This is a genomic window from Aerococcus urinaeequi, from assembly GCF_001543205.1.
Taxonomy (GTDB): domain Bacteria; phylum Bacillota; class Bacilli; order Lactobacillales; family Aerococcaceae; genus Aerococcus; species Aerococcus urinaeequi.
Window position 1 is genome coordinate 922,741 of the sequence record NZ_CP014162.1, and the last position, 230,686, is coordinate 1,153,426.

Here is a 230,686-nt window from a genome sequence, read left to right on the forward strand (position 1 = left end):
GTTGACGTTGGTAATGAATTGGCTGGAGGTGTTTTACCAGCTATAGCGGTTAAATTCACAATAGCGCCTGAATTTTGTTCCTTAAAATATGGCAATACTTCACGTGTGAAATTCACAACACCAAAAATTTTAATATTCAAGTCTCGTTGCCATTCAGCATTATCAACTGCATCGAAACTTTGAGCAGATGAGCCACCCGCATTATTAATTAAAATATCAATATGACCAAATTGATCAATTGTCTCAGAAACTACCCTTTTGGCATCTTCCTCAACTGTTACATCCCCAACAACATAATGGACTTTGCGACCGGTAATTTCTTGAATAGCTGTTTGCGCATCAATCAGTCGGTCCTCGCGACGGGCAACAATTGTCACATCTGCCCCCTCACTTGCCAATGATTTAGCCGTTTCAAATCCAATTCCACGGCTAGCTCCTGTAATAATCGCTACTTTTCCTGCTAAACCTAGTTCCATCGAATATCCCCTTTCTAAAAATCTATTTCTATATATATTATAATGGAAAGATTTTTAAACCAAAATAAAAACCCTTTCAATAAAAAAAGACCCATGTCACCCTAGACACAGGTCTCTCTTCAGGATCAGTTGTTAGCCGATACCAAATTTAGCATTTTCTAAACGAGCAACATCCATTCTCTTCATTTTGAATAAAGCATCTAATACACGTTTCTTTTGTTCTTCAGTGGCTGTTTCCATGATTTGGAAGTAGGCTTGTGGTACTACTTGCCAAGAAATACCGTGACTATCTTTCAACCAACCCATAGACTCAGCTTCTTCGTCAGCTGATAATTTTTCCCAATAGTAATCTACTTCTGATTGCGCACCAGCAACGATTAGGAAGGAAATCGCTTCAGAAAATTCTTCATCACTACCAAATCCATGGTCCATAAACACTAATTGTTGGTCGCCAACATTTAACTCGGCATAATTCACCTTAGCACGGGCATCTTGAGCTTCACCTTCTTGGTAATAATTGATGTGGCCTGGCGCTGCATTTTGAAAAATAGTTGCATAATCATTTAAAGCTTGTTCAGATTGACCACAATATTGGCCGGCAAACAATAGTGATACGCGGATTTTATGATTTTTAGCTACATCCGGCGCCAACATAATTTGCCAAGACAAACCAAACCGGTCTTCTACCCAGGCATAGCGGTCGCTAAAGGGGTAAGTATCTAAAGGCATCAAGTCTTTCCCGCCTTTTGCTAATTTAGCATATAAAGCATCCACCTCTTCAGCAGTATCTAAAGATACCATCAAGGAGAATGAAGGGTTCATCTTAAAATCAGGTCCCCCATTAAAGGCTGCAAAGGCTTGGTTTTCAATTGTAAAATCGTAAGCAACAGATTCACCATTGGGCATAGGATAATGAACTTCACGTGTAATGTCACTTTGGTCAAAAATTTTAGTATAGTATTTAACCGCTTCTTCAGCTTGGTCGTTGAAACATAATTGGATCGCAATTTGTCGCATATTTATCGCTCCTTCAACATTGGATTCTTCCAATACTTATAAGTAAAGAATAAGCTAAAACCCATTGAATGTCGAATAAAAACGGCTATCCTTTTTACCAAGAAGCAACTACTGCACCTTTAAATGTTTCTTCGATAAAGGTCTTCACTTCGTCGGTCTTATAATATTCTTCTAGTTGCGTAATAACGGGATCTTCGGCATCTTCTGTACGGGATACAACCCAGTTTACCCATGTAGTATCTTCAGGATCTTCCATAGCGATAGCCAACTCTTCTGCACTCAATCCAGCATCTAAAATATAATTTGAGTTGATACCTGCTGCAGCCACATCCGGTAATTGGGCGATAAATTGGGCTGGATCCCCGGTAATAAAGTTTAAATTCAATGGATTTTCTTCAATATCGTCGACTGTAGCAGCAATACCTAAACCTTCAGGCAAAGTAATCACACCAGCCCGCTCCAATACTAGAAGTGCACGCCCTTCTTGAGAAGGGGTATTTGGTACAGCAATCGTATCGCCTTCTTGTAATTCATCTACTGTATCGTATTGTTCAGAGTATATCCCCATTGGAATGGTGATATTTTCAAAAGCCTTTGTAAACTCGTATCCTGTGTCCTCGATTACGGTTTCTAAATAAGGTCCAGTTTGAATAGAGTTAAGGTCTAATTCACCATCCGCTAAGGCAGTATTTGGTGCGATGTAATCATTGAATACCACTAATTCAATGTCCAAACCATCCGCTGCGGCCTTTTCTTTTACCAATTCAAAAATTTCTTCGTGGGGACCAGCTGTGACACCAATCGTTAGGACGCCATCTTCTAGCAAGCCTGATGTTGTTGCCTCGTCCTCACTAGTAGCTGTTGATTCACTTGCTTGATTCCCGCAAGCACCTAACGCAAGCGTCGCCGTCCCTAATACTGTTAATAACCCTTTAGTCCATTTCTTCATCTGTCTTTCTCCTCCATATAATGATTAGTTATTGAATTGCTTGTACACACGAGCAATCCTGCTAGCCGCTTCTTGTAAAATAGCTGTATCAGCGATTAAGCCAATTCGGATATACCCCTGACCTGCAGTACCAAAACCATTACCCGGTGCCACCGCTACGTGCGCTTCTTCAGCAAGCACATGCGCAAAAGTCTCCGCATCTAGACCACTTGGTGTCTGCATCCATTGGTAAATTGTTCCCTTAGATGGCTCTACTTCAATACCGGCTTGGTCAAATATGCAAATAACTGCGTCTCGTCTAGCTTGGTAAGTGTTTTTCATTTTGCCAATAAAGCTTTGATCTTCTTCTACCAATAAAGTGGCAACCGCTTCTTGAATAGCCCCGTACATGCCAACTGTTGTATGGTCTTGCAGGCTATTCAGGTAGCCAACAACCTGAGCATTTCCTACTGCAAAACCAATCCGCCATCCTGGAATATTGTAAAGTTTTGATAAGGAAAATAGTTCAAGGGCCACTTCCTTAGCTTCTGGCGTTTGCAAAAAGGATAGTGGCTTATCCTGGTCAAAAACATAGGGGGCGTAGGCAAAGTCATGGACTACAAAAATATCATTATTTTTGGCTACTGCCACTGCTTCTTCAAAAAATTTTGGCGTTGCTAAAGCACCTGTTGGGTTATTGGGATAATTTAGGTACATTAGCCGGGATCGGTCAAGGTCTACTTGGCTTAGCTGATTAAAGTCCACTAAATAGTTGTTCTCTTCTAATAGGTCCATAAAAATGGTCTCTGCCTGTGTTAAACCAACAGCAGATAAGTAGTCTGGATAGGTGGGGTTGGGCAATAAAATACCCTCTCCTTGGTTCACCAACACCTGACTCACCTTCATAATCGCTTCTTTAGACCCGTGGAATAAGGTCACTTCAGTTTGTGGATCCACTGTAACGCCAAACTGTGATTGATAAAAACGTGCCACCGCTTCCTTCAATAAGGGTTCACCTCGGTAAGGTCCGTATCGATCATATTGTGGTTTGTCGATAGCCGAACGCAAGGCCTCTTTCAAGGCTTTGGGTGCCGGTAAGTCAGGCGTACCCACTGCTAAATCGATCACATCATCATAGCGACTTTTGAGGTCAGCAATCGTCGCTGTCAAACTTGAAAAATATTGGTTTGGCAAGGATTGCACCGCTTTTGACGGTTGAAAATCACTCATATGTTACCATCCTTCCTGACAAAATCTTTCATCGATTTTATCTAACTAGTTATGGCAACTTTACCTTTTATTCCTTTTCATATCAACAAAGCGGAGATATCGATTTCCGTCATCTCTTGAACGAAAATCCCTATCACCAACTAGAGAAAAAGGAGACTGCAATTGGACATTGCAATCCCCTTTAATGATTGTACTTTTAACAATAGCTAAATGCGACTATTGAATCTTGCCTTTAATTTCATTAATTAAGTCGGCATCTTCAAGACCAGTGACGGTTTGGATGACTTGGTTAAGTGGTTGTTCTGCCAACATTTTTTGTAACTCTTGGCTTTGCTCGTCTTCTGCATCATTATATTCAAAGATGTAAGCTACAGTTGCTAGTAAGGCATCGTAAGATAAGCCACGTTCTTTTGCCTCTCGAATTGGACGGATAAAACGTTCATCATAGCCCAATTTACGAATTGGCGTACGCGCAACACGAGTGATGGCGTCAGAAATGTGGCTATTTTGGAAGCGTCCCACAATTTTATTGGCATAAGCTGCATGTGCTTCTTGGTCAAATCCCCATTTTTCAACTAATAAAGCTCCTGTTTCTGCTAAGACGGCCTTTAATTGTTGTAAAACTTTTTCATCTTCTAGTGCTTGATCAATTGTTTCATAGCCAAAGTGTTTACCAGTATAGGCTGTTGTGGCATGTCCAGTGTTCACTGAGAATAATTTACGTTCAATATAAGGAAGTAAATCTTCTACGTATAATACACCATCAAGTTTGATTTGAGTCCCTTTCACATTCGTTTGGTCAATTACCCATTCACTGAAAGGTTCAACTGATACAAATAAAGGATCTTCATGACTTTGCATAGGCACAATACGGTCAACCGCTGCATTGGGGAAACCAATATATTGGTCAACGTATACACGATCCGCCTCATCGAAGTAAGCAGATACTTTCTCATTTAAGAAGTCTGTCCCACCAATCATGTTCTCACAAGCAACGATATCCATTGGACGTGTATCGTCATTTTCCCGACGTAATTTAATCCCATTAGCAATTAATTCAGCAATGTAAGGCAGGATATTAGGCCCAATAGCAGTGGTCACAATATCTGCTTCAGCTACCGCTTGAGATACCGCTTCAGGATTTTTCCCGTTATTTATACCACTGAAACCAGAAACAGTTAAGCGTTGGTGGGCATCATCAGCGTATTCAATTTCGTAACTTTCACGGTCGTTTAAAGCATCGATTAATGTTTCATTAATATCCACAAAAGTAATGTCAAAGCCATTCTTATGTAGGATTTCACCTATAAATCCACGACCAATATTACCAGCACCAAAATGTACAGCTTTCATTTACGCTTCAACCTCCTTCAACATATCAATCACTTCTTCAGCCGTTTTTGCATCTCCTAGACGAACAACGTTAGCTACGTCAGAACAGAAGACGGCAATTTTAGATAATAAATCTAAGTGGTCATCACCCACACCAGCAATCCCAAAGACAGCCATAGCTAATTTTTCTTCCTTACCGTCATCAGAGAAATCAATTCCCTTTGGTACTTGCACGAAAGAAATTGCCGTATGGTTCACGTGGTTTTTACTATCATCTGTACCGTGTGGAATAGCTACAAAATTCCCCATATAGGTTGATACAATACCTTCACGTTCTATCATGCCCTCTACATAATCCGCATCAACCGCACCGTCTTGGACCAATAATTGGCCAGCAGCACGAATGGCTTCCTCTTTTGAAGTAAATGTATTATTCAACTGAATTAACTCTTTTTTCAATTCCATTCGATCACATCCTTTTATCATTTTGTTTGTACCTTTAGTTATACTCGCTTCACTTGGGTCTCACACCCTGTTTAGTCGGGCTCGTCCTTTATTCAAATGTGGTGGTTTCTTCTACAAATAGTGCACTCAATAATTGTAAAACAATGGCCTTTGTTCCACTCTTATAAATCTCCGTATTCAAATCGTTATCAATAATGGAAGAGGATATCTTACCTAACAACAATTCATTTTCCCGAGATAGGGGTTCGGGGGCCAATAGTAATAAAATTCTTTTTAATTCAATCGTCGTCCGGTCCATCCCCAAAATTTCAAAAGGTTGGTCTAATTCATAAATAGAGAAGAAAGCTTCCTTTACATGTGGATTTGTTGAGTGAAATAAGGCAATATTTGAATGCGGAATCCCAATGGGCGCTTCCAAATAGCGTTCTATCACTCGTTTCGTCACTTGATTTGGATCATCCACTATCTGTTTGGACAAGCCTTGGATGATTTGTAATAAGCTAGCTTCTATTGTTTCTCCAGACTGGACTTGGTGAATGTCAAATTTTTCTAGAATCTTATTGGCTGTATTTACCAATTGATAAAGTCGTTCAAACTGCATATCAGCTGACCCGTGTGTCTGTTGACTCACTTGGGTACGTTCTTTAGTTTGCGATAAGTGTTTAATTTCCTGTCGAATTGCCATAATTTCATCATCCAATAGTAAGGGAGAAATCACTTGATAAGGATAGTTGAATCCCGCTAAGAAGCTAGTTGATAAGATCAAATCATACTGATCATAATCCACCTTCGACATCTGCGAAACTTTTACAATATCTACCTGTTTCACTTCCGGAATCTTATTAGAAAAACGACTTTCTAAGATTTTGCTAGTCCCAAACCCGCCAGCACTCAAGATAACAATTTTTAAGTTACGTGATATCGGCTGACGTTCAATAGACGAAGCATAGTGAATAATGATATAAGCCATCTCTTCTTTTGTAAAAGTTACATCCGGGAAAACTTCTTTTAAAGACAAGTCTACCGCTTCATGCAAATTAGGATAACCCGCAATCATCTTATCTAAGATAATATCATCACTTGAAATCGCTTGGTCTAAACGCTTTAAAGCTGCATTCAAATGTGTCAATAAATCTTCAAACAACCGATTGTCCTGTCTAAAGTCATAACCTGTTTTATTAGAGATTTTTCTCGTTAGTTCCGCTACGCGGTAGGATAATTCCGTATCAAAGTTATTGGAGAAAATATTTTGCGGACGATTAAAATTCATCCCTTCCAATTGACGCGCAAACATATGACGCTCATTGAAATCAATCGCTAGTTTCATTTCCTTAGCAATAATTTCATACATCTGATGCGACAGCCGAATAAAATGACTGGACTGATCTTTCGCTAGAATTTCACTATGAATACTGTGCCCATTTTGAATACGGAAAATATTCACCACAAAACTGATGATAATTATCTTTAATTGGTTATCTGGTAAGTTAGACAACTTATGATGAATCGCATCTGACTTAAAGACCTTATGCGCCATTTCATATATCTCTCTTGGTATTAATTGAATGAAAAAAGCGTCCTCTGAATGAGGTAACTGATTTTCTTCAGACATTTGATTAAAATAAAGAAAGAAATCAATTTCTTTAATATTGTAATCCAAGAGATTCACCATTAATTGGCGAATAACTGTTTCCTCGCCTTGAACTGTTAAGTCAGCGTGACTAGACGTTTCAATTTGGATATCATACTCACTAAGACTTGATTTAACACTAGCCATATCAGTATTCAATGTCCGTGTACTCACAGAAAAATCATAGGCCATAGCTTCAACTGTACTTAAACCTTGACCCGATAAAACCATTAAGGCAATCGCATTTTGTCTTTGAGCCTTAGATAAATCACCATAAGGATGCGCATTGAGCTGGTCACTCAATGTGGCTTTATCCTCATCGCTACCAATTAAGTAATAACCTTCATTTCTCGGCTTATCTAACCGCAAGTTGAGTGGTCTAAGCGACTCTTCAATATGGCTAATTTCACGATACACTGTGCGTTTGCTTATATCGAGTTCCTCTTGAATATCTTGCTGAGTCACACCTTTTGGGTATGCCAATAATAAATTCAAAATACTCTTTTCTCGCTCTGTAAAATACACTTCAATCGCTCCTTAGTCAAAATCTACATGTTATTGATATGACTAATTTACCTTATCTAACAACTTGCTGTATTGGTTTTGCTCATAAAGTTTTGTAACTTCTTCAAATTGTGCTTTTGGTGCAACTTCTCTTGCTGGTTTAACAGTGTCCGCATCAACGATAATCAAAGTTTGCGGATTATTTTGTAATTGTGCAAATGGAACTGCTTCAGCTACAAGGTCAGATCCCGCTTTCTTCAATTCATTACGTAAGTTTGAAGCTGCCATAACTGAAGCTGATGGTTTATCTTCATGGAAAGGCACTTGAATTAAAGCCACATTTGCATGTACTTCTTCTTCAACACTAGACGCATCTGCTGTTTCAGCTACTGGGTTTGCTTCTTCTTGAGAGGCTGCTTGCATTTCACCTAAGATTTCATCATAACGGTCACCATCTAGGAAGTTTCCAACTGATACGTGAGACGCCAGAGGCGCTTGTCGTTTAGCACGGTCCGTTAATTCTTCTTGCGTGATAACTAAGACACCCGCTTGATTTTTCAATTTAGAAATGGCTGTGTTGGTAATCGACATGTCGTAACCTAATTTTTTCGCTTTCTTACGTAACAATGAGGCACCCATGGCACTAGATCCCATACCTGCGTCACATGCGAAAATAATGCTGTTAATATCTTCTGGTGCAGGAATTTCACCTTCAACTGACGCTGAGCCAGCATTTGTTTCCTCAGAAGATTGGCCTTTTGAATCTTCCTTAGCTGCTTTTGCTGCTGCTTGGCTTGCTTCAAAGTTATCTTCATCTTGTGCACGGTCCATTTTAATAATTGGCGCCGCTACTAAGAATGAAACGATTGTTGCTACTAATACACCACCGATAACACCGATGTATGCACCTGGTGCTGTCATACCAAGGATGGCAATGATTGACCCTGGTGATGCTGGACCAGTTAAGGCTGCGTTTAATAGTTGGAAAGTTAATGTACCTGATACCCCACCAGCAATAACAGCTAGGAATAATAAAGGTTTCATCATCACATATGGGAAGTAGATTTCATGAATACCACCTAGGAAGTGGATAATAATCGCACCCGGTGCTGATGATCTTGCTGACCCTTTTCCAAATACGGTAAAGGCTAATAGGATACCTAGACCAGGTCCTGGATTCGCTTCTAATAAATAAAGAATTGAACGACCAGTTTCAGCTACTTGTTGTGAACCTAGTGGTGTTAAAATACCATGGTTCAACGCATTGTTAAGGAACAAGATTTTCGCTGGCTCGATAAACACATTGGCTAATGGTAGTAATCGTCTTTGAATAATCCAGTCTACACCTGTTGCAAAGATTGTTGTCATTCCTGAAACGAATGGTCCCACTGCATAAAAACCAACTAACACTAACAAGAATCCAATAATCCCGATTGAAAAGTTATTGACCAACATCTCAAAACCTGATGGGATTTTATCTTGGAATTTTTCATCAAATTTCTTAATCAGCCAACCACCTAAAGGACCTAAAACCATAGCCCCAATAAACATTGGCACTGTTGCTTGACCTGTTACAACTTCTGATGCACCAACAACTGCACCCATTGTAGCGATAGCACCTGTTACTGCTCCGCGTTGACCATATACCATAGAACCACCGGTATAACCGATTAGAATAGGTAGTAAGTAATCACGCATTGGACCAACTAAGTTGGCCAATGCCTCATTTGGAATCCAACCATCTGGAATGAAGAGTGCTGTAATAATCCCCCACGCAATAAATGACCCAATATTGGGCATAACCATACTAGATAAATAAGAACCTAATTTTTGAACCGACGCCTTTAAACCTGAATCTTTGGTTTTCTCCGACATAAGAGTTCCCCTCCTTTGTTTAATACACCTATATCTTATCTCGAATCGGAACCGGTTACAATTCATTAGGCATGTAAGTTTGGCACATTTAATCATGACACTTTTTCCTTGTTCCTGTTTCGATTTTTCTATGATAGACTGACAGTAAAGATTAAATATTGATCAAAAAATCACATTTTAGGAGGATTATTTATGGATATTAAGATTTTTGATACCGCAAAAGAAGCATCTAAAGAGGTTTTCCACGAATTTGAGCAAGCATTAGCCAACGGTGCAACAACTTTTGGTTTAGCAACGGGTTCAACACCAGAGGACTTATATGAATATATTACGGCTTCTGACTTAGACTTCAGCAATGCGACTGCTTTAAACCTAGATGAGTATTTTGGTTTACCTGCTGATCATCCAGAAAGTTACGCGACTTTTATGGACAAGCACCTTTTCAGTAAAAAACCTTTCAAAGAAACCTTCATCCCTAACGGTATAGCAACAGATGTTGAGGCAGAAATTGCTCGCTACAATACACTATTAGATGAACATCCAATTGACTTACAAATTCTAGGTATTGGACAAAATGCGCATATCGGTTTCAACGAGCCAGGTTCTTCTCGCCATACGAAAACGCAATTAGTAGACTTAGCAGAAAGTACTATTCAAGCAAATGCTCGTTTCTTCGATTCTGTAGAAGATGTACCAACCAAAGCTTTCTCCATGGGCTTAGCGTCTATCATGAAATCAAAACACATCTTATTATTAGCCTTTGGAGAATCTAAAGCACAAGCGGTTAAGGATATGGTTGAAGGTCCTGTGACTGAAGAGGTACCTGCAAGTCTGTTACAAGAACATCCTAATGTGACTGTTTACCTAGATAGTGCTGCTGCAAGCCTCTTAAATAAATAGCCACCAAGTTACTTTTAAATAAACAAATAGCCTATGATAGCGACTCCAAGTCTGTCATAGGCTATTTGTTTATAAATACCTTATTACTCCAATTCTTCCTTTAGTTAGTGTATGCAACTTTCACTCATTTTGCCATTTAGTGGTTGATTGACTTAAAGATACTTATACGACACCCTGTGTTTCTTATTTATTATATCTTCCTTTTACAAAACTTTCGTATGCATATCGGAGTTTAATAGAGGGTATCGCACAACGCTTTATAAGATAATGGTAAATATTTGCACATCTAATAGAGCGTTGTTATAGTGAATAATATAACTAATATTGAATATATCAAATAGGAGGAATTTTATATGTCTAACTTAAAAAATCCAAAGGAACTATATCATAAAGACGGATTTCCCAAACAAGACCAAGAGGGCCCGGCTCTGCAAAATAAAATGAACCCTGTACCTGATTGTGGTGAAAATACTTATAAAGGTTCTGGAAAACTAACCGGTCGTAATGCGCTAATTACAGGTGGAGATTCAGGTATTGGTCGAGCGGTAGCTATCGCTTTCGCAAGGGAAGGTGCCAATGTGGCCATCCATTTCTTACCAGGCGAAGAATCGGACGCTGAGGAAGTAAAAGAGTTGATTGAAAAAGAAGGTCGTAAAGCACTCTTATTACCATATGATTTTAAGGAAGAGGGAAATGGCGCTAAAATTGTGTCAGAAACTGTTAAGGCCTTTGGTGCACTAGATATTTTGGTTTTAAATGCAGCGCAACAAATTGCTCATGAAAAGCTTGAAGATCTACCAATGCAGCAAGTGAGAGACACCTTCCAAGTAAATATTATCAGTATGTATGAATCAGTGAAAGAGGCTGAAAAATACTTAGCGCCTGGAAGTACAATTGTTACAACTTCTTCCGTGAATTCATTTAATCCTTCAGTTTCTTTCTTTGATTACGCCGTAACTAACGGGGCAATATCAACTTTCACCGCCCTATTATCTGGATACTTTGCACCAAAAGGCATTCGGGTCAATGGTGTAGCACCTGGTCCAGTATGGACACCATTACAATTAGATGGTGGACAACTAGATGGTGGACTAGAAAGTTTTGGGCAAGATACTCAACTAGAACGTTCTGGTCAGCCTGCTGAACTTGCACCGACTTATGTTTTACTTGCTTCAAATGATTCTTCTTATATCAGTGGTGAAATTATTAAAATCACAGGTGGTAGCACCATCTCTACTGAATAATCAACATGCATAATTAAATGATAATGATAAATAAAATCTGTAATAAGAGATCAAGTTTACCCGTAAGGATAAGCTTGAATCTCTTATTATTTATTTAGTCGACTAAATCACTGCTAGCCTTAATTAGGTTACTAAACTGAAAGTAACCCACAAATCACATGGTAAAATACTCAGCATTATAGTCATGCTTTCCTTAGTATTCAAATTTATAGTCTTTTATTACTCATAATTCACCATACTATGAACTAAATAGCAACGTACAATTCTTATACTCTAACAATTTCGTTGCCTTCTACCCTCAATCTATCACTACATATCCTTTCAACTACTGTGCCTTAATCTTCATTAACTCAGCATGTTGGTTGCTTTAATTTGTAAACACGAGTAGATGAGACATAGACACTGCATCACTTCTCCTAAAAGGCCCTTTGCTGAGGATTTTAAACAAACAAATAATTTTGATATTATATGACGACAATACTTTTAGATTGTATATACTTTTTAATAGAAAATAAAAAAATTGAAACGCATGCATCGCTTTATAATGATATTTAAGGAGGGTTTATATGCTACTTTCAATAAGCCTTAAACTCGTTTTTGGTTTAGTCAGCCTTATGCTAGTCACACGTGTATTAGGTAAAAAAGCTTTGGCGGACGTTACTCCTTTTGATCTTATTTATACTTTGATATTAGGTGGTATTTTAGAGGAATCTATATATGACGATAAATTAAATATAGGACATCTTGTACTCGCCCTATTTCTATGGGCAGCCCTTATTTACATCATAGAAAGAATAGTGCTGAAAAATACAAGGGTGAGCCGTTTATTAAAAGGTGAACCTTCTGTCATTATTAGAGATGGTGTAATAAACTTAAAAGCGCTCTCTAAAAATCATATTGAAATGGAACAATTAAGGACCATGTTAAGGCAACAACAATGTTTTTCCCTTGAAAATGCTAAGCACGTTATTCTAGAAAGCGCTGGTCAAGTCAGTGTATTGAAAAACTCTCAAGAAGATAGCTATATTTCCTTAATGCTTGTCGACCATGGCATTATTCAAGATAGGGTTTTGGAAACGCATGGCTTGACGAGAAAACGGTTACTGGATAATTTGAATAAAGAGGGTTATACCATATTGCATGAGATTATATATGTAGAATGGTCTGCGGAAAAGGCGTTTTATATTCTAACCAATCATGATGTAATGAATAAAGACTATTGTATAGATGGCTAATATTTAAGAATGTAATCAAAAACAGTCTCCATATCATAAATGAATGATAAAAAAGGCCAAGCAATGGCTAATTGCTTGGCCTTTTTCGCATAGGTGGTATTGGTTCAAAAACAATGCTTTCCCACCCTATTTCTCACATAATTAGACAATCAAACGAGTTAAGCTCGAAAATGTAATTCGTGATAAGGTTTATTATTCTACTGTTACTGACTTCGCTAGGTTACGTGGCTTATCTACATCTAAACCGCGGTCTAATGACGCATAGTATGCTAGTAACTGCGTTGGAATGACTGATACAAGTGCAGATAATAACGGTTCTACAGCAGGTATGACAATGTCATCACCTTCACGGTCTAAACCTTCCATAGCGATGATCAATGTATTCGCTCCGCGTGAACGCACTTCTTCAATATTACCACGTGAGTGTGCAGCGGTATTCTCTTGTGTGATTACACCGATTACTGGTGTACCATCTTCGATAAGTGAGATTGTACCATGTTTCAATTCACCTGAAGCAAAACCTTCAGCTTGAATATATGAAATCTCTTTAACTTTCAAGGCAGCTTCACGACTTACTTCGTAGTCGATACCACGGCCGATGTAGAAGGCTGATGCTTTGTCAGTGAATAATTCAGTTGCTAGCGCATGGATTTCATCTTTGTCATCGATCATTACTTGAATAGCATTAGCAATGATTGATAATTCATGTTCCATATCGAATTGCGCTTCAAATCCTAAGTCACGACGCAAAGCTTCAGCTAATACAGCCATTACTGCGATTTGACCAGTATATGCTTTAGTAGATGCTACAGCGATTTCTGGACCTGCGTGTAATAATAATGTGTAGTCAGCTTCACGTGATAAAGTAGAACCTTTCACGTTAGTGATTGTTAATGATTTGTAGCCTAATTTGTTGGTTTGAACCAATACTTGACGACTATCTGCAGTTTCACCAGATTGTGTTAAGTAGATGAAGAATGGTTTTTCACTCAATACCGGCATGTTGTAAGCAAATTCAGATGCTACATGAACTTCAACTGGAATGTTAACCATTTTTTCGATGATATTTTTACCAACTAAACCTGCATGCATTGAAGTACCCGCGCCGATGATGTAGATACGGTCGCTTCCTTTAATCGCATCGATGATTTCTTGGTCAACTGTTAATTCGTTGTTATCGTCAGAGTATTCTTGGATAATACGACGCATTACAGCTGGTTGCTCATCAATTTCTTTAATCATGTAGTAAGGGTATGTCCCTTTATCTAAATCATTGGCATCTAATTGCGCAGTATATGGTGCACGTTCGATAGTTTCGCCAGCTAAGTTTTTAATTGTAACGTCCTCTTCGGTTAAGATAACCATTTCACCATCATGAATTTCAACGTATTGGTCAGTTAAGTCAATTGATGCCATTGCATCAGAAACGATTGTATTGAAGTCAGTACCTTTACCGATTAATAAAGGTGATTTGTTTTTCGCTGCAAATACTACACCTGGTTGTTCTGAATCGATTAATGCAAATGCGTATGAACCTTCAATCACGTTTAAGGCTTTTAAGAATGCAGTTTCTGCATCTAAACCTTCTGTTAAAGCGAAGTGTTCGATTAAGTTAACAGCTACTTCTGTATCTGTATCTGAGTGGAAAGTCACGTCAGATAGGTAGCCTTCTTTCATTTCACGGTAGTTTTCGATAACACCGTTATGTACTAATGTGAAACGACTTGTTGATGATTGATGTGGATGGGCATTGCGAACGCTTGGTTCACCATGTGTTGCCCAACGTGTATGTCCAATACCTGTATGGGCATCTAATGACATGTCCACTTCACTTTGTAGTTTAGCGATACGTCCTTCTTCTCTAAATAAATGACCATTTTGACCATTTCCATCGACAACGTATACACCTGCTGAATCATAACCACGGTACTCTAAACGCTCTAAACCGTTTAATAATACCTCTTGAGCTGATCCATTTCCAATATAACCTACAATACCACACATGTTGCAGTTTCCTCCTAATTTGGCGACATAAAATTAGACCCTATCAATATAGGTGTCTTATCGCATTTTTTATTTGGCTACTACGTACGTGGAGGTAATTTGATAAGGCAAAATGATGGTCTAGATCATTGATTGCCTTACTTTTTTCCCACCTGTGGATTGTACAACCCCTGAATCATCCGCCGAATATTTCGATCAATTCAGTCCTCGTCACTTGCTAAGCAAGCCTGGCGCTATCCCAAAAATTACGTTTGAGATTTTATTAAAAGTAATAGCTCTTTACATTCTATAAATACAAAAAGATATTGTCAATCTTTTTAGATGTTAATGCCTATAATTTAACCTTCTCTTAAGAAGATATATAGGTTATCCGCTAATTAGATTGCAAGCATACAAAAAAGAGCCAGGAAAAACCTGACTCATTTGGTTGTATTTTAAATAAAATTTCTTATAGAAGAAACTTTATCTTAGTACCAACCGTTAGCATTCCAGAATGCTAAAGCAGCATCCCATGAACCGTAACGTTCAGCAACATATTTGTCAGCAGCAACTTCTTGCTCAGCTGGAGATGCACCGTATGCTACTAATGTAGGGTTTAATTGGTAACGACCATAGTATCCACCTGCAGCGTTGTAAGCTGTGTAAGATCCACCTGACTCACGTTGAGCGATGATTTCTTTAGCTGAGTTGCTTGAGTATGAAGTAGTTGAAGCAGTTGTTTCAGCTGCTGGTTCTTCGTATGCAGTTTCTTCTGCTACATAAGTTTCTTCAGCTGGTGCTTCATAAGTAGTTTCAGTTACCACTTCTTCAGCAACATCATAAGTAGTTGCTTCTTCAGTTGCAGAGTCTTCTACAGTTACTTCGTTTACTTCACCAGTTGTTTCATCTTTTGTAAATGAAAGTTTAGTTCCTGGGAAGATTACGTTAGCGTTTTGGATGTCGTTGATTGCAACTAATGCATCTACACTTACGTCAGACGCTTTAGCGATAGCTGCTAAAGTATCACCGTATTGAATAGTGTATGAAGTAGTTGTGTCATCTGTAGCTTCTAAATCAGCTGAAACTTCAGCAACTGTACGAGCAGACCAAGTAGCTGCTTCTACGTTGTTGTTGTTTGTAGCAGCGAATAAACCTGCTAATGCAAATGACGTACCTAAGATAATTTTGTTCAATTTCATGTGTAAATACTCTCCTTATAAGAATACTGCTTTTTTAATTTATTTTTAGTTATCTGCTGTCATCTTGTTGATGACACGCTATTTACCGCATCTCTATCGTGCGACTATATTCTAGATAAAGAACACCTGTCTCATCTACAAGCAATATCTTAGCACGGGCATTTTTTTAAGTCATGTAAATCAGGCATCTGTTAAAGCCTCTTAACCGCCTTGACATTAAATCCGGGGTTTTTGAAAACCTCGTGTAAATTTGTAATAATTCTGTAACACTATAAAGCTAGAGCTATATATATAAAGTGATAAAAGTAATTATTTTCACAAACTATGTCATATTATTTGAAAAATATGCGTTTTTATTATGAAGTAAATAAACAAAGTTATTAAAAAGATCTATATATCAATGTTTCTAATTTGTGTCAAATCGCAATGGTTCTGTAACATGACATATGATACTTGCGAAATATTCTTTTTAAATATCGAATAATACAAATAGTTAGATACGCTATCAGGTATTTACTTGTTTCAAAGCAATAAAAAAAGACCAAGCTCTCGCCTAGTCTTCTCGCTTTATATTACTGGGATAGCTGGATTCGAACCAACGCATGACAGAGTCAAAGTCTGTTGCCTTACCGCTTGGCTATATCCCAATGTAATGGAGGGAGAAGGATTTGAACCTTCGAACCCGAAGGAACGGATTTACAGTCCGCTGCGTTTGGCCACTTCGCTATCCCTCCATATATCAACGTATCCTTGAGAATTAACCTCTCAAAAATATCGTACTTAAGTAGTATATCATCAGATATTATAGATTTCAATAGTTTGGGCAAAAGTTTTTTGAAAAATTTTTTTGGCTTATTTTACCGCCCTTTTCCCTCAACTTTCTTTACGCCTATTATATAGAAGAAAGATACTTTTGAGTGACTGGATTTCCGCTTCATTTAGTTGGCGATAACCCCCTTCCGCTAGGCCGTCAATTCTTAAATCGCCAATTGCTTGTCGGTATAAGTCTGTGACTTTTACTCCGCAAGCAAGGAACATTTTCTTCACTTGGTGGCGCCGTCCCTCTGAAATAGTGACTAAACCAGTTGAGGATTGCGGGCTTGCCGAAATGATTTCAAGCCTTGCTGCTTTACAGATCGTGCCATCCTGAAAAATGACACCAGCTTGAAATTGTGCGACCATTTTGCCATCAATAAGGCCATTCACGTTGACGCGGTAAGTTTTTGGAATATCAAATTTGGGTTGTTGGAAGATGTAATGGAGCTGGCCATTGTTGGTGACGAAGACGAGTCCATGGGCATCACGGTCCAGACGGCCGGTAATTGCTAAATCGCCGGGATTATCTGCTGGTTGAATCAGGTCAATGACCGTTGGGTGGGTCTGGTCTTTATTGGCTGACAGGTAGCCTTTGGGTTTATGGACCAAGTAATAGGTATGGCCAAAATGGCGATCAATTACTACTTGGTCGACGGTAATCTCTTGCCAGCTGGGGTCCACAACGGTGGCGAATTCTGTGACAACTTGGCGGTCAACGGTGACATAGCCACCTTTCAATAGCCGTTTGCATTCTTTTCGAGTAACTTGCCCAGCATCCATAATCAATTGTCCAAGTAACATGCCATCCCTCCTTCACTCCAGTTTACTTGTTTCTACCATTATAAACATTTTTGGGAAATGTGTCTTAAGTTTCTATCGACAAAAGGCTGATATGGTATACTTTATAGTGAGAAAACTTAGAATGGAGGATAGACGCATGCAAATAGATTGGTCTGGTATTATTTCCTGGACGAATGTTTTCAATCTAATTGATATTTTGATTGTTTGGTTGTTTATCTACCAGCTCTTGAAGATCCTAAAGAATACGAAAGCCTTCAATATTTTGAACGGGGTTTTCATCTTCTTGCTGATTAAAATTATTTCCACCCTCTTCCAGTTGAAGACGGTAGATTGGATCATGAACAATATTATCCAATGGTCTGTCGTTGGTGCGATTGTCATATTCCAACCTGAAATCAGACGAGGATTAGATCATTTGGGACAACAATTCTTTGCTGGTAAACGTGAAGCTGGGGCCCGCAATCCAAACGAAAAAATGGTGCGCGATTTAGTTGAAGCTTGCGAGTACATGGGTAAACGACGGATTGGTGCTTTGATCTCCCTACAACGTTCGCAACCCTTAAATGAATACGCAGCTACTGGAATTCGATTAGATTCAGCCATCTCATCTCAATTATTGATTAACATTTTCATCCCAAATACGCCCCTACATGATGGTGCCGTGATTATTCAAGATTTAGAAATTGCTTCTGCCGCTTCTTACCTGCCGCTTTCAGAAAACTCGGAGATTCTTAAAGAATTAGGGACTAGACACCGGGCTGCTGTAGGCTTAAGTGAAGTAACAGATGCCATCACAATCGTCGTCTCAGAAGAAACAGGTGGTATTTCAATTACTGAACGTGGCGAGATTACCCGCGACCTTAGTCAAGATGAGTTGTATACCATTCTAGCGGACAATTTTATCAACATCTCTGATGAGGAAGCGAATGATAACTTCTTAACTAACTGGTTTAACCAATTAACAGGAGGTGGCAAGTCAGATGATCAATAAGTTTTATAACAATCGAATTGCCCTGTTAATTTTATCGCTCTTCTTATCTATCTTAATGTTTGTATACGTGAAGGCTGAGCAGTATTCGGAAAACCCAGTGAGTTTCTTCCAAAACGTCAGCGAAGCGACAACAGAAACGATTTATAACGTGCCTGTTTATATAGATGGAAACGTGGATGCGTATTATGTCACTGGTCTCCTAGATAGCGTTTCTGTCAGTTTATCTGGACCAAAAAACTTAATCGAACAAACACTTGAAGCCGATGACTTCCGCGTCATCACAGAAGACTTAACCGATTTAGGCGAAGGGTCTCATTACATCCAATTACAATTGGAAAATGTTTCAGAAGCTGTTTCTTATGAGATTTCACCTTCAAGCGTCAATATTTCAATCGATTCGCTACAAACAACTGAATATCCAGTCCAAGTGGAAATGTCTAATGAATCTGCAGTTGCGGATGGTTACGAAATTACAGATGTGTCTTTAAGCCAAGATTCTGTCACCTTAACTGGTTCGACATCTGACATTGAAAGCGTGAGCCAAGTTTATACAGTCGTAAATATTCCAGATAACTTATCTGAAGACTACACCACAACCGCCACTGTCATTACAGAAAATGCGGACGGTGATATCTTGAATATCAACACCGACCCAAGTGAGGTTGACGTGACCGTTCAAGTTTCGCCTGAAGGTGTGTCGGTCCCTATTGAAGCCAATATCACCAACGAACGCGAAGGCTACACCTATGAAGCAACGATTTTAGATAGCCAGCACGCGACTTTATCTGGTGACTACGATACCATCAATAACACTGAAAGCGTGTCTGCAACCGTTGATGTATCAAGGATTACAACAACGACTACTGTAGACGCGCCCATTGTCCTACCTGATGGTGTAACGAGTTCAGATCCTTCAAGCGTTCGGGTCCAAGTGGTGCCAACGGCTAACGAGTCTTCATCTTCGTCATCATCTAGCGCGTCATCTAGTGCCTCATCAGAAAGCGATGAGGATAGCGCCAGCTCAGACACCGCTTCAAGCGAGTCTAGCGAAGAAAGTGCTACGAGTAGCGAAAGCGGCACTAGCGGTAATGAATCCACTATTGAAGAAGATACGACAAGTGATAGCGACATCAGCGACAGCACCAGTTCAACCACGAGCGAAGTTGGCGTAACGACTGGCGTCAGTAACAACTTACAAAATGGCAACGGCAATGTCCAAGCCGATCAAATCAATTCAACAAGTTCAGAAAGCGTCTCTAGCTCTTCTAGCGCAAATGTCTTTAACGCAATACTTGCTTTTTTAGCTAGTTTTTCCTAGTATTAACCAGTGTAATCTAGACTGCCTTTTTCAAGGCAAGAAACATATCTATAATTTTTAATTATGAATCAGTAAATGTTATACTATAACGAAATCGACGAAAAATCGATATTCACTTTCGAAAACAAAGGAGTAAATTATGAGAAAATATTTTGGTACTGATGGGGTTCGCGGTTTAGCGAATGAAGAATTAACACCAGAATTAGCATTTAAATTGGGTCGTTTTGGTGGTCACGTGTTAATGCAACATGCACCAGAAGGAATGGAACATCCGCGTGTTCTAGTTGCCCGCGATACACGTATCTCAGGTCAATTATTAGAGCAAGCCTTAACTGCTGGTTTATTATCAGTAGGGATTGAAGTGCAACAATTAGGCGTTATTACAACTCCAGCTGTATCTTATTTAACTCGTACTACCGGTGCAACTGCTGGTGTCATGATTTCAGCAAGCCACAACCCTGCACCAGACAATGGGATTAAATTCTTTGGTTCTGACGGCTTCAAATTGTCTGACGCTCAAGAAGAAGAAATCGAAGCATTATTAGACCAAGAAGAAGATACTTTACCACGTCCATCAGCTGAAGGATTAGGAACAGTAATCGCTAACCCAGGTGCAGTTGGTAAATACTTAGAATTCCTAGCATCCACAATTTCTGGTGATTTATCAGGGATTAAAGTAGCTGTTGATGGCGCTAACGGTGCCACTTCACCATTAGTTAACCGTTTATTCGCTGACTTAGGTACTGACTTTACAACAATGGCGACTTCTCCAAATGGTATCAACATCAACGACGGTGTTGGTTCAACACATACAGAGAAATTACAAGCCCTTGTAAAAGAAACAGGTGCTGATGTCGGTGTGGCCTTCGATGGTGACGGCGACCGCTGTTTAGCAGTTGACGAAGAAGGTAACCTAGTAGACGGTGACCAAATGATGTTCATCTGTGGTAAATACTTAAACGAACGTGGTAAATTAAACGACAACACAATCGTGTCAACTGTAATGTCTAACTTAGGTTTCCACAAAGCAGTTGAAGAAGCAGGCATGAAAGCACCACAAACTAAAGTTGGTGACCGTTATGTGGTTGAAGAAATGCGTGAACACGGATATAACCTTGGTGGAGAACAATCAGGTCATATCATCTTCATGGACTACAACAACACAGGTGACGGCCTTTTATCAGCAGTACAATTACTACATGTATTAAAAACTTCAGGTAAAAAATTATCTGAATTAGCTGGTGAAATGAAAACTTACCCTCAAGAATTAATCAATGTGCGTGTAACACGTGAAGGTAAAACAGAAGCAATGAATTCTGCAACTGTACAACAAGTTATTGATGAAGTGAACACAGAAATGGACGGCAATGGCCGTATCTTAGTACGCCTTTCAGGAACAGAAAACCTATTACGTGTTATGGTAGAAGCCCAAACAGACGAAGAAGCATACAACTACGCAAAACGAATCGCAGATCAAGTAAGCAAAGAATTCGGCGTAGAATAAAAACAAGGTGTGAGTGAGACCGCTTAGCTCAATAATGCTGGAAGAATAATGCAGTAGCTGATGTAATCAGCTGCAAATTAGTCTGAAGCAGGCTTGAGCTGGTCGAGCGAACCCGATTATCAAGGTGTGACGCAAACCGGTAGAAATGAACCGTTGGAAGTTTAGTGCAGGAACTGACGCAGTCAGTTGCAAACTAAACTGAAACGCAGTCATTTCTGGTTTGCGGAACCCGATTATCAGGATGCGACGTCTTATATAGACTAAACAGCGTATGGCCTTGGCCATACGCTGTTTTTCTTGTGCTATTTTTGTTTCTGTTTACTTATAAATAAAGATCTAGCAATCAATGCGACTATCGTAACAATGATGCCAAGAATGAAGTTATCACTAAGCACAAGTCTAAATGGGGTCTTAACAAAGACGGTTAGCGTAAGTCCCGCCACTATATACAAGGCAATAATAAAACCATTGAGAATTCTACTTTGGCTATTATACTTCTTATACGCACTACTACCAAGAATCCAAAGAATACCTAACGCCCCAATTAATCCATAAATTCCTACTACGACAAATTGACCTAGATCGACCACATTGGATGAGCCAAAGGTCAAAATAAATAGAGTTACTATTATATATGCGCTAATACCATAAAAAGCTAGTTGAAGAAAACTTCTAGGATTAACAGGTACATTCGCCAATAAATCATCCGCAACTACTTTAGGATTTTGTCCAAAATAAGTCTCCGCACTTTGTCCAACACTTTGAGCATCTAAAATATCTTGCAATATTTCAAGTGCCTTCTCTTCAATGATTTGATTATCTTTGAAGACACTTTTTCCTCTTAGATATAGTAGTAAATCTCCGTAGTAACGTGCATTTTCGGCATTTAATTTCCGTTGCAATAACCGATTATGTTTAACCAATTCATTTGTTTCCATACTATCCATCCTTCCAAGTTCACTAATTCAACAATTTATCGATGTTTTTCTGTAATTGAAGCCATTCTAAAATAAATGAAGCTTTTTCTTCTTCGCCTTTTTCAGTTAATTGATAGTACTTTCTTTTTGGTCCATCTGGTGAAGGAACCTGGTGTCCTTCAATAAATCCTTTTTTCTCTAAGTTTAGTAATAAAGGATAAATGGTTCCTTTTGGAATTTCACTAAAACCTATTTCTTCAAGCTTCACACCCAACGTATAACCATATAACGTTTCCTTACTCAATAAAACTAAGATACATCCGGATAAAATCCCTTTGAGCATTTGGGATGATCGATTACTTGGTGCCATGAACTAGCCCCCTCTCTGATAGCTATATTGTTTTACATACTAGTGTAGAACAATCACAACTATATTGCAATACATAATAGCTATTTGAATGAATTCCCTTGCCACCCAATCGCAATATCCAAAAATAGCGCATGGCCATAGCCATACGCTGTTTTTAAATTTCTATCCTATTTCGCGAAGTGGTTGATAACATCTCGCAAGAATACTGCTGCTCCTGGTGCAACTGCATCATAGTGGGCTGTAAACCGTTCATCCGCTACATACATTTCACCTAAATTACGGTGCATTTCGAGTGAATAATTATTTTCTGGCACATAGAATTGTAACCATTCTTGATGTAATTCAAATACTTCCTTGGCTAGTGGCGATGTAGTATCCCCAATAGCTGTTGCCTCTGCTAAATGTTCATGTAAGGCTACCGTCAACATTTCAATTGATCCCCAGGTTTCATGGTCTATCCCCATTAACCGTTTGGTCGCCTCATCCATTTGATCATCACCGTATTTGGCCCGCACTTCCCCGCCAAATTTGGCTTCATTTTCATCGATCAATTGTTGTTTAAATGCTTCAAATTTTTCTTCGTCTACCATTTCAATTTCGCCCCTTTGCGCTTTGATCGTTGTCCGCACCGTCTCAATTAACCGGTCAATCCGACGGCGTTCCTGTGAAAGGTAAGCCAAGTGATCACTCAAGGACTCTGTCACCACGTAGGTTGGTGCCTGCACAATTTCTCGAATTTCAGCAAGTGGCAGGTCCATCTCCCGGAAAAAAAGAATTTGCTGCAATAAGTCGACTTCTCTTTCTCCGTACAATCGGTAACCCGCCTCAGATAAAGTTTGTGGTTCTAATAAACCTATCTTGTCATAGTGGCGTAAAGTTTTCCTTGTCACACCAGCCAAATCGGCCAATTCTCCTATTGTATACATCCTACTCACCTCTCAATAGATATCATAAAGCCTGCCCTTAGGTAAAGGTAAACCCCTTTTTTGAAAAAGGGCGAATCTTTTTAAGCGAAGTATCATTTCCCGCTACCTTCCTATTTTAATTTCAAAAAAAGACGTGGCAAAATATCTTTCGCCACGTCTTTTACTACTATTCTACTTCATGATGGTGGTCATGTTTCTCCATTTGTGCAATCAAATATGCCCGGTCTTCGTCAGACATTTCCTCACGGTTGCGACGTAAAGTGAAATGGTCTGGTACTGGATCTAGCCCCCCTGGCACCATTGGGTTACAACGGATAATCCGTGCCGTCCCCATAGCCGCACCCTTAAGTGTGCCATGTTTATTGACTGCTTGAATCATATAAGTTGAGCACGATGGATAGTAGCGGCAAGTTGGTGGAAACATTGGGGAAATATACTTTTGGTAACCCCGCACCATTTTTACCAGAGGCTTGTCAGCCATAATACGTTACCCCTTTTTCTCTTCAACTATTGGTAATAATAAACCATCAGCAATCTCTTGCGCTTTAGCATCGCCTTTTAGAATTCGAATAATGTCCAAGGCAAAATAAACTGCTGTGGCTGGTCCACGTGAGGTCAATACTTTATGGTTTTCATCGTAGTAGGTGATATCTTCGTGGAAGGTCTTGTAATGCACTTGGTCTTCAAAGCCTGGGTAGCATGTCCCTTCCAAGTCTTTTGTGATGCCTGCTGCTTCAAGAACGATTGGTGAAGCACAAATACTCGAAACGTATTTATCATTCGCTACTTGTTTAGCAATCAAGTCAGTTACTCTTTTATCCTTGGCCAATTTTTCTGCACCTGGGCGCCCACCTGGCGTAATGACCATGTCATAGCTGTCTGTATCCACATCATCTAACAGTTTATCTGCCATAATCTCAATACCATGGTCACCGATTGTCGATAGGGTTTCGTTGATAGATACGATATCTATTGGGATTTCTGCTCGACGTAGGTAATCAATAACTGTAATTGCTTCTACTTCTTCGTAACCTTCACCTAGTAAAATCATTGTTTTCATCTTAAACCCTCCAGTTTAAACTGTACGCTTTGTTGCCTCTATCTTACCTAAATTTTATGGATAAGAAAAGGATCGACACTTGGCCGACCCTCCTACACATGGTAATAGATACTAGGTATCCATGTATGTTAGTTATTATTGTACTCTTGAACCATCTGTAAATTCACCATTTTGGTGGGCACGACGGCGTTCTTCAGCGCGTTGACGTTCTTCTTCAGATTGTTGTTGTTGATAATCTGCACGTGTCATCACGTCGTTAACATTCATATTTACTTCAACAACTCTTAAACCAGTCATTTTTTCAACGTTTGCTTTCACTTTTTCGATTGTTTGGTTAAAGGCCGCAGGAATGTTTTTGCCGTATTCAGCAATTACTTCTAAGTCGATGGCTACTTCTTTACTACCAACTTCAGCATTAACACCTTTTGTTTTATCATCTTCAGAAGAGAAGAAGCTTTTCACGCCAGATGTGAAGTTACCTTTCAACTCTAAAATGCCGTCAACATCTTGAACTGAGTTATTCGCAATACGTTCTAACACGCGAGGTTCAAAAGCTAAATTATTTTCGTGTTTTACTTGTTCATTTGTTTCAGCCATAATTTAATTCCTCCTAATATTTATGTTGGTCATCTAGCCAACTTTAAATAACCTATAAGTTAATGATAACGTGAATATTTCTGATTATCAACCGATAACCCTTCGACTATTTCATAAAGAACCGTAACCAGGCACGTAAGTCGACCTCACCATCAAAGTAAGCACCGACGATAAAGCCGACTGCTGCGATGATAAATACCAGTAACGCTGTCCCGAAATTAAAGACTACCCACAATAGTGCAAAGATAAAGGCTGATAATAAGCCGATAATTCGCCCTTTGTATTGGCGCCAAATCGCACGTTCTTCTCGTTTATTCCGTTCTGACATATTATCCCTCCTCCTTATTGCACACGTGGTGCAGCTTTCTGTTTGGCTTGATTTTCAGCTACGACAACACTACGATCAATTTGGTTGACCTTCACATTAACATCCGCAACTGGAATCCCCAATGAAACGGCCACAGTATCACGTACACGTTCTTGTACCCGACTAGCCAAGTCAATCACATTGGCTGCGCCATCCACTTGGAAAACAACTCTTACTTTGGTATCTTCAGGACGTTTACCAAATCGCACTTTGGCTTCAGGGAATTTTACTCCTGACACACGTTGGCTAGCGCGGACTGCTGTATCTTCAACAGAATGCTTGGTAAAACTTAATACACCGGCATCCGTTTTGACTTCTAAGTGGTCACGTTTCGCTGGTGCCACAACCGCCTGCAGGAAAACAACTAACACAACTAAGGCTACAAAGGCTAAACCAGCTAACATGGCCCATTGACCATAGGTATTGCCTAAGACAGTCTCTTTAACGAAAGGTGTTAGGTATTGAATTGGGTAAAACAAGGCAATTGCAGCTAATAATGCAACCAAGCCCACTAGGGTTAATATAATTTGTAGAAATCTTCTAAAACCACCCATCGGATCCCCTCCTAATTTGTTTATACAATATAAATGATTATCTATAGGTTACAATAAAAGTTATGACAATTCAAACAATCCGCATGATAATTCGAAAACGAAACAAAAGATTTTCTAAGACTTGCCAAACATGTTACACTATATAAAAATAAGTAGATAAATATTTAAACAAAGGAGTCAATCTATAATGAAGACAGTCGTTATTAGCGGATCTAATGTCGGTACTAAATCACGTGTCGCCGCAGATGAATATATTAAACAAGCTCAAAACTACCGACCCGATGCGGATATTGAGCTTATCGACCTAGCTGAAAAGGATATGGTCTTTTCAGATGGGCGTAACTATTTTGAATATCCCGGTGATACTGGAGAAGTTCTTAAAACAATTATGGCAGCTGACGTCTTAGTCTTCACCCTACCAACTTTTCAAGCATCCTATCCTGCCACAGTAAAAAACTTATTCGACCTATTGCCTGTAAATGCCTTCCGTGACAAAGTAGTAGGCATCATCAATACCGCTGGTTCTCCGCGTCATTATTTAATGGTTGAAACCCAGTTAATGCCCATTTTAAATTATATGAAAGCAACAGTCGTAAACAAGTATGTATTCATTGAAGACCGCGATTTCAGTCGCAATGAAATCGTCAGCGATGACATTATTTTCCGAATCGAACGCCTAGTAGACGATGTCTTCACAATGGCAGATGTACAAGCTGAAATTCAAGCCAAAAAAGATGCTGCATATGGTTTTTAACAACTTTCATCATAGACAAAAAATAGCGTGCCTTTAGAAGCTTACTCAACTTCTCAAGACACGCTATTTTACGACACATATTTGTTATTTTTAATCATCATTTTTCAAACGACAATCACTTAATTTGATTGCATTAATTCGTCTACATAAGCCACAACATCTGGTTGGTTAGCTTCAATTTCTGCAATTTTATCAGCAAATTGTGGTAAGTGGGCTTTATGCGCATATAATAATTCGTCTAATACACGTTTTGCTGTTTGACCGGCTGGTACTAATGGGTTGATTGTAAAGGCATGTAAGGCAGCACCATAATCGCCATCGATTGCAGCACGGATAACCGTTTCTTCCATCCCTTTCATCAATTGCAACATACCACGTGCTGCAGGCATAAATTCGCCCCAGTTGAACGGTACCGCACCATGACTAGTGATTTGGGCAGATACCTCTACAATAGCGTCATATGGTAAGTCTTGGATCGTACCATTATTTTCTGTTGATACAACCATTACTGTCCGTTTATCGTTATAAATAGAAGCAATTACCTCACAAGCAGCATCAGAATAGTAAGTTCCCCCACGTTGTGTTAATTCTTCAGGTTTATAGTCTAAGTTTGGATCTTTATATAACTCAAACAATTGTTGCTCAGTCTTCTTCACGACTTGTGCACGCGTTTCACCTGCTTCAAACTCTTCAATTGAATGTTGTAACATCTCATCTTCAGAGTAATAGTAACGGTGGTAACCACAAGGTAACATGCCTAAATCTTGAATTTGTTCAATATGATAGTTGGCATCATGAATATTCTTCAAAGCTGATTCTGGGCCATCATCTGATTTTTTGTATAGTAAATCAATGACTTTAGCTGTTAATTCCTTGCCTTGACGGTCCCAAACTTTATGCCAGTGGAAGTGGTTAATACCAGCAAATTGGTAGAACAAGTCTTCCTGTTCAACATCCAACTGCCCGGCAATATCCATACAGTGGGTAATCGGCACATTACATAAACCAATTGTCCGCTTCCAACCGAATTGTTTAATCGCTGCTTCAGTGACCATCCCCGCTGGATTGGTAAAGTTAATCAACCAAGCATCCGGACATTGTACTTTCATATCTTCAATAATTTGACCGATAATCGGAATGGTTCTAAAGGCCTTCAACATCCCACCAGCACCATTAGTTTCTTGACCTAAAATCCCGTGAGATAAAGGAATACGTTCATCCTTCACCCGTGCATCCAGCAAGCCCACACGAAATTGCGTTGTGACGAAGTCCGCATCTTTCAAGGCATTGAACCGGTCTAAAGTTAAGGTAACCTTCCAGTCTAAACCAGCAGCCTTTACCATTCGCTTAGCCATTTCCCCAACAATATTTAATTTTTCCTGCCCTGCCTCAATATCCACTAAGACAATCTCATCAATTGGCATCTCATCTTTACGTTTAATGTAACCCTCAATTAACTCCGGTGTATACGAAGAACCGCCACCGATTGTGACAATTTTTAACCCTTTAGCCATCCTGTGTAACCTCCTATAATATGATTACCCTTATCATATTTGAAATTGTAACCCTTTACAACATGAACAAGTCAAATAGTAAGGCCAAACACAAAGTAAGCCCATCTAATTGAAATTCTTGTGTCACCCTTACACAAAATATGCTATTATTTGTAAAAAGGGGGCACCGCCATGTTGCTGATTGAACAAATGAAATCCACACATTTTTCCCACGCTGAACAATCCTTAGTGCAGTACATGATTGAACATCCTGAAAAACTTGACCAATTAACGACGACACATTTTGCAGAAATTACCCATACTAATCCAACTAGCCTCATCCGCGTTGCCAAGAAACTAGGTTTTAAAGGTTGGACCGATTTAAGATCGGCCTACCTTGACGAATGGGTATATTTAAATAGCCACTACAACGCCGTTGACGCCAATCGTCCTTTTAAAAAAAATGATTCCCTAGCAACCATTGCCAATAAAATGGCTAACTTAGAACAAAATACCATCCAAGACACTCTATCTTTATTGGATTACCAAGAGATTCAAAAGGCACAAGATATTCTATTGAAGGCTAAGAATATTAAAATATTTGGTAGTCACACAAATGCCATGATTTCTCAGGAATTTGTAACGAAGATGCGTCGGATTAACCGCGACGTGACTATCGCCTCTTCCTTTCATTATGTAGATTATGAAGCTTATCATTCAGACCAAGACTCCTGTGCTATTATCATTTCCTATTCAGGGGAAAATGCTAGTTTGATTAAAAATATGGAGATTCTTAAACATAAAAAGGTCCCTATCATCAGTCTGACTAGTATTGGTGACAACAAAATTTCCCAAATGAGCGATTGTCGCTTACACATTACTACACGGGAAAAACTCTATTCAAAAATTGGTAATTTTACCTCAAATACTTCTATTATTTATCTGCTTAATCTGCTTTATGCCATCGTCTTTGCGAACGACTACGATGAAAACCTAGACCATATTATTACAGTAGGTAAGCACTTTGACCAAAGAACCACAAGTGTTGATATTATGCGTGAAAATTAAGCGAAAGCTTAGAATAAAAATATTTAGATACACGATTTAATAGGATAAATTCTCAACAATATCATATTTCTCCAAACTAAAAGAGCCGCCCTTTTATGGACGACTCTTTTCTTATTAATTAACTTCAATTTGTGCTTCTGGGTTATTGAAAACTTCTTCGTTTAGAGTACCTAAACGTTTTGAGGTTACAACACCTGCTAGGATTGAATCGTTAACGTTTAAGGCTGTACGGCCCATGTCAACAATTGGTTCAATTGAAACCATTAAACCAATGATTTCTACTGGTAAGCCTAGGGTTCCGAATACGATTAGTGATGCGAAGGTTGCACCACCACCCACACCGGCCACACCGAATGATGAAATAACGATAGTTCCAATAATGGTTAACCAAACCATTGGGTCAGATAGGTCCATACCCACTGTTGGGGCTACGATGGCTACTAACATGGTTGGGTAGATACCAGCACAACCGTTTTGACCGATGGATAAACCAAAGGTACCGGCAAAGTTAGCTGTTGCATCTTCTACACCTAAAGCATCTGTTTGTGTCTGGATGTTCATTGGTAATGCCCCACCACTTGAACGTGATGTAAAGGCAAAGCCTAATACAGAAGATGCTTTCTTGAAGTAGTTGATTGGGTTGACTTTGAAACCAACTAAGATCAAGGCATGAATTGCGAACATAATAATAATGGCTACGTAAGCTGCGATAACGAATGTGGCCATATTCAATAGGGCTTGGAAGCTTGATGATGCCATGGCTTTAACCATTAAGGCAAAGATACCATAAGGCGCCATTCTCAAGACTAATGTCACGATACGTGAAACGATGGCGTCTAACATATCGATCATTTTCTTAAAGTATGAAGCTTCTTCTGGGTGTTTTCTTGCGACACCTAGATAAGCGACACCAACGAATGCTGAAAAGATCACTACTGCGATGTTACTTGATTGACGTAAGCCCGCTAAGTCTTCAAAGATATTTGTTGGGATAAATGACAGGATTTGTTGCGGTAGGGTTGTATCAGCGATTTCAGCTTGGCGCTCTTGGATATAAGCGATTCGTGCTGTTTCGGCTGCCCCTTGGGTAAATTCTGCACCGTCTAAGTTGAATAGTAAGGCAATGGATAAGCCAATAACGGATGCAACGGCTACTGTGATAATTAATACAGCTAGGACGTTGAAACCTATTTTGCCAAGGTTCTTCTCACCTTCTACTCGGGTAAAGGCGCGGACTAGTGAAACGAAGATTAATGGTACAACAAGCATTTGCAAGAAGGATACGTATCCGTTCCCGATGATGTTGACCCAATCTAAAATTGTTGTGGTTGTACTTGAGTCGGAACCAAATAGTAATTGAATAATAATACCAAAAACAATCCCAATACCTAATCCGATAAAGACACGGTTTGAATATTTCACGTGTTTCCCTGCTAAACGGTTTAGGAATAACAATACAAGTACAAAAATAGCTAATGTAATGATAACTGCCATCTTGTCTTCCTCCTGAATATTGATATAAATGTGGTGCTGATTAAGAATCAGCAGATCCAATTACATCATTCAACTGGTCGTTCAAAATGCCAATGAATCGTTCGGCTTCGCTAGATAGTTTACGGTATTTGTTTTGAATGTAAATAATATGGTTGTCTTCAACATCTGTAACAGGGACGGTGGTCATCATATCACGGAATGGTGAAGTCAATATACCTGTACCCACTAGGATAGCGTCGGTTTTCACTAAGACATTAATTGAAGTCGCCCGGTCGCTGACGTAAATGGTTGATTGTGTAGAGCCTTCTCCCAAGTCCAATGCTTCCTCAGTTAATTGAGCTGAGGAACCTTGTGTCTGTTCGAATGTAACAGATGGATAGGCCAGCAAATCTGCTTGGGTTAGGCTTTCTCTATCTGCTAAGGGATGTTGTTTACCGACGAAAACATGGGGTTGAAAGGCCCCGATTTCTGTATAGCTCAACTCGTTATGGTTTAGGTACTGCTTAATGACCTTTTGGTTGTAAGCATTCATGTATAAAATCCCGATTTCAGAATAGGCATTTTTGACATTTTCCATTACATCAGTTGTTGAGGTTTCTAATAAACGATAATGGTGGGCGCGATCTTCATCATTTGCAACCAATACCGCAAAAGCTTCTGACACAAAGTCATAATGCTGACTAGATACTGAAAACAATTTTTTTCGGTCGGCATCTAAGTAACGATTCTCCATAACGGATACCTGCGACAAGACGTCACGGGCGTACGATAAGAATTCGCTACCTTCTTCAGTAATGAAGATACCGCGTTTTGTGCGCTCGAAGATTTGTAAGTCATACATTTCTTCCAACTCACGAATGGCCGTTGATAAAGAAGATTGCGCCATGAACAGCCGTCTAGCTGCCTCACGGAATGATCCGCTATCAGCGACGACAACAGCATATTTTAGTTTTTGAAAGTTCATGGCTCTCTCCATCCTTCCCTTGTGAACTCTTACACTCACAATTTTCTATATTACACTAATCACATTCGTTTTTCACTATTACTGCTCACAGATGATCACTTTTTTAAACGTTAAAAGCTTGGTTGATATCTGCCACTAAATCATCACTATTTTCAATCCCTGTTGATATCCGTAAAACCTTGTCAGTTAGGCCGTATTGTGCCCGTAATTCAGTTGGGATATCCGCATGCGTTTGTGTTTCTGGGTAAGTAATTAAACTTTCTACCCCACCTAAACTCTCTGCAAAAGTAAAAATCTTCAAGCTGTTCAATGCATCGCGAATAATTCCAGCGTCTTTCACTGCGAATGATACCATACCCCCGCGTCCTGAGTAATACACTTTCTCAATTGCTGGGTGGTTTTCTAAAGCTTCTACTAAGGATTTGGCGTTCTTTTCATGTTGTTGCAAGCGAACTGCCAAGGTTTTTAGTCCACGCATGATCAACCAACAGGCAAAAGGATCTAAAGTTGCCCCTGTTGTATTCAATTGGAAGGCTAATTTTTCATTGATATCTTGATCCTTGCTGGCTACTAAACCACCTAAGACATCATTGTGACCACCAATATATTTCGTTGCTGAATGGATGACAACATCCGCCCCTTCTTCAAGTGGGCGTTGGATGAGTGGTGTGTAGAAAGTATTGTCTACAACAACTACAGCGCCAACTGCATGGGCACGTTTAGAAATTTCCGCAATATCAAATTCCACCATCATTGGATTAGTTGGTGTTTCGATGAAGACTAATTTCGGTCCTTTTTCAATTTCAGCGTACACTTCATCTTCTGTTAAACAGTAAGTGAAGTTGTAGAAGCCCTTTTCCTCCATGTGATGGAAGTAACGGTATGAGCCACCATATAAATCTTGTAGGGTAACGACTGTATCACCATGTGATAATAAGCCTTCAATAACTAATTGAATAGCTGCCATACCTGATGACGTAGCAAACCCTTGTTCACCATTCTCCAAAACTGCAATTGCTTCTTGCAAGACGTCACGAGTTGGGTTGGCCGTACGCGTATAGTCGTAACCAGTGGATTCACCTAGGCCTGGGTGTTTATAGGCTGTTGAGAAATATAGTGGCGTGTTAATCGCACCATAAGCCTTGTCACTACGGTTACCAATTTGTGCAAGCAAAGTTTCAATATGTCGTTCTGTCATCGTCATTACCGTCCTTCTATTAAAATTCAATTAAATTCCGTTATCGCTTTTACCAATCATAACATGGTTTAAATGATTAAAATTTATGGATATTAGAACGGTGTTGTTCGCTAAAAACGAACACAATCAAGTTGTTGATTGGGCGACATTTTCCCACAGCAAAAAGGACCACCACCCATTAAGCTGATAGCCCTTCCGCCAATAAGAATATTGGATTATTTAAAATCTACGTATACGATAACGCCATTCGCGTCTTTGGCTGTTACATGATTTGCTTCTTCAGCAACTACACGACCGTTAGCTTTTAATTTCGCTACGATATTATTGTATAATTCTTGGTTATGGTAAGTTAATGTGTACGCTGCTAAACCTGTTTGGTCTTCAGCGTATGGTACCATGGCTTCTGCACCCCAAGCGTTTACGGCGATGTGGTGGTGGTAGTCAGAGTATGAAGTGAAGTGGACATTATTCGTGAAGCCCATTTGCTCTTCTAAGACCATTTCATCTGTTAAGAAACCGAAGAAGTCTTCTACTTTAGCTGATGATAAGTGTAAGTGACCGATGATTGTCCCTTCAGCGAAGAATGCTTGTGGCTCGTCAGATGAACGGCTAGCTAATACGCCTTCAGCATCCATTGGTTCAGTTACACCAGTTACCCCACCGTTTGGATCATGTGTCCATTGGTCAGCAGTACGGTCAGCGTAAATTTCAATACCGTTGTCTTCTGGATCTTGTAAGTATAATGCTTCTGAGTAAGAGTGGTCTGAAGCACCTGATAATTGTGTTTGGTTTAATAACATACGGTATAAAACGTCACCTAAAGTGGCACGAGAAGGTAACAACCAAGCTGTGTGGAATAGACCGTTTTTCGGACCAGTGATTAATTTGTAGTCTGCTTTACCGTCTAAGATTAATTGCGGTGCATCTTGCCCTTTGAAACCTAATTCAACGATACCTTCAGTTTCTTCATCTTTTAAGATTTCTAAACCGATTACTTCGTTGTAGTAGCGTTTCATTTTATTTAAGTTTTTTACGCGGTAAGTAACTGTTGAGATTGTAACATCATTAAAAAATTGTTTTTCCATTTTATATTTCCACCTTTTATTTTGTTTATATATACGAGTTGAGTTTGCTTCAACTATCATCATTAAATTTTGATTTAACAACTTACTTTTTTTAAAAATCACTTATTAAAAGTAAGTTCATAAACAGTATACCTTATTTTTTCTCAGTGGTAAACACTCTTGCTTCTTTCTTCTCATATTTTTGGTATCCCGAATAAAAAAGCCTAAACTTTGCTAATTCCAATGAAATGCAATACCAAATGATTTATAATAAAAGTGGAATATTAGGAGAAATGGAGTGAATGTGAATGTTTGAATGGTTTGCAAATGCCAACCCGATTTTACAAGCTACGCTGGCCGGCGTCTTTACTTGGTTGATGACGACCTTAGGTTCAGCATTGGTATTTTTCTTTAATGAAATTAATCGTCGTGTATTGGATATTATGAATGGATTTGCTGCTGGGGTTATGATTGCCGCAAGTTTCTGGTCACTTCTTGCCCCATCAATTGAATATGCAGAGGCAGGTGGTTGGGGCCGGTTTGCCTTTGTACCAGCCTTAATTGGTTTTATAGTAGGGGGACTTTTCCTACGTTTGATCGATTACATCACCCCCCATTTACATATGGGACAAAATAAAATGGATGCTGAAGGACCTAAGACCAAGTTGCCAGCAACAACCTTGTTATTCTTAGCCGTAACCATCCACAACTTCCCCGAAGGTTTATCTGTTGGGGTAGCATACGGGGCCAACGAATTTAATGCTGCAAGTCTGGCTTCTGCCTTGGTATTAACCATGGGGATTGGGCTACAAAACTTCCCTGAAGGGGCAGCCTTATCTATGCCAATCCGCGCAGAAGGTGCCAGCAAATGGCGTGCCTTCCAGTTGGGTCAAGCATCAGCCCTAGTAGAAATCGTCGGTGCCGCTTTAGGCGCTTTACTGGTTTCTCAAGTGACTGTTATCTTACCTTACGCACTAGCCTTTGCAGCAGGTGCCATGATCTTCGTTTGTGTGGAACAACTGATTCCAGAATCACAATCGCATGGTAACTCAGATATCGCCACCGTCGCCCTACTTATTGGCTTTGGTGTCATGATGACCCTAGACGTTGCTTTAGGTTAAATCCCTTGCAAAACTCTTTGAAAAAAACTATTGCGATAAAACCCATCAACCAGACGCAAACAGCGTACGCCAGGTTGATGGGTTATTTTTTGTATATTTAAGACAGGTATTTTGAAAAATGACTGTCTGTTAGAATTTCACATCCGCGTCTTGCATGGCTTTTTGAATGTAAGCTGCCGACTCGTGCAATTTTGCCTCTTCCCAAGCATTCAAGCTAACGGGTAGTCGTTTTTCCACGCCATTAACGCCAATAATACAGGGCATTGATAGGGCAACGTTACCGTTATAGCCATATTCACCGCGTAAGGTGGTGCAGGCTGGGTAGACACTACGTTCATCAAGAACAACGGCCTTAGCCATCGTAACTGCTGCTTGAGCAACACCCGCATTGGTCCAACCCTTGCCATTAAAGACATCATAAGCTGCAGAAACCACATTCTTCTTGATATCTTCAGGACTTGATAGGTCAACTTGTGGGTCGCGGTCAAAGTATTGGTCTAGTTCTTCGTAAGCCACTCCTTGAATATTCAATTTACTCAAGACTGGGAAGGCTGTAGCCCCGTGTTCCCCCATCATATAGCCGACGACTGATTTAGGGTCAACATCGTAAGCGTTGGCGAAAACATTACGCAAGCGAGCTGAATCAAGCATAGTTCCTGTTCCAAAAATCTTCCCTTCAGGATAGTCAAACTCATTTTCTGCGATATATAAAATGGTGTCTAGCGGGTTGGTAATCACAATGATAATGGCCTCTTTGGTGTGCTCAACGATGTTCTCCATTACGTCACGAATGGTTTTTGAAGTGATTTTCGCTAGGGTTGCCCGGTCCGGTTCGGCAGTTGGGTTATTGGGATCAGGTTTCATAGAATTCCCGGCCGCAATTACGATAACATCCGCATCATCTGTTTGCTCGTAACCACCGTGGGTCACTTTAATATTGTTCATGTAAGTTAAAGCTCGGGCCTGCTCTTGATCGACCGCTTCACCGCGCGCGATATTTTCATCGATATCAATGACGCCAATTTCACCAAAAACGCCAGCCTTCATGGCATCCGCCAATACGTAAGAACCTACGTGACCAACACCCACAACTACTAATTTATTTGTTTTCATCCCATTGCCTCCGTCTCTCTAATTCTTTTTTAATTATTATAACGCAGTTGTCAGGAAAAATCATTAACCGGACTGAGGATAGGAAGCAGTCTATAACCTTGCCACCAAGACGCAAAAAAGAAGCCAGGAATTCGTATTCCCAGCCCCTCATGTTAGTTAGCTCGTTTTTCATCCTCAATCGCTCGAGCAAAGCTATTGAGTTCAAAACCATTATTTTATGACTAATACATGTGATTTGACGTTACGTACTACATATTCAGATACGGAACCCATCATGGCTCGTTCAATTGCCCCTTTACCAGTTGCACCTACAACCACAAGGTCCGCTTTGGCTGTATCTGCGAACTCTACAATACCGTATCTTGCGTCGCCTTTGATGATTTCAAGGGTTACATTTTCAAGGCCAGCTTCTTTGGCTTCTGCTTCATAAGATTCTAAGACGCTTAAGGCATCCGCCCGCAAGTCGTCATATAATCGCATAGAGGCTTCCGGATTACCGAAACGCACAAAGTCATCTAACACATTCAACACGATCAACTCAGAATCATTTTGCTTAGCGATAGATACTGCTTCTTTAAAAGCACGGTATGAAGCGTCTGATCCATCTACTGGAATTAAAATTTTTTTATATTCTGCTGCTGACATAATAATCCCTCCTCATGGGTGCTTGTGTTCATCCCCATCCTATTTCACAACTAGTACTGGGATTTTAGATAGTCGTACTGTGTACTCTGCCACAGACCCAACTAGGGTACGCGTTACAGCGCCTTTACCAGTTGCACCAATTACAACTAATTGGTAGTCACCTTCATTAGCAATTTTGGCTACTTCACGTCTTGGGTTTCCAAAAGAGGTGAAGGTACGTATGTCATTGAAATTACGGGCTTTACCATAATCTTCATATTTTTCAAGGGTTTCTAGGGTACGTTTTTTCATCTCGTTGATATCTGTTTCAGATACCCGCAAGTCACTAAACACATAGTCATCTGCAATTACTGATAGGACGTCTACGGTAGCATTTGATCGCATGGCAATCTCAACTGCATCTCGAAAGGCTGCTTTACTGTTGTCCGAGTCATCTACTGGCACCAATATACGTTGAATGTTATCAAGAATCATTTTGGTTACCCCCTTACTTTCTTTCTATATAAAGTATAACACAAAAATGGAATCGCTTACAAAAATAACCCCTTTATATTTCAAGAAAAACAATTAATCCCTTTTTTCTAGCGAATGCTTGAACCTTACGCCAGTATGTTATTCAAATCGAAGCCAAGCAAAAAGACCATGGCATTTTGCCACAGTCTTTTGGGTTTCTATGCTTATAAGTCCTGTAATGATGTGAAGGCTAAGTCCTCTGTTGTTAAGCCTTTTAAGAAGGCTACGGTGACGTCCACAGTGTCTTGGAAGTCTTGATAGGCAGATATTAGGTAATGAGTATGTGCATAACGAGTTGGCATACCTAGTGTAATCACTGATACCCCATTATTTGCAGTATGGATTGAGCCGGCGTTTGTACCACCACCATCACGGACGGCTTGTTGGATTGTGATGCCAGCCTCTTCACTAGCTTTCAAAAATAGACCGTTTAAGTGGTCAGAAGCGATATAAGTTGAATCGCGATACCGTAATTGAGGTCCTTGTTTCACGCGTCCTTGGCCAAGTGTAGCTGATTTTGCGTAATCATCTGAAGGTGTCCCCTCAAAAACAATAGCCACTTGTGGATCAATACGGTTTGTAGTGACTTTAGCCCCTCTTAAACCAACTTCTTCTTGTGTGGCAAAGGCGCCAACAAGATTGAATGGTAAGTTTTTCACGCCTTCAGGTCCTAATTCATTGAAGACAGCGATGGTTGCAGCTACACCAAGACGGTTGTCAAAGGCTTTACCAATCATCATGCCATTCTTTTCGTTGACCTGGAATTTGGTTGCTGGTACAACGGGTTGGCCAACTGTAATACCGAAATCGTTGATCACTTCTTCTCTTGAAGTGGCGCCCACATCTAATTTCAAGTCTGTTAAGGCTACTGGTTTAGCCTTTTCTTCCGCAGTCATGAAATGGATAGGTTTACTTGTGGCAACAGCTGGTACATAGCTTTCATTATCATTGGTCCTAACCATGAATAATTGCGACTGGGCAGAGGCTGCCGTCCAACCACCTAAAGCTTGCATCAACAATAAACCATTTTCGTCAATGGCTTGCACCATAAATCCGACTTCATCCATGTGGGAGTCTAACATGATCGTTGGTTTGTTGGGGTCGATGTCAGTAAAATTCATGTATAGGTTTTTCATTGCATCGGCTTGTAAGGTAAAATCGCCTTTGTTGGCTTTCACTACTTCGATCACTTGGTCTTCATATCCTGGCGCCCCGTAAGCATTCGACACGTTTTCTAACAATTTAATATATTTCATTTTGCACCTCTTTAGACTTTCTAATGTAACCATTTTACCGATATTTATTGGAAAATGAAAGCGAGTGCCCTTCAAAGGAAAAAGCCATCCCTATCCTTGCTAGCTAGCAAAGACATGGATGGCCCTTCTTCAATCTTTATTTGTCTGCATTAATGTGGTCGTATTTCGCTGGGTTTTCGTTGAATTTCTTCACGACATATGGGCATATGGCTTTAATTTTGCGGCCTTTTGCCTCTGAGTCGGCAACTAGCTGGTCGACAAGTTGTGCAGCGACACCTTGTCCGCGCAAACTTGGATCCGTCCATGTGTGTGTTGCGACGATGACATTGTCTGCCTTTGGTTGATACTCGATTTCAGCAATACGTTTGTCGCCTGCTTCGTTAAAAATGGCAAATCCATTGGTGACTTCTTTAATTTCGTATCCCATATATTCCCTCCTCAACTTGTGTGACGCTTTATTACCTTAATTATATCAAAATCTAGGGATAATAGCTCAAAATTAGCCTTGGTTGACCTTGTTTTCATTTACTCGGTATAATGAAGTGAACTTAAATGGTAGGCAACTGTTTTACAAAAAAGGAGTGGCAATATGGGCTTATTTTCAGGATTATTTGGTAATGCTTCAGAAGCGGATAAGGAGCGAGTTTCTGAGGCTTTGGAGAAGGTACTCATTCCCGGTGAATCAATTGAATTATCTTACAACATCTTGCAAGACTTAGTCGTATTCACATCATATCGATTAATTTTAATGGATAAACAAGGGATTACCGGTAAGAAACGAGACTTCATGAGTGTACCTTACAAGTCAATTTCACGCTTTTCAGTAGAAACTGTGGGGAATTTTGATGTGGATGCTGAAGTAGATATTTACTTATCTGGTAACGACCAACCAACAATCGCCCTACAATTTAGAGGTGGCGACGTGGTATATGATGTACAGCGCGCCCTAGCAGCAGCCGTATTACTGTAAGAATTTAGACGAATTTTATGAGAGGTGACCGTATAATGGTCAGCTCTTTTTTGTATTGTACTTGTAAAGCAGTTGATAACTGCCGGTTCAGCATCCGGTGACCATTTTGCCAAAAAAATAACCCTCTAAAGTTAGGTTTTTGGTCTACCTTTAGAGGGTCCCATTCAACAAACGATGCTGCCTAACTGTTGGCTTTTAGGCTTGTTGATGATTCGGTGTTTTGATTGATATATATTTTGATGTTTAGCTATTAACGGCTAGCACCGAGATACAAAGGATCACCTCCTTAAGGCGGGACAGCTTTTGAATGCATCATCCGGTTAACAAACGCAAGGTTAACACTGTGTTGTTTGATAGCGATCATACATCTTTTCATTTTATCTTTCCTCCTAAAGGTGTGAAAATCCATAAAAAAATAGCGTCAGACACTAAGGTCAAACGCTAGGATTTTTAATAGATATTTTCATTGTAGTCGGTGTAAGAACTGTAGCTTCAAGGGCACAAGGGCACGCAGAACCGTTAGCTGGTAAATGATTCAGTAGTGCATTCCAAGTGTTAAACAATAGATTCGTCATTTTATACCTCACAAAGTTGGCAAATGGATTGAATTCAATTGGCTGATTTTTTTTGCTACAATTTACACTTTCATCATAGCATGACCAATTTTTGCTTGTCCAATAATTATACTTTAAAAATAACGAGAAAAATGTTCGGCTTTTGCTCATAGTTGATTGGCAAAGGGATTTTGTTGATATATAATAAAGCAGTATGCCACAAAGGCGCAAGAGAATTTTGAAGGGACGATTATTTATGTCTAGAGCAGTAGGTACTGTTGTAAGAGGGTTACGTGCCCCAATTATTAAAGAGAACGATGACCTAGCTGGTATCGTTGTAGATACTGTCTTAAACGCGGCCAAAGAAGATGGTTATGAAGTTCGTGACCACGATATCGTAACAGTTACAGAGTCAATTTTAGCTCGTGCACAAGGAAACTTTGCTGAGTTAGAGGCTGTTGTAAAAGATATCCAACGTCAAACAAAGAGCGAAACGATTGGTATCATTAACCCAATCCTTAGCCGTAACCGTTTCTACGCCATCTTAAAAGGTATCGCTATGTCAGCGAAAAAAATCGTGATTCAATTAAGCTACCCTTCTGATGAAGTGGGTAACCGTTTAATTTCACGTGATGAATTAGAAGCATCTGGTTTAAACCCATACACTGACGTTTTAACAGAAGCTGAATTCCGTAGCCACTTCCCAAACTTGGCGCATGAGTTTACAGGTGAAGACTACGTTGCTTTATACAAAAAATGCGTGGAAGAAACTGGTGCAGAGTGTGAAATTATTTTCGCTAACCACCCACAAACCATTTTAGACTACGTAGATACAGTTGTAATCGCTGATATCCACGACCGTAAATACACACGCCGTACTTTAGAAAAACATGGCGCTAAAGAAATCATTGGTTTAGACCAAATCTTAAACCAATCAATCGACGGTTCTGGTTACAATGAAGACTTCGGTTTATTAGGCGCTAACCTTTCTGGTAACAATAGCTTGAAACTATTCCCTCGTGATGCACAAGCATTCGTTGAAGACGTTCAAAAACGTTTATTAGAAGCAACTGGTAAAGCTGTTGAAGTAATGGTTTACGGTGATGGCGCTTTCCAAGATCCAGTTGGCCATATCTGGGAATTAGCTGACCCTGTTGTATCACCTGGTTTCACTAAAGGCTTATCTGGCACACCAGACGAAATCAAAATCAAATACGTTGCGGACAACCAGTTCGGTGACTTATCTGGTGAAGAATTAACAGAAGCGATGCGTGCTTATATCAAGGACCATGACAAAATCGATGAAGCTGGACATAACACGTCATTAGGTACAACACCGCGTAACATCACTGACTTAGTTGGGTCATTATCTGACTTAACTTCAGGTTCAGGAGACAAAGGTACGCCGTTTATCTATATCCAAGGCTACTTTGACAAATATTCTGACTAATAATAAGATCTGAGTGAGACCATTCAGCTCAAAAACGATAACGTAAATAGGCAAAATGATAACACATCAAGAAGACTATTTGCGAAGCGGACTTAAGCTGGTCGCACGAACTCAACTTCAGAGTGTGAGTTTCGGCGTTCAGTCAGGTCCCCACTATTAATCAAATAATAATGTTAACTATTAGGGACACAACTTTGCTTGTGTCCCTTTTTTGCGTACGCAAAAAAATAACCAGCCGTTGGGAGGACCGCTGGTTAAAATTGTAATCTTTCATTTGGGAGGAGAAAGATTTATGAAGAAAAGTTTGGTTTGTTTATTGGGTATGCTTATATAATAGGCGATACTTTTGAAGATATGATGAAATTGTCAGCAAATTTTGTGATAAATATGTGATAAAAGTTTTAACAATTTCTAAAGACAAGATTTTACCGTAAAGAAGGGCCTATGACTTTCATATCTTAGACCTTCTTGAAAATAGTTACTATTTTGAGCAGTTACTCACACTTTGTAGTCGAGTGCGCTTCTTGCGCATAGGCATCCGTATGTCACTACGTTCCTACGAATGCTTTATTGACCAGCTCACGTCCACTTCGCGCCTTCAATTGGGCTTTCTTTGGCAGTCCGGCCTCCACTTCAGACTAGTTTGCATCACACTTTCTGTGATACAGCACTAGTCTTCCAGTGCTACCTACCTAAGCGCAAAGCTCGCACCTTTTTTTAATGTGTTTTGCCGCCAACAATTTTCATGTCTTCTTTGCCGTCAAAGTCCACAATGGCTGCGATGGCTGCTTCGATTCCGCGAACGATGTCTTCCAAGGCCATAGATGGCGTGTTTGGACGGTTTGTGACTTGTTCTGGTAGGAATGGAATGTGCATGAAACCAGCTTTGATGTTAGGATACTCTTTATTGGTTAAGTATAGCGAATGGTACATAATATGGTTGCAGACAAATGTTCCAGCAGTATTTGATACTTCTGCAGGTACATTAGCCTCTTTCATATAAGTAACCATTGCCTTAATTGGCAACTGGCTAAAGTAAGCTGGTTGCCCGTCTTCTTTGATTGGTTCATCAATTGGTTGTTTACCTTCATTATCTGGAATACGTGCGTCATCTTCATTGATAGCTACCCGTTCAGGTGTTAAGGCAAAACGTCCTCCCGCTTGACCAATATTCAAGATATAGTCAGGTTGGTGCTCTTCAATTGCTCTTTTTTCTACTTCTGCACTTTTATTAAAAACAGTTGGAATTTCTAATTTGATAATTTCCGCACCCTTGATTTCTTCCGGCAAACGTTTCACTGCCTCAATCGCTGGGTTAATCGTATCATCACCAAATGGATCGAATCCTGTTACTAAAATTTTCATCTTTATACCTCCTAGAATGCCCAGCTATACATTAATACAATATGAAAAAAAGCGGATAAGTACTGTTTATCCGCCAGTCTTCAATATCCTATGCGATTTTTGTCTTTCACATTATCTTTGTTTTATATTTGCTGATAATGCACAATCTGACTTACGACACTATCCTTCTTATGACTGGCAAACACAAAAAACATAGAAAAGTATGTGAATGTTCCCTGTTTATCCACGATTTTTCCATGCAGAGCTGCTTCCTTCCCGTGGGATAAAATTTGAAAGACTTCTATAGATGAAATATCCGTCACCCTAATTGCGCTAGATAATACTTGGTCTTTACCAGTTAATACTAAATCGTTATAAGGCGCCTTATATACCACCTCATCTACCATTAGTGACCCATCGTATACTAACCCCTTCGCATATAAATTCATCGCTAAATCGCGGGCAATTCGTCGCTTAGGTGCATTATCACATGCTAGGTCTCCTATCAAGAAAAAGGGCAAATCAGGTAAATCGGATGACACTAAACTGAAAGATAAACCTAACTCAAGCAAACTCTTTTCCAATATTTCAATTGCCTTAGGGCCCACACCATGCAGATGAGCCAGATTCGATTTTGTTACACTCGATAACTGTTCAATTTGATCAATCCCAACCGTCGCCAACGCATTAGTTGCTGGCTTACCAATTTTTGGTAAATCTGTCATTCAAATACCTCCTAAAGCAATCAGTTTAATATTCACATACAAAAATTCCTAGAATTGCTATTTTAGTATCATTAGAAGGTAACTTTTGTAATTGTATGATTTTTAACACTTATTTATTGAGCTCTTTACTCATAAAAACATCCATCAAAGGGTGATGGCTTTCCGCATCTAATTTTTCATATAGTTTAATGGCTTAATGGCCGCCTTCTCAATCGGCCGCCCTAATACCATAAATTTTATACTTCTCCCTACATTATTCTTTCTAAATATACAAAAAACCGTTAGCTTAAACAAGTGTCTAAGCTAACGGTTTTATTTTGCATGGCAACGTCCTAGTCTCACAGGGGGAAACCCCCAACTACATTCGGCGCTAAGAAGCTTAACTTCTGTGTTCGAGATGGGAACAGGTGTGTCCTTCTTGCCATCATTACCACACAATATTTATATGAGCATTTTGTTCGCTCAAAACTGAATCTGTAAGTCGTCTACCATTCCATCATACAATCTTATATCCATTGGATAAGTCCTCGACCGATTAGTACTAGTCCGCTCCATACATCGCTGCACTTCCACTTCTAGCCTATCTACCTGATCGTCTCTCAGGGGTCTTACTATCTTAAAGATATGGGAAATCTCATCTTGAGGAGGGCTTCACGCTTAGATGCTTTCAGCGTTTATCCCATCCACACATAGCTACCCAGCGATGCTCTTGGCAGAACAACTGGTACACCAGCGGTGTGTCCATCCCGGTCCTCTCGTACTAAGGACAGCTCCTCTCAAATTTCCAACGCCCGCGACGGATAGGGACCGAACTGTCTCACGACGTTCTGAACCCAGCTCGCGTACCGCTTTAATGGGCGAACAGCCCAACCCTTGGGACCGACTTCAGCCCCAGGATGCGATGAGCCGACATCGAGGTGCCAAACCTCCCCGTCGATGTGAACTCTTGGGGGAGATAAGCCTGTTATCCCCAGGGTAGCTTTTATCCGTTGAGCGATGGCCCTTCCATGCGGAACCACCGGATCACTAAGCCCGACTTTCGTCCCTGCTCGACTTGTAGGTCTCGCAGTCAAGCTCCCTTCTGCCTTTACACTCTACGAATGATTTCCAACCATTCTGAGGGAACCTTTGGGCGCCTCCGTTACATTTTAGGAGGCGACCGCCCCAGTCAAACTGCCCGACTGACACTGTCTCCCGACCGGATTACGGTCGCGGGTTAGAGTGGCCATGTCACAAGGGTAGTATCCCACCAGCGCCTCCACCGAAACTAGCGTTCCGGCTTCAATGGCTCCTACCTATCCTGTACATGTCACACAGACACTCAATATCAACCTGCAGTAAAGCTCCATGGGGTCTTTCCGTCCTGTCGCGGGTAACCAGCATCTTCACTGGTACTACAATTTCACCGAGTCTCTCGTTGAGACAGTGCCCAAATCGTTACGCCTTTCGTGCGGGTCAGAACTTACCTGACAAGGAATTTCGCTACCTTAGGACCGTTATAGTTACGGCCGCCGTTTACTGGGGCTTCAATTCGTACCTTCGCTAATGCTAAGCACTCCTCTTAACCTTCCAGCACCGGGCAGGCGTCAGCCCCTATACGTCATCTTTCGATTTAGCAGAGACCTGTGTTTTTGATAAACAGTCGCTTGGGCCTATTCACTGCGGCTGACCAAATGGTCAGCACCCCTTCTCCCGAAGTTACGGGGTTATTTTGCCGAGTTCCTTAACGAGAGTTCGCTCGCTCACCTTAGGATGCTCTCCTCGACTACCTGTGTCGGTTTGCGGTACGGGTTGTTTGTATCTAACTAGAAACTTTTCTTGGCAGTGTGACGTCAGCAGCTTCGGTACTATATTTCCCTCCTCATCACAGCTTGTCTTTAACACGAAGCATTTCACTCTGTGTCAGACTCACTGCTTGAACACGAATCCAATAACGTGCTCTGCTTAGCCTCCTGCGTCCTTCCTTTGGTCAAACAATACAAACAAGTACAGGAATCTCAACCTGTTGTCCATCGCCTACACCTTTCGGTCTCGGCTTAGGTCCCGACTAACCCTGGGAGGACGAGCCTTCCCCAGGAAACCTTAGTCATACGGTGGACGGGATTCTCACCCGTCTTTCGCTACTCATACCGGCATTCTCACTTCTAAGCGCTCCACAAGTCCTCTCGATCTTGCTTCTCTGCCCTTAGAACGCTCTCCTACCATATCCATGCGGATATCCACAGCTTCGGTGTTCAGTTTAGCCCCGGTACATTTTCGGCGCAGGGTCACTCGACTAGTGAGCTATTACGCACTCTTTAAATGATGGCTGCTTCTGAGCCAACATCCTAGTTGTCTAAGCAACCCCACATCCTTTTCCACTTAACTGAAACTTTGGGACCTTAGCTGGTGGTCTGGGCTGTTTCCCTTTCAACTACGGATCTTATCACTCGCAGTTTGACTCCCGGATTAAAATATTTGGCATTCGGAGTTTATCAGATTTCGGTAATCCTAGATGGACCCCTAGATCAAACAGTGCTCTACCTCCAATATTCATCATCCGAGGCTAGCCCTAAAGCTATTTCGGAGAGAACCAGCTATCTCCAAGTTCGATTGGAATTTCTCCGCTACCCACACGTCATCCCCGCCTTTTTCAACAGACGTGGGTTCGGGCCTCCAGTGCGTTTTACCGCACCTTCACCCTGCACATGGGTAGGTCACTTGGTTTCGGGTATACGACTACATACTCGACGCCCTATTCAGACTCGCTTTCGCTATGGCTCCGTTTCTTCAACTTAACCTTGCATGCAATCGTAACTCGCCGGTCCGTTCTACAAAAAGTACGCCATCACCCATTAACGGGCTCTGACTGCTTGTAAGCGCACGGTTTCAGGTACTATTTCACTCCCCTTCCGGGGTGCTTTTCACCTTTCCCTCACGGTACTGGTTCACTATCGGTCACTAGGGAGTATTTAGCCTTGGGAGATGGTCCTCCCGGATTCCGACGGAATTACACGTGTTCCGCCGTACTCAGGATACAGACTAGCGTTATTGATCTTTCGTCTACGGGATTGTCACCCTCTGTGATTGGCCTTCCCATGCCATTCGACTAAATCTTTAACTACATATCGTCTGTCCTACAACCCCAAAGAGCAAGCTCTTTGGTTTGGGCTCTTTCCGTTTCGCTCGCCGCTACTCAGGAAATCGAATTTTCTTTCTCTTCCTACAGGTAATGAGATGTTTCAGTTCCCTGCGTCTTCCTCTCAAACTACTATGTATTCGTAGTTGAGTAATTGCCTATCAAAGCAATTGGGTTTCCCCATTCGGAAATCTCCGGATCAAAGCTTACTTACAGCTCCCCGAAGCATATCGGTGTTAGTCCCGTCCTTCATCGGCTCCTAGTGCCAAGGCATCCACCGTGCGCCCTTATTCACTTAACCATTGGTTAAGTTGTATGATTCGCGAAAAGTAATTTGCTTACTTTTATTGGTTTTTTACTCTTGGTAAAATTGGAATTTCTTATATTAATTATCTCCTGGTAGAAAATAATTAAATAAGAGGTTTATTACTTACAGTATTCAGTTTTCAAAGAACAAAATATATACAAGAGAGATAAATCTCTCAAAACTAAACAAAGAAGAGTCAAACACATTGTGTATTCCGTTATATTCCTTAGAAAGGAGGTGATCCAGCCGCACCTTCCGATACGGCTACCTTGTTACGACTTCACCCCAATCATCTGTCCCACCTTCGGCGGCTGGCTCCATAAAGGTTACCTCACCGACTTCGGGTGTTACAAACTCTCGTGGTGTGACGGGCGGTGTGTACAAGACCCGGGAACGTATTCACCGTGGCGTGCTGATCCACGATTACTAGCGATTCCGGCTTCATGCAGGCGAGTTGCAGCCTGCAATCCGAACTGAGAATGGCTTTAAGAGATTTGCTTGCCCTCGCGGGTTTGCGACTCGTTGTACCATCCATTGTAGCACGTGTGTAGCCCAAGTCATAAGGGGCATGCTGATTTGACGTCATCCCCACCTTCCTCCGGTTTGTCACCGGCAGTCTCATTAGAGTGCCCAACTGAATGCTGGCAACTAATAATAGGGGTTGCGCTCGTTGCGGGACTTAACCCAACATCTCACGACACGAGCTGACGACAACCATGCACCACCTGTCACTTTGTCCCCGAAGGGAAAGCCCTATCTCTAGGGTGGTCAAAGGATGTCAAGACTTGGTAAGGTTCTTCGCGTTGCTTCGAATTAAACCACATGCTCCACCGCTTGTGCGGGTCCCCGTCAATTCCTTTGAGTTTCAACCTTGCGGTCGTACTCCCCAGGCGGAGTGCTTAATGCGTTAACTGCGGCACTGAAGGGCGGAAACCCTCCAACACCTAGCACTCATCGTTTACGGCGTGGACTACCAGGGTATCTAATCCTGTTTGCTCCCCACGCTTTCGAGCCTCAGTGTCAGTAACAGACCAGAATGTCGCCTTCGCCACTGGTGTTCTTCCATATATCTACGCATTCCACCGCTACACATGGAGTTCCACATTCCTCTTCTGTACTCAAGTTTCCCAGTTTCCAATGACCCTCCACGGTTAAGCCGTGGGCTTTCACATCAGACTTAAGAAACCACCTGCGCTCCCTTTACGCCCAATAAATCCGGACAACGCTTGCCACCTACGTATTACCGCGGCTGCTGGCACGTAGTTAGCCGTGGCTTTCTGATAAGATACCGTCAAGACTGTAGCAGTTACTCTACAATTTGTTCTTCTCTTATAACAGAGTTTTACGACCCGAAGGCCTTCTTCACTCACGCGGCATTGCTCCGTCAGGCTTTCGCCCATTGCGGAAGATTCCCTACTGCTGCCTCCCGTAGGAGTTTGGGCCGTGTCTCAGTCCCAATGTGGCCGATCACCCTCTCAGGTCGGCTATGCATCATCGTCTTGGTAGGCCGTTACCCCACCAACTAACTAATGCACCGCAAGGTCATCTATAAGTGACAGCAGAGCCGTCTTTCAATCTTCTTCCATGCGGAAGAAGATATTATGCGGTATTAGCACCCGTTTCCGAATGTTATCCCCCGCTTATAGGTAGATTCCTTACGTGTTACTCACCCGTTCGCCGCTAACGTCAGAAGTGCAAGCACTTCATCTGTTCGCTCGACTTGCATGTATTAGGCATGCCGCCAGCGTTCGTCCTGAGCCAGGATCAAACTCTCATGAAAGATTTTCATGAGCTTGATTGCTCATTAAAGTTTGCTGACTTATTTATAGTAGTTCTCACTACTTTTAATTGTTGGAATCAAATGATTCCATACACAATTTTTGGTTTGTCTTCTTTGTTCAGTTTTCAAAGGTCTATCTCGTTGCTTTATTAGCGACTCATATATCATATCATCTTCATACGACGTTTGTCAACAGAATGTTTTGAAAAAGTTTTTTGTTGTTTTATACAAACGATGTCGTGTTGACGACTTAAATATCATATCACTTGACTTGAGCTATTGTCAACAAGAATTTAAAATTTCTTTTTTATCTCATTGTCGCCCTCAACAAGCAACCTGTATATATTACCCCTTATAGGAAGCCTTGTCAACGATATTCCAATATATTTTTCAATCTTTTTGAAGATGTTTATTGAAAGGTTTATTTGACGGCATTTCTACGGGTGTGTATTTGATCGTCACCTTGCATTTTTAGTTATATTCCTAGCAACGCTTAAATACCATCTCATGTGGAATGATTATTATTTGTTGTAAATTTTTATATTATTTTCCGATTCAATCAACTATTTTTACAAAATTTCCGTCAAAAAATATTTTGTCATTCACAATTAGCTATGCATTTTGATCAATAAATTCGTTGATAGTTAAATTTTGTCATTAGTGAATGTCTATAAGTTTTTAGTTTTGATTTATTTCCAGAGAATTACTCCACCATTCTTCATTCGTCATCCGTCAAATTACTTACAAGTATTCGCCATTTTTTGAAAGAATCTTCTAGTAGCTAAATATCAATATAATTTTACCACTGCTATTGAACAATATTTATATCCTTCGGATTCCAACACTTGTAGATCACTCAAATTTTGAAAAATGACCACAAAAAAAACCAGCAGCCGAAGCTACTGGTTTTTTCATCTTGCATGGCGACGTCCTAGTCTCACAGGGGGAAACCCCCAACTACATTCGGCGCTAAGAAGCTTAACTTCTGTGTTCGAGATGGGAACAGGTGTGTCCTTCTTGCCATCATTACCACACAATATTTATATGAGCTTTTGTTCGCTCAAAACTGAATCTGTAAGTCGTCTACCATTCCATCATACAATCTTATATCCATTGGATAAGTCCTCGACCGATTAGTACTAGTCCGCTCCATACATCGCTGCACTTCCACTTCTAGCCTATCTACCTGATCGTCTCTCAGGGGTCTTACTATCTTAAAGATATGGGAAATCTCATCTTGAGGAGGGCTTCACGCTTAGATGCTTTCAGCGTTTATCCCATCCACACATAGCTACCCAGCGATGCTCTTGGCAGAACAACTGGTACACCAGCGGTGTGTCCATCCCGGTCCTCTCGTACTAAGGACAGCTCCTCTCAAATTTCCAACGCCCGCGACGGATAGGGACCGAACTGTCTCACGACGTTCTGAACCCAGCTCGCGTACCGCTTTAATGGGCGAACAGCCCAACCCTTGGGACCGACTTCAGCCCCAGGATGCGATGAGCCGACATCGAGGTGCCAAACCTCCCCGTCGATGTGAACTCTTGGGGGAGATAAGCCTGTTATCCCCAGGGTAGCTTTTATCCGTTGAGCGATGGCCCTTCCATGCGGAACCACCGGATCACTAAGCCCGACTTTCGTCCCTGCTCGACTTGTAGGTCTCGCAGTCAAGCTCCCTTCTGCCTTTACACTCTACGAATGATTTCCAACCATTCTGAGGGAACCTTTGGGCGCCTCCGTTACATTTTAGGAGGCGACCGCCCCAGTCAAACTGCCCGACTGACACTGTCTCCCGACCGGATTACGGTCGCGGGTTAGAGTGGCCATGTCACAAGGGTAGTATCCCACCAGCGCCTCCACCGAAACTAGCGTTCCGGCTTCAATGGCTCCTACCTATCCTGTACATGTCACACAGACACTCAATATCAACCTGCAGTAAAGCTCCATGGGGTCTTTCCGTCCTGTCGCGGGTAACCAGCATCTTCACTGGTACTACAATTTCACCGAGTCTCTCGTTGAGACAGTGCCCAAATCGTTACGCCTTTCGTGCGGGTCAGAACTTACCTGACAAGGAATTTCGCTACCTTAGGACCGTTATAGTTACGGCCGCCGTTTACTGGGGCTTCAATTCGTACCTTCGCTAATGCTAAGCACTCCTCTTAACCTTCCAGCACCGGGCAGGCGTCAGCCCCTATACGTCATCTTTCGATTTAGCAGAGACCTGTGTTTTTGATAAACAGTCGCTTGGGCCTATTCACTGCGGCTGACCAAATGGTCAGCACCCCTTCTCCCGAAGTTACGGGGTTATTTTGCCGAGTTCCTTAACGAGAGTTCGCTCGCTCACCTTAGGATGCTCTCCTCGACTACCTGTGTCGGTTTGCGGTACGGGTTGTTTGTATCTAACTAGAAACTTTTCTTGGCAGTGTGACGTCAGCAGCTTCGGTACTATATTTCCCTCCTCATCACAGCTTGTCTTTAACACGAAGCATTTCACTCTGTGTCAGACTCACTGCTTGAACACGAATCCAATAACGTGCTCTGCTTAGCCTCCTGCGTCCTTCCTTTGGTCAAACAATACAAACAAGTACAGGAATCTCAACCTGTTGTCCATCGCCTACACCTTTCGGTCTCGGCTTAGGTCCCGACTAACCCTGGGAGGACGAGCCTTCCCCAGGAAACCTTAGTCATACGGTGGACGGGATTCTCACCCGTCTTTCGCTACTCATACCGGCATTCTCACTTCTAAGCGCTCCACAAGTCCTCTCGATCTTGCTTCTCTGCCCTTAGAACGCTCTCCTACCATATCCATGCGGATATCCACAGCTTCGGTGTTCAGTTTAGCCCCGGTACATTTTCGGCGCAGGGTCACTCGACTAGTGAGCTATTACGCACTCTTTAAATGATGGCTGCTTCTGAGCCAACATCCTAGTTGTCTAAGCAACCCCACATCCTTTTCCACTTAACTGAAACTTTGGGACCTTAGCTGGTGGTCTGGGCTGTTTCCCTTTCAACTACGGATCTTATCACTCGCAGTTTGACTCCCGGATTAAAATATTTGGCATTCGGAGTTTATCAGATTTCGGTAATCCTAGATGGACCCCTAGATCAAACAGTGCTCTACCTCCAATATTCATCATCCGAGGCTAGCCCTAAAGCTATTTCGGAGAGAACCAGCTATCTCCAAGTTCGATTGGAATTTCTCCGCTACCCACACGTCATCCCCGCCTTTTTCAACAGACGTGGGTTCGGGCCTCCAGTGCGTTTTACCGCACCTTCACCCTGCACATGGGTAGGTCACTTGGTTTCGGGTATACGACTACATACTCGACGCCCTATTCAGACTCGCTTTCGCTATGGCTCCGTTTCTTCAACTTAACCTTGCATGCAATCGTAACTCGCCGGTCCGTTCTACAAAAAGTACGCCATCACCCATTAACGGGCTCTGACTGCTTGTAAGCGCACGGTTTCAGGTACTATTTCACTCCCCTTCCGGGGTGCTTTTCACCTTTCCCTCACGGTACTGGTTCACTATCGGTCACTAGGGAGTATTTAGCCTTGGGAGATGGTCCTCCCGGATTCCGACGGAATTACACGTGTTCCGCCGTACTCAGGATACAGACTAGCGTTATTGATCTTTCGTCTACGGGATTGTCACCCTCTGTGATTGGCCTTCCCATGCCATTCGACTAAATCTTTAACTACATATCGTCTGTCCTACAACCCCAAAGAGCAAGCTCTTTGGTTTGGGCTCTTTCCGTTTCGCTCGCTGCTACTCAGGAAATCGAATTTTCTTTCTCTTCCTACAGGTAATGAGATGTTTCAGTTCCCTGCGTCTTCCTCTCAAACTACTATGTATTCGTAGTTGAGTAATTGCCTATCAAAGCAATTGGGTTTCCCCATTCGGAAATCTCCGGATCAAAGCTTACTTACAGCTCCCCGAAGCATATCGGTGTTAGTCCCGTCCTTCATCGGCTCCTAGTGCCAAGGCATCCACCGTGCGCCCTTATTCACTTAACCATTGGTTAAGTTGTATGATTCGCGAAAAGTAATTTGCTTACTTTTATTGGTTTTTTACTCTTGGTAAAATTGGAATTTCTTATATTAATTATCTCCTGGTAGAAAATAATTAAATAAGAGGTTTATTACTTACAGTATTCAGTTTTCAAAGAACAAAATGGCAACCTAATTTTAATGGTTGCTATGGAGAATAGCGGGATCGAACCGCTGACCTCCTGCGTGCAAAGCAGGCGCTCTCCCAGCTGAGCTAATCCCCCATGGCTGGATATATTTATATATGTATTTCTTATTCCATTTCTGGAATGGGCCTGAATGGACTCGAACCATCGACCTCCCGCTTATCAGGCGGACGCTCTAACCAGCTGAGCTACAGGCCCGATTGGCTTCCATTACTATAAAAATATAGTATAGACCTCTCAAAACTAAACAAAGAAGAATTGAACCTATTGTGTATTCCGTTATATTCCTTAGAAAGGAGGTGATCCAGCCGCACCTTCCGATACGGCTACCTTGTTACGACTTCACCCCAATCATCTGTCCCACCTTCGGCGGCTGGCTCCATAAAGGTTACCTCACCGACTTCGGGTGTTACAAACTCTCGTGGTGTGACGGGCGGTGTGTACAAGACCCGGGAACGTATTCACCGTGGCGTGCTGATCCACGATTACTAGCGATTCCGGCTTCATGCAGGCGAGTTGCAGCCTGCAATCCGAACTGAGAATGGCTTTAAGAGATTTGCTTGCCCTCGCGGGTTTGCGACTCGTTGTACCATCCATTGTAGCACGTGTGTAGCCCAAGTCATAAGGGGCATGCTGATTTGACGTCATCCCCACCTTCCTCCGGTTTGTCACCGGCAGTCTCATTAGAGTGCCCAACTGAATGCTGGCAACTAATAATAGGGGTTGCGCTCGTTGCGGGACTTAACCCAACATCTCACGACACGAGCTGACGACAACCATGCACCACCTGTCACTTTGTCCCCGAAGGGAAAGCCCTATCTCTAGGGTGGTCAAAGGATGTCAAGACTTGGTAAGGTTCTTCGCGTTGCTTCGAATTAAACCACATGCTCCACCGCTTGTGCGGGTCCCCGTCAATTCCTTTGAGTTTCAACCTTGCGGTCGTACTCCCCAGGCGGAGTGCTTAATGCGTTAACTGCGGCACTGAAGGGCGGAAACCCTCCAACACCTAGCACTCATCGTTTACGGCGTGGACTACCAGGGTATCTAATCCTGTTTGCTCCCCACGCTTTCGAGCCTCAGTGTCAGTAACAGACCAGAATGTCGCCTTCGCCACTGGTGTTCTTCCATATATCTACGCATTCCACCGCTACACATGGAGTTCCACATTCCTCTTCTGTACTCAAGTTTCCCAGTTTCCAATGACCCTCCACGGTTAAGCCGTGGGCTTTCACATCAGACTTAAGAAACCACCTGCGCTCCCTTTACGCCCAATAAATCCGGACAACGCTTGCCACCTACGTATTACCGCGGCTGCTGGCACGTAGTTAGCCGTGGCTTTCTGATAAGATACCGTCAAGACTGTAGCAGTTACTCTACAATTTGTTCTTCTCTTATAACAGAGTTTTACGACCCGAAGGCCTTCTTCACTCACGCGGCATTGCTCCGTCAGGCTTTCGCCCATTGCGGAAGATTCCCTACTGCTGCCTCCCGTAGGAGTTTGGGCCGTGTCTCAGTCCCAATGTGGCCGATCACCCTCTCAGGTCGGCTATGCATCATCGTCTTGGTAGGCCGTTACCCCACCAACTAACTAATGCACCGCAAGGTCATCTATAAGTGACAGCAGAGCCGTCTTTCAATCTCCTTCCATGCGGAAGAAGATATTATGCGGTATTAGCACCCGTTTCCGAATGTTATCCCCCGCTTATAGGTAGATTCCTTACGTGTTACTCACCCGTTCGCCGCTAACGTCAGAAGTGCAAGCACTTCATCTGTTCGCTCGACTTGCATGTATTAGGCATGCCGCCAGCGTTCGTCCTGAGCCAGGATCAAACTCTCATGAAAGATTTTCATGAGCTTGATTGCTCATTAAAGTTTGCTGACTTATTTATAGTAGTTCTCACTACTTTTAATTGTTGGAATCAAATGATTCCATACACAATTTTTGGTTTGTCTTCTTTGTTCAGTTTTCAAAGGTCTATTTTGTCGCTCTTGTGACAACTATCTAATATTATCACGAGTTTAACTGGAAGTCAACAACGTTTTAAAAGTTGTTTAAAATGTTGTTTTCTCGGTTGTTGTTACGTTGTAACGCAACTATTAGATATTACCATGTTCAGCTATTTGAAGTCAACATTTTTTTCAAAATATTTTCTTCAATGTTTCAACAGAAACAATAATAACGTCTGAAAAATATAATATCATCTTTCACAATTCTTGTAAACCTATTTTTCGTATTTCTTCAAAAAATAAAAGACCCTAGATAATATACCCAGGATCTTCTTATTTCGATTAGTAGGAATCAGCGATTAAGCTTCTTCCCAACTATCTTTGATGAATGTTTTACGACCAGATAATTCACTATAACGTTTATAGTGGGCTGGATTCTTTTTGTAGAATTGTTGATGGTAATCTTCTGCTGGCCAGAAAGTCGATGCTTTCGTGATTTGTGTTAGAACTGGTTTGTTAAAACGACCACTCGCATCTAAAGCTGCTTTAGATGCCATTGCTGCTTTATCCTGTTCTTCGCTGTTCACAAAGATTTCAGGTCGATAAGAATCCCCACGATCAACAAATTGCCCCATTGCATCTGTTGGGTCTGTTTGTTGCCAATAAATATCTAGTAATTCTGAATAGCTTATTTTTTCATTATCAAATTCAATCTCAACTGCTTCTGTATGACCAGTTGTGCCCGAGCAAACTTCTTCATATGTAGGATTTTCTTTGTGGCCGCCAGTGTATCCTGATGTAACTTTTTCAATACCATCCATTTCTTCGAATGGTTGAACCATACACCAAAAACATCCGCCGGCAAATACTGCTGTTTCTTTAGACATCCTAATTGCCCCTTTCGTTAAATTTAAAAAATTAATCCACCTCTATTGTATTACATTATTTTAATTTTGAAACGCCAGAAGCATTTTCTTTTGTGATTTCTGTAATACCACCCATGTAAGGTACTAACGCTTCAGGGATTGTTACTGAACCATCTGCGTTTTGATAGTTTTCTAAAATAGCTGTTACTGTACGCCCAACAGCTAAACCAGAACCATTTAATGTATGCACATATTCCGGTTTACCGTTTGCGTTACGGAAACGGATTAAAGCACGACGCGCTTGGAAGGCTTCAGTGTTTGAGCATGAAGAAATTTCACGGTATGTTTCTTGCGCTGGTACCCATACTTCTAAGTCATAAGTTTTAGCAGCGGAGAACCCCATATCACCAGTAGATAATGTCATTACACGATATGGTAAGTTTAATTTTTGTAGGATATTTTCGGCATTATTCACCATTTTTTCTAATTCGTCATATGAATCTTCAGGTCGAGCAAACTTCACCATCTCTACTTTTTGGAATTGGTGTAGACGAATTAAACCACGTGTATCACGACCAGCAGATCCTGCTTCTGAACGGAAACTTGGTGACATGGCGGTGAAATAGATAGGTAAATCTTCTCCAGGAATAATTTCATTTGCAAAATAATTGGTTAATGGTACTTCTGCTGTTGGGATTAATGTTAGGTGGCGATCTTCATTCGTTGTAGAGAAAACATCTTCAGTAAATTTAGGGAATTGACCAGTACCGTACATAGCTTTGTCGTTCACTAAGTAAGGAGGAATGATTTCCTCGTAACCTTCTTCTTGGTGTTGGTCTAACATAAAGTTATAAACAGCACGCTCTAAACGGGCACCTAAACCACGATAGTATAAGAATCTCGCACCTGAAACTTTAGCTCCACGTTCAAAGTCTAAAATACCTAATTCTTCACCAATTTCGTAGTGTGCTTTTGGTTCAAAATCAAACTCAGGGGCTTGGCTCCATCGTCGCACTTCAACGTTGTCATCTTCATCGGCACCAACTGGTACTGAATCATGTGGTAAGTTTGGTAAACGATCCATAATGTAAGTCACTTGCTCATCCAATTTAGCAAGTTTTTTGTCTAAAACAAGGATTTCATCGCCTACTTCTTTCATGCGGGCAATTTTATCATCCGCATTTTCTTTGTTGCGGCGCAATAAGCCTATTTCATCAGAAACGGCATTACGTTCAGCTTTTAAAGTTTCTGTTTGAGAAATCACCTCACGGCGTTGGCCGTCTAAATCAATTAATTTCTCTAATTCATCTTTTGCAACCCCACGGCTAACGTATTTTTCCGCAGTCGCATCAAAGTTGTCTCTTAATAATTTAATATCAATCATTTCGTTTTCCTCCTATATATAAATAAGTAAATAAAAAAGCTATTCCGGTCTTCCAAAAAATTGGAAGGGACGAAATAGCTTGAAGCTCATATATTATTGCGCGGTGCCACCCTACTTTAAGACACAGAAATACCATGTCTTACGCTCATTAGATAACGGCTAACCCGGCTCTACTTAATTAGGATTAAATCCTCATATTCGTAGTCAGTGATTGTGTGGATTCATATCGCTTAATTACCTGCTTTCACCTACCGCAAGCTCTCTAGAAATCAGCCTATATTACTATTCACAATCGATACTTTCCTTATATTGCCTCCATTATATATTTAAGGAAAATAAAAGTCAATTGCGCCAAATTAGGTGCTCATAAATTCGTTTAGACTTGTGCAGAGCTAGAAAAAAAGCCATTTATAGATAGTTGGAATTTTCCCCTGCGCCTACCACTTCACCTATGCAAAATTAAGCAACATTCAAATCTACGTTGCTTAGTACAACGCACCCTTCCTTATAAAGTCACAAATACACTTCTCTAGACACGTATAAAAGCCATGACAAGACATCATGACTTTAGCGAAAAAATATTTATAAAACTTGAATTTATCTTAATCAACATATCAGAAGCATCATTATAGTTGCATTCCAACCCCTAACAGTCACACATTCAAAACATCATATTCATGAGATTTGTTTAGTTTTGTAATACCAGTACTTTTAGACTACAAATCAGATCGTTATCTTACCTAAATACAAACAATAGATTTGTTAATTACGGCACTCGCAAACGTGTATCTTATCTAGAGCTTTTACAAACAGTGTTGTTCAAGCCTGTAGAAAAAACGAAGTGTGTCCGTCTCTAGATAAATTTATAAATCATTTGAGCAATACGATGTATTTCATTTCTTGAAAATCTATACGGTTGTTAACTAAAAACGCCTTGGATATCTTCCATCCAGCCTTTAAACAGATCTTCCATGATGCGTGCCACTTGTACAACAATGCTGACCTTGTCGACATCTTCTGCTGGCACAATGGCATTTGACATATCCAGTCGGTTAAAGAGACTTTCATCAAAGTTCACCGTCGTATTGAAAGTATTAATTGATTGGTCCACTGACAATGGCGCTGTCAGCGCTAAGTTCCCTACAGCGTCATATTGGAAGGCTGCATCATAAGTTGTAGTCGAATTATTTTCTAAATCATAATTATAAGGTAAGAATAGGGCATTCGTTTTGGCATAGTTCAGATCTACGCCACTAACGACACCTTGGTAAATAGCTACGTTATCAGCAGGCAACCAAGGGGCACCTTCTTCATAAAGGGTAGTATAAGCAAGGTTTTCTTGTAGGGCAGTCAGTAATGTGCCTGTATTTACATACCGTTCATCTTCTGTTTCAGCACCTAAGGTCACAAGCATGATGTCGCGGCCATCGATTTGACTCATGATGATGATACAACGACCGGCAATAGATTCAGTTCCAGTTTTAAGACCAGACACGTCGTCACGTTCGTAGGCATTGCCTGGTAAAAACAGGTTGGTGCTCTCTAAAGTATAAGTCTCCGGATCCGATACTTGGAATTCTTTTGAAGTGACATTAGACCGTTCTAAAACATCCGGATATTCATTGACGATTTCACGGGCCACGAACAAGATATCTCGGGCCTGCATCATATTTTCTTGGTCAATTGAGTACGGTGATGCTGAACCATCAGTTGTAGTTAACCATGAACCGGCTAAACCTGAAGCGGTATATAATTCGAAGTCTTTGATGCCTAATTCGGTTAATTTGTCATCCATCATTTCCACAAAAGATTGCTCTGAGCCGGCAATATATTCAGCCAAGGCAACTACGGCTGCATTCCCTGACCCAATCACAGCAGCATCAATTAAAGCATCCACTGTATAATAATCAGTTGATTCTTCTAATGGCACATTAGATAAACCAGCCGCTACGGAAAGCGCTGAAACTGCCTCTGAGACAGGCACCTTAGTGTCAAAAGACAAATTTCCTGCTGCAATTTCATCATAGACAACAAACAAGGCAATTAACTTAGTCAATGAAGCAATCCCGTGTAAATCGGCCCCATTTTGGTCATATAGAATTTGGCCAGATTCACTATCAATGACCATCGCGGCATCGATATTCAACCCGTAATTTGTCGCAATTTCTTCTGAAAATTCTGCTACCGTACCACTTGTTGCCTCACTCGCTTGACTAGTGTCTACAGTCGTATTTTCAGTTGCTAACACAGCCATCGGCACTTGGGCCAAATTGAGGCCTAACAAGGCAACCAATGCTGTGGTCAAAACTTTTGTCAACTTATTCTTCACTTATATTCGCTCCATTTCTACATGATCCTCTAAATCTTCAAAGCGATTAGGAATAGTGAAAATGAACCGTGTCCCTCTATGGTCCGACTCCGCGTGAATTTCACCACGGTGCAGTTCAATAATCGATTGCGTAATCGCTAACCCCAAACCACTACCCGTCTGCGGCTCAGTTCGAGATTTATCCCCCCGGTAAAATCTCTGGAATAGGTCCTTCAGTTGCCCCTTAGGAATCTTAGCGCCGTCATTTTCAACGACAAACTTGGTCTTTTCTTTGTCTTGATAGATTGAAATCCTGATATACTTACCCTTTCCACCATATTTAAAGGCATTGGTAAATAAATTGGAAAAAATACGTACAAATTTTTCTGGGTCAATATCGACTAGGATATTGTCATCCGGTTCGGCCACAATTTGAAATTCACGGCCGACTTTATTGGCCTCTAATTCAAACTCTACCGTAATTTGTTCTACCATACGTACCACATTGATCCGGTTAATAGCCAACTTAGTATCCACTTGTTTGACCTTAGTATATTCAAACAAATCTTCAGTCATCCGTTGCATTTGAATGGCCTTATCGTAAGCAATATTGATATACTTCATAGCCTTTTCTGGGTCTTTCAACCCTTCCTGCTTCAATAAGGTCAAGTAACCAATCACGGAAGTAAGCGGCGTCCGAATGTCATGACTCATATTGGTTATCAAGTCATCCTTAGACTGTTCAATCCGCCGCTCTTCTTCCCGCGCTTTAACAGTGGAGTCGACCAAACGATTAATCGAATCTACAACAGGCTGCATCCCATTCAACTCGGAAGTAGAAATCTTATGATGGTAGTTTCCTTGCGAAATATAGTGCAGCTCTTCAAGCACATAGCCCAATTGAACCGCCCGTAGCCGCCGATAAATCCGCCAGCCAACAAAGGAAACACTCATCACCAAGTAAACCACGGTTAGAGACAGAAAGAAATTTTGTTGAAATTGTGGGTGGACAAAAAAAGAGCCAGGATATGTCCGTAACAAGACTGAATAATTGGTTTCATAGACCGTGATCAACACGAACATTAACCCAAAATACAGTATGACCAATATCGCTAGCCACACAATCGCTTCAAAAAAAAGCTCTGTATGCATTCTACTTTTCTTTTTTTGCAAGAGCGCACCTTCTAACTATTACTGTCATTGAACTATTAACTACCTAACCGACTAACTGGCTACTATAAAAATGTAAAAAAGACTAGGGGCGTTGATACCAATATCGCATTCCCCAGTCTTACTGAACATTCGCCGTGATACCAGACGTTTTCTATACTTAGCGCTTAGGCTGTAATTTTATAACCTACACCCCAAACAGTTGAGATTACCTTGTCTCCACCTGTAGCTTCACCGATCTTATCACGCAAATGGCTCACGTGGACCATAACAGTCTTCGCTGATACCACAGACTCTTGCTGCCATACACGTTCAAAAATCTCGTCAGCAGAGAATACGTTATTTGGATTACTAGCTAGTAAGTATAATATACCAAATTCTAGCGCAGTTAGTTGAATTTGTTGACCATCTGTTGTCGTTACCTCATGAGAATTTTTGTTAATTACAAGCGGGCCAACTTCAATCGTTGCTGAATCATCGCCAGCTGTAGAAGCACGACGCAGTAAAGACTTGATACGAGCCATCACTTCAAGCGGGTTAAAGGGTTTTGTCACATAATCATCCGCACCAGTCGTTAAACCAGAAATCTTGTCCATATCAGACGATTTAGCAGATAATAGTAAAATTGGCATATCCACATCACGTTTCCGTAACTCCTTAATCACCGTAATCCCATCCTTACCAGGCATCATAATATCCAACACCATCATCGCAATATCAGGATTCTCAGCAATTTTGTTCAAGGCCTCATCCCCATCAAAAGCCTGGATTACCTCGTAGTCTTCATTTGTAGCATATATAGTTAATAATTCAACGATTTCCTTATCGTCATCAGTAATTAAAATTTTCATTAGGTTATCCTCCGAACTCTATAATCTCTCCATCTTATTTTAACAAACCCCAACCACATAAGTCCTATATTTCTATTTAAAAGTAGTTAAGAATGCCTTAAGACTTGATATCACAAGCTTTTCCGACCTATATTAAAGATTTTTTCATTGAAAAAGGACAAGCGCAGTCATGCTGACCCACTTGCCCTCGGAATATTTTCGTCTTTAATCGATTAGCCTCTTGAATAGTTTGGCGATTCTTTAGTGATTTGTACATCATGCGGATGCGATTCAATTAAACCAGCACCTGTCATGCGAATAAATTGTGCATGTTGACGTAAGTCTTCAACTGTTGCAGCACCGCAATAGCCCATACCTGATTCAATACCACCAAGTAATTGGAAGATAATACCTGAAACAGAGCCCTTATAAGCAACGCGTCCTTCGATTCCTTCAGGCACTAATTTGTTGGCTTCGTTGACTTCACCTTGGAAGTAACGGTCCGCAGAACCTTTTTTCATAGCCCCTAAAGAACCCATTCCACGGTAAGTTTTAAATTGACGCCCTTGGAAGATTTCTAATTCCCCTGGTGCTTCGTCAGTACCCGCTAACATTGATCCTAACATGACTGCATGGCCACCAGCCGCTAAAGCTTTGACAATATCACCTGAGAATTTGATCCCACCATCCGCAATAATGGTCTTGCCGTATTCGTTGGCTACACTAGCTGCGTCATACACCGCTGTAATTTGTGGTACCCCAACACCAGCAACCACACGTGTTGTACAAATTGATCCAGGTCCAATCCCTACTTTAACCACGTCAACACCTGCTTCATATAAAGCACGCGTACCTTCAGCTGTCGCTACATTTCCAGCGATTAAAGTAGCTTCTGGGAACTCTTGGCGAATTTGTGCAATTTTACGTAAAACCCCTGCAGAGTGACCATGTGCAGTATCGATTACAATCGCATCTGCACCTGCTTCAAGTAAAGCAGCCACACGCTCAAATGTATCTGAAGTAACGCCAACTGCAGCACCCGCAATTAAACGACCTTTTGCGTCTTTAGCAGAATTTGGATAGTCTGTAACGCGTTCAATATCTTTAATAGTAACTAAACCTGTTAAACGACCTTCATCATCAACTAATAATAATTTTTCAATACGATTTTCATATAAAATGTGACTCGCTTCTTCTAAAGAAGTTCCTTGTGGTGCAACAACTAAGTTGTCTTTGGTCATCACATTTTCAATCGGTTGGTCATGGTCTTCTAAGAAACGGATATCACGGTTTGTTAGGATACCCACTAATTTATGGTCTGCTTCATTGTCGATGATCGGTACACCAGAAATACGGTAACGCTCCATCAATGATTCTGCTTCGTGAACTGGTGAGTCTGGGAATAGATAGAATGGGTCTGAAATGACACCTGACTCTGAACGTTTAACCTTACGGACTTCATCCGCTTGTTGGGCAATCGTCATATTTTTATGAATAATACCAAGTCCACCTTGGCGTGCCATAGCGATGGCCATGCTTGCATCCGTTACAGTATCCATTGAAGCTGAAAGGATTGGAATATTTAATTTCAAGTTGGGCGCCAACTCTACGCCTAAATCTACCTCATTTGGCAACACCTCTGAATGTGCTGGCAATAGTAAGACGTCATCGAATGTTAATCCCTCTTTAGCGAATTTGTTTTCCCATGCAGTAGTCATTTTTCATTCATTCCCCTTTTCTGTATAAAATTGATTTTTACTATCCTACCACCATACACCAACAAGGTCAACCTTATATTTCGTAAATAAATGGATTATTTTTATATATTAAAGATATTGTTCGTTTTTTATTTGTTTGAAAAAGATATATACGCTTTTGGAAACTTGGATCAAATGTTATAGTTCGGAAATTGGTTAAAGAAATCATCTCTTCTTTTACCTATATATATTTACCTTATGCCTATAGCAAAATCCAGTATTAACAAGACCCCCATAAACCTATGACTCACCGACATACTTTTCAAATTACAAATCCAAAATTTATACGACACAAAAAGCCGTGACATTAAGCCACGACCTGTGAGTGATTATTCGTATAAGTTTGCCGAGAAAAATCCAAATACTTAGATTCTTTCCATTATGGCTTGTTTGAAGGCTTCTGGGTCTACTGTTTCAACGAAGGCTTGGTCTTCGATGAAAACCGTTGGCACCGCGCCGACACCAACTGCTTGTGCTTCTTCAAATACGCGGGCTGCTAGTTCGCTATTGTCTTGTTGCACACGTCCTTGTTGGGCTAAATAGGCTTCAACTTTATCTAGGTCTAAACGCGCCCAGTCATTTTGCGACCGAAGGTATTGGTCTGCCATAGTATAGGCCGCTTCTTGGTTGTCGTAATCGATGTAATCATGGACAAGATTGCCTTTTTGTAGACGCGGACTGGTTTTATCATAGTGCTTCAAAATCCGTTGCACCTGCCCTGTTTGAATTAATGGATCTAGGAAGAAGGCGAATTGCTCCTGGTAATTTAAGGCATCCGGACAAGCAAGGTTGTAGTATTCAACGACTTTAACCTTGGCTGTATCTTTTCCAAGTTTAATCGCATCTTGATAGGTGATTTTATCTGTTTGAAAGGTCATTTAAATGCCTCCTTATTATATTTTCCTTACTGGGCAATTTGTTCGTCTAAGTAAGCAATTAATTCAGCTGCTGCATTTGGCCCCACAAAAGCTTTGTCATTATTTACGACGATTGTTGGGGTTGCTGTACCGCCAAGGGCTTCAAATTCAGCTTTAACGACATCGTTTTGCAGGCGGTTGCCTTGGTATTGGTAAGATAGCGTTTCAATAGCATAGTCTACGATGCCACCAAAGTCAGTCGTTTTCCATTCACCATGACGAGCGAAGATTTCTTTGAATTGTTTGTAGGCTTTTTCTTGGTCCTTGTAGTCTACAAAGCGGTTAATAACTTCCCCTTTAGCTAAGCCAGCCTTATCGATATCAACGTGTTTGATAATCCGTTGAATCTTCCCTTCATCCGCTAGGCCCTCTAATTTTTCAGACACGGCGTCTTCAAAGTTTTTAGACCCTTGGCAACGGAAGTTGATGTATTCTGTCACCTTAATCGGCGCATCATCTTGGCCGTATTTAATAGCTCGTTTATCCGTAACCTGGTCTAAATCTAATTTGTCGGCCCCGAAATCATATACTTCTGTTGCAGTAGCTGTTTGGTAAGCAGCGTTAAACCATTCGCGGATAGTCTCGTTGTCTTCGTGCTCGTCAAAGGCTTGGCCAAATACATAGGCAGTTGGCACTGTTTTAGCGCCTACTTCAACCGCTTCAGCTTTAATCGCTTCTTGGGTATCATCGTGGTCTTGTTTAGTATAACCTAATTGGTTTTCAGCATATGCTGCTACGCCCGCTTCATCTAATTCCGTCCATTCTTGACGAGTCGCAAACATCTCTGTTAGCTGCTTGAAGGCATTTTCCGGGTCATCGTAAGTCAGGTAACTATGCATCACATTCCCTTTACGCAAATGACCAGTTGGGCGGTTTATGGGCTTCACAATATATTGTACTTTGCCCGCTTCAACGAATTCTTGAATAATCGCCGTATTTTGTTGTTCGAATTTCCTTGAAAAAGGACATTCTACGTTTAAGTAGGCATATAGTTTTACCGGTGCGTCTGCTTTCCCGTAACGAAATCCTAGGTCATCTGAAACTGTTGAGAAATCAATATTTGTTGCATCCATTTTATTACACGTCCTTTGTTCTTTTAATACCCTTATCTTAACGAAGTTTCCTCGTCATGCCAAAAATATCAACTCGAAGCTATCAAAAAAGCCTGCCAGAATAACTGACAGACTCATGTTTTTAGAACAAGGTATTTTGTACTTTAAATTCGCGTTTAAACCACCATCTGGCAGCTAAACCTAGGACTGCTAGAGCTAGGTAAGCGAATAATGGTAATTCTGGGTTAATACCCGCTGGCAAGAATTCAGTTAGAGAAATGAGTAGGATCCAAGCTAATAAAACAGCTACTGAAATTAAGATATACCGCATAGTGCCACGTTCTTTCTTCGGTTTAGACATATCAGGTTGGTTAGTCGTCAACACAGCCATAGCTAATCCCCCAATAATAAAGTTCAAGATTAGCGTGAATAAACCAGCCGGGCCTGAGCTCGCATTTTCAGAACCAATTAATAAGGTCATTCCAGAAATACCCGCGAATACACCACCAATTAATAAGCCACCTTCAACCCAGTAATGCCAGAACGGGCTGTCGCCTGCTTGAACTGCCGCATTACCATCGTTAGGGTTTTGGTGTAGTTCTTGGGCGTAAGTTGTTGGTGTGCCGTATAATTGTTTGGCAGTAACCCCTTTGTCTTGCTCTTCAATAAGAGTATGCAACATTTGATTTTCTTTTAAGTCGATATCGCCATCGTAACCTAAAGCATTGATTTCATTCATAAATTTGATCATAAATTCTTGGTTACGTTTGGTTAAACCTGCGTATAGGCCTTCGCGTTCATCTTTGATGCGTTGGTGGGTTGCTTTTTCAGCCGCTTCACGTTCAGCTTGAATTTCAGCTCTCGATTTTTTCTCATTTCCTAATACCATTGTTGGTCAAATCTCCTTTTGCCTGAATGATCTTAAACGTTAAATCTAAATAGTAAGATATCGCCGTCTTTCACAACGTAGTCCTTACCTTCAGAACGGTAGCGGCCTGCTTCTTTGGCAGCTTTTTCACTACCATAAGTCAGTAAATCTTCATAAGATAAGGTTTCTGCACGGATAAAGCCTTTTTCAAAGTCTGAGTGAATTACACCCGCTGCTTGTGGGGCTTTCATGCCCTTCTTGAAGGTCCAAGCACGTACTTCTTGTTCACCAGCAGTAAAGTAAGTTTCAAGACCTAATAAAGTGTAAGCGCGTTGGATTAAACGATCTAATCCAGACACTTCCATCCCCAAGTCTTCCATGAACATTTCACGGTCTTCATCGTCCAATGATGCCAACTCTTCTTCGATTTGCGCTGAAACAATTACCACTTCAGCATCCTCTTCATTAGCAATACCGCGTACGATTTCAACATAGTCGTTACCAGTTGCTGCATCATCCTCGCTTACGTTCGCTACGTATAAGATTGGTTTTGTTGTCAAAAGGAACATGCGGTCAATAAATGGCTGTTCTTCTTCAGTAAAAGTCACTGTTCGAGCTGATTTACCAGCTTCAAGCACTTCTTTTACCTTAGCAAGAGCGTTGGCTTCAACGATTGCATCATGGTCTTTTGATTTAGCCATTTTAATTGCTTTTTCGTAACGTTTATTGACTGTTTCTAAGTCAGATAAGATTAACTCTAGGTTAATTGTTTCAATATCGTCAGCTGGATCTACTTTTCCAGAAACGTGGGTGATATTCCCATCTTCAAAGCAACGAACCACGTGGACAATCGCATCTACTTCACGAATGTTGGCTAAGAATTTGTTTCCTAAACCTTCACCCTTACTTGCCCCTTTAACAATTCCGGCAATATCCGTAAATTCAAAAGTTGTTGGGACAGTTTTCTTTGGTACGTAGAATTCAGTAAGTGTTTGTAGACGGCTATCTGGTACCTCTACAACTCCCACATTCGGGTCGATTGTTGCAAAGGGATAGTTTGCGGCTTCTACTTGAGATTTTGTGATTGCATTAAATAAGGTAGATTTTCCAACGTTTGGTAATCCTACGATTCCGGCAGTTAAGGCCATTTCTTCACACTACTTTCTTTATTAAGGGTATTTTTTCTTTATTTCTATCATTATAAGTCATTCTGATGATTGCAAAATCGAACACATTAGACCAATATAGGCAAAACGGGTACTAATCCCTAGTTATTGTCTGCTGGTTGAATGATTTTTTTCATTTTCTTTTCAAATTCACGTCGTGGCATCATGACAGATTGGCCACAACCTTGGCATTTAATGCGGATATCCGCACCTAAACGAATGATTTTCCAAGCATTTTCACCACAAGGGTGTTGTTTTTTCATTTGCACGATATCGTGCATGCCATATTCTTTGTCTCCCAAGACATACACCTCTAATCTTCAAATTTAATATTCAAAATATCTAGAATACGGGTTAAATCTTCTTCAGAAAGGTATTCGATTTCGATTTTACCGCGTTTTCCGCGACTATTGATTTGAACATTCGTCCCAAATTTATCCATTAACCGGTCTTCGCTTTCGCGGATATAAGGTGGCACGACTTCTTTCTTGCCGTCGTCTTTTTTAATATCCTTGTCCGCTGGCTCGTTTAAGGCTTGTACCATTTTCTCCAATTGGCGAACGGTAATGCCTTCTGCAACAACCTTCTTAGCTAGACTTGATTGGTCTTTTTTCGATTTTAAACCTAAAATAGTCCGGGCCTGACCTGCTGATAAAGCACCTGATTGCACTAAGGCTTTAATATCGTCACTCAAACCTAGTAAACGTAAATGGTTGGTGATATAAGTTCTGGATTTCCCCAGGCGTTTAGCCGCTTCATCTTGCGTAATTGCTAAAACATCAATCAATTGTTGATAAGCCATAGCTTCTTCTAGGGCTGTTAGGTCTTCACGTTGTAAGTTCTCGATGATAGATGCTTCGATCATCTGTTCATCAGAAAATTCACGTACAATGGCTGGAACAGTCGTTAAACCGGCGATTTTAGACGCACGAAAACGTCGTTCACCAGCAATAATTTCATACCCTTTCACCGCAGATTTACGTAGGGTGATCGGCTGAAAAATGCCTTGCTCTTGAATAGATTTGGCCAAGTCGTTCAAGGCATCTTCATCAAATTGGTGCCGGGGTTGGTAAGGGTTTGGACGAATATCTTCAACACTGATTTCCTGCACCATTTTGTCAGTCGCAGGGGCTTCAACAGTCGCTTCGTTTGCAGTTTGCTTACTTGTTTCAGCTGTAACTTTTACGTCAACTTGCTCTTGGTCTGTCTCATCCTGGGTAAAAAGTGCTTCGCCGCCAAAAAAGGCATCAATCCCGCGGCCAAGTCCCTTATTATGCTTATTTGTTTGTTTCGCCATTATTTTCTAGCACTTCCTTTGCCAATTCCAGATACACTTCAGCGCCACGAGAACGAATATCATAATCAATGATGGATTGTCCATATGATGGTGCTTCAGACAAGCGCACATTTCGCGGAATCAAGGTCGTATACACTGCTTGACCAAAGTACTTCCGGACTTCTTCTACAACTTCATTCGATAAGTTTGTTCTTGCATCATACATTGTCATTAAAACACCTTCAATTTTTAGCCCTGCATTGAAGTGTTTTTGAACTAATTGGATTGTGTTCAATAATTGACTTAATCCTTCTAGGGCATAGTATTCACTTTGTACTGGAATCAGTACGGAATCTGCACTAGTGAAGGCATTGATTGTCAAGTGACCTAGTGAAGGCGGACAGTCAATGAAGATATAGTCATAGTCATTTCTAATCGGTTGAATGGCTTCTTTCATCTTTTGTTCACGGTGGGCGATACTTGTAAGTTCAACCTCAGCCCCTGCCAATGAAATTGTTGCCGGTACAACAGAAAGGTTCTCGCGTGACGAAGATACTACCGCATCTTTTACGGCAACTTCGTTAATCAACACGTCATAGATGCTGTTTTCAACAGAACCTTTAGCAATCCCTAGACCACTCGTCGCATTCCCTTGCGCATCACTATCGATTAATAAAATTTTCTTTCCTTGATAGGCAAGTGCGGATGCTAAGTTGACAGTTGTTGTTGTCTTCCCGACACCACCTTTTTGATTGGCGACTGCGATTACTTTACCCATTTTCTAACCCCCTGCGTTGTATACATCATTTTCAATAAAAAAGGAACGGAATGCGTTTCCGTTCCTTTCGCATTCATTCAAAATAGTTTGGCCTATTTTTCGCAATATTATGCTTCTCATGTCATTTATTCTTTACCATTGTACCAAAAAAGCCTATATATTGTTTAAATAATTCTATTATCACATAAAATACTTTTAATCACTTTATTTATAGCGGACTTTTCGCTGGCTTTCCTGGTTTACGCGGATACTTATTTGGTGTTTCTTTTGGTTTTTCAATCCGTAAAATATGACGCTCCCCAGCTTCAGCTGGTAAGTCAAATTGAATGTCTTCGGCAAATTTACCACCTAAGACAGCAATAGCATGTTTTGCTTCCTCAATTTCATCATCAGATTGCTGTGCTTTCATCGCTAAGAATTGGCCATCCTTTTTCACTAGGGGTAAACAAAATTCTGCTAATAAGTTTAATCTAGCCACCGCTCTAGCAGTAGCAAAATCAAACTGACCACGGAATTGTGGGTTTTGACCAAAAGTTTCAGCGCGATCGTGGTAGGCATGCACTCCTTCTAAACCAAGTTCATTCACCACTTCATTGATAAAGTTGATACGTTTATTCAATGAGTCAACAATAGTGATGTCTAAGTTTGGAAAGGCAATTTTTAGTGGAATGCTGGGGAACCCAGCGCCTGAACCGACGTCTACTAAACGGTACGTTTGATCGGCCATTTCAACGTGCATAGCGACAGTCAGTGAATCATAGAAGTGTTTCAAATACACTTCTTCTAGTTCTGTAATGGCTGTTAAATTAATTTTTTCATTCCATTCAACCAATAATTCGAAATAACGGTTGAATTGTGTCATTTGTTGGTCATTTAAGTGGATTCCTGCATCCGCTAAGCTACTTTTAAATAATTCTGGGTTCATGATTGTCTACTTTCTATATTGAATTCTGGATGGACCGATAAAGTAAGGTTATTAATTAAGCGCGAATATAGGCATAGCCATCATGTTGACGGTTAATTAATTCGGCAATACCTGATGTAATCGGGGTAAATAAGCGATTATTCACCATTTCTGGATCAAACCCTTGAGCTTGTAGCGCATGTTGGCATAACTCAATCGTCACACCTTGTTTCACGAGTTTTTCTAAGCTTTGGTGAAATTCTTCACGCACAGCAACCCGGACAGCACGACCATTGGCTAGGACAATCACTTGTAAATCTTCCACATCATTTAGCGCATTTTGAATAGTTGGTAAGATGGTTTCCCAATCTTTCATCTCATGTACATGAAAAATAACACGTTTTAACATTAGATTACTCCTTTTTATTCATTTACCTTGGCATTTGTTTTCGTATAGCTTACAAATTTACTAGGACCATACAGCTATTATCTTGCTTTAAACGATCTTGTAATCAATCGTTTCATTCCCTTAAATTATAGCATATGCCCTAAGTCTATTATAGCCGTTTACGATTAGATTCATTATACGTTAAAAAGCTATCCCAGAATTGTAGGATAGCTTTTCATATCTTCTGACTTAAACACGTGCGACGTGACCACCTTGCAGGTAAACCATGATAATGGATACATCTGCAGGGTTTACACCTGATACACGACTAGCTTGTGCTAAGGTGCGTGGGCCGATTTCTTTCAAGCGCTGGCGCGCTTCAGTGGCTAAGCTGTCGATGGCATCCCAATCGATGTCAGCTGGAATCGCTTTTTGCTCTAAACGGTGTAATTTTTCTACTTTACGTTGTTCTTTAACAATATAACCAGCATATTTGATTTGGATTTCAACTTGTTCTGTTACTTGACGTGATAAATCCTTGTCGCTTGGGGCGAATTTAAGGATATCATCAATTTTAAGCTCTGGACGACGTAGTAAGTCGCTCGCCATAATCCCATCTTTTAAGGCTGCGGAATTTTTCTCTGCTAGGTAGTCTTGTAATTCTTGAGTTGGTTTCAAGCGAACATTGGCTAAACGGTCTAATTCTTCAGCAACCTCTGCTTGATTTGATTTGTATAAGCTGTATTGTTCTTCAGAGACTAAACCAAATTCATAACCTTTTTCAGTTAAACGAGTATCAGCGTTGTCATGACGTAATAATAAACGGTATTCAGCGCGTGATGTTAATAATCGATACGGTTCAGTTGTCCCTTTTGTGACTAAGTCATCGATCATTACCCCAATATAGCCTTGGTCACGGCCGATAACAAATGGCTCTTCGCCACGGATTTTAAGGACGGCGTTGATCCCTGCGTATAAACCTTGACCAGCAGCTTCTTCATAACCAGAAGTACCGTTTGTTTGACCGGCTGTAAATAAGTTGGCCACTTGTTTAGTTTCTAAGTTTACTTTCAATTGGTTTGGTTTCACCACATCGTACTCAATGGCGTATCCGTTACGCATGATACGTGCGTTTTCCAAGCCTTTAACTGAATGAATCATGTCATTTTGAACGTCTTCTGGTAGTGAAGTTGAAAGTCCTTGGACATAGATTTCTTCGTTATCTAACCCTTCAGGCTCAAGGAAGATTTGGTGTTTTGGTTTATCTGCAAAACGCACAATCTTATCTTCAATTGACGGACAGTAACGGGCACCTACACCCTCAACGATACCTGTAAACATTGGTGCACGATGTAAGTTTTCACGAATCGTTTCATGGGTTGCTTCATTGGTATAAGTCAAGAAACATGGGACTTGGTCTACTAATGGTAAGTAATCCGCGTCTTTAGACATGAATGAAAAATGATTTGGTGCATCATCACCCGGTTGGATTTCCGTTGCATCATAGTTGATCGTACGTTTGTCCACGCGTGGCGGTGTACCAGTTTTAAAGCGGGCAATATCAAAGCCGTATTTTTCCGCCATATTCCCAGTCAATTTCTCAGCTGGTTGCGAGTTGTTTGGACCTGAAGAATATTTTAATTCCCCAATAATAATTTCACCACGGGCTGCCGTACCAGTTGTCAAAATAACAGCATCTGCACGGTAAATAGCACCTGTGTTAGTGATAATCCCTTTAACCGTATCATCTTCAATAATCAAGTCGTCTACTAACCCTTGACGTAGGGTTAAGTGGTCTTGGTTTTCGATAGTTCTACGCATTTCTTTGGCGTATTCATCTTTATCTGCTTGCGCACGTAAGGCACGGACAGCTGGTCCCTTACCTGTATTCAGCATACGCATTTGGATATATGTTTTATCAATATTGCGGCCCATTTCACCACCAAGGGCATCGATCTCTCTTACAACTACCCCTTTAGCTGGTCCCCCAATTGACGGGTTACATGGCATAAAGGCAACCATATCAATATTAATCGTGATCAACATGGTTTCAGCGCCCATACGCGCTGCGGCTAAAGCTGCTTCACTACCTGCATGCCCAGCACCAACTACAATGACATCATATTTGCCTGCTTCATAAGTTTGCATCATCTCATCCTTTCTACGCTTCTTTTATTTACCTAAACAGAATTGACTGAATAGTTGTGTTAATAGTTCATCCGGCGCATTTTCACCAATAATTTCACCTAAAATTTCCCAAGCACGGGTAAAGTCGATTTGAATCAAGTCAACTGGCATGCCCATATCAATCCCGTTTTTCACTTCGTCTAATGATTGACTCGCTTTTTGTAAAAGGTCTATATGACGGGCGTTAGAAACATAAGTCGCGTCTTTTTCCCCTGATTGACCAGAGAAGAAGTAGTCTGCAATTTTCTCCTCTAAAGCGTCAATACCTTCTTGAGTCATCATAGACGTAGCAATGATTTCGTCCTCTTCAACCCACTCTAATAGGGATTCTTTTAAAAGTTGGTTTGGTAAATCAATTTTATTCATGATAATAATTCGTTTATGGTCTTGGGTTAAGGCTAAAAGCTCACGGTCACCAGCTGTTAAGGCTTCAGATTGGTTGAGTAATAATAACACCAATTCTGCTTCCATTAAGGCTTTCTTCGACCGTTCCACACCGATACGTTCCACCACATCTTCTGTGTCACGAATACCCGCTGTATCCACTAATTTCAAGGGTACCCCGCGGATATTGATATATTCTTCAACCGTGTCACGCGTTGTGCCTTCAATATCCGTTACAATGGCCTTTTCTTCTCTTAATAAGGCATTCAGTAAGGAAGATTTCCCTACATTTGGACGACCCACAATGGCAGTTGAAATCCCGTCACGCAAGATTTTCCCTTGTTTAGCGGTCGATAATAAGCCATCGATTCGGTTCTTGATAATAGTTGTTTTCTCGCCCAATAATTTAAGGGTCATTTCTTCCACATCATCGTATTCCGGGTAGTCAATGTTTACTTCAACTTGCGCCAAGGTATTTAAAATGTCTTGACGTAAATTTTCGATTAAATTGGATAATTTTCCGTCCAACTGCTTCACAGCTAAATCCATTGACCGGTCCGTCTTAGCACGGATTAAATCCATCACAGCTTCTGCTTGGGTTAAGTCAATTCGCCCGTTGATAAAGGCACGTTTGGTGAATTCACCTGGTTCTGCTAGGGTAGCCCCTTCACGCAAAACGAGTTCCAGCACGCGATTTGTCGCCACAATCCCACCATGGGTATTAATCTCAACAATATCTTCACGCGTAAATGTTTTTGGCTCACGCATAACAGACACCATCACTTCGTCAATCTCTTGACCATCTTTTGGATCTACAATATGTCCATAATGAATAGTATGACTATCTTGCGTACTCAATTTTTTCTGACCTAATTTGTAAACCTTATCTGCAATCGCTAGTGCGTCATCACCTGAAAGACGGACAATCCCAATCGCACCCTCGCCCGGTGCCGATGAAATAGCTGCAATTGTATCAAAACCACGAGTAATCATGAATATGTTCCTTTCTATCTAAATTTATCTACTATTGTTTATATTTGTGCAAATAAAAAAGCGCCCAATCTACCCCTCCCATGGCCTGGTCGGACTAGAAAGACACTTTGACTGTCAAACTACTTTTTTATACATTCGGTATTATACGCAATCTCAATTTAAAAGTAAACAATTTCAATTCAGAAATTGCGACTTTTTTATCCTAGTTTACTACTATTTAAAAAAAGGCAAACAGTTTTTGCTGGGCACCCATTATTAAACGCCCAGCTAGATTCAGGCTGAGCGTTCATTTTGTCATCTTTATCTGTCGATTTACCTGTCATTTAAGGCTGAATATTTTTAGGGACTTCGTATAATGGATAAGCTGGGGTTAATTCAACAACCCCCTCAATGACCATATAGTCGCCTTCAATAGTAGGTTGAATGTAGTCAGCATTATAATACTGGACCACCGTTGCCATCATGGCATCCAACTTAGCCTTCCCTTGTGGATCATCCGCCAATTCACTGATATTTTCGCTAAAGTCAACATAGACATTCTTGCCCGCTCTTGGGTCCTGACCGTCAACACTGATGCTATTGATATCAACACTGTTAGCCATCATTTGTTGGTCCGCGCTGTTGCCACCCTGGAAAATCTGCGTGAATTTCAGCGCCATATCATTATTGGTCGTCATAGCCACCGTTTCATTTGCTTGTTCAAATTCACCTTCGCCATTTGGATAGTAGAAAGTAACTTCCTCACCCCAACCTTCAAAAGATAACTGACTCAAAATTTGAGTGACGAAATAGTACGCTTCAGGGTCAGTACTTTCATCTTCTGCGTAAACCAGTCCCACACCTGGGGCATAATACTCTCTTCGAATACTATTTTCACTGTATTCACTGACCTCTAAAGTCTCGTAAGTGCCAGTCTTCGTTTCAACAGGCACATCGATACCAGTAATTTCACGTTGCCGTCCGTCACTATCCCAAGTATGGCCCACTTCAATCGGCCCCTCAATCAAGACTCTCGTTGGCTCATCTATTTGGGTAATCATATCGCGGGTCAATTCTTCATGGCTATAAGTTTCTGGCTTGGTCACGATTACTTCAGCCTTATCTGCTGTAATCGCCATTAACTCTAGTGTTGTTGTTCCTGTAGTTGCCGTCCGCATAGTTAAAAACTCATCATTAATAAAATCATAGGTCCGGGTAAAGCCCGCAAACTCATTCCCATCACCCTCAAAAACTGCCTGATACCCTTCAATCATTGGAAAATAGTTAGCCACTGTTAAAGCTGGCGCCACTTCTGAGGAAGAACTTTCACTTGCTTCATCATCTGTGAAACTTTCTGCAGTTGAACTCGACTGACTGGATTGCGGATCTTCTGATGTTTCATCACTCGCACTATCACTAGTACTTGAGGACACTTGTTCAGACGAGGATGCCTCACTTTCATCATAAATATCTTCTGCATTATTAAACCAAGAACATGAACCTAACAGTAATGACGTACTCAATAGTAAAAACCAAGTTGCTTTTTGTTTCATTTTTGACACCTCCCAGAATCAACCATGAATACTTTTATCACTTTTATTGTATCTGTTTTCATAATATAGTTAAAGCGTTACGGTAAAACTTAAGTCAGTCTTAAAGACTTCATGCAGTTGAATAGCACAAAGAAAAACCCCCGGCACATAGCCAGGGGTAAGATCTTAACTTTCATTAATGATTAGAATTGGTTGTTATTGTTGTTTTGACCAGATTCTTCTTCAATTTTTTTGTCTAGTTTTTCTAGTTGTTTTTTCGCAAAGTCGCGTCCACCTAAACCAAATGATAAGGCAAAGGCAACTGATAAACCACCAATGATGAATAGGAAGGCCATGTTCACAATATTGTTAGCAAAGTTCAATTGATCTAATGCCATAAATACTGAGAAGACTACGAATACGCCTTTAATGATTGCACCAACCCATTTGCTTTGAGTTGCTTTATTCACTAAGTCGCCAACGAAACGGCCACCAAAGATACCAAGCCCTAAGATAATTAAGGCAATTAATACGTTCGGTAGGTAAGCAATGATTGCTGCACCAACAGTGTTTAAGATCGCTAAGTTTAATACATTTAAGGCTTCAACGGTAAAGAATAAACCAATGACTACAGCAACTACTTGACCAATGATTTCTGAAACATTGATGTTTTTAGTTGTTGCACCAGTTTCACGGTTGAATAAGTTGTTTAAACCAGTGCCCGCAAGTAAGTTTTGTACTAACTCACCAATGACTTTAGCAATCGCAAATCCAATACCTAATAAGATTACTGCTACTAAGATATTTGGAATTGCAGCAGCTACACTATTTAATACACCGATGATTGGTGTTGCAATTGAAGAAATCCCCAATGTCTCAAGGGCTACAACTGCAATTGGAATGAAAACAACAATGTAAGCTACATAAGAAAGTACGTTAGCAATTGTATCTGCTGTTTGTCCGTCTGCTGTTTTGTTACCAGTAAATTTAGCCACATACTTGTCGATGTTAACTGTTTTAACTAGTGAGTAAACTAATTGTTTCACTAAACGCGCTACCACTACCGCCACAATCATAATGATGATTGCACCAACGATTGATGGTAAGAACCCTAAAGCATTTGCTGTCATATCACGAATTGGTGTCGCAATAGAAGCTAAACCAAATGTATCGAAGATGCCTGGTAAGAATAGCACCCAAACAATGTAGTATAGAATTTGCGCGATGGTATCAAACGTTGATTCCGCTTGATCCTCAGTCTCTGCAAGATTCCATTTCACGAAGCGACCTGCTAATCCCACCGCTCGTAAACCTTTTGAAACTGCCTTTTTAACTAATACTGCCACGATCCACGCAATAAGAATTAATAATATACCACCAATGATGGCTGGTATGCTAGCAGCTAAGCTAGCCCATAAACCTGCTAAATCCATTTTTTCCATCTCCTTTTATCTAATAATTTATTTGGAAATCTTCAAAAATAAAGAATTCCTTAAGACTATTTCTAGTTTACTATATTTATAAGTGATATTCACGCGATATACTTTGGGTTATTTTATAACCTTTAGCATAATGGGGTTTTGCGTTTTTTATTTATACATAAAATACATTATAAATACAATTTTAGATATTTTTGTATTTTAACCCCTTGAAAAATGATTATTTCAACCACACGCTAAATAAAAAAGAGCTAACTTTACCCCTTAAGATAAGCTAACTCCTTATATATTCATTTAATTTTCTATATTAGGCTGCTTCAACGCTATCCAACAAAGTCATAATTTCTGCCTCATTTTCAGCATTTACCAATTTCACCACGTTATCAAGGGTTGAACAGAAAATAGCGATTTTAGACAGTAAATCCAGGTGTTCATTGTTAACCCCGGCAATCCCAAAGACAACCATTGCCATCTTTTCTTCATTGGGGTCGTCAGAAAAATCTACCCCAAACGGGATTTGTAGGACCGAAATGCCTGTAGAATGGATGCTTGTTTTGGCCTCATCCGTACCGTGAGGAATGGCAATGAAATTACCCATGTAAGTTGTTACCTCATTCTCGCGGTCGAGCATGGCCTCCACATAAGTGGAATCGACATGTCCGTTATCGACTAACAATTGACCTGCTGCCCTTATCGCAGCTTCCTTCGTTTGAAAATCTTGCTTTAATTTCACCATATTTTGATTAATTTCCATTTAATCATCACCCTTCCCTGACTCCTGTATCGCTTCAACAAATAGTCTACTCAGTAAATTCTTTAAAGTTTCTTCATTCCCCGTATTATATAGATCGGTATTAATATTATTTTCGATAATAGATTGGCTGATCCAACCTAAAACTGTTTTAACGTTGGCATCTAGTGGCGCTGGTGCCAACAATAACAGTATCCGTTTTAGTGAGATCATCTGCCGATCCATCCCTTCAACATAAAAGGGACTCGACAGATTATAGACCTTAAACACCGGTGTCTTCACATCTTCGTGCACACTATGAAATAGAGACATATTGGTCTTTGGAATACCAATTGGCGTGGTCTTGTAGCGTTTAATAATTGCCTGTGACACCAAGGCATCATCCGACACAGCAAGTGGTTTCAGCGATTGTATCACTGCCTCAACGGTCGCCTCCACATGCTCTTTGCTGTTAATGTCTTTGACCTCAAACTGCTTTAACAAATCATCCGCAATCAAGATGGAATCCCGCATCTCTTCAAAGGTTAATTTGTAATTATCATCCCCAAAGTGGTTGGTCAAAGGGTTTTTGTGGCCTAGTTTGTAGGTTTCGATAAAGTCCTTTAACAAGTCAATATCCTTGTCAGCTAGTACCGGTGATATCAATTGGTATTCAACCGGGAAATTTTTAAGCGGGGCTGTCGACAGAATCATACTGTATGACCCGACATCTAATCGGTCAATTTTAGATAATTGTGTGATATCCACTTGAAAAATAGCTTGGAACTGCTTTTCTAGCCGCTCTTTGATAATTTTACCCGCCCCACCATAATTGGAGACAATTACTAATAACCGTGGTTGATAGTTTAAAGAAGGCCCTGCTTCGTAAGATGCTGCAAAGTGCATCAATATATAAGCCGCTTCTTCGTGTGAAATATCGGTTGAAAAAACCGCTTTAAAACTTTCTTCTACTTTGACATACAAGTCTTTGTATTGGTCGACAACCGGTGCTAAACTAGTATCTTTGAAACTCGTGATGGGGTCATTTTCAATCCGCTTCAAGGCGGCCCGAATGTGAGAAATTAACCCCTTGTACAAGCGTTTGTCCTGTCTAAAGTCGTTACTCGTTTTTTCAGAAACGAGTCGGATAAACTTCTGTACCTTATAGGATAATTGGGTGTCAAAGTTCACATTGAAAATCGATTCTTTATTCTTAAAATTGATGCCTTCCAGTTGGTTAACCAATAAATTACGCTCATTGATTGGAATGTTGATTTTCAATTGATTAGCAATATGCCCCGTAATTTGATAAGCCAAATTGATGATATCGCTTGGGACGTTGGTCTCAATACTGACAATATCGCCTATGGAAAAGCCTGCCTGGATTCGGTCAAGGGCATAAGCCAATTGAATCAAAACAGGCCGAATTTGATTGTCATTCATCTTCTTACCTGAGTTTAGGTCACTCTGATGAAAACTTTCCACCACTGCTTTCAAACTGTTATCAGAAATAAAAGTGAGGAAGAAGGGTTTATCGATAGCAGCGCCAATTTCAGATAGATCGGATAAATAAATTGCGCTATCAGATGGAGATAGATTGTTGTAAATGGTTGTCGCCACAATGTTTCGGTTGTTGATTTCATCCACATCCAAGGTAAAGCCTTGCGCCGGTAACCGGTTTACGCGATTAGCCCCCAATCTTTCTTCAATAGCATCTATATCTTGATAGATGGTATTTAAACTGACAGCAAATTGTTGGCTTAAAACTTCTGCTGTCACCGGCTCTTCATTGACCAATAAGGTGGTAATAATGCCATCTTGCCGTTCATCTTTAGAGAAAATATACTGGTTTCGAGCAGTATTTTCTTCCCTCAACATATTTAAAGTTTCCGCATGGCCAACAAGTTTATAGCCCTTGTTCCGTTCGTTGACAATCTCAATATTTAAGGTTTTGAGTGACGCCTCTAAATTCGTAATTTCCCGGTAGACTGTCCGTCGACTCACTTGCAGTAAACTTTGAAAAGAAGAGATAGGAATTTCCGTATGACTATATAACAACTGGTCTAATATAATGGCTTCCCGCTGTGATAGATACATTTGGCACCCGCTCCCTTCTTTTGTTTATTTCCTGCTTGTTTTCTATTAGTTTCCTTTGTTTCTTACTTGTTTCTTATTTAATAATGACTTTTCCGATATTTCCAAGTCCTTATGATTCAATCAGCTGGTCGTAAGCACTGGCTTCTAGTAAATCTTCAATGACCAGGCCATCTAAATCTGGATATAACTCCTGTAAGGAGTGGACGATTGCTTTGTTTCCGATAACTAAAGTAGCGTCGGTTTTATTGGTATGGACTAAATCTTCAACTGCCACAGCCTTGACGGTCACATCATGGATATTGATCTTCTTCAATTTATTCCGTAGAATAGACGCCGCCATGGTGGTTTCGCCTACCTTATCTTCAAATGGTAGATAGATATTGTCGATATTTTGAATCGCTATATTTGTTGTTTGGCTTGCTGTCGTATTATCTGTTTCTTTAACCTCAATTGGTTGCGCAATCATGGCCCCTAAAATCTCATCATAGCGGTCACCGTCTAAGAAATTGTCTACTGAGACGTGCATACCAGATGGATTTTGACGGCGTGCTCGAGGGGTTAATTCATTTTGCGAAATGACTAATGTACCTGGCTCATCCTGTAGATTGTTGATGGCAGAATTTGAAATAGGGATGTTGAGATTGATTTGTTTGGCCTTTTTCCGTAATAAAGAGGCCCCCATGGCACTTGAACCCATTCCTGCATCACAAGCGAAGATGATTTTATTGACGTTCTCAGCTTTTGGAACGTCGGCCACATTTTCAGCTACTTGCGTATTGCTTGTAGTTTGACCTTTAGCAGCACGTTTCTCTGCTTGAACGGCATCTTTAGAAGCTTCAAAATCCTTACCTTCTGAACGGTCAAATTTGAGGATAGCGACCCCAATGGCGAAGGATACCAAGAAGGCGCCGAATACACCTAATAGGATACCAAATAAATCGCCCGGTGGTGTCATGGCAACCACTGAAATAATTGATCCCGGTGACGCTGGTCCTACAAGTCCTACATCAAATAATTGGAAAATGGCAGTACCTGTTACCCCACCACCAATCACCGATAATACCATCAAGGGTTTCATTAACACATAAGGGAAGTACATCTCGTGAATACCACCAAAGAATTGGATAATAAAGGCACCTGGCGCTGAAGATTTAGCTGACCCACTACCAAATAGCATATAAGCTAACAACATACCGCCACCAACACCTGGGTTAATAGACACTAAATATAGAATAGACTTACCGGCTTCTTGTGCTTGTTGGGCACCTAATGGCGTAAATATACCGTGATTGACAGCATTATTCAAAAAGATAACCTTGGCAGGTTCTGTAATGACATTGGCAAGTGGTAAGAAACCGTCGGAAATAATGGCTTGAATACCTACAGAGGCAATATCTGTGATGGCACCAATCGTTGGTCCAACAAAGTAATAGCCAAGTACCGCTAAAATAAAACCTAGGATACCAGAAGAGAAGTTATTAACTAACATTTCAAAACCTTGCGGAATCTTATCTGCAAATTTATCGTCAAATTGCTTCAACAACCAACCAGCAAACGGCCCCATCAGCATGGCCCCTAGAAACATAGGAATTTCAGAACCAACCACAACCCCCATGGTCCCAATCGCCCCGACAACTGCCCCGCGTTGGCCGTGGACTAAACTACCACCACTATAAGCAATCAATAAAGGTAGTAAATAATTTTTCATCGGGTCAATCATTTGAGCCAATTCTTCATTCGGTAGCCAACCAGTGGCTAGAAATAAGGCTGTAATAATCCCCCAAGAAATAAAGGCGCCAATATTTGGCATAATCATACTACTCAGATAAGAACCAAATTTTTGAATCCGAGTTTTCATAGAAATTTTCGTATTTGATCCTGCATCTGACACTGTACTTGTACTCATTTCTGACATTGCGATTCCTCCTCAAAACTTTTAAATTACTCCCATCATAAATCTTAAAAGCCCTTTCTTCAACATTTTGAAAGCGCTATATTTGTCGTCATCAAGTGTGCCAAACTTGAAATGAAGGGTTGATTTTTCCGTGCTAAGATTTAGGTGACTTTAGAAAAAGGAGTGGGAATACATGAAAATTGGTATTATTGGACTTGGAAAAATGGGTGCTAACTTAGCCTTAAATGGCCTTGACCATGGTTGGAACATCATTGGTTACGATGCCTCAGCCCAGGCTAGAGAATCAGCAACAAAGCAAGGGATTCCAACAGTCGCAAGTCAGGAAGCCTTACTAGAAGCACTGGACCAAGAAAAAATCATCTTACTATCAACACCTGCTGGTCACATTACCAACCAGATTCTTCAAGACTTAGGATCAACATTGCAGGCAGGTGATATTGTCATTGATTCTGGCAATTCAAAATACAAAGACAGCTTATTGATGGGGCAAATCCTATTAGATAAGGGGATTTACTTGTTAGATTGCGGGACTTCTGGCGGGATTGATGGGGCTAGAAATGGAGTCAATTTGATGATTGGTGGCGATCCGACAGCCTTTAAAGTTGTTGAACCCTTCTTTAGTGATATCGCTTGTACAGACGGTTATTTATATACTGGTCCTAGTGGGTCAGGTCACTATTTGAAAATGGTCCATAACGGGATTGAATACGGCATGATGCAGGCCATTGGTGAAGGATTTAGCGTCCTAGAAGCTTCAAATTATGACTTCGATTTTGCAGCTGTTTCTAAATTGTGGAACAACGGGTCTGTCGTTCGCTCATGGTTGATGGAACTTTTAGAGGAAAGTTTCAATGACGACAGTCAGTTAGACAAAATCGTAGGCAAAATAGATTCCAGCGGTGAAGCCAAATACACGGTTGAAGAAGCGTTATCACTGGATGTACCCGTTCCAATCATCGCTCAATCCCTATTTGTTCGAAATGACAGTCAATTACCAGACAGTTTTTCAAACAAAGTCGTCTCCGCCTTGCGTTCCGGATTTGGTGGCCACCCGATTGAACGAAAATAAGCCAAAGTGGCTTAATAAATAGAAATGTTAAAACGCAGACTTCAAATCTGCGTTTTTTGCAATACACTTTTGTTTTCATTTGGTATGGAAGGTTAACCTAGCTTTAATCGGGATTTTATCCCTTTTTCCCGAAATTCAGACCTTATCTATTGATTAAAAATAAATTTATCCGAACAATATTTCATTATATTTATTTTATAATTCGTATATTTATTAATTTGTTCTATACTTTTAGGTCTGATTATGGTTATAATACTATTCAAATTTTCAAATCCGATTAATCGACCTGAAGTAGTGAAAAAAGATTCGCTACTTCCAACAAGTTTAACTTCAATATTTGGCAACTAGGTAGCAAAAAAGGGGACAAGCATGGAAAATCTAATTCACGTCGCAAATGGCAAAGCATTAGCTGATATCGTCTTAAAAAACGGTTATGTGATTAATGTATTTACAGAAGAAATCATCCAAACTGATGTGGCCATTATAGGCAACCGGATTGCGGCCTTAGGCGACTATGAAGGCAAGCAAACCATTGATTGTACAGGCAAATACATTGCACCTGGCTTTATCGACGCCCACATGCATATCGAATCTGCCATGGTGACGCCCTTAGAATTTTCAAAATACGCCCTAGCTAAAGGAACAACAACCGTTTTTGCTGATCCACACGAATTGGTCAATGTCCTTGGGCAAAAAGGCTTGGACTTTATGCTGACCAGTATTGAAGAAACGCCCATGACTACCCATATCATGATGCCTTCGTGTGTGCCTGCAACAGATATCGACACCAATGGGGCTGGCGAAATTTTAGCAGCTGACATGGCGCCCTACCTTGAAAACAAGCAAGTCTTTGGTCTAGCTGAAATGATGCGGTTTGATGATGTGGTTAAGGCTGACGGGAAAATACTGGATAAATTGACACTTTTTAAAAACCAAATTGTAGATGGTCATGCCCCTGGTTTAACGGGGAAACCCTTACAAGCATACCGGGCTGCCGGTATTGATACTGAACACGAGGCGGAGAATTACGAGGAAGCGATTGAAAAATTACGGGCTGGCTTTAAATTGTTGATCCGTGAAGGCAGTGCCGCTAGAAACCTTGAGGCAATCCTTAAAGGCTTTGTTGAACATGATATCGCCCTAGACCATTGCATGTTCTGTACGGATGATAAACATCTTGAAGATATTGAAAAAGAAGGCCATATCGACTTTTGCGTCCGTAAGGCGATCGCACTAGGCGTTCCTGCTGCCACAGCTTACAAAATGGCTTCCTATAATGCCGCTCGTGCTTATAACTTACATGATTTAGGAGCAGTCGGGGCTGGCTATCTAGCGGATTTACTCATCATCGATGACCTTGACCAAGTATCAGTTGAACTTGTCATCAAAAACGGAGAAATCATTGACTTTGACCAGTTAAATAGCCAAAATATTGCGCCCGTATCAGATGCTGATCTCTTAAATTCAGTTAAACTGCCGAAAATCAACCAAGAAAATCTTGAATTAAAGGCAGATAACACGCCAGTAAAGGTTATTAACTTGGTGGCACAATCCATTTTGACAAGAGAGTCTGAAGAGATATTACCTAGTGTAGATGGCAAATTTGAAGCCAATAGAGACTTCAATAAGGCTTGTGTGATTGAACGTCACGGTCATTCGGGTGGTATCGGTGTGAGCGCGATTAAGGGCTATAATATTGAAAATGGCGCGATTGCGACTAGTGTGTCCCATGATGCGCATAATATTACGGCCGTGGGCGATAACGACGCTGATATCCTACTGGCGGTGAAAGAATTGGACCGTATTCAAGGAGGCTATGTGATTGCTTCTAAAGGGGAAATTGTTGCAGCCCTACCACTAGAATTGGCTGGTATTATCAGTATCCAGTCAGGCAAAACGGTACAAGCGCAATTAAATAAGATGGTGGCGCATGCTAGAGCACTTGGTGTACCTGAATCTATCGATCCGTTTATGACCCTATCTTTCATTGCCTTAACGGTCATTCCAGAATTACGGCTAACAGATAATGGTCTATATGATGTGAATCTGGGGCAATTTGTATAAGAAAATGAGCGAATACTACGATAATAACCAGAAAAAACGACCCTCAATATCCAGTGATAATGGGGGTCGTTTGCTGTTAATATTTTTATTATTTTTAGTCTTTGTAAGATACAACTAGATATCTATGCGGTTCTTTCCCTTCAGAATGGGTCGCAATATATGAATATCTAGCCAATTGCGCGTGGATAATTTTACGTTCCGCAGCAGGTAGTGGGTCCAAGAAAACAGGTTGTTTTGAATTGGCTACTTGGTCCGCTGTTTTACGTGCTAATCTTGCTAAGGTTTCTTGACGTCTTTCCCGATAATTGCCCACATTTACAATCACTTTGACATGTGGGCGCACATATTGGTGGGTCATCACCTGGGCAAGTGTTTCTAATGAATTAATGATCTTACCGTGTTTACCAATAACCAACCCTTTTTTCTCAGTTTGGATATTGTAAATAACAGTACGACCACGGTCTTCAACCTCAATATTGGCGTCTACTAGGTAGGATGCCAACACGTCTATCAGGTATTCAGCAACATGTTCCACATCTTTGAAGTCTTCATCTACCAATTCTAAGTCTTGGTCCGCTTGAACAGCGGTTTCAGCCGCTTCTTCTGATTCAACTTCTACTTCAGCAATAGTTGCTTCTTTAATAAAAGTTTCCTCATTAATTGATGGTTCAGACTTTTCAGTAGTCACTTCATCAGAGGCAAGTTCTTCATCAACTTCTTTCTCCGATTCAAACTCAGCGCCTTGAGTCTCTGGCGCTTCATCAAAACTTGTTGATTCAACAACTTCTTCTTCAGTTTCATCTGTTACTGAATTGATTTCTGTATCTGCATTTTCAGATGGCGCCACTGCTGATGTGTTTTCTTGACCTAAATCAGGGAAGGAATATAAATCATCTATTGTGGCATCAATTTCGGACACTTCTCGTTCAGTGTAATGGATGGCTACAATCGCATCCTTTGCCCCTAAACCGAGAAATCCTTTTTTGGCTTCTTGAATTACTTGAACTTCAACATCTTCTCGCGCCAACCGAAGTTGTTGCAAGCCTTTGGCAATAGCAGCATCGACTGAAGTCGCTTCAAATCTTTCAGTTTTCAATACAAGAACCTCCTGTTATTTCTTCTTACCATTAGGATTACGTTTTGCTTTTTCTAAACGACGTTCTAGCTCTTTCTCTTTACGAATTTGATCTTCGCGTGCATCACGCTTCTTAAAAGGATTATTCATCACTAATGTTTGAAGAATTGTAAATCCAGTGGACGCCACCCAGTAAAGTGAAATTGCTGATGGTAAGGTTACACCCATGAATAAAATCATTACTGGCATTGTCCATTGCATCATCGCCATTGATGGATTGCTATTTGGTGTACCAATCGTTGTCAAACGTGTGTTATACCATGTTAGAATAGCTGCAATAATTGGGATTACAAATAGTTGGTCAGGAACTCCTAATTCTAACCATAAGAAGTGACCTTGGCTTAGAATTTCTGTTCTAGAAATAGATTGGTATAAGGCCATCAAGATTGGCAATTGAATTAACATTGGTAAACAACCAGACCACATGCTATAGTCATATTTTTCATTTAACTTGGCTGTTTCTTCTTGTAATTTTTGCTGAGTCTCTGGATCCTTAGATGCATATTTTTCTTGCAAGGCTTTTAGCTCAGGCTGCATCATTTGCATTTTTTCAGTACTTTGTGTTTGGTACTTGGTTAATGGAATCAAGATGATACGAATGATCAAGGTAAAGGCAATAATCCCTACACCATAGTTACCAAAGATATCTGATAACCACACAATAATACGTGAAAAGTTATAGACGATGTAACGGTCCCACAAACCTGTCGAATTCTCATCGATTGGACTTGTCCCACAAGCCGCTAGAAAGATAACAGCCATCATGGTGATTGCTAAAATCTTCCACATTTTTTTACTTCGAATATTCAATTTTTACAAATCCTCCACGAATTCTACTATTCATGTGGTAATGACTTTGCTTTTGTATCCTCTTTTATCGGATTATAAATTTTTGCCAAAGATAGCACATGAATCAAACTTTTTTTCACTTCAGCTGTTGTCATATCTGCAGCTGGCTTACGAGCAATCACGATAAAATCATTAGACGGATCAATGCCTGCCTTAAGTTCGGTAATGCTTTGACGAATTTTTCGCTTCACTGCATTACGGGTAACAGCGTTTCCAATTTTCTTACCGACAGAGATACCAATCCGGAAATGGGGTTGGTCCTTCTCCAATCGATAAATAACAAATTGGCGATTCGCAGTACTATGACCGTGATGAAATACCTGGCCAAAATCTTTCTCAGATTTGACTCTATAAGATTTCCGCACGTAAGTTCGCCTCCTTAATAAAAAAAGACCACATATTAATGTGATCTTATGCAGAAATAACTTTTCTTCCTTTTCTACGACGAGCTGCTAAAACGTGACGACCGTTTTTAGTGCTCATACGTTTACGGAAACCGTGAACTTTTTGACGATGACGTTTTTTAGGTTGGTATGTTCTTTTCATTACTTGCACCTCCTGTTGCGATTAAGTCTTTCGTTTTTTTATTAATATAAAACGACTGTAATATTATATACAATAAAAAGTCGAAATTCAATTTCAGGTGCGAAATTTCGCACTCGTAATCAAGATTTTACCACATCATACCCCATATCACAATACTTTTTGTACAAATATTGGTTTTTTTAAAGGTTTTCGACCGGTAAAACTCGTCTATATTATAACAGATATTTCTAAAAAAAAGAAAAATCCTCCCTAAATTGATGTCCTCTTTTTTTCACAAACTCACTTTTAAAATTTCACAAACTATGTGAAGGAAAAAATGGTAAACTCTTATTCACAAAGTGTGTACGAAATTTGCACAAGCCTGTGGTTAGTTGCTGCAAGTTTTGAATTATCCCAAAAGTTTTTAAAAGACTTTTCAACAAATCCACAGTTTTGCAAAACTTTTCCCCACCTGTTGATAACTCATCAAAATCCCTTATAAATTGACCTTTAAACAAGCATAATTATACACAAGACTTTAGATTCGGTAAAAAGTTAACAGGTTTATTCACATCCTGTGGAAAACATTTATCAAAAGTTGTGATTATTTTTATTCACATCCTAATCTTTCTGTGGAAAACTGTTTTTTTTCATGATATTATGAATGAGCTTAACGAATTTAAAGTTTCGTCGTACTAACATATTTCAATATGTTTGATATAAAAATTTTGTACACTAAGGAGCTAGGAAATATATGAGTGAATTAAACCGATTATGGGATTACGTCACCCAATACTTCAAAGAAGAGTTGCCTAAAACAAGTTTCGATACTTGGATTAAAGACCTAGATCCTGTTGCCTTTGAGAATGATACCTTGTATTTAAAAGCCATTTCAGTGCTACACAAGGACCATATTGAGAAACATTATTCGATACAGATTCGACAAGTTTTATTTGAATACTTGAACCATGACGTGAATCTAGTCGTGAGTTTAAAAGATGATCGGTCACAATCAGCCAATCAAATTCAAGTAAACAACCATAATGACAATATTGAAGACAACGGATCAGATCTATTAAATCCAAAATATACCTTTGATAACTTCGTCGTCGGTGAAGGTAATAAAATGGCTCACGCTGCAGCTTTAGCTGTTGCAGAAGGCCCCGGCCGCGACTACAATCCCCTATTCTTCTTCGGTGGTGTAGGGTTAGGTAAAACCCACTTGATGCAAGCAATTGGTCATGAAGTATTACGGACAAACCCTAATGCTAAAATAAAATACGTCTCTAGTGAAACCTTCACCAATGACTTTATTAATGCCATTCGTAAGAACACTACAGACGCCTTCCACCGAGAGTATCGAACAGTCGATATGTTATTAGTGGATGATATTCAATTTATTGGGAATAAACAGTCTACCCAGGAAGAATTCTTCCATACATTTAACGTGCTCTATAATAATAATAAACACATCGTATTAACCAGTGACCGTGACGCCAGTCAGATCCCTGAGTTAGAAGACCGGTTAGTTTCCCGCTTTAAGCAAGGCTTATCAACGGATATTACACCGCCAGATTTAGAGACACGGATTGCCATTTTGCGTAATAAAGCCAACGTCAATGGCTTACAAATTCCTGACGATACCCTTTCATATATTGCTGGACAAATTGACTCCAACATTCGTGAATTGGAAGGTGCTTTAACTAGTGTACAGGCCTTTGCGGTCATGAACCAAGAGGACTTAACGCCAAATACTGCAGCTAAAGCGCTCAGAAATTACAAGAGCAATGTGAAAAGTAATTCACCGACCATTCCAAATATCCTTGAGACAGTGGCCCAATACTTTAATTTGCAGGTTTCTGATCTTAAAGGGAAGAAACGGGTACGCCAAATCGTGGTTCCACGCCAAATTGCCATGTATTTAAGTAGAGAATTAACAGATGCTTCCCTACCAAAAATTGGGCAGGAATTCGGCGGTAAAGACCATACGACAGTTCTTCACGCTTATGACAAGATTAAAAAGGATATCGATGAAAAAAGTGAGTTAGAACGTGATGTTGACAGTATTCGTCGTTTATTAGAAAAATAATGACTTATCTACATCATCTGAGTCTGAGTTTGAAATGACTTATGCTAAAATATAGGTAAGAAAAGGAGGTTGTGGATAATTGTTCATAACCTCTCTGTTTTTTCCACAGGTTATGCACATGTGGAAAAGTTTATTTTGACAAGCTTTCTTAAAGTTATCAACAAGATTAACAGGGCCTATTACTATTACTATCTTTTTATCTATAATTAAAATATATATACAAGGAGTGCACACATGAAATTTTCTATTAATCGGTCTGTTTTTATTCAAAATTTGACGGACGTTCAAAGAGCAATTAGTTCAAGAACAACGATACCTGTTTTGACAGGTGTTAAAATCTCAGTTAAAGAAGAAGGACTTTATTTAACTGGATCTGATGCAACAATTTCCATTGAGGCATTTATTGATGCTAAAGATGATGACAATAAATTAAAAATTGAAGCCACTGGTGATATTGTCTTACCATCTCGTTTCTTAGGTGAAATAGTGAAGAAATTACCATCAGATATGATGAATTTAGAAGTTGTTGAAAACTTCCAAACAGAAATCACTTCTGACCGTGCATCATTTACATTAAATGGGATTAATGGTAGTGAATATCCACGTTTACCTGAAATCGATGCAAAACAAACTTACGCATTACCAACAGATACCTTTAAACAAGTGGTCAACCAAACCATTATTTCTGTATCTAACCAAGAAATTCGCCCTATTTTCACTGGGATTCATTTTGAAATTGGGAATGGTGAGTTAAAAGCAGTTGCAACTGACTCTCATCGTTTAAGTCAACGCATTATGCCGTTAACAATGCCAGAAGTAGCTGGTGATACAGTGTTAGATATCAATATTCCAGGTCGTTCATTACAAGAATTAATCCGTATTGTGGATAGTAATGAAGACATTGAGATGATGGTGACAGACAATCAAGTATTGTTTAAAGCTCGTAATATTTACCTATACTCTCGTTTACTAGAAGGTAACTACCCGAATACAGACCGTTTATTACCTAATGACCACTCAACAATTATTGAAGTGGCAGCGAGTGAATTAGTGAATGCTGTTGAACGTGCTTTGATTTTAAGTCACGAAGGTAAAAATAATGTGGTTCGTTTGAATATTTCAGACCAAAATATTATTTTATCTAGTCAATCTGCTGAAGTTGGGAATGTAGAAGAAGAAATCAATGTAGTGAAAGCTGAAGGGGAAGCTTTAGAAATTTCCTTCAACCCTGATTACTTACGTGAAGCGTTGAAATCATTTGGTCAACAAAATGTACAAATTGGCTTCCAGTCATCTTCACACCCCTTCACCTTATTACCAAGTGACCAAACTGATAACTTCAATTTCGTTCAATTGATTACCCCAATTCGTACACCAAGAGGTTAATTGAAGCTAATTGGAGAAATGACAAAAGCCGCTAAAAATTGATGTCGAAGGTCAAATCATTTTCATATGGTTAGCCAAATGGATAAGGATCAAAATCATTTACTGGTTTTGGTCCTTTTTTTTGGTCTACATATAAAAATGTGCCAATTTTTGACTTTTAAGCCCTTTAAGTAAGATTCTAGGTATTTCCCTATCTAAAATGCCAACTTTTAATATAGGGCCTTTATTTGCTAAATACGGTAAATTAGCGTATAATTAAGGGTGTATAAATAAAAGTGAAATCGTTGAATCTGCTAAGGACCACTAGCTGTGTCCGGTGATGGCAAGAAGAGACGATTTATTTTATGTGAAGAGCGAATTTGGAAGATGAATGTGGGGTGAAATGATGGCTGAAATCGTAAAAATTAAAACAGCATATATTACATTGAGTCAGTTATTAAAAATTTCTGGTGCGATAGGTACTGGCGGAGAAGCGAAATGGTATCTACAAGAAAATGATGTCGTTGTAGACGGTGAAATTGATAACCGACGTGGACGTAAATTGTATCCAGGTATGGTTATTGCAATACCGAATGAAGGTGAATTTATCATCGAAAGCCATGAAGCGCATGGTGATGGACATGCAGCTGAATAACATTAAGTTAAAGGACTTCAGAAATTATGAAGATCTAACAGTCACATTTTCTCCTGGGGTGAACGTCTTTATTGGCGAGAATGCCCAGGGGAAAACATCTTTATTAGAGGCTATTTATATGATGTCACTGGCAAGAAGTCACCGTACGGCCAATGAAAAAGATACCATCCGTTGGCAACAAGACTTTGCGCGTATTGAAGGTAGTATATCAACGAGAACGAATCTAGATTTACCACTAGCGCTAACCATCACGAAATCTGGTAAACGCGCAAAAGTGAACCATTTAAACCAAAACCGGATGAGTGATTATATTGGCAAATTGAATGTGGTCCTTTTTGCCCCGGAAGATTTAGAACTGATTAAAGGTGCCCCGCAACTTAGACGAAAGTTTATTGATATGGAGCTTGGGCAAATGAGCCCGAAGTACCTGTATGAGTCGGTTCAATATAATCGATTATTAAAACAACGAAATGCCTACCTCAAGCAATTATTATATAAAGAAACCCAAGATCAAATTTATTTAGATATTCTCACTGAACAGTTAGCGGCGTCTGCTACCCATGTTATTTACCAACGGCTACGTTTTGTAGACCAACTGGAATCATGGGCTAAACCCATCCATTCAAACATTTCACATGGGCTTGAAGAGTTGACTTTAGCTTATCGTGGTCCAATTGAGTTGACTTTAGATATGACTGAAGATGCCATTTACCAGCAGTTGATGACGAAATTTAAAGAGAAGAAAGACCATGAATTTGCCAGAGGGGTTACTTTGGTTGGTCCACATCGGGATGATTTGACCTTTAAGGTGAATGGCCGTGATGTGCAGAAATTTGGTTCCCAAGGACAGCAACGGACGACTGTATTGAGTATGAAATTAGCAGAAATCGAATGCATGCATGAAGTTTTAGGGGAATACCCTATTTTACTATTGGATGACGTACTCAGTGAATTAGATGATGAGCGGCAAACCCACTTATTGAAGTCTATACAGTCGAAAGTCCAAACCTTTTTAACAACAACAAGTTTAGATGGTATTCAAAGAGAATTAATTGAAGAACCAAGGGTTTTCAATATTGATGCAGGCGCGATAGCGGAATAAGTAAGCGTGCGGGTTAGGCGTGGCCTAAAATCCCATGGCGCTATTGAGATTGAATAATTCACGTAATAGGAGTGGGAAAATGGCAAACAATGCTAATGAAAACAACAACAATGAAAATGAAATGTTGACCAATGAAGAAGCACTCGTCCAACCAGAGGACCTTGTTTCTGAAGAAGAAAAAATGGCCAAGAAACGCGAATTGGCGAAAGACTATGATGCTAGCCAAATTCAAGTATTGGAAGGTCTAGAAGCTGTACGTAAGCGTCCAGGGATGTATATCGGGTCAACTTCAGCTAGTGGTTTACACCATTTAGTATGGGAGATTGTCGATAACTCAATTGATGAGGCCCTAGCAGGATTTGCGGGTCACATCAAAATCACCATTGAAAAAGATAATTCTATTACAGTTGTCGATGATGGTCGCGGGATTCCCGTTGATATCCAGTCAAATACCGGTCGTTCAGCGGTAGAAACAGTCTTTACTGTCCTACATGCCGGTGGTAAATTCGGCGGTGGCGGGTATAAAGTATCCGGTGGTCTTCACGGGGTTGGGGCCTCTGTTGTAAACGCCCTTTCTGAATGGTTGCATGTATATGTCCATAAAAATGGCCGCATCTACCACCAAGAATTCCGCCAAGGCGCTATTGTGTCGGATGTTGAACAAACTGGTGATACAGATACCCATGGTACGGTTGTGCATTTTAAACCGGATGCAGAGATTTTTACCGAGACAACCACCTTTGAATTTGAAGTTTTAAACCGACGTGTCCGGGAGTTAGCCTTCTTGAATAAGGGCTTACGGATTTCTTTAATGGATGCTAGATCAGAAAACCAAGAAACAGCTTCTTACCACTATGAAGGTGGGATTAAAGAATATATTGAGTACATGAATAAAGATAAAAATGTTCTATTTGAACAACCGATTTATCTTGAAGATGAGCAAGATGGGATTGAAGTAGAGGTAGCTTTACAATACACGGATGGCTTCCACTCAAATATCTTAAGCTTTGCGAATAATATCCATACTTTTGAAGGTGGTATGCATGAATCAGGAGCAAAGACTGCTCTTACACGTGTGATTAACAACTATGCTCGCTCGCAAAAGTTAATTAAAGAAAATGAAGATAATTTAACGGGGGAAGATGTGCGTGAAGGGATCACCTTAATTGTATCTATTCGCCATCCGGATCCTCAATTTGAAGGTCAAACCAAAATGAAATTGGGAAACTCTGAAGTTCGAACGATTACCGATAATTTATTTGCGACGCATTTTGAAACGTTCCTACTAGAGAATCCGCAAATTGCCCGTCGTATTGTCGATAAAGGTACTGTAGCCTCTAAAGCCCGTTTAGCAGCTAAGCGAGCTCGTGAAATGACCCGTAAAAAATCAGGCCTAGAGATTTCCAACCTACCTGGTAAATTAGCCGACTGCTCAAGCCGTAATCCAGAAGAATCTGAATTATTCATCGTTGAGGGGAACTCGGCCGGTGGATCAGCGAAACAAGGCCGTTCACGTCACTTCCAAGCTATTTTGCCGATTCGAGGTAAAATCTTGAACGTTGAAAAAGCTTCGATGGACAGAATTTTAGCCAACGAAGAAATTCGTTCATTATTTACCGCAATGGGTACAGGTTGGCAAAATGATTTCGACATCACCAAGGCACGTTACCACAAATTGGTTATTATGACCGATGCCGATGTCGATGGTGCCCACATCCGTGCCTTACTATTAACTTTAATTTACCGTTATATGCGCCCTATCTTGGACGCTGGCTATGTTTATATCGCAGTGCCACCTTTATACCAAGTCCGTCAAGGTAAAAAGATTGTCTACCTAGATACTGACAAGCAATTAGAAGAATACCTACAAACTATCCCAGCGACACCAAAACCAGCTATCCAACGTTATAAAGGTTTGGGTGAAATGGACGCTGAACAACTTTGGGAAACCACAATGGACCCAACCAACAGAACATTATTACAAGTAAACGTAGACGATGCAGTAGAAGCAGACAAAATCATCAATATGTTGATGGGTGACCACGTTGAACCAAGACGTGACTTCATCGAAGAGAATGCTACCTACGCCAACATCGATTTATAGTAAGGAGGGAAAAGTTTCATGAGTGAAGAAATTAAAGAACAATTCCCACAACGTGAGATATCGCAAGAAATGCGGACGTCATTTCTTGATTATGCCATGTCAGTTATTGTGGCACGTGCCCTGCCGGATGTCCGTGATGGCTTAAAACCCGTTCACCGTCGTATCCTTTATGGGATGAATGAATTAGGAGTTACCTCAGATAAACCTTTTAAAAAATCAGCCCGTATCGTTGGGGACGTAATGGGTAAATATCATCCGCATGGGGATTCGGCTATCTATGAATCAATGGTGCGTATGGCCCAAGACTTCTCTTACCGCTACATGCTAGTAGATGGTCACGGGAACTTCGGTTCAGTCGATGGTGACCAAGCCGCAGCTATGCGTTATACCGAAGCTCGTATGAGTAAGATTGCCCACGAAATGGTTCGTGACATGAATAAAGATACCGTTGATTTTATCCCTAACTATGACGGTGAAGAGCGTGAGCCAGAAGTATTACCAGCTCGCTTTCCTAACCTATTAGTAAACGGGACAACCGGTATCGCAGTTGGGATGACCACCAATATCCCAACCCATAACCTAAGCGAAGTCATCGGCGCCATTAAAATTTTAATGCAGAACGCTGACGCAACAACCAACGAATTGATGGAGGCTTTACCAGGACCAGACTTCCCAACCGGTGGTATTGTCATCGGGAAATCAGGTATCCGTAAGGCTTATGAGACTGGAAAAGGGACAATCATTGTCCGTGCTAAATTAGACATTGAAACCTTGTCTTCAGGTAAAGAACGGATTATCGTTCATGAAATTCCTTACATGGTGAACAAGGCTAAATTAGTCGAACGTATCGCTGAACTAGCTCGCGACAAACGGGTAGAAGGGATCACCGCTGTACGTGACGAATCTGGTCGTGAAGGTATGCGTGTCGTTATTGAATGCCGTAAAGATGCCAGCGCATCTGTAATCGTCAATAACCTTTACAAATACACGCAATTACAAACAAACTTTGGTATTAACATGGTAGCGATTGTAAATGGTGTACCACGTACCCTAAGCTTGAAAGAAATCCTACAAAACTACCTACTTCACCAAGAAGAAGTTATCCGTCGTCGTTCGATTTTCGAGAAAAACAAGGCTGAAGCGCGTGCCCACATCCTAGAAGGGTTGCAAATTGCCTTAGACCATATCGACGAAATTGTGAATATCTTACGTACATCACGTTCAGGTGACGAAGCGAAAGCCCGTTTTATCGAGGACTACAAGCTATCAGATAAACAATCGCAAGCTATCTTAGACATGCGTCTAGTTCGTCTAACTGGTTTAGAACGTGAGAAAATTGATAAAGAACACGCCGAATTAATGGCGCAAATCGACTACTTAAACCAAGTATTAGGATCTGAAACAATGCGTTACCAAATCATTTACGATGAATTAATTGAAATCGAAAGTAAATTCGGTGATGACCGTCGTACAGAGTTAATGGTTGGTGAAATCCACAATATCGATGATGAAGACCTGATTGAAGAAAGTAACGTGATTGTTACCTTAACGCAAAATGGGTATATCAAACGTATTGATGATGTAGAATTTAGAGCTCAAAATCGTGGAGGTACGGGTGTTAAGGGGATGAGTATGAACGACGATGACTTCGTTGAAACCATGTTATCTACCTCAACCCACGACTCAGTCCTATTCTTCACCAACACTGGTCGCGTATTCCACTCTAAAGGTTATGAAATTCCAGAGTTTGGTCGTGCTGCAAAAGGGATTCCAGTTGTTAACCTGCTAAATCTACAACAAGACGAAACTGTTCAAGCAATGATCAACGTGACCCCAATTGAAGACGCAGAAGTAAAAGAACACTTATTATTCGTAACGAAAAACGGTACTGTAAAACGTACCAATGCAAGTGACTACTTCAATATCCGTAACAATGGGTTAATCGCCTTGAAACTAGCTGAAGGCGATGAATTAGTGAAAGTTGTCTTAACTAGTGGTGATGACAACATTATTATCGCGTCCCAAGATGGTTATGCCGTAAGTTTCCAAGAAACAAACGTCCGTAGCATGGGTCGTACCGCTACAGGTGTTCGCGGTATTCGTTTAAATGACGGCGATCAAGTGGTTGGTATGTCCGTACTTGGACCAGATGATAATGTACTAGTGGTTACTGAAAAAGGTTACGGTAAACAAACACCAGCCAGCGAATATGGTATTAAAAACCGTGGCGGTAAAGGGGTTAAAACCATTAATGTTACCGAGAAAAATGGTATCTTAGTTGGTTTAACAACCGTTTCAGGAGAAGAAGACATCATGTTAATGACCAATCAAGGTATAGCTATTCGTTTCCATGCGAAAAATATTTCGCAAACAGGTCGTGCAACACAAGGTGTGCGTTTAATCCGTCTAGCTGAAGATTCATATGTATCAGCAATTGCTAAAGTAGAAGCAATTGAAGAAGCATTAGCAGCAACACCTCTAGAAAATAAAACTGCTATTGATGCCCAATTAGCAGATGAACCCTCTGATGAAATGATTTCTCGTATGCAAGAATTCGCAGATGATGCATTACCAGATTATGAAGAATCAGAAGAATAATATTGTAATAAACTATATATAAAAAATATCCATTTCAAATTATAGATATTACTTGATTTATATTGAATGTTTTGCTAAAATATTTTATTGTGAGTATTATATACTCTCCTTGCTCTCAGGGATGTTGAGAGCCAATAGACCAAAAGGAGGTGCAAAAGTCTGATGAGTGAAAACACTACTAAATACGAAGTTTTATACATTATTCGTCCTGATATGGAAGAAGCGTCTAAAAAAGCTTTGGTTGAACAATTCGATCAAATCTTAACTTCAAACGGTGTAACAATTAATGAATCTAAAGACTGGGCAAAACGTCGTCTTGCGTACGAAATCAACGATTACAAAGAGGGTATCTACCACTTAGTTGATATGGAAGCTGACGATGCGGAAGGAATCAACGAATTCGACCGTCTTGCCAAAATCAATGACAATATTTTACGTCATATGATTACTAAAATCGAAGACTAATTAACAATACATATTTCGTGAGAGAGGAGTTATTTCATGATTAATAATGTTGTACTGGTCGGCCGTTTAACTCGTGACGTTGATGTGCGTTATACGCAAAGTGGCGTTGCTGTTGGATCTTTCAGCGTTGCCGTTGAAAGAAACTTTAAAAATGCCCAAGGTGAACGTGAGACAGATTTTATTAACTGTGTTATCTGGCGTAAAGCAGCAGAGAATTTTGCGCGTTTTACCCGTAAAGGTTCATTAGTAGGTGTTGAAGGCAGCATCCAAACTCGAAACTACGAGAATAACCAAGGACAACGTGTATACGTTACTGAGATTTTGGTTGATAACTTTAGTTTATTAGAATCAAAATCAGTTACTGAAAGCCGCCCTGCCTCTGATAATAATAACAGTGGTTTTGGTGGATTTAATAACAATAACGCAAACAACAACAGCTATAACAATCAAAATGCTGATCCATTTGATGGAAACAGCTTTAATCAAAACTCCTCTTCATTTAACAATGGTAACGATAACCCATTCCCATCATCTAATGATGGTTCTGGTTCAATCAATGTTACCGATGATGACTTACCATTCTAATGGTATAAGTAAGGGAGGTAAAAAATATGGCAGCACAACGCCGCGGTGGTCGTAGACGTAAAAAAGTATGTTTCTTCTGCGCTAACCACATTGATCATGTAGATTACAAAGACACAGATTTATTAAAACGTTATATTTCTGAAAAAGGTAAAATCTTACCACGTCGTGTAACTGGTACATGTGCAAAACACCAACGTACTTTAACAGCTGGTATTAAACGCGCTCGTATTATGGCTTTAATTCCATTTACTACAGCAGAATAATACTAATCAAAAAACCATTTCGCCTTCTGGTGAAATGGTTTTTTTTCTACGTTTAAACTAACTTAATTTGTTGTAATTTCGACCAGATTGCCCTCTGGGTCTTGGACTACAGATTCATAGTAACCATCACCGGTTGTTCGTGGACCAGATAAAAGTGGGAACCCATCAGCGACTAATTGGGCTGTTTTTGCGTCTACAGCCTCTTTATCACCTACTGCTAGGGCAATGTGTCCGTAACCTAAAGCATCGGCAATACGGGGGCTTAAATGCTTTTTATTCGTTAATTCTAGTCGACTGCCCTCATCAAAGTTTAAAAAGTATGATGAAAAACGCGTTTTAGGATTGTGGTAGCGGTCACCTGCCTTGGCTTCAAAGTATTTTTCATAAAATGCTTTGACAAGTTCTAAGTCAGTCACCCATAAAGCAACGTGTTCAATTTTCATATATAAACTCCTTTAGTGTGTAATTTAGAATACGCTTACACATTATATGATAAAGCAAAACGAGCTGTGACACTAGTCACAACTCGTTTTTAGGAGAATTCCTATGTTAAGTATGTTGATTACTTGTTTAATCTCATGTTCTAAGGAGGAAAATCTGATTAGTCTAAAGCTTCAACATCTCTAATTGCTTGTTCAAATTTTTCACGGGTAATGGTATATGGAGAGAATGTTAAATCGTCCATAGTCATCGCTTTATCAACTAATTTGTCGATATCTTCTTGCGTTGTTACCCCTTGAGCTGCCAATTTAGTTGGCAATTTAATTGATTCCATGAATGCTTTCATGCGATCACGGTATTCAAATTGTTGGTCCATTGTTAGTAATAACAAGATACCATATGATACTACCTCACCGTGTAAGTGTTCATGAGCTTGTGGCAGAACAGTATAGCCATAGTAGTAGGCATGTGCCATATTTGAGTTGATGTCATTTTCCACTAATACAGACGCATAAGCTGATGCACCAATAATTTCAAGAACAACATCTTCTAAAGCCTGGTTTGCTTCTTGGTTACGTACAGCTTCTAAAGCTTCAGCACCAACAGCCATCAATTTATCATTCGTACCTTTGACAATATTTACACCTAAACGATTTTCAAAGCTTAGGTCTCTGCCACGTGAAGAAAAACTAGTCTCTACTTCTTTAGACATACAATCACCAATACCAGCCCATAAGTATTCAACAGGCGCCTCAGCGATGATTTGTGTATCGATGAAGGTATGGTCAGCTGGTGCTTTACGATAAGCTAAACCAGCCATCTCATGGTTATCATGGTACATAACACATACTGACGAAGTTGGCGCTGAAACTGAAGCTAGAGTTGGGAAAGTGAATAATGGTTTGTCTAAGTCACGAGCTACTACCTTAATTGTATCAATCGCGCGTCCCCCACCAACTGCAAAGATCATATCCGCATCTTGCACTTCTTTGATAGCTTTCATTTTCTCAACATTGGTATATGAAGCTTCCTTACCGTAGACTTGTACGGTTGCCACTTCTAATGATGATTTTTCTAGGGCAGCAGTTAAACGTTCCTTACTGGCTGCCAAGGCTTTTTCACCACCTAGAATCGCGACGGTTGTACCAAATTGACTACAATATTCATCAATTGCATCAAAGGCATCAACACCAATTGTTAAATTTGGTAGGTTTACTGATAGAGACATATTTATCTTCCTTCTTTCTTCATAATCATCCATTTAAACTAATTTATGCTTGGTTTAAAAGGCATTTGGTAAAATGATTAATCTTCATCAACGTCTACAATCCATCCTTCAGGTGCTTCTAACTCACCAAATTGGATACCCGTTAATTCTTTGTATAATTTTTGTGATACTGGACCAACCTCAGTTTCTGAGAAGAATACGTGACGGTTGTCTTTGTATGTTACAGAACCAGCTGGAGAGATAACAGCCGCGTTACCCATAGCCCCTGCTTCAGAATATTTGTCAAAGTCATCTACTTTAATATCGCCCTCTTCAACTTCTAAGCCCAAACGATGTTCCGCTAACCATAACAATGATTTTTTAGTGATTGAAGGTAATACTGTGTCTGATTTAGGTGTTACAAATTTGTTTGTATCTTTCTCGATAGCAAAGAAGTTTGCTGATGAGAATTCATCTACTTTAGTATGTGTTGCTGGGTCTAAGTATAATACGTCATCGTAACCAGATTCTTGGATACGTTTAGCTGTTGCTAATGTTGATGCGTAGTTAGCTGTTGCTTTGATGTTACCAGTACCATCAGCTGCTACACGGTCATGTTCGTGGTCGATGATGTAGTTATGTGGTGCTAATCCACCTTTATATAAAGGACCAACTGGTGTTACGTAGATTGTAAATAAGTATTCTTCAGCTGCTGATACTTGTACGTGGTCACCGATACCTAATAACATAGGACGGATGAACATTGCAGCACCGTTGTGGCCATATGGTGGCACATAGTCACGGTTAGCTTTAATAACTTCCTTACAGGCACGGACAAATTCTTCAACTGGTACTTCTGGCATCGCCATACGACGAGCACCACGGTTTAAACGTTCACCAAATTCATCTGGACGGAATAAAACGATCTTGCCATCTTTTGTACCATAAGCTTTATTACCTTCGAATACCCCTTGGCCGTAGTTGACGATTGGAGCAGCTTCACGAATTGGTAATTGAGGATCTGTTTCTAATCCGGCTTTATACCATTCGCCATCTTTCCAGTATGCACGCCAGCGGTATGGTACTTCCGTATAAGAAAAATCTAATTCATCCCAGTTTAATTTGTCAGTCATATTGAGCAACTCCTTTAAGTTTAATTTCTAAGTAACAATATCAGCAATTTATTAGCAAAAGAAAAGGCCCCCCACGCGCTGGTGGGAGGCCTAAGTCCCATTCAGCGTTAACAAGCACGAATAGGACTTACGATTTGTTATTAGTGAAACTCACTAATTCGTAAAGTCCTGTTTATTAATAATAATGACCACTTGTGCTGTCTTTTTCATGAGACTACCTCTTTCGTTTTCTAATGTGAATTTAATATAACGCAAAATCATAATGATTGCAATAGGTAAAATGAAAAAAATCTAATAAATATGAGGATAAATTAAAATTATCTAATAAAAAGGCGTATATGGCCACGCCACATACGCCTAATCACTATCTAAAAATGGTTGTAATATCTAGTTTAAATCACTTTATTCTGATACTGGTGCATCAGCTGTTACTTCAACTGTGTGCCATCCAAAGTCATCCGCTGGGTTATTAGCATAGTCAAAGTGTTTTACGCGGTTGTTAACAGGCATAACTTCTTGACGGAATAATGTTGGAATAACTGGTGCTTCTTCAGAGAAGTATTTTTGCCATTCAACAAAGGTGTTACGTTGGAATTCTTCGTCAAAAGCTTCTGCACTTGTAAAGTCAGCCATGAATTGGTCATTTTCTTCAGTCGCCCAACGCGTAAAGTTAAAGGCAGAATTACGCGCGTATAAGCCATTTGGCGCAGGATCACTACCAGTACCCCAAGCTGCTTGATAGATATCGATATTTTCATCATCTGCTTCAATACGGTCATAGAAACTGTTGAATTCTAGTAAACGACCATCTGTTAATTGAACATCCAAACCAACTTCTTTCCAAGCTTGGATATAGTATTGTGCAATTGGCTCAGCCGTTTCTCCACCTTCCATTGAGGCAAAGTTAATTTGTAATGGTTCACCATCTGAATCTTCACGAATACCGTCGTTATCAGTATCTACATAGCCAGCATCGTCTAATAATTGGTTGGCTTTATCTGCATCATAGTAGTAACCAGGTACTTCTTCGGTTGTTGCACCAAAACTACCAAATACTGGTGGGATAACAGTGTTGGCATTTGAACGTAAGCCGTTGTAGAAACGTTGTGCTACAGCGTCGTTATCAATGGCATATCCCATAGCTTGACGAAGGGATTTATCCGCCATTTTGGCATCTTCATCATAAACAACTTCACCGGCTTCAGCGTCCCATTTACCCAACTTAAATCCAATATATGTATAAGATAATTCTTCACGACCTAGTAATGTATAGCCAGGCAGTTCAGCGTAACTTGCATATAAATCAGTTGGCATACTTAAAGCTACGTCATAAGTACCATTTTCTAAGGCAGGGACAATTGAACTTGAAGGCACTACTTCAACGACAACGTTGTCTAATTGAGGTTCACCTTGCCAGTAATATTCATTGGCTTCGTATTCAACTGACTCACCTGGTGTTACTTTGGTAATACGGAAAGGACCGTCTCCAACTGGTGTAGATCGGATTTTCTCAGATGAAGCTAATTCAGCTACTGGAACGTCTTCTAAATAGTGTTTAGGCATTGCGTATGACCAAACACCCCCACCTGCTTGAAGCATTGAAGGACTTACTTCTTGGAATTCGATTTCAACAGTGACATCATCGACTTGCGTGATACCAGAAATCGTATCAGCTTCCCCACTGTGGTATTCTTCCATACCGACTACGTTTTGGAAGGTACCATCATAACGAATACCAGTATAATCAGGGTGACCAATGACTTCATAAGAGTAAATCACATCTTCGGCAGTTAATGGTTCACCATCAGACCATTTCAAGCCTTCTTTTAAGGTAATTGTTGCTTTATTATTTTCTTGATCTAATGCCAATGTGGCTTTACCGGAGTCGTCAATTTGGAAGTCATCGTCAGTGCCAAATAATGACTCGAAACCAAACTCCATAATTTTTGCATCATAAGCATCTTCATAAAACTCCCAAGAGAAAATACCTTGGAAAGGTGAGTCCGTTACTAAACCAACTTGTAAAGTACCACCATCAATTGCATCACCCTCGTTATCGACTGTAGTCGCTAGTTCAGGTGCAACTACCTCACCACTTTCACTACTAGAAGATGACTCTGCAGTTTCACTATCACTGTTACCACACGCCACTAAAGCCAAGCTGGCTGCAGCTGTTAAACCCAATAACTTATACCATTTCTTCATACACTTTCCTCCTAAACTAAATTGTGATGTTGTAATTTTTAAAAATATAATTACCCTAAACGTTGTTTTGCATCTGCAGATCGTTTTAATGCTTGACCCACATAGTTAATGCAAAGCATCAATACTAAAATCAGTAGTGATGCAGGTAGCCATACCCAAGTCTTATTTTCCAGAATATCTGGTGACTGAGCGTAGCTGACCAATGTCCCTAAACTAGGTGTGGAAGTAGGTAACCCAAATCCTAAATAACTTAACCCAGTTTCAATACCGATATTTGCGGCAAAGTTCAAAGTGACATTTACGATGATCAGAGAGCTTAAATTCGGGAGAATTTCCCTAAATAATATCTTGTAAGTTGGTGTCCCCATCGTTCTTGATGCTGAGATATAATCTCTTCGACTCTCAGATAAGGCTTTACTACGGATTAACCGCGCTTGCCCTACCCAATAGAAGGCACTCATGATGAGGATGAATGTCCACACATTATAGTCTGAAACCAGTGTGATAAATACGATGATCAACATGGTGGTTGGAAGTAACATGATAAAATCAATGATCCGCATCAAGAAATTATCAATAATACCACCATAGTAACCAGCAACCAAGCCAACCGTGATTCCAACGATACTGGTCAGTGCCGTAATAGTAAAACCAATCGTAATGGAGTTTCTAGCACCTATAATGAGTTGGCCAAAAATAGAACGACCACCGGAATCAGTTCCTAAGATAAAATCATCATTAGGTGGCATATAGGAATCTAATAGAGAAATTCGCAATACTTCATCTTGGTCGATGACAATTGCCCCAATGAATACCCCAAGAATAATAAGAATAAAGAAGATTATGCTAAATAGTGCTAGTTTATCTTTTAAAAATTCACGCCAAATTACGCGCAAACCAGTTGGCGGTGCACTAGCTAATTCTTGTGCAATCGCATCTTGGTCAGTTGTTTTTTTATAATTTTCCATTCGTCATCACCCCTTCCCTAATCAATCCGAATACGAGGATCTACAATCGTCATAATAATGTCAGAAAGTAGCGTACCTAGAATTGTTGAGATACCAAATATCAATACCAGGGCAGTAATGACCGAATAGTCACGACTATAAATCGATTGAATGAAGAGTTGACCCATACCAGGATAAGCGAAGATTTGTTCAATAAATACTGAACCCCCGATTAAACCCGTAATTTCATAACCAAATGTTGAAGCCACTGGTAATAGCGAGTTTCTAAAAATGTGACGGTTGTACACCACATTCTCAGGTACCCCTTTAGACCGAGCCGTCTTCACATAGTCTTGCTGTTTTGCATCAATTACCTCACTCCGCAAATACTGGATGATTCCTGTTGTACTAAGCAAGGCGAAGGTAATTGCTGGTAGTAACATATGGTAGAATCGGTCCCAATAATAAGCAGGTGTGCCAGCACTTAATCCAGTAGATACCGACCCATTTGTTGGGAACCACTGCAACTCATACCCGAACAGCCAAACCATTAGTAAGGCAAGTACGAAAGTTGGAATTGCGTAGGAAATGAAGTTGTATAATACGACCCCTTTGTCAAAAGAAGTATTATTATAACGACCTGATAAAATCCCAAGTGGTAAGGCTATTAAGTAGGTAAAAATCAAAGTGAGCAGTGACAGGAAGATCGTGTTAACCGCTCGTCCACCAATTAAAGTGGATACTGGCAATTTATAGGTATAAGACATCCCAAAGTCACCCTGGAAGGCATTCTTCAACCAATTAAAATACTGGACGATAATCGGTTCATTCAAACCAGCCCGTTCACGCAAGGCTTCAATCGTTGAAGGATCAGTTTCTGGTGTGATAAGCCCTGTAAAAGGGTCACCAGGCATCAATCTAGCTACCGCGAATACTAAGATACTCAAAATTAAAATTTGCGGGAGCATCAGCAGAACTCTTCTAAATATTGTCTTCCACATATTAATTGCCCCCTTTCAATGATTGATCAAAGGCAACATCATGATTGTCTGAGAATGGATATAGATCATAAACACGATTATTTTCATCATAATAAATGTTAGACGTCTTTTGATACTCAGCATCAATTTGCTGACGTCGTGCTTTAATCTCAGCACGTTTATTCGGATCCATTTCAGGAATTGCAGCCAATAACCGTTTGGTATAAATATGTTGCGGGTTATTGAAAATTTCTTTATTGGAACCACGCTCAACAAATCGTCCTTTATGCATAATGGCAATTTCATCTGCCATGTGTTCCACAACCCCTAAGTCATGGGAAATGAACAAGTAACTCAAGTTATATTCACTTTGAATTTGCTTCATAAAGTTTAAAACCTGCGCTTGAACCGATAAATCCAAGGCTGAAGTAGGTTCATCGGCAATAATCAGTTTAGGGTTACTGGCTACAGCCCGCGCAACCCCTAAACGTTGCCGTTGACCACCCGAGAATTCATGCGGATACTTATAGATTGTATCTTCATTCAAACCAACAATCTCTAACAGCTCGATTACCCGATGCTTCACTTCTTTTTCGGAATATTGATAATAATTGCGAATTGGTTCAGCGATCACATCTAAAATCCGTTTCTTCGGATTTAAGGACATAGTCGAATCTTGAAAGATCATCTGAACATTACGGTTATACTCGCCATATTTACCAGACCGCTTCCGCGCTTTATTGGTGACATCGGTTCCTTCATATAAAATCTGTCCAGCAGTCGCCTTCTCCAAACCGATAATGGCACGGCCGATAGTCGTCTTGCCAGAACCCGATTCACCAACTAGGCCGTAAGTTTTACCACTTTCAATTTCTAAATCAACACCATCCACGGCAAATACATTGTCCTGTACCGTATTAAAGAATCCGCCGCGTATAGGATAATGTACTTTCAAATCTTTTACTTCAATAAATCCCATTACTCGACCCCTTCCTTCAAGTCCGCAACATCCGCTTCCTCAGGGAAATGGAAATGCTGCCAACAAGTACATTTCACGAAATGATTTGGGGCCAGCTCATGCATGGTCGGATTTTCTTCATGCTCACTATCATCAATCCATGGAATACGACTAGCAAAACGGCAACCCCTTCTTGGCAGGTTTTGCAGTGAAGGCACAGTCCCTTGAATAACATGAAGTTCATCTTCCTCATTCTCAAGCTCGTGTGGCACTGAATTCAGTAGTGATCGCGTATAAGGATGTTTTGGATTATTAAATAGTTCAAACACATCAGCAATTTCAACTACCTCACCGGCATACATCACGGCTACCTTATCTGCCGTTTGTGCAACTACCCCTAAATCATGGGTAATTAATAGGATGCCAGATCCCGTTTCATCTTGAATATCATTCATCAAATCTAAGATTTGCGCCTGCACAGTCACATCTAAGGCAGTAGTCGGCTCATCAGCAATAATAATGGCTGGCTTGTTTGCTAAAGCAATTGCAATCACCACACGTTGGCGCATACCACCAGATAATTCATGCGGATATTGTTTCATCACACGTTTTGGATGAGGGATTTGAACCTGTGTTAATAGTTCCTCCACCCTCGCAAGACGTTGAGATTTGGATAAACCAGAATGATACAATAAAGTTTCTTCAATTTGATCTTGTATTGTCATCAAGGGGTTTAAAGAACCTAAAGGATCCTGGAAAATCATCCCAATATCATTTCCCCTAATTTTGTTAAACTGCGCTTCACTATTTTCTAAAAGATTATTCCCTCTATAGAGAATTTCTCCTTGGATTTGCGTATTATTTCGATTATGTAAACCAACAATCGAGGTAGCTAAAGTACTTTTACCAGACCCTGACTCCCCTACAATGGCAAGGACTTCATTCTCATTCAAAGTCAAAGTAACATCATCGACAGCATTAAAGTACTCATCGCCAAAACGAAATCCTGTATGTAAATGATTAATTTCTAATAATACCTGGTTAGAGGACATGGTTTCAGCTCCTTTAAAAATGATATTTCAATAAATTTTATAATTTGATTCTAATCATTTAGATTTTAAGATACTTTACATGAACTAGAATAAAATTTCAAGAAAAAATAGCATTTTGTTCATAATTTATTAATATTTCTATTAATCGTTTTTAATACTATCTCTTATTGTTTTAATAATAGGAAGAGAGATGAATTAAGCCTCTTGAAAATCATAATCAAAATAGGAAACATGTGTTTGTGGATAAGCCTGTGACTAAGTCGAAAATTCATTCGAATTCCCCTGTTGCTGTAGGCAATTGCCTTGTGGATAGAAACCAAAATTTTGAGTAGATTCCTGTGTATAGATGGTTTATTCACATGTGGAAACTAGATTCTAACCGACTATTTTTAATGAAGTGCATGTTTCACATGAAACCTGTTGTTAAAAATGGCAGCATAATGATGTGGATAAATTGACGGTATATAAGTGTTTGAAAATTAAATTAAAAGCAAAAATAGTCTATTTCATGTAAGGATATATAACATATACGAAAACTAATTGTTGTAGTACAGTGAGGGGAGTTTAGATGAAAAGATTGCAATTTTTAAAAAGAGACTATGGGTTGAAAGTGGCTTTAAGTTAAAAAAATAGGGTAAGAGAGGTAAAATTAGATAAAAGATAAGCAATTAAAAGATGGTGATTATTCGTATAAAAGTAAAGAGATATATTCATTTGGCAGCAAAAGTAGAAAAGAATGGGTGGCGTATCTCTTTTCAAGTGAATATAGATGTGAAATTTCACAAGTAAATGAGTTTGCATAAAGAAGAAGAAAGCAAAGCATTGATATATTTTAAGCATGAATATAACAATCTAATAGGGGAAGTTAAGGAGAATTTTGAATGGGTACAATATTAGTTACACTTGAAATAAGTGAATAACGGAGAGAAAAGTATAAATATAACTTAGAAAAGTAGAATAAGAAGAATTATCTGTTACTTGGTTTTAATGACATTTCACGTGGAACTGTATTAATAAGCGCGCCCTTCTTACTTGCTTATCTTATTCCAATCCTTACTTAATTGGTAATTTTTTAGTAGCAGGCAAGAGTTAATAAGGATCTATTTATTGAATTTCTCTTATATATTATGATTGACCAAGGTCTTGTTCATTAAAGGGTTAATACATGAGTTTTTCACTGTATTTTTTGGCTAATATCCTATTAATAAGGCTTATTTTAGACAGTTTGTAGGGTACCGGTTTCTAAAATCAATCACCATTCACCATTTCCTTCACCTGTTAAAAGTAAAATCGATGCTTTACTACAATTAGTTACAAAAGTTTCTGTGATTATAGAATGACTTATGTTTTTTTTTAGATGCTGACATTTTTAATTATGTTTTTTTAAAAATCTAGAGGAATGTTTCACGTGAAACATTCCTCTTCAGTATTGATTATTCCTCTATGTGTGGTAAACGTAAATGCCTAAGGTTTATAAAACCCTTATACAAACTGATTAATTCTGGGTGATCTTTCCAAATCAATATTTAAAGAGAAAAAAGCAATAGACCCTCGCCACATTTGGATAACATTCGATATATTAGGAATAATTATTAGCCGCTCATGGCTACTGCTATATAGATGGATGTCTTAGTTACTAACTTACATTGATAAAAAAAAATTTTACTTTCTTTTTTACAAAAATTATTTATATAAACCTAGAAAAAAAGCGTGATTAATTATGTTTCACGTGAAACAAACCTCCTCCATAAAAGAAGCCCTGTTTAGTCTTTCTCTGGTGTAAATTGAAGGTTGTAAGATAAATAGGATTTATATGTTGCAGGTAAAGACAAAATACTAGTGGTAAGAGATTTTAATGGCGTATGCGTATATTGAGTTTTCCGTGACATAAATATTTATTTTTAGCACTGTGTACTGTGTGTTATTCTAAAATATTCTATAGTAGTAAACTAAAGAAATTCATTAAAGACTAAGATTAGTAGATAATATGATGTATTGATGTAATTGTAGCTATTCAATAGCTGGTAAGTTAATTTTCTCATTATTATAGATAAGACTAACCGTAACCGTATGAGTTCTGCGGATTTAAGATTATACAGTAGCTATTTCATAACTCCAATAAACTGGAAGTCAATTTGATCTTCGATAATGTTTCACGTGAAACATTATTAATTGTCGACTTATTTTCAATATCGACTCGTGGTAAGGAGAGAAGTTAATGTAGCATTCCATTCTATTGTCATTAAGGCCGTTAGTTAATCATATCTGGTTTATTGTATCGGTGGTTACCATATAAAGATATGTGACTAATGATTAAACAATTACGACGGTACCAATTAAGCTATCGGCAAAATTCTTGGGATTATCAATCAGAGATTTACGGAAGTTGTATCCATTCTTATCCTAATAAAAATCATAGTTGGTATAGAGCTAGTAATGATAAAAAGAAATTTTGGACAAAATCCATTCTAATTGTAGCGAGCAGCTAGCTATTGGATAATTGCTTTCATTCATCAATTTGAGGTACGGTGAACAAGTAGCTTATAGTGAATATTGATAGGACCTGTATAATAATCAGTTGCTTTTAGGATTAACTTGCTAGGTGGATAAGATTAATCAAAGGTAAATTGATAGAATGAAATATGACTTCGTTAGAATCATTTGTTAGTGGACTGTGGGAAGATTCCTGTATCGGAGAGTATACACTTTATAAAACTTGTAATCTTGAAGACTCGCTATCATTAATACGAATGTTTCACGTGAAACATTCATATCGTATATTTCTTAAAGAGGTCTTTGACTTTGATATTTTTGATAAGATATGAATGATATCGATTTAAAGAATCCTATATCTATTTTCTAATTACTTAAAAACGTTTAAAAATATTTATATTTCCTTCCCAAAGACAAAGACAAGGCCATAGCAACTGTCAACTGTAGGATAGGAGCTTATCTATTTTTCAAAATGCTTATATAATAATAAGGTTTTAGTTATTTTTACAATACGTATACTTTTTATGTCTAGAAATCAACAGTCCCATTACGATTAGATACTATTATATTGTTTCACGTGAAACAATATAATGAGAACATCTGTTCGATAAAATCTTAAATTGTATAAAAATGATTGTTTTTTAAGATTGTGTTAAAATGGTATATGTTAAAGTGTCGAATTTTGACCTAGAGGAGATTATTATGAAAAGAGAGAATTGGCAGTCTAAAATACCTTCTTTCTTATTGAAGTCGGCAATTATATGGCCACTTATTATTGCGCTATTATTATTAATTATCGTGATTGGTATTAGTGCAACAGTTAGTATACAAATGGGTTTTGTAATTGTTGGTTTGATTGTTGTTGTAATAGGTTTACTTGCTTTTGCTTTGGTCCAGATGTTAACCGCCTTGAGTGATTATATCTTAGGATTAGGTAACCAGATTAAATCTGTACAAAGTGAAATTCTATTGAATATGCCTATTGGTATTATTGTCTTCGATGAAGATGACCCAACAATTGAATGGGTAAACCCCTTTTTACAAAAGTACTTCTACCAGAAGGAAATCATTGGATTAGATATTAATGATTTAGATGAAGAAATTTTTGAATTGTACAAGGAATTCCGTGAAGACCCGTCACTGAAAGCTAAACGATTCCAGTGGAAGAATGCGCATTTCGAGGTAACTTATTTAAGAGATGAGCATGCTATGTACTTTATTGATGCAACCAAGTACGGCATTATTGCTAAGAATGCTGACCTTGGCCGTATTGTAATTGGTCATATTGTGATCGATAATTATGATGAAACGGTATCTTCAATGAATGATAGAAGAAAATCTATGATTGACAACTTGGTAACGAGTGATTTATCTAAGTGGGCTAAGAATTATGATTCTTATATTAAACGTTTGGATGATGACCATTTCTTGCTGGTATCAACCTATGGTCAGTTGTCTCGAATGGAAGAGAACAAGTTTGGGGTCGTTGACACCCTTCGTGAGAAAACATCAAAGGCCAATACACCATTAACGATTTCTATGGGGATTTCATACCAGGAGAAAGATGACGTTATTGATGTGGATGATATTTCTGAACAAGGACAGTCTAACTTAGATCTTGCGTAAAGTCGTGGTGGTGACCAAGTCGTTGTCCGTACTAAAAATCAAAAAGCGCGTTATTATGGTGGTAAGACAAACCCTATGGAAAAACGTACACGTGTACGTTCACGTCAAATCGCCAATACTATTTCAACAATGATTCAAAACACGTCTTCAGTATTCGTTATGGGGCATGATTACCCAGATATGGATGCTGTTGGTGCTTGCTTGGGTATTCGTCGTATTTCTCAAATGAATAACCAAATTTGTTATGTGATTATTGATGAAAGTCGTATTAATGATGATATTGAACGTTTATTGGTGGAGTTACGTAAGGATGAATCAATTGCGGAATCAATTATCTCGCCTGAACAAGCAGAAGAGTTGATGGCACAGGATTCACTATTATTCTTGGTGGACGTACATCGTCCGTCAATTACCACTGCACCAGACTTGATTACACCGAATAGACCTGTTATTATTATTGACCACCACCGTAAGGGGGAAGAAGTACCGGATAATGTATTGTTAGAATATATTGAGCCTTATGCTTCTTCTGCAAGTGAGTTAATTACAGAGTTCTTCGAGTATCAAAATCAAGAAAGTGAACCAATCAAACGAATTGAAGCAACTGCTATGTTAGCGGGTATGATTGTGGATACACGTAATTTCTCTCTACGTACAGGGTCAAGAACCTTTGATGCGGCTAGTTACTTAAAATCTGTAGGTGCTGATTCATTTATGATTCAAAACCTACTGAAAGAGGACTTAACGGACTATATTAAACGTAATCAATTAATTGAAAATGTGGAATTGATTTCTGGCAATCTGGGTATTGCTAGTGGTGAAGATAAGGATGTATATGACTCAGTTACGGCTGCCCAAGCAGCGGATACTTTGCTATCTATGCGTAACGTGGATGCTTCTTTTGTGGTTTATTTAAGAGAAGACGGTCGTGTGGGTATTTCTGCACGTAGTCTTGGAACGATTAATGTTCAACGTACAATGGAAGAGTTAGGTGGCGGTGGTCATTTATCGAATGCTGCTACACAAATTTCAGGTGTGACTGTCTCTGAAGCAGTAGAAATGTTAAAATCTGTTATTATGGATAAAGATGAGGAGGATGAATAATCATGAAGGTTATTTTTCTACAAGATGTTAAAAATCAAGGTAAAAAGGGTCAAGTAAAAGAAGTCCCTAATGGCTATGCACAAAACTTCTTATTGAAAAAGGGTTTAGCCAAAGAAGCTACATCAAGTGCTGTTTCTGCGCAACGTGGTAAAGAAAAAGCCAACGAGAAACAAGCGCAAGAAGAATTACAAGAAGCAAAAGACTTAAAAGCTAAAATCGAAGACGAGAAAACAGTCGTAACGATTAAAGCTAAGGGTGGAGAAGACGGCCGTTTGTTTGGTTCAGTCCCATCTAAACAAATTGCTACTGGTATGTTGAAACAATACGGTATTAAATTAGATAAACGTAAAATGGACTTGGACGAACCAATCCGTTCATTTGGTTACACAAATGTACCTGTAAAATTACATCATGAGGTTGAAGCTACTATTCGCGTACATATCGTCGAAGAATAGGGCTAGTCTATCTATATATTGGAGGCTAGGATGTATTCCTGGCCTCCTATTTTATTCAATTTTTATATCAATGTGCTTATGTTTTTTAGTATAATAGTTAGGTGATGGAGGTGCTGACTTGGCGGAGAATTTAGATCATACAACACCGCCTCAAAGTATAGAGGCTGAGCAAGCTGTGCTCGGTGCCATCTTACTTGATTCCGATGTGTTCATTTCAGTGCTGGAGTATGTTTCTGCCGATGATTTTTATAGTCGTGCAAACCAACTTATTTTTGAAGCGATGGAAGAACTGAACCGGGATGATGAGGCAATTGATGCGTTAACGGTTCAACAAAAATTAAATAACATGCATATGCTTGAAAATGTTGGCGGCTATGAGTACATTTTCCAATTGGCAAATGATACGCCGACTGCAGCGAATGCGGAATATTATGCCCGCATAGTTGAAGAGAAATCTTTATTGAGAAAGCTGATTCAAGCTTCTAATAAGATTGCCCGCGAGAGTTTTGAGCAAGAAGAGTCAGTATCTGTCATTTTAGATGAGGCTGAGAAGTCTATTTTAAATGTAGCAGAGAATCGAAATCGAAATGGGTTTATCCATATTCGAGATGTCGTGTTCGAGTCTATGCAAAATTTAGATGATTTATCTAAAAATGGTCAGGACGTAACAGGGATTCCAACTGGTTATCCTGATCTGGATGCCATGACAGCTGGACTGCAACCAGAAGAGTTGATTATTCTGGCAGCACGTCCAGCCGTTGGTAAGACAGCCTTTGCTTTGAATATCGCACAGAATGTGGCTACTAAGCAAGATGGTGTTGTCGCGGTCTTTTCTTTGGAGATGGGGGCTGGATCTCTGGTAAATCGTATGATTTGTGCGGAAGGTAGTATAAATGCTGGTCATTTAAGGACTGGACAGTTAACAGAAGATGAATGGTCAGATTTGATCGTTGCTTCAGGGGCGCTATCGGAAGCAGATATTTATATCGATGATACACCAGGTATCAGAGTAACCGAAATTCGTTCTAAGAGTAGACGCCTACTTAAAGAGCGTGGGCGGCTGGACTTAATTGTGATAGACTACCTTCAATTAATTGAAGGGTCTGGTAAACGAAATGAAAACAGACAACAAGAAGTGTCTGATATTTCGCGACAATTAAAGAAAATTGCCAAAGAATTACACGTGCCTGTAATCGCGTTATCTCAGTTATCACGTGGTGTGGAACAGCGACAGGATAAACGTCCCGTTCTTTCTGACATTCGTGAGTCGGGATCAATCGAGCAGGATGCGGATATCGTTGCCTTCCTATATCGTGATGATTATTACGAACGTGGCGAGGGCGAAGAAGATGATGGTGGTGGCGAACCGAGATTGGAAGATAATATCGTAGAGGTTATTATCGAGAAAAACCGGTCCGGTGCGCGTGGGACAGTGAAACTTATTTTTACAAAAGAATTTAACAAATTTTCATCAGTGAGCTTTAGAACTGATGATGAAATGTTTGCATAACAGAGAGGAAAATCATTTATGTCAGGGATTGTCGTAGTAGGTACACAGTGGGGAGACGAAGGTAAAGGTAAAATTACCGATTTTCTAGCGAAAGATGCATCTGTGATCGTACGTTACCAAGGTGGGGACAACGCAGGTCACACGATTCAATTTGACGGCACAAAGTACGCATTACACTTAATTCCATCAGGTATCTTTTCATCTGAGAAGTTATCTGTCATCGGAAACGGCGTTGTTGTAAATCCGAAAGCATTGATTAAAGAATTGAACTACCTAAAGGACCATGGCATTGATGTGAGCGGCTTGCGTATTTCAGACCGTGCCCATGTGATTTTACCTTATCATATTGAGTTGGACCATCTTCAAGAAGAAGCTAAGGGCGACGACAAAATTGGTACAACAATTAAAGGTATTGGCCCAGCTTATACTGACAAAGCTAGCCGTAGTGGTATTCGCGTATGTGACTTATTGGAAAAAGATACTTTTGCAGCGAAGTTAAAAGCTAATCTTGATTATAATAATCAAATTATTACCAAAATCTATGGTGGTCAACCTTTAGACTTTGAAGAAGTCTATGCTGAATACTACGCTTATGGTCAAGAAATTAAGCACTTTGTAGCGGATACTTCAGTGATTATTAATGACTACTTAGACCGTGGTGAAAATGTATTATTTGAAGGTGCTCAAGGTAACCTATTGGATATCGACCAAGGTACATACCCATATGTAACGTCATCTAACCCAGTTTCAGGTGGTGCGACAGTTGGTACTGGTGTTGGACCAACACGCTTTAACAAAGTTGTTGGTGTAGCCAAAGCTTATACTTCTCGTGTTGGTGAAGGTGCCTTCCCAACTGAATTATTTGATACAGTTGGTGATCAAATCAGAGAAGTTGGACGTGAATTTGGTACAACTACTGGCCGTCCACGCCGTGTTGGTTGGTTTGACTCTGTTGTGATGCGTCACTCTAAACGTATCTCTGGATTAACTGATTTATCATTGAATTCAATCGATGTATTGTCAGGGTTAGAAACAGTGAAAATTTGTGTAGCCTATGAAACAGCAGACGGTACACGTATTGAACATTATCCAGCTAGTCTACAACAATTGGCTGAATGTACACCAGTTTATGAAGAGTTACCAGGTTGGTCAGAAGATATTACTGCTTGTAAGACTTTAGAAGAATTACCGGCAAATGCACGTCAATATGTTAAACGTGTATCGGAATTAGTTGGTGTAAATATTGCGACATTCTCTGTGGGTCCAGACCGGACGCAAACAAACATTTTAGAAGATATTTGGAATAGTTAATTAGATACAAGATTTATAAGATGTTCATAAGCGGGGCTTTGATAGTCCTGCTTTTTTTGGTTCAAGAAATGAATATTGGGATTTCTTGTGTGTTAACGGATTAGAATACGCTATTAAAAAAGCCCTGTCGTGTGTAACGGATAGGGAACAAATTCTAGTGAATAATCCTATTATGGACAATGATAGTGAATCCAGTTATTGATGAGGAAGAATTCACCATATGAGCTATTTAGCCTTCATTTTTTAGGAAATTGAAAAAATGGCAACTTTATCGTTGACAAGTGTAATCAGTCAAGGTATATTAAGTTTATTAAGATTACAAATGTAAACAATATAAAAACACATACATAAATAAGGAGCGATTTAATATGAATACGAAAACTTACTTAATCCCAGATATGTCGTGTGCCCACTGCAAGGCGCGTATTGAAAAGGAAGTAACTGGCTTAAATGGCGTTGAAGCAGCGGATGTACCGGTTGAAAGTAAAGTTTTAACGGTCCGATTTGATGATCAAGTAGTAGATAGTGCGGCCATTGTGGCTGCTGTTGCGGAAGCGGGCTATACAGCCAACCCGCAATAATTTTCGTCTAAAGGAGAATGTATAATGAAAGATACTTATACAATTGAAGGGATGACCTGCGCATCCTGTGCGCAAGCGGTCGAGAAATCGGTCGCCAAGTTAACGGGCATGGATGCTGCGAATGTGAACTTGGCAACTGAAAAGTTAACGGTTACTTATGATAACAAACAAGTTTCAGAGGCTGATATCACTCAGGCAGTTGAGAATGCAGGTTATAAGGCGGTGAAGAATTTATCGGCGACTAGCTTTGAAATTGAAGGGATGACCTGCGCGTCTTGTGCCCAAGCGATTGAGAAATCGGTAGGTAAATTAGCCGCTGTTTCATCGGTGAATGTGAATTTAGCCACTGAAAAAATGACAGTGACCTTTGATGAGGCGGCCTTAAATGTTTCTGATATTGTCCGTACAGTTGAAGATACGGGCTACCAAGCCAAATTAGAAACCAGTGAACAGGAAGGGCCTAGTCAAGCTGATCGTCAAAGTGCCCATATCCAAGCTTTATGGCGCCGATTTTTGTGGTCTACTATTTATACTGTGCCTTTACTTTATATAGCCATGGGTCCCATGCTACCTTTTGGCGGTTTACCCTTACCTGAATTCTTGAATCCAATGACCAATGCCATGAATTTTGCGGTCATCCAGTTGTTGCTGACCTTACCAGTTGTCTATTTGGGACGCGACTTCTACAAAGTGGGTTTTAAAGCCCTCTTTAAAGGACATCCCAATATGGACTCTTTGATTGCTATTGGGACAGGGGCAGCGCTTGTTCAAGGGATTGTGATGACAGGTCTATTGGTATCTGGCCAGCTGCATGTAGGCCACGGTCATCCTGACTTATACTTTGAGTCAGCGGCGGTTATTTTGACATTAATTACTTTAGGGAAATATTTGGAGGTTGTGTCTAAAGGCAAGACGTCTGAAGCCATTAAAAAATTGATGGGCTTGGCACCGAAAACGGCTCGAGTAATGCGCGACGGTCAAGAGGTTGAAGTGGCGATTGACCAGGTGTTGGCGGGCGATATTTTGGTCGTTCGCCCTGGCGAGAAAATTCCAGTTGATGGCGAGATCGTTGAGGGCAGCTCAGCGGTTGACGAAGCCATGATTACTGGGGAGAGTATCCCAATTGAAAAAAGGGTAGGCGACCAGGTTGTTGGCGCGTCTATCAACAAGAACGGGTCATTCCAATTCAAGGCCACAAAGGTCGGCAAGGACACAACCCTTGCGCAAATTATCCAACTTGTTGAAGAAGCACAAGGGTCTAAAGCGCCAATAGCCAAGTTAGCGGACAAGGTATCCGGTATTTTCGTCCCCATTGTGATGGGCTTAGCAGCAATTTCTGGACTTGCCTGGTATTTCCTAGGGCAAGAATCATGGATATTTGCCTTGTCTATTACCATTTCCGTTCTAGTGATTGCTTGTCCATGTGCCTTAGGTTTGGCGACGCCAACAGCGATTATGGTGGGGACTGGTAAGGGTGCTGAGAATGGCGTCTTGATTAAGAGTGGCGATGCCTTAGAGGAAACCCATAAAGTTCAAACTATTGTTTTTGACAAAACAGGTACCATTACCGAAGGCAAACCGGTGGTGACAGATATTAAAGCTTTCAATGGCGCGGATGCGGATGATATCTTGCAAGTTGCAGCGTCTGCAGAAGTGGGGTCAGAACACCCACTAGGTGAAGCGATTGTAGCTGAAGCCAAGGACCGCAAGTTGACTTTAACGGCCAGCCAAGATTTCCAAGCGATTCCTGGACACGGCTTACAAGTTAGCTTGAATGACCAAATCGTTTTGCTAGGCAATAGTAAATTAATGGCTAATCACAATATAGATTTATCGGATGCAAGAGCTGAGGCTGACCAATTGGCTACTGAGGGTAAAACGCCCATGTTTGTTGGGGTTGACGGCCAATTATTAGGGATTATTGCAGTAGCGGATACGGTCAAAGAAAACTCTGTAGCAGCTATCCAAAAATTACACCGAATGGGCATTGAAGTGGCCATGATCACGGGTGACAACAAGGGGACTGCTGAGGCGATTGCCAAGCAAGTGGGCATCGACCGGGTCTTTAGTGAGGTCTTGCCGGAAGACAAGGCCAATGAAGTGAAGAAATTACAAGATGAAGGCTTACACGTGGCCATGGTTGGTGACGGGATCAATGATGCGCCAGCGCTTGCCCAAGCCAATATCGGAATTGCCATTGGTTCAGGGACTGATGTAGCCATTGAATCAGCGGATATTGTCTTGATGCGTAGCGACTTAATGGACGTGCCAACAGCGGTTGAATTGAGTCGGGCAACCATTACCAATATTAAGCAAAACCTATTTTGGGCTTTCGCCTATAACACGGTTGGGATCCCAGTTGCCATGGGTATCCTCTACCTATTTGGTGGCCCATTATTAAGTCCTATGTTTGCTGGTGCAGCCATGAGTTTATCGTCTGTTTCAGTATTACTGAATGCGCTGAGATTGAAGGGCTTTAAAGCTAAAGCTTAAGTGACGATTATAATAGATAAATTATAACCACCCTATTTTTTGGGGCCAGGGGGATATCTTAGGATGAACCTTGGTCTTTTTATTATATAAAAAAACCAAATGCGATTTTTGAGTTCAAACCCTTGATTTTTCCCAAAAATGGGCGTAAACTTTTACTATTGCAGATAAAATTTACATTTGGATTGGTAGCTCAGTTGGTAGAGCAACTGACTCTTAATCAGTGGGTCCAGGGTTCGAGCCCCTGCCAGTCCATTAAAAAAAGGCACTAAATCAAGGTTTTGATAATATTGATTTAGTGCCTTTTTGGATTGAATTTGAAAAGTAGCGAAAATACTTTATATAAAGTTTGAGAAATATTGAGTAATTTAAAATATAAACCAGCTCTAACGACATCATATTTTTGACCATCTGTAATTGAATCTACACTGAATCATTCACCGGACTCGACCAATATACTCTAAGGGAATAGTCATATTGAGTTCGCTCTGAAATACATCAATAATCTTAATCTCTTTCGCTCCTTCGTAATACTATATCTCAGTTCTATTTTATTTAAATTGATAGACGGATATATCCGCTACTTTTACTTCCTTGATATTTCTAATAAAGTAAGAAAATCATAAAAAATGAGGCAAGGTTATATGCATTATACTGCTATTTTCTGTTGTAATTGAAAAACATTATATAAATTGCCGCTTTCATTTTCTAAATCGATGTGTTAGTATCGGAGATACATTCATATAGTAGTGACATTTGGGGTGCCGAAAGCTGAGATTATACCCATTGAACCTGACACAGTTAATACTGGCGAAGGGAAATGTAAAAATGTTTATGATACGGAAACTATCGGACCAAGTGTGTCTGGATAGTTTATTAAAGTGTTTAAAACAAGAAGCGAATTCGCCTTTGCTCACCCCTTATGCCTCTATTTTTAAAATATAGGAAAAGGGGTTTTTTTGATGGAAAAATTTAAATGGGCCTTGCCCGACGTCATCTTTTTAGCATTTCTAGCTTTCTTATTTGGAGCCGTATTTATGGGCGCTGGTGTCCTATATGCCATTTTAGTGTCCCTATTAACACCGTTTGGTTTAACGCCATTTGCCAATGAAATCCTATTTGGTATGTGGACGATTGCAGCGCCAGTGGCGGGTATGTTGATCCCGAAAGTGGGTAGTGCCTTGTTAGGTGAGGTCTTTGCCGCCCTTGCCGAGATGCTATATGGGTCATATTTTGGGGCTGGCGTTTTACTTTCTGGCTTAATTCAAGGACTGGGTACTGAAGCGGGCTTCTTTGTTACCAAATACGAACGCTATGATACGACTACTTTAGTTTATGGTGCCATTGGGACAACAGTATTTAGTTTTGCCTTTGAATTCTTCAAATTTGGCTACGCGACTTATGACCTTGGTTTTGTCGTGGCTTTATTCTTAGTTCGTCTGATTTCAGTGACATTTTTCGGTGTCTTTTTAACTAAACAAATCGTTAGCCTATTCAACAGGGTCCAAGCCAAAGGATTTGCCCAATGAGTGCCTTAGTACAAATTAGTGACTTGACCGTCCGGAAAAATGAGACCGTCATCCTAGACAGGGTTTCTTGTGATTGGCAGCTAGGCGATTTTATCTTACTGACAGGTGATAGTGGTAGCGGGAAAAGCACCTTCATCCATACCATAGCTGGCTTCAATGGTGCAAGCTTTCAAGGGAATGTTGTAATGGATGGCCAGCGGATGTCAGACTATACTATTCCAGAAAAAGCTCAGAAAATCGGGTTGATGTTTCAAAATCCGGGTCAACAATTTACCATGCGAACCCTGGAACGAGAATGCTTCTTTGCCTTAGAAAATTGCGGTCTACCTTATGATCAGGCCAAAGTACGCTTAAATCAAGCGGTTGATGATTTGGGTATCAGACATTTATTAGAGCAAGACTTGATGACCCTGTCAGGTGGGGAGAAGCAGCGGGCGGCCTTGGCCATCTTGATTGCAGTCAATCCACCAGTTTTCTTTTTAGACGAACCCTTTGCATCAATTGACCCAGCCTCTAGACTTTTCTTGATTAACGTATTGGCGAAATTGAGACAGCAAGGCAAGTTGATTGTGGTTGTAGACCATGAGTTGACTGACTATAAGGGGCTAATCAACCGATTCTTTATCATGCGAGATGGCCAACTTTCTGAAGCAGATGTAACCACCTTGCCGGAAAAAGCGCCTATTCCATTGTTGACTAGTGGTCAAGCTAGCAGCGAATCAGCTTTCACCTTGGAAAATATTGCCATCAAACAAGGCGATAAAACCTTGCTTCACCAAGAAAAATTCACTTTTCAAAAGGGCGTATCCACCTTAACTGGCGATAATGGGGCGGGGAAATCGACTTTGTTAAAGGCCATGGCCCAGTTACACCCTTACAAGGGCAAGATGCGGTTTCAGGACCGGAGACTTTCAAGGTTTTGGGGCAAGAAAAGCTTATACGAATCACTCACCTTGGCTGTTCAAGATGCAGCCCAACAATTTGTGACGTTGGAAGTAGCGAGTGAGCTACGGTTTCCAAATGAAGATGCTGGTGAAATTCGTGACCGACAGATGCAGGCACTTGAAGACTTGAATATCAGCCACGTTTTAGACCGAAGTTTATATCATTTAAGCGAGGGGCAGAAGAAGATGGTGCAATTAATCGCCTTGTTGAGTCTAGACCACCAGTTTTTAATGCTGGATGAGCCTTTTGCGGGTTTGGACCTGAAAGCCAGTGATTACTTTGCGGATTGGATTGAAGACAAGAAAAGAGATACGGATTTCTTGATTGTGTCTCATCGCCTTGGTCCGCTGGAAAGTGTAAGTGATCATCATATTCACTTGTCCAATCAAGTGCTGAAGGAGGTTTGATAATTGATGGAAGAGAAGAAAACAGCGATTCCAGCTATTCTGGCCTTGGTATTCTTGTTCACGATTGAAATATCTTTTACCTATTCGGTTTGGCTGAATATTTATGTCTTATTGATGGTTGTGACCTACTTAGCTGTTAAAAAACGGTTTGGCGTACTGGTATTTTTGTTAGCCCTACCTTTTATTCCTGCCATCACCACTTTTTGGTCGGTCTATATCCAAGGAAGTGGCCTAGATGACGCTTGGGTATTATTCACTAGAACCTATGCCTTTGCGGCTTTAGGAATAGGATTTATGGTTGCCGTTGATTTACAAGACTGCTTACTAATTTTTGAACAGTATAAAGTACCGGCTATTTTTATCTATGGATTGTTGGTTGTGATACATGCTGTGCCTGAAATTCAAAGGGAAATCAAGAGTATGCATGATGCCAGTTTATTAAGGGGGAAGAAATTATATCCATGGTCACCTCTCTATTATGTGAAAGTGATCTTTCTAGCCCTCAATTGGCGGGATCGGTACGCAGAAGCCATGTATTCTAGAGGTTTCTCTGAAGACCAGCCTCGCCACCAGTACCGTCATTGGAAAATGTCTACACCAGCTATTGTTTTATGCATGAGTTTAATTATCGTCGGCAATATGATTATGAGATTGGAGAATATGATTTAATGGAAAAAACTTTTACAGAAATCGCCCGCAGTCAAACGAGACCCTTTTGGGAGGGGAGTTTCAACCATCCTTTTATTTTGCAGCTACAAGATGGGACGTTGCCTATTGAAAACTTCCGTTACTATTTGATCCAAGATGCTTATTATTTGCGTCACTTTTCAGCACTGTATAAGAAAGTCGCGGAAATTACTGAAGAGCCTGCATTAAAGACGCAGATGCTTGAAAATGCCGGCCATTTAGCGGAAGGTGAATTAGCGATTCGTGCCAACTTTTTTGAAGAATTGGCGGTAACGGATGACGAATTAAAAGGAACCGGCGTTGCGCCAACTGCTTACCACTATGTGTCACATATGTACCGGCAGTTAGTGGAAAATAATGATGCGATTGCGGCGGCTAGTTTATTGCCATGTTCTTGGCTGTATTTTGAAATTGGTCAACGGTTAAGACAATTAAATGTGACGTCACCTGTCCCAATCTACCAAAGATGGATTGAGACATACGGTGGGGAAGAAGCAAGTGAGGCTATCAAAAAGGAATGTGCCCTATTGAACCGTCTGTACGCTGAGTCTAGTCAGGAAGAAAAGGATAGTATGGTTTCCGCATTTGTCATAAGTGCTAGAATGGAATTTAATTTCTGGGAAATGGCTTTTAATTTTGAAACTTGGCCGGAGGGTATCCAACATGTTGACAAATAATAAAGTACAAAAAATGACGATCTTAGCCATGATGATAGCCATGGATGTTGTCCTTTCACCACTCTTTCGGGTGGAAGGGATTGCCCCAATGTCTAGTGTGATGAATGTGATTGCTGCTGTGTTGATGGGTCCCGTATATGGGACAGTGATGGCACTCGCATGTGGGATTCTCCGGATGATCTTGTTTGGGATTCCACCGCTAGCACTTACTGGTGCCGTATTTGGGGCATTTCTGGCTGGTGTGGGTTATAAATGGATGAATACATATCTTGGTGCTATAATAGGCGAATTTATTGGAACAGGCTTGATTGGGTCCTTACTCTCTTACCCAATCATGGTCTGGTTTACAGGGTCTGCCCAAGGTATGTATTGGTTTGTCTATACACCGCGGTTTATCTTAGGGGCATTATCAGGGTCATTAATTGCCTACCTAGTCCTGGTCAGAATAGACAAAGTGCCTTATATTCAACGGGTTAAGAAAACATTTGGCTAATAAGTTGAAGGCACAAAAAACTACCTTTTGCGAGGTAGTTTTTTTCTATAAAAAGTGTTATCAAAAAAAGCGTTACACCTATTCAGATGTAACGCTTGCTTTTAGCTATTTTAGAATTTATTTCAATGCATCGACAATTGCTTGATCAAATGCAGGTAAGTCTTCAGGCGTACGGCTTGAAATTAATTTACCAGCTTCATCGATCACAACTTCTTTGTCATAGAAATTTGCACCAGCATTTTTCACATCAATTGCCACTTGTTTCACTGCGGTAATGTCTTTACCTTTTAAGGTTTCAGCATTTACCAATAATTGAGGACCATGGCAGATGGTGAAAATCCATTTGTTGTTGCTGTCAAAATGACGTACAAAGTCTAACATGCTGTCATGTTTACGTAGTTGGTCAGGTGAATAGCCACCAGGAATTAATAAGGCATCGAAATCTTTCGCTTCTACTTCATCGATAGATTTTTCAATAGTTACTTCAGTTCCTTCAGCTTTACCACGAACAGTTTCACCGGCTTTCATACCGATTGTGACGACTTCATGTCCTGCTGCTTCTAAAGCTTTCTTTGGTTCAGTATATTCAGAGTCTTCAAATAAGTTAGCCAATACAGTTGCAATTCTTGCCATAATTTATAGCCTCCTTAAAGCTTTGATACTTATATACTAAAGGATATATTTATATCATGCAAACAAAACGGGTTTTAAGAGTATGCTCTCCATATAATAAAAAAGAGCTTGCACCATAATGGTTAACAAGCTCTTAAAAAAACTATTTATTTGCGTATTGAGTGATTAATTGGATGTATAGGTCAATATAGTTTAAGTATTCGTCTTTTGATACGTGTTCATTTACTTGGTGGGCTAAACTTGTTTGACCTGGTCCCATGATAATAAATTTGAAGTCTTCATCTTTACTTAATAGTAAGTTAGAAGCGTCAGTTACCCCTGTTGTTGGACCAACCATGAATTGTTTTTTGACAATATCTTCACCTAGTTTATGTGCTAATTCAACAAAATCATTTTCCCCTGTTGTGATTGCAGGCGCTAAGTCTAATGACATTTCTAGATCAAAATCAGCCTCATTGAACTCTGCTAATACGTCGTTGAATAAAGCTTTTACTTTTTCATTGTCGAATTCATTTACTGTGCGGACATTAAATGAAGCTGAAGCTGTATCTGGCACGGAGTTTATTTGGATACCACCAGTGAACATTGAGTTTGTTAAGAAAGTAGACCGTAAGAAATCATTTAAAGCCTTATTACCTTCTTCATCACCTTCAACACCACCAAAGTTTACAATTACGTCAGAGAAGTCAAAGCTTGAAAATTCAACGTTTTTAATGGCTCCTTCCATAGCTTCTTCGATGCGTAAAACAAATTTTAGTAATGGTGTAATAGCATTCACACCAACACGTGGAATGGATGAATGAGCAGCACGACCTTTTGAGTGAATTGTAAAGTTCATAGAGCCTTTGTTAGCCGTATTGATGACATTACCAGTTGGTTCACCAATAATTAATGCATCAACGTCGTCCATATACTTGTTTTCATGGAAGTGAGCTGAACCAGTTTGAACACTCTCTTCAGCGGCTGTCAGCATTAAACGAATAGAACCTTTTTCTAATAAGTTATTTTCTTTAATTTCAATAAGAGCGAATATAAATGCAGCTACACCAGCTTTCATATCAGCGGTTCCACGCCCATAAAGATTACCTTCATGTTCAGTCATCTTGAATGGATCAAAGTCCCAAGCTGACGGATCACCAGCTGCAACAACGTCCATGTGACCAGAGATACCGATGACAGGTTTACCTGAACCATAGTTTGCAACTAGGTCTGCACGGCCGTCACCTAAATCAATCACTTCTGAATCAATATCATGAGATTTTAGAAAGGCTTGGATATGTTCGGCAACTTGTTTTTCTTTGCCATTAACTGAATCGATAGCAATTAAGTCGGCTAAAAACTGAATCTTCTCTTCTGTTGAATACATGTATACTTTCTCTCCTTTGATAAAAAAAATGTTCGTAAAAGGTTGTTATTCCTACAATCAACCTTGAATTACTCTTCAACTATATCCCTTATAGTAAACGTATTCAAGAGTTACTGGCATATAAAAAAGCCCAACCAAGTTTCCCTGGCTGGACTTTAGTGTAGATATCTTATTATTCTGCAGTGATTTCTTTAATTTGGTCTTCTGGTAATTCATGGTAGGGCGTAAACATTACGTATAAGAAAGCAACACCGAATGAAATCACCATAGTGATGATACCGTTAATGAAGTTACCGAATGAACCATCTGGGTTGATGAAAGCAGGGACAGCTGCTATACCTGGGTTTACAAAAGCAAATAGTACAAAGTTTGTAATACCTGCATATAAACCACCGATACCACCACCAAGGATAGACGCAATCAATACATTTTTCATTGGTAAGGCCACACCGTAAAGTGCTGGTTGAGATACACCTAGGGAAGCAGTAATAACCGCTGATAGTGAGTAAGAACGGTATTCTCTATCTTTTGTTTTGATTAGTACAGCTGTAACCGCACCGGCTAAAGCTAAGTTAGAAGCCAATAGACCTGGTGACATAATGTTATCGTAACCTACTGTTGCTAGCAATTGAGTGGCAATTGGGAATAGCGTGTAGTGACCACCGGCCATAACAACGAATAAACCAAAAGCACCGAGTAATAATGGTACAATCCAGCTAGAAACGCCAGTTAACCATGCTAACGCAGCACCTAAGATTTCACCAAATAGGTTACCAATTGGTCCTAATAATAAAACACCAAGAATGGCAGTTAATGTCAAGGTGATTACTGGTAAAAAGATACCACGGACAATTTCTGGAATAAATGTTTTACAAGCACGTTCAATATAGCTTTGTGCCCAGATAATTAAAATAATTGGAATAACAGAGTTGTTATATGTACCAGTATTGGCAATTGGAATACCAAAGAAGTCTGATCCTGGAATATAATTTTCCATAGACATGACAACATCTGGATGTAATAAGAATAGCGCAACTGCTGCTGCTAGTACTTTATTAGTTTTGAATACTTCAGCTGAAGAATAAGCTAATAATACTGGTAAGAAGTAGAAAATTGCAGATGAAATGTTTGATAAAATAAAGTTTTCTGCATTTTCTGGTGAAATAATACCAAAAGTATTTAATAGGATGACAATCCCTTGTAAAATACCGGCAGCCATCAGGGCAATTAAGTTTGGCGCAAAAATATCACGTAAGGCACCAAGGACGCGGTCAATAACGCCTGGTTTTTTCTCTTGTGTTTGTTCTGTAGACATAATGATCTCCCTTTTTTTGTTTAATTATTTTGATATTAAAAAACAATTTCAATACAGCGGTTTCATAATATCTTCTATATTTTCCTCAAATACTTTCACATGATATCAAATTTTAGAGAAAAATGAAATAATATTTGAGAAAATAATCACAATAATTACAAACTTTTTATTTTGAAAGCGCCCTAATTACGCTTATTTTAAAAGAAAACGGTTTATTTACTTAAATGAGGTTGTGCATTATTTGCAATAAATTATATTTGTGAATCTACCAAGAGTGTTGACCATTTGTCTTGAATCTTTTTGGCAACGATTTCTTGGTCGTTACTGGTTAGGATATCGTATTGGCTAACATCGATGGCCATTTTAGCTGAATGGTCATAGTTTTCGTACCATTCATCATATAAGGTGTGCAGTTGCTTATAGTAGGCTAGTAAATCTGGTCGACCTTCTACTTGTTCGTATGGACGACCACGACGCTTGATTTTCTCAAGGACTAAATCGAAAGGCGCATGTAAGTAGACAAGTAATTCTGGTGATTGGTTGGTTGATTCTGAAATAATACGAATATCGTCCATCATATTGGCCAATAAGTCTTGGTACAGTTGCCATTCTACATCCGATATATTGCCGTTAATATTATTTACTTGAGTAAATAAAGCATCTTCATAAATTGACCGGTCTAGGATTGCACGGTCTAATTTCATCCCGCGTTTAATACTTTTAACGCGTTGGTTTAAAAAGTAAATTTGCAGTGAAAAAGCATATTTGGTTGGTTCGCTGTAGTATGCATCCAAAATAGGATTTTCTGATACCTCCTCAAAAAGTGGTTCTGCTTGAAACATTTCTGCCATATGGTTGGTATAAGTTGTCTTACCAACACCGATCATGCCTGCCATGGTAATCATATTCAATTGCTCCTTCATCTAATTAGTCGGGGCAATTATAGCATAAATTTGACCTGACTTGGATTAGAAGACAGGTTGAAAAAGGATACGTTTACATGGAAAATGACAACTTTATTCTTTGATGACCTATGGTACAATAGCCGTGGATTATGAGAAAGGGTGGGTCAAAATGGTAGATTTAAATAAGAAAATTTTAGAAACTGCCCTGTTAGCTGGGCAAATTATGACAGAAAGTAATGCAGAATCATATCGTGTTGAAGATACGATGAACCGTATTTTAACAACGTCAAATGCAGCATATGCAGTAGCAATCTCTCTTTCAACAGGTCTCTATATGACCCTTGATGACCCATCTTTTGAAGGTTCTGGGTTTACTGGTATTAAGAGAATTACACGCCGTTCTAACAATCTAAATAAAATCACCCAGGTGAATCACATTTCACGTGAATTGACTTCGGGTAATATTTCAATTGATGAAGCTTATGAGCGGTTACAGGTTATTCGGTTCCAGAAGCCACAATATTCAAAATTACAAGTATCAATCGGGGTAGTTGGCTTAGCTGCAGCCTTCTCTTTCCTTTTTGGCGGGGGGATTAACGAGTTAATCATGGCTACAATTAATGGCTTTATTTTAGCCTTATTATACCGTCTAGTAGATAAATACTATATTAGTGAAGGTTTTTCAAATATTATTCAAGCACTTGTTGTAACAGTTGCTGCTTATTTAATGCAAGCCTACGTATTATCGAACACAGATATCAATATTGTAATTATTTCTACATTGATGCCAATGGTTCCAGGAACAGCGATTACCAACTCCTTACGTGATATTTTCCATGAAGACTACATTGCGGGCGTTTCTAGAGCAACAGAAGCCTTTTTGAACGCCTTAATGATTGCCTTAGGCGCAGCACTGGGTCTTGCCTTGATTGGAGGTTTATATTAATGAAGGTAATGGATATAATTTTACAATTAATAGGTGCTTATGGGGTAGGTTTATTCGCAATTTTAACGATTGAAGGACCACGAAAAGTTCTATTTTGGACACCACTTATTAATATTGCTGGTTGGGGTAGTTATCTGATAAGTATACATCTTGGTGGTTTTTCAGAAATAATGGCTACTTATTTTGGTTCCTTGGTTATTGCCTTAATTTCCCAGATGTATGCGCGTATTTTTCGAGAGCCAGTAACAGTTTTCTTTATTCCAGCCTTCTTCCTCTTTGTGCCAGGAGGTGGCATGTACCGGACGGCATTAGCCTTTATTCAAGGGGACACGGCCCAAGGCTTTACTGAACTAGGAGGTACGCTATTTACTGCCTTGGCTATTGCGCTTGCGGTTTATACATCTGATACTTTTGTGCAAATTATTAATAAACAAAAATTCCCAAAATTTATCCGGAAAAACTACCGTGTTATACCTAAAGTAGCGAAGAAAACCGAAAAGAAAATCGAGAAAAAGATGAAATAGCGTTGGCTTACTTCTGCTAGTGTTTAGAAAAATACCGATAAAGGAATATTATTTTATTTTAGGACGTATGTGATTTATCACTGCGTCTTTTTCTATATAATGATAGAAAAGAGGGGGGAGACGGTATGAAAAACTGGTTTGTATTGTTGGTAACCAGCGTTGTACTCACTGGTTGTGGGTTAAACCACCAGGATACGGGTGTAGACTTGGATACGGCGAATGTGGATAAAGAGGTTGCTAGCTTGGATGAAGAGCCGTCTTTTTTCACGGAAGCTTTTGAGGCTAACGGAGAAGAAGCGTTAAAGCAATTTAATGCAAAAGAGGCTGATTTACCAGTGGTTGAGCAAAGAGATTCGGGCATTCAAGAGAGTCATTTTCTGCATTTGAATGGACTAGACCAGTATGTGTATGAGGTGGGTCAGGGTGAAGGCTTACCGGTGGCAATTTTCCTCCATGGGGGTCCGGGCTTTTCTTATACGAACCAAGCGGATACTTTGGCTGGTTTATCTGATCAAGTGAATGTCCTTTTTTGGGATCAGATTGGTGCGGGGCAAACTTATGAAGCTAATCCAAGTGTAGAACCTAATATGGTCGATTTACAGGCTTCTTTATCGGATTTAGTTGCCTACACCAAGGCCCGTTATGGGGTTGATCAAGTGGGTATTATTGGTCATTCATGGGGGTCGGCGTTAGGGGCCTCTTATGTGCTTGACCATCCGGATGATGTGGCTTTCTATGTAGGGATTGGGCAAGTGGTAACACCGGTTGAGGATGAGGCAGTGGCTCTAAGTCAGACGCGTGAATTGGCGACAAGTTTAGGGCGTCAAGATCTACTTGATCAGTTAAGTGATATTTCAGCTGACTATCCTAATCCGGATGATTTTTTGACTTTAGCTTATGAGGCGGCGATTTTGCGGGCCGTTCAGCGTGAATTAGGGTTTGGCACAGCTGACTTTGTTCAATATTTACCTTTATTGTTAACCAATCAGGCAGATAATTTATCAGCAGATGACCAGGAAATGCTAGCCCGTATGTTACTCAACCAGCGCTTGTATCGAGAATTATTGGCGACAGATATATATACAAGCGACCTTGAATTTAGTATGCCTTTTTACCTGATTTCTGGGGAAAATGATATCCAAGTACCAAGAAGTCAGGCAGAAAAATTGATTGAAAGAGTTCAAGCGCCGACAAAAGAAATGATCATTATACCGGATGCGGGGCATACCCCAATGATTGATCAAGAAGCGGATTTTATACAATCGCTAACAACCATTATAAACCGCACATTTTCGGCAAATGGATAATTATTTTTTGCCAATTTTTATGCTAAAATGTATACAGACAAATCTATTCAACAACAACATTTAATCTACAACAATATTCGGAGGATAAATATGACCAAGCAATTGATTCCAAACGGCGGTAATTGTTTAGCTTCGGTAGCACTACTTGAAGGTAAGCAACCATTATTATGGGCCTTCCGTGAAAAGAGCTTGATGCCAAGTGATAGTGGTTGGCGTTTTTTTGCTGCGACGGATACGCAAACTGAAGTGATGGATGGTAAGAGCGTACTTCTTGTCGACATTAATAAAATTGCTGAATTGGAACCAACTGTAGCGGGTATTTATTGGTATCCAGAAGGAGCTGATTTTCAGTTAGCCAGTAAAGATGGCAGCAAGTATTTCGTGTACAACGATACTTTTGAGCGAGTTGTACCGGCAACCAACTATAAGGATTTACCACTTTCGTCAAAAGCCTTCGCGCAACATTTTAATGAGGCTACGGCAACAGCAACCTCTAATGCCATGGCTGAAAGCTTACAATTATCAGCTGAAAAAGTGGATATGCTGAAACTATTAGATTTAATGCATACAAACGATGCAGAAAATCTATCGGATACGGAAATTTTTCTTAATACAGGCCTATTATTTGGCTTCGTAGATATGCGAAATAAAGCCCTACATATGACCTTATCAGATGGGCAATTGGATGATATCGTGGGAACCATGATGGATTACTTTAATCTAGACCGAGAGAGAGCCAATGCCTACGTTCACCATTACGCTAACTTAAAGCATGATGGTACAGCGGTTGCTGAACAACAATTGACGATGTATGGTGGCAAAATGTATGAATGGTTAAAAGTTGACGACTTTCATGCAATCAAAAATGAGTATGCTAACCTCGTGATGCATCATCGCAAAGCCAAAATGGTTTAGCGAATTTTACCGAATCTAAACAGAATGGAGCGTTAAAAAAGTGAAGTATTTTAAGCAAGCTTTTATTATTATTGTGATTACTTTAATCGCTGAAGTATTATCACATACATTACCTGTACCCTTGCCAGCCTCGATTTACGGTATGGTTATATTATTTGTCTGCTTAATGACTGGTGTGATTAAGCTGGAACAAGTTGAAAATGTAGGTGAATGGTTAATTGCCGTGATGCCTGCTATGTTCGTAGTGCCAGGTGCTGGTTTTATTACCTCTTGGGCAAGTTTACAGCCGCATTTGTTATCTTGGTCAGTGATTATTTCAGTGACAACTATCCTTGTAATGGCCGTTGCTGGTCTTATAGCGCAATCGCTACAAAAACGTCAGAATGCTAAGCATGGAGGAGAAAATAATGAATAGTTTATTTGATTTATTCCCCTCGTTTGGCTTATTCCTAACCTTAGGTGTATACATGATTGCCATGTGGGTAAACAAGAGATTAAAAACGCCGATTGCCAACCCATTGTTAATTGCAGTTATTTTAATTATTGCCATTTTAGTTATTGGCAAGGTAAATGTTCCTGTTTACCAAGAAAGCGCGAGCTTTGTGTCTTATCTGTTAACACCAGCAACTATTTCTTTAGCTATTCCTGTATATAAACAACGCCATATTTTAAAAGAAAACTTCTGGACAATTATTATTACAGTTGTGGCAGCAATGGTTACATCAGTTGTGAGTGTCTTGATTGTTGCTGTTATCTTTAATATGGATGAAGAAATTTTACGTTCAGTGTTATCTAAATCAGTAACAACAGCCTTCGCTATTGATATTACCGAAATTATTGGTGGGATTACACCGATTATTGTCGGTTCAGTTGTTTTGACGGGTATCTTTGGTGTTGTGGTGAACGAATGGATCTTCAAACTTCTAAAAATTGATTCATATTTTGCGCGTGGTTTAGCTATGGGTACTTCAAGTCACGCCATGGGTACAGCAGAATCAATGAAAATTAATGAACTCCAAGGGGCAATGTCTAGTATCGCCATGGTAATATCTGGTATTGTGATTGCTATTTTAGTACCAATCGTTGCAGGTTTCCTATAAAAATTGGTAAGCGCTAGTTACTAAATATATTACAAAAAGTGTTGTCTATTTTGGACAACACTTTTTATTTATTTATCTATAAAAAGAAAAAAATAAACAAAATTAGATTTATTCTCATTTTTGTTGGAAATACACTACCCTTTTTCTCATAAATAGTGTTAAACTTATAGCATATTGATGAATCGTGTGGAGGAGCTATTTACTTAGACAAATGATATCCAGACTAACACGAATTTCATATAAACACATGATTTGAGAGGATGAGCAACATGACAGTAGATATCAAATGGGAAGAACTAGGTTTTGAATATATGAACTTGCCATACCGTTGGCGTGCCTATTGGAAAGATGGCGAATGGTATAAGAGTGGTTTGGAAACTGAAAATACGATTCAGATTGAAGAAGGGGCGCCTATTTTACATTACGGACAAGGTGCTTTTGAAGGATTGAAGGCTTTCAAAACAAAAGAAGGCGATATCCAAGTCTTTCGTCCTGATCAAAATGCGAAACGTTTAAATGCGTCAGCAGCCCGTCTAGTGATGCCTGAAGTGCCAGAAGAAGACTTCATTCATGCAGTTAAAGAAGTGATTAAAGCAAATGCTGAATACGTGCCACCATATGGTACGGGTGCTTCATTCTACCTACGTCCAACTTTAATTGGGGTAGGGGATAATATTGGTGTGCGCGCGGCTAGTGAATATATCTTCACTGTATTTGCCATGCCTGTTGGCCCTTACTTCAAGGGTGGTATGGTACCAACAGCCTTTACAACGTCTGAATTTGACCGTGCTGCACCTCATGGTACAGGGGCAGCGAAGGTTGGTGGAAACTATGCAGGTAGTTTACAACCAGGTATTGAAGCTAAGAAACAAGGCTACTCTGACGTTGTATATTTAGATCCGGCTACACATACAAAAATTGAAGAAGTAGGTTCCGCAAACTTCTTTGGTATTGAAAAAGATACCAATAAATTTGTGACCCCTAAATCACCTTCAATCTTACCGTCAATCACTAAATACTCATTACTTTGGTTAGCTGAACACCGTTTAGGCTTAGAAGTTGAAGAGGGCGATGTGTATATTGATGATTTAGACCGCTTTAGCGAAGCAGGAGCATGTGGTACAGCGGCTGTCATTTCACCAGTATCATTTATTACCCATAACGACCATAAACATGTATTCTATTCAGAAACTGAAGTAGGCCCAATCACTAAAAAATTGTATGATGAATTTGTGGGCATCCAAAATGGTGACGTTGAAGCACCTGAAGGCTGGATTGTTAAAGTTTAAGATAAGGCCAGAACAATTAAAAGCGATTAGCTTAATAGATAAAAACAAATAGTTTGCTTGATTTTTGATGAAAATTTTAAAGGCATGAAAGGGCGGTTAAATTCCTTTCATGCCTTTTTTTTGTATGCAAAAAGCACCAGGCTAACCTGATGCTTGTTATTTTTTAGATAACATCCATGTCTGGAAGTGGGTTTGTTGGGAAGTGATTGAAGTCATAAGTTGCTAATTCATTGATATCAGTCATGAAGTAAGTACCTCCACGCGCAATCATCAAGTTTAATTCTTTACCTTCTAAACCATTTTCGCTTAATAAGACAACGATAGCTGGTTTGTGCATAGCACGCATGAAACCTAACTCAAAGGCTGTACCGTCATCAACGTTTTCAACGTCATATAAGAAAACACCAGCGTCTGCAGTATTCATAGCAGATAGGTCGTTTTGGTAAGTCGCTACTTGCCATTCGAATGAACCAAAAATACCTTCTGGATCACGGTCAAAAGATGTGTCTTTGTATTGATGATCAAATGGGAAATGAACAACACCAACAGTTGGGTTCGCGTTTAAGGCTTTTGTCGCTTCCTCTACACGGCGAACTTGGTCAGGATTGAAAAAAGGTGTTGCTAGATATAGCTTAGTGCTTGCTGAAGTATCTTTACGTTTATCCAATGATATAACCTCTTTCTTAAATTCAAAATGACTTGCTAATTATATTCTACAATAAATTATACGAATTGTTTAAATATTTCCTTGCCACTCAGCCATAAATTGGTCAAGAAATTGTCGCATAAAAAGTGTCCGCTCATGCGCAATCTCTTTGCCAGCTTCTGTATTCATAGAATGTTCTAGTTTAAGTAGTTTTTCATGAAAATGGTTAATTGCAGTTGAAGGATGGTTGCGGTAATCATCCTTATTTTTCACATCAATCACAGGGATTGTTGGATTATAAATTTCATTATTAGCGTGACCGCCGTAAGCGAATGTGCGGGCAATCCCCATTGCACCAAGAGCATCAATTCGGTCTGCATCCTGAACGTACTGGCCTTCTACCGACAACTCATACTGGGTAGTTAAGTTTTTTGAGTAGGACATATGTTGAATAGTATAAAGAATATTTTCTCGACTAGCTGGCGAAAAATGTAACGCATCTAAAAGTTGTTCAACTTCCATTTGGCTAAAAATAATATCTGAAACTAGCTTGTCATCAATTGTATCGTGTAAATATGCAGCGGCTTCAATGATAATCAAAGCCTCAGTATTACTTTCACCATAATCTGCTATATACAGGGCTTTAGCGAGTTTAGCAACTCGGTCTGCATGCCAGTAATCATGACCAGTGGGGTCAAAAGCCATGCGTTCTCTTGCAAATTCTTGAATTTTTTTAAGTCGTATTACCATTTCCATTTGCCCATCTCCTTAAACAAACAGTATTCTATTTAAATGTGTCGGCAGTCACAATATCATTTGTGATCATAAAGTCTTTAATATCTTGAATTAAGACATTTTGATGGTGGGGATACTTGACCAAGTCGTATTTTTCCATATCAATGAACATCACTTTAGATTGATTATAGTGATTTTTCACCCAATCATCATAACCAGACCATAAGCGGTGGTAATAGTTGGTGAGTTCCTCTCCTTGTTCAAAGTCACGCCCACGATTTTCTATGCGGGTCATAACAGTTTCAAAAGAGCCATGTAGATATAGCATTAAATCAGGGTGCTTGCGCGGGATTTCGGCTAATTCTTCCATCATATTACGAGATAGATTTTCGTAAATTGAAAACTCTTCTTCACTAATACGGCCAATGTCTGTATTCACTCTAGCAAAGTACCAATCTTCAAAAATAGATCGATCTAAAACTGTTTTATCTTCTCTAGAAGCTTGCTTAATTGTTTTAAATCGTGAATTCAAAAAATCCAATTGTGTTAAAAATGGATAACGCTTCAACAATTGCTCTTCTGGACTAGCTTTGTAAAAATAAGGCAGCATAATGTTATCTTCAACTGATTCGTAGAAGGGTTTAAAGTCTAATTCATCTCTGATTAAATTTGTAACGGTGGTTTTACCTAGGCCGATCATCCCACCAACGGTTATCATTGTCATTGTGTAACTCCTAACTTTTTTTAAAATCATAAACCTTTAAATGAAATGGTTTAGCTAAAAAATCATTCTATACCTATCTCAGAATAAAAGGTAATTTGATATTTGTAAACCGATAAAATAATTACTTATATGGCAAGCCATCAGCATTTGTCCAAAGTACAAGCTCATTCTTTTGAAGACTCGCTGGGACATCAATAATTCGCTGGTTGCTACTTCCCCTAAACTGTAAAGTTAGATCCATTTGATCTTGTAGGAAACGACCATCAACCAACACATCGATTAAGTCTAAGAGGGCAAGTTTATCTTCTGAATCGACTAGTAACTCTTCAAAGGTATAACCTGACCAGCACCAAATATCTTTACTGTGCCCATAGCGGTCACGTAAAGCTTGGCATAGCGGTAGTAAGACATTAGTGTTTAGCATAGGTTCCCCACCTAATAAGGTCAAACCTTGGCAGTAACTAGCCCCAATATCTTCCAAAATTTGATTTTGTAGTGCTTCAGTGTAATCAATTCCGTAGTTGAAATTCTGGACAACCCGGTTGTAGCAGCCTGGACAAGCAAAGAGACAACCACTGACGTAAATGGAACAACGAACACCTTCGCCATCCACAAAGTTATAAGCTTTGTAGTCAGCGATTTTTCCTCTAGACCAATCTTTTGCTAACCATTCTTTAGGTTCTGGGTTGTTGGGGGATTTGGGTGCGCGCTGGGCTCTTCTAGCTAACCTCTTTTGAATTAATTCGGCCCGTTTAATATCTTCTTCACTAAGAAAGTCTTCAGGTCGCGCCTCTTGCTTGTCTTCCACCATAGACCGTTCGGTATATTTTTTAGGAATTAAGGATTTTTCCGTCTGTTTGGCATTTTCATCCTTATGGTTGGTTGTCAATCTGATCACCCCATACTGGTTCATTGTAGACAATGGCATCTTCTCCGTCCGCTTCAAATGAGGTATTTACGCGACTTTGAGAGAGATGTTTTGTCCGAGATGAAATTTCTTTATGTCGTCCGTGTACCATTGGTCGTTGCTGTGGATTACCGAGGTAACCACAAGTCCGTTTAACGACATCGCAGGTTTTAGGGTTATTATTACCACATTGTGGGCATTTAAAGCCGCGGTCAGTTGGTTCAAAATCACCATCAAAACCACATTCATAGCAGTGGTCAATTGGGGTGTTAGTCCCTAGATAGCCTACCCGGTCATAGGCGAAGTCTCATACAGCTTCAAGCGCTTTAGGATTTTGTCTCATATTTGGGTACTCACAGTAGTGAATGAAACCACCACTTGCATATTTTGGATAGTCTTTTTCAAATTCAAGTTTCTCAAAAGGTGTAGGTGATTTGCGGACGTCATAGTGAAATGAGTTCGTATAGTATTCTTTATCCGTAATATCTGGTATTGATCCAAATTTTTCAAGGTCTAATTCACAAAAACGGTCTGTCAGACTTTCCGCTGGCGTTGAATAGATACTAAAGTGGTAGCCGTAGGTATTTCCTAGATGATCAGCTTTTTGCTTCATCGTTTTCAAAACAGACAGGGTAAAGTCCTTTGCGTCAGGATTTGACTCCCAATTAGGGCCATAAAAAGCTGTACCGATCTCATATAAACCGATATATCCCATTGATATAGTAGACCGTTTCTGATTAAATAATAGGTCGACTGGCTCATCCTCATTTAACCTTTTACCAAAGGCACCGTGCATATATAATATCGGTGCATTTTCTGGCTTAGCTTCCTTTACCCGGTTGATACGGAATAAAAGCGCATCCGCCATAATATCTAGCCGTTCATCTAATATGCTAAAGAATCGTTCTTGGTTGCCTTTAGCTTCAAGTGCAATCCGTGGTAAGTTTAAACTGACCACGCCAAGATTCATCCGGCCACTATTCACTTCTTGCCCATGCTTATCTTGCCAAGCCTGTAAGAAAGACCGACAACCCATGGGTGCTTTGAAAGAGCCTGTTAATTCAACAATTTTGTCATACATTAAGACATCCGGGTACATTCTTTGCGTCGCACAAGTCAGTGCTAATTGCTTGATATCGTAATTAGGATCTTTAGGTTCAAGGTTTACCCCTCGTTTAAGGGTGAAGACCAACTTAGGAAAAATGGCAGTCCTTTTTTCCTTGCCTAATCCTTCGATACGAATATCAAAAATGGCTTTTTGAATTTCTCGCTCATACCAAGAAGTCCCTAAACCAAAGCCAAAGGTTGTAAAGGGTGTCTGACCTTGAGAAGTATATAAAGTATTGATTTCGTACTCTAGACTTTGGATTGCATCGTGGATATCTTTTTTCGTACGAGACTTTGCGAAGACCTCTTGTTTTTTGGCACCATCAATCCATTCTCTAGCAATAGCGAGATTCTTTTTGTAATTCATTTCTGCATAAGGCGCTAAGACTTCGTCTATGCGGTCAACAGTCGTACCACCGTATTGACTAGATGCAACATTAGCAATAATTTGAGCCGTTTGAGCTGATGCTGTTTGAATGGATTTTGGTGATGCCACTTCGGCGTTACCAATCTTAAAGCCATTACTAAACATATTTTCTAGGTCAATCAATGAACAGTTTGTCATTGGTGCGTACGGATTATAGTCTAAGTCATGGATATGGATATCCCCTTTTAAGTGCGCATTAGCGACATGCTTTGGTAGCATTTTAAGGCCGATAGCTTTCGACACGATACCTGCTGTTAAGTCACGTTGGGTATTAAAGACCTTACTATCCTTATTGGCATTTTCGTTCACCACATCTTGTGCCTTATTGATTAGCCCTTGCATACGAGTCTGGATGTTAGTTGCATTGGCAAACCTTTCTTCAGTCGCTTGTCTGTTTGCTAGATAGGTCTCTGCTATATGGGTAAAATTTTTGTCTTGTAAAACCTGTACTAACTGGTGATGAATAGTGGTCACCTCTATGGCGTCATTAGGGTTTGCTTTTTGAATATCGGCTAAATTTGCTAATACTTGGTGCAATATTAGGTTGATATCAGCTGTTTCAGCTTGTTTACTTTGACTTGCTTTTATAATGGATCGTTGTAATTTGTCGACATCAAAAGCGACCGTTCGACCATCACGTTTGTGTACTTTTACTTGGTCAAAGCTATCTTGGTGTAATATTTCTTGAACTGATTGGGCCATGAATAGTGCCTCCTTACTATAACATGAAAAATAAGTTTAGACACAACATATAGTGTCTTTATCATAATATTTTATCATATATAGTGTTCCGTACAAGGGTAATCGAAAATGGTGCATGGGTCAAAAAGTAAAAATGAAGAAAAATAAACAATTAATGTATGATTTTAAAAAGCGAAAAATAAAAACGGTCAAAAAACCACCATGACTGATTAAAGAATGGTGGTATTGACCGAATAGTTTATTTAAATGAGCCTAATTCAAACGAGTCATCTTTTGAATTAAAAAAAGTGCTTTTCTGTATTTGCTAAATTTCGGTAGTCTTGAATATCTAAGACAGCCTCTACTACCCCGCGGAATTGATCTTGATCATCAAAAGTGGCTAGGTATTCGATATGTGCAAAAAAATTAGGGCTAGAAAAGCTCATTGGCTGAATAATCAGACGAGCATTTTTTAAATCATCTAAAAGTTGCGCAATCTTTGGCCATAAGCGTGGTGGATGACAAAACTCAATGTCACGACCGATTTCCAAAGGTGAGCGTTTGAAAATCATCTGATCATAAGGCACCACGTGGTTGAAATATCTAAAGCGAAAATTTTCGTCTATATAGGTAATTTCAAAAGGCAGGGTGTTCATTAAACTGGTGAACTCAGCAAGGGATAGATAGCCATTTTCCAAGTCTAATGGTTGATCAATGGCCACTTGGTCTGGTCTAGTGAGCAGTTGATTGTGGTGACTATACCAATCAACCTGTACATATCCATCGGAAAATTGTATCGTTTCACTTTGTTTGCTAGTGAGATTTTCTTCGAGTCGTACTAAAGTTGTCAATTTTTTGTTTTTTAAATCTGCTTCATCCGGTCCTTTAACAGAACGGTCTGTGCCTGGGGCGATGTCAATAAACCGTTGAATATCCTGGACGCATTCGACGATGCCTAAGAATTGATGATCATCATCGAATAGTGGTTGATATTTCACATAAATCATTGCAGTACCCCCAGCGCTTGTTTCTTGGAACCAGTAGGATACAGCCTTTTCTTGACCAGATTTTAGTTTTTCAAAAACTGGGTGAATTGTTTTCCAAACACTGGCTGGAAAAAGCGTCTGTGCAGCCATCCCTATCTGACAATTTTCACGATATTGAAAGGGGAACCCCGTCTTATCTTGACAGGGCAGGGTGTAATTTGTGTATTGAATATGTCCTGCTGAATTGATAAAGGTAAGGGTGACTGGTATCCGGTCTAAGATAATCCGCATTTGGTTGATAGATAAGAATCCATCGCCAACAGGGAGTGGCATGTCAGGGTCAATGATCGCTTGCTGGTAGCTTTCTGTAGCTTGAAATTCGGGTTTGCTTTCCCAGCTGATGAGCATAGCGCCATCAGGAAAACTGATTCTTTGGCTTTCAATGATGGCTTTACGTGGCTGGTCTACATTTTTGGTAAGTGGTGTAGTGTCTTCATGTTGGTCATCATCTTTTTCATCTGAACTTGTCCATGTACCTGTAGGTCGGATAATCGCAAAGCCGTAAATATCACTTTGTTCACTAACCTTGGCCCAATCTTGACTAGACAAACTTTCGGCTAGAATATTTATAAGAATGGCTTCCTCTTTAAAAATCATCTCCTTAAATTCATATTCAAAATCTGCAAAAGCTAACTTTGCTGTCGCTAATCTTTCTGTAAAATCTTTACTTCTTAATAAATCAACTTGCTTTAAAGCTGCTTGAAATAGGTCACGAATCTCATCATCTTTGGCCCACATAACTTTGGGTGGCGCATTATAACCGTATTTTTCAAGCAGTGGAAAGAAAACCCGTTCTTTACGAGTATAGTGGTGTTCAAATTGCCCTAAGAGTTGGTATTGCCGCTTCAGGCCGTCTGTAAAGTCTAAGCGACTAGGATCCTCTTCGTTTAAGGCTTCTAAGGCTTTAAAAATATTGTTGATTCGGTTAATGCAGGCTCTAAAGGCCATGTTTTCAGCTTTAAATACCTGAACGGGATGATTTTCTTGTTCGATTTCTACAGCTGAATGACCTGTTACTTGGTCTTCAAACATGCGGGCATGTACGTTACACAATTTCAAGACATCTTCAAAGGTGATGTCATTATCGTCTTCGTAGATAATTTTTTGCTCCATCATGGCGATTTCAATGGCCGAAACACCGGAAAAGTGCTGGTTAAATGCTTCTTGTAAACAGTTAGGGTCTACGCCATGATGAAGTTGCGTCAACATGTCAGTAAGCACCTGTAATCGTTGTTCTTCTTGGTTAGTATGCTTCTTTTTCATTATTTTTCTTTACTCCAATTGGTTGATAGCCATTGTAAATCAGTTGTTGGCAGATAAATGCTACGGAGACGCCTGCGATTTTAGCACCGCGATTAAGGGTCACAAATTGGCCGATAGATTGGCGTAAGATTGGGTCTTCCAAAGGGGTAAAACCAATTTCAACTAATAAAGCTAATAGGTCGGGATGGTCGTCGATGAGCGTTTTGACAGGTTGGTTAAAGTCAACAGTGAAATCATCGGTAGGGTTCATATGCAATCACTTATCCTTTTATACTTTTGAGTAGTTGGTTAAATAACACTACTACTTGAGAAGAATAGTAAAGTTTCTGAGCTTTGAAAGCAATAAACCTAAGGATGTAGATTTATCTTAATACAATATTGTATACGAATTAAAATGAGATCATCCTTTCTTTGACCCTTGAAGAGCTAGCTAGCTAAAGTGGTAGTTAACGCAAAGGAAGGAGTGAAGAGATGTCCGTATCAGCAAACACATATGGGATTGTTTTTAAAGGAGAGGCTGTGAACCACCAAAAGGTCATAATGGCGCAATTATTCGAGGTTATCGACCCAGAGTTAGGGATTGATTTTCCAAATTTAGGTTTAATTTATGAAGTAGATCTAAATCTCACAGGTGAGTGTACTGTAGTGATGACCCTTACGACATCAGCTTGTCCATTAGTATTTGTGATTGAAAAGGACTTTCAGGAAAAACTGAGTCAAATAGCTATCATAAAGGCAGTGACTGTGACGATTACATTCGATCCTGTTTGGTCAATCCAACGACTAAGTCCTTTTGCCTGTGTCTGCCTAGGTATGCCGATTCAAGGATAAAAAGCACTAGGACTGCATGAAATGCCTCTTTTTATGAAGGGATAGATAAACTTATCTGAATACGCTCTATTACAGTAATAAAATTCGAAAAACATACTTAAATTGTTTTTAAACAGCTCAACCTGGAAAAAGTATTCTTGATTGACGCATGATTATTTGCATTTTCAAAAGAAGAAAACTATACTGGAATTAAATATAGTTTACAAATGTAAACATATATAACTATTATACAGTATGGAGGTAGAGAATGATGGATAAAGAAAATAAAACAAAACATCATCATGATATGCACCATGATTACGACCACGAACATATGAATCACGGCGAGCATAACCATGACCACCACAATCATAGTGGCCACGGTGATCATGGACATGGCGGACACGGCGCTCATATGATGGCTGATTTTAAGCAACGTTTTTGGGTAGTTTTGGTATTATCTATCCCATTAGCGATTATTGCACCTATGCTGATGCACTTGTTTGGTTACCATATTGATTTTCCGGGCCAAGGGCTTTTAGAGTTTGGTCTTGCTACTGTTGTATTCTTTTACGGAGGTAAACCCTTCTTAAGTCATGCTTGGGATGAATTGAAATCAGGGGTTCCGGGTATGATGATGCTGATTTCTCTAGCGATTGTCGCAGCTTATGTCTATTCGGTTTTAACCACCTTCTTCATTAGTGGAATGAACTATTATTTTGAACTTGCTAGCTTGATATTGATTATGTTGGCGGGACATTACATTGAGATGAAGGCACAAATGTCAGCGGGTAATGCCGTTGAATCGCTAGCCAAACTCTTACCATCAGATGCTGAAGTGATTCATGAAGACGGATCAACAAGTGAAGTAAAAGTCGACCAATTGAAGAAGGGCGACCGTATCTTCATCCGGCCAGGTGCGAAGATTCCTATCGACGCTACAGTTTATGAAGGGCATTCTGAAGTAGATGAATCAATGTTGACTGGTGAATCTGTCCCCGTATTAAAAGAAGCGGACGCGAAGATTGTTGGGGGTGCTATTAATGGGGATGGTATTCTAAAAGCTACTGTAACGAAAACGGGTACGGATACTTATTTAGCGCAAATTATTAACTTAGTTACTGACGCGCAAGCACAAAAATCTAAGGCACAATCAATTGCTGATGTTTGGGCTAAATATCTATTTTATATCGCTTTAGTTGCAGGGATTATCGCCTTTGTTGCGTGGACGGGTGTCGATGGCTATTTAATGGGCTTACAGTTTATGGTAGCAACCTTTGTTATTGCCTGTCCGCATGCACTTGGGCTGGCAGTTCCCTTGGTAAATGCTGAATCTACGTCCTTAGCTGCTGAATCTGGTTTATTTATTCAAAACCGTATCGCTTTTGAAGATGCTCATAAGATTGATAAGATTGTTTTTGATAAAACAGGTACTCTTACTCAAGGTGAATTTGGGGTAGATGAGATTACTGTGATGGATGACAAGTTTAATGAAACGTCTCTTTTACAAATTGTCTACGCGATTGAAAGTCAATCTGAGCATCCAATTGCTCGAGGTATAGTGAAAGAAGCTGAAAGTAGAAAGCTTGAAAAATTACAGGTTGCTGATTACCACAATTTAACCGGTAAAGGACTTGAAGGGACTGTAGATGGGAAAAACATTCAAATCCTCAGTCCGAAAGCTACTAGACAAGCAGGTTATACATTTGATGAAGAAGCTTTTAAGGCTTCTGCTTCTAAAGGTAGAACCGTTGTCTTTGTCATCTATGACCAGGTGCTAGTAGGTGCTATTGCAGTATCCGATATTGTTCGTGAAGAGGCTAAAGCAGTGGTAGCTGACCTACAAAGTAAAGGGATTCAAGTATTGATGTTAACCGGTGATAACCAACAAGTTGCAGATTCAGTAGGACAAGCGCTCCATTTAGATGATGTCTTCGCGGAAGTTTTATCTGATGAAAAAGCCGACAAAATCAAATCACTACAAGCTGATGGTGGACGTGTTGCTATGGTTGGTGATGGGGTCAACGATGCGCCGGCCCTTGCACAAGCTGATTTAGGGATTGCAATTGGTGCAGGGACAGATGTTGCGAGAGAAACAGGCGATATCATCTTGGTTGATTCAAATATCCATGATGTCTTAAATATTCTTAACCTATCAAAAGCAACCAAACAAAAGATCAATCAAAACCTCATGTGGGGTGCGGGTTATAATGTGGTGGCTATTCCACTAGCGGCTGGTGTTTTAGCTGGATTAGGTATTGTCCTTGGGCCAGCATTGTCAGCTATCATTATGTCCTTGTCTACCGTTGTCTGTGCAGTGAATGCACGGATGTTACGCCGTGCTTATAAGAAACTACAAGCCAATTAATTCAAAACAAAGAGAATGTATGTATAGTTTATTGATATCTAACATGAACCGCAACAGTCTGATAATTCAATTAACTGGGAAGAGGATAGCATTCATATGATAGAGAAGACTACTAGGATGTTTCTTATGAAAGAGGAGTCTGTTGATATGAGAATAGTAAGATTAGGACAAACAATATGCCTAAATAGTGATTTCCTTTCTTCACCGCATGTTGCCTAAACTGACAGCGTGAGAGTATGTTTATATAGACATAGCAAAACATCAAAAATAATTCTTTTCAACAGCAGATTTGAGTGACCTTTGTTCGGTGAAGAACGCCTCTCTGAGAATAAGACAAATGAAATGAAGCCCCCTTTTTGACAAGAAGGAGGCTTCATTATATTTTATGCTTGTGCCTTGATTAAGGCTTCAAATAAGTATTTACTTGATTCAGCTCCTGGATCGGGTTCACCAATAGACCGTTCTCCATAGTAGGAAGCACGACCTTTCGTCGCTTTAAGTTCAGTCGTTTTAGTGCTAGCTTCATCTAGTATTTCTTGATTTAGATTATTCGCTTTAAGGGCTTCAACAGCTGGATGCCACATATCAACCATCGTTTTTTCACCAGGTTCTGCTTTACCTCTTTGTTGAATTTTATCTAAACCAGCAGCAAAAATATCCGCGAGGTTTTCTGAGTTTTTAGCCGTTGTTGCCATGGCTAGGAAGGCAGAACCATATAAAGGACCGGATGCACCACCAATCTTACTCATGAGGGTTTGCGCAACAGTCATAAACAGGGCTGATACATCTGCTGGTTGTTTGCTTTCCAAGGCTTCCTTAGTAGCAACTGCACCGCGGGCCATGTTATTACCGTGGTCCCCGTCACCGATTTTTTGGTCTAAATCAGATAGATAAGCTTTTTCTTCTATTAAGCGGTCAAACCATTGGTCTAACCAAGTCATTGTTTCATTTACATCCATACATGACATCCTCTCTTAACTAAATTATCCCCAAGCTGCAGTGTTTACCGGCGCTTGTAGGGCACTTACCCAGTCTGCGTCCTCAAGTTTCAGTAAGGTTAATGACGCCCCCTGCATCTCCAGTGAAGTCATCAGGTCTCCTACCTTAACAAAATCAACTTCTACCCCTTCATCTCCCAACTGTCCTTGAATATCATTCCAGAATAGGTAAAGTTCCATTAACGGTGTACCGCCCATCCCATTGACCAATACGGCAAAACGGTCTCCAGTTGTCCAGTTGAATTCTTCTTTTAGTCTACCAATTAATTCCGCAGCCATTTCTTTTGCAGGTTTGATTTTCTCACGACGGTAACCAGGTTCCCCGTGGATCCCAATACCATATTCAAATTCATCATCTGCAATGTCAAAACCGGGTTTACCAACTTCTGGAACGGTTGCAGCTGTCAAAGCAAGACCGATAGATTTAAGATTGTCATTTACTTTTTCCGCGATAGCTTTTAAGTCACTTAAAGATTTACCTTGGTCTGCGTAGTAGCCGATGATTTTATGCATGAAGACTGTACCGGCAATCCCGCGCCGACCGGCAGTATAGGTAGAATCTTCCATAGCGATATCGTCATCCACGATGATTGCGGCGGTTTCAATACCTTCAGCTTCCGCAAATTCTTGAGCGATCTCAAAGTTCATCACATCTCCGGTATAGTTTTTGATGACTAAGAAGACACCAGCCCCATTATCAGCAGCTTTAATCCCTTCTAAAATTTGGTCAGGTGTTGGAGAGGTAAAGACTTCCCCAGAAACGGCAGCTGATAGCATCCCTTTACCGACGAATCCTGCGTGACTTGGTTCGTGTCCAGATCCACCACCAGAAACAATTCCCACAATATCAGGCGTTTCTACTGTACGGTATAGGACTTGAGTATCTGGCACTTGAGCAAGAATATCCGCATGGGCACTGGCTAAACCCTTGACCATTTGGCTGACAATATCACCGGGTTGGTTGATAATTTTTTTCATGAAAAAACCTCCTTAGGCATGGATAACATGGTTACAATCAACGACTTTAAATAAGATAAGCATGCGTTAAGACATTTAGCTTTGTTCTTTAATGGCTTCTAAAATTTGGTCTGGTGTACGGTTAATGGTTGATTGAACAGCACCCACATAAGCCCCTTCAACCAGCGGCCCTTCAACAAGGTGGATATGGGCTTTTATCTCGTCCTCCACGAAGTCTAGCGCCGTTTCCGCCGATAAGACGGCTGATCCCATATCCGTGAAGATGAAGATTTCTTTATCTGAATTGGCAAAAATGGCTTCCGTTATTTTGCTAACGGATGTACCGATTTCACCATCATCGGTACCACCTGCAGCAATGACTGAAAAGGCATCGTTGTCATCAGGCACCATGGTTTCTAGCAATTCTTTCAGACCTTCTGTGATAGTTTGACTATGAGACACTAATATAAGTAGATTTGTCATATATGAAAAGCCTCCGTATCTAAGTTTTCTAAAAAATTATGTACACGCTTACATTCTATCAAGAAAATGTTAAGACAACAAGCAACAGCCATTGGACTTAAATGAGATGTCATGATTAGTGAGTAAGACTTCGGACTATACTTTCCTAGCATTGCGCTGAAGAGCTGGACTAGCGGTGGACTAGAATTATTCAAGGTTTTGATAGATTAAAACGATTACCTTTAAGCGATTGTCCCTTGAATCAAAGTCCTATTAGGTATGATAGAATGAGAATATCAAGACAAGGGTAGACAAATTATAGGAGGCACAAGTATGGTAGATATTTTAAAAGACTATAGCCCAGATCGTTCAAATACAAAAGCAATGAAGTGGCATGATTTAGAGACAGTTTTTGGGGACAAAGATTTATTGCCGATTTGGATTGCGGACATGGATTTTGCGCCAGCCAAAGAAGTGACGGCAGCCATTCAATCTTTTGTGGATGACCAATACTTTGGCTATTATTCAGTGCCAGATTCTTATTACCAATCAATGATTGATTGGTCAAATGACCATTTCCAATATGAAACAAAAGCTGAATGGTACCGGTTTGCACCAGGTGTATGTACGGGTATTGCCTTTGCCTTACATGCGTATACCAATGAAGGGGACAACATTTTAATTCAAAACCCCGTTTACAATCCCTTCCGTACGGTTATTGAAGAAGCTAACCGGACTTTAGTGATGCAAGATTTATTGGGCAATGAACAAGAAGGGTACACAATTGATTTTGACGCTTTGGAGAGTGCCTTCAAAGATGACGATATCAAGGTTTTCTTATTCTGTTCACCGCAAAACCCAACTGGTCGTGTTTGGCATCGTGATGAATTGGCTAAAGTAGTGGCTTTATGTAAGCAATACGATGTCTTATTATTCTCTGATGAAATCCACCGTGATTTGATTATGCCAGGACATGAGCATATTGCTATTGGAAATATTGACCCAGATTTTGACAATTATGTCCTTTTTGCCTCGCCATCAAAAACCTTTAACTTAGCTGGTTTTAACCATTCATTTATGGTGGTGCCACGGGCTGATTTAAGAGAAAAATTGGATACGTTCTTACATGCGATTCATGTGACTGGCGGACAGCCTGCTGGTTATATCGCGTCAGAAGCGGCTTATACCTACGGGGCGGAATGGGTTGAGAACGTCAACCAAGTGATTTGGGACAATTACCAATTACTTAAAACAACAGTCCAAGTAGCCTTGCCACAAGTTCAATTCTCAGACTTACAAGGGACTTACCTTGCTTGGCTTGATCTAGGGGCTTATGTGAAAAATGCAGACCTGAAAGAAGTGGTTCAAGACCGTGCCCGTTTAGGTGTCAATTATGGGACTACTTACTGGCCAACTAGACCAGAAGATACCCATATTCGGATTAATCTAGCGACTAAAACAGAGATTATTGAAAAAGCTGCAAATAATTTAGTTAAAGCAATTCAAGAATGGCAATAGTCTGTCGTGACACTAGTCGATATACATAAAAAGACCTGCTTCTCATATTGAGCGTGGCGGGTCTTTGTTGTAAGTATATTTAATGGATTAGTTTTCTTGGTAGGGTTCGACATGGACGTCGATGGCGGTGACATCTTCTGTTTTTTGTAGGGCGGATTCTACTTTTTCAGTGATAGCATGACCCGCTTGAACAGAAATTTCTGGGTCTACTAAGATGGTAATGTCGATATAGACATTGGCCCCGTAATTACGGCCGCGGATATCAGAAACTGCGCGCACGCCAGGTACCATGAGGACTATTTTTCGGTAGTTATCTAAGTCTTCTTGGGGGAAGCCGTCTGATAGGGAAAAGGCGGATTCTTTGAAGATGTCATATCCTGATTTGATAATGATTAAGCCAACGACAATAGCCATGGCACCATCTAGCCAAAGGATACCGGTACGACTTAGGACGACCGACAAGGCAGTTGCGAAAGAGGTCAGGGCATCGGATAAATTGTCCTTTGCAGAAGCTTTAAGACTTGGACTATTGAGTTTATTGCCAAGACGGTTGTTGTACCAGTAAACACCGGACATAATGACCCCAGAAGACAAGCCGACAACCGCATTAATGGGTGTTGGAGCTGCGTATGCTTGGTTGATTAAGGCCGTAGTTGAATCAATGGTCACCGTAATCCCGATATAGAAAATCACGAAGGACATAATCAGTGTAGTAATGGTTTCAATTTTATAATGACCATAACGGTGATTTTGATCAGCTGGGCGTTGGGATAGGATCATGCCCACTAGTAGGGCGATTGACGCAAATGAATCGGTAAAGTTATTCAAACCATCCGCAAAGACCGCATCTGAGTCAAAGCTGTATCCGACAAGGAGTTTGGCGGTCGAGATGATAACGTAAGTGACGATACTGAGATAAATTCCGCGCCGGGCTATTTGTGGGTTGGTGTTGCTTGGTGTCATGTTAGGTTCATTTTCCATGTGAAAACCGCTCCTTTAAATTGAATTGATAAAGGGTAAAACTTGCCAATCTAGAAAAAAGCAATTCTTTCCATTATAGCGACTGGCCAAACACTTTTCAAGGTATTTTACCTAGAAATGACATGTCTTTATTACAAAAAAATTGTCTGAATTTCCACAGGATTTCGATAAAATATGATTGACTTAATATGTCAAGTAATATAACATGAGATTAAAATACAATTAAAAAAGAATGAAGGTGAGTTGGCATGAAGGAAAAAGAGCTACGACGTACGCTAGCTGTTTTCCCAATTGGGACAGTTGTACAGCTAACAGATTTGACACCGAGACAGGTGCGTTATTACGAAGAACAGAAGTTAATTAAACCAAAACGTTCAGAAACAAATCGCCGCATGTACTCCTTAAATGATGTCGATCGATTATTAGAAATCAAAGACTATTTAAATGAGGGTATGAGCATCCAAGCGATTTATAATACATATAACCGTCAACATACGCAACCTAAAGTGGCAGATACCAAGCAGCTGACCGACGAAGATGTTCGCCGCATTCTATATAATGAAATCTTGAACCAAGGTGGTTTCAGAAATGCTGGCGCTGACCAAGACTATCCATTGCGCTAGGTGCGACAAAATTCGTTACGGCTCTCATACCTTAAAAAATGAAAGTGACTAAAAAGTAGCATATATGATATAGAGGAGATTTTTTATGAACCAAATTAATAAAGATTACCAACGATTACCAGGCTCTTATTTATTCGCAGAAGTAAAACGTCGCCAAGAGGCCTATGAAACAGCACATCCAGACCAAAACGTGATTCGATTAGGTGTTGGGGACGTTACTTTACCTTTGGCACCAGCAGTCATCGAAGCCTTACATAAGGCCGTAGACGAACAAGCAGATGCCGCTACTTTTAAAGGTTATGCGCCAGACCACGGTTACGACTTCTTACGTGAAGCCATCCAAAAAAATGACTTTGCAGCGCGTGGTGCAGATGTGAAAGTGGATGAAATCGTTATTTCTGACGGTGCCAAATCAGATTCTTCAAACATTCAAGAAATTTTTGGCCCAGACATCAAAATCGCTGTTGGTGACCCTGTTTACCCAGTTTACATCGATTCAAACATCATGGCTGGTCGCGGTGGTGACTACAACGAAGAAACTGGTAAATGGTCGGACTTGGTTTACTTATCAGCTACTGCGGAAAATGACTTTAAACCCGCGCTACCTGAGGAGCCAGTTGACTTGGTATACCTTTGCTACCCTAACAACCCTACAGGGACAACTTTAAACACCGCTGACCTACAAAAATGGGTAGACTGGGCTAACGAAAATGATGCGATCTTAATCTTCGACTCAGCTTACGAGTCATTCATTACTGAAGAAGACGTGCCACATTCAATCTTTGAATTACCAGGTTCACGTACTTGCGCTATTGAAATCCGTTCATTCTCAAAACGTGCCGGCTTTACTGGTGTGCGTTTAGGGGCTACGATTATCCCTCAAGAGTTAGAAATCGATGGCGTATCCCTATTAGACTTATGGAAACGTCGTATTTCAACGAAATTCAACGGTGCACCTTACATCGTACAACGTGCTGGAGAAGCAAGTTACTCTGAAGAAGGTAAAGCGCAAATCGAAGAAATGTTAGCTTACTACCGCCGCAATGCCATCCTGATTAAAGAAGGTTTGGAAGAGGCTGGCTATGAAGTTTTCGGTGGTGTGAACGCGCCTTACGTTTGGTTGAAAACACCAGCAGGAATGGACTCATGGGACTTCTTTGACTTCCTATTAGAAAATGCACAAATCGTTGGGACACCAGGTGTTGGTTTCGGTCCTTCAGGTGCCGGCTACTTCCGTTTAACAGCCTTCAATACCTATGAAAAAACAGCAGAAGCTGTTGAACGTATCAAGGCTTTAAACAAATAGTTAAACGATCGAAAAGGGTAGGACCTCGGTTCTGCTCTTTTTGTTTGCACAAATTTAATCGAAATCATGCTGTTTTTTTCTCAAAGCCAGTGTGCAATCTGTTATCGCTTTTTTCGATTATTCTTGAGTGATTACTCCTCCAGTCAATACCTTACATGTCATGTTAAGATGGGAATAATAGATAGACTTGATTGGGAGGAATATATAATGAAGAAATCTTTGTGGTTATTAACGGGGGGAGCCATTTTCCTAGGGGCATGTGTCAATAGTGGATCAGGTGAATTGGCGCAAGTTTCCGTGGCTTCGCGTGGGTCGGATGTTGAAATCTGGGACTTTATCGCAGAGTCAGATGCCGCAGCTGAAGTGGGACTTGATATTGAGGTGATTTCAATTGACGGTGACGGGGTCCAAACCAATACGGCAACGGCTGAAGGAGAAGTAGACGCCAACGCCTTTCAAAATATAGGCTACATGGACACCTTCAACGAAAATTCTGACAACAAATTAGTGCCAAGCGCGACTACCTACCGAGAACCAATGGGGGTTTATTCTGACCAGTATACCGACATTGACCAGGTGGCTGATGGTGACTTAGTAGGGATTTCAACCAATAGCGCGAGTCAGGCCCGCGAATTAGCTGTCCTTGCAGGGGCTGGATTAATTACCCTAGCTGATGATTTCAACCCCAATTCAGGTACAATTGATGACATCACAGACAATCCCTTGAATTTAGAATTTATTGAAGTAGACGAGTTACAATTAGCCCGTAGCTTGCCGGACTTAAACCTTGCAGTCATCGGCAACACTATCGCCCTAGAATCAGGTCTAAACGTGACGAAAGATGCTATTTTCGTTGAGGAATTGGATGAGAATGCCAATGGCACGATCAATGTGATTGCTACTGCAGCAGGCAACGAAGACGATGAAAACATACAGAAATTGTCTGATTTATACCATTCTGAAGAGGTTCAAGACTTTATCACTGAAGAGTTTGATGGCACCAAATTAGAAGTTCAAGTGCCGATTGAAGACGTTTGGTCAGCAGACTAAGTAATAGATATGTCAAGATCAGTGTCATATTTCCTGTCATCATTGAAGGATTAAAACAACTTTTCTGGCTAAAGTTGATATTATTTTATACAAGGAATTGATTATGCGCAAAGTACAGAATCTATACAAAATCTGATTTTGCGCGTTTTTTGATGTATATGAGAAAACTTTAATCGAAAGACTAAAGATAATTTTGCAATCTTTATAACTTATACAATATGTTAAGTGGAAGGTTGATTTAACAGCATTTAAAACTATTTTTTGAGTAAAAGGGTATATTTAATTATTTTAAAGTCTAGTCATGCGCAAACTTTTGCAAAAAAATGACGGATTTTGACAAAATGACTGATTTTCTCCAGTATTTTATGATTGTATTTGGTAGATTTTACTTATATAATTGAAAACGGATACAAATGTCCAAATTTTATTTAGGGAGGTTTAATAGGATGATAGGAATTATTTTAGCGAGTCACGGTAAGTTCGCTGAAGGTATTAAACAATCTGCTGAGATGATTTTCGGAGAACAAGAAAATCTTCAGGCAGTAACCTTTATGCCTGAAGAAGGACCAGATGATTTACGTGCCCATCTTTTAGAAGCAGTCGAATCTTTCGATGACACGTTACAAATTCTATTTTTAGTTGATTTGTGGGGAGGTTCACCATTCAACCAGGCCAATGCAATTCACGAAGAAATGCCAGAACGCACAGCAATTGTAAGTGGGTTAAATCTACCAATGCTCTTAGAAGCTTTGGGTCAACGATTTGGTTCTGATCAAGTGGCAGATGTTGCTAAACACATTTTAACAAGAGACGTGTCAGGTATTCGTGTAAAACCTGAAGCACTTGGGGAAGGCATTGACGCCCCAGCAGCTGCAGCTAGCGAAGGTAGTCAAGAAGAGGAACAAGTTGGTACCTTAAAACCTGGTACTGTATTAGGTGATGGGAAGATTAAGTATGTCCTAGCACGCGTGGATACCCGTTTATTACACGGTCAAGTAGCCACTGGTTGGGTGAAATCAGTTAACCCTAACCGTATTATCGTTGTATCGGACAAGGTAGCCCAAGATGACATGCGTAAATCATTGATTCAACAAGCGGCGCCAACAGGTGTTCGTGCCAACACAATTCCAGTATCTAAATTAGCGGAAGTTGATAAAGACCCACGTTTTGGTAAGACAAAGGCATTATTATTATTTGAAACTCCACAAGACGTATTAGCAGCAATCGAAGCTGGTGTAGATATCAAGGAAGTAAACTTAGGTTCAATGGCGCATTCTAAAGGGAAAACAATGATTTCAAGATCATTGTCAGTAGACGAGGAAGATGTAGCTACTTTACAAAAATTAAAAGACCTTGGGGTTAAATTTGACGTACGTAAAGTCCCTGCAGATTCAGACGAAAACTTAGATAAACTGTTGAAAAATCATAACTTGATTTAAAAGGGAGGTCGACAAAAAAATGGATATTTCAATTTTTGCAGCTATAGCTATTTGTATTATTGCATTATTCGCTGGTTTTGAAAGTGTGTTGGATTCATTCCAATTACACCAACCAATTCTTGTTTGTACATTAATTGGTCTTGCAACAGGAAACTTAACTGAAGGACTACTATTAGGTGGTCAATTACAATTAATCGCTTTAGGTTGGATGAACATCGGGGCAGCGCAAGCACCAGATGCGGCCTTAGCAGGTGTAATCGCTGGTATCTTAGTATTAACTAAAGGTGCTTCTGTATCTGAAGGTATTGCCATTGCAGTGCCTTTAGCAATCGCTGGTCAAGTATTAACAATCTTCGTTCGTACAATGACAGTAGGTTTGGCTCACTATGCTGATGGCCAAGCGGAAAAAGGCTCTATTCGTGGAGTTGAATCTGCCAATATGATGGCTTTAGGTCTTCAAGGTTTACGTGTAATGATTCCAGCAATCGCTACGTTAGCTTTACCAGCTTCAGCTGTACAAGGTGCTTTAGCAGCCATTCCAGACTGGATCACAGGTGGTTTAGCTGTTGGTGGTGGTATGATCGTTGCTGTAGGTTACGCAATGGTTATCAACATGATGGCAACCAAAACAACATGGCCATTCTTCTTTATCGGTTTTGCTTTAGCAGCCGTTACAGAATTGAACTTAGTGGCAATGGGTATTATCGGTGTTGCCTTAGCACTTATCTACATTGAGTTGTCTCCACAATTTAATGGCGGTGGCGGTTCAGGATCCGGTGGTTCAGGTTCAGTTGATGCCCAGTTAGACGCCATTTTAGAAGACTATTAAGGAGGGGAAGACATGACTGAAGAAGTAACAAACCGCGTAACATTATCAAAACGAGACCGGATGGTTGCAAACTGGCGATTAACTTTCGTTCAAGCTTCATGGAACTACGAACGTATGCATAACGTTGGTTGGGCTTATGTACTAGCCCCAGCAATCAAAAAATTATATACAAGTAAAGAAGACCGTACGGCAGCTTTACAACGTCACTTGGAATTCATCAACTCTCACCCATACGTTGAGGCACCAATTTTAGGTGTAACCTTAGCCATGGAAGAAGAGAAAGCAAATGGTACAGTCATTGAAGACCAAGCTATCCAAGGGGTTAAAGTTGGTATGATGGGTCCTCTTGCTGGTGTGGGTGACCCAATCTTCTGGGGTACATTACGTCCAGTAATCGGTGCCTTCGCTGCATCGCTTGCCCTAAGCCAATCCATCTTAGGACCAATCTTATTCTTCGTACTTTGGAACGTCATTCGTGTAGCCTTCACTTGGTATACACAAGAATTAGGTTACCGCGCAGGTTCTGAAATCACAAAAGACTTGTCTGGTGGTATCATTCAAAAAATCACTGTTGGGGCATCTATCTTAGGGATGTTCGTTATGGGGGTGTTGGTACCTCGTTGGACAACCATGAACTTCCCAGCAGTTATCTCTGAAGTAACTAACCAAGAAGACGCTATTGTAAACTTTGACGGTTTAGTTGAAGCAGCTAACAATAGTAGCGTAACTGCAGATAGCTTCCGTGATGTGATTAATCAAATTTCATCAGGTCAATTAGTAAATACAACAACTGCCACATCATTAGGTGATGTATTCAACCAATTATTACCTGGTATGATGCCATTGCTATTAACATTAGCATGTATGTACCTATTAAAACGTAAAGTGAGCGCAACTACCTTGATCTTCTCTATCTTTGTGATCGGTATCGTGCTTTATGTACTAAATATCATGGGTTAAGATGGTAGCACAATTAAATACAGAAGTAACGTTCGTCTCCAAAGCGAATGCGATGATCAACCCTATCGACCCTAAGTCAGGATTACTGATGGTGGGCGATAAGGGTGTCGAATTTCGCGAGGAGAACGGACCAGGCTTCATTCAAATTCCATGGGTTAACATTACACGCATCCGCGTGCAAATGTTCTTCAAAGGGCGTTACGTCCGCGGCTTCTACTTTGAAACCGATGAAGGCCAACTCCTGGAATTTGTTGTCGATGAAGCTAAAGATAGTCTTCGGGCAATGCGCAAGTACATGCCTCGAGAAAAATTCGTCGCACAACAAAGTAACCTAGCCAACTTATTCAAAAACCCCTTTAAACGAGGAAAAAAAGACAAGGAGTAGTGACGATGCAAGAACCCATATTCTTAAAAGCCTACCTGGAAGAAAAAATCTGGGGTGGACAAAAATTACGCAGTCAATTTAATCTAGACATCCCTTCAGACCAGACGGGAGAAGCGTGGGTCATTTCAGGACATGAACATGGGCAATCTATCGTGACGTCACCTGAATCCCTTGCCGGATTAAGTCTATCTGACTTGTACCAAAAGCACCCAGAAATCTTCTTGGGAGAAGTGGCTGAACGTTTTCCATTATTAATCAAAATAATTGATGCCAAGGAAGACTTGTCCGTCCAAGTGCATCCGGATGACGCCTATGGACTAGCCCATGAAAATGACCTTGGGAAGACGGAGTGCTGGTATATTATGGACGCTGATCCAGGTGCCTACCTGATTTACGGCCACAATGCCCAAAATAAAGAACAGTTCCTAGAAATGGTCGAAGAGAACGAGTGGGACCAACTGTTACGTAAAGTGCCCGTTCATGCCGGTGATTTCTTCGCCGTGCCAGCAGGGACTATCCATGCTATTGGCGGTGGCGTATTAATCCTAGAAACACAACAAAGTTCTAATACAACTTACCGGGTTTATGACTATGGACGTAAAGATGCCCAAGGTAATGAACGTGACTTACACATCCAACAATCAGCAGATGTGACCATGTTCCCTCACCAAGATACGTTAGCAGATGGCCGTACAACTGAACTACCAGGTGGTTCAATCCAAGAATTTTGGACCAACGAATACTTCTCTGTGGCAAAATGGACAGTCGAGGATAACTTGCATATCAATTTATCTGACAAGTACCAATTATGTACTGTTCTTGATGGTCAAGGGCAAGTAACGGTTGGCGACAAAGCTTGGGATGTAAAAGCAGCGGATGCCTTCATCTTACCAAGCGATTTAAGTGAGGTAACACTTACAGGTCAATTCAGTTTGATGGTTGCAGAAGAAGCATAAAACTTAGCATAAAAAATAATAGCCCAAGGGATAAGCGTTGGCTTTCATATCCCTTGGGCTATTTTTAATATATTCTATTTAAGTAAGTGGCAGGGGTAATTGTCTTCACTTAGTCAAGGTAAGGTGCATCATGACTATTTAAGAAACTATAACCAAGTCCCATAATGACACCACCACCTATTAAATTCCCAATAAAGGCGATACCCCAATTCATTAACACCGCTACTAAACTCATCTCATTACCTGAGAAGAAAGCCAAACTCATTAGGGAGAAATTCGCGATAATATGTTCGAAACCACCATAAACAAAGAGGAAAATAACAGCGATGATAAAGAATAAGCGTGCAGTATCATCTTTCATTTTCATTTGTCCCATAATAGTGATATTTACAAAGATATTTGCTAGAATTCCGTCTATGAATAGCGTCCAAATGTCTTTGCCTAATTTAGCGTTAATGACTGTCATAATCGCTGAATCGGCATTAAAATAATGTGCTGCGCTAGAATTCCCAATAAGGATACCCACAAGAGCTGCACCGAGTAAGTTCATCAGCGTGCAAATAACGATGATTGTTAAGGCTTTTGACCAAGTTACTTTCCGGCGATGCGCACTTGTAAAGAGGTACATCATATTTGAAGTAGCCAGTTCACCATTTAAATAAATAATCATTGCTAATCCTATTGGGAATATGAGGGCATAAGTGATTTTACCAAAAGAAGGATAATCTAAAGCAATTGCATCCCAAAGTATCATACCAATTGCGGTCGGTAAGGTTAAGAAGATACCCGCATATATTGCCCTCAATAAATATTTGGATTTTGATTGGTCAAAAAGGGCTTCCTTCTTGGCAACGGCACCATCGATTTTGCTCATAAAATTTGAAATATGCTTATCGCTCATGTCTTAACTCCTCGTCATCATTTTTCAATATTAAGCACAAATTTTCTGTCAAAGTTAGACTACCATATAATGAAAGCAATTGTTTCTAAAATTCATATATTTACTATTTTTTAGTTATGTAAATAGTGATTTCATGATAAACATTTCACAATATAAAGAATTTTGTACTCGATTGTACTCTTTGATTTTGAAATGAATTTATTATTTATATTTTACCGCTATACAATAACTTTTTATTATCGTATCCAGTTTTTATTTCAATGTTAGAAAATCGTAAAAACATAATAAGTATACGGAAATAATATATTCCATCAGGTATAAGATAAAAAAAGTCATTTAATGATAATTTTTTCACAATAATTTTAAAAGTTTTTTTGTTACTTTCCACTTACTACTTTCTCGTGAAAGTTGTAAAACAATCTTCTATTTTTCTGGTTCTTTAACAAAAGTCGTGCAAAGTGCTGATAAAATAGATACTATTGAAGGTGAAAAGCAAATATTTGGAGGCGACAATGAATGAAAGATAAATCAATTTGGATTGATCACTATAATATGGCAGGTCATGAAGAAGGAGGCTTTTTCTATCAGGTTCTAAAATCTGATCAGACTATTCAATTAGAAGGACAGCAACTACGTGCGCTATACACTAGTATTTATTTCCTGTTAACGAGCAATAATCCTTCGCGTTTCCACCGGTTAACTGCCGATGAGGTTTGGTACTACCATTATGGTAGCCCATTGACTGTTCATATGATTACACCTGAAGGCGACTATCAACAAGTCACTCTTGGAACAGATGTAGAAAAAGGCCAAGTCTTACAAGCTGTGGTTCCTAAGAATACGATTTTTGGGTCAAGCGTTGAAGAAGATGACAGCTATGCCTTAGTTTCATGTATGGTTAGTCCAGGCTTTGAATATGATGACTTTGAATTATTTAAACGGTCTGATTTACTTGAAGCATATCCAGACTACTCAGACATTATTCACCGCCTAACCTTAGAAGACTAACTACTAGGAGTCCTTAAACTATTCCTAAGGATTTAGTCACATATTTAACATGATTTTGTTTGAAAACTTCACTATATCTTCAAAAGTATCGCTTATTATATAACCATACCCAATAAAAAAACCAAACTTTTCTTCATAAATCTTTCTCCTCCCAAAACGAAAGATGACAAAAAACCAGCTGGCTCCCAACAGCTGGTTTTTTAATGCCTAAATATAGTTTAAGCGCTCCATAGTGCCCCTTCTTTTCGTAGTATATCCCCCAAACCAAGTTCAGTATAAATAAGATTAAAAATATACGGTTGTATTTGTAGGATTCTTGGAAGCTAAAGGTGACAAAAGCAAATATGACGAGTAATAGAATGGTTATATTTCTAGGTATTAAGAAATTTTTCATTTATAGCGCTCCTTAAGGCGTAATGAGTGATCTATATTAAGAAGGAAATGCTAGAATGACCGCAAAGATGATGAAAGCCAGTCCAACCAGGTAACCTATTCCTTTTATTATGCGATTTTTTGCTTTAGCGTTTGTCAGTATCAGTGCCAGGATTCCAAGTAGTGCAGATCCGATCATGATTAAAAAGCCCATATAAGATTCTCCTTTAAGATTTTAAAATTAATTGATGTAAAAAGCGATTTGCGACATCTAGGTCATGAGTTACGATAAGAATTGTGACATCATTATTTTGGTTAAAGTTTTTTAACACACTGATCATGTTTTCCTTATTCGATTCATCAAGGGAAGCAGTTGGTTCGTCAGCAAGAATAAGTTTAGGGTGCATGATGACAGCTCGAGCAAAAGCAGCCCGTGATTTTTGGCCCCCGGAACACTCTAGCGGCTTTTTATCTAGCACATTGATAATATCAAGACTCCTAGCTAAATCCATCATTCGTTTTCCCAATTCTGAACGAGGGATATCGGTATTGTATAACCTAGGTAAGAGAATATTTTCCTTAATGGTCAAGTTATTGATTAACGAGGATTCTTGCAAGACGAATCCTATTTGGTTATTGCGCATGCTTGCCTTTTCCTTTTCGCTCATTTCTTTCATATCATGCCCAAAAAGGTTGTAGTAACCTTCATACTTGCTGTCTAATAAACCAAGGATATTCAAAAGGGTGGATTTGCCAACACCAGAGTCTCCGGTAATTGCTATGGTTTCTCCTTGATTTACCGTTAATGAAAAGTTCTGTAATGAAGTGACATTGTTGTGTTTGAAATTTTTTGACTTTATTTTTAAATCGATAATTTTTTTCATGATAGCACACCTATAGAAATCGGAATTTTCTTTATTTTATGGACGATAATGTTTGTTTCTATGAAGACGATGAATAAATTTATCAAGGCAACTAATGCGATACCTATCCAATCTATGCCAATCAGTCCTAAAGAATTAATGGTGATCGAAGACGGCATCTCCATACTCATGCCATTGAGTCGGTTCATGGCGATTAGGATATAAAGGCAACACAAGCTAGTGACTGAAATAAGGCTGTTGAATATGAACAAAGCCCTTTTAAAATCTTGATAACTTAGACCTACCATCATATGAATAGTGATTTCTTTGATCATTAATCGAAAAGAAATTAAGGCATTCCATATCATAACAATCAGCATCATAATGAGTATAATGCCAGATACTAGTAGCATTTGGATAATATTTTGAATATAGAAGTCATAAAAATCTCCATTATTACTTTCTTGCGTAAAAAAGTTTAAATTTATCCCTGCAGTATCAGATAAGAAGGATTGCAGATTCTTGATCACTTGATCGTTATCATCTAGTATGATATTTCCTAGCCCTTCGATAAGAATGCCTGAAGGTATGTCTGTAGGTAACTTGTCTGATAGGGGGTATATAATCGCATAATTCAAATATTCTTTTGAATCTAATGCATAGTTGTTAGGTATATAGAGATTTTGATCAAGGATGCCAACCGCGGTTACTGTTTCACTTGCTTGAGTGAGTGGATTAGTAATGGTTATTTCACTACCGATGGGCGTTTTTCTCCCGATGGCATGACCCACTAATACCTCTTTTTGTTCTCTATTAAAATCGATTTCGTCAAAAGTAGTGCCTTCTATAACAGGCAAATGTTGAAAAGCAAACGATTTTTTATTGTACATGTATAAGGCGGCATCTATATTATCTATAGAAAAATCAGTTCCACCACCATTAAAATTAATGCCGTAGTCGAGCTCTTCGTTCAAGTAATTGATAATGGCATTGGATTTTTCGGCATCTAAACTGCCCAGCTTTTCGAAATCGTTATCCTCATCCAAGTTTCCTAATATTTGATGACTACTTGAGAGTGAAGAAACATACTTTGAGCCTTCGAATGTAGATGCTAAGGATCTAAAAACAGTAAATGCGATCAAATTAGACAGTAACAACAGGCAAATGCTTGTGAAGATAATGATATATCGTTTAAAAAAAATATTTTTAATAACCAGGAATAGTTTTTTCATTTTTTCAACACCAATCTGTAACTATAAATTGAAAATATTATGATATTAAATAGAATAATTGCATTAGGAAAAATCAGGTTGGGCATGAAATTCAAAGCGTGGTTTATTGTAAAGCTTATGAATAGATTGCTAATAGCTAAGATGCTTAGATAGCGTATTAATCCACTTAAAACAATGTGTTTTCGTGTGTCTCCAATCAAATATCGAATGAATAATTCATTTTTCTTATTTTGATACCAACCATTCAAATAATTTGTGATAAAGGTTGAGAGTAGTATCAATATAATGAATTTATACTTTGAAAACTGAGCAATAAAAAGAAGGAGAGGGCTATTTGTTTCTTGAGGATTATGTGTGTCAAATTGCAACACACTATATATCCCTAATAGAAAGGAAAATAAGACAAATAAATTTATCGAATCTCCAATTTTAAAATAACTTTTTTTCAACGCCTCTCCTCCTAACTAGACTACCAAAAAGTGAACACTAAATAATTAGCCGTTTCCCCAATTAAATTTAGTTTTAGGTCCATTCCAACTTAACGAATCCCAAACGCTCCCTGTACTTTTACCGTTATAAGCATACTTAGTCAGTAAAGTTTTGCCATTTCGACTATATTTGAAATAAGCGTAGTTTTTACCAGAGTTCTTTTTGTAATTCCAAGCGGCACCACTATAACGAATTTGGAATTGTTCAACAGATGAAGCACCATTATTTGAATTTCCAAATGTGGCTGCGGATGCTACGGTTGGTGCAACGAAGCTAGTTGATAGCAAAAAAGTGATTGCTACAAGTATTAATTTCTTTCTACTTTTATTCTTCATAAATATTCTCCTTAGAATGATTACTATATAAAGTTTTTAGAAAAAATAACAAACTGAATACAATGTGTAAAACTAGATTTTATGGAAACAGTGTAAGCTGTAAATTACGTTTAGGATGAATAATAAATTTTTACGCTCCCTTCGTGTCTATTCGAAAGTACTTTCTTAAATTAGCATAACTAAATACTGATGAAAGTGCTGTCACATTCATGTTACAATTGGTGAAAACACGAGAATAAACAGGAGTGTGACAATGTGAGCATGCTTATTGGAGAAAAAATAAAAAAAATAAGATTGGAAAGAAAAATTTCTCAAGAAAAATTAGCGAATCATTTGTATGTATCTAGACAAACAATTTCTAGATGGGAAACTGGAAAAGTGATACCAAATATGGATAATATTTTGCAATTATCAACTTTTTTTGATGAACCAGTCAGTTTCTTTATTGGAGAAGAAAAAGCAGAACCAGAAGTCGAAGCTATGCAATCTACAACTGATGCATCAGAAGAAAAAGATTATGCCAAGTATGGTTATGCTTTAATATATTTTGCGATGTCTATAGTGCCGTTTGTTTATATTTGGAGTATTCCTTTCGCAGTGTATGCGTATTATTATGCTGACAAAAAACATATATTTGGAGCAAAAATAATCAAATTATTGGCAATCGCAAGTTGTATCTATTTTATAATTCAATTTTTGGTTTTAATAGTTGGCCTATTTAATTTAACTCCTGGCACAACAGAGGTGTTTGTAGGGTGAAATATAGTCCTAGTTAGTTAACATTTATCAAAATATTGCCACTCTCTATTGAAGAACGTATATTTCGATTTATTTGAGACAGTGCTACTTTCTGACTAAAAAACAAGTTTGCTTGCGATGATGAAACTCTAGATAATCTTTTCGTGGAGATAGAACCAATTTTCGGGACAACTTGAGCAGAATGGGCACGTGTTATCTTACTATTAGTGATATCTATTTTATATTTAGCGGTGTAGTAACCAATTTTGTTGTGTTGCACGGTGTAAGTGTTATTTAGCTTCCCACTAAAGGAATGCAATTGCATGTTTTTAGGATTAATGTCCTTTTGTATACTAATCGTATGATAGGTATCGTCTTCAATAAATTCTTGGGTTATTTGACCTTTCGAATCCAAATCAGAAAGGCTAAAACTAGTCGTTTCTGCCTGTACATTTTTGGGTGTACAAAAAGTTAGCAAAAGTCCCACAGCAAATAAAGTGAATTTAATTTTGTTTAACATATTTTCTCTCCTCTACATAAAAACATAATATAGTTGTAAAGCAACTTTGCTACAATTCAACGTACTATATTATTGTGAGGGCTGCTGTCACATTCATGTTACATCGAGTGGGAAACGTTTATAAATAAGGGTTTTATAATGATGTTTCATGGAAATTTTATACTAATAAAATCCTTAGATTAGAAAAACAGTTTTAGTAATTCGTAACCTATCTATCACAAAATCAACACAATTTTGACCGATATTTTCATAATTTCTTCAAAGCTATCGCCTATTATATAAGCATACCCAATAAAGAAACCAAACTTTTTCTTCATAAATCTTTCTCCTCCCAAAACGAAAGATGACAAAAAACCAGCTGCCTCCCAACAGCTGGTTTTTTAATGTCAATCTTTGAAAGTAGATTAGCGAATTGTAGATTTGATTCTAATCATAGCAGCGTTCAGATTTTAATTGAAACTACTATCAGAATATTTATCTAAAATGCGTCTATAACATTATTTTTACACAATTAAGCCAAAGGCTGACGCTTTCCTAGCATGCCTTAGCAGTAAAAAGAGGGATGGCCCACAACAATCTGTTTGGCGTGTACGCCTTACAGATTGTGTCGCCAGACAAGTCTTCAGACCGAGACTGAAGACTTGTCCTACTGCTTTTAAGGCAATGATAGGAAAAAGCAGAAGTCGAAGGCTTAGAAAATTTACTATACCTCTTTAAAACCTACTAATTTACTACATAATGTATAAATACTACTTCTATCCCTTTCTCGTGATAAAGTTGAAATGTCTGCCAGGTGTTTTGTCTAAGCGATATGAAAAACCATCAACCATTGCTAAAGTATCTTGATCAGACAAACGAATATTGTCTGCCAAAATACCAACACGTTTTAATTGCTCTGCAACCGTTGCTTGATTGTCGACTAAATATTTTTGGCGTCTATCATCCCAACGAATATAGTCATCCGCATAACTAAGGGCTTTGAATTGATCTGCCACATCTTGATCTACTTCAAATGATTCTTGGGCGATAGAGGGGCCAAGAATAGCTTTCATATTGCCCATATAGATATCTGGATGCTTTCTTTTAATTTTAGCGAAAGTCGCAGATACCACGTCTTGAACAGTCCCCTTCCAGCCTGAATGGATAGCCCCAATTAAGCCAGTATCTTCATCATAAAATAATACAGGCACACAGTCTGCGGTAAATACACCAATCACAATATTGGGTTCATAAGTAAATAGCGCATCTACGTCATCTATTGCATCATCAGTTGTTTTAGTGCCGCGTCCTTGGTCGTCAGCTTTAACCTGGTAAGCCTTTTTGGAATGGGTTTGGTTAGCGAAAACAAATTGGTCGGCACCCACCTGTAACGCTTCTGCTAAAGCTTGTCGATTAGCGTTAACCAGCGTCGCATCCTCTCCGGTATGTAAGGCTAAATTACCATCTAGCGCTTGGTTGGGGTCTTTTAAGCTTGTACCAGCAGTAATATTTTCTGGCGTTTCATAAAATTGGACTGTCATGAGAATCATCCTTTCATGGTGCATTTTTTTCTATTATAGCAAACAAGCGGTCTGACTAATAAAGTCCCGCAAAAACTGTTAAAATAAAAGGAAATAAGAAAATGACCGATAAGGAGATTATTGTATGACAATCAACTTGAAAAAAGGGGACCAAATACACGGTTTTACCCTTGTAGATAGTCAATTTATTCAAGATGCTAATGCCCAAGTTCACACTTTCGCCCATAAACAATCAGGGGGACAAGTGATTTGGGTGGAAAATGATGACCAAAATCGCTCTTTTGGGATAGGGTTTAAAACGCCACCGAAAGATTCAACCGGTGTAGCCCATATCGTGGAGCATTCAGTACTTTCTGGATCGCGTAAATATCCAGCTAAGGATCCATTTATGACTATGTTGAAAACGTCTATGAATACATTCTTGAATGCTATGACTTTTTCAGATATGACCATTTATCCAGTTTCATCTATGAATGAGGAAGACTTCCATAATTTAACGGATGTTTATTTAGACGCCGTTTTCTTCCCTAAAATGACCAGCGAAGAAAATATTTTCCGACAAGAAGGATGGCATAAAGAGTTATTCGACAAGGACGAGCCAATAATCTATAACGGGGTCGTTTACAATGAAATGCGTGGGGCTTATTCAGACGCAGAACGCATTATTATGCAAGATGTTACGGCAAATATGCACCCAGGCTCAACCTATGCCCACGAATCAGGCGGTTATCCATACGAAATTCCTGATTTAACATTTGACAATTTCAAACAATTCCACGCCGACCACTACCGTCCAGATAACGCCCTTGCCTATGTTTACGGTGACATCGATATCGACCGAACATTAGGTCAAATCAACGGCGATTTCTTCAGTGAATTCTTGAAAAAAGACCAGCAAGTTCAATTTGACTTGCCAGAAACAAAGGATGGCCACATCGAATACCAGGCCTTTTATGACGCTGATGAACGCAAGACAGCCGAACATGATTCTTACCTTACCTACATGACTCATGTAGGTGCATCTACAGACTTGACCAATAATTACGTGGCTAATATTTTAAGCGATGCCTTAATTGAATCTGAAGCTGCGCCTATACGACAAGCCCTTATCGAAGCTGGGCTAGCGGAAGAAGTTGAAGCCATTGGGTCAGACGGTTACTACCTAGATTTCGGTCTAGTTCTGAAACAATTCAATCCAGCTAATAAGGACAAGGCCCTTGCTGTAATTAAAGAAACCCTAACTGACCTTGTAGCCAACGGGATTAACCGCGACCTACTTGAAGGGGTCATCAACACCCGCGAATTCGCAGCCCGTCAAGCCGGCGGTGCCATGAAGGGGATTACCTATGAAATCCAAATGACCATGGCATGGCGGTATGGCATGTCTCCGACCGAAGTCCTTCATTTTTCGAAATATTTCGACGATTTAAGAGCGAAATTAGCTACTGACTTCTATGAAGAATGGCTTCAAGACAACTTGCTGACGGCAGATGCCAGCTTAGTCGGTATTTATAAACCGAAAGTTGGCTTATTCAAAGAACATGACGACCAACTAGAAGCCAAGTTAGCTGCTGAAAAAGCCGCAATGACTGACCAAGACATTCAAGCATTAATTCAGGAAAACCAAGCGTTGCGGGTCTACCAAGATACACCAGACACCGATGAAGCCCGTCAAGCCTTACCAAAGTTAGATATTTCAGATGTACCACGGATAACGCAAGCGATTGCTGAAGAAACATTAGCCGGCCAACAAGGGGTGCCTGTCCTTTTCCATGAACAAGACGCATCAGGCATTCGGTATGTACAAATGGCTTACAAATTAGACCATATTGCAGCGGAAGATTTACCTTACGTGAATTATCTAACGATTTTATTAGGGTTATTGGACACGGAAAATTATGATTATCGTCAAATGGACATTGAAATGATGAAGGCGACTGCTGGAATTTCTATGCGACCTAAAGTCTTTATTCGTGAAGGTTCGCAAGATGATTATATGCCAGTCTTGGTGTCATCATTTGCGGCGATTGGTGACCATTCTGCTCGTGGTTTTGAACTATTACAAGATACGATGAAATTTACTGACTTTTCTGATAAGGCACGGATTTTAAATGTCTTACAACGGGTGAAATTCAATATGAGTCAGTCGTATGAAGGGGCTGGCCATCGCGTAGCCATTTCTAGACTACGCTCATTCTACTCACAAGCAGCCAAGTATGAAGACGTCATTTCAGGCCTATCATTCTATGACCACATGACCGACTTAATCGAAAACTTCTCGACCAAGGCAGATGACTTTATTGCTAAATTGATTGAAGTGAATGGCAAAATGTGGGATCCTCGCATGTTGACAGTTAGTTTAACAGCAGATGCAGCGGATAAAGCCACATTACTTGAACAAGTTGATCAGTTTATCGATCAAGCTGACCAGACGGATAGCGTTGAACCCGTATCTGTTGAGTTTGATTTAGCGGGCAACAAGTACCACGAAGCCATTCAAACAAATGGTAACGTCCAATACGTATCCGTAGGTGGTCGCGTGCCAATTGAAGACTACAATGGTCGTTATGTTGTCTTCGCCAATATCTTATCTAAAGACTACTTACACGAAAATATTCGTGCCAAAGGTGGTGCCTATGGTGCGGGCATCAGTCTAACATCATCCGGTGACGTTACAACCTATTCATACCGGGACCCGAACGTAGATAAGACAGTAGATGTATATAGTAAGCTACCGGATTTCTTAGCCAATCCAGGACTTAGCCAAGACGACCTTGACCAACTTATTATTGGTTCAATGACCGCCTTCCATTATCCATTAACACCAGCCAGTGTGAATAACTTGATGGTGACACGTCACTTTAGAGGCATGACCAAAGATATGGTAGATACACGATTAAGCCAGGCATTAGATACCAAAGTTGCGGATCTAGTTGCCTTTAAAGATCAAATCCAAATCGCACTAGACGCAGACAACCTAGTCGTCTTTGGTAATAAGCAAAAAATCGACGACTCAACGCAAACATTCAACAACAAACGTACGATTTAAGCAAAAAAATTAAAAGAGAGAAAAAAGATTTCACTTCGAAATCTTTTTTCTCTCTTTATTTAGTTAATTGAGATTTGTATTGTCCCAGTCTCATCTCAATATTCAAAAGATAATATTCCACGGCATACAATAAGAATAACAAATAAATAGTTTATTTAGAAAATGTTATTCATTTTGCTTATTGAAGTCCTAGTGCTTCACCAAATGTGAGTGCAACAAAGGCCAAGAGTAATAAGAAGCCACCGACCACTTTTAAACGGGCTTGCTGGGCAGCAGTCATACCTTCAGGGGTTTGCCCCTTCCAGACAATATATACGTTGACTAAAATACATAAAATGGCAAAGATCGTTCCGACTAAATAACGGCTCATATAAGCTCCTTTAACTATAATTGTGACAATTTCACTTCGATGGAAGTTGTTACGGCTTGATTATTGATACGACTAGTCCCAGAAACGGTCCACTCGATGGATTTAATTTCATTCGTATAACGGTCAGTCACCAATTGAATTTGGTGGGCAGCGTCGTTGTTGTAAGACTCACTCACAATACCATTCAATAAATTGTTTAATTGCTGATTTTCCCCAGAGAAAGAAACGGTTTGATCACTTAAAGAACCGGTCCATTCACCGATCGTATCAAGCGTCGTTAATATACTGTGGATTTGACTAAGAGATAAGACATTTAAACGGTCCAAGTGAGAGTCATTGGTTAAACTTTGTTGCCATTCGCTACCATTTTCCTTGTAGGTAGATTGGGCGTCGTGCGTTTCAACTTGTAAGATGGCATCATCACTGCCAGAAGCAAGATTTTTTTGAATAAGTGTTCCAGAAAAGTTATCAGCATTATCATAAGAAAGGGTCGACATAACTGTTTCAGTATTTGCGGGTTCAGTAGTTACCTGTTCGATGGTCGTAGATTGCTTGTAGGATTGGGTTTCAGTTAAAGTTTCATTGACCGCATTACCTAATTCTGTTGACGATTCACGCGCTTCAACGTGGTTACCAACTAGTAACATGATGCTCGCCAATAAAACCCATTTAAATAGTTTTCGCATTTCAGGCACCCTTTATATTTATATTTTAAGTAGTTCGAAGATTGGGAATGTTTATGACGCTATACGTCAAAGGTGATTTCACCTAATATCTCTATTCTATAGAACTTTTGTGAAGATTTAAAGAGCAATCGTTTAAAATATCACATTAATTTCCCTTGATTTCAACCACTTGAAAGGGGTCACAGATTTTGAAAAATTATTTGCAGTATTTTGCTGATTTATGACTTATAAACTAGTAAGGGCTTTAAAAAAATACTAATACGATAGCTTGGCCAACCTAAAATTATCTCATTGAAGAAACTTTCGGTATAATAACTGTAATGTGATATTGAATCTAATCAATCCACAAAGCAAGAAACTGAAATAAAGTCGTGAAAAAATAGGGATAGACATTAAGATTAGGCGAAAGCGAGGGCTAATGATATGGTGATGAACGGTGTATTAATGCAATATTTTGAGTGGGACTTGCCTGATGATGGTAGCTTATGGAAAAAGTTAGCGGAAGATGCAGAACACTTGGCATCAATTGGGATTTCTCATGTGTGGATGCCACCAGCAACTAAAGGTCAATCGAGTAACGACGTTGGTTACGGGACTTACGACTTATTTGATATTGGGGAATTTGATCAAAAAGGGACGGTTCGTACCAAATACGGGACCCGCGCAGAATATCAAGCGGCAATTGATGCCTTACATGAACAGGATATTTGGGTGCTAGCGGATGCCGTTTTAAACCATAAGGGTGGGGCTGATGAAACGGAAGTATTCCAAGCCTATCCAATGAACCCAACAAATCGACAAGAAAAGCTTGGTGAAGCTCGAGATATTGAAGGGTGGACCAAATTTACTTTTCCAGGTCGAAATGGTGAATACTCAGACTTTATTTGGGATTTTAACTGCTTCTCTGGGACTGATTTTGACCAAAGAACAGGTGAAAGTGGCATCTTTATGATTAAAGGTGAGAATAAAGGTTGGGCAGATGATGAAGCAGTGGACGGAGAGAATGGTAACTTCGACTACTTGATGTTTGCAGATATTGATTATGGTAATCCTTATGTTCGAGAAGAAGTCTTAAAATGGGCGCGTTGGTATTTAGATTCTTTTAATTTAAATGGCTTTAGAATGGATGCCTTAAAACATATCGATTTTGCTTTTATCGACCAGCTAATATCTGCTTTACGAGAAAATAATCCAGATATTTATGTTGTAGGGGAATACTGGCAAAGTAATACCGGTGTACTTTTCGATTATTTAACGGAAACGGATTATCAAATTGACCTATTTGATGTGGCCTTACATCAACGTTTTAAACAAGCGGCGACTTCTTGGGATCAATTTGATATGGGATCACTGCTTGAGGGATCATTATTAAAAGATAGACCTGATCTAGCTGTGCCTTTTGTCGACAACCACGACTCACAACCAGGGCAATCCCTTGAATCTTGGGTGGACGAATGGTTTAAACCCATTGCTTATGGGGTGATTTTGCTGCACCAATCCGGCCTACCAGCTATTTTCTACGGAGATTATTACGGTATTGAAAGTATCGACTACAAAGGTTTCCAAGAGACCTTAGATAAGCTTTTAGCCTTAAGACAGGAAAATGCCTATGGTGATCAACATGATTATTTTGACCATAAAAATTGTATCGGTTATACCCGAACTGGCGATGATGAACATCCAGATGGACTCGCTTTTATCGCAACCAATGGTGAACAGGCGAAGAAGCGTATGTATGTAGGAGAACTTCATGTAGGAGAAGAGTGGGTAGACGCGATGGGTGAAATTGAAGGATCGGTAACCATTGAAGAGGATGGTACTGGTGTATTTAAAGTACATGCTGGGTCAATGTCCGTTTGGGTCAACAAGTCTGATGCAGAGCATATTGACGGTGAAGCAGATGAAGATTTTGAAGATACTAGCTATCTTGGAGAAACCCCTACTGAAGAACTGGCTGATCCGGATGTAGAAGCAGCACAAGTGGAAGATGGGGAAGTGGTTGCTGCTGACCAGAGCGAGTAAGTAACACTGAATCCACATGGTCTAACGTTTAGAAATCTGCTAATCAATGGTACAATAGGTCAGTAAAATTCAAGTATGCGTAGTAAAGGATGGAATTTGTTTATGACAGTAGAGAATACACGAGGATTTGAGAAAATCTCGGCCTATGCGAATGATGAGGCAATTACATTACCAAGACGTTCAACAACCCTATCGGCTGGCTACGATATCGCAGCGGCTGAAGATATTGTTGTGCCGGCAATGTGGAAGACTGGTGTGAAGCATGTGCTAAAAGACCTCGCTCATTTAAATGTAGCAGGTGAAGTAGACGAAAGTGCTATGAAACCAGTGCTAGTGCCAACAGGTTTAAAAGCTTATATGGGCGAGAATGAATACTTACAATTAGCTTGTCGGTCTTCAAACCCGCTTAAACGTGGGCTTTCATTACCTAATGGAGTAGGTATAGTTGATGCAGATTACTACAATAATGAAAATAATGAAGGTCATTTATTTGTTCAATTAGTAAACTTTGGTTTACGTGACGTTCAAATTAAAAAAGGTGAGCGTATTGCTCAAGGGATTTTCCTTTCTTTCTTAACGACTGCTGATGACCAGCCAAGTGATCAAGTGCGTGCAGGTGGTTTTGGCTCTTCCGGTCAATAATAGTCAGTTGCCATTTTTCAAATAAATAGAAAGGAGTGAAGTCCAATATGGCGAAGAAAACGACAACGAGATATGTGTGTCAGGCTTGTGGTTATGAGAGTGTTCAGTTCTATGGCAAGTGTCCAAATTGTGGGGCTTGGAACCAAATGGAAGAGGAACGCTTATATGGGAAGACTATTGCTCATCCTGAAACCCGCGTTGGACAAGCCAATTCAAGCCGGATGAAGCCACAAAAATTAGCGGCGGTTAAAGGGGAAGAAACCCCGCGTATCCAAACCCAATTAGGCGAATTAAATCGCGTCTTAGGTGGCGGAGTGGTGCAAGGTTCGCTGGTTTTAATTGGTGGTGACCCAGGGATTGGGAAGTCAACCTTAATGCTACAGGTATCAGCTGAATTGCATCAGAGTGCTGGGCCAGTTTTATATGTGTCCGGAGAGGAATCGATGCATCAAATCAAGCTACGAGCAGACCGACTAGGATTTGAAGGTGCAGATTTCTATGTTTATGCAGAAACTGATATGGCGGCTATTCAAGATGCCATTTATGACTTACAACCGCGCTTTGTAGTGATTGACTCTATTCAAACTATGACCCACGAGGATGCGACATCAACGGCTGGATCAGTTGGCCAAGTCCGCCAAACGACAGCAGAGTTAATGAAATTAGCGAAGTCACAAAATATCGGTATTTTTATCGTTGGCCATGTGACGAAAGAAGGAAACATTGCTGGACCGCGTATTCTAGAACACATGGTGGATACTGTACTGTATTTTGAAGGTGAGAAGCATGATACTTTCAGGATTTTACGGGCAGTGAAGAACCGGTTTGGGTCAACCAATGAAATAGGTGTCTTTGACATGCAACAAGACGGCCTGCATGAAGTCGCTAACCCTTCCGAACTCTTCTTAGAAGAAAGACTAGCTGGCACTAATGGATCAGCAGTTGTTGCTTCGATGGAAGGAACACGACCGATTTTAACGGAAATTCAAGCGCTACTTACACCTACCTCATTTGGGAATGCCCGTAGAACAGCTTCTGGCTTAGATTATTCACGGGTATCACTAATTATGGCTGTACTTGAGAAGAGAGCCGGTTTAATGCTTCAAAATCAAGATGCCTACCTCAAATCAACTGGTGGCGTCCGTTTAGATGAACCAGCGATTGACCTGGCTATCGCTGTAGCTGTGGCTTCTTCATACCGAGAAAAAGAAACCAAACCAACTGATTGTTTCATTGGAGAAATTGGTTTGACTGGTGAAATTAGACGGGTAACAAGAATTGCGGAACGTGTTCAAGAAGCTGAAAAACTAGGTTTTGAGCGTATTTTTATCCCAAAAAATGCGATATCAGGTTTAACTGGCAAACAAAAAATACAAGTAGTTGGTGTAACTACTGTAAGAGAAGTGTTAAATACGATTTTTCCAAAATAGATAAATACTGGAGAGTTTGGACTGAATGGTAGCCAAACTCTCTTTTTTTCTCGAATATGAGCCATATGTTAATTTCAGGTTAAGATTATAAATACTAGACTGTATTTTAAGTAAGCTTATTGTGTAAATGTAAACAAAAAGTTATACTATAAAAAGCGGTAGTATGGTAAAGAAACCGCTTCAAAATGTATTTTTTTAGAAAAGGAGGTGAATAAAATGAACGAAAGATTTTGGAAAATATTGTCTCGCGTGCTCATTGTGATATTAGGATCTTCAATAGGTTATTATGTATTACCGTTACTTTGGGACATGGTCAATATCAATATTAGCTTTTTCTATCATCCATTGTTTAACATCGTACTTGGTGCAATTATTCTTTTTCTTATTTACGGATTAACACAGCCTTTATTGATGCGTTTTATTCGCAATATCGAACGTGACATGCGTCAGTTATCGATCGAAAAGGTTTTAGTTTCTGCAGTAGGTGTTATTATTGGACTAGTTTTAGCTTGGTTAATCAACATTCCCTTAGTGGCGATTGGTTGGCCATTCATTTCAAATATCTTGCCAATTGTCTTAACTATTGTCTTAGGTGTATTAGGTTTTTATATCTTCTCTAATAAGAGTGCTGAAATTATGGAAATGCTTACCCGTTTTCCGCAGGTGAGACGTAGTGAATCAACGGATACGGCTATTACTGAAGATGTACAATCAGATAAGGAAACACATGAAAGTGACTTATCAACTCACTCAGAAGGCCTTGATATGTATACAGATGCCTTACTATCACTTAGACAAGCTGCGGATGAGGCTTACCAACCCTATAAGATTTTAGATACATCAGTGATTATCGATGGACGGATTTTAGATGTCTTAAAAGCCGGATTTATCGAAGGCGTAATAGTGGTACCCAACTTTGTCTTGAAAGAATTACAATACATTGCAGATTCAGCAGACTCATTGAAGCGAGTTCGTGGCCGTCGCGGTTTGGATATTTTAAATCAAATCCAAGCGCTAGATGACGTGGTTGTTGATTTCTACGCCGGCGATTTTGATGATGAATCGGAAGTAGACTTAAAATTATTGCGTCTAGCCAAATTAGTTGATGGTGTTGTGGTAACCAATGATTATAACTTGAATAAAGTGAGTCAATTCCACAAGATTAAAGTATTAAACATTAATGAGTTAGCTAATTCATTGAAATCTGTTGTGATTCCTGGCGAAACGATTTCTGTACATATTGTAAAAGCTGGTACAGAGCGCCAACAAGGGGTTGCCTACATGGACGACGGTACGATGATTGTTGTTGAAGAAGGGAAACATCATATTGATGAGACCCTTTCAGTAGAGATTACCTCAGCTATTCAAACTAATGCAGGACGCATGGTCTTTGCCAAAATAGCTGACTAGATATATAATTATAATGATGGAAAATTAGGTTGGTATTTTTACCAGCCTATTTTGATTGAAAGCACAAGATAAAAGGAGAAATCAACATGTCAGATAAAGTACGCGTACGCTATGCGCCAAGTCCAACTGGCCATTTACATATCGGGAATGCTCGTACCGCCTTGTTCAACTATTTATTCGCTCGTCACAACGGCGGGGAATTTATTATTCGTATTGAAGATACCGATACAAAACGAAACCTTGAGGACGGAGAAAGATCTCAACTAGAAAACCTACAGTGGTTGGGTATTGAGTGGGATGAAGGTCCAGATAAGCCAGGTGAATTTGGACCTTACCGTCAATCTGAACGTAAGGAAATCTACGACCGTTACCTAACAGAATTACTAGACAAAGGCTTAGCTTACTATGCATTTGATACATCTGAGGAAATCGAAGCAGAACATGAAGCCCAAGTCGCAAACGGTGAAACACCACGTTATATTGGTAAATGGCGCGATAAATCACAAGAAGAAATTGACGCAGCACGTGCAGAAGGTCGTCCAGAAACAATCCGTTTCCGCGTACCTGAAAACACCACTTATACGTTTGATGACATGGTAAAAGGGGACATCTCTTTTGAGTCAGCAGCCATTTCAGGTGACTTCGTTATCCGTAAACAAGACGGCATGCCAACTTACAACTTCGCCGTTGTTGTTGACGACCACCTGATGGAAATCACTCACGTATTACGTGGTGACGACCATATTGCGAACACACCTAAACAATTAATGATTTATGACGCTTTAGGATTTGAACGTCCAACATTTGGTCATATGACATTAATCGTTAACGCTGAAACAGGTAAAAAATTATCTAAACGTGACGGGTCAATCTTACAATTTATCGAACAATACCGTGACTTAGGTTACCTACCGGATGCAATGTTCAACTTCATTACATTATTAGGTTGGTCTCCAAAAGGCGAAGAAGAAATCTTCTCACACGATGAATTGATTGAGATCTTTGATACAGACCGTCTAAGTAAATCACCAGCAGCCTTTGATAACAAAAAACTAGAATGGATCAATAACCGTTACATGAAAGCTGCAGAAGCTGAAGATGTAGCGAAATTAGCGATTGAACATCTACAAAGAGCTGGCCGTGTATCTGAAACTTCTACAGCAGAAGAACGCGCTTGGACTGAAAAATTAGTTTCATTATACAAAGATGAAATGTCATATGCAGCTGAAATCGTTGATTTATCAGATATGTTCTTCCAAGATGAACTACACATCGCAGATGATGCTAAAGAAGTATTAGCTGGCGAAGGTGTAGCGGATGTTTTAAAAGCCTTCCAAGCGAAATTAGCGGAAATTCCAGTTGATGACTTCAAAGAGGAAAACATTATGGCAGCCATCAAAGCCGTTCAAAAAGAAACTGGCGTAAAAGGTAAAAACTTATATATGCCAATCCGTGTAGCCACTTCAGGTGAACAACACGGTCCTTCAATTGGTTTAACAATTGAAGTATTGGGTAAAGAAAAAGTAGCCCACCACTTAGACCAAGCATTAGCAAGTCTATAATCAAACATTTAATACCCCCTATCTAAGCTTAAAAACTTGGATAGGGTTTTTTTATATTTAAACGGTACAAAAAGACGTGTATAACTTAATAGTTTAAAAAAAGCTATAAGTAAATACAAAAATCGCTTACGCGCTGTCTAAATTTGTTCTCGTATTTTTGTATAAAAAATATAAAACCTTTAAAAACCCCTAATTTATCATATTCTATAAAAATTAGAAGATACAATTTGTTATTTCTTTTAGGAAACTTGTGAATAAGGATTGATAATAGTTCATCTCCACCCCTATACTATGACTAGATTAAACACTATATATAGGGTTAAAAAATAAACAAACCACAATTTATTGTGTTTTTTAATAAAAAGCGAGGAGTAATGACCATGACAATCACAGTTTATGCAAAGAGTGGCTGCCCACAATGCGTATTTGCTAAGAAATACCTTGAAGCTAAAGAGATTCCTTTTGAAGAGAAACGGGTAGATCTAGAGACCATGTATCTAGATGAAGTAAAAGAATTAGGTTACTTGTCTTTACCAGTAATTGCAGACTCAACAGGAAACCATTTCAATGGTTATGTACCTGAAAAGATGGAAGCTTTGGTGGAAGCATGGCAAGCATAGTTTATTATTCATTAACGGGTCAAACTAGACGTTTTATCAATAAAGTTCAAGGCTTCGATACTTATGAAATTTCATCAGCAGTAGCACCAGTGACAATGACTGAGCCTTTTATTATGGTGATTCCATCATATGAAAGTCATGTGTATGGTGACGTGATTGAAACGGCTGAAGAATTTTTAGAATGGGCGGATAATGCTAAGTTATGCAAGGGCTTTTTTGGTGGGGGCAACCGTAACTTTGCCCAACTATTCTGTGTAACAGTAAAGGAACTATCTGCTGAGTTTGATATTCCTGTCTTACATGGATTTGAGTTCCAAGGATCTGCCTATGACGTGGCTAAGTTAACAGAGGAGTTAGAGAAAATTGACAGATACCAAGAAATTAAAAATTGAAAATACGAAAGACATCACTTACTTTAAGCTGAACAATATGGTAAATATCCCAACTGCTGACAAGCAAATCCAATTAAATAAAGACCGTGAAGCGGTTAGGGCTTATTTCTTAGAATATGTGAACCCGAATACGGTTTTCTTCCATACATTAGAAGAAAAATTACAGTATTTAGTAGACAACGATTATATTGAAGAAGGCTTCTTAAATAAGTATTCTTTCGATTTCATCCAATCCTTATTTGATCATTTGTATAGCCATAAATTCCGTTTCAAGAGCTTTATGGGTGCTTATAAGTTTTACACGCAATATGCGCTAAAAACCAATGACAACAAACGATTTTTAGAAAGATATGAAGATCGAATTGCTTTTACTGCTTTGTATTTAGCAGATGGCGATGAAGATTTAGCTTGGCATATTGCTGAAGAGCATATTGAACACCGTCTACAAATGGCTACACCTACCTTCTTAAACGCAGGTAAGAAGCGTCGCGGTGAGATGGTTTCTTGTTTCTTAATTGATGTCCAAGATAATATGGAGTCAATTGGACGAGCAGTGAATTCCTCTCTACAACTCTCTAAACGTGGTGGTGGTGTAGGTGTAAACTTGTCTAACCTTCGTGAAGCCGGTGCCGCAATTAAGGGTATTGAGAATGCTGGTTCAGGTGTTGTGCCAGTAATGAAACTGTTAGAAGATGCCTTTTCTTATGCTAACCAATTGGGTCAACGAAATGGTGCTGGGGTTGTTTATTTAAACGCCTTCCACCCGGATGTGTATGAGTTCTTATCTACTAAGAAAGAAAATGCCGATGAAAAAATTCGGGTAAAGACCTTATCGCTAGGTTTGGTAGTGCCAGATAAGTACTATGAACTATTGAAAACAAATGAACCAATGTACTTGTTTAGTCCATATGACGTGGAACGCATTTACGGTCAACCATTTGGCTATGTCAATATCACGGAACATTACGAAGATATGGTTGCTAATAAGGACATTAAGAAATATAAAATCAATGCACGTGAGTTAGAGCAAGAGATTTCGCGTCTACAACAAGAATCTGGCTATCCATATATCATGAATGTGGATACAGCGAACAAGGAAAACCCAGTTAATGGGACAATTACCATGTCTAACTTATGTTCTGAAATCATGCAAGTACAAAAGCCATCTACTCTAAATGAAGATTTAACTTATGAAGAAGTTGGTTTAGATATTTCTTGTAACTTAGCTTCAACAAATATCACTGAAATGCTAAAAACGCATCACTTTGAGCAAGCTGTGGATACAGCTGTACGCGCTTTAACTGCCGTTTCTGATATGACATCAATTCAAGCGGTGCCAAGTGTTGAACGTGGTAACTCAGCCTATAACTCTATCGGATTGGGCGCGATGGGACTACATACAGCCCTTGCTACCAACCAAATTCATTATGGATCAGCTGAAGCGCTAGAGTTAACGGATGCTTACTTTATGGCATTACGTTACTATGCTTTGAAAACTTCAAACCAGATTGCTAAGGAACGTGGAGAAAGCTTCTTTGAATTTGACCAATCAGCATATGCCGATGGTTCTTACATTCGTGAGCGTTACATTGATAACCAAGAACCGTTCGTTTTCCAATCTGAGAAGGTCGCTAAGCTATTCGACCATATTCACATCCCAACACCGGATGATTGGGCGACATTAAACCAAGCAATTATGGCGGATGGGTTATATAATGCTTACCTATTAACAGTTGCACCAACTGGATCGATTTCATATATCAACGAAGCATCATCATCGATTCATCCAATTGTGCATTTAATTGAAAACCGTCAAGAAACGAATATTGGTTCAATGTTTTATCCAGCACCATACTTGGATAATGATACTATCCAGTATTACAAATCTGCTTACGAAACTGACATGCGTCAAGTAATCGATACTTATGCAACAGCACAAAAACATATTGACCAAGGGATGTCCTTGACCCTGTTTATGCAATCAACTATTCCACAAGGTTTATATGAATGGAAAAATGGTAATACGGACAAAATGACTACCCGTGACCTTAACCGCTTGCGTAATTATGCTTGGGCACAAGGGATTAAATCGATTTATTATGTACGGACTTATACAGATGACTTCGACAAAGAAATTGGCGTTGACCAATGTGAATCATGTGTGATTTAAATCGTAAACGAGAGGAAAAACTAGTAATGACACGAGAAAATAAAAAATACTTTAACCAGATTTTGGGTGGAGAACCAACCAACCATAACGTTTTATACTACAAATCAATTGATTGGGACCGGGTAGAAGATGCGATTGATAAATCAACTTGGGAAAAATTGACCTCACAATTTTGGTTGGATACACGTATTCCAGTTTCAAACGACCGTGATGATTGGCGAATCCTAACTGACGAAGAACGCGATGTAGTTAACAAAGCCTTTGCTGGCTTAACAGCTTTAGATACTCTACAGTCTGAAGAAGGGGCAAACGTTATGCGTGATGCTGTTCGGACACAACACGAAGAAGCTGTATTGAATAATATCCTATTTATGGAGTCGGTACATGCGAAATCTTATTCAACAATTTTTATTTCACTGAATACGACTCGTGAAATTGATGAGATCTTCGACTGGGCTAACAACAACGAATATCTTCAATATAAAGCACGTCGTATCAACGAAATTTATCAAAATGGAACCGGATTACAGCAAAAGGTTGCTAGCGTATTTCTAGAAACCTATCTATTCTATTCAGGTTTCTATGCACCATTATGGTATTTAGGTAACAATAAATTAGAGAATGTCGCTGAAATTATCAAGTTGATTATTCGCGATGAGTCTGTACATGGTACTTACCTGGGCTACAAATTCCAATTAGGTTACAACCAACTTTCAACTGATGAACAAAATGAATTGAAAGACTGGATGTATGCGCTGCTATTTGACTTAATGGAAAATGAAGAGAAATATACCGAAGAGATCTATACACAAGTAGGCTGGACGAAAGAAGTTAATACCTTTGTACATTATAATGCCAACAAAGCCTTACAAAACTTAGGATTTGAACCCTTCTATCCAGATGGGACAGCAGAAAATGTCAACCCAATTGTGATGAATGGTATCTCAACAGATTCAAGTAACCATGACTTCTTCTCACAAGTAGGAAATTCATACTTAATGGGTGAATCAGAAGCGATGGAAGAGGATGACTACGATTTTTAAATTTTCAATCAATATAAGCAAAAAACTGGCTATCAAGCCAGTTTTTTTGTGGTTAAATAAGGTTTTTCTTAGATTATCCAGCATCAATTAGAGATTGTTCATCGTTTCGCCGAACAATCCCTTGCAATAGAAATATATTGTTCGTACAATGGAGGTAACAAAAAATAAAGGGGCTAATTATCATGAACTACTTACAAAAACGTATTTTAAAAGACGGTCAAGTAATCGATGAAAAGATTTTAAAAATTGACTCATTCCTAAACCACCAAATTGATCCAAAAGCCATGCACGAAATTCAAAGCAACTTCTTTGATTACTTTAAATCACGTGAGATCACAAAAGTATTAACAATCGAAGCAAGTGGTATTGCACCTGCTATCATGGTGGCTGCCCACTTCCAAGTACCGATGTTATTTGCCAAAAAATCTGAACCATCAACACTTGCTGGACAAGATAAATTCTCAACACTAGTACATTCATTTACTAAGAATAAAACAAGCGAAATTATCATCTCTAAAGAATACTTAAATGAAAATGATAAAGTACTGATCATTGACGATTTCTTAGCGAATGGTGAAGCGAGTCTAGGTTTAATTGACTTAGTGAAACAAGCTGGTGCAGAAGTTGTTGGTGTGGGTATTTGTGTAGAAAAATCATTCCAACCAGGACGTCAACGCCTTATTGATGCGGGTGTAGATGTTTACTCAGTTTGCCGTATTGCTTCATTAGCAGGTAATAAAGTGACTTTTGTAGATGAAGAAGATGAAAAGTTAGCATAGCGGGTGGCCAATTTGAAGAATATAAATTTTAAAGATGTTTTCTCAGCTAAAACTACATTTCTTTCACTACAACATTTACTAGCCATGTATGCCGGTGCTATTGTGGTACCGTTAATTATCTCAAGTTCTCTAAACTTCACAACCCAACAGACGCTATACCTTGTCTCAGCAGATATTGTTATCTCAGGGATTGCAACGTTCCTACAACTCTACCGGGGTAAATTTATCGGTATGGGCTTGCCCGTTGTAATGGCTTGTTCCTTTACAGCTATTGGGCCAATGGTTCAAGTGGGTGGTCAATATGGCTTAGGCACCATGTTCGGTTCAGTCCTAGTAGCTGGTGTCATCATCCTACTATTGGCGCCGATCTTTGCTAAACTATCCCACCTATTTCCACCACTAGTGACAGGGACTATCGTGACCCTAATTGGTGCAACTTTAATTCCTGTGGCAATTAATAATCTAGCAGGTGGCGAGGGTAGTGCAGACTACGGTAGTATTGATAATTTAATCTTGGGATTAATTACCTTCTTGATTATCCTCTTACTATATCGCTTTACTAAAGGCTTTCTTCAATCTATCTCTATTTTGATTGGACTAGTTGCGGGTATGATTATTGCCATCTTTATGGGGAAAATGGACATGCAACCTATTCTAGAGGCGTCTTGGGTACAACTACCGATGCCTTTTGCAATTGAGTCGCCATCATTTCATCCAGCAGCGATTTTATCGCTAACAGTGGTTGGTATTATTTCTATGATTGAAGTAACAGGTATCAACTATGCCTTGGCTGGTATGTATGATAAAGACATCGATGAAGCAGATCTTCGCCGTTCATATTTCTCAGTAGGGATTGGGTATTTACTTGCTGGTATCTTCAATACATCACCACAAACTGCTTTCTCCCAAAATGTAGGCGTAGTACAAATGTCAGGTGAAAAGCGGAAAACCATTTTCATCAACTTGATTATCTTAATGCTACTATGTGGTTTGATTCCAAAAATTGGTGCTATTGCCACTTCTGTACCGTCAGCCGTATTAGGTGGTGCAATGATTTTCTTATTTGGTAATGTCTTATCATACGGAATCAGCGTATTGGGTGCGCAAGATTTAGCAGATAATCGTAATCAATTGATTATTGGTGCTGCAATTACAATCGGTTTAGGTGTGGCTATTGCACCTGCAGCCTTTGCGCAATTGCCAGAATGGATTTCTTGGTTAACATCTTCAGGAATCGTAGCTGGTGGTGTAACAGTTGTCTTATTAAATGCCTTCTTCCATGGCGTAAAGAAATAAATTATTTATAAAAATATCTCGTTTAAATAGACGAAGAAACTCCTTGAATTTAGTTATCCTAGCTAAATTCAAGGGGTATTTTTATGGCTATGATCTTTGCAATTTTAGTCATAAATGTTAAATTACTGTGTAAAAAACGGACAATTGCTATTGACTAAGGATTGAAAGCAATATATGATAGCGTAATTGTAGAGGTTCATTTAAAAATGATAAAAGAGAGGTTTATATATGTTTAAGAAAATAAATAAAGTACCAGCGGGTATGTTCTTGATTCCAATGGTAGTGTCATTAGTATTAGTGTCTATCTTCCCTAATATGTATGATGCAATCGGCGGTACATCACAACAAACGTTTCAAATGGGTACGAACGTTGTTATTGGGTTATTGGTATTTTCAGCGGGGACAAGTTTAGATTTAAAACAAATTGTGCCCTTACTAAAACGTCATTTACCAATGATTCTATTTAAGTTAGTGATTTCAACAATCTATATTTTAGTTTTCTACTGGTTGTTTGGTTTAGATGGCATTTTTGGCATTAACCTATTGGCTTTTGCTTGTGTGATCTATTCTTTAAACCCAGCCGTAGCACTAGCTATTCATTCAAGTTATGGGGATAAACAGTTTGGCGCCGTATACGGTATTATGGGCCTGATTGCTATGCCTTTTGCACCTTTAATTTTATTAAGTATTTTAACGGCCGATGGTGGGGCAGCAGGAATTGATTGGCAACCCATTATCTCAATCTTTGTACCTTTATTAGCCGGTATTATTTTAGGTAACCTAGATAAAGACTTCACCGACTTCTTCGTACCAATGATTGGTCGTTTACTACCTTTCTTAGGTTGGAACTTAGGTGCAGCGATGAATATTCAATCAGCTATCGCTTCAGGTTTGCCAGGTATTTTGATGGCCGGAATCTTCATGGTCTTATTACTGCCATTAATTCCATTTGACCGCTACATCATGAAACAAAATGCCGGGGTAGATGGGGCAGCTATCTGGAACGTAGCAGGTATGTCAGTAGCCAATCCTGCTAGTATCGCGTCTGCTTTGCCGTTGGTATTTGCTGATCAATCAGCAAGTGCTACTGCTATTGTAATGATGGTATGTATCATCACTTCAATCATTTCACCAATTGTGGCACAGAAACTATATGTGAAAGAGTATGGTATTCAATCATTATAATTATCTCAACGCTTACAGAAGAGTCATGCTTACATGGCTCTTTTTTTATACGGTGAATTCATCAATTTAATAGGCTGACTTTGGGGCAAAAAAGTCAGTCAAAACGCAGGCTTATTGCAATGTAAATATGGAATTTTATGCGATAATATAACATACGAGTGATAATTTTGCTGAAATCATTTACCTGGTGATGACGCAATTTTATCTTGCGCAATTTTAAATGATCTACATACACCTTGTAACTTGGAAGGAGTTATCATGAACGATTTTTTCTTGACGTTAATGGAACGTAAAGACCAATTATTCACTGCTACTTACGAACATATGGCTATATCCTTACTTGCCTTGTTCATCGCCTGTGTTATTGCAATTCCACTAGCCATTTGGTTGAGTGACCACCGCAAATATGCGGAACCCGTATTACAATTTGCTAGTATCTTACAAACGATCCCCTCATTGGCCTTGTTAGGATTGTTAATTCCCTTAGTAGGGATTGGATCAGTACCTGCATTGATTGCTTTAGTCGTCTATGCGATTTTGCCTATCTTACAAAATACCTATACAGGTTTTGTAGAAATTGATCCAACAATTGAAGAAGCTGCGATTGCCTTTGGGATGCCAAGACGGCGTCGATTATTCAAGGTGGAGTTACCGATTGCCATGCCGGTGGTGATTTCAGGTATTCGGACCTCATTAGTATTAACTATCGGAACAGCGACCTTAGCGACTTTAATCGGTGCTGGTGGGCTTGGGTCTTTGATTATGTTAGGGATCGACCGAAATGATAGCAATTTAACTCTAATTGGTGCTATTGCATCGTCTTTATTAGCGATTATTTTTGGTGCGCTCATTAAATGGTTAGAAAATAAGAAAATGAAAACCGTCCTTATTAGCTTGCTTGTTTTATTTGTAGGAATTGGTGGGCCAATATTAGCGCAACGATTGACTGGTCAAGTAACGAATGTCACTATCGCCGGTAAATTAGGGTCAGAACCAGAGATTCTAATTAATATGTATAAAGAAATCATTGAAGCAGATAATGACGATGTCAATGTGGATGTAAAAGCTAATTTTGGAAAAACGACTTTCTTATTTTCTGCCTTAGACAATAATGAAATCGATATTTATCCAGAGTTTTCAGGTACAGTCCTTGAAAGTTTAGTTGACGTAGATGAAGCTACAGATACAAGTGACTTCGACCAAGCAGATACCTATCAATTAGCGCGTGACTTATTAAAAGACCAGTATGATATGAATTTTCTAGAACCATTTTCATTTGAAAACACCTATGCTTTAGCCGTGAAACGCTCTTTTGCAGAGGAAAATGAACTAGAAACGATTTCAGATTTAGCGAAAGTTGAAAACGAGATTACAGCTGGCTTTACGTTAGAATTTATTGACCGCCAAGACGGCTATGCTGGTATTCAAGAATTATACGGTTTGACCTTCCCCTCAGTGAAAAGTCTTGAACCTGCGCTTAGATACAATGCTATCAATAACAATGAAGTCAATGTGGTTGATGCATATTCGACTGATAGCCAAATTTTAGAGTATGATTTGGTTACGCTTGAAGATGATTTAGGGCTATTCCCTGACTATCAAGGAGGTCCATTGATGAATGTAGACTTCGCTGAAGACCATCCAGAGATTGTGGCATCTCTAAACAAGTTAAGTGGATTAGTAACCGAAGATGAGATGATTCAAATGAACTATGCTGTAAACGTTGAAGGACAAGAGCCTAGCCAAGTAGCCCATGATTTCCTAGTCGATAAGGGCTTAATAGGGGAGGATGCATAATGGCCAATATAATCGAATTTAAAGATGTAGAGAAAGTATATGAAGACAAACGTGTAATTGATGACTTGAATCTAACCATTCATGAAGGAGAATTTTTTGTCTTAGTAGGTCCATCAGGTAGTGGGAAAACGACATCCCTTAAAATGGTGAATGGCTTGACTGAGCCAACAGGTGGAGATGTTTACTTTAAAGGGCAAAAGATTAAAGATCATGATATTGAGAAAATGCGCTGGAATATGGGGTATGTCTTACAAAAGATTGCCCTTTTCCCAACAATGAATGTTAGTGAAAATATTGATGTTATTCCAGAAATGATGGGTTGGCCAAAAGAGAAACGTGCAGCTAGAATTGATGAACTACTCAATTTAGTAGGTTTAGATCCTGAATCTTACCGAAACCGACCAGTGGATGAATTATCTGGTGGGGAACAACAGCGAATTGGGATTTTACGTGCGATTGCAGCTGAACCGGATATTATTTTAATGGACGAACCTTTTTCAGCCCTAGACCCAATTTCGCGTAACCAGTTACAAGACCTCGTAGTCGATATTCATCAGCGGTTGAAGACAACCATCTTATTTGTCACACATGATATGGATGAAGCCATTAAATTAGCTGACCGAATTGGGATTATGAACCAAGGCCGCTTAATTCAAGTGGATACGGCTCAGGAAATTCTGACAAATCCAGAAAACCAGGTAGTGGCTTCCTTATTTAACCAAGAAAAAGAAGATGTCTTTGGCTTAAATATCTTCCGATCAGATATTCAGCCAATTTCCGGGGACCATCCAGATTATCCGCAAATTGATATCGCTAGCCATCAAAAAGATTTATACGCCTTACTAGCGACTGATGAGGTGGTTGAGATCACGGAAAATGATACGAGTTTAGGAACGCTAGATAGACAGGCTGTATTTGCTCGGCTAAAAAGTATATAAGGTGTTATGATATAAAGAAAATCAGAAAGGTGTGGTGGCATGTTTCAAACCCCAATTGATGACAAATTATCAATCAAAATATTAGAAGAGCGTGATGTAGAAGCTTTGTACAAGTTGATTGATCATTCACGTGATTACCTGGGTGAATACTTACCTTGGGTGAAATTCATGAAAGCTCCCGAAGACGAATTACCTTTTATTAAAGAGGGGCTACAACAATTTGCCAATAACGATGGTTTTCAATGTGGGATTTGGTTTGAAGGTCAATTAGCTGGTGTGCTTGGTTTGCATTATATTAAACACTTAAATAAGTCGACCTCAATAGGTTACTATCTAGGAGAGGAATTCCAAGGTTCAGGGATTATGACCAAGTCCGTAGCTTTCCTACTTGATTATCTTTTTAATGACTTAGCCTTAAATCGTGTAGAAATTCAAGCAGCGGTTACCAATCATAAAAGCCAAGCGATTCCAAAACGTTTGGGCTTTACTGAAGAGGGGATTCTTAGACAAGATGAACAACTAGATAGTGGGCCATCAGATTCAGTGGTATTTTCTTTACTAAGAGAAGAATACTTAGCCCAAAAATAATCATAAATTCAATAGAAATATAGATATAGGGCTGATGACTAATGTAGAAAGTCATTGGTCCTTTTTATCTGCCTTTAACTTTTACTATACATTTCTTAAGAAAGTTAATAAATAGGTGTATTTCTCGAATAATTCATCTTGAATAGACAGTAGTTTAACCTATCTTTCTTCACACTTTCTCCATCTATATAGCCCAATATATAGCTAACAACAAATAAGTGAAAGAGAAAGGTGAATGAATATGAAGGCCTATGAATTACTTGAACAAAGTGGTGTAACAGCTAGAAATCCTTTACCAGCAGATGTAGAGCAACTTGAAATTACCGGCATTAGTGAATCCTCCTTACAAGTAACCAATGGCCATCTATTTGTCGCCATTTCCGGTTATGCCACTGACGGTGAAGCCTATATCGGTAATGCCATTGAACGCGGCGCTAGCTTGATTGTGACAGAATCTGACTTAACCACTAGGGTGAATGTGCCGTTTATTCAGGTTGACAATGCTAGAGAGAGTTTAGCCCTGCTTGCATCAGCTTTTTACCACAATCCTAGCCAAGACAAGTTGGTAATAGGGATTACAGGAACTAACGGCAAAACGACAACCGCCTTATTCTTACAGCATTTACTAAAGAAAGCGGGCTTTGAAGTCGCTTATTTTGGTACCGTCTATAATGAAGTGAACGGCCAACGGTATGAAAGCAAATTAACCACGCCAAGTGCGACAGAAATTCAAGCATCCCTAGCCCGGTCAAATGACGATGTAGTGGTTATTGAAACTTCTAGTCAAGGTCTCCACCAATATAGAATGGGAGGGATGCAATTTGATTATGCCTTATTTACCAACCTACAACACGACCATTTAGACTACCACAAGACCATGGAAGCTTATTACCAAGCCAAGAAATCCCTATTCAGCTTAATGAAACCGGACGGGAAGGCCGTCATCAATAGCTATACCATGTGGGGCAACCGCCTAGCCAAAGAACTGGAAGCAAATGGTAAACAAGTCTTAACCGTAGATACTAAGAAAGGTGCGACAAGTTATGTCTTAGATAAAACAACCGACACAGCAGTTGTTGCCTTCAATGGACAAGGCGGACAAATTGAAGAAATCGAAGCGCCCTTATCAGGTGTTTATAATCAAGAAAACCTGATTTTAGCCACAACCGTCATGGTTGACCTAGGATTAGACGCTGGCAATACCAACGAGGCAATCGCAGACTTTGCGGGAATTGCGGGCCGTTTAGAATACTATCCACTAGCAGATGGTAATGAAATGGTCGTCGATTATGCCCACACGCCGGATGCTATTGAAGCCCTGTTAAAAACCCTGAACGACCAATATCCAGAACATGATATAATTCATATCTTTGGTTTTAGAGGGCAGCGGGACACTAAAAAATTCCCGCAAATGGTGTCCGCCTCGCAAACTGGGGCCGACCTAACCATACTAACCACTGACGACTTAAATGGTGTTCCAAGACAAGAGATGGCTGAAAAGTATCTTGAATACGTAACCCAATATGGGTTAGACTCTATGGCTATGGCACTAGACCGGGTTGAAGCAGTTGAGTTAGCTTTAGAAATGTCCCCAAATCCTGTATTATTAGTACTTACTGGTAAAGGCCACGAACCCTATCTTGAGGAAAATAAGTATGGTGTTCAATCTGACCAGCAAGTAGCCCACATGTTTCGCTACCGTCAAGTCAGCTATTCAATGTGAAATGTAGGATATCAATAAGACCAATAGAAAAAAGCAACATGTATTTATATAAATACATGTTGCTTTTTTATTTGATCTAAATAGGACTTTAATATGCTAAGTCGCATGACTTATAGAACTCCATATAGCTAATTTTCTATAAGAATATCGCCTTATATCATAACAAATACCCCGTTTAACAGCGATAAATAGAGTTATATGATTAATACACATGTGATGATATGTAAATAAGCGTACACTGTTATATCGGAAAACACCTGTACATTGATAGTAATAGGCTATCAAGGATAATGGTAATCTAGTATCTCGATTGAATTGCAATCATGATTGGTTTTTCCTACAATTAGTGAATGATAAAAAATCATTTGGAGGCAATATTATGAAGAAAATTTTCCGTGCATTGGGCTTGGCACTAGTGGTATTAGTTTTAGCTGCTTGTGGCCAAAGTGAAGAAACGACTAAAGTAAAACTAGGTGTCGTTGGCGATAAAAACGACCAATGGGAATACCTACAAGATGAATTACTAGAAAAAGAAAATATTGAAATTGAATTGGTAAAATTCACTGACTACCGTCAACCAATCGTATCATTAGATGATGGGTCGATTGATATGCACTCCGCTTTAACAGAAATCTATATGGATTCAATCAATGAAGAAGGTGGCTATTCTAATACCACATTAGGTTATACCACTTTAAATCCGATGGGTGTCTTCTCTGAAAAAATTGATTCATTAGATGAACTAGCAGACGGCGCTTTAGTCGCAATTCCAGACGACGTATCAAACGGGTCACGTGCTTTACTGTTACTGCAAACAGCAGGCCTAATCGAATTAGACGAATCTAAAGGGTTATTACCAACAACAAGTGACATTACTTCAAATCCAAAAAACTTACAATTTGAAGAAATGGCAGCCAACCAAACAGCTCGTGCCTTAGCTGACGTTGATATCTCATTAATCAACAACGACATGGCAACAGACGCAGGTTACGTGCCAACACAAGACTCAATTTACCTTGAGCCAGTCGCAGAATCATCAAAACCATACTACAACGTCATTGCAGTCCAAGAAGACCAAACAGACAATGAAGTATACAAGACAATCCTTGAATACTATCAAACAGATGAAGTCGCAGCAATCATCGATGAAATGTCAGCAGGATCAAGCATTCCGGTATGGGAAGGCGCACCAGAACCAGGTAGTTCAAATTAATATTAGAATAATATAAAAATATATTCCTACTAGGGTAGACAACAGATATTTATGTCTATCTTAGGAGGATTTTTTTGAGCATTTGTATGGAAGCATTAATTCAATAAGTTAAAGATAGAGTTACAATAAGCACAATAAGGAGCAATAATAGTTATCAGTAAATTGGGTCCAAATACAATTTAAAATGACAGCGTTTTCAATATAATGGAATTAAGGAGTAGTTATATGATTACAGATTTATTAGTGGAAAAGATATTAGTACTAAAAAAGTATGATGGATACTCCATTATGTTTCTAGAAAAAGTTTTTGAAGTAGATAGGAGGATTTTATTTAGAGATGTAGAGAGAATTAATGATTTTTTGAATAAAGTTAAACTAGAGGAGTTCTTTTTTACAGATAATAAAATTGTAAGTCCAGGTTGGGATAAGAAAGAGCTTATAAAAGCAATATCTAAATTTGAAGAAAATTTTTTATTTCAAGATGAACGACCACTAGCAATAATCATATACATATTTATTGCTAATAGCTATATTTCAAATTATCACTTTCAAGATTTGTTTAAAATGAGCAAAAATACAATACTTAATGACATAAGAATATCAAAAGAAATTGCTGCTGAGTACAATATAAGGTTGAAATATTCTAGGTCGAAAGGCTATCACCTTATAGGTAATCCTATAAATCAGAGACGATTGTTGGAATATGCAGTGACGAATATTCTAGATTTAGAGACAGGTAGCTGGATGATATTTTTTTTGACTCATAAACAAGTTGATAGTGAGGTTATTACTAAAATTAGTAAGGTGTTAAGAGAGTCAACCGATGGAATATATGTTGAGAAATCTTTAATGAGATTAAGTTATATTTTAGCTATTTTGAGTATTTCAAAATTTGAACCGACTGATGTTTTCTCTAGTAATCAATATCACTTACTCAGAGGATTAGATATAAATAATCTAACAGAAGGAATAGTTAGATTTTTACCTCAATTAAATGATGAAAGATTCTATATAGCTTCCAGAATTATGGCTAGTCTCCAAGGTGATTTAAAGAGAGAGAGCACTTATTTTCTACAGAAGAAAATGGATTTAATTATAGAAAAAGTTCTAGGGTATTTGGGGATTGTTAATAATAACCCACAACATTTTCGAGTAGTATTTTTTAATCATTTTGTACCTGCATACTTCCGTATGGTCTTTGGGATATATGAGCATAATCCGTTGAAAGAGAATGTAAAATCTAAATATACAGATTTATACTCAATAATTAAGAGAGTTGTGATAGCTCTAGAGGAAAAAAGTGACTATACCCTTTCGGAAGATGAGATTATTTATTTTGTAATTTTATTTGAAGGTTATATAGGAACAACTAAGCCAATAAACTCGCAGTATAAAGGAATTGTTGTCTGTCCTAATGGGGTAAGCTCCTCATATATTCTGACAAAAATTTTAAGAGAAACATTACCTGAAATCTTAATAATTGATTTTTATTCTATGCAAGAAATCTACACTTTAAATAAGGATACGTATGACATAATTTTCACGACAAGACTAATAGAAGATATAAATAAGCCACAATTTGAAGTTTCTCCGGTTATGAAACCCGTAGAAGAAAGTATTTTGAAAAGAAAAGTATATGACTATTTGGGTATACATGATTCGAATTTGGAAAGAGTGGACGAGGTCTTAGCTATATTAGAGAATCATGTAACTATCCCAGATTATAATGTATTACAAACAGAATTAGATACATACTTTAGTGAAGATATAAATAACTTAAATAATTTGCAAGGAGGAAAAAATTTGAATGAATTATTAAATTCGTCGCGAATAAAATTTGTAGAAAAAGTAGCGGACTGGAGAGAAGCAATTACTGTCGCCAGTGCACCCTTACTAGCACAAGGGTTTATAGAGAAGCAATATATAACAAGTATGATTGAAAGTGTAGAAGAATTTGGACCATATATTGTACTATCTCCACATGTAGCGGTACCACATGCTACACCAGATAAAGGTGTAAAGAGACTTGGTATGAGCTTATTGAGATTAGAAGATTCTGTAGATTTTAATCTGAAGGAAGATAAAGATGATGACAAATTTGTAAATTTAATTTTTGTGCTAGCTCCAGTAGATTCAAAAGCTCACCTAAAATCTTTAGCTCAATTAGCAAATATTTTAGATGAGGAAAATATTATCCGAAAGATAAATGAAGCTAAAAATCCAGATGAAATAATGGAAATAATTGATGAAGAAATGGAGATGTAAATTATGAAAATAGTAACGGTTTGTGGCAATGGTATTGGTAGTAGTTTGTTACTTAAAATGAAGGTAGAAACAATTGCAAAAGAAGTAGGCGTATCGGCGCAAGTAGAATCTAGTGACTCTAATGCTGCAGCTGGACAAAAAGCAGACTTATTTGTAACTGTAAAAGAATTTGCTAATATTTTTCCTGAAAATTCGAATGTATGTATTGTGAAAAGTTATACAAATAAGAAAAAAATTCAAGAAGATTTAATACCCTATTTAGAGAAATTCAAATAATGAATTGGAGGAGAAAGTTATGGCAATATTATCATTCTTACAAGATATTCTTAGTGAGCCGGCTTTTTTAATGGGATTAATAGCCTTTATAGGTTTGGTAGCTATGCGTTCAAGATGGGATAAGGTGCTGACAGGTACTTTAGGTCCAATTTTAGGATACTTAATGCTTTCGGCAGGATCAAGTGTTATTACCGCTAATCTTGACCCATTAGCACAGATGATAGAGACAGGTTTTAACGTTACAGGTGTTGTACCGAATAATGAGGCTGTTACTTCAGTAGCTCAGGAACTTTTAGGTGTGGAAACAATGTCAATTCTAATTATGGGATATGTATTCAATTTATTGATTGCAAGATTTACGAGATTTAAGTACATATTTTTAACTGGTCACCACAGTTTCTTCATGGCTTGTTTATTATCTGCAGTTTTAGGTTCTTTAAACTTTGAAGGTATACAAATGATCCTTATTGGAGGTTTTATTTTAGGATCATGGTCAGCAATCTCCCCAGCAATAGGACAAAAATATACTTTACAAGTAACCGATGGTGAAGAAATTGCAATGGGGCATTTTGGTAGTTTAGGTTATTATTTATCAGCTCTTATTGGAAAGTATGTAGGAAAGAATAGTAAATCAACAGAAGATTTTGAAGTTCCAGAACAATTTGGATTCTTAAGAAATACTACGATTTCGACTGCGATAACCATGGTTGTATTTTATTTAGGTGCGGCCGTTGCAGCTGGTCCTAAATTTGTAAGTAGTCTATCGGGAGAAACTAATCCGTATGTTTATGCTTTATTATGTGGTTTAACTTTTGCAGTAGGGGTAACTATTGTTTATAACGGTGTTCGATTGATTCTAGCCGATTTAATCCCAGCGTTTGAAGGAATAGCAACAAAAATTATTCCTAACTCAGTTCCCGCGGTCGATTGTGCTGTTTTCTTCCCGTTTGCTCCAACTGCAGTAATTTTAGGTTTTGTTTCTAGTTTTATTGGAGGTGTGATTGGTATGTTAGCTCTAGGAGCTATTGGAGGAGTAGTAATAATTCCAGGTCTTGTACCACACTTCTTTTGTGGGGCAACAGCTGGAGTTTATGGAAACTCAACTGGTGGTGTTCGGGGAGCAACTTTAGGAGCTTTTGTAAATGGGTTGTTGCTTGCTTTTATCCCAGCCTTCTTATTGCCTGTACTAGGAGAACTAGGATTCTCAAATACAACATTTGGGGATGTAGACTTTGGTGTGATAGGAATAGTTTTAGGAAACTTAGGTACATGGTTAGGACAAGTGGGTATATATATTATCTTGGCTTTAATCGCGGTATCACTACTGCTTCCTAGTTTAGGAAAAAATAAAAATGATGCGATAAATAACGTCGAAATGGAGGACTAAAAATGGTGAAGATTTTTACTGATGGAGCAAATATTGATGAAATGTTAAATGATTTGAAATCGCCTACAGTAACGGGGGTCACAACAAACCCCTCGTTGATGAAGGTAGCAGGCATTACTGACTATATAGAGTTTGCTAATAAAGTAGTAACTAATATAAAAGATTATCCTATTTCATTTGAGGTATTTAGTGACGATATTCAGGTTATGAAGCAAGAAGCTGAAAAAATTGCATCTATAGCAGATAATGTTTATGTGAAGATTCCCGTTATGAACACTAAAGGAGAGAGTACATCTGAGTTAATCAAAGAATTATCAGGAAAAGGAATCAAGCTAAATGTAACAGCGATTTTTACTTTAGATCAAGTTGAAGAAGTAGTAAATAGTTTGCAAAATGGAATTCCGAGTATTGTATCAGTATTTGCAGGTAGAATAGCAGATACTGGAGTAGATCCTATTCCTTTGATGAAAAAGGCATTATCTATTACTTCACAAAAAGAAGGCTGTGAATTATTGTGGGCAAGTACTAGAGAAATTTTAAATATTTATCAAGCAAATGATATTGGAGTTGATATAGTTACGGTACCACCAGCTTTATTGAAGAAATATGATAAATTAAAAGATAAAGATTTATATGAATATTCATTAGAAACAGTAGAGGGATTTGTAAAAGATGGAAAAGAATTAGGGTATTCAATCCTTTAATTAAATAAGTCTGAATATTTAGTGGGTAATAGTTGAATGATTAGCTGATTCAAGATGAAGGCTAATTATTCAACTATTTTTTCTATATTTACTGCTAATGTATTTATCATAGAATCGGTTTTAGTATATGTAGTTAAGTTAATCAAATATTTTTAAAGTTATGTGTTATATAGTAAATACAAATATTGTATTATAAAATGTTTTAGTAGTATAAAGTAAAGCGATTCTGCAAAGAGGATATGCATAATAGCAATATTTTGAACATTCTGACGGATAAAAAATTCGCTTTTTAACGATCTTTATATACTTATAAAAAAAACAAAAAAATAAAAAGACTGTCATATCAATGTTTATAAAAAATAATATTAAAATACGATTAGATAAAAATGGGTTATTTTCTAACGAATAAACTTATAGGATATAAAAAGAACAAATTTGAAATACTAGAAACTATTTTTCAAGATAAATATACACTATATAACATAATGGATTCTCATTCATTTCTACTATACTTACAAATATGTTAGAATGATAAGGATTGAAGGGCGTTATCCGCTCTCATTAAACTGCCATAATTCAAAAAATGGCGATTTGTATTTATAGGCAAAATGTTTCTATAATGAGCCTATACGAAATAACTCGTTACTTGCATGCAAACGACTTATTCGTATCGCCTCGAATAGACCGTTTGCTTCATCGCTGAACAAATTATCGGACATAGGAAGGGCAAATTTATGTTAAAAATTTATAATACATTAACCAATCAGAAGGAAGAGTTTAAACCACTAGTGCCAGGAAGTATTTCAATGTATGTATGTGGTCCTACTGTTTATAACTACATTCATATTGGGAATGCCCGGTCTACTGTTGCTTTTGATACAGTACGTCGTTACTTTGAATACCGCGGTTTTGATGTGAAATATGTCTCTAACTTTACGGATGTGGATGATAAGATTATTAACCGCGCTAACGAAGAAGGGTTAACGCCTGAACAAATTGCGGATAAGTATATTGAAGCATTCTATGAAGATACCGATGCTTTAAATGTTAAACGTGCTACTAAAAATCCACGTGTTGTGGAGAATATGGATGATATTATCCAATTCGTAGCCGATTTAGTAGATAAAGACTTTGCATATGTAGTGGACGGTGATGTGTACTATAGAACGCGTAAATTTGAGAAATATGGTCAGTTATCTGATCAAAATATCGATGATTTACGGGCGGGGGCATCTGAACGTTTAGAGGCAGACAGCCAATCGAAGAAAGAAGATGTTGTAGACTTTGCTTTATGGAAGTCAGCTAAACCTGGTGAAATTTCTTGGACTTCTCCTTGGGGTGAAGGTCGCCCTGGTTGGCATATTGAATGTTCTGTGATGGCAACAAAACTGTTAGGGGATACTTTAGATATCCACGCAGGTGGTCATGACTTAACTTTCCCTCACCATGAGAATGAGATTGCTCAATCCGAAGCACATACAGGTCATACCTTTGCCAATTACTGGATGCATAATGGTTTTGTAACAATGGGTGATGACGATGAAAAAATGTCTAAATCTTTAGGCAACTTTGTCTTAGCGCATGACTTAATCCAACAAGTCGATCCACAAGTGGTTCGCTTCTTCTTAGCTTCAGCACATTACCGGTCGCCTTTAAGATTCAATGAAGAAAATATTCAAGATGCAACCAACAACTTAAACAACTTGAAAACTGCTTATGCGAACTTAAATTATCGTTTTGAAGATGCTAAAGAGCAATTAGATAACGATGCGAAAGTATTGGCACAAATCAAAGCTTTAGAGAATGAATTCGTGGAAGCTATGGATGATGACGTCAATACGCCAAATGGTTTAACTGTTGTGTACCGTTTGATGCGTGATATGAATGTATATACAAACCAAAAAGAAGTATCTGTACCAGTTCTTGAAGCTTTTAAAGAGTCTTTTACAGCTTTACTAACGATTTTTGGGGTCACTTTATCAGATGAAAAAGAGTTGTTGGCGGATGATATTCAAGCCTTAATCGATGAACGTAACCAAGCCCGTGCAGATAAAAACTTTGCCCGTGCCGATGAAATTCGCGATCAATTAAAAGCTGAAGGCATTATCCTTGATGATACTGCCCAAGGTACGCGCTGGAAACGTGCGCAATCCTAGTTGCAGTCTATATTAATGAAAATCAATACAGAAATGAGTCGACTAAATGTCAGAGAATAAGTCTTTAACGAAAAATGAAATAAAACAACTAAGTGGCCTAACCTTAGCTTATTTAGGCGATGCTTCTTGGGAGGTAGTAGTCCGCGACCATTTGGTTCAAAGTGGTTTAACGAAACCCAAAGAACTACATAAAGCAGCGACTGAATTTGTGTCTGCAAAAGGGCAAGCCCTATTAGTTGAAGCGATGCAAGCTGAGGAAGGGTTCCTTACTGAAGATGAAATGACAATCTTTAAAAGAGGCCGCAATGCCAAAAGTCACTCAAGCGCTAAAAACGCAGATATTCATACCTATAGAATTGCAACCGGATTTGAAGCTTTGATGGGTTTTGCCTATTTAAATGATCAAGACCGTTTTAAGGAAATTGCAGCTTTCTGTATTCAATACATTCAACACGCACAAAAAGAGGAGCAAGAAAATGGCTAGAGACAATCAAAGACAACAAAACAGAGATAGAAGACCCCGTAGTACAAATAATGAAGAAGAACTGGATCAATCTCCTGATTTCGTCTATGGTTTCCATGCCGCTATGGAAGTATTAGAAGGCGACCATGATGTGAATAAAGTCTTCCTACAAACTGGCTTAAACGAGAAGAACGCCCAAGCTATTTTAAAAGCAGCCAACAAGCGAAATATCTTGGTATCTAATGTACCAAAGGAAAAATTAGATACCCTTTCTGATGGCGGCAATCACCAGGGTGTTGTCATGGCTATTGCAGCATACAAATACGCTGAACTAGAGGATATCTTCAAAAAAGCTGAAGAAGCGAATGAAGACCCAATTATCATGGTCCTAGATGGTATTGAAGATCCGCATAACTTAGGTTCTATTTTAAGAACAGCTGATGCTTCAGGGGTTCATGGTGTTATTATTCAAAACCGTCGCGCTGTGGGGTTAACGCAAGTTGTTGCCAAAACTTCAACTGGTGCGATTGAGCATGTACCCGTTGTACGTGTAACCAATATTTCTAAAACCATTGATCTGTTAAAAGAACGTGGTGTATGGGTATTTGGTACCGATATGAAGGGTCAATCAATGTGGCAAATGGATGCGACGCTCCCAATTGCTGTTGTGATTGGTAATGAAGGTAAAGGCGTATCACCAGGTGTGAAGAAACATCTAGACGGTATGATTACAATCCCAATGCGCGGGCATGTGCAAAGTTTAAATGCCAGTGTAGCAGCAGGGTTATTAATGTACCAGATTTATCAAAGTCGTATGGGTAATAGCTAATCAGTGAATTGATTTTATAGTAAGTTGATGAAGAAAGGAGGGGTGACATGGTACTAAGAAAAGAACGGTTAATCGTTGATGGCTACAATATGATTGGCTCTTGGCCTTTACTTGTAAAGTTGAAAAATCGAGATGAAATTGAGGCTGCAAGAGACTTGTTACTAGCAACCCTTTCTAACTATGTAGGCTATCATGATATCGAAACGTGGGTGATTTTTGATGCCATGTTTGTCCCAGGCATTTCTAAATCCTATGATCAATTTAACTTACATGTCGTCTTTACCAGTGAAGGACAAACCGCTGATTCATATATCGAAGAGATGATAGTTGATTTGGTGAGCCCTTTACATAATGTAACGGTTGCGACAAGTGATTTAGCTGAGCAGCGAATTGTTTTCCAAAAAGGTGCTTTAAGGCAATCAGCACAAGAGTTATATAGAGATGTGCAAAAAACCAACGCGGAAATTGCACATGGTGGTAATGATTATGAATACAACAAATATCAAAGATCCATACCATGGTCAGTCCATCAGCTAGATAAATTAAATGACTTTTATAGAGATTTAATTGACAAGAAAAGTGAATAGTAGGATTTTGGTGCGTTTGGTCTTTTGGATTGAGCCTGGGTGGTCTATTTGGAGAGGACAAATCTATGGCAAAGCAGAAACAAAGTAAAGACCAGTCACAGGTATTGGATTTAGTGTTGCAGGGTAAAAATGAACTTACTGAGGAAATATTTGATGCATTATACCAAGAAGTTTTACCTACCTTATATGCTAACCGTTGGCGCATCCCTAAGTATATTTTGGAAAATGATGATTACTATCAAGAAGCTAGAATTAGTCTAGTACAAGCTGTTCAAACATATCGCATCAATAGTAAGGCAGCCTTTACAACTTACTTTGCGAATGTATTCAAAAATAGGTTGCTCGATATTCGCCGGATGCACATGACGGATAAACGGATTGCTAATTTCAAAGTGGAACGTTCGCTAGATTTATTTGCAAGTGAAGGTGAAGAAAACAATATAGAAAACCGCTTGAGAACCAAAGAGTTTCCACCTGAATATGTATATCTCTTCAATGAGACAATTAATAGATATGAAAAAAGTTTGTCTGATATGGAAAGAACGGCATATGGTTATTTCAAAAAAGGTTTTTCTTACGAAGAGATGGAAAAACTCACGGGCTTTACCAGAAAACAGGTTCATTCATTAATCGCTAAGTGTAAACGAAAGTATCGCAAAATATTATCAGAATATTTTGATGATAGGGACTAAAACGAAATTAGGCCATGCTCGGGTTGAAACTGTGCATGGTTTTTTCTCTGTTCATTTATGGATTAATTTTTATGGGATAGCTTACATTTACATAGTGAAAAAGTGAGCAAAGTAGTTTATGATATTTTTGGAAGTTTTGCCAGTTTTTCATTTATATGGGCGGTTTGCGCGAACGCTTGTAAATACATTTTAGGAGATTGTGTATGGAAATCTTGGGTATTATTGGTGTGTTTATCGGTATTTTACTGATTATTTGGTTTTCTGTTAAAGGGTTGCATATTATTATTGCGGCACCTTTATCTGCTTTGGTTGTAATTCTCGCTAACCAGATGGATATTTTTGGGTCTTTGGTTGGACAAGAGAATTCGTTTATGACAGCTTTGGCTGGGTTCTTGATTAATAACTTTGCGATTTTCTTATTGGGAGCTATTTTGGCACAATATATGGAAAAGAGTAATGCGACAGTGTCTATTGCCAACTTCATCTTGAGTAAGGTGGGGATGGGGTCTAAATATATGATTATGGTAGCGATTATGGCTATTGCAGCATTGTTAACTTATGGTGGGATTTCTTTATTTGTGGTTATGTTTGCGCTAGTACCGTTAGCCAAGCGAATCTTCAAACAAATGGATATCAACTGGGAATTGTTCCCTATTCCTTTATTTTTAGGTGCTGGGACCTTTACTATGTCTAGTTTGCCAGGAAATCCTTCGGTTCAAAATGCGATTCCAACTACAGCTTTGGGGACATCGTTAACGGCGGCACCGATTCTAGGGTTAATCGGGTCAGCAGTTCTTTTAGCTTTTGGCTTGCTGTATATGAAATGGTGCTTGGACCGGTCTGTGAAGAACGGCGAACATTTTGATACCTATTTAGAAGGTAAGGTGGATCTTAAAGGGGTAGCTGGTGATGTGGATGAATTGAAATTGCCATCTATTTGGATTTCATTAGCGCCGATTGTTACCTTGATTGCCATTATCTTGATTTTCTCTAGTGTGGCAAACATTATTTTAGTGGCTTTAGCAGCAGCGATTGTCTTATCAGCTATTCTATACCACAGCTACATTCCATCACAGAATATGACCTTGAATGCGGGGGCGACAGGGGCAATTATGGCAGCCTTCTCAACTTCATCTTCTGTAGCCTTTGGTTCAGTATTAACCTTGGCACCTGGTTTTGTGGTCATCCAACAAGCGATTACCTCTATTCCCGGTAGTCCAGTGATTGGATTGGTTGCATCGTCTGCCTTACTAAGTGGGATTACCGGTTCTGCTTCTGGGGCGATTGGGATTGTGATGAATACCCTAGCGCCAGATTATATTGCTATGGGGATTAATCCAGAGTTGGTCCACCGAATTACAGTGATTGCGGCGGCAACATTAACGGCGATGCCACACTCTGGGGTCGTGATTACCTTTAATAATCTGACTGGATTATCCATTAAACATGGCTTTATACACCAGTTCATTATTACAAACGTGGCGCACTTGTTGGCTTTGATTGCGGTACTTATTGCTTCAGCCTTTTTATATTAATAAAATAAATTTTTGAGGGAGTTGCCTTATGATAGTGCAACTCCTTTTGCTGTTTGTGGTATAATTAGGGGTGCAGGAAAAATAAATTGACATTGACCATCGGAGTAAGTACCATGTACAATGAATCAGAAATCAAGGAGATTGTGAATTATGGCAACGAAAAAAGTATCACTTGCTTGTTCAGTATGTGGCTCAAGAAATTACACGACAAATAGTAATGCCAATAACCGTACTGAGCGTTTAGAAGTGAAGAAATTCTGTAGACACTGTAATCAACATACAATACATAAGGAAACCAAATAGTCGGTATTGACTAATAGATGGTAGAGGGCGAGGGAAGTAGATGCAATTTTTAAAAGATGTATGGCATGAAATGCGATTGACTACATGGCCAAGTGGTGGCGAGTTGGTGCGCTACACTGGTATCGTATTATCAACTATTATCATGGTTGCCATTTTCCTAGGGATTATTGATACCTTAGCACAATGGGCTTTTGCATGGTTTATTAACTTATAATTGTAACTTGTTATGGCGCGCGCATGGGCGGTGTGTTATAATGGGCACGAATAAAGCGAAGAGAAAACCTTTCATGTGGGGAAGGTTTTTTAATTTGCCTAAAAGTTGATCGGTTATGAATGAATTAAGAGAAGGAGCATATCAATGGTAGAAGAAATCGAAATTGGTAAAGAATGGTATGTAATCCATACATACGCTGGATATGAAAATAAGGTCAAACAAAACTTGGAAATGCGTATTACTTCAATGGATATGGAAGAATATATTTACCGTGTAATCGTGCCTGAAGAAGAGCATGTAGAGAAAACAAAATCAGGTAAAGAAAAAATTGTTAAAATTAAAAACTTCCCAGGTTATGTATTAGTTGAGATGATCATGTCTGATGAAGCCTGGTTCGTTGTACGTAATACACCAGGTGTTACAGGGTTCTTAGGTTCTCACGGTCAAGGTTCAAAACCAACACCATTGTTACCTGATGAAGTACGTAATATCTTATCAAGCCTTGGTGAAGGTGGCCGTAACCGTAATATCTCATTCGATATCGATGAAGTGGTTAAGGTTATCGATGGTGCCTTTGATGGTATGGAAGGTCGCGTTCAAGAGATCGATGCAGAACATGGCAAGTTGAAACTGACTGTTGAAATGTTTGGACGTGAAACATTAGCAGAAGTAGACTATGACCAAGTAGACAAATTCTAATTTGCGATATTTTACAAATCATAGTTGAGGTAAAATAAGCCATAGTTAAATGAATAAATAGCGGGTAAAGATTCTTAAACAAAATCCTTACCCGCTATTTTTCTCTATTGATCAATATTCATTTTCTAATTGTTTATTTTTCATTCTTCCAGCGGTAAAGATACATGTATTTTAAAATATCGTACAATATATAACCGGAAATTACCGAATGCATAAAGGGGAATGTGTATAGTGAATAGAAACTACCATTAAAACGTAAAACGTTAGAATGTATGAACCATACAATGAATGTACTTGAAATAACTGAGAATACTGCGAACTTTTTTAATTGCACATTATCTTTGGTGTTCTCTTTCTTTAAAACAAAAAAATATTTTGTTATCGCTAAACTAACACAAAATAAACATAATGCAGAGAGTAGCCAGTTGCCAGTCATAATGATGAGTGCATTAGGGTGAATGACGTTAGCAAAAAGTATCATAATGGCCCATAAACCAAGGGCAAATTTTGCTTCATTTTTAACTTCTGTTTGATTGATTTTAGACAATTAGTCTCTCCATTACCGACCTTCTAAATTGTGACTTCGCTTTAGTGTGAATAAATATTACTTAATACAATTAATTTAAGTGGTTATATGTTTAATCCGCAACATCAAATGCTTCTATTGTTAAGCTCATTATAACAGGTTTATTGGTAGAAGAGGCGAATGGCAAACCGAAGATGCACAAAAAAATCAGTTGCTTTTATGGGCAACTGATTTTTTCTATATTATATATGTAGATTTTAATCGTTTAAATTCACGATGTCTGCATCTTCTGTATAAATAACGCGTTCGCATAGGTTTGTTGCATAATCACCGATACGTTCGATATCATGTAAAATGGCATTAATAGCTGAACCTGTTTGAACAGTTTCCGGTTGATTCTTCATAATCACTAAAATTTGATCGACAAGTTCTCTAAAAGCCTTGTCTACTTCGTCATCCATAGCAGCGATTTCTTTAGCGCGTTCAACGTTATGTTGGCTAAAGGCATCAATCGCTTGTCCAAGCATGTTTTTCGCTAACTCACCTACGGCAAAAACATCATCCATAACTGGATCAAATGGTGCTAAGTTTTCAACACGTAAAATACCTTTCGCTACGGATACTGCGTGGTCGGCTACGCGCTCTAGGTCAGAACTTGAAGCAAATACTGACAGAATCATACGAAGGTCTGTACCGATTGGTTGTTGACGAGCGATTATACGCATTACATAATATTCGATTTCTTTTTCTAGCTTGTTAATCTCAGCATCGCTTTCAATGACAGTTTGTGCGCCATTGTGGTCATTGGTTTTTAATGCTTGGAAAGATCGTTCTAACATAGCCGCCGTACCAAATCCAAGTTTTGCGTGCATACCCTCCAAAGTCTTTAGTTGGTCATCGTAAAATTTTCTTACTGGACGTTCCATCATTATCACTCCTTTGCAATGTACTTTTTCCTTATCAAGGATACAGTTTACCATATTTTGTCGGTCTTGTCATCTAGTAAATATTGTTAAATAGGTAATGTAACCCTTTACAAATCGTTTGCATCATTTACGTATAAAGTATAGCATATTTAAAAAAAACTCTTGCAATAACTAAAGATGTATGGTTAAATAGGTTATTGTGTGTAGACACATGTAGTGGGAGGAGGAATCTCAACTCCATTAAACCACAACGCGAAAAACAAGGAGGAATGTTTCGTGGCTAAAAAAGTACAACAAATCGTAAAATTACAAATTGAAGCTGGTAAAGCAAGTCCAGCTCCTCCAGTAGGTCCTGCATTAGGTCAAGCTGGTGTGAACATCATGGGATTCACTAAAGAATTCAATGCGCGTACACAAGATCAAATGGGTATGATTATCCCTGTAGTGATCACTGTATTCGAAGACCGTTCATTTACATTTATTACTAAAACACCACCAGCTGCAGTATTATTGAAAAAAGCTGCTGGCGTTGCTAAAGGTTCTGGCGAACCTAACAAAAATAAAGTCGCTACCGTAACTCGCGACCAAGTTCGTGAAATTGCAGAAACAAAAATGGAAGACTTGAACGCTGCAGATGTAGAAGCTGCTATGCGTATGGTTGAAGGTACTGCACGTTCAATGGGCTTTGAAGTAGAAGGCTAATTGTCACACTGTATTACAAGAAACCCATGCGCCACAAATCGATAGTGATTTGTGAGTGGGAGGATTATCCGCTAAAACCACATAGGAGGAACATATATAATGGCTAAACAAACTAAAAACCAAAAAGCTGTTTTCGAAAAAATCGAAAAAAATAAAAAATATGCTTTAACAGAAGCAATTGAATTATTAAAAGAAGTAGACTACGCTAAATTTGATGGATCAGTTGAAGTTGCATACCGTTTAGGTATCGACACTAAGAAAAATGACCAACAAATCCGTGGTGCTATGGTATTACCTAACGGTACTGGTAAAGACCAAACTGTATTGGTTTTTGCTAAAGGTGAAAAAGCACAAGAAGCTAAAGACGCTGGTGCTGACTACGTTGGTGACGACGAGTTCATCCAAAAAATCCAAGGTGGCTGGTTTGACTTCGACGTGATCGTTGCAACTCCAGACATGATGGGTCAAATTGGTCGTTTAGGTCGTGTATTAGGTCCTAAAGGCTTAATGCCAAACCCTAAAACTGGTACTGTAACACAAGATGTTACTAAAGCAGTTCAAGACATCAAAGCTGGTCAAGTTGCTTACCGTGCTGATAGCGCTGGTAACTTACACTTACCTGTTGGTAAAGTATCATTTACTGCAGATGCATTAGCTGAAAACGTAAAAGCTGTTCAAGAAATGGTATTACGCGTGAAACCTGCATCTTCTAAAGGTACATACATCAAAAACTTAGCAATTACATCTACTATGGGTCCTGGTATCCAAGTTGATGTTTCATCAATCTAAGATTAAATTAAAATAATACTTGACCCACTTATACTATTCTGTTAGTATAAGTGAGGTTATTTATATAGCTTACCGAAGACAGTTGGCGGCTTTGCCTTAATTTTGCCAACCGAGGGAGATACGTTGTTCACTACTAGATGGTGAACGTTATCCTCTATGTCTTCAGTGACATAGAGTTTTTTTATTTAAAAAACTCTAATAAAATCAGTGGAGGTGAAATATAAGTGAGTGAACAAGCAATTGCTAAAAAACAACAAGAAGTAAATGAAGTCGTTGAGAAAATGAACGCTGCAAATTCTTTAGTTGTGGTTGACTACTTAGGATTATCAGTAGCAGAAGTGACTGAATTACGTAAACAATTACGTGAAGCGGGCGTTGAGTTTAAAGTTATTAAAAACACAATCATGCGTCGTGCTTTAGATTCTCAAGAGTTAGAATACCATGAAGAAGTTTTCCAAGGCCCTACAGCTGTAGCGTTTGGTATGGAAGACGCAGTTGCCCCAGCTAAGATTCTTTCTGATTTTGCTAAAAAAGCAGAAGCGTTAGAACTTAAAGGTGGTATCTTAGAAGGTAAAGTACTTTCTAAAGAAGAAATTCAACAAATTGCGAAATTGCCAAACCGCGAAGGTCTACTTTCAATGCTATTATCAGTATTGCAAGCTCCTGTCCGCAACGTGGCATACGCTGTCAAAGCTGTTGCAGATGCAAAAGGCGAAGACGCAGCGTAATTTATTACCAATTTAATCATACAAAACAAACTATTTAAAAACGGAGGAATTTTATAATGGCTTTAAACATTGAACAAATCATTGCTGATTTAAAAGAATCAACAATTTTAGAATTAGCTGACTTAGTATCAGCAATCGAAGAAGAATTTGGCGTATCTGCTGCTGCTCCTGTAGCTGCTGCTGGTGCTGCTGCTGGTGAAGCTGCTGAAGAAAAAACTGAATTTGACGTAGAATTAACTTCTGCTGGTTCAGCTAAAATTAAAGTAATCAAAGCTGTACGTGAAGCTACTGGTTTAGGCTTGAAAGAAGCTAAAGCATTAGTAGACGGTGCTCCAGCGATCGTTAAAGAAGCATTACCTGCTGAAGAAGCAGAAGCTTTAAAAGCTGCTATCGAAGAAGCTGGCGGTACTGCAGAAGTAAAATAATCTTTAACAGATTATCTTATTATGTATATGAGGGGAGTTCGGAATTATCCGAGCTTCTTTTTTTTATCATTTTTATTAGGCCACATCCGTTTTTAATTATTGGATGTGGTCTTTTTCTGTTTTCAGGCTTTTGTTTAGGGAATTTTCAGGTACAAAGTTTGCTTTTTATTTTGACCGGTAAAATCTCTTTTGTATCAATTGTGTTCGGACGAATAGATATAGCCTATAAGAATCGTTTATTTAATGGGATTTTATCCCAAATACTTGTGTAAATAAGCTAATTGGCTAGTGTTTGCAGTGAGCAAGTGAATTGACCGTAAAGGTTGATATTGGTAGCCTAAAGCGAAGTGTAATTGCCTAATGAGGTCATTTAATGCGTGGGTTACGTTAAATAAACTTTTATATCAAATCCTAGGAGGCTCGGATAATGTCCTATTTATTCAACGGGACATTGTTGATGCAGCGTCTTGGCCGGGGGGAGTTGATCAGGTAGAAGCCGTTTTTGAACCGGTTAATATTTTAGTTAATAATGCTGGTATCAATTATTCTGATAGTATTGAAGACTTTCCGTTTGACGCCTATGAGTGTGTGATTGCGACCGCGACCAAGGAGAAAGTGTCTAATTTAGTCTTATTACTTGCTTCTGATGAACTTTCTTATATGACCGGATCAGAAAAACGGATTTACGGCGGTTTAAGCGCATGTTAGTTGAAATGAAAAATTGGAGGATATATATGATTATTGATTTTAAGATGAAGGCCCCTATTCCAAGTTGGGAACCTTTATTTGATGCTGGAAAGACCAGCGTGCTAGAGCTTTTCCCCTATTTGAAGAATGAACAACCAACAAAAGCGGTTACTTTTGCGGATGTTATCCAGGAAATGGATGACCGTGATATAGGCTATGGTGTGATTCTTGGCCGTGACAATGTACCTGGGTCAAGCAATGAAGAATTGTATCAATTCTTGCAGTCGCCAGAAGCTGAACGTTTTCGTGGTTTTATTGGTTTGGAAAATATGACGATAAATGAAGCGGTTGAAACCATTCACCGGTATGGTGCCACAGGTGCTTTCAGTGGGGTCACTGTGAATCCAGCGAAAATTTTACCGCTAACCAATATTGATGATCCGACGTTAGACCCTATTTTTGAAGCTTGTTTGGCATATGATTTACCTTTCTGTATTACCATGAGTTTATTGATTAGTTTGCTGAGTGATAAACCCGACTACGATTATATTCACCCTAAACGTTTAATCCCTATTGCCAAGAAGTATCCAGATTTAAAATTGATTGTGTCGCATGCGGCTTGGCCTTTTGTGGATGAGATGATCGCGGTAGCGATTCATTTTCCAAATATATTCTTGGTCCCAGATTTCTATAGTGGTTTCCCAAATGCTAAGGCTTATTTCGATGCGGCGAATTCAGGGCTTGAAGACCAGGTGATTTTTGGGTCATGTTATCCAAATGTGAATTACGATTATGCCTTAGGTTTTTATCAGGAATACCTGACAGATTCTGAAATTGCAGACAAGGTCTTCTATGCCAATGCCGCTAAACTGTTGGGGATAAGTGAATAAACTAATGGTAGCTGTTTTGACAGGATGATTTAAAAGGGCTTCAAGCTTGCATTTAAAATAAAAGGATGTAATAGAAGGGATATTTATGGATTTCGATTTTCAGTACATGTTAGAGGTTATACCAAACCTACTAGTTTATATACCAACCACCTTGTATATCACGGTGATTTCGATGATAGTTGCGATCATTATCGGTGGACTTTTCGCCATTATACTATTTAATAAGGTGCCGGTCTTATCACAGCTGGTGCAAGTCTTGTCTTCCTTTTTTAGAGGAACACCGGCCATTGTGCAGTTATTACTAGTTTATTTTGGATTGCCACAAATTATACCGGCTTTAACCAGCATGACAGCAACGCAGGCGTCGATTCTGGCCTTATCATTGAATACCGCTGCTTATTTAGCGGAAGTATTCAGGGCTGCCTTGGCATCTGTAGATGCTGGTCAGGTGGAAGCCGCCATGTCTGTTGGTTTGAATTACCGCCAGACATTAAAGGGGATTATTCTGCCTCAGGCCCTACGAAACGCCCTACCGGGTACGGGAAACACCTTCGTTTCACTGATGAAAAATTCCTCGCTGGCCTTTACCATTGGGGTAGTGGAAATTGTGGCTCAAGGAAAAATCTTAGCAGCTGCATCTCTTCGATTCTTTGAAGTATACTTTGCCATTGCTTTGATTTATTGGGGGCTAACAATTCTCTATACTTGGATTCAAGAGTGGTACGAAGATTATATCAATAGACCGTATATTAGATAGTGGGTGAGAGAATGAAATTAAAAGTAAAGCCGATAAAGGCTATAGTGGCGGCCCTGATACTCTTGGGGCTTGTTTTTTATGGTGTGTATATGCAGACCTCGACGAATCAAAGCGATAAAGAAGCATCTGGCGACCGTGTTATTACCATCGGTGGTACGCCGACTTCTTACCCCATGCTCTATATGGAAGGGGCTGAGGTGAAGGGGTCCTACGTTGATTTTGCCAATGCGATAGGCGAAAAGGTGGGCTATGAGATCGATTGGGAGCTTGGCGAGTGGTCAGGTATTTTGGCATCACTACAAGCTGGGCGGATTGATTCGGCAGCCAACTTTGCTGTGACACCTGAGCGGAAAGAGATGTATGATTTTACTGATACCGTTCTTTATTCTGGTGTTGGTATTGGTGTTGCAGAAGGGAATACCGATATTGAGATTTTTGATGATCTGAAGGGCAAGACAGTCAATTCCATTGTTGGGACCAACTATGGCAAGGTTGTCGAAGATATGGATACTGATAATGAAATCATGATTGAACCCTTGGAAGACATCAATGTGGCCTTTAATAATGTCTACCAAGGCAAAACGGACGCCGTTGTCTTTGGTTACGAAACTTTGAGTGCTTTAAACAAGGACCGCGATGCTAATATCGTCATTTTAGATGAGGTATTCGGGGTCAATGAAGTGGCCTTTCCTTTCGCTAAGACAGCGGAAAATGAAGAGTTGATTGCGGATTGGAACCAAGCCATTGAAGAGTTGCGTGCGGACGGGACTTTAGCCGAGATTTCAGAGAAGTGGTACGGTATGGACGTGACGACGTCGCCAGAAGCATCTGCAGATGTTGAATAATATATGAAAAAAATTTGAATTTACAAGACCACATCCGGTTTTAGGGTGTGGTCTTTTTGACTGCTTGAATAAGTTTGCCTGATTGTCTAGATGGACAGCTTGGCAGGGGGCGTTATTTTTCAAAAAATCCTAGTGAATTAGACTAGACTCTTATATGTTTTTAGGTTAAACTAAAAATATAATTAACAAAAGCTAAGGGCGAACCACTTGGTTACCCCTTGAATATAGAAAATAGGAGTAAAGAATTCAAATGAAGAAGATTTGGAAATTATTGAGTGTAATGGTTGTGGCCCTAGCCTTGGGTGCATGCGCGAGCGGCGGAGACTCAGCTAGTGGCGGTGGCGATGCTGCGGATGAAAAACCGGTTGTCACAGTATCCACCTCTTTTCTACGGGATATGGTAGAACAACTGGCGGGCGACCAAGTAACGGTTGAAACGATTATCCCAGCGGGCGAGGACCCTCATGGCTACTTAGCGCGTCCTGATGACTTAAAGAAAATCCAAGGGGCAGACTTGGTTTTATATCACGGGTTACACTTAGAGGCGCAAATGGTGGAAGCCTTGGAAGCGACAGGTGTGGCGGTGACGAAAGATTTCACTGACGAAGATTTAACGATGGTTGACCAAGACGGGGAAAGTGAAGTAGACCCGCATTTCTGGTTTGATATCACCCTTTACCAAAAAGCGGTGGCTACAGTAGCAGCTGAATTGGTGACTTTAACTGGTGACGAGTCGATCAACGATACGGCAACGGCTTATAAGGAAGAGTTGACTGAATTGGATACTTGGGCGCAAGCAGAAATCGACTCAATTCCTGAAGGTCAACGTTACTTGATTACACCACATGATGCCTTCAACTACTTCTCACAACGTTACGGGATTGAAGTAGTGGCACCACAAGGGATTTCAACACAAGCTGAAGCTTCTAACGCAGATATTTCAACTATTGCAAGCTTTATTGTAGAAAACGAAGTGCCAGCGATCTTTGCGGAATCAACAACTGACCCAGCGCGTATGCAACGTATCCAAGAGGCTGTAAATGCTGATGGTGGCGAAGTGACAGTTGTTTCTGGTGAAGGGCAGGAATTGTTCTCAGATTCACTTGCGAGTGAAGGACAAGAGGGCGATACCTATATCAATATGTTTAAACACAATGTGAACCTAATTGTGTCAAATCTTAAATAGATAAGGTTTAGTAAGATAAATTTTGATGATGTAATGAGAGGATGATAGACAAGATGCCAGCAATAATTAAAGTAGAAGACTTGGCCATGTCTTATGACGACCAACTCGTATTAGAGGATATAAATATTGGCATTAAAGCAAATTCGAAGACCGCGATTATCGGGCCGAATGGTGCCGGCAAGTCGACTTTGTTGAATTGTATGCTTGATTTTTTGAAGCCCTTGAAAGGTGATGTAACCTTCTACGGCAAGGCGTACAAGGACTATTACAAGAAAATCGCTTATGTACCCCAATCATCTTCGGTGAATTGGGACTTCCCAACAACGGTTTTAGATGTTGTTTTAATGGGACGGTATGTACATCAAGGCTTCTTCAAAAAGGTCAGCCAAGCGGACAAGAGCCGGGCGCTTGCGGCCTTAGCGAGCGTCAATATGACTGACTACGCTGACCGGCAAATCGCTCAACTTTCTGGTGGGCAACGGCAACGGGTTTTCTTAGCTCGTGCCATCTGCCAGGATGCGGACATTTACTTCTTGGATGAACCAATGAAGGGAATTGATATTAAGACGGAGAAACTTTTCGCAGAGATTATTAACCAATTTCAACGCGACGGGAAGACCATTATTATCGTTCACCACGACTTGGCCACAGTCCGTGAGTACTTTGACCATGTCATTTTATTGAATAAGACAGTCATTGGCCAAGGTTCAGTTGCGGAAACCTTTAATGAAGCGAATATTGCAGCGGCATATGATCAAAGGATTGGTGAGATCTATGGCCATATTTACTGATTTCTCTTTTCAAATCGTCTTACTGGGGACAGTCGTCCTAGCTATGGCATCAGGTGTCGTCGGGACAGTCACTGTCCTTAGAGGACAAAGTCTGATAGGGGACGCGATTGGTCACGCCACCTTTGCGGGTATCGTTATCGCCTTTATGCTTTTTCAATCAAAGAATACCCTGATTTTAACCCTGGGTGCTTTGGTTGCGGGTATGGTGGCCTTCTACTTTATCGAGTTGATCCATAAGCATTCCTTGGTCAGCCTTAATTCGGCCCTGGCTTTAGTTTTGTCTTCTTTCTTTGGATTGGGGATGGCCCTGAAGTCATATATCCAAGGCAATCCGCAGTTTGGTGACGCATCACAAGCAGGCCTCCAACACTATATTTTCGGGCAGGCAGCCTTTTTGCTGAAATCAGATGTCTGGTTAATCATCATCGCTTCAGTGATCGCCTTAACGATATTCATCGCTTGCTACCGACAAATCAAGATTTTTGTCTTCGACCCGAATTACGCGAAAGCAGTCGGAATCCAGGCCAACGTATTGAACTGGGTCATTCTCCTGATGGCTATCGTCATGATCGTTGTCGGGCTAAAGGCAGTCGGCGCCATCCTTATCTCCAACATGTTGATTACGCCAGCGATTACCGGCCTACAATGGTCAAAACGATTCCCAGTCGTCTTGCTGGTGGCTGCTGTATCGGGCGGGATCTCAGCTGGTATCGGCACCTACTTGTCATCAACTATCTCAAACTTGCCGACCGGACCAACCATTATCGTGGTCATGTCGATCGTCTCACTATTGTCCATTATTTTTGGGCCAAGAGGTTATGTGGTCGCTTATTTACGGAAGAAACGGTACTTAGCGACCCATCAAGATGATACGTTTGAGACAGAGGAGGTGGCATGATGGGGGCTTTATCAGTTGTAATGATTACAGCCGTTTCCTGCGCCTTGCTCGGGGTATTTTTAGTTTTGAAGAACATGGCCATGGTGGCTGACGCCTTGTCGCATACAGTTTTACTAGGGATTGTCCTTGGTTACTTTATTGCCGGCGACCTAGATTCACCGATCCTATTTGTGGGGGCAGCCCTATTTGGTGTGATGACTGTCTATGCCATTGAATACGTGGTCAACAAGTTTGCCATCCAAAGTGATGCGGCCACTGGCTTGGTCTTTACCTTGCTTTTTGCTCTTGCTATCATCCTGATTTCAAAATACGCGCGAAATGTTCACTTAGATGTGGATGTGGTCTTGAGCGGTGAAGTGGTCTTTGCGACCTTAAATACTATGGAAATCTTTGGTATCCAGGTGCCGATTTCCTTTGCCCGAATGTTTGTCATGTTGGTGATTAATCTGGCCTTTGTCGCAGTGACCTACCAACAACTCAAAGTCAGCATTTTTGACCCCGTTTACGCGAAATCAATCGGTGTAGCGGTTGGGTTCTTGAATCTGGTCTTGATGACACTTGTATCCATCACCACCGTTGTTGCCTTTGATACCGTCGGTGCAATCCTAGTGATCTCCCTTATGGTAGCGCCAGCCTTGAGTGCCCATTTACTGTCAAAACGGTTATCCATCATGTTGTTAGTAGCCTTATTGTACGGGGTAATCAACAGTGTCCTTGGGTACTATGTAGCCATCTACTTTAACGTGTCCATTTCAGGGACCATCGCCTTCGCAGGCTTTGTAACCTTCTTATTGACACTTTTGTTTGCACCAAATGGTTTAATTGGCAAGAGGTTCAAGCGGGCTAAGCAAGCCTAGATTTTGATTTAAGGAAAGTGAACGTATGTAAGTCAGCGTCTTATTCAGGCTACAAGGTCTGAGTGGGGCGCTTTTTCTTTTTGACAAAAGTATCAAGCAGATTTTACCTACTTGCGCCTAGTCCACACAAACTATAAAATGGAAGAGATGATAATGTGCATTTACAAAAATAATGAAAATAGTAACGATATAGAACGGAGGGAACGAAAGAAATCGGTATTCGTCGTGCATTAGGTGCTTCTCAAAGCAGCATCCGCGCACAATTTGTGTTAGAAGGGGTATTGATGACTAGTATCGGGGGAGTCATCGGCTACTTATTAGGTCTATTATTTTCTTCTATCGCGGCAGCGCTATTGCCGTTTTCTGTCGGAGTGGACCTGGTTACTGTTCTGATTTCATTAGGCGTTTCTTCCTTGGTTGGTCTGATTTTCAGTTATGCACCGGCTAATGCAGCCAGCAAGAAAGAGATCATTGAAATCATCTAGTAGGGCGATAGTTAGGTTAAACGCAAAATGAAGAGCTTTTAGGATACTGAGACTCGAATGGGAGAGGAAACTTTTTATGCGAGTCCTTATTATTATGCTATCCCCTGTTATAGTCTTTTGCAAAGAAAAAATCTCTCTTTGAGATATAAAATGGATCCTATAGAATGGACACTAAAAAAAGTGCCCTCTATAGGGTCCATTTCAACAGACAGTCTGTTCTTCGATAGGTTTTTCAATCCCATCAACACATCAAATGACACATTATCTTTATTTTCTTCTTGTTTTTGTGTCTTCAAATACTTCTGAACGGTTCGTTTATCTACTTTTCCAGAACCTGATTGATCATGACGTTTTTTGGTTGTTCAAACTTTTTTACCTGTGGTAAGGAATTTGATTGGATGGCTTGCTATTTACAGGTGCTCTATACTGGTTTTATAAAGAACTGTAACTTAAATTGTAGGAATGGTGAGGAGAGTTATATGAATACAACAACTATTTTTCCTGAGAATTTTTTATGGGGCGGAGCAGTGGCAGCTAATCAATGTGAAGGTGCTTGGCTGGAAGATGGGAAATTACCCAATGTTACGGATGCATTGATCGGGATATTATCAAAAAATCCTAGTGTAAAATGGGATGAAGAAAAACAGATTTGGGAAATTGCGCTTGATGAAGATAAAGACTATCTATCTCATATTGCGGTCGATTTTTATCATCGTTTTGAAGAAGACTTAAAATTGATGAGTGAAATGGGTTTGAAAGCTTTTCGTACCAGTATCTCTTGGTCTAGGATCTTTCCACGTGGAGATGAAGATACTCCCAATGAAGCCGGTTTATTATTCTATGATCGTATGATTGATACCATGCTGAAATATGGAATGGAGCCAGTCATTACTCTTAGTCATTATGAAACGCCGTTAGCTCTGGTTGGAGAGTATGGAGGCTGGACGAACAGAAAACTGATAGGTTTCTTTGACAAATATGCTCGAACGATTTTTGAGCGTTATCAAGGTAAAGTGAAGTACTGGATGACATTTAATGAAATCAATAATGCTTTTCGCATGCCGTATGCAGCTGCAGGTGTGATTTCTTTTCCTCCGAGTGACCCAAAAGAACCGTTGAAGGACATAGATGATAAAGCAATTTATCAAGCTTGTCATCACTTGTTCGTAGCAAACGCTTTAGCAACGAAAGCTTTACGTGAGATTGATGAAGATGCCATGATGGGAATTATGTGCAGTTTTTCGGCAATTGCTACTTATGCTTGGGACAGTGATCCTGAAAATGTTTTTGGTGCGCTTGAATTCCGGCGTAATTCATGGTTCTTCTCTGACGTGATGTGTCGCGGTCATTATCCAGGATATGTTAAGCGTATCTGGTCTGAAAACGGAACAGAACCTGAAATCAAAGTGGGCGATTTGGAACTGCTTCAAGAAAATACAAGCGACTATATCGCGTTTAGTTATTATCGGAGTGCAGTTTATGACAAATCAGCTGAAATGAAAGTGGATACTGGCGGTGCCAAAGGATTTGACAATCCTTTCTTAAAAGAAAAATCACCTGAACCATGGAGCTGGCCGATTGACCCTAAAGGTTTACGCTATGTGATGAATGAATTAACGGATCGCTATGAATTGCCACTGTTTATTGTAGAAAATGGTATTGGTCTAGATGAAACACCTGATGAAAATGGGCGTATTAACGATGTTGAACGTTGCCGCTATTTAAAAATGCATCTGGAAGAAATGGCAGAAGCGGTAAAAGATGGGTGTGAACTTCTAGGTTATCTATGGTGGGGACCTTTTGATATCGTTTCTGCCGGTACAGGCGAAATGAAAAAACGATATGGCTTCATCTACGTTGATCGCCATAATGACGGCTCTGGAGATCTGCATCGTCAGAAAAAAGACAGCTTTAACTATTACAAGCAAGTGATTGAAACGAATGGCGCAGATTTAGAAATTAAGATTTAATAATAGGTCTCTCAAAAATCTGATTACTCTAATTAGATTTGAGAGACTTTTTTAGTATGTTTGAGGCTGGTGTAAATTTGATATAATAGGGCGATATGGAGGTGTTTGTATTGGAGTTGACAAAAAGACAAATTCAAATCTTAGCGCTCTTAGTTAATGAACATGATTGGCTGACAAGTGATAAAATTGCTGCAAACTTAAGAACCAATAAAAAAACTGTACAAGCAGAAATCAAAATGTTAACTGAAGGATTAGGCAGTCAATTTATCTTAGAAAGCAATAAGCGGAATGGCTATTATCTCTCTTTTCTTTCTCCTGAACTTCAAAAACAACTTATTGAAGAAGCGTCAAAACACCAAATTTACTCAAGTATGAACTTTCGCGCATCCACACTGGTCATCTATTTGTTGTTTCAAGATGATTACGTTAGTATGCAGCAATTAGCAGATGTCTTTTTTCTCTCCAAAACAGCTGTATCTAACGAAATAAAGACGATTCAACGCTGGATGGAAAGGAACTCAGAAATTGATATAGACGTTTCCAACACTGAAGGGCTAAAGATGATTGCTTCTGAGAACATGAAACGTTTTTTTATTTCAATGGTGGGGACCGAAAAAGTAATCGCTGAAGCACATTTGAGCGAAAAGATCGTCAAGCGTTTTTTAGAGTTGTTTTCAGAAATCAGACCGATTCTAAGAGACACATTAACTCGATACAATTACATTATTCCTGGGGAAGATTTCACACGGTTCACGCGTTACTTGGTACTGATGATGATCAGAAGCAAGCTCGGGTGGAGGATGGATAACGTTCAAGGTAAAACAACAGTGCCTATGATGGATTATTTGTACAGCCAAATCGAATCAGTCACAGGATACAGTTATACGGCTTCAGAAAAAGCAGATACTACGCAACGGCTGCTTGAGATGAACTATCTTTATGGCGGCAGCGGTTCAAATGAAGAAATTGAACAGAATCTGCGGCACTTTGAACAAAAAATTATTGAGACACTCCATCTTTCAACAAATGTTTTATTCAAAGAGCCCCAATTCTTGCTGACTCACATTAGGCAAGTGAAGATTCGAATTGCCGCTGGCCATAATGTGATGAATCATTTTGCACAACGAACGATTCAAACTTATCCTTTAGAGATGTATCTTATCCGAAAGTATTTTCCTTTATATTTTCATATTCGTCCGAATCTAGCAGAGACTTCTTACCTAGTTTTATATTTAGCTGCAGCTTTAGAACCCTTTAAATCTAAGCATAATGGCCTAATCGTCAGCAATCAGCCCTTTAGCGTAATCAATTCTCTGAAGATTCAGTTAATGGAGATGTCAGGACAACGCATGAATGAATTTCGAATCGAGCCTCTATATTTGTTCGAAACTCATTCAGAAGAACGGGAACAGTTTGATTTATTCATCACCACAGAGCAAGAAGTTATTTTTGCCTATGATTATTTTTTTTACGTGAATAGTGTATTGTCAAACGAAGATATTTTATCTTTGACACCAATATTGCAGAATCGACTAAAATCAATCGAAGAAAAGCAGATAGATGAATTGCTAAATCAATTCTTTCCAGCAGAAAATCAGACGACGATCCCTAAAAAACTAGAAGATGTGCTGCAACTTTTTCCTGCATCAAAGGACCTCATTGTCCAGCCTGTAGGGAAAGAGGGGGTATTTGCTTGTAGAATTGGAGAAAATGCGGATACACAAATTAAAGAATATACTCTTTCTCAAGCCATCATTTTTAGGCAAAAGAGAGTTAAAAAAATAGTTTATGTGGAATGCAGCGAGTCTGAAGATATCCTTCTTTTCTTTGATGCAGTAGCAAGGGTTTTGACCGATATTTAACTTTAAAGGGCATGGAATAAATGAATTTTTGAAAGCAGTTGTTTTATTCAAAAACTTTCTCTTTTGGTAGGCATTTTCATTGAATGGATTAGAAAAAGGATACAAACTATACTAAGTTCATAAAGAAAATGCCATTTATTTATAGTTTTTATACCGTTCGCATGTCCTATAGATTTTACAAATGTTCAAAGGAGGAACAGAAATGAATTACAAACAATTAGCGTCAGACATTATACAAAATGTTGGAGGAGAAGGTAACGTTGAGAATGTTTATCACTGTGCCACTCGGTTACGTTTTACTTTAAAAGAGGATAAAAAAGCAAATAAAACAGCTATTGAAAATCTTGACGGTGTCATCACGGTTGTTGAAGCTGGAGGAATGTTTCAAGTAGTTATTGGCAACAATGTCAACAATGTCTATGAGGCATTAGTAGAAAATACAGATTTGGGTGAACAGGATAGCAGCGAAGAAGAACCTAAAGAGAAGAAAGGTTTATTAAATGCTTTTATTGATATGATCGCGGGTGTTTTTGCGCCTACACTTGGAGTTTTAGCTGGAAGCGGTTTGATTAAAGGGGTATTGGCACTGCTTTCAAGTACAGGTGTTTTAGCTCCTGAGGCTGGAACTTATGTGATTCTTAATGTAGCAGCTGACACATTCTTTTACTTTTTGCCTGTTTTCTTAGCTTATACGGCTTCTAAGAAGTTTAAGACAGATCCGTTTATAGCCATGACTCTAGGAGCATCGTTGATCTATCCGACACTCTTGACTGCTTTTAATGACGGAGTCAGCCTAGACTTTGTGGGTATTCCTGTCATTTTAGCTAAATATTCAAGTACAGTCATTCCAGCTATTTTAGCTGTTTGGGTACTTTCGTATGTCGAACGGTTTTTCAGAACCAGATTACATGAAAGTGTTCGGAATCTGCTGACACCATTCTTTTCATTGATGATAATGGTACCGTTAACATTGATAGTGGTTGGTCCGATTGCCGACTTTGCTTCCACTATGCTTGCTAATGGGTATTTAGCCGTTTACAACTTTAGTCCAGCTCTTTCTGGTGCCGTGATTGGAGGACTATGGCAAGTATTTGTGATATTTGGTCTTCATTGGGGTCTTGTGCCAGTAATGACGAATAATCTTGCTTTCTATAGTCGTGATACTTTAGGACCTGCATGTATGATGGCCGTTTCGGCGCAAGCAGGAGCAGTTCTTGGTGTCTTTTTAAAAACCAAAAATAGTAAGTTGAAAAGTTTATCTTTATCTGCCTTCATCAGTGCCCTCTTCGGAATCACTGAACCTGCTGTTTATGGGGTAACGTTAAAATATAAGAAACCATTTATTATTGCCTGTTTGACAGGAGCCGTCTTTGGCGGGATTTCAGGGGCTGCAGGTGCCGGAGCTTTAGCGGTTGCTACGCGTAGTATTTTATCTTTTCCAGTTTATATTGGTCAAGGGTTTGTTTGGGTGGTAGCTGGATATTTCTTATCCATGATTAGTGCTTGTATTCTAACTTATTTGTTTGGGTACAAAGATGAAGTGAGTGAAGAAGAAACAGCTGCATCAGTTGTTGAGAAAAAGGAAATTACTTTAGCAACTCCTGCTACTGGCCAAATGGTGGACTTAATAGATGTTAAAGATGCAACCTTTTCTAGTGGTGCATTAGGAGATGGATTTGCAGTTATTCCAACTGAGGGAAAAGTCTATAGCCCAGTAAATGGTGAAATCAGTTCTATTTTTCCAACTAAACATGCTATTGGAATTACCAGTGATGAAGGTGCTGAGGTATTAGTCCACATTGGTATAGATACAGTCAATCTGAATGGCAAGTACTTTGATACTGTTGTACAAGATGGGGCTAAAGTAAAAGCTGGCGATTTATTGACCACTTTTGATTTAGAACAAGTTAAAGAAAATGGATACGATCCAACGATTATAGTTGTTGTTACGAATAGTAATCGAATCTCAAATATTACGGTAGAAAATGAACTGCATAGCCAATAAAAGGGATATTTAAATGCTGAACCAATAAATTAAGGAGGAGTTTAAAAAATGAGTAAATTTCCAACAGGTTTCATGTGGGGCGGAGCGACTGCTGCTAATCAATTAGAAGGAGCTTGGAATAGTGATGGAAAAGGGATGAGTGTGGCTGATGTCGCTAAATTCAAACCCAATATCGATAAAAAAGATTATGTGTCGCAATGGCATACATCTCCATCAGATATTTTGGCAGCTAAAGAAACTGATGATGAAATTTACTATCCAAAACGTCATGGAATCGATCACTACCACCGTTATGAAGAAGATATTGCACTCTTTTCCGAAATGGGGTTCAAATGTTACCGAATGTCGATTGCTTGGACGAGAATTTTTCCAAACGGAGATGAAACAGAACCAAATGAAGCGGGGTTGGCTTATTACGAGAAAGCTTTCCAGACCCTACGCAAATACAACATTGAACCTTTAGTTACACTCTCGCATTATGAAATGCCATTGCATTTGGTAGAGGCATATGGAGGGTGGGCGAATCGCCAAGTTATGGATATGTTTGTCAACTATTCAAAAACTTGTATTGACCGTTTTAACGGCTTAGTAAAGTATTGGCTTACTTTCAACGAAATCGACAGTGCTTTCCGCCATGCTTTTACTACAGTAGGAATCATTGAAGAAAATTATCCCAGCAAGAAAAAAGCGGAAGAGGCTATATATCAGTCATTGCATCATCAATTTGTGGCAAGCTCTTTAGTGACTAAATACCTCAAGGAAGTCTCGCCTGAGAGTGAAATGGGTTGCATGGTGACCAAAACGATGACTTACCCTGAAACCTGCAACCCAGAAGATGTATATTTGGCGCAAAAAGATAACCGCATGAACTTTTTTTACACAGATGTTCAAGTTCGAGGGGTATACCCAAAATTTGTGCTTAACTATTGGAAGAATAATGAATTTAATATCGCAATGACACCAGATGATTTATCTGTTATCAAAGAGTATCCAGTAGATTTCATTTCTTTCAGCTATTACATGTCGATTGTTCAGAGCATAGATGCGGATCAAAGAGAAAAGGTTGGAGGCAACCTTACAACAGGAGTGAAAAATCCCTATTTATCGATTACGGATTGGGGATGGCAAGTGGATCCTTTAGGGTTGCACATTTCCTTGATTGATCTATATGACCGTTACCAAAAGCCGCTTTGGATTGTCGAAAATGGACTTGGTTACCAAGATACTGTAGAAGAAGATGGTTCTATTCAAGATGATTATCGGATCGACTATTTCCGTGATCACTTTAAGGCCATTGCGGATGCGATCGCTGATGGAGTAGAAGTGATGGGGTATACTTCTTGGGGCTGCATCGACATTGTAAGTGCCTCAACTTCACAGATGTCTAAGCGTTACGGTTTTATTTATGTAGATTTAGATGATTATAATGAAGGAACTTTAAAACGTACTAAGAAAAAATCCTTTGAATGGTATAAACGAGTCATCGCTACAAATGGCGAGGAAATGTAGCTGTTATAGATCTTTAAGTATGCGAATCTTTTTGTATTGTATGAGAGCGTCCTTTTAGGGGCGCTTTTTCTTTTTGACAAAAGTATCAAGCAGATTTTACCTACTTGCGCCTAGTCCACACAAACTATAAAATGGAAGAGATGATAATGTGCATTTACAAAAACAATGAAAATAGTAATGATATAGAACGGAGGGTGTTCATGAAAGAGAGTCATCAGTACTTCGAAAACAATGAAGATCTTGGACACGACTTTAAACAATACGAGACCGTGATTTTCGACCGATCATTTACCTTCAAGACCGACTCAGGCGTCTTTTCTAGGGATAATTTAGATTTTGGGACCCGGGTCATGCTTGAAGCCTTGGACCTTGACCAACTTGCACCAGGCGACCTGCTTGATTTGGGCGCTGGCTACGGGCCTGTAGGGGTCATTATGGGGACTATGTTGCCTGACCGTGCCATTTACGGGGTAGATATCTCTGAGCGGGCAATTGGTCTGGCTAAGGACAACGCAGCAGCTAACCATGTCGACAACGTCACTTTTAGCGTTTCAAATGCCTATGAAGCCATTGGCAAAAGAGATTTCGGTGTCATTCTGACGAATCCACCAGTTCGCGCCGGTAAGGAAATGGTTCATCATTTTATGAGCGAAGCCATTCACTATTTAAAACCGGGTGGCGAAATTTATGTAGTTTTACAAAAGAAACAAGGGGCACCTTCAGCGATGAAGAAATTAGAAGAAGTTTTTGGTAACGCTGAAGAAATCGAACGCCGTAAAGGCTATTGGATTTTAAAAAGTGTAAAAGAAAGCGAATAGACCATCATGGTGGGCATTGCATCCTTTGGATGTAATGCTTTTTTATTTGGGTAGGAAAGTTTTCAAATAGAACAATGATTGTACTTTTGTGAGTTTGTGAAATGAAGCCCTTTCATTTTTAGTCTAAAGGGGGTGTAGAAAGTTAACATAAAAATGTTCGATTTATGAAACGCGTCAAATCAACCTTTTTAAGGGTTGTTTTTTGAAATTTTTTGGTGAGCATGTTACGGTAATATGGTGAGTTACGTTGCTTTTTGTAACAAAGTGTCAAAATAAAGGAGGATTATGATGACTACAGCAGTAAAAATTGAGAATTTAACCAAAATTTATGGATCGCGCGCTCAAACTGAGAAAGCGAAAAAACTATTAAATGAAGGAAAGTCTAAAGAAGAAATCGTTCAACAAACAGGTGCCACAGTCGGGGTCGACAACGCCAGTTTAGATATCAAGCAAGGTGAAACATTCGTAATCATGGGATTATCTGGTTCAGGTAAATCAACTATGTTACGTATGATCAACCGTTTAATCGAACCAACAGCGGGTAACATCACAATTTTAGGTGATGACGTGACAGGTGCTAATAAAGAAGAATTACGTGAAATCAGACGTAAAAAAGTGAGTATGGTATTCCAAAGCTTCGCCTTATTCCCACACAAAACAATTCTTGAAAATACAGAATTCGGTTTGGAGATTCAAGGTGTCAGCAAAGAAGAACGTCAAAAAGCTGCTGAAAAAGCACTAGAAAACTCTGGTCTATTAACTTTTAAAGACCAATATCCAAACCAATTATCTGGTGGTATGCAACAGCGTGTTGGTTTAGCACGGGCCTTAGCAAATGACCCAGAAATCCTACTAATGGATGAAGCCTTCTCAGCGCTTGACCCATTAATCCGTCGTGACATGCAAGATGAGTTAGTTGATTTACAAGAACGTGTAAACAAAACAATCGTCTTCATTACCCATGACTTGGATGAAGCATTAAGAATTGGAGACCGTATCGCCTTAATGAAAGACGGAGAAGTCGTTCAAGTAGGTACTGGTGAAGAAATCTTAACGCATCCAGCTAACGATTACGTTGAACGGTTTGTTGAAAGTGTTGACCGTTCTAAAGTCCTTACTGCTGAACATGCTATGGAGCGTCCAAACTTCTTATTAAATGTTGAGAAGCATGGTGCCAGAATGGCCCTACACCGTATGGAAGAAGAAAACTACAGCTTCCTAATGGTGACAAATAACAAACGTGAATTATTAGGTTACGTTCGTGACACTGATGTTGTCAAAATAATTAAAGGCAATCAAAATAAAGAATACTTATCTGTTGAATCTATTATTCGTACAGACCATCCAACAGTTCATCCAGAAACATCTATTAATGAGATTTATGATGTGATGGGTAATGCATTTATGCCGATTTCAGTAGTAGATGAGGAAAACCACTTATTGGGTATGGTGAGTTCTAAGATGGTTATCAATAGTCTAGCAAATGACAATAGTGATAATGAAGTTGAAGAGGAGGAAGAATTGAATGTTTAATTTAGCTATGTATCCAATCCCGAAACTGCCAGTGGCGGATTGGGTTGAATCAGCAACAAACTGGTTAACCGTAACCCTATCAGGTCTTTTTGGTGCCATTCAAAATGGTGGTTCAATCTTTATGAACGGTATTACGAACTTACTATTATTAATTCCACCATTTGCCTTTATCCTAATCGTGGCAGTGGTTGCTTATTTTATGAATAAGAAACAATTGTCATTATCTGCCTTTGCTTTGGTTGGCTTAGGTTATATCTTAAACCAAGGTTTATGGTCAGAGCTAATGAACACAGTAACATTGGTACTTGTATCAAGTCTTGTTTCGATTATTATCGGTGTACCTTTAGGAATTTGGTCCGCAAAAAATAAAACTGTCCACAATATCCTAAAACCAATCTTGGACTTCATGCAAACAATGCCTGCCTTTGTCTACTTGATTCCAGCCGTTGCTTTCTTCGGTATTGGTATCGTACCAGGGACGTTTGCATCAGTTATTTTTGCATTACCACCAACAGTACGATTTACTGAGTTAGGTATCAAACAAATTTCTACTGAATTAGTAGAAGCAGCGGACGCCTTTGGTTCAACTGGTAAACAAAAATTATTCAAAGTAGAATTACCTTTAGCTAAATCAACAATTATGGCTGGTGTAAACCAAACAGTTATGCTTGCTTTATCTATGGTTGTTACAGCGTCAATGATTGGTGCGCCTGGTCTAGGTCGTCAAGTCTTAACCGCTCTACAACGTGCATCAGTAGGTTCAGGGTTTGTTTCAGGTTTAGCAATTGTTATCTTAGCAATCTTGATTGACCGCTTAACAAATCGTTTCACAGCTGATAAAAATAGCTAATTTAAAGAAAGGAGAATTTATTTTGAAGAAAAAACTTAAAGGTATCTGGATTGCAGTCATTGCAATCTTGGGATTAGTTCTTACTTTTGGGAGTGCTGATGCTTACAAATCGAACGTCTTTAACCTTGTTTCTGGCGAAAGTAAAGGGAACATCAATCTATCTTACGTAACATGGGATACTGAAATTGCTTCTACAAATGTTATCGCAGAAGTTTTACGTCAAGCTGGCTATACAGTAGAAACTACGCCACTAGATAATGCTATTATGTGGTCATCAGTTGCGTCAGCTGAAGCGGATGCGATGGTTGGTGCTTGGTTACCTAACACACATGCACCGCAATACGAACAATATGGTGATCAGATGGAAGACCTGGGTCCTAACTTAGAGGGTGCGATTACAGGTTTAACCGTACCAACTTACATGGAAGATGTGAACTCAATCGAGGACTTAAGTGACCAAGCGAACCAAACAATTACAGGTATTGAACCCGGTGCTGGTGTTGTAGCGGCTGCAGAAAATGCAGTAGATACATACAGCAACCTAAGTGATTGGACAGTTCAAACATCATCTTCAGGTGCCATGACGACTGAACTAGGGACATCTATTGCGAATGAAGAAGAAATCGTTATTACTGGTTGGTCACCACACTGGATGTTCCAAGAGTATGACTTGAAATATCTAGAAGATACTGAAGGTGTCTTCGGAGACGGTGAAACAATCAATACAATGGTTCGCCTAGGATTACAAGATGACATGCCAGAAGCTTATCAAATCTTAGACAACTTCTTCTGGGAAGTTGCAGATATGGAATCTGTAATGGCTGAAATCAACAATGGTGCAGATCCACAAGCTGCAGCCCAAGCGTGGATTGAAGAGAACCAAGAAACAGTTGATCAATGGTTAGCTGTTGAAGAATAATTGAATAAAAGCTTGACAATGCTGTTCGTGATAATTAATGAACAGTAACGTCTCAATGAGCTTATAACAGGAGTGAGGCACTAATAGCCACTCCTGTTTTTTTTATAAAAAGTAAGTAGTCGAACATTTGTAACTAAGGAAGATTATTTTCGGGAGTGTAAAAATGTTTAAGAAAATCAGTTTAGTCGTAGCAATTATTGTTGGGTTATTATTTACCTTTGCTAGTGAAGATTCGTATAAAACGACTGTAGGTTCTGATTCTGGTGGCCAAACAGTGACTCTAGCAACTGTGAATTGGGAGTCTGAAATGGCTTCAACAAATGTCCTGGCACAGGTGCTAAAAGAAGCAGGGTTCAACGTACAAATTACAACAGTAGACCCGGCCATCATGTTTAGTTCGGTTGCAGAAGGGCAGTCGGATGCTATGGTCGGCGGTTGGGTGCCTACAACGCACCAGGCCTATGCAGAGAAATACGGTGACTCGATGGTTGATTTAGGGGCTAACCTAGAAGGTGCTATTTCAGCATTAACTGTTCCAACATATATGGAAGATATCAATTCGATTACCGACCTCACGGATGAAAATGGTTCAACTATTACAGCAATTGAACCAGGGGCAGGTGTTACCAACAGTGCCCAAAATGCTGTTAAGGAGTATGACAACCTATCCGATTGGGAGGTTTCTGTGAGTTCAACAGGTGCAATGATTGCTGAATTAGAGCAAGCTATCAATAATGAAGAGGATATAGTTGTGGTTGGTTGGAAGCCACATTGGATGTTCATGGATTATGATCTTAAGATGCTTGACGATCCAGAAAATGTCTTTGGTGGCTACGAGGAAATTCATTCATACGCAAGAGAAGGGCTAAAGGAAGATAACCCAGAAGCCTATAAGATTATTGATAACTTCTACTGGGAAGTTGAAGATATGTCTTCTGTTATGGAAGAATTAGCGACAGATGTAGAACCAGAAGAAGCAGCGGATAATTGGATTGAAGCCAATCGTGAAACAGTGGATGGTTGGTTAGAGTAAAAATTAGAGGTGTGACAAAAGTCGCTAAGACTCGACGCGCTGGAGCAAAAGCCGAACAAGTACTGCTAAGTAATTGGCGTATTTTGGGAAGTGTTGGAAGAGTTTGACCTTTGGAACCGGATATCGTGAGCTACATAATAGAAGAAAAAAACAGGCAGGTAGATTAATGAAATCTACCTGCCTGTTTATTTTTTTATATGGATGTTATATATCTGTGGCGAAAAAGTGGTTTTCGTTTGGATTAGAAAATCATTGTGTCTGCGCCGTATGGTTGACCTTGAGCTTCTTGCGCTAAGACATTTAAGAAGTTCCAAGGACGGCTGAATTCTGGTTGGAAGAAGAAATCAGCTTGCGCTAATTGGTCTACAGTCCATTCAGCTTCAATCGCAACAGATACAGCATTAATAGCTTGAAGAATGTCATAAGTTGACATTAATTGAGCACCTAATATACGACCGTTATCTGCATCGTAATGAAGCTTCATTAAAACTTTTTCTTCGTCGTGCATAAATGAAGGACGGATTAAGTCTTCTTTGTAAACAGATTTCACATTTCCTTGGTAAGAGTTTGCGTTAGCATCCTTGATACCAGTAGTAGCGAATTTGTAGTCAAATACAGCAAGACCTGATGTACCGTTTACGCGACCAATTTTAGCGTCTGCATCACCACTTGCGTGACGAGCCATGATGACACCTTGGCGACGAGCGTTAGTTGCTAAAGCAATGTAAGCTTTGTCGTTTGTAGGTGCAAAAGGAATAGCAGTTGCATCACCTGCAGCGTAAACATCTTTAACTGAAGTTTCCATGTGTTCGTTGACTTCAACAAAGCCGCGACCATCAAGGGTTAAAGTGTCTTTCAACCATTGTGTGTTTGGACGAACCCCAACACTGATAATAACTGTATCTGCTTCGTAAGTGCCTTTGTCAGTGACAACTGCAGTTACTTCGTTGTTTTCGTTGACTTTAAATTCTTTCACACCTTCGCCAGTTTTAATCTTCATACCTTTTTCTTCCATATGTTTTGTTAGAAGACTAGTGAATTCACTGTCAAGGTAAGTTGGTAAGATTGAATCAACAAAGTCGACAACTGTCACGTCGATGCCAGCTTGTGCGTAAGCAATTGCTGCTTCGATACCGATGTAACCAGCACCAACAACTACAGCTTTTTTAGCTGAAGACATACGATTTTTCACTTTATCTGCCCAGTTTCTACCACGTAAGTAGAAGATGTTTTCGTGTTGGTCATCTACATTCGGGATTGTACCTGGTACACCACCTGGAGAAAGCAATAGTTTGTCGTAACTTTCTGTAGCTTCCACACCGTCAGTAGTGCGTGTTGTAATTTCTTTTGTGTCTGGGTTGATGGCAATCACACTTGTGTTCATGCGGATATCAACACCTTGTTCTTTATATGATGCTTCATTTGCGTAGTGTAATTCATCCAAAGATTTTGAAATGTCTTCTAGATAGGACTGAATACCACATGATAAGAAAGAAGCGGTTGATCCAGCTTCAAATACAACGATTTCTGCATCTGAGTCTTTTTTCAATAGAGTTTGCACAGCTTCAAAACCAGCATGTGAAGTTCCTACTATAACGTATTTCATTCGTATTACCTCCAAAGGTTAATGTTTATCGTAAATAGAATTTATTTACCCAACTAAGTATACACTTCTTTGTGAAAAAAAGTGACATTTGTCATATATAACAATTTTTTCTTACTTTTAGGAACAATTATGTACAAAAGTATACAAATAACATATATTTCGGCTCCATTTTCATCGAGTAGGATAGCTAACATTTAACTAGCATAAATGATTGACAATATATGGGAAAGGTGTATAATAAAAACTGTATATTATTAATTGGATTGGAACGTTCCGAAATATTGTCCGGACGCGTTTCTAGGCGAAAACAAAAGGTAATGACAGGAAAGTCAAATCATCTTTTGTTATTTTTTTGCCCTTTTTTAGGGTAAAAAGGCCTTAATGGGCAATTTCTTAGCAAATTCTCATTAAATTCTAACAGTTTAAATTTCGGAGAGGTGGCTTTTAATGACTGGGCATAATGTCAATTTCGGTAAACATCGCGTGCGCCGCAGTTACTCACGTATTAATGAAGTGCTAGAATTGCCAAACTTGATTGAAATCCAAACGGACTCATACAAATGGTTCTTGGATCAAGGGATGAAAGAAATGTTTGAGGACATTTCTCCTATTGAAGATCATGCTGGTAAATTAGCCTTAGAATTTGTTGATTATTCATTTAAAGAAGCTAAATACAACTTAGCAGAAGCGCGTGCACATGACACAAACTACTCAGCGCCAATTTATGTTAAATTGCGCTTAATGAATAAAGAAACTGGTGAAATCAAGGATCAAGAAGTATTCTTCGGTGATTTCCCACTAATGACTGACGGTGGTACGTTTATCATCAACGGTGCGGAACGTGTAATCGTTTCTCAATTAGTGCGTTCTCCAGGTGTCTACTTCCACGACAAATTAGATAAAAATGGTCGCCAATCATTTGGTACCACTGTAATCCCTAACCGTGGTGCATGGTTAGAAATGGAAACAGATGCGAAAAACATCTCTTACGTACGTATTGACCGTACACGTAAAGTGCCGATGTCAGTGTTGATGCGTGCATTAGGTTTCTCTTCTGATGACCAAATTCGTGAAATCTTCGGAGAAAGCGAAACATTAGAATTAACTTTAGAAAAAGATGTCCACAAAGACTTATCTGATTCTCGTACAGAAGAAGCATTAAAAGAAATTTACGAACGTCTACGTCCGGGCGAACCAAAGACTGCAGACTCATCTCGTAACTTATTAACTGCTCGTTTCTTTGACCCACGTCGCTATGACTTAGCAGCTGTTGGTCGTTACAAAGTAAACAAAAAATTAGATATCAAAAACCGCTTATTCAACCAAATCTTGGCTGAAACTTTGGTTGACCCAGAAACTGGTGAGATCTTAGCGGATAAAGGTACTGAATTAAACCGTGAAGTTATGGACAAATTAGAGCCATATTTTGACAATGGTTTAAACGTGACAACATTGTATCCAAATGACGATGCTGTTCTAACAGAACCTGTTGATTTACAAATCGTTAAAATCCAAGCACCTAAAGATGCTGACCGTGTAATTAACGTTATTGGTAACGCGGGCCCAGGCAAAGAAGCTCGTGCCTTAACAATTGCTGACGTGTTAGCTTCATTAAACTACTTCTTAGGTTTATATGAAGGTATTGGTAAAACAGACGACATCGACCATTTAGGTAATCGTCGTATCCGTTCAGTTGGTGAATTATTACAAAACCAATTCCGTATCGGTTTATCTCGTATGGAACGTGTTGTACGTGAACGTATGTCTATCCAAGACATTGAAAAAGTAACGCCACAACAATTAATCAACATTCGTCCAGTCGTTGCGTCAATTAAAGAGTTCTTCGGTTCTTCTCAATTGTCTCAATTCATGGACCAAACCAACCCATTAGGTGAGTTGACGCACAAACGTCGTCTATCTGCCTTAGGACCTGGTGGTTTGACTCGTGACCGTGCCGGATACGAAGTTCGTGACGTTCACTATTCTCACTATGGTCGTATGTGTCCAATCGAAACACCTGAGGGACCAAACATCGGGTTGATCAACAACTTGGCGTCATATGCGAAAATCAATGAATTTGGTTTCATTGAAACACCTTACCGTCGTGTTGACTGGAACACACATAAAGTAACAGACCGTATCGACTACTTAACAGCTGACGAAGAAGATAATTTCGTTATCGCCCAAGGTAACTCTATCTTGAACGAAGACGGTTCATTCGCAGAAGAAGTTGTTATGGCTCGTTACGTTGAAGAAAATATCGAAGTGAAACCTGA

The 230,686-nt window shown here is 39.4% G+C and carries 194 protein-coding genes, 5 tRNA genes, 6 rRNA genes, 3 pseudogenes, 1 riboswitch and 2 other annotated features (2 of these 211 running past the window's edge); of the genes and pseudogenes, 107 read left to right on the forward strand and 101 right to left on the reverse strand.

Annotated elements, in window-relative coordinates; all coding sequences use genetic code 11:
• From AWM74_RS04140 to AWM74_RS04175, 8 genes are all read right to left on the reverse strand, one after another.
• Positions 1–476 carry the 5' portion of an SDR family NAD(P)-dependent oxidoreductase gene (locus AWM74_RS04140; RefSeq protein ID WP_026465119.1) on the reverse strand. It extends 307 nt beyond the left edge of the window, so 476 of the gene's 783 nt are visible here — the first part of the coding sequence; its start codon is at positions 474–476; its stop codon lies beyond the left edge, outside the window.
• Between the two features lie 132 nt (positions 477–608).
• Positions 609–1,493 (reverse strand): VOC family protein, encoded by an 885-nt coding sequence (locus tag AWM74_RS04145; RefSeq protein ID WP_026465118.1) that lies wholly within the window; start codon positions 1,491–1,493, stop codon positions 609–611.
• Between the two features lie 94 nt (positions 1,494–1,587).
• Entirely contained in the window at positions 1,588–2,442 is an 855-nt protein-coding gene (locus AWM74_RS04150) for a MetQ/NlpA family ABC transporter substrate-binding protein (RefSeq protein WP_026465117.1), read from the reverse strand.
• Positions 2,443–2,466: 24 nt separating this feature from the next.
• The gene (locus tag AWM74_RS04155; protein ID WP_026465116.1) at positions 2,467–3,651 is read right to left on the reverse strand and encodes an aminotransferase class I/II-fold pyridoxal phosphate-dependent enzyme; all 1,185 of its coding nucleotides are present in this window, start codon (positions 3,649–3,651) and stop codon (positions 2,467–2,469) included.
• 216 nt (positions 3,652–3,867) lie between these two features.
• The gene (locus AWM74_RS04160) at positions 3,868–5,004 is read right to left on the reverse strand and encodes a mannitol-1-phosphate 5-dehydrogenase (protein WP_026465115.1); all 1,137 of its coding nucleotides are present in this window, start codon (positions 5,002–5,004) and stop codon (positions 3,868–3,870) included.
• Complete coding sequence (locus AWM74_RS04165) at positions 5,005–5,448, reverse strand: PTS mannitol transporter subunit IIA (protein ID WP_026465114.1); 444 nt, start codon at positions 5,446–5,448, stop codon at positions 5,005–5,007.
• Positions 5,449–5,536: 88 nt separating this feature from the next.
• A complete protein-coding gene (locus tag AWM74_RS04170) occupies positions 5,537–7,603 on the reverse strand; it encodes a BglG family transcription antiterminator (protein WP_026465113.1) in 2,067 nt (688 codons plus the stop codon).
• Between the two features lie 42 nt (positions 7,604–7,645).
• Complete coding sequence (locus tag AWM74_RS04175) at positions 7,646–9,457, reverse strand: PTS mannitol transporter subunit IIBC (protein ID WP_026465112.1); 1,812 nt, start codon at positions 9,455–9,457, stop codon at positions 7,646–7,648.
• 192 nt (positions 9,458–9,649) lie between these two features.
• Here AWM74_RS04175 and AWM74_RS04180 point away from each other — a divergent pair, with 192 nt between their 5' ends.
• From AWM74_RS04180 to AWM74_RS04190, 3 genes are all read left to right on the forward strand, one after another.
• Positions 9,650–10,357 carry a glucosamine-6-phosphate deaminase gene (locus AWM74_RS04180; RefSeq protein WP_026465111.1) on the forward strand — a complete coding sequence of 236 codons (708 nt, stop codon included), beginning with the start codon at positions 9,650–9,652 and terminating at the stop codon, positions 10,355–10,357.
• A gap of 353 nt (positions 10,358–10,710) precedes the next feature.
• Positions 10,711–11,601 carry an SDR family oxidoreductase gene (locus AWM74_RS04185; protein ID WP_026465110.1) on the forward strand — a complete coding sequence of 297 codons (891 nt, stop codon included), beginning with the start codon at positions 10,711–10,713 and terminating at the stop codon, positions 11,599–11,601.
• Positions 11,602–12,167: 566 nt separating this feature from the next.
• Positions 12,168–12,836: a DUF421 domain-containing protein gene (locus AWM74_RS04190; RefSeq protein WP_026465109.1), complete on the forward strand. Its 669-nt coding sequence runs from the start codon at positions 12,168–12,170 to the stop codon at positions 12,834–12,836.
• A 192-nt stretch (positions 12,837–13,028) separates the two neighbouring features.
• On the opposite strand, the gene glmS is transcribed toward AWM74_RS04190, so the two are convergent.
• From glmS to AWM74_RS04215, 5 genes are all read right to left on the reverse strand, one after another.
• A complete protein-coding gene (gene glmS / locus AWM74_RS04195; RefSeq protein ID WP_026465108.1) occupies positions 13,029–14,840 on the reverse strand; it encodes a glutamine--fructose-6-phosphate transaminase (isomerizing) in 1,812 nt (603 codons plus the stop codon).
• 467 nt (positions 14,841–15,307) lie between these two features.
• Positions 15,308–16,018: an aggregation-promoting factor C-terminal-like domain-containing protein gene (locus AWM74_RS04200; RefSeq protein WP_026465107.1), complete on the reverse strand. Its 711-nt coding sequence runs from the start codon at positions 16,016–16,018 to the stop codon at positions 15,308–15,310.
• A 575-nt stretch (positions 16,019–16,593) separates the two neighbouring features.
• Positions 16,594–16,665: transfer RNA gene (locus AWM74_RS04205), tRNA-Gln, on the reverse strand.
• A 6-nt stretch (positions 16,666–16,671) separates the two neighbouring features.
• Positions 16,672–16,752, reverse strand: a tRNA-Tyr gene (locus AWM74_RS04210).
• A 139-nt stretch (positions 16,753–16,891) separates the two neighbouring features.
• Positions 16,892–17,635, reverse strand: coding sequence for a pseudouridine synthase (locus tag AWM74_RS04215; RefSeq protein ID WP_026465106.1), 744 nt, complete (start codon positions 17,633–17,635; stop codon positions 16,892–16,894).
• A gap of 136 nt (positions 17,636–17,771) precedes the next feature.
• Between AWM74_RS04215 and cdaA the strand changes: the two genes are divergently transcribed.
• From cdaA to glmM, 3 genes are all read left to right on the forward strand, one after another.
• On the forward strand, positions 17,772–18,626 hold the full coding sequence (gene cdaA, locus AWM74_RS04220; RefSeq protein ID WP_060774342.1) for a diadenylate cyclase CdaA: 855 nt from the start codon (positions 17,772–17,774) through the stop codon (positions 18,624–18,626).
• The gene (locus tag AWM74_RS04225) at positions 18,616–19,944 is read left to right on the forward strand and encodes a CdaR family protein (protein ID WP_026465104.1); all 1,329 of its coding nucleotides are present in this window, start codon (positions 18,616–18,618) and stop codon (positions 19,942–19,944) included. Before cdaA ends, AWM74_RS04225 begins: the two co-directional genes overlap by 11 nt.
• A 139-nt stretch (positions 19,945–20,083) precedes the next feature.
• The gene (gene glmM, locus AWM74_RS04230; RefSeq protein WP_026465103.1) at positions 20,084–21,448 is read left to right on the forward strand and encodes a phosphoglucosamine mutase; all 1,365 of its coding nucleotides are present in this window, start codon (positions 20,084–20,086) and stop codon (positions 21,446–21,448) included.
• Between the two features lie 302 nt (positions 21,449–21,750).
• On the opposite strand, the gene AWM74_RS04235 is transcribed toward glmM, so the two are convergent.
• The 8 genes from AWM74_RS04235 to amaP form a co-directional block, all read right to left on the reverse strand.
• Entirely contained in the window at positions 21,751–22,386 is a 636-nt protein-coding gene (locus tag AWM74_RS04235) for a DUF1129 domain-containing protein (RefSeq protein WP_026465102.1), read from the reverse strand.
• Positions 22,387–22,408: 22 nt separating this feature from the next.
• Positions 22,409–22,735, reverse strand: coding sequence for a PadR family transcriptional regulator (locus AWM74_RS04240; protein ID WP_236702852.1), 327 nt, complete (start codon positions 22,733–22,735; stop codon positions 22,409–22,411).
• Between the two features lie 167 nt (positions 22,736–22,902).
• On the reverse strand, positions 22,903–23,661 hold the full coding sequence (locus AWM74_RS04245; protein WP_034257879.1) for a MerR family transcriptional regulator: 759 nt from the start codon (positions 23,659–23,661) through the stop codon (positions 22,903–22,905).
• Positions 23,662–23,827: 166 nt separating this feature from the next.
• The gene (yidD, locus tag AWM74_RS04250; RefSeq protein WP_034257877.1) at positions 23,828–24,142 is read right to left on the reverse strand and encodes a membrane protein insertion efficiency factor YidD; all 315 of its coding nucleotides are present in this window, start codon (positions 24,140–24,142) and stop codon (positions 23,828–23,830) included.
• Between the two features lie 6 nt (positions 24,143–24,148).
• Complete coding sequence (locus tag AWM74_RS04255) at positions 24,149–24,721, reverse strand: DJ-1 family glyoxalase III (protein WP_026465098.1); 573 nt, start codon at positions 24,719–24,721, stop codon at positions 24,149–24,151.
• A gap of 135 nt (positions 24,722–24,856) precedes the next feature.
• The gene (locus tag AWM74_RS04260) at positions 24,857–25,318 is read right to left on the reverse strand and encodes an Asp23/Gls24 family envelope stress response protein (RefSeq protein ID WP_003142369.1); all 462 of its coding nucleotides are present in this window, start codon (positions 25,316–25,318) and stop codon (positions 24,857–24,859) included.
• A gap of 106 nt (positions 25,319–25,424) precedes the next feature.
• Positions 25,425–25,646 (reverse strand): DUF2273 domain-containing protein, encoded by a 222-nt coding sequence (locus AWM74_RS04265; RefSeq protein WP_016897347.1) that lies wholly within the window; start codon positions 25,644–25,646, stop codon positions 25,425–25,427.
• Between the two features lie 14 nt (positions 25,647–25,660).
• Positions 25,661–26,239, reverse strand: coding sequence for an alkaline shock response membrane anchor protein AmaP (gene amaP, locus AWM74_RS04270; protein ID WP_026465097.1), 579 nt, complete (start codon positions 26,237–26,239; stop codon positions 25,661–25,663).
• 187 nt (positions 26,240–26,426) lie between these two features.
• Between amaP and AWM74_RS04275 the strand changes: the two genes are divergently transcribed.
• A complete protein-coding gene (locus AWM74_RS04275; protein WP_026465096.1) occupies positions 26,427–26,993 on the forward strand; it encodes an NADPH-dependent FMN reductase in 567 nt (188 codons plus the stop codon).
• A gap of 119 nt (positions 26,994–27,112) precedes the next feature.
• Here AWM74_RS04275 and AWM74_RS04280 read toward each other — a convergent pair whose 3' ends face one another.
• Entirely contained in the window at positions 27,113–28,507 is a 1,395-nt protein-coding gene (locus AWM74_RS04280) for a 6-phospho-beta-glucosidase (RefSeq protein ID WP_026465095.1), read from the reverse strand.
• A gap of 171 nt (positions 28,508–28,678) precedes the next feature.
• Between AWM74_RS04280 and AWM74_RS04285 the strand changes: the two genes are divergently transcribed.
• A complete protein-coding gene (locus AWM74_RS04285; RefSeq protein WP_026465094.1) occupies positions 28,679–29,554 on the forward strand; it encodes a MurR/RpiR family transcriptional regulator in 876 nt (291 codons plus the stop codon).
• A 114-nt stretch (positions 29,555–29,668) separates the two neighbouring features.
• On the opposite strand, the gene AWM74_RS04290 is transcribed toward AWM74_RS04285, so the two are convergent.
• From AWM74_RS04290 to AWM74_RS04305, 4 genes are all read right to left on the reverse strand, one after another.
• Positions 29,669–31,048 (reverse strand): L-cystine transporter, encoded by a 1,380-nt coding sequence (locus tag AWM74_RS04290; protein ID WP_026465093.1) that lies wholly within the window; start codon positions 31,046–31,048, stop codon positions 29,669–29,671.
• 40 nt (positions 31,049–31,088) lie between these two features.
• Positions 31,089–32,012: a LysR family transcriptional regulator gene (locus tag AWM74_RS04295; protein WP_016897353.1), complete on the reverse strand. Its 924-nt coding sequence runs from the start codon at positions 32,010–32,012 to the stop codon at positions 31,089–31,091.
• Positions 32,013–32,115: 103 nt separating this feature from the next.
• On the reverse strand, positions 32,116–33,216 hold the full coding sequence (locus AWM74_RS04300) for an aminotransferase class V-fold PLP-dependent enzyme (protein ID WP_026465092.1): 1,101 nt from the start codon (positions 33,214–33,216) through the stop codon (positions 32,116–32,118).
• A gap of 209 nt (positions 33,217–33,425) precedes the next feature.
• Positions 33,426–34,295 (reverse strand): VOC family protein, encoded by an 870-nt coding sequence (locus tag AWM74_RS04305; RefSeq protein ID WP_051218097.1) that lies wholly within the window; start codon positions 34,293–34,295, stop codon positions 33,426–33,428.
• 287 nt (positions 34,296–34,582) lie between these two features.
• Between AWM74_RS04305 and AWM74_RS04310 the strand changes: the two genes are divergently transcribed.
• On the forward strand, positions 34,583–35,395 hold the full coding sequence (locus tag AWM74_RS04310) for a ZIP family metal transporter (protein WP_016897356.1): 813 nt from the start codon (positions 34,583–34,585) through the stop codon (positions 35,393–35,395).
• A 129-nt stretch (positions 35,396–35,524) separates the two neighbouring features.
• Here AWM74_RS04310 and AWM74_RS04315 read toward each other — a convergent pair whose 3' ends face one another.
• The 5 genes from AWM74_RS04315 to AWM74_RS04335 all read right to left on the reverse strand — a co-directional run bounded on the left by AWM74_RS04315 (position 35,525) and on the right by AWM74_RS04335 (position 39,349).
• A complete protein-coding gene (locus AWM74_RS04315) occupies positions 35,525–36,508 on the reverse strand; it encodes a lactate/malate family dehydrogenase (protein ID WP_026465091.1) in 984 nt (327 codons plus the stop codon).
• A gap of 210 nt (positions 36,509–36,718) precedes the next feature.
• Positions 36,719–37,153: a universal stress protein gene (locus AWM74_RS04320; protein WP_026465089.1), complete on the reverse strand. Its 435-nt coding sequence runs from the start codon at positions 37,151–37,153 to the stop codon at positions 36,719–36,721.
• Positions 37,154–37,192: 39 nt separating this feature from the next.
• Positions 37,193–37,627, reverse strand: a complete 435-nt coding sequence (locus AWM74_RS04325; RefSeq protein WP_026465088.1) for a universal stress protein — start codon at positions 37,625–37,627, stop codon at positions 37,193–37,195.
• A gap of 203 nt (positions 37,628–37,830) precedes the next feature.
• Positions 37,831–38,922: a M42 family metallopeptidase gene (locus AWM74_RS04330; protein ID WP_026465087.1), complete on the reverse strand. Its 1,092-nt coding sequence runs from the start codon at positions 38,920–38,922 to the stop codon at positions 37,831–37,833.
• 136 nt (positions 38,923–39,058) lie between these two features.
• Positions 39,059–39,349, reverse strand: coding sequence for a GNAT family N-acetyltransferase (locus tag AWM74_RS04335; protein WP_026465086.1), 291 nt, complete (start codon positions 39,347–39,349; stop codon positions 39,059–39,061).
• 162 nt (positions 39,350–39,511) lie between these two features.
• Here AWM74_RS04335 and AWM74_RS04340 point away from each other — a divergent pair, with 162 nt between their 5' ends.
• Together AWM74_RS04340 and AWM74_RS04345 are read left to right on the forward strand one after the other, a co-directional pair.
• Complete coding sequence (locus AWM74_RS04340; RefSeq protein ID WP_026465085.1) at positions 39,512–39,892, forward strand: PH domain-containing protein; 381 nt, start codon at positions 39,512–39,514, stop codon at positions 39,890–39,892.
• An 810-nt stretch (positions 39,893–40,702) separates the two neighbouring features.
• A complete protein-coding gene (locus AWM74_RS04345) occupies positions 40,703–41,896 on the forward strand; it encodes a coenzyme F420-0:L-glutamate ligase (protein WP_016897364.1) in 1,194 nt (397 codons plus the stop codon).
• A 717-nt stretch (positions 41,897–42,613) separates the two neighbouring features.
• Here the strand turns inward: AWM74_RS04345 and pcp are convergent.
• The 32 genes from pcp to AWM74_RS04505 form a co-directional block, all read right to left on the reverse strand.
• On the reverse strand, positions 42,614–43,261 hold the full coding sequence (gene pcp, locus AWM74_RS04350) for a pyroglutamyl-peptidase I (protein ID WP_026465084.1): 648 nt from the start codon (positions 43,259–43,261) through the stop codon (positions 42,614–42,616).
• Positions 43,262–43,383: 122 nt separating this feature from the next.
• Complete coding sequence (locus tag AWM74_RS04355) at positions 43,384–43,965, reverse strand: helix-hairpin-helix domain-containing protein (RefSeq protein WP_026465083.1); 582 nt, start codon at positions 43,963–43,965, stop codon at positions 43,384–43,386.
• A gap of 319 nt (positions 43,966–44,284) precedes the next feature.
• A 5S ribosomal RNA gene (gene rrf / locus AWM74_RS04360) occupies positions 44,285–44,400 on the reverse strand.
• 80 nt (positions 44,401–44,480) lie between these two features.
• Positions 44,481–47,384 (reverse strand): 23S ribosomal RNA (locus tag AWM74_RS04365).
• A 236-nt stretch (positions 47,385–47,620) separates the two neighbouring features.
• Positions 47,621–49,170 (reverse strand): 16S ribosomal RNA (locus AWM74_RS04370).
• A gap of 918 nt (positions 49,171–50,088) precedes the next feature.
• A 5S ribosomal RNA gene (gene rrf / locus AWM74_RS04375) occupies positions 50,089–50,204 on the reverse strand.
• Positions 50,205–50,283: 79 nt separating this feature from the next.
• Positions 50,284–53,187: ribosomal RNA gene (locus AWM74_RS04380) — 23S ribosomal RNA — on the reverse strand.
• A 184-nt stretch (positions 53,188–53,371) separates the two neighbouring features.
• A tRNA-Ala gene (locus AWM74_RS04385) sits at positions 53,372–53,444 on the reverse strand.
• A 46-nt stretch (positions 53,445–53,490) separates the two neighbouring features.
• A tRNA-Ile gene (locus AWM74_RS04390) sits at positions 53,491–53,564 on the reverse strand.
• A 94-nt stretch (positions 53,565–53,658) separates the two neighbouring features.
• A 16S ribosomal RNA gene (locus tag AWM74_RS04395) occupies positions 53,659–55,208 on the reverse strand.
• Together the 16S, 23S and 5S rRNA genes with 2 tRNA genes alongside form the textbook arrangement of a ribosomal RNA operon.
• 464 nt (positions 55,209–55,672) lie before the next feature.
• The gene (msrA, locus tag AWM74_RS04400) at positions 55,673–56,200 is read right to left on the reverse strand and encodes a peptide-methionine (S)-S-oxide reductase MsrA (RefSeq protein ID WP_026465510.1); all 528 of its coding nucleotides are present in this window, start codon (positions 56,198–56,200) and stop codon (positions 55,673–55,675) included.
• 55 nt (positions 56,201–56,255) lie between these two features.
• A complete protein-coding gene (serS, locus tag AWM74_RS04405) occupies positions 56,256–57,563 on the reverse strand; it encodes a serine--tRNA ligase (RefSeq protein WP_026465511.1) in 1,308 nt (435 codons plus the stop codon).
• 62 nt (positions 57,564–57,625) lie between these two features.
• Positions 57,626–57,868: a binding site (T-box leader), on the reverse strand.
• Positions 57,869–58,482: 614 nt separating this feature from the next.
• Positions 58,483–59,892 (reverse strand): D-alanyl-D-alanine carboxypeptidase family protein, encoded by a 1,410-nt coding sequence (locus AWM74_RS04410; protein WP_026465512.1) that lies wholly within the window; start codon positions 59,890–59,892, stop codon positions 58,483–58,485.
• Positions 59,893–61,044: a sensor histidine kinase gene (locus tag AWM74_RS04415; RefSeq protein WP_026465513.1), complete on the reverse strand. Its 1,152-nt coding sequence runs from the start codon at positions 61,042–61,044 to the stop codon at positions 59,893–59,895.
• A 164-nt stretch (positions 61,045–61,208) separates the two neighbouring features.
• Entirely contained in the window at positions 61,209–61,892 is a 684-nt protein-coding gene (locus tag AWM74_RS04420; protein ID WP_026465514.1) for a response regulator transcription factor, read from the reverse strand.
• 212 nt (positions 61,893–62,104) lie between these two features.
• Positions 62,105–63,589 carry an IMP dehydrogenase gene (gene guaB / locus AWM74_RS04425; protein WP_026465515.1) on the reverse strand — a complete coding sequence of 495 codons (1,485 nt, stop codon included), beginning with the start codon at positions 63,587–63,589 and terminating at the stop codon, positions 62,105–62,107.
• Between the two features lie 404 nt (positions 63,590–63,993).
• Positions 63,994–64,506: a thioredoxin domain-containing protein gene (locus AWM74_RS04430; protein WP_026465516.1), complete on the reverse strand. Its 513-nt coding sequence runs from the start codon at positions 64,504–64,506 to the stop codon at positions 63,994–63,996.
• A 26-nt stretch (positions 64,507–64,532) separates the two neighbouring features.
• A complete protein-coding gene (locus AWM74_RS04435; protein ID WP_026465517.1) occupies positions 64,533–65,618 on the reverse strand; it encodes a thioredoxin domain-containing protein in 1,086 nt (361 codons plus the stop codon).
• A 121-nt stretch (positions 65,619–65,739) separates the two neighbouring features.
• The gene (locus AWM74_RS04440) at positions 65,740–66,486 is read right to left on the reverse strand and encodes a DUF1129 domain-containing protein (RefSeq protein WP_026465518.1); all 747 of its coding nucleotides are present in this window, start codon (positions 66,484–66,486) and stop codon (positions 65,740–65,742) included.
• Between the two features lie 32 nt (positions 66,487–66,518).
• Entirely contained in the window at positions 66,519–67,613 is a 1,095-nt protein-coding gene (gene ychF / locus AWM74_RS04445; RefSeq protein WP_026465519.1) for a redox-regulated ATPase YchF, read from the reverse strand.
• Positions 67,614–67,732: 119 nt separating this feature from the next.
• Complete coding sequence (locus AWM74_RS04450) at positions 67,733–67,912, reverse strand: DUF951 domain-containing protein (RefSeq protein WP_034258036.1); 180 nt, start codon at positions 67,910–67,912, stop codon at positions 67,733–67,735.
• A 32-nt stretch (positions 67,913–67,944) separates the two neighbouring features.
• Complete coding sequence (locus AWM74_RS04455) at positions 67,945–68,928, reverse strand: ParB/RepB/Spo0J family partition protein (protein ID WP_026465521.1); 984 nt, start codon at positions 68,926–68,928, stop codon at positions 67,945–67,947.
• Positions 68,909–69,685 (reverse strand): ParA family protein, encoded by a 777-nt coding sequence (locus tag AWM74_RS04460; RefSeq protein WP_026465522.1) that lies wholly within the window; start codon positions 69,683–69,685, stop codon positions 68,909–68,911. The genes AWM74_RS04455 and AWM74_RS04460 overlap by 20 nt, the downstream gene beginning before the upstream one ends.
• A 208-nt stretch (positions 69,686–69,893) precedes the next feature.
• On the reverse strand, positions 69,894–70,610 hold the full coding sequence (gene rsmG, locus AWM74_RS04465) for a 16S rRNA (guanine(527)-N(7))-methyltransferase RsmG (protein WP_026465523.1): 717 nt from the start codon (positions 70,608–70,610) through the stop codon (positions 69,894–69,896).
• Between the two features lie 55 nt (positions 70,611–70,665).
• Positions 70,666–70,998: a DsrE family protein gene (locus AWM74_RS04470; RefSeq protein ID WP_026465524.1), complete on the reverse strand. Its 333-nt coding sequence runs from the start codon at positions 70,996–70,998 to the stop codon at positions 70,666–70,668.
• Between the two features lie 228 nt (positions 70,999–71,226).
• Positions 71,227–73,125, reverse strand: a complete 1,899-nt coding sequence (mnmG, locus tag AWM74_RS04475) for a tRNA uridine-5-carboxymethylaminomethyl(34) synthesis enzyme MnmG (protein WP_026465525.1) — start codon at positions 73,123–73,125, stop codon at positions 71,227–71,229.
• A gap of 24 nt (positions 73,126–73,149) precedes the next feature.
• The gene (gene mnmE, locus AWM74_RS04480; protein WP_026465526.1) at positions 73,150–74,541 is read right to left on the reverse strand and encodes a tRNA uridine-5-carboxymethylaminomethyl(34) synthesis GTPase MnmE; all 1,392 of its coding nucleotides are present in this window, start codon (positions 74,539–74,541) and stop codon (positions 73,150–73,152) included.
• A gap of 323 nt (positions 74,542–74,864) precedes the next feature.
• A complete protein-coding gene (locus AWM74_RS04485) occupies positions 74,865–76,073 on the reverse strand; it encodes a GerMN domain-containing protein (protein ID WP_026465527.1) in 1,209 nt (402 codons plus the stop codon).
• A gap of 182 nt (positions 76,074–76,255) precedes the next feature.
• A complete protein-coding gene (locus AWM74_RS04490; protein ID WP_051218159.1) occupies positions 76,256–77,485 on the reverse strand; it encodes a mechanosensitive ion channel in 1,230 nt (409 codons plus the stop codon).
• A gap of 313 nt (positions 77,486–77,798) precedes the next feature.
• Positions 77,799–78,245 carry a PTS mannitol transporter subunit IIA gene (locus tag AWM74_RS04495; RefSeq protein WP_026465529.1) on the reverse strand — a complete coding sequence of 149 codons (447 nt, stop codon included), beginning with the start codon at positions 78,243–78,245 and terminating at the stop codon, positions 77,799–77,801.
• Positions 78,246–80,318 carry a BglG family transcription antiterminator gene (locus tag AWM74_RS04500; protein WP_026465530.1) on the reverse strand — a complete coding sequence of 691 codons (2,073 nt, stop codon included), beginning with the start codon at positions 80,316–80,318 and terminating at the stop codon, positions 78,246–78,248.
• A 109-nt stretch (positions 80,319–80,427) separates the two neighbouring features.
• Entirely contained in the window at positions 80,428–82,233 is a 1,806-nt protein-coding gene (locus AWM74_RS04505; protein WP_081665634.1) for a PTS mannitol transporter subunit IIBC, read from the reverse strand.
• A gap of 172 nt (positions 82,234–82,405) precedes the next feature.
• Between AWM74_RS04505 and gnd the strand changes: the two genes are divergently transcribed.
• Both gnd and ade read left to right on the forward strand, forming a co-directional pair.
• Complete coding sequence (gene gnd / locus AWM74_RS04510) at positions 82,406–83,302, forward strand: phosphogluconate dehydrogenase (NAD(+)-dependent, decarboxylating) (protein WP_016897189.1); 897 nt, start codon at positions 82,406–82,408, stop codon at positions 83,300–83,302.
• A 369-nt stretch (positions 83,303–83,671) separates the two neighbouring features.
• Positions 83,672–85,366: an adenine deaminase gene (ade, locus tag AWM74_RS04515; protein ID WP_026465532.1), complete on the forward strand. Its 1,695-nt coding sequence runs from the start codon at positions 83,672–83,674 to the stop codon at positions 85,364–85,366.
• Between the two features lie 94 nt (positions 85,367–85,460).
• On the opposite strand, the gene jag is transcribed toward ade, so the two are convergent.
• Genes jag through rpmH form a run of 4 tightly spaced genes read right to left on the reverse strand, consistent with a single transcriptional unit; the run spans position 85,461 to position 87,896 of the window.
• On the reverse strand, positions 85,461–86,462 hold the full coding sequence (jag, locus tag AWM74_RS04520; RefSeq protein WP_026465533.1) for an RNA-binding cell elongation regulator Jag/EloR: 1,002 nt from the start codon (positions 86,460–86,462) through the stop codon (positions 85,461–85,463).
• A 15-nt stretch (positions 86,463–86,477) separates the two neighbouring features.
• Entirely contained in the window at positions 86,478–87,305 is an 828-nt protein-coding gene (gene yidC, locus AWM74_RS04525; protein ID WP_026465534.1) for a membrane protein insertase YidC, read from the reverse strand.
• Positions 87,306–87,337: 32 nt separating this feature from the next.
• Entirely contained in the window at positions 87,338–87,715 is a 378-nt protein-coding gene (gene rnpA / locus AWM74_RS04530; protein WP_026465535.1) for a ribonuclease P protein component, read from the reverse strand.
• 46 nt (positions 87,716–87,761) lie between these two features.
• A complete protein-coding gene (rpmH, locus tag AWM74_RS04535; protein ID WP_003142921.1) occupies positions 87,762–87,896 on the reverse strand; it encodes a 50S ribosomal protein L34 in 135 nt (44 codons plus the stop codon).
• Between the two features lie 733 nt (positions 87,897–88,629).
• Between rpmH and dnaA the strand changes: the two genes are divergently transcribed.
• From dnaA to rpsR, 9 genes are all read left to right on the forward strand, one after another.
• Positions 88,630–89,964, forward strand: a complete 1,335-nt coding sequence (gene dnaA / locus AWM74_RS04540) for a chromosomal replication initiator protein DnaA (RefSeq protein ID WP_060774343.1) — start codon at positions 88,630–88,632, stop codon at positions 89,962–89,964.
• A 234-nt stretch (positions 89,965–90,198) separates the two neighbouring features.
• On the forward strand, positions 90,199–91,350 hold the full coding sequence (dnaN, locus tag AWM74_RS04545) for a DNA polymerase III subunit beta (RefSeq protein WP_026465536.1): 1,152 nt from the start codon (positions 90,199–90,201) through the stop codon (positions 91,348–91,350).
• A 385-nt stretch (positions 91,351–91,735) separates the two neighbouring features.
• Positions 91,736–91,984: a S4 domain-containing protein YaaA gene (gene yaaA / locus AWM74_RS04550; RefSeq protein ID WP_026465537.1), complete on the forward strand. Its 249-nt coding sequence runs from the start codon at positions 91,736–91,738 to the stop codon at positions 91,982–91,984.
• The gene (gene recF, locus AWM74_RS04555) at positions 91,971–93,086 is read left to right on the forward strand and encodes a DNA replication/repair protein RecF (protein WP_026465538.1); all 1,116 of its coding nucleotides are present in this window, start codon (positions 91,971–91,973) and stop codon (positions 93,084–93,086) included. The genes yaaA and recF overlap by 14 nt, the downstream gene beginning before the upstream one ends.
• A gap of 181 nt (positions 93,087–93,267) precedes the next feature.
• Entirely contained in the window at positions 93,268–95,190 is a 1,923-nt protein-coding gene (gene gyrB / locus AWM74_RS04560; protein ID WP_026465539.1) for a DNA topoisomerase (ATP-hydrolyzing) subunit B, read from the forward strand.
• An 18-nt stretch (positions 95,191–95,208) separates the two neighbouring features.
• Positions 95,209–97,788, forward strand: coding sequence for a DNA gyrase subunit A (gene gyrA, locus AWM74_RS04565; protein ID WP_026465540.1), 2,580 nt, complete (start codon positions 95,209–95,211; stop codon positions 97,786–97,788).
• Between the two features lie 162 nt (positions 97,789–97,950).
• Positions 97,951–98,253, forward strand: a complete 303-nt coding sequence (rpsF, locus tag AWM74_RS04570) for a 30S ribosomal protein S6 (RefSeq protein ID WP_003142910.1) — start codon at positions 97,951–97,953, stop codon at positions 98,251–98,253.
• Between the two features lie 36 nt (positions 98,254–98,289).
• Positions 98,290–98,838, forward strand: coding sequence for a single-stranded DNA-binding protein (ssb, locus tag AWM74_RS04575; RefSeq protein WP_026465541.1), 549 nt, complete (start codon positions 98,290–98,292; stop codon positions 98,836–98,838).
• A 26-nt stretch (positions 98,839–98,864) separates the two neighbouring features.
• Positions 98,865–99,101 carry a 30S ribosomal protein S18 gene (gene rpsR, locus AWM74_RS04580; RefSeq protein ID WP_026465542.1) on the forward strand — a complete coding sequence of 79 codons (237 nt, stop codon included), beginning with the start codon at positions 98,865–98,867 and terminating at the stop codon, positions 99,099–99,101.
• Between the two features lie 62 nt (positions 99,102–99,163).
• On the opposite strand, the gene AWM74_RS04585 is transcribed toward rpsR, so the two are convergent.
• From AWM74_RS04585 to AWM74_RS04620, 8 genes are all read right to left on the reverse strand, one after another.
• Positions 99,164–99,544 carry a VOC family protein gene (locus AWM74_RS04585; protein WP_026465543.1) on the reverse strand — a complete coding sequence of 127 codons (381 nt, stop codon included), beginning with the start codon at positions 99,542–99,544 and terminating at the stop codon, positions 99,164–99,166.
• Positions 99,545–99,702: 158 nt separating this feature from the next.
• On the reverse strand, positions 99,703–100,770 hold the full coding sequence (locus AWM74_RS04590) for an iron-containing alcohol dehydrogenase family protein (protein ID WP_026465544.1): 1,068 nt from the start codon (positions 100,768–100,770) through the stop codon (positions 99,703–99,705).
• Positions 100,771–100,847: 77 nt separating this feature from the next.
• Positions 100,848–101,882, reverse strand: a complete 1,035-nt coding sequence (locus tag AWM74_RS04595) for a branched-chain amino acid aminotransferase (RefSeq protein WP_003142898.1) — start codon at positions 101,880–101,882, stop codon at positions 100,848–100,850.
• Positions 101,883–102,284: 402 nt separating this feature from the next.
• Entirely contained in the window at positions 102,285–104,087 is a 1,803-nt protein-coding gene (gene opp4A, locus AWM74_RS04600) for an oligopeptide ABC transporter substrate-binding protein (RefSeq protein ID WP_026465545.1), read from the reverse strand.
• 50 nt (positions 104,088–104,137) lie between these two features.
• A complete protein-coding gene (locus AWM74_RS04605) occupies positions 104,138–105,055 on the reverse strand; it encodes an ABC transporter permease (protein ID WP_016897203.1) in 918 nt (305 codons plus the stop codon).
• 17 nt (positions 105,056–105,072) lie between these two features.
• Positions 105,073–106,035 (reverse strand): oligopeptide ABC transporter permease, encoded by a 963-nt coding sequence (gene opp4B, locus AWM74_RS04610; protein WP_026465547.1) that lies wholly within the window; start codon positions 106,033–106,035, stop codon positions 105,073–105,075.
• Between the two features lies 1 nt (position 106,036).
• Positions 106,037–106,993: an ATP-binding cassette domain-containing protein gene (locus tag AWM74_RS04615; protein WP_026465548.1), complete on the reverse strand. Its 957-nt coding sequence runs from the start codon at positions 106,991–106,993 to the stop codon at positions 106,037–106,039.
• The gene (locus AWM74_RS04620) at positions 106,993–108,024 is read right to left on the reverse strand and encodes an ABC transporter ATP-binding protein (protein ID WP_026465549.1); all 1,032 of its coding nucleotides are present in this window, start codon (positions 108,022–108,024) and stop codon (positions 106,993–106,995) included. The genes AWM74_RS04615 and AWM74_RS04620 overlap by 1 nt, the downstream gene beginning before the upstream one ends.
• A 3,195-nt stretch (positions 108,025–111,219) precedes the next feature.
• Here AWM74_RS04620 and AWM74_RS09625 point away from each other — a divergent pair.
• The 12 genes and pseudogenes from AWM74_RS09625 (at position 111,220) to thiW (ending at position 124,332) form a co-directional block, all read left to right on the forward strand.
• A pseudogene (locus AWM74_RS09625) lies at positions 111,220–113,247 on the forward strand (DHH family phosphoesterase).
• A 2-nt stretch (positions 113,248–113,249) separates the two neighbouring features.
• Positions 113,250–113,702 carry a 50S ribosomal protein L9 gene (gene rplI / locus AWM74_RS04630; protein ID WP_026465550.1) on the forward strand — a complete coding sequence of 151 codons (453 nt, stop codon included), beginning with the start codon at positions 113,250–113,252 and terminating at the stop codon, positions 113,700–113,702.
• 118 nt (positions 113,703–113,820) lie between these two features.
• On the forward strand, positions 113,821–115,212 hold the full coding sequence (gene dnaB, locus AWM74_RS04635; RefSeq protein WP_026465551.1) for a replicative DNA helicase: 1,392 nt from the start codon (positions 113,821–113,823) through the stop codon (positions 115,210–115,212).
• An 18-nt stretch (positions 115,213–115,230) separates the two neighbouring features.
• On the forward strand, positions 115,231–116,523 hold the full coding sequence (locus tag AWM74_RS04640; protein ID WP_026465552.1) for an adenylosuccinate synthase: 1,293 nt from the start codon (positions 115,231–115,233) through the stop codon (positions 116,521–116,523).
• A 368-nt stretch (positions 116,524–116,891) separates the two neighbouring features.
• Positions 116,892–117,104, forward strand: coding sequence for a heavy-metal-associated domain-containing protein (locus AWM74_RS04645; RefSeq protein WP_026465553.1), 213 nt, complete (start codon positions 116,892–116,894; stop codon positions 117,102–117,104).
• Positions 117,105–117,125: 21 nt separating this feature from the next.
• Positions 117,126–119,597, forward strand: a complete 2,472-nt coding sequence (locus AWM74_RS04650) for a heavy metal translocating P-type ATPase (protein WP_201784327.1) — start codon at positions 117,126–117,128, stop codon at positions 119,595–119,597.
• A gap of 179 nt (positions 119,598–119,776) precedes the next feature.
• A tRNA-Lys gene (locus AWM74_RS04655) sits at positions 119,777–119,849 on the forward strand.
• A gap of 492 nt (positions 119,850–120,341) precedes the next feature.
• Positions 120,342–120,430, forward strand: a riboswitch (TPP riboswitch).
• Between the two features lie 126 nt (positions 120,431–120,556).
• Positions 120,557–121,123 carry an ECF transporter S component gene (locus AWM74_RS04660; RefSeq protein ID WP_026465555.1) on the forward strand — a complete coding sequence of 189 codons (567 nt, stop codon included), beginning with the start codon at positions 120,557–120,559 and terminating at the stop codon, positions 121,121–121,123.
• Positions 121,120–122,475 (forward strand): ABC transporter ATP-binding protein, encoded by a 1,356-nt coding sequence (locus tag AWM74_RS04665; protein ID WP_026465556.1) that lies wholly within the window; start codon positions 121,120–121,122, stop codon positions 122,473–122,475. The genes AWM74_RS04660 and AWM74_RS04665 overlap by 4 nt, the downstream gene beginning before the upstream one ends.
• Positions 122,476–122,481: 6 nt before the next feature.
• Positions 122,482–123,144: an energy-coupling factor transporter transmembrane component T family protein gene (locus AWM74_RS04670; RefSeq protein WP_026465557.1), complete on the forward strand. Its 663-nt coding sequence runs from the start codon at positions 122,482–122,484 to the stop codon at positions 123,142–123,144.
• The gene (gene tenA, locus AWM74_RS04675) at positions 123,144–123,839 is read left to right on the forward strand and encodes a thiaminase II (protein ID WP_026465558.1); all 696 of its coding nucleotides are present in this window, start codon (positions 123,144–123,146) and stop codon (positions 123,837–123,839) included. The genes AWM74_RS04670 and tenA overlap by 1 nt, the downstream gene beginning before the upstream one ends.
• Complete coding sequence (gene thiW, locus AWM74_RS04680; RefSeq protein ID WP_026465559.1) at positions 123,829–124,332, forward strand: energy coupling factor transporter S component ThiW; 504 nt, start codon at positions 123,829–123,831, stop codon at positions 124,330–124,332. The genes tenA and thiW overlap by 11 nt, the downstream gene beginning before the upstream one ends.
• Before the next feature lie 117 nt (positions 124,333–124,449).
• On the opposite strand, the gene AWM74_RS04685 is transcribed toward thiW, so the two are convergent.
• The 4 genes from AWM74_RS04685 to AWM74_RS04700 all read right to left on the reverse strand — a co-directional run bounded on the left by AWM74_RS04685 (position 124,450) and on the right by AWM74_RS04700 (position 128,551).
• The gene (locus AWM74_RS04685) at positions 124,450–124,965 is read right to left on the reverse strand and encodes a type 1 glutamine amidotransferase domain-containing protein (RefSeq protein ID WP_026465560.1); all 516 of its coding nucleotides are present in this window, start codon (positions 124,963–124,965) and stop codon (positions 124,450–124,452) included.
• Positions 124,966–125,107: 142 nt separating this feature from the next.
• Positions 125,108–126,331: an ArgE/DapE family deacylase gene (locus AWM74_RS04690; protein WP_034258009.1), complete on the reverse strand. Its 1,224-nt coding sequence runs from the start codon at positions 126,329–126,331 to the stop codon at positions 125,108–125,110.
• A gap of 172 nt (positions 126,332–126,503) precedes the next feature.
• Positions 126,504–127,646 carry a PTS sugar transporter subunit IIC gene (locus AWM74_RS04695; RefSeq protein WP_051218160.1) on the reverse strand — a complete coding sequence of 381 codons (1,143 nt, stop codon included), beginning with the start codon at positions 127,644–127,646 and terminating at the stop codon, positions 126,504–126,506.
• A gap of 251 nt (positions 127,647–127,897) precedes the next feature.
• Positions 127,898–128,551, reverse strand: a complete 654-nt coding sequence (locus AWM74_RS04700; protein ID WP_026465562.1) for a deoxynucleoside kinase — start codon at positions 128,549–128,551, stop codon at positions 127,898–127,900.
• A gap of 169 nt (positions 128,552–128,720) precedes the next feature.
• Between AWM74_RS04700 and AWM74_RS04705 the strand changes: the two genes are divergently transcribed.
• The 7 genes from AWM74_RS04705 (at position 128,721) to AWM74_RS04735 (ending at position 134,632) form a co-directional block, all read left to right on the forward strand.
• Complete coding sequence (locus tag AWM74_RS04705) at positions 128,721–129,497, forward strand: threonine/serine exporter family protein (RefSeq protein ID WP_026465563.1); 777 nt, start codon at positions 128,721–128,723, stop codon at positions 129,495–129,497.
• Complete coding sequence (locus tag AWM74_RS04710) at positions 129,497–130,021, forward strand: threonine/serine exporter family protein (protein ID WP_026465564.1); 525 nt, start codon at positions 129,497–129,499, stop codon at positions 130,019–130,021. Before AWM74_RS04705 ends, AWM74_RS04710 begins: the two co-directional genes overlap by 1 nt.
• 125 nt (positions 130,022–130,146) lie before the next feature.
• Positions 130,147–131,328 (forward strand): alpha/beta fold hydrolase, encoded by a 1,182-nt coding sequence (locus AWM74_RS04715; protein ID WP_026465565.1) that lies wholly within the window; start codon positions 130,147–130,149, stop codon positions 131,326–131,328.
• 90 nt (positions 131,329–131,418) lie between these two features.
• Positions 131,419–132,243, forward strand: coding sequence for an immunity protein Imm33 domain-containing protein (locus tag AWM74_RS04720; RefSeq protein WP_034258011.1), 825 nt, complete (start codon positions 131,419–131,421; stop codon positions 132,241–132,243).
• 40 nt (positions 132,244–132,283) lie between these two features.
• Positions 132,284–132,658, forward strand: a complete 375-nt coding sequence (locus AWM74_RS04725) for a CidA/LrgA family protein (protein ID WP_026465567.1) — start codon at positions 132,284–132,286, stop codon at positions 132,656–132,658.
• Entirely contained in the window at positions 132,651–133,343 is a 693-nt protein-coding gene (locus AWM74_RS04730; RefSeq protein ID WP_051218164.1) for an LrgB family protein, read from the forward strand. The genes AWM74_RS04725 and AWM74_RS04730 overlap by 8 nt, the downstream gene beginning before the upstream one ends.
• Before the next feature lie 269 nt (positions 133,344–133,612).
• Positions 133,613–134,632 carry a branched-chain amino acid aminotransferase gene (locus AWM74_RS04735; RefSeq protein WP_026465569.1) on the forward strand — a complete coding sequence of 340 codons (1,020 nt, stop codon included), beginning with the start codon at positions 133,613–133,615 and terminating at the stop codon, positions 134,630–134,632.
• Between the two features lie 163 nt (positions 134,633–134,795).
• On the opposite strand, the gene AWM74_RS04740 is transcribed toward AWM74_RS04735, so the two are convergent.
• From AWM74_RS04740 to AWM74_RS04770, 7 genes and pseudogenes are all read right to left on the reverse strand, one after another.
• Entirely contained in the window at positions 134,796–135,299 is a 504-nt protein-coding gene (locus tag AWM74_RS04740) for a nucleoside 2-deoxyribosyltransferase (protein ID WP_026465570.1), read from the reverse strand.
• A 69-nt stretch (positions 135,300–135,368) separates the two neighbouring features.
• Positions 135,369–136,034 (reverse strand): HD domain-containing protein, encoded by a 666-nt coding sequence (locus AWM74_RS04745; RefSeq protein WP_034258014.1) that lies wholly within the window; start codon positions 136,032–136,034, stop codon positions 135,369–135,371.
• 28 nt (positions 136,035–136,062) lie between these two features.
• Positions 136,063–136,737, reverse strand: a complete 675-nt coding sequence (locus tag AWM74_RS04750) for a deoxynucleoside kinase (protein WP_026465572.1) — start codon at positions 136,735–136,737, stop codon at positions 136,063–136,065.
• 121 nt (positions 136,738–136,858) lie between these two features.
• The gene (nrdG, locus tag AWM74_RS04755) at positions 136,859–137,548 is read right to left on the reverse strand and encodes an anaerobic ribonucleoside-triphosphate reductase activating protein (RefSeq protein WP_051218186.1); all 690 of its coding nucleotides are present in this window, start codon (positions 137,546–137,548) and stop codon (positions 136,859–136,861) included.
• A 61-nt stretch (positions 137,549–137,609) separates the two neighbouring features.
• Positions 137,610–139,880 (reverse strand): annotated as a pseudogene (gene nrdD, locus AWM74_RS04760) (anaerobic ribonucleoside-triphosphate reductase).
• A 278-nt stretch (positions 139,881–140,158) separates the two neighbouring features.
• Complete coding sequence (locus tag AWM74_RS04765) at positions 140,159–142,168, reverse strand: DUF438 domain-containing protein (RefSeq protein WP_051218166.1); 2,010 nt, start codon at positions 142,166–142,168, stop codon at positions 140,159–140,161.
• Positions 142,149–142,418, reverse strand: coding sequence for a DUF1858 domain-containing protein (locus AWM74_RS04770; RefSeq protein ID WP_003142836.1), 270 nt, complete (start codon positions 142,416–142,418; stop codon positions 142,149–142,151). Before AWM74_RS04770 ends, AWM74_RS04765 begins: the two co-directional genes overlap by 20 nt.
• A gap of 221 nt (positions 142,419–142,639) precedes the next feature.
• On the opposite strand from AWM74_RS04770, the gene AWM74_RS04775 reads away from it, so the two are divergent.
• Together AWM74_RS04775 and AWM74_RS04780 are read left to right on the forward strand one after the other, a co-directional pair.
• Positions 142,640–142,999, forward strand: a complete 360-nt coding sequence (locus AWM74_RS04775) for a metal-sulfur cluster assembly factor (protein ID WP_081665635.1) — start codon at positions 142,640–142,642, stop codon at positions 142,997–142,999.
• Between the two features lie 247 nt (positions 143,000–143,246).
• The gene (locus AWM74_RS04780; RefSeq protein WP_261340366.1) at positions 143,247–145,346 is read left to right on the forward strand and encodes a copper-translocating P-type ATPase; all 2,100 of its coding nucleotides are present in this window, start codon (positions 143,247–143,249) and stop codon (positions 145,344–145,346) included.
• Between the two features lie 383 nt (positions 145,347–145,729).
• On the opposite strand, the gene dhaL is transcribed toward AWM74_RS04780, so the two are convergent.
• The 3 genes from dhaL to dhaM form a co-directional block, all read right to left on the reverse strand.
• Positions 145,730–146,305 carry a dihydroxyacetone kinase subunit DhaL gene (gene dhaL, locus AWM74_RS04785; protein WP_026465576.1) on the reverse strand — a complete coding sequence of 192 codons (576 nt, stop codon included), beginning with the start codon at positions 146,303–146,305 and terminating at the stop codon, positions 145,730–145,732.
• Positions 146,306–146,329: 24 nt separating this feature from the next.
• Positions 146,330–147,322 carry a dihydroxyacetone kinase subunit DhaK gene (gene dhaK / locus AWM74_RS04790; protein ID WP_026465577.1) on the reverse strand — a complete coding sequence of 331 codons (993 nt, stop codon included), beginning with the start codon at positions 147,320–147,322 and terminating at the stop codon, positions 146,330–146,332.
• Between the two features lie 75 nt (positions 147,323–147,397).
• A complete protein-coding gene (gene dhaM / locus AWM74_RS04795; RefSeq protein ID WP_026465578.1) occupies positions 147,398–147,784 on the reverse strand; it encodes a dihydroxyacetone kinase phosphoryl donor subunit DhaM in 387 nt (128 codons plus the stop codon).
• A gap of 312 nt (positions 147,785–148,096) precedes the next feature.
• Here dhaM and AWM74_RS04800 point away from each other — a divergent pair, with 312 nt between their 5' ends.
• Positions 148,097–149,281 carry a MalY/PatB family protein gene (locus tag AWM74_RS04800; RefSeq protein WP_026465579.1) on the forward strand — a complete coding sequence of 395 codons (1,185 nt, stop codon included), beginning with the start codon at positions 148,097–148,099 and terminating at the stop codon, positions 149,279–149,281.
• 87 nt (positions 149,282–149,368) lie between these two features.
• On the opposite strand, the gene AWM74_RS04805 is transcribed toward AWM74_RS04800, so the two are convergent.
• A complete protein-coding gene (locus AWM74_RS04805; protein WP_026465580.1) occupies positions 149,369–150,262 on the reverse strand; it encodes a cation diffusion facilitator family transporter in 894 nt (297 codons plus the stop codon).
• A gap of 248 nt (positions 150,263–150,510) precedes the next feature.
• On the opposite strand from AWM74_RS04805, the gene AWM74_RS04810 reads away from it, so the two are divergent.
• The 8 genes from AWM74_RS04810 to manA all read left to right on the forward strand — a co-directional run bounded on the left by AWM74_RS04810 (position 150,511) and on the right by manA (position 157,810).
• The gene (locus AWM74_RS04810) at positions 150,511–150,885 is read left to right on the forward strand and encodes a MerR family transcriptional regulator (RefSeq protein WP_003140773.1); all 375 of its coding nucleotides are present in this window, start codon (positions 150,511–150,513) and stop codon (positions 150,883–150,885) included.
• An 85-nt stretch (positions 150,886–150,970) separates the two neighbouring features.
• Positions 150,971–152,191: an LL-diaminopimelate aminotransferase gene (locus AWM74_RS04815; RefSeq protein WP_026465581.1), complete on the forward strand. Its 1,221-nt coding sequence runs from the start codon at positions 150,971–150,973 to the stop codon at positions 152,189–152,191.
• A gap of 207 nt (positions 152,192–152,398) precedes the next feature.
• Positions 152,399–153,241, forward strand: coding sequence for a MetQ/NlpA family ABC transporter substrate-binding protein (locus tag AWM74_RS04820; RefSeq protein ID WP_060774344.1), 843 nt, complete (start codon positions 152,399–152,401; stop codon positions 153,239–153,241).
• Between the two features lie 446 nt (positions 153,242–153,687).
• On the forward strand, positions 153,688–154,680 hold the full coding sequence (locus tag AWM74_RS04825; RefSeq protein ID WP_026465583.1) for a mannose/fructose/sorbose PTS transporter subunit IIB: 993 nt from the start codon (positions 153,688–153,690) through the stop codon (positions 154,678–154,680).
• A gap of 19 nt (positions 154,681–154,699) precedes the next feature.
• A complete protein-coding gene (locus AWM74_RS04830; protein WP_034258017.1) occupies positions 154,700–155,509 on the forward strand; it encodes a mannose/fructose/sorbose family PTS transporter subunit IIC in 810 nt (269 codons plus the stop codon).
• A 12-nt stretch (positions 155,510–155,521) separates the two neighbouring features.
• Entirely contained in the window at positions 155,522–156,469 is a 948-nt protein-coding gene (locus AWM74_RS04835) for a PTS system mannose/fructose/sorbose family transporter subunit IID (RefSeq protein ID WP_026465585.1), read from the forward strand.
• Position 156,470: 1 nt separating this feature from the next.
• On the forward strand, positions 156,471–156,854 hold the full coding sequence (locus AWM74_RS04840; protein ID WP_026465586.1) for a DUF956 family protein: 384 nt from the start codon (positions 156,471–156,473) through the stop codon (positions 156,852–156,854).
• Between the two features lie 5 nt (positions 156,855–156,859).
• The gene (gene manA / locus AWM74_RS04845; protein ID WP_026465587.1) at positions 156,860–157,810 is read left to right on the forward strand and encodes a mannose-6-phosphate isomerase, class I; all 951 of its coding nucleotides are present in this window, start codon (positions 156,860–156,862) and stop codon (positions 157,808–157,810) included.
• 109 nt (positions 157,811–157,919) lie between these two features.
• Here the strand turns inward: manA and AWM74_RS04850 are convergent, their stop codons facing one another.
• Entirely contained in the window at positions 157,920–158,711 is a 792-nt protein-coding gene (locus tag AWM74_RS04850) for a formate/nitrite transporter family protein (protein WP_051218168.1), read from the reverse strand.
• 516 nt (positions 158,712–159,227) lie between these two features.
• On the opposite strand from AWM74_RS04850, the gene AWM74_RS04855 reads away from it, so the two are divergent.
• On the forward strand, positions 159,228–159,719 hold the full coding sequence (locus AWM74_RS04855) for a cupin domain-containing protein (protein ID WP_051218169.1): 492 nt from the start codon (positions 159,228–159,230) through the stop codon (positions 159,717–159,719).
• Between the two features lie 599 nt (positions 159,720–160,318).
• Here AWM74_RS04855 and AWM74_RS04865 read toward each other — a convergent pair.
• The 3 genes from AWM74_RS04865 to AWM74_RS04880 form a co-directional block, all read right to left on the reverse strand.
• The gene (locus tag AWM74_RS04865; RefSeq protein WP_026465591.1) at positions 160,319–160,975 is read right to left on the reverse strand and encodes an ABC transporter ATP-binding protein; all 657 of its coding nucleotides are present in this window, start codon (positions 160,973–160,975) and stop codon (positions 160,319–160,321) included.
• Positions 160,972–162,186: a hypothetical protein gene (locus AWM74_RS04870; protein WP_026465592.1), complete on the reverse strand. Its 1,215-nt coding sequence runs from the start codon at positions 162,184–162,186 to the stop codon at positions 160,972–160,974. Before AWM74_RS04870 ends, AWM74_RS04865 begins: the two co-directional genes overlap by 4 nt.
• Before the next feature lie 494 nt (positions 162,187–162,680).
• Entirely contained in the window at positions 162,681–163,010 is a 330-nt protein-coding gene (locus tag AWM74_RS04880; RefSeq protein ID WP_034258019.1) for a hypothetical protein, read from the reverse strand.
• A 261-nt stretch (positions 163,011–163,271) separates the two neighbouring features.
• Here AWM74_RS04880 and AWM74_RS04885 point away from each other — a divergent pair, with 261 nt between their 5' ends.
• Positions 163,272–163,769 carry a helix-turn-helix domain-containing protein gene (locus AWM74_RS04885; RefSeq protein WP_154647410.1) on the forward strand — a complete coding sequence of 166 codons (498 nt, stop codon included), beginning with the start codon at positions 163,272–163,274 and terminating at the stop codon, positions 163,767–163,769.
• A 13-nt stretch (positions 163,770–163,782) separates the two neighbouring features.
• Here AWM74_RS04885 and AWM74_RS04890 read toward each other — a convergent pair whose 3' ends face one another.
• Both AWM74_RS04890 and pgeF read right to left on the reverse strand, forming a co-directional pair.
• A complete protein-coding gene (locus AWM74_RS04890) occupies positions 163,783–164,268 on the reverse strand; it encodes a DUF5626 family protein (protein WP_051218172.1) in 486 nt (161 codons plus the stop codon).
• A gap of 755 nt (positions 164,269–165,023) precedes the next feature.
• A complete protein-coding gene (gene pgeF, locus AWM74_RS04895; protein ID WP_026465595.1) occupies positions 165,024–165,788 on the reverse strand; it encodes a peptidoglycan editing factor PgeF in 765 nt (254 codons plus the stop codon).
• 124 nt (positions 165,789–165,912) lie between these two features.
• On the opposite strand from pgeF, the gene AWM74_RS04900 reads away from it, so the two are divergent.
• Entirely contained in the window at positions 165,913–168,837 is a 2,925-nt protein-coding gene (locus tag AWM74_RS04900) for an insulinase family protein (protein ID WP_026465596.1), read from the forward strand.
• A 178-nt stretch (positions 168,838–169,015) separates the two neighbouring features.
• Here the strand turns inward: AWM74_RS04900 and AWM74_RS04905 are convergent, their stop codons facing one another.
• Positions 169,016–169,207 (reverse strand): hypothetical protein, encoded by a 192-nt coding sequence (locus AWM74_RS04905; protein ID WP_026465597.1) that lies wholly within the window; start codon positions 169,205–169,207, stop codon positions 169,016–169,018.
• A gap of 14 nt (positions 169,208–169,221) precedes the next feature.
• Entirely contained in the window at positions 169,222–169,893 is a 672-nt protein-coding gene (locus tag AWM74_RS04910) for a hypothetical protein (protein ID WP_026465598.1), read from the reverse strand.
• A 426-nt stretch (positions 169,894–170,319) separates the two neighbouring features.
• Here AWM74_RS04910 and AWM74_RS04915 point away from each other — a divergent pair, with 426 nt between their 5' ends.
• From AWM74_RS04915 to nusG, 30 genes are all read left to right on the forward strand, one after another.
• Complete coding sequence (locus AWM74_RS04915) at positions 170,320–171,915, forward strand: alpha-amylase (RefSeq protein WP_236702860.1); 1,596 nt, start codon at positions 170,320–170,322, stop codon at positions 171,913–171,915.
• 102 nt (positions 171,916–172,017) lie between these two features.
• Complete coding sequence (locus tag AWM74_RS04920; protein ID WP_026465599.1) at positions 172,018–172,557, forward strand: dCTP deaminase/dUTPase family protein; 540 nt, start codon at positions 172,018–172,020, stop codon at positions 172,555–172,557.
• A 47-nt stretch (positions 172,558–172,604) separates the two neighbouring features.
• Positions 172,605–173,987 (forward strand): DNA repair protein RadA, encoded by a 1,383-nt coding sequence (radA, locus tag AWM74_RS04925; RefSeq protein WP_026465600.1) that lies wholly within the window; start codon positions 172,605–172,607, stop codon positions 173,985–173,987.
• Positions 173,988–174,203: 216 nt separating this feature from the next.
• The gene (locus tag AWM74_RS04930) at positions 174,204–175,397 is read left to right on the forward strand and encodes a PIN/TRAM domain-containing protein (protein WP_026465601.1); all 1,194 of its coding nucleotides are present in this window, start codon (positions 174,204–174,206) and stop codon (positions 175,395–175,397) included.
• A gap of 86 nt (positions 175,398–175,483) precedes the next feature.
• Positions 175,484–176,959: a glutamate--tRNA ligase gene (gltX, locus tag AWM74_RS04935; RefSeq protein ID WP_026465602.1), complete on the forward strand. Its 1,476-nt coding sequence runs from the start codon at positions 175,484–175,486 to the stop codon at positions 176,957–176,959.
• Positions 176,960–177,339: 380 nt separating this feature from the next.
• On the forward strand, positions 177,340–177,579 hold the full coding sequence (locus AWM74_RS04940; RefSeq protein WP_034258021.1) for a glutaredoxin domain-containing protein: 240 nt from the start codon (positions 177,340–177,342) through the stop codon (positions 177,577–177,579).
• On the forward strand, positions 177,567–177,971 hold the full coding sequence (nrdI, locus tag AWM74_RS04945; RefSeq protein ID WP_016896485.1) for a class Ib ribonucleoside-diphosphate reductase assembly flavoprotein NrdI: 405 nt from the start codon (positions 177,567–177,569) through the stop codon (positions 177,969–177,971). Before AWM74_RS04940 ends, nrdI begins: the two co-directional genes overlap by 13 nt.
• Complete coding sequence (gene nrdE, locus AWM74_RS04950; protein ID WP_034258023.1) at positions 177,943–180,141, forward strand: class 1b ribonucleoside-diphosphate reductase subunit alpha; 2,199 nt, start codon at positions 177,943–177,945, stop codon at positions 180,139–180,141. Before nrdI ends, nrdE begins: the two co-directional genes overlap by 29 nt.
• 26 nt (positions 180,142–180,167) lie before the next feature.
• On the forward strand, positions 180,168–181,184 hold the full coding sequence (gene nrdF / locus AWM74_RS04955) for a class 1b ribonucleoside-diphosphate reductase subunit beta (protein ID WP_026465605.1): 1,017 nt from the start codon (positions 180,168–180,170) through the stop codon (positions 181,182–181,184).
• Between the two features lie 182 nt (positions 181,185–181,366).
• Positions 181,367–181,963 (forward strand): xanthine phosphoribosyltransferase, encoded by a 597-nt coding sequence (locus AWM74_RS04960; protein WP_026465606.1) that lies wholly within the window; start codon positions 181,367–181,369, stop codon positions 181,961–181,963.
• A 3-nt stretch (positions 181,964–181,966) separates the two neighbouring features.
• Positions 181,967–183,259 carry a nucleobase:cation symporter-2 family protein gene (locus AWM74_RS04965; RefSeq protein WP_026465607.1) on the forward strand — a complete coding sequence of 431 codons (1,293 nt, stop codon included), beginning with the start codon at positions 181,967–181,969 and terminating at the stop codon, positions 183,257–183,259.
• A gap of 228 nt (positions 183,260–183,487) precedes the next feature.
• Positions 183,488–184,444, forward strand: coding sequence for a 2-keto-3-deoxygluconate permease (locus AWM74_RS04970; protein ID WP_026465608.1), 957 nt, complete (start codon positions 183,488–183,490; stop codon positions 184,442–184,444).
• A gap of 258 nt (positions 184,445–184,702) precedes the next feature.
• Complete coding sequence (locus AWM74_RS04975; protein WP_026465609.1) at positions 184,703–186,241, forward strand: ABC transporter permease/substrate-binding protein; 1,539 nt, start codon at positions 184,703–184,705, stop codon at positions 186,239–186,241.
• Complete coding sequence (locus tag AWM74_RS04980) at positions 186,241–187,179, forward strand: ABC transporter ATP-binding protein (RefSeq protein WP_026465610.1); 939 nt, start codon at positions 186,241–186,243, stop codon at positions 187,177–187,179. The genes AWM74_RS04975 and AWM74_RS04980 overlap by 1 nt, the downstream gene beginning before the upstream one ends.
• Before the next feature lie 39 nt (positions 187,180–187,218).
• Positions 187,219–187,767 carry a GNAT family N-acetyltransferase gene (locus AWM74_RS04985; RefSeq protein WP_026465611.1) on the forward strand — a complete coding sequence of 183 codons (549 nt, stop codon included), beginning with the start codon at positions 187,219–187,221 and terminating at the stop codon, positions 187,765–187,767.
• Positions 187,768–188,008: 241 nt separating this feature from the next.
• Complete coding sequence (locus AWM74_RS04990; RefSeq protein WP_236702817.1) at positions 188,009–189,490, forward strand: UDP-N-acetylmuramoyl-L-alanyl-D-glutamate--2,6-diaminopimelate ligase; 1,482 nt, start codon at positions 188,009–188,011, stop codon at positions 189,488–189,490.
• Between the two features lie 379 nt (positions 189,491–189,869).
• Positions 189,870–190,703 carry a MetQ/NlpA family ABC transporter substrate-binding protein gene (locus AWM74_RS04995; protein ID WP_026465613.1) on the forward strand — a complete coding sequence of 278 codons (834 nt, stop codon included), beginning with the start codon at positions 189,870–189,872 and terminating at the stop codon, positions 190,701–190,703.
• Positions 190,704–190,928: 225 nt separating this feature from the next.
• Positions 190,929–192,968, forward strand: a complete 2,040-nt coding sequence (locus tag AWM74_RS05000) for a BglG family transcription antiterminator (RefSeq protein ID WP_026465614.1) — start codon at positions 190,929–190,931, stop codon at positions 192,966–192,968.
• Positions 192,969–193,244, forward strand: coding sequence for a PTS sugar transporter subunit IIB (locus tag AWM74_RS05005; protein WP_026465615.1), 276 nt, complete (start codon positions 192,969–192,971; stop codon positions 193,242–193,244).
• 19 nt (positions 193,245–193,263) lie between these two features.
• Positions 193,264–194,631, forward strand: a complete 1,368-nt coding sequence (locus AWM74_RS05010) for a PTS ascorbate transporter subunit IIC (protein WP_026465616.1) — start codon at positions 193,264–193,266, stop codon at positions 194,629–194,631.
• Between the two features lie 2 nt (positions 194,632–194,633).
• Positions 194,634–195,335, forward strand: coding sequence for a transaldolase (locus AWM74_RS05015; protein ID WP_026465617.1), 702 nt, complete (start codon positions 194,634–194,636; stop codon positions 195,333–195,335).
• Between the two features lie 734 nt (positions 195,336–196,069).
• The gene (gene cysS, locus AWM74_RS05020; RefSeq protein WP_026465618.1) at positions 196,070–197,491 is read left to right on the forward strand and encodes a cysteine--tRNA ligase; all 1,422 of its coding nucleotides are present in this window, start codon (positions 196,070–196,072) and stop codon (positions 197,489–197,491) included.
• A gap of 46 nt (positions 197,492–197,537) precedes the next feature.
• Complete coding sequence (locus AWM74_RS05025) at positions 197,538–197,975, forward strand: Mini-ribonuclease 3 (RefSeq protein WP_026465619.1); 438 nt, start codon at positions 197,538–197,540, stop codon at positions 197,973–197,975.
• Complete coding sequence (rlmB, locus tag AWM74_RS05030) at positions 197,968–198,783, forward strand: 23S rRNA (guanosine(2251)-2'-O)-methyltransferase RlmB (protein ID WP_016897296.1); 816 nt, start codon at positions 197,968–197,970, stop codon at positions 198,781–198,783. The genes AWM74_RS05025 and rlmB overlap by 8 nt, the downstream gene beginning before the upstream one ends.
• Before the next feature lie 47 nt (positions 198,784–198,830).
• Positions 198,831–199,370, forward strand: a complete 540-nt coding sequence (locus tag AWM74_RS05035) for an NYN domain-containing protein (protein WP_003140992.1) — start codon at positions 198,831–198,833, stop codon at positions 199,368–199,370.
• A 65-nt stretch (positions 199,371–199,435) separates the two neighbouring features.
• Entirely contained in the window at positions 199,436–200,062 is a 627-nt protein-coding gene (locus tag AWM74_RS05040; RefSeq protein WP_016897297.1) for a sigma-70 family RNA polymerase sigma factor, read from the forward strand.
• A gap of 203 nt (positions 200,063–200,265) precedes the next feature.
• Positions 200,266–201,597 carry a GntP family permease gene (locus AWM74_RS05045; protein WP_026465620.1) on the forward strand — a complete coding sequence of 444 codons (1,332 nt, stop codon included), beginning with the start codon at positions 200,266–200,268 and terminating at the stop codon, positions 201,595–201,597.
• Between the two features lie 150 nt (positions 201,598–201,747).
• Positions 201,748–201,900, forward strand: coding sequence for a 50S ribosomal protein L33 (rpmG, locus tag AWM74_RS09345; RefSeq protein ID WP_003142586.1), 153 nt, complete (start codon positions 201,748–201,750; stop codon positions 201,898–201,900).
• Positions 201,901–201,940: 40 nt separating this feature from the next.
• Entirely contained in the window at positions 201,941–202,114 is a 174-nt protein-coding gene (secE, locus tag AWM74_RS05050) for a preprotein translocase subunit SecE (RefSeq protein ID WP_003142588.1), read from the forward strand.
• 144 nt (positions 202,115–202,258) lie between these two features.
• Positions 202,259–202,813: a transcription termination/antitermination protein NusG gene (nusG, locus tag AWM74_RS05055; protein ID WP_026465621.1), complete on the forward strand. Its 555-nt coding sequence runs from the start codon at positions 202,259–202,261 to the stop codon at positions 202,811–202,813.
• 133 nt (positions 202,814–202,946) lie between these two features.
• Here the strand turns inward: nusG and AWM74_RS05060 are convergent, their stop codons facing one another.
• Both AWM74_RS05060 and phoU read right to left on the reverse strand, forming a co-directional pair.
• Entirely contained in the window at positions 202,947–203,360 is a 414-nt protein-coding gene (locus AWM74_RS05060) for a hypothetical protein (RefSeq protein ID WP_026465622.1), read from the reverse strand.
• Positions 203,361–203,596: 236 nt separating this feature from the next.
• Positions 203,597–204,268 carry a phosphate signaling complex protein PhoU gene (gene phoU, locus AWM74_RS05065; RefSeq protein ID WP_236702818.1) on the reverse strand — a complete coding sequence of 224 codons (672 nt, stop codon included), beginning with the start codon at positions 204,266–204,268 and terminating at the stop codon, positions 203,597–203,599.
• Between the two features lie 273 nt (positions 204,269–204,541).
• Between phoU and rplK the strand changes: the two genes are divergently transcribed.
• The 21 genes and pseudogenes from rplK (at position 204,542) to AWM74_RS05175 (ending at position 226,804) form a co-directional block, all read left to right on the forward strand.
• A complete protein-coding gene (gene rplK / locus AWM74_RS05070; protein ID WP_026465624.1) occupies positions 204,542–204,967 on the forward strand; it encodes a 50S ribosomal protein L11 in 426 nt (141 codons plus the stop codon).
• 99 nt (positions 204,968–205,066) lie between these two features.
• Positions 205,067–205,756, forward strand: coding sequence for a 50S ribosomal protein L1 (gene rplA, locus AWM74_RS05075; protein ID WP_026465625.1), 690 nt, complete (start codon positions 205,067–205,069; stop codon positions 205,754–205,756).
• Positions 205,757–205,810: 54 nt separating this feature from the next.
• Positions 205,811–205,948 (forward strand) — a sequence feature (ribosomal protein L10 leader region).
• Positions 205,949–205,980: 32 nt separating this feature from the next.
• The gene (gene rplJ, locus AWM74_RS05080; protein WP_003142597.1) at positions 205,981–206,484 is read left to right on the forward strand and encodes a 50S ribosomal protein L10; all 504 of its coding nucleotides are present in this window, start codon (positions 205,981–205,983) and stop codon (positions 206,482–206,484) included.
• A gap of 56 nt (positions 206,485–206,540) precedes the next feature.
• The gene (gene rplL, locus AWM74_RS05085; protein ID WP_026465626.1) at positions 206,541–206,909 is read left to right on the forward strand and encodes a 50S ribosomal protein L7/L12; all 369 of its coding nucleotides are present in this window, start codon (positions 206,541–206,543) and stop codon (positions 206,907–206,909) included.
• Positions 206,910–207,269: 360 nt separating this feature from the next.
• Complete coding sequence (locus AWM74_RS09450; RefSeq protein ID WP_026465627.1) at positions 207,270–207,617, forward strand: SDR family NAD(P)-dependent oxidoreductase; 348 nt, start codon at positions 207,270–207,272, stop codon at positions 207,615–207,617.
• 26 nt (positions 207,618–207,643) lie between these two features.
• Positions 207,644–208,486 (forward strand): amidohydrolase family protein, encoded by an 843-nt coding sequence (locus AWM74_RS05095; protein WP_026465628.1) that lies wholly within the window; start codon positions 207,644–207,646, stop codon positions 208,484–208,486.
• An 85-nt stretch (positions 208,487–208,571) separates the two neighbouring features.
• Positions 208,572–209,243 (forward strand): amino acid ABC transporter permease, encoded by a 672-nt coding sequence (locus AWM74_RS05100; RefSeq protein WP_026465629.1) that lies wholly within the window; start codon positions 208,572–208,574, stop codon positions 209,241–209,243.
• An 11-nt stretch (positions 209,244–209,254) separates the two neighbouring features.
• Positions 209,255–210,088: a transporter substrate-binding domain-containing protein gene (locus AWM74_RS05105; RefSeq protein WP_081665637.1), complete on the forward strand. Its 834-nt coding sequence runs from the start codon at positions 209,255–209,257 to the stop codon at positions 210,086–210,088.
• Between the two features lie 250 nt (positions 210,089–210,338).
• Positions 210,339–211,274 (forward strand): metal ABC transporter solute-binding protein, Zn/Mn family, encoded by a 936-nt coding sequence (locus AWM74_RS05110; RefSeq protein ID WP_026465631.1) that lies wholly within the window; start codon positions 210,339–210,341, stop codon positions 211,272–211,274.
• A 53-nt stretch (positions 211,275–211,327) separates the two neighbouring features.
• The gene (locus tag AWM74_RS05115; RefSeq protein WP_034258027.1) at positions 211,328–212,065 is read left to right on the forward strand and encodes a metal ABC transporter ATP-binding protein; all 738 of its coding nucleotides are present in this window, start codon (positions 211,328–211,330) and stop codon (positions 212,063–212,065) included.
• Positions 212,049–212,963, forward strand: coding sequence for a metal ABC transporter permease (locus AWM74_RS05120; RefSeq protein WP_026465633.1), 915 nt, complete (start codon positions 212,049–212,051; stop codon positions 212,961–212,963). The genes AWM74_RS05115 and AWM74_RS05120 overlap by 17 nt, the downstream gene beginning before the upstream one ends.
• Positions 212,960–213,820 (forward strand): metal ABC transporter permease, encoded by an 861-nt coding sequence (locus AWM74_RS05125; protein WP_236702819.1) that lies wholly within the window; start codon positions 212,960–212,962, stop codon positions 213,818–213,820. The genes AWM74_RS05120 and AWM74_RS05125 overlap by 4 nt, the downstream gene beginning before the upstream one ends.
• 251 nt (positions 213,821–214,071) lie before the next feature.
• Positions 214,072–214,305, forward strand: coding sequence for an ABC transporter permease (locus tag AWM74_RS05130; RefSeq protein WP_335338830.1), 234 nt, complete (start codon positions 214,072–214,074; stop codon positions 214,303–214,305).
• 479 nt (positions 214,306–214,784) lie between these two features.
• Positions 214,785–216,275 (forward strand): glycoside hydrolase family 1 protein, encoded by a 1,491-nt coding sequence (locus AWM74_RS05135; protein ID WP_026465635.1) that lies wholly within the window; start codon positions 214,785–214,787, stop codon positions 216,273–216,275.
• 110 nt (positions 216,276–216,385) lie between these two features.
• Positions 216,386–218,137 carry a BglG family transcription antiterminator gene (locus AWM74_RS05140; protein ID WP_026465636.1) on the forward strand — a complete coding sequence of 584 codons (1,752 nt, stop codon included), beginning with the start codon at positions 216,386–216,388 and terminating at the stop codon, positions 218,135–218,137.
• 202 nt (positions 218,138–218,339) lie between these two features.
• Positions 218,340–220,142 (forward strand): beta-glucoside-specific PTS transporter subunit IIABC, encoded by a 1,803-nt coding sequence (locus tag AWM74_RS05145; RefSeq protein WP_026465637.1) that lies wholly within the window; start codon positions 218,340–218,342, stop codon positions 220,140–220,142.
• A gap of 48 nt (positions 220,143–220,190) precedes the next feature.
• Positions 220,191–221,651, forward strand: coding sequence for a glycoside hydrolase family 1 protein (locus AWM74_RS05150; protein ID WP_026465638.1), 1,461 nt, complete (start codon positions 220,191–220,193; stop codon positions 221,649–221,651).
• A 200-nt stretch (positions 221,652–221,851) separates the two neighbouring features.
• A complete protein-coding gene (locus AWM74_RS05155) occupies positions 221,852–222,469 on the forward strand; it encodes a class I SAM-dependent methyltransferase (protein WP_026465639.1) in 618 nt (205 codons plus the stop codon).
• A 288-nt stretch (positions 222,470–222,757) separates the two neighbouring features.
• Positions 222,758–224,002 carry a quaternary amine ABC transporter ATP-binding protein gene (locus tag AWM74_RS05160; protein ID WP_026465640.1) on the forward strand — a complete coding sequence of 415 codons (1,245 nt, stop codon included), beginning with the start codon at positions 222,758–222,760 and terminating at the stop codon, positions 224,000–224,002.
• Positions 224,003–224,009: 7 nt separating this feature from the next.
• Positions 224,010–225,771 (forward strand): annotated as a pseudogene (locus tag AWM74_RS09585) (ABC transporter permease/substrate binding protein).
• A gap of 163 nt (positions 225,772–225,934) precedes the next feature.
• Complete coding sequence (locus AWM74_RS05175; protein WP_026465643.1) at positions 225,935–226,804, forward strand: glycine betaine ABC transporter substrate-binding protein; 870 nt, start codon at positions 225,935–225,937, stop codon at positions 226,802–226,804.
• Between the two features lie 241 nt (positions 226,805–227,045).
• Here AWM74_RS05175 and AWM74_RS05180 read toward each other — a convergent pair whose 3' ends face one another.
• On the reverse strand, positions 227,046–228,410 hold the full coding sequence (locus tag AWM74_RS05180) for an FAD-dependent oxidoreductase (protein WP_016897318.1): 1,365 nt from the start codon (positions 228,408–228,410) through the stop codon (positions 227,046–227,048).
• 447 nt (positions 228,411–228,857) lie between these two features.
• On the opposite strand from AWM74_RS05180, the gene rpoB reads away from it, so the two are divergent.
• Positions 228,858–230,686, forward strand: the 5' portion of a protein-coding gene (rpoB, locus tag AWM74_RS05185) for a DNA-directed RNA polymerase subunit beta (RefSeq protein ID WP_026465644.1). 1,753 nt of this gene lie beyond the right edge of the window; only the first 1,829 of its 3,582 coding nucleotides appear in the window; its start codon is at positions 228,858–228,860; its stop codon lies beyond the right edge, outside the window.

Bases quoted from the DNA above. Each gene is read 5' to 3' on its own strand.
- AWM74_RS04145 (WP_026465118.1), bottom strand. From the start codon at position 1,493: ATGCGACAAATTGCGATCCAATTATGTTTCAACGACCAAGCTGAAGAA.
- AWM74_RS04150 (WP_026465117.1), bottom strand. From the start codon at position 2,442: ATGAAGAAATGGACTAAAGGGTTATTAACAGTATTAGGGACGGCGACG.
- AWM74_RS04155 (WP_026465116.1), bottom strand. From the start codon at position 3,651: ATGAGTGATTTTCAACCGTCAAAAGCGGTGCAATCCTTGCCAAACCAA.
- AWM74_RS04160 (WP_026465115.1), bottom strand. From the start codon at position 5,004: ATGAAAGCTGTACATTTTGGTGCTGGTAATATTGGTCGTGGATTTATA.
- AWM74_RS04165 (WP_026465114.1), bottom strand. From the start codon at position 5,448: ATGGAATTGAAAAAAGAGTTAATTCAGTTGAATAATACATTTACTTCA.
- AWM74_RS04175 (WP_026465112.1), bottom strand. From the start codon at position 9,457: ATGTCGGAGAAAACCAAAGATTCAGGTTTAAAGGCGTCGGTTCAAAAA.
- AWM74_RS04180 (WP_026465111.1), top strand. From the start codon at position 9,650: ATGGATATTAAGATTTTTGATACCGCAAAAGAAGCATCTAAAGAGGTT.
- AWM74_RS04185 (WP_026465110.1), top strand. From the start codon at position 10,711: ATGTCTAACTTAAAAAATCCAAAGGAACTATATCATAAAGACGGATTT.
- AWM74_RS04190 (WP_026465109.1), top strand. From the start codon at position 12,168: ATGCTACTTTCAATAAGCCTTAAACTCGTTTTTGGTTTAGTCAGCCTT.
- glmS (WP_026465108.1), bottom strand. From the start codon at position 14,840: ATGTGTGGTATTGTAGGTTATATTGGAAATGGATCAGCTCAAGAGGTA.
- AWM74_RS04200 (WP_026465107.1), bottom strand. From the start codon at position 16,018: ATGAAATTGAACAAAATTATCTTAGGTACGTCATTTGCATTAGCAGGT.
- AWM74_RS04215 (WP_026465106.1), bottom strand. From the start codon at position 17,635: ATGTTACTTGGACAATTGATTATGGATGCTGGGCAAGTTACTCGAAAA.
- cdaA (WP_060774342.1), top strand. From the start codon at position 17,772: ATGCAAATAGATTGGTCTGGTATTATTTCCTGGACGAATGTTTTCAAT.
- AWM74_RS04225 (WP_026465104.1), top strand. From the start codon at position 18,616: ATGATCAATAAGTTTTATAACAATCGAATTGCCCTGTTAATTTTATCG.
- glmM (WP_026465103.1), top strand. From the start codon at position 20,084: ATGAGAAAATATTTTGGTACTGATGGGGTTCGCGGTTTAGCGAATGAA.
- AWM74_RS04235 (WP_026465102.1), bottom strand. From the start codon at position 22,386: ATGGAAACAAATGAATTGGTTAAACATAATCGGTTATTGCAACGGAAA.
- AWM74_RS04240 (WP_236702852.1), bottom strand. From the start codon at position 22,735: ATGGCACCAAGTAATCGATCATCCCAAATGCTCAAAGGGATTTTATCC.
- AWM74_RS04245 (WP_034257879.1), bottom strand. From the start codon at position 23,661: ATGTATACAATAGGAGAATTGGCCGATTTGGCTGGTGTGACAAGGAAA.
- yidD (WP_034257877.1), bottom strand. From the start codon at position 24,142: ATGGCTGACAAGCCTCTGGTAAAAATGGTGCGGGGTTACCAAAAGTAT.
- AWM74_RS04255 (WP_026465098.1), bottom strand. From the start codon at position 24,721: ATGAAAACAATGATTTTACTAGGTGAAGGTTACGAAGAAGTAGAAGCA.
- AWM74_RS04260 (WP_003142369.1), bottom strand. From the start codon at position 25,318: ATGGCTGAAACAAATGAACAAGTAAAACACGAAAATAATTTAGCTTTT.
- AWM74_RS04265 (WP_016897347.1), bottom strand. From the start codon at position 25,646: ATGTCAGAACGGAATAAACGAGAAGAACGTGCGATTTGGCGCCAATAC.
- amaP (WP_026465097.1), bottom strand. From the start codon at position 26,239: ATGGGTGGTTTTAGAAGATTTCTACAAATTATATTAACCCTAGTGGGC.
- AWM74_RS04275 (WP_026465096.1), top strand. From the start codon at position 26,427: ATGAAGACAGTCGTTATTAGCGGATCTAATGTCGGTACTAAATCACGT.
- AWM74_RS04280 (WP_026465095.1), bottom strand. From the start codon at position 28,507: ATGGCTAAAGGGTTAAAAATTGTCACAATCGGTGGCGGTTCTTCGTAT.
- AWM74_RS04285 (WP_026465094.1), top strand. From the start codon at position 28,679: ATGTTGCTGATTGAACAAATGAAATCCACACATTTTTCCCACGCTGAA.
- AWM74_RS04290 (WP_026465093.1), bottom strand. From the start codon at position 31,048: ATGGCAGTTATCATTACATTAGCTATTTTTGTACTTGTATTGTTATTC.
- AWM74_RS04295 (WP_016897353.1), bottom strand. From the start codon at position 32,012: ATGAACTTTCAAAAACTAAAATATGCTGTTGTCGTCGCTGATAGCGGA.
- AWM74_RS04300 (WP_026465092.1), bottom strand. From the start codon at position 33,216: ATGACGATGACAGAACGACATATTGAAACTTTGCTTGCACAAATTGGT.
- AWM74_RS04305 (WP_051218097.1), bottom strand. From the start codon at position 34,295: ATGGAAAAACAATTTTTTAATGATGTTACAATCTCAACAGTTACTTAC.
- AWM74_RS04310 (WP_016897356.1), top strand. From the start codon at position 34,583: ATGTTTGAATGGTTTGCAAATGCCAACCCGATTTTACAAGCTACGCTG.
- AWM74_RS04315 (WP_026465091.1), bottom strand. From the start codon at position 36,508: ATGAAAACAAATAAATTAGTAGTTGTGGGTGTTGGTCACGTAGGTTCT.
- AWM74_RS04320 (WP_026465089.1), bottom strand. From the start codon at position 37,153: ATGTCAGCAGCAGAATATAAAAAAATTTTAATTCCAGTAGATGGATCA.
- AWM74_RS04325 (WP_026465088.1), bottom strand. From the start codon at position 37,627: ATGATTCTTGATAACATTCAACGTATATTGGTGCCAGTAGATGACTCG.
- AWM74_RS04330 (WP_026465087.1), bottom strand. From the start codon at position 38,922: ATGAAATATATTAAATTGTTAGAAAACGTGTCGAATGCTTACGGGGCG.
- AWM74_RS04335 (WP_026465086.1), bottom strand. From the start codon at position 39,349: ATGGGATACGAAATTAAAGAAGTCACCAATGGATTTGCCATTTTTAAC.
- AWM74_RS04340 (WP_026465085.1), top strand. From the start codon at position 39,512: ATGGGCTTATTTTCAGGATTATTTGGTAATGCTTCAGAAGCGGATAAG.
- AWM74_RS04345 (WP_016897364.1), top strand. From the start codon at position 40,703: ATGTCTAGAGCAGTAGGTACTGTTGTAAGAGGGTTACGTGCCCCAATT.
- pcp (WP_026465084.1), bottom strand. From the start codon at position 43,261: ATGAAAATTTTAGTAACAGGATTCGATCCATTTGGTGATGATACGATT.
- AWM74_RS04355 (WP_026465083.1), bottom strand. From the start codon at position 43,965: ATGACAGATTTACCAAAAATTGGTAAGCCAGCAACTAATGCGTTGGCG.
- msrA (WP_026465510.1), bottom strand. From the start codon at position 56,200: ATGTCTAAAGAAACAGCAGTATTTGCCGGCGGATGTTTTTGGTGTATG.
- serS (WP_026465511.1), bottom strand. From the start codon at position 57,563: ATGATTGATATTAAATTATTAAGAGACAACTTTGATGCGACTGCGGAA.
- AWM74_RS04420 (WP_026465514.1), bottom strand. From the start codon at position 61,892: ATGAAAATTTTAATTACTGATGACGATAAGGAAATCGTTGAATTATTA.
- guaB (WP_026465515.1), bottom strand. From the start codon at position 63,589: ATGACTACTGCATGGGAAAACAAATTCGCTAAAGAGGGATTAACATTC.
- AWM74_RS04430 (WP_026465516.1), bottom strand. From the start codon at position 64,506: ATGACCTTTCAAACAGATAAAATCACCTATCAAGATGCGATTAAACTT.
- AWM74_RS04435 (WP_026465517.1), bottom strand. From the start codon at position 65,618: ATGGATGCAACAAATATTGATTTCTCAACAGTTTCAGATGACCTAGGA.
- AWM74_RS04440 (WP_026465518.1), bottom strand. From the start codon at position 66,486: ATGGTATTAGGAAATGAGAAAAAATCGAGAGCTGAAATTCAAGCTGAA.
- ychF (WP_026465519.1), bottom strand. From the start codon at position 67,613: ATGGCCTTAACTGCCGGAATCGTAGGATTACCAAACGTTGGAAAATCT.
- AWM74_RS04450 (WP_034258036.1), bottom strand. From the start codon at position 67,912: ATGCACGATATCGTGCAAATGAAAAAACAACACCCTTGTGGTGAAAAT.
- AWM74_RS04455 (WP_026465521.1), bottom strand. From the start codon at position 68,928: ATGGCGAAACAAACAAATAAGCATAATAAGGGACTTGGCCGCGGGATT.
- AWM74_RS04460 (WP_026465522.1), bottom strand. From the start codon at position 69,685: ATGGGTAAAGTAATCGCAGTCGCCAATCAAAAAGGTGGTGTCGGGAAG.
- rsmG (WP_026465523.1), bottom strand. From the start codon at position 70,610: ATGAACCCAGAATTATTTAAAAGTAGCTTAGCGGATGCAGGAATCCAC.
- AWM74_RS04470 (WP_026465524.1), bottom strand. From the start codon at position 70,998: ATGTTAAAACGTGTTATTTTTCATGTACATGAGATGAAAGATTGGGAA.
- mnmG (WP_026465525.1), bottom strand. From the start codon at position 73,125: ATGCAAACTTATGAAGCAGGCAAATATGATGTCATTGTAGTTGGTGCT.
- mnmE (WP_026465526.1), bottom strand. From the start codon at position 74,541: ATGATTACTCGTGGTTTTGATACAATTGCAGCTATTTCATCGGCACCG.
- AWM74_RS04485 (WP_026465527.1), bottom strand. From the start codon at position 76,073: ATGAAACAAAAAGCAACTTGGTTTTTACTATTGAGTACGTCATTACTG.
- AWM74_RS04490 (WP_051218159.1), bottom strand. From the start codon at position 77,485: ATGGATTTAGCAGGTTTATGGGCTAGCTTAGCTGCTAGCATACCAGCC.
- AWM74_RS04495 (WP_026465529.1), bottom strand. From the start codon at position 78,245: ATGGAAATTAATCAAAATATGGTGAAATTAAAGCAAGATTTTCAAACG.
- AWM74_RS04500 (WP_026465530.1), bottom strand. From the start codon at position 80,318: ATGTATCTATCACAGCGGGAAGCCATTATATTAGACCAGTTGTTATAT.
- AWM74_RS04505 (WP_081665634.1), bottom strand. From the start codon at position 82,233: ATGTCAGAAATGAGTACAAGTACAGTGTCAGATGCAGGATCAAATACG.
- gnd (WP_016897189.1), top strand. From the start codon at position 82,406: ATGAAAATTGGTATTATTGGACTTGGAAAAATGGGTGCTAACTTAGCC.
- ade (WP_026465532.1), top strand. From the start codon at position 83,672: ATGGAAAATCTAATTCACGTCGCAAATGGCAAAGCATTAGCTGATATC.
- rpmH (WP_003142921.1), bottom strand. From the start codon at position 87,896: ATGAAAAGAACATACCAACCTAAAAAACGTCATCGTCAAAAAGTTCAC.
- dnaA (WP_060774343.1), top strand. From the start codon at position 88,630: ATGAGTGAATTAAACCGATTATGGGATTACGTCACCCAATACTTCAAA.
- dnaN (WP_026465536.1), top strand. From the start codon at position 90,199: ATGAAATTTTCTATTAATCGGTCTGTTTTTATTCAAAATTTGACGGAC.
- yaaA (WP_026465537.1), top strand. From the start codon at position 91,736: ATGGCTGAAATCGTAAAAATTAAAACAGCATATATTACATTGAGTCAG.
- recF (WP_026465538.1), top strand. From the start codon at position 91,971: ATGCAGCTGAATAACATTAAGTTAAAGGACTTCAGAAATTATGAAGAT.
- gyrB (WP_026465539.1), top strand. From the start codon at position 93,268: ATGGCCAAGAAACGCGAATTGGCGAAAGACTATGATGCTAGCCAAATT.
- gyrA (WP_026465540.1), top strand. From the start codon at position 95,209: ATGAGTGAAGAAATTAAAGAACAATTCCCACAACGTGAGATATCGCAA.
- rpsF (WP_003142910.1), top strand. From the start codon at position 97,951: ATGAGTGAAAACACTACTAAATACGAAGTTTTATACATTATTCGTCCT.
- ssb (WP_026465541.1), top strand. From the start codon at position 98,290: ATGATTAATAATGTTGTACTGGTCGGCCGTTTAACTCGTGACGTTGAT.
- rpsR (WP_026465542.1), top strand. From the start codon at position 98,865: ATGGCAGCACAACGCCGCGGTGGTCGTAGACGTAAAAAAGTATGTTTC.
- AWM74_RS04585 (WP_026465543.1), bottom strand. From the start codon at position 99,544: ATGAAAATTGAACACGTTGCTTTATGGGTGACTGACTTAGAACTTGTC.
- AWM74_RS04590 (WP_026465544.1), bottom strand. From the start codon at position 100,770: ATGTCTCTATCAGTAAACCTACCAAATTTAACAATTGGTGTTGATGCC.
- AWM74_RS04595 (WP_003142898.1), bottom strand. From the start codon at position 101,882: ATGACTGACAAATTAAACTGGGATGAATTAGATTTTTCTTATACGGAA.
- opp4A (WP_026465545.1), bottom strand. From the start codon at position 104,087: ATGAAGAAATGGTATAAGTTATTGGGTTTAACAGCTGCAGCCAGCTTG.
- AWM74_RS04605 (WP_016897203.1), bottom strand. From the start codon at position 105,055: ATGGAAAATTATAAAAAAACAACTGACCAAGATGCGATTGCACAAGAA.
- opp4B (WP_026465547.1), bottom strand. From the start codon at position 106,035: ATGTGGAAGACAATATTTAGAAGAGTTCTGCTGATGCTCCCGCAAATT.
- AWM74_RS04615 (WP_026465548.1), bottom strand. From the start codon at position 106,993: ATGGGATTTATTGAAGTAAAAGATTTGAAAGTACATTATCCTATACGC.
- AWM74_RS04620 (WP_026465549.1), bottom strand. From the start codon at position 108,024: ATGTCCTCTAACCAGGTATTATTAGAAATTAATCATTTACATACAGGA.
- rplI (WP_026465550.1), top strand. From the start codon at position 113,250: ATGAAGGTTATTTTTCTACAAGATGTTAAAAATCAAGGTAAAAAGGGT.
- AWM74_RS04640 (WP_026465552.1), top strand. From the start codon at position 115,231: ATGTCAGGGATTGTCGTAGTAGGTACACAGTGGGGAGACGAAGGTAAA.
- AWM74_RS04645 (WP_026465553.1), top strand. From the start codon at position 116,892: ATGAATACGAAAACTTACTTAATCCCAGATATGTCGTGTGCCCACTGC.
- AWM74_RS04660 (WP_026465555.1), top strand. From the start codon at position 120,557: ATGGAAAAATTTAAATGGGCCTTGCCCGACGTCATCTTTTTAGCATTT.
- AWM74_RS04665 (WP_026465556.1), top strand. From the start codon at position 121,120: ATGAGTGCCTTAGTACAAATTAGTGACTTGACCGTCCGGAAAAATGAG.
- AWM74_RS04670 (WP_026465557.1), top strand. From the start codon at position 122,482: ATGGAAGAGAAGAAAACAGCGATTCCAGCTATTCTGGCCTTGGTATTC.
- tenA (WP_026465558.1), top strand. From the start codon at position 123,144: ATGGAAAAAACTTTTACAGAAATCGCCCGCAGTCAAACGAGACCCTTT.
- AWM74_RS04685 (WP_026465560.1), bottom strand. From the start codon at position 124,965: ATGGCAAGAATTGCAACTGTATTGGCTAACTTATTTGAAGACTCTGAA.
- AWM74_RS04690 (WP_034258009.1), bottom strand. From the start codon at position 126,331: ATGTATTCAACAGAAGAGAAGATTCAGTTTTTAGCCGACTTAATTGCT.
- AWM74_RS04695 (WP_051218160.1), bottom strand. From the start codon at position 127,646: ATGTCTACAGAACAAACACAAGAGAAAAAACCAGGCGTTATTGACCGC.
- AWM74_RS04700 (WP_026465562.1), bottom strand. From the start codon at position 128,551: ATGATTACCATGGCAGGCATGATCGGTGTTGGTAAGACAACTTATACC.
- AWM74_RS04705 (WP_026465563.1), top strand. From the start codon at position 128,721: ATGGTAGATTTAAATAAGAAAATTTTAGAAACTGCCCTGTTAGCTGGG.
- AWM74_RS04710 (WP_026465564.1), top strand. From the start codon at position 129,497: ATGAAGGTAATGGATATAATTTTACAATTAATAGGTGCTTATGGGGTA.
- AWM74_RS04715 (WP_026465565.1), top strand. From the start codon at position 130,147: ATGAAAAACTGGTTTGTATTGTTGGTAACCAGCGTTGTACTCACTGGT.
- AWM74_RS04720 (WP_034258011.1), top strand. From the start codon at position 131,419: ATGACCAAGCAATTGATTCCAAACGGCGGTAATTGTTTAGCTTCGGTA.
- AWM74_RS04730 (WP_051218164.1), top strand. From the start codon at position 132,651: ATGAATAGTTTATTTGATTTATTCCCCTCGTTTGGCTTATTCCTAACC.
- AWM74_RS04735 (WP_026465569.1), top strand. From the start codon at position 133,613: ATGACAGTAGATATCAAATGGGAAGAACTAGGTTTTGAATATATGAAC.
- AWM74_RS04745 (WP_034258014.1), bottom strand. From the start codon at position 136,034: ATGGAAATGGTAATACGACTTAAAAAAATTCAAGAATTTGCAAGAGAA.
- AWM74_RS04750 (WP_026465572.1), bottom strand. From the start codon at position 136,737: ATGACAATGATAACCGTTGGTGGGATGATCGGCCTAGGTAAAACCACC.
- nrdG (WP_051218186.1), bottom strand. From the start codon at position 137,548: ATGGTGGAAGACAAGCAAGAGGCGCGACCTGAAGACTTTCTTAGTGAA.
- AWM74_RS04765 (WP_051218166.1), bottom strand. From the start codon at position 142,168: ATGAAAAAGAAGCATACTAACCAAGAAGAACAACGATTACAGGTGCTT.
- AWM74_RS04770 (WP_003142836.1), bottom strand. From the start codon at position 142,418: ATGAACCCTACCGATGATTTCACTGTTGACTTTAACCAACCTGTCAAA.
- AWM74_RS04775 (WP_081665635.1), top strand. From the start codon at position 142,640: ATGTCCGTATCAGCAAACACATATGGGATTGTTTTTAAAGGAGAGGCT.
- AWM74_RS04780 (WP_261340366.1), top strand. From the start codon at position 143,247: ATGATGGATAAAGAAAATAAAACAAAACATCATCATGATATGCACCAT.
- dhaL (WP_026465576.1), bottom strand. From the start codon at position 146,305: ATGGATGTAAATGAAACAATGACTTGGTTAGACCAATGGTTTGACCGC.
- dhaK (WP_026465577.1), bottom strand. From the start codon at position 147,322: ATGAAAAAAATTATCAACCAACCCGGTGATATTGTCAGCCAAATGGTC.
- dhaM (WP_026465578.1), bottom strand. From the start codon at position 147,784: ATGACAAATCTACTTATATTAGTGTCTCATAGTCAAACTATCACAGAA.
- AWM74_RS04800 (WP_026465579.1), top strand. From the start codon at position 148,097: ATGGTAGATATTTTAAAAGACTATAGCCCAGATCGTTCAAATACAAAA.
- AWM74_RS04805 (WP_026465580.1), bottom strand. From the start codon at position 150,262: ATGGAAAATGAACCTAACATGACACCAAGCAACACCAACCCACAAATA.
- AWM74_RS04810 (WP_003140773.1), top strand. From the start codon at position 150,511: ATGAAGGAAAAAGAGCTACGACGTACGCTAGCTGTTTTCCCAATTGGG.
- AWM74_RS04815 (WP_026465581.1), top strand. From the start codon at position 150,971: ATGAACCAAATTAATAAAGATTACCAACGATTACCAGGCTCTTATTTA.
- AWM74_RS04820 (WP_060774344.1), top strand. From the start codon at position 152,399: ATGAAGAAATCTTTGTGGTTATTAACGGGGGGAGCCATTTTCCTAGGG.
- AWM74_RS04825 (WP_026465583.1), top strand. From the start codon at position 153,688: ATGATAGGAATTATTTTAGCGAGTCACGGTAAGTTCGCTGAAGGTATT.
- AWM74_RS04830 (WP_034258017.1), top strand. From the start codon at position 154,700: ATGGATATTTCAATTTTTGCAGCTATAGCTATTTGTATTATTGCATTA.
- AWM74_RS04835 (WP_026465585.1), top strand. From the start codon at position 155,522: ATGACTGAAGAAGTAACAAACCGCGTAACATTATCAAAACGAGACCGG.
- AWM74_RS04840 (WP_026465586.1), top strand. From the start codon at position 156,471: ATGGTAGCACAATTAAATACAGAAGTAACGTTCGTCTCCAAAGCGAAT.
- manA (WP_026465587.1), top strand. From the start codon at position 156,860: ATGCAAGAACCCATATTCTTAAAAGCCTACCTGGAAGAAAAAATCTGG.
- AWM74_RS04850 (WP_051218168.1), bottom strand. From the start codon at position 158,711: ATGAGCGATAAGCATATTTCAAATTTTATGAGCAAAATCGATGGTGCC.
- AWM74_RS04855 (WP_051218169.1), top strand. From the start codon at position 159,228: ATGAAAGATAAATCAATTTGGATTGATCACTATAATATGGCAGGTCAT.
- AWM74_RS04865 (WP_026465591.1), bottom strand. From the start codon at position 160,975: ATGAAAAAAATTATCGATTTAAAAATAAAGTCAAAAAATTTCAAACAC.
- AWM74_RS04870 (WP_026465592.1), bottom strand. From the start codon at position 162,186: ATGAAAAAACTATTCCTGGTTATTAAAAATATTTTTTTTAAACGATAT.
- AWM74_RS04880 (WP_034258019.1), bottom strand. From the start codon at position 163,010: ATGAAGAATAAAAGTAGAAAGAAATTAATACTTGTAGCAATCACTTTT.
- AWM74_RS04885 (WP_154647410.1), top strand. From the start codon at position 163,272: ATGCTTATTGGAGAAAAAATAAAAAAAATAAGATTGGAAAGAAAAATT.
- AWM74_RS04890 (WP_051218172.1), bottom strand. From the start codon at position 164,268: ATGTTAAACAAAATTAAATTCACTTTATTTGCTGTGGGACTTTTGCTA.
- pgeF (WP_026465595.1), bottom strand. From the start codon at position 165,788: ATGACAGTCCAATTTTATGAAACGCCAGAAAATATTACTGCTGGTACA.
- AWM74_RS04900 (WP_026465596.1), top strand. From the start codon at position 165,913: ATGACAATCAACTTGAAAAAAGGGGACCAAATACACGGTTTTACCCTT.
- AWM74_RS04905 (WP_026465597.1), bottom strand. From the start codon at position 169,207: ATGAGCCGTTATTTAGTCGGAACGATCTTTGCCATTTTATGTATTTTA.
- AWM74_RS04910 (WP_026465598.1), bottom strand. From the start codon at position 169,893: ATGCGAAAACTATTTAAATGGGTTTTATTGGCGAGCATCATGTTACTA.
- AWM74_RS04920 (WP_026465599.1), top strand. From the start codon at position 172,018: ATGACAGTAGAGAATACACGAGGATTTGAGAAAATCTCGGCCTATGCG.
- radA (WP_026465600.1), top strand. From the start codon at position 172,605: ATGGCGAAGAAAACGACAACGAGATATGTGTGTCAGGCTTGTGGTTAT.
- AWM74_RS04930 (WP_026465601.1), top strand. From the start codon at position 174,204: ATGAACGAAAGATTTTGGAAAATATTGTCTCGCGTGCTCATTGTGATA.
- gltX (WP_026465602.1), top strand. From the start codon at position 175,484: ATGTCAGATAAAGTACGCGTACGCTATGCGCCAAGTCCAACTGGCCAT.
- AWM74_RS04940 (WP_034258021.1), top strand. From the start codon at position 177,340: ATGACAATCACAGTTTATGCAAAGAGTGGCTGCCCACAATGCGTATTT.
- nrdI (WP_016896485.1), top strand. From the start codon at position 177,567: ATGGCAAGCATAGTTTATTATTCATTAACGGGTCAAACTAGACGTTTT.
- nrdF (WP_026465605.1), top strand. From the start codon at position 180,168: ATGACACGAGAAAATAAAAAATACTTTAACCAGATTTTGGGTGGAGAA.
- AWM74_RS04960 (WP_026465606.1), top strand. From the start codon at position 181,367: ATGAACTACTTACAAAAACGTATTTTAAAAGACGGTCAAGTAATCGAT.
- AWM74_RS04970 (WP_026465608.1), top strand. From the start codon at position 183,488: ATGTTTAAGAAAATAAATAAAGTACCAGCGGGTATGTTCTTGATTCCA.
- AWM74_RS04975 (WP_026465609.1), top strand. From the start codon at position 184,703: ATGAACGATTTTTTCTTGACGTTAATGGAACGTAAAGACCAATTATTC.
- AWM74_RS04980 (WP_026465610.1), top strand. From the start codon at position 186,241: ATGGCCAATATAATCGAATTTAAAGATGTAGAGAAAGTATATGAAGAC.
- AWM74_RS04985 (WP_026465611.1), top strand. From the start codon at position 187,219: ATGTTTCAAACCCCAATTGATGACAAATTATCAATCAAAATATTAGAA.
- AWM74_RS04990 (WP_236702817.1), top strand. From the start codon at position 188,009: ATGAAGGCCTATGAATTACTTGAACAAAGTGGTGTAACAGCTAGAAAT.
- AWM74_RS04995 (WP_026465613.1), top strand. From the start codon at position 189,870: ATGAAGAAAATTTTCCGTGCATTGGGCTTGGCACTAGTGGTATTAGTT.
- AWM74_RS05000 (WP_026465614.1), top strand. From the start codon at position 190,929: ATGATTACAGATTTATTAGTGGAAAAGATATTAGTACTAAAAAAGTAT.
- AWM74_RS05010 (WP_026465616.1), top strand. From the start codon at position 193,264: ATGGCAATATTATCATTCTTACAAGATATTCTTAGTGAGCCGGCTTTT.
- AWM74_RS05015 (WP_026465617.1), top strand. From the start codon at position 194,634: ATGGTGAAGATTTTTACTGATGGAGCAAATATTGATGAAATGTTAAAT.
- cysS (WP_026465618.1), top strand. From the start codon at position 196,070: ATGTTAAAAATTTATAATACATTAACCAATCAGAAGGAAGAGTTTAAA.
- AWM74_RS05025 (WP_026465619.1), top strand. From the start codon at position 197,538: ATGTCAGAGAATAAGTCTTTAACGAAAAATGAAATAAAACAACTAAGT.
- rlmB (WP_016897296.1), top strand. From the start codon at position 197,968: ATGGCTAGAGACAATCAAAGACAACAAAACAGAGATAGAAGACCCCGT.
- AWM74_RS05035 (WP_003140992.1), top strand. From the start codon at position 198,831: ATGGTACTAAGAAAAGAACGGTTAATCGTTGATGGCTACAATATGATT.
- AWM74_RS05040 (WP_016897297.1), top strand. From the start codon at position 199,436: ATGGCAAAGCAGAAACAAAGTAAAGACCAGTCACAGGTATTGGATTTA.
- AWM74_RS05045 (WP_026465620.1), top strand. From the start codon at position 200,266: ATGGAAATCTTGGGTATTATTGGTGTGTTTATCGGTATTTTACTGATT.
- rpmG (WP_003142586.1), top strand. From the start codon at position 201,748: ATGGCAACGAAAAAAGTATCACTTGCTTGTTCAGTATGTGGCTCAAGA.
- secE (WP_003142588.1), top strand. From the start codon at position 201,941: ATGCAATTTTTAAAAGATGTATGGCATGAAATGCGATTGACTACATGG.
- nusG (WP_026465621.1), top strand. From the start codon at position 202,259: ATGGTAGAAGAAATCGAAATTGGTAAAGAATGGTATGTAATCCATACA.
- phoU (WP_236702818.1), bottom strand. From the start codon at position 204,268: ATGATGGAACGTCCAGTAAGAAAATTTTACGATGACCAACTAAAGACT.
- rplA (WP_026465625.1), top strand. From the start codon at position 205,067: ATGGCTAAACAAACTAAAAACCAAAAAGCTGTTTTCGAAAAAATCGAA.
- rplL (WP_026465626.1), top strand. From the start codon at position 206,541: ATGGCTTTAAACATTGAACAAATCATTGCTGATTTAAAAGAATCAACA.
- AWM74_RS09450 (WP_026465627.1), top strand. From the start codon at position 207,270: ATGAGGTCATTTAATGCGTGGGTTACGTTAAATAAACTTTTATATCAA.
- AWM74_RS05095 (WP_026465628.1), top strand. From the start codon at position 207,644: ATGATTATTGATTTTAAGATGAAGGCCCCTATTCCAAGTTGGGAACCT.
- AWM74_RS05100 (WP_026465629.1), top strand. From the start codon at position 208,572: ATGGATTTCGATTTTCAGTACATGTTAGAGGTTATACCAAACCTACTA.
- AWM74_RS05105 (WP_081665637.1), top strand. From the start codon at position 209,255: ATGAAATTAAAAGTAAAGCCGATAAAGGCTATAGTGGCGGCCCTGATA.
- AWM74_RS05110 (WP_026465631.1), top strand. From the start codon at position 210,339: ATGAAGAAGATTTGGAAATTATTGAGTGTAATGGTTGTGGCCCTAGCC.
- AWM74_RS05115 (WP_034258027.1), top strand. From the start codon at position 211,328: ATGCCAGCAATAATTAAAGTAGAAGACTTGGCCATGTCTTATGACGAC.
- AWM74_RS05120 (WP_026465633.1), top strand. From the start codon at position 212,049: ATGGCCATATTTACTGATTTCTCTTTTCAAATCGTCTTACTGGGGACA.
- AWM74_RS05125 (WP_236702819.1), top strand. From the start codon at position 212,960: ATGATGGGGGCTTTATCAGTTGTAATGATTACAGCCGTTTCCTGCGCC.
- AWM74_RS05135 (WP_026465635.1), top strand. From the start codon at position 214,785: ATGAATACAACAACTATTTTTCCTGAGAATTTTTTATGGGGCGGAGCA.
- AWM74_RS05145 (WP_026465637.1), top strand. From the start codon at position 218,340: ATGAATTACAAACAATTAGCGTCAGACATTATACAAAATGTTGGAGGA.
- AWM74_RS05150 (WP_026465638.1), top strand. From the start codon at position 220,191: ATGAGTAAATTTCCAACAGGTTTCATGTGGGGCGGAGCGACTGCTGCT.
- AWM74_RS05155 (WP_026465639.1), top strand. From the start codon at position 221,852: ATGAAAGAGAGTCATCAGTACTTCGAAAACAATGAAGATCTTGGACAC.
- AWM74_RS05160 (WP_026465640.1), top strand. From the start codon at position 222,758: ATGACTACAGCAGTAAAAATTGAGAATTTAACCAAAATTTATGGATCG.
- AWM74_RS05175 (WP_026465643.1), top strand. From the start codon at position 225,935: ATGTTTAAGAAAATCAGTTTAGTCGTAGCAATTATTGTTGGGTTATTA.
- AWM74_RS05180 (WP_016897318.1), bottom strand. From the start codon at position 228,410: ATGAAATACGTTATAGTAGGAACTTCACATGCTGGTTTTGAAGCTGTG.